Origin of the sequence: Luminiphilus syltensis NOR5-1B (assembly GCF_000158175.1) — a bacterium.
GTDB classification, from domain to species: Bacteria; Pseudomonadota; Gammaproteobacteria; order Pseudomonadales; family Halieaceae; genus Luminiphilus; species Luminiphilus syltensis.
Genome location: NZ_DS999411.1, coordinates 3,062,749 through 3,238,078, shown reverse-complemented (window position 1 = coordinate 3,238,078; position 175,330 = coordinate 3,062,749). Strand labels below are relative to the sequence as shown.

The following is a 175,330-nucleotide window of genomic DNA, read 5'->3' as shown; positions in this document are numbered from 1 at the left end:
TGACCTACTATGAAGCCGATGGAACCAACGTTTCCGGCGTTGCGATCAATTCCTTCAATCCATCGAACGATACCGCGTTCGTTCCCGCATCAGTGCTCTACAGTCCGCTCATGGATGTGGCATTCGGATTTCCGGGTGCTTGGGATTTATTTCTGGACGCGCATCCGGGTGTGAATCCGGAGGGTCTCTCGGCAGAGGTGACGCGAATGCAGGAAGAGCTAGATTTTCATGATGCCTCGGTTGATGCCCCGTCAATACACACCGCGGAAAATCTGATCATATCGAATATTACATCGATACAGCTTGGGGAAAACCTGGAGCTTCGTAATATCATCGGTTACAACGACATGGATCAGAATAATGCCGGTGAATTCGACGGTACCCACTTTCCCAGTGATGACTTATCAGATGTCGGCCGTCGTAATGAGCTGACCCAGTTTTCAGAGGAGCTGCAGCTTCAGGGTACTACATCTAATGGGCTGCTTACCTACGTCACCGGCATCTACTATTCTGACGAGGAGGACGAGCAGTATTCACTGAGTAAGCTGTTTGACTTTCTACCCATTGCACCGCCGGTTGAGCAGATTAATTCGGGTATCACCTCAAATGAAACCATTGCTGCCTACGGCCAGGGTACCTTCGATCTTAGTGAAATGACCGGAGTCGACGGGCTTGGTGTAACTGTAGGTGCGCGTTACTCAGAGGAAGATATTGAGTTTGACCGTAATGATGATGATTTTTTCCTAACCACTGGGGCGCCTCCAGGAGCGGTATACACTGATCCTTTGACCGAAACGTTCAATCAGGTGAGTTGGACTTTGGGTCTGGAATATCAACTTAGCGATGCGACACTGCTTTACGCAACGACACGGCAAAGCTTCCGCAGTGGTGGCTTTAACTTTTATGCGCCGCCGATCGTCGGGAACGATAACGAGGCCGATGGTACGTTTGACGAGGAGAAAGGCACGGACGTCGAGCTGGGTTACAAATACCTTGGAGCGATTGGTGATATGCCGACTCGAGTCAATCTCGCTGTGTACCAGATGGTCATTGATGACCTGCAGCGGTCCAATTACGTTGCAATTTTTGGCTCTCTGGCCGGGATCACGGTTAACGTTCCAGAGGCCGAAATCAAGGGAATGGACCTCGACGTAACCCTGGCACCGGCCGACTGGCTGACCATTGGTGGTTCACTGAGCCTCCAGGATTCTGAGTTCACTGATAATGTCGTATCGGTGCTTGATAATCCTGATACCGCTTTTGGCCCCTATCCAGATTCACCCGATTGGTCAGGGTCTCTTTTTGCGGACGCAAGATTCCAGCTGGGTTCTGATCTCGAGCTGTCGCTCTATGGCGAGGTTTACGGGCAGGACCAGACGTTCTTCAGTTCAACCCACGATACGCTTAATCCTGGCTCAGATATTGACTCCTACACGGTGGCAAATTTTCGGGTCGCAATTAGTGATGACGATGCAGGTTGGACGCTTGCCGCACACCTGCGTAATGCCTTTGATGAGGAGTATTACGTAGGTGGGATTGGCTTCAAGAGTCTGTTTTCAGTCAACGTTGCGGTGCCCGGGGCGCCACAAACGTGGATGCTTGAGGCGAGCTATCGCTTCTAGTAACGCGGCCGCGGGAGAGCCAGTACCGTGTTGAAGCTGATCAATGCAGGCCCGAGTCCATTTGGCCGCAAGGTGATGGTGGCGCTCCATGAAAAATCCATCCCCTTCAAGGTGGAGTGGGATATTCCGTGGCACAAAGATACGGTGGTAACGGTTCACAATCCGTTACAGCAGTTGCCGATCTTGATAGCGGATGACGGAGAGACAGTATTCGAGTCCTCTTACATTCTGGAATGGATAGATACCCGGTTCCCCGAGCCCCCGCTGACACCATCAGACCCTGAGGCGCGTCTAGAAATGGGGCGTTTTCGGGTGCTTTCAGTTGGCATTATGGATGCATTGGTCCGTACGAATTTCGAGGTTTCCAGGCCACTCGAGCACCAAAGTCAGGAATGGGTACAGCGGCACATTCGTAAGATCAATGGCGGTCTGGCTGAACTCGACAGGGAAATTCAAGATCGCAACTTCGTTGTAGGCAACGAGCTCACCCTTGGTGATATTGAGGTCGGCTGTGTGCTCGGGCAATTGGATTTCATTGCTGAGAACATACCGCCGCTTAAGGAATTTTTTGCGGAGCATGTACCTTGGCGCAGTGACTGCAAGTATTTATCGCGGTATGCGGACCGGTTATGCCAGCGGCCGTCATTCGTCGCATCCGCACCGTTCATGGTCGATATCGATTTCGCCTCGGTCATCGCCTGAGTCGACAAAGGAAAGTTAACACCCTAATGCAACGAGCTAATATTGATGGATAGACTGAAACGTAAAGTAGTAATTGTCACGGGCGCAGCACAGGGTATGGGTGAGACTCATGCAAGAGCTATGGCTGCGCAGGGAGCCAAAGTTCTGATGACCGATGTCAATGAAAAAGATGGTGAACGTATCGCCGAGGAGATCGGTGATGCCGCGATTTTCGCGCTTCATGATGTCGGCCGAGCCGATCATTGGACGCGCGTTGTGGCGCTTGCCGAAAAGCATTTTGGTCCGGTTACGGTGTTAGTCAATAATGCCGGAATTATCGGACCAATTTCCTCGGTTGCAGAGCTAACGCTGGAGGAGTTTCTAGGCGTTTGTACCGTTAATCAGACAGGGGTTTTTCTGGGAATGCAGGCGGTGATACCGGGCATGGTGTCGGCGGGTGGAGGCTCTATTATCAATGTTTCCTCTATCTCGGGGCTGGTAGCCAATATCGGCTCACCAAATCTTGCCTATGTTGGCAGTAAGTTCGCCGTACGCGGTATGACCAAGCAAGTTGCTGTCGAGTATGGCGCTCACAAGATCCGGGTTAACTCGGTGCACCCTGGCTATATTAAAACGCCAATGATGGTCGCCGCTACCGATGAAGACGGCGGCGGCGCCGCTGACCTAATACCGCTCAAGAGGATGGCAGAGCCGGAAGAAGTTTCCGATCTGGTGGTATTTCTTGCCTCCGACGAATCGAGCTTTATTACCGGAACCGAGCAGGTCATCGATGGTGGCATGACAGCGATGTAACATCTCAACCGCGCTGGTCCGAATTAGTTCGCCTTAAGACGCAATAGACACAAGTCAGATCTGTTTTAAATGGCGTAGAACATTTAAGGCCATCGAACTATCTAATATCTTGGTGTGTGAGTCGCCCGAATCATCCAGGTACGCAACGTAGATCGAGAATTTTTTGTGTAGACCGTTCTGCCAATAGGAAAGATCGGTATGCCACTTCTGCTTTTGAGTGAAATTTAGTGGGATGATTTCTAGCAGTGGGACCATCCCTCCGTTGCGCCACCCCCCGTCCTTACGGTTTAGGCCTGTGATTTTGGTTTGATGTGTGGCTTCTTTGTTATTATGCCGAATGGGGCGGGGTAGGGTTGCTGCAGCGTCCGTGCGGCACGCTTGGGTCGCGGTCATCGTAACCAGTCAGTCGGCGATAGGACGCTGAGCAGTTCGAAGACGCCCGGGACCTCCGCAATCTCGATCCTGTTTCCCGTCGGAGGGGGCTCCGGGTAAAGAGGGCCGCAATTCCGTGTGGCGATAGTGAACGCGTTTTCAACGCACAGATTCTTCTACCCTCAAGATGCATCCGCCAGCGCAGGCAGGCGTTTTCTCAAAATCAGGTAGGTGTAAAGATAGACCAGCATCGCGATCGCCGAGGCGATGGCACACATGATGAAAACGCCGTTATAACCGGAGCCAAACGCCAGCACCGATGCGGCGATATTCGGCCCAATGCCATTGCCGACGCCCTGGGCGGCGGGCACCAGCGCGACAAACCGCCCAGACCGGTCAATATTGGCGAGGATGGCGGCTTGATAGAGGTCGACAAGCACCCAACCGATATTGAAGGCGAACATACTCAGCGCAATGCTGACATTGGTAATACCCAGTACCAGCATAGCGGCCACCCCGGTCATACAAAGCAGTGTTATCAGCAGCGGGCGGGACAGACCATAGCGGTTGCTGAGTAAAACGCCGAAGTAGCAGCCGACTACCGCCGTCACCGAAGTGTAAACCAGCACATCGGCTACCCAATCGGGGTCGGCCGCAGTGCCTACAGTGGCCAGTTCGATATAGGTCCAATAGGCGCCAATATTGATGTAGGTGAACAGAATGACGATCATCGCCAGCCAGGGAATATAGGCTGGGACGTGCTTGTGCTCGATATGGTGCTCTCCGCGCTCTTCCTCGACATCCACCTCCACATCGAGAGGCTCGGCGGCGGGTCGTCGAGGTAGCCAGGGCAGGAATACCAAGCTTAAGCCAAAAGCGAGCGAAAGGACCGTATAGATTTCTGCAATTGAGAGCATGGGCAGAAATTTCATCTCTACAGCCTGATAGAGGGCGAAGGCAAACAGCTCAATAGCAAACGCAAAAGCGGGTCGGGAGTGCCCACCAATGGTTGCGATTGCAATGCCCGTGAAGACCCCGGCGCCGACGCCGGCCATAAGCCGCAGCCAAAGGGTCACGCCATACTCGGGAAACACGATACACAGCAGGTTGGCGGTAATGGCGACGAGCGCCGCGCCTAGTGTGATGTATCGACGGTCGAAGCGGGCAACGAGAAAAAAGGAAATGGCGGCGCCCAGGCCGAGTCCATAGAGATCTGCTCCGGTCAGGCGTCCGACCTGAACGGCGGTGAATCCAACGCTGTTGACCCACTGGGTTGAAATAACCGGGAGGCCGACCATAACGGAGTAGCCCGTTAGTGCCATATAAATACCCAGTGATAAGGATCGCCAGTCATCAAACTCGGTTTTGCGATGGACGATGGTTCTTGTGTGGGCTCCTGCCATTACTTGTTCCAGTCGGGGATATGTCTCACATCATGACAGTTTCTCACCTCCGATCCAGTGCCGGGGGCTCGGATGGACGATCGAGGATTCATTGTTTAACCATAAGTTGCGCTTGCGGGTTATTGGCGTGATCGGGCGCGATGGCTTCGCGGAAGGCTCGCACGCTGGACAGCGCCGCTCGGTTCTTGGTTGCGCAGAGGCTAGAGCGCTACGGGTTTGCGAAAACGCAGCGTCATACGCGAGGACTCACCGATAGCGGCATACTTCGCTGCCAAGGCTTCGTCTTCCACGGGCTCAAGGGTAGGCGACAGTCGCCAGACATATTCCTCCTCCGTCGGCGTGTCTTTGGGGTTTTCGTTCACATCAGACTCGCCGTCGAACACGAAGCCTGCCGCTTCAAATGCGGCAACGACCGCGCTCTTCTTCAAATAGCCGTTGGAACCATCTGCCCAGGCATCACTGTGGGATTCCGGACCCATGTGCTGCACGACGCCGACAACTCCTCCCGGCTTTAATATCTGAAAACTATCGTCTATGGCTGTGGATAGATAAGCCCCACTGGCTTCAAAGGAGGCCAGGTTGTGAAGGGCGCGGATAAACAACACGCGGTCCGCGCTGCTGTGTAACTCGGCAGGCAACGAGCCAAAGTTAAAGGCCATCGCAGTTGCACCCTCACCGGGCCACTGGGCCACTTCCTCCGGCCAGGTCTCGGACCAGACCGCCTTGGCGGCCAGTTCCTCAGCGCTGTAGAAATCAAACAGGGGGTACATCTCAAGCGAGTAATCGGCACCGATGATCGTGCCCGCTTCTCCCAGGTAGGGACGGAGTATTCGCGTATACCAGCCACCCTCGGGCAGCGCTTCGACCACCGTCATACCTGGCTGAATATCAAAGAATTCAAGGGTTCGCGCAGGATGTCGTGCACCGTAGCGTGCCTGAGTGTCCTCAGACTGATCGGCGAGTATTGCCGCGAGCTTTTCTGTAGGAAAGTCATTAACAACGGGGGCCTTCTCGTCCGCACTTCCTGGACTCGGCAAGGCCGTTGGGGCGTCGTCAACGACGCTTGCCTCAGATGTGGCGACCTCGTCACCACCACAGGCGCTGAGTGCCAGCGTAGAGGACAACATTAAACTCAAAGTAAGCCGTCGCGATGAATAACTCAGATCAGAAAAACGCATAGCTGTGCCCTCCGAAAAGTAAGTGTTCTACCACGGCCTGAAGAAGTTCGCAGTCCGTGCGGACAGGCTGAGAAGAAAGACGGCGAGACTCCAGTCGCCACAGCGCATACCCAGGAGAGCGCTCCGCGTACTTTTATTGCGCGTCCTGCGCATTGATTGCCTTGTTGAGTGCCGTGCTCTGGCTCCTTTGATCTCGCATGGGCCTGATCTAGAGGAGGATTCAGGCAAGGGAAAGGGCGTGGCTTCGAAGGTTAGCTCTTATGAGGCTACCAGGGGCTCGCGCGCACCCTGTTTGAGGACTGCAGGGTCATAGGGCGATCGTGCAAACACCTCCCGCACCCTGTTTGCAAAGTGTTCCAGTGGCAACGTGTCATAGGCGGGGTCAAAGCTGGACTGGTCCCAGCGTTCGCAAAAGCTTGCACAGTCGTCGAAATAGGGATGGCCGGCGTATTGGTCCCGTTTGTGCGAGTCTGCGCCCACATGTTGACCGTAGTAGATCAACTGGAAATCGCCGTGTTTCTCGACGGCCCATGTGCATTGCTCACGCACGAACGGCCGCAGGATGGTCGCGGCGTACTCGTCGTGATTGTAAGGGGCGAAAATATCGCCAATGTCATGCAGCAAGGCCGAGACGATCCAATCGGTATCCGCCCCATCCCGTTCAGCGCGCGTCGCCGCTTGCAAGGAGTGGTCGAGGCGCGTGATCTGGTACCCGGAGAGGCCCCCGTCAAGGCTTGCGAGGGCTGTCAGCAATCGGTCTGCGGTGCCCTTCGCGTATTCAATCTCATGCTCTGTCAAAAAGGCATAGTCCTCGGCGCTGCCGTCCTTCATGGCGGTGAAGCTGACATGACCTTGTTCTGTTGCGTTTTTCATCCGTGGAACGTTCCCTGTTTTTCGGCACTCGGCACTCGGCACTCGGCACTCGGCATTATGGCTTTGGCTCGCCCTGTGCGAATCTGATGGTAAAACTGCAAGGCGTCTGGGGTAAAGGACGCGGTCCGGGAGACGACGAGTGCGGTATTCCCCTGCAAATTTTTGCCGCGCAAGAACCTGATAACGTCCTTTTCGATCATCCGTGTTGTATCCCAGGCATGCAGCAGATCACGGCGGCGATCCGGTGTATCGGATGGAGTGAGGCCGGAAGTTTACTCATGGCATTACCGTGGGTTTTTCTCCAGTGGTCGACTCTTTGTAGACTTTTTTTGTCCGATATTCATTCAATCTCTGATACAGCCATTCACCGGAGGGGCTACTGGCGTCCTGGTCACAATCGATGAAATAGGGCCTGCGCGTGATAGAGCTTTTTGACGCCAATCGGTCGATAAATTCTTCTGCAGTTGATACATAGCGAAAACCATTACGGTATTTCATCCGCAGGTGCGCTTCCGCATCCTCAGCATCATGAACGCGGCCGTTGCGTAGAAATTCGCAGCCACTGTCCCCGATAGCAGAAAGCAAATATTCGATTTCGGCTTCGGGGTTGTCAGCATAGGCCCCGGTTGTTAACAGTAGCCAATGGGTGATCACCCAACCCAAAAATACTGGTGTGAATCGACGACTTTCCCGCTGCTTCATGGTTTTTCTTTCTTACTCGTGTTTCCAGTAACGTAGCGAAGCTCCGCGATAAGTGGGTTGTGATCCGAGGATTGCAGATCGGGAGATGCCGTGAAAAGAGCGTCCAGACCGCGTACATAAATGTGGTCCAGCGCATGCCCGAAAGTCCTTGTACGATAATCGGGGTCAAAGCTTAATGCCGAAAGTCCGAGGCCTGTCTTTTTTCTGTCGAGCAGATCGATACGCCCCGAATGCCAGGTGTTGAAATCGCCGGTAAAGACGACAGGACCTGTGTGTGCAGCAATCAGTGCCGCAGCATCGTCAAACTGTGCTGAGAGTTCGATCAGACCAAGGGAAAAATTGATCCCGTGAATGTTGATAACCAGTAGCGTTTGATCAGTACCTTTAAGTCCATAGCGCGTCACCAGCGTCGCCTTTGGTGTGCGCAGCCACGGTTCGTAGGAGATCAGTTTGCACTCGGCAATCGGCTCGACCTCACTGAACGTCATGACACCGGTACGCTGATACGAGTTCGTGTAGCCTTCAGCGAAAGAAACGCGGTAACGATCGGATAAGCGGTTGACCATCGGCAGCGACGGTGAGCCTTCTTGTAGAGTAATCAGATCAGTGGACGACAGGAAATTTGCTAAATCATCGGCCCAGAGAGGGTTGGTACCTTTTTCAATATTCCAGTTTACTAGTCTGATTGCCTCGGGGTCGAGCCCGGAATACCCCTGGGGGGAATGCCAATGGAGCGTTTTCAGGCAGGCTTCAAGCCCCAGTGTCTGTTCACCAGCGTTTGTTTCGGCCGCATCGTCCGCTGCGATCATACGACCGCACAGCAGTGAAATAGCGATCGCCAGTAGCAGTATCAGTCTTCTTTGAGGGCGGTCGTTCCTTTGCATCACTCCGCCGGTCTTGTGTGCTGGAGCCTGACTGTCGTAGCCAGGCTCAAGCTGTGAGGTTTATACATTCGTTTTCGCTGCTTTCATCAGTTGTCGCACTGGGTCGCGCTGGCTCGCGCACGATAGCGCGAGGGCAAACGCTACAGTTTTTGGCAAGTTGCCGTGCACGGCACAAGTCGTCGGCTGGTTTGAACACTCAGTAGCAGGACGCTTCATTACCGTTCGGACAATCACAGCGCTGGATTGCCACATAGTGTTCATTCGCCACCTGTCTTCCCTGCATAGCCGAGGTCAGCGAATTTTCTTCTTATCTGTACCTCGTGGCCATTTGCGTTTGAATAAGTCGGGGTTGAGCTTGAGGTTGCGCGCCATATTGCTGAACATCACGGTCATGACCTGGCCGTTGCCCGCCGATTCAATCACCTGCTCAACGGGCATCCACGATGCCTGATCAATCCAGATCTTCATACCGACAACACGGTTGCGGTCCTTTTCCTTTTTGGGTGTTAGGTCCAGGCCCAGGGTACGACGATCACCGATCATGCGCTCGCCAATAGCGCTAACCAGGAAGTCGTCTTCAAGGTCCTTGCCTGTGGTAGAGAAGCCCAGCCGTAAGAAAGGCGCCACAAGTTGAGGGTGCTTGGGGAGGTAGTACTCCTCCACCACCTCTTGCTCCGGTATATATCGGTAGAGGTCGCGGTGATCGAGTAAGTACACCAGACTTTGAGGGGATTCGATCACGATACGCGTATCGCCTTGCTTGTTGGCAAAAATAACGCCTTTTTCCTCGGTTTCAGAACCCGTCGCGTCCGCGGTGTTACTGCGTGTGATGACAACATGGGCCATTACCGACTCAAAGTCATCGGCCTGGCGATCGATCTGGCGAATGGCGTCCTTGAGTTCCCAGGTGATCGTGGGATCTTCGGCGTGGGCCTGGACGGTGCAGGTGGCTAGCAGTGCCAGAGCAAAAAATCGATAGAGTGTATTCATGGTGTATGTTCCAAGAGAAATGAGTGTTGACCTTGCGCTCGCCCCGGTGATTCCGTCGAAGGTGCCGGCAGTGATTGGTATAACTATTTTTCGTGTACGGTCTTTGACATGATAATACATCATGGCCATCCAGATGTTTTGCGATGGATCTTGTGCCTTTGCAAAGCGACTTTGGGTATCTACCCCCCCCCCTTTTAATCGGCAATCAGGAAATGCCATGAAAACCCCACTCTGGAAACCTTCCGCGGAGCTGCAACAGCAGTCACAGGCCAGTCAGTTTATGGCGTTGGCGAACCAGAAATGGGGGCTTTCCCTCAGTGACTACCGTGATCTGCACGATTGGTCAGTCAGTGATCCGGAAAACTTCTGGCAGTTGGTATGGGATTACTGCGATATCACCGCCAGTGTACCCGCGGCTAAGGTCCTCGTTGATGGCGATAAAATGCCCGGGGCGCGCTGGTTTGACGGCGCGCGATTGAATTACGCTGAAAATCTGCTTCGCCACGAGGGATCGGGAACGGCACTGGTGTCATTGCTGGAAGACGGTGAGCGACGTAGCCTCAGCTGGGGTGATCTTAGAGCACAGGTAGAGGCGTTGGCCTCCAGTCTGAGAAACGAGGGTGTTACCGCGGGAGACCGAGTGGCGGCCTTTATGCCGAATGTTCAGGAGACCGTCGTGTTTATGTTGGCGGCGACGAGCATCGGTGCGACGTGGTCGAGCTGTTCACCTGACTTCGGTTTCAATGGGGTACTCGATCGGTTCGGTCAGATCGAACCCAAAGTAATGATTGCAATCGATGGTTATCGCTACAACGGCAAGGTCTGCGACTGTACGGAGCGTGTCAGCAAGATCGCGAACGCTATTGATTCGCTGGAGCGAGTGGTACTCGTTGATCTGGTTGGTCTGGCGGATACCCGTGCTGATCTGAACAAGGATCCGCGTGTGGTGTCTTTCGAGGCGTATCTTGATCCGGCGCCAATGCCGCTTGAATTTACCCAGTTACCCTTTGATCACCCCTTGTTCATCATGTACTCGTCGGGCACCACCGGCATGCCAAAGTGTATTGTTCATGGCGCCGGTGGCTCATTGTTACAGATTACCAAGGAGCATCGCCTGGCCGTGGATCTGCACCCCGGCGATGTCTTTTTTTACTTCACCACCTGTGGCTGGATGATGTGGAACTGGCTGGTCACCGGCCTTGCGAGCGGCGCCACCTTGGTGCTTTACGATGGCTCACCCTTTGCCGACAACGGTCGGACGCTGCTTGAGGCCATCAATCGTGAAGGTATCAACGTCTTTGGCACCAGTGCCAAATTCATCGCCGCGCTGGAAAAGGCCGGGCATAACCCCCGCGAAGACTACTCGCTGGACAGTCTTCGCACGATACTCTCGACCGGATCTCCGCTCTCTCCTGAGAGTTATGATTACGTTTACCAGCACGTAAAGTCCGATGTTTGCCTGTCCAGTATTGCCGGAGGTACCGACATTCTTTCCTGCTTTGTTGGCGGTAGCCCACTACTCCCCGTTTACAAAGGGGAGATCCAGTGCGCAGGACTCGGTATGGCGACCGAGATCTGGAGTGATCGCGGTGAACGTGTGTACAACGAAAAAGGTGAATTGGTGTGTACGCTTCCGTTCCCATCGACACCCATTGGCTTCTGGCAGGATGACAACGACCAGCGGTATCGCAGTGCCTATTTTGAAAAATGGCCCGGCGTTTGGGCGCATGGCGACTACGGCGAGGAATTCGACAATGGCGGTTTCGCGATTTATGGTCGATCCGATGCAATACTGAATCCCGGTGGTGTACGGATTGGCACCGCGGAGATTTATCGACAGGTCGATCGTGTTGAGGAAATCGCGGACAGTATCGTAGTCGGTCAACAATGGTGCGATGACGTGCGTGTCGTACTCGCGGTAGTTACCGCCGAGGGTGCCTCCTTGACCGATGAGTTGCGCAATAAGATCCGTTCGACCATACGGGCGAATACAACGCCCCGACATGTGCCTGAAAAGATCATTGAAGTCCCCGATATACCGCGCACTATTAGCGGAAAACTGGTCGAAATTGCCGTCCGCGATATGATTCATGGGCGAGAAGTAAAGAACAAGGATGCGCTGGCAAACCCCGAGGCGCTCGAATACTTTCGTGGTCGAGAGGAATTGAGCCGATGAATGTCGGCTCATCTGTCGGAATGGATTGTCGCTGCTGGTCGTGAGCTGACGCCAGAGGTCGATACCATGCTATTCGTGTCTAGACAATGGAGGTTGCAAGCGTGGAGCATAGTGAGCCCATCCAAAATGCGCCTGCGCCAGTATTGGATGGCTGCCTAGTGCCTGAATTGTCAGAGACACTCCCTCCGCCCGGCCATTTGCTGTTTATAGGCGGGTCGGAGTGAGTGATGTGAAGCCTGTAGTGTCGCCAGAGGGTATTCCGGTTTCCAATCCCTATGGGTCATCTCGAGCCCAGTGGTATGCACTGTCATTATTGACGGTGGTCTACGCCTTCAACTTTATTGACCGACAGTTGCTGGCTATCCTGCAGGAAGATATCAAGGCTGATCTGGCGCTCTCTGACAGCCAGTTGGGTCTGCTCACGGGATTTGCCTTTGCCATTTTTTATGTGTCAGCGGGTATACCGATTGCCCGCTGGGCAGATCGTGGCAATCGTCGCGATATTCTCGCCCTGTCACTGGTAATCTGGAGCGGTATGACAGCGGTTTGCGGTCTTGTGCAAAATTACGCTCAGCTGCTGCTGGCCCGTGTGGGAGTGGGTATCGGCGAAGCCGGGGGAAGCCCACCATCCCACTCGATCATCTCCGATATTTTCCCACCCAATCGACGGGCGACGGCGATAGGGGTGTATTCCACCGGGTTGAGTATCGGGATTCTATTCGGCTTTCTGGCCGGTGGTTGGCTTAATGAGTTTTTCGGCTGGCGTACGGCCTTTGTCGTGGTCGGTTTGCCGGGGGTCGCCCTGGCCGTGGTGTTGCGCCTGACCCTGGCGGAGCCGATTCGCGGTATTCATGATGCAGCGGGCCAAGGCCCCGAATCGTCCTCCTTCGGTGAAGCGCTGGGAGTTTTATTCAGCCGCCCGACGTTTCGTCATATGGCGCTTGCAGGCGGTCTCAACGCCTTTTGCGCCTATGCCACTGCCAATTGGATGGCTTCGTACCTCATCCGCTCTTTTGGGATGTCCACCGGTGAAATTGGCACCTGGCTTGCCCTGATTATCGGCTTGGGTGGCGCCGTCGGCGTGCTCGGTGGCGGGATGCTTGCGGATCGACTCTCCGCAAGAGACAAGCGCTGGTATACATGGATACCGGCGCTGGCCGGCGCCATCATGATTCCCTTTATGCTGTTGGTCTATACCGCCACGACGGGGAGGGCGGTATTGCTACTCTCGATTATTCCGGGCGTTCTTTTTCAGGTGTATCTGGCAACAACCGTGGCAACCACACACGCCGTAGTGAGCCCCAGAATGCGGGCCACGGCTTCGGCGGTTCTCTACCTTATCCTCAACATTGTTGGACTGGGGCTGGGTTCCTGGGTTATTGGATCGCTGAGCGATGCCTTGGCGGACTCCAAGGGTAGTGAGTCGCTCCGCTACGCACTACTGTATACGCTGCCGCCGGTCATGACCTGGTCGGCGCTTCACTATTGGCTCGCCGGTCGAAAACTGCGTGAGGATATTGCCAGGGCACCGGACTGAGCACGGCGCCTAGTTTTTTGAAATCCTTGACCCCGGCGCTTAACGCTGGAGTTTCTCGAGAATACTCGAGAAGTCACGCTGACCGTTACCGGCTTGTTGATGCGCTTCAAACAAGTCCCTGGCGCGCTGCCCCATGGAGTTGTCGAAGTTGGCGCTCTTGGCAATCTCCATCGCCAAACCGAGATCCTTGACCATCAGGTCGACCATGAAGCCGGGCTTGTAGTCATTGCTCGCCGGTGCGTTTTCCATCACGCCGGGATAGGGGTTGTAGACCTCCAGTGACCAGTTGCGCCCGGAACTTGCGAGCATAATGTCGGATAGCACTGCGGGGTCGAGTCCGTGTCGCGCACCCATTTCCAGCGCTTCGCTGGTGCCGATCATGTGAATGGCGAGCAGCATGTTATTACAGCCCTTGGCCACCTGGCCTGCGCCGGCGGGGCCGGCGTGGAAGATGTTCTTGCCCATGTCGGCGAGAATGATGCGGGCCTTTTCAAAGGTCTCTGCATCGCCGCCACACATGAATGCCAGGGTGCCGGCTGCCGCTGCGGCGACGCCGCCCGACACCGGTGAGTCCATAAAACCAATACCCATTGCCTTTGCCGCGAGGCCAACTTCTCGTGCGGTTTCCGCATCGATCGTGCTGCAATCAAGCACTGTGGTGTTGCTGTCCAGGAGCGAAAGCAGGCCATCGTTGTTATCGCCGACGTAGGTCGACCGGACGTGCTTGCCGGCGGGCAGCATGGTGATGACATAATCAACATTGCCAACGGCTGATGCCGCAGAATCGGCGATTTCCGCACCGGCGGCCTTTAAGTCTGCGCAGGCCTCCGGCATGAGGTCAAAAACTGTAACGGCGTGTCCGGCCTTAACCAGATTCTTCGCCATGGGACCGCCCATGTTGCCCAGGCCAATAAATGCCACTGTTGCCATTGTTAACTCCTTGTATGGTATTGCCTGCGCAGCCTCTCAGCAGCGCGCGAAAGCGTATGTGACTACAGATCAGCCAGCGGATTCTGATGCCAGGGTGCGTTAAAAAATCCATTCAGAATCGACTCGGGGATATCCCTTGAACTGGAGTAGCTCCACTGTGGGTTGCGATCCTTGTCGATCAACAGAGCACGTACTCCCTCAGCAAACTCGGGATAGCGAATCACATTGGTTGCCAGCTGAATCTCTGCCTGGAACACTTCACGCAAACTGGCATGTCGGGTTTCAGTCATTTGTCGGTGAATCCACAACGCCGCGAGCTTACTGCCGTGAGCCAGACCGTCCCGTGCTTTGGCCAGCCACTTGTCGTCGGTATCTATCGCCATGATGTTATCGATGATGCTGTGAATATCATCGCCATCGCAAAGCTGATTAATGGTGGCCATATGCGGCTCAACCTGGCCTTCAGGTTTTGCGCCCTCGCTGGCTTCGGAGAGCGGCCGCAAGGCATGTCGGACTCTGGCGTGATTCTTGTTCACGTCATCGTCGAATGACTGGGCCAGCAGCGCGTCGATGACCGACGACTTGTGCTCGCTGGCGATGAAACGATCGGCTATACCGGTGTAAATGGCATCGGCGGCATTAATGCTCGCCCCCGTCAGAGCGAGGAACAGTCCAGCGCTGCCAGGCATGTGGTTGAGGAACCAGCTGCCGCCGACATCGGGGAATAGCGCGATAGTGACCTCGGGCATGGCGATACGGGTTCGCTCGGTAACGATCCGATGACCGCAACCGGCCATTACACCCAGGCCACCGCCCATAACAATACCGTGTCCCCAGCAGACAATGGGCTTTGGGTAGGTATGCAGGGTGTAGTTCATCCGATACTCGCGGGCGAAGAACGTTTCGGCGTAGTCGCAGGGGCCACCTGGCGTTTCGACCGCAGACGCGTGCAGCGCCTGAACATCACCACCGGCACAGAGTGCCTTTTCTCCCGCACCTTCTACGAAAATCGCACCAATGCTGTCATCGTTACGCCACGCATCGAGCTTGGACTGGAGTAGATCGACCATCTCCAGCGTCAGTGAGTTCAGTGTGGATTCAACGTTGAGCGTGATGCGTCCCAGCTTTCCGCCGGCCGCGGCGACTTCATCAAAAAGAACAGGGGCAGTCATCAGGCGTTCTTCCACTCGGGCTTGCGCTTCTCAAGAAAAGCATTGACGCCTTCTTTCTGATCGTGAGTGCCGAAGAGGTCGACGAACTTCTGGCGCTCATTGGGCAGTGCGCTGCCCATAGCGTTGTCGCGCGCCTCGTGGATGAGTTCCTTGCAGTAGGTGACCGAAATCGGGCTTTGCTGTCCGACCTGCGCGGCGAGCGCTATCGCACGGTCTTTTGCACCACCTTTGGCGACCACTTCCTCCACCAGACCAATGTGCTCGGCCTTGGCCGCATCAATGCGCTCTCCACACAGAATCATTTTCTTGGCCCAGCCTTCGCCGACCAGCCAGGACAATCGCTGGGTACCGCCGGCGCAGGGCAGCAGTCCGACCTTGGCTTCGGGCAGGGCCATCTGTGCCTGCTCCTCAGCGATACGGATATCGCAGGCCAGGGCAACCTCAAGCCCACCGCCCATGGCGAAGCCATTCATTGCCGCAATGCTCACGCCTCGGAAATCAGCGAGGCACTCAAAACCCTCGCCAAAGTACTGGGACATTTCTCGCGCGGTATCAGGACTGCCATCGGCGAATAGCTTCAGATCGGCACCCGCGGAAAAGAATTTTTCCCCGGCACCGGTCAGCACCAAGGCCCAGATATCGCGATCCGCGTTGAGATCCTCCACCAACGTTTTCAGTGCGGGAAGGCTTTCCGTATCCCAGGTATTGGCGGCGGGGTTATCGATCGTGACCAGTGCGGTGTGGTCGATGATTTCTAGTTTCAGCTTGTCACAGGTACTTTTAACCGGCGCGGTCATTGAATTACCTCCAGCGCTCCTTCCATGAGTAAACGTCGGGCAATAATCACCCGCATGATTTCGTTGGTACCTTCCAGAATCTGGTGCACCCGGGTATCGCGAACATAGCGCTCCAGGGGGTATTCCTTGATGTAGCCGTAGCCGCCGAACAACTGCAGCGCATCGTTACAGATAGTGAAGCCGGCATCGGTGGCAAAGCGCTTGGCCATCGCACAGTAAGTGGTTGCCTGGGAGTCCTTGTTGTCGAGTTTCCAGGCCGCGAGCCGCACCATCTGACGTGCAGCCACCAGATCGGTCGCCATATCGGCGAGTTTAAACTGGGTGGCCTGGAAGTCGGCGATGGCGCTGTTGAATTGCTTGCGCTCCTGAGTGTAAGCGGTAGCGTCTTCCAGGGCTTTTTGCGCGGTGCCGATGCTGCAGGTGGCAATATTGATTCGCCCCCCATCGAGGCCTTCCATAGCGATGGCAAACCCCTGGCCTTCCTCACCCAGCCGGTTGGTCTTCGGGATTCGCACATCCTCGAAGGTCACCATTCGCGTAGGCTGGGCTTTCCAGCCCATTTTCTCTTCGTTCTTACCGTATGAAATGCCCTCGGCATCAGCGGGTATCAATACAGCGGAAATGCCCTTGGGTCCGGCGTCGCCGGTTCGTAGCATCACTACCAGTACGTCGGTTTCTCCGGCGCCGCTGATAAAGACCTTGCTACCGTTGATGACGTAATCATCACCATCGGCTGCAGCGCTGGTACGCAAACTGGCGGCGTCCGAGCCCGCACCGGGTTCGGTCAGGCAGTAGGAGGCGAGCTTGGTTCCCATGACGAGGTCGGGACACCACTCTTCGATCACGGCTTCGGTGCAATATTTGCCGATCATGCTGGTGGCCATATTGTGGATCGTCAGGAAGGCTGCCGTTGTGGTGCAGCCTTTTGCCAACTCCTCGACGATCAGGCTGGCATCGAGCCGGGAAAGCTCAAGGCCACCGGCGGATTCTGGGGTATACATCCCCATGAAACCCAGCTCTCCAGCCTGGGCCAGCGCGTCCACAGGAAAGTGAGATGTGGCATCCCATTCCGCGGCGTTGGGTGCCAATACGCCTTCTGAAAAAGCTTTGGCACTGCCTACAAAGGCCTGCTGGTCATCCGAAAGAGAAAAATCCATCGATCATCAATCCTCAAACTTGGCCATGACATCGGCGCCGAACAACTCTTCGTCGTCCGGGATCGCCTTGGTCACAGTCAGCGGCTTGGACACCCAGGTTTCGTTGATCAGGTCGCGCCAGGTAATATTGTTGTTGGTGGCGTTGCCGCCCCAGGAACCACAGCCCAGCGAAAAGGTCTGCCGCATGCCATTCCAGAGGTTTCCGCTATTGGATGCCGCCTGGGGCTGGTTCACCATCACTCGTGAAGTACGGGTCGCCTCGGCGTAGCGCATGATGTTGTCATCGTTGTAGCTGTAGATGCCGCAGGAGTGCCCCTGCCCCTGGTAGCGCTGAATATCGTTGGTCAGGGCAATGGCCTCCTCGATATCCTTCACCTTGTACAAGGCCATGGTCACCGACATTTTCTCACCGGAGAAGAGGTGATCGGGGCCCGCACCCGTCTCGGGGACAATCAGGAATTGCTTGCCTTCAGGCAGTTCGATTCCGGCCATACCCGCGATCTTGTGTGCGGGCTGCGCCACGATGTTGACGTTTAAACGGCCGTCCTGCCAGATCGTCTTTTCGAGCTTCTTCTTCTCGACGTCGTCGAGTACATATCCGCCCTCGCGCTCGAGTTGGGCGATCATATCGTCGTAAATCGACTCAAAAAGCAGCACCGAGTTGTCCGATGAGCAGGACGCTGCGAGGTCGAGAGTCTTCGAGACGCGGATTTTCTCTGCGGCCTCCTCAAGATTGGCGCTGTCGTCCACCGTAATAACCGCATTGCCCACGCCCACACCGAGCGCCGGGGTGCCCGACGAGTAAGCGGCCTTCACCATGGGGCCACCGCCGGTAGCGAGAATGCGGTCACACTGGCGCATCAGTTCATTGGTCAGCTCCATCGAGGGTGTTTCGATGGCAATGACCAGGTCCGCCGGCGCGCCCATACGCTCGAGGGCATCGCGCATGTAATCGCAGATCTTTTTGTTGGTGAGTTTGGCTCTCGGGTGTGGCGCGACGATAATCGAGTTGCGCCCTTTGATGGCCGAGATGGCCTTGATGACCGGTGTCGCCTCAGGGTTGGTGGAGGGTGACAGGGCGCCGATAACACCGATTGGTTTTGCGATCTTGACGATATTGCGCTCGGGAAGCTCCTCAATAACCCCTACGGACTTGTCGTTGATGATATCGAACAACGTGGCTCGTGTTTTACGGTGAATCTTGAGGTATTTACCGGTGTAGTTGCCCAGCTCGGTCTCCTCCACCGTAAACTGGGCGATCTCTTCTGCGCGATCCTCCTTTGCCACGGCATAGACCATGGCCCGGATCAGTCCGTCGACCTGTTCCTGCGTGTAATTGGCGATTTGCTCCTGCGCCGCGCGGGAGCGGGCGATGAGCTCTTCCATCTCGTGAACCGCAATATCTTCGGGTTCGTGAAAATTAGACAGCTGGTCTGACTTGGACATAGTCAATCTCCTGCTTGGCAGCGTTGATGGTGGCTAAAAAAAGTGGGCGATTATCATAGCAGAGGCGGGCACTCGTCTCACATTGACTAAATTGCGAAAAATAAGGACTATATTGCGCTATGAGTGCACCCTCGAAATGGCCGTTGCCGGCGGCGGGAACCCGCTTTATCACTCCCGGCTTCATGGTCGATACATTGAAGCATCACGCGCTGACCAGCGATTGTTACCCCACTGCCATGGGCTATTATCCCAACGCCTCCGGGCATCGCATGCGACGTCAGCAGCATGATGACAACCTGCTGATTTATTGCGTTGCCGGGCGGGGCGAGGTTTCAACCGATGGCTGGTCCGGTTCTATAGGCCCCGGCGGCCTTCTTTTGTTGCCCAAAAACCTGCTCCATGAGTATCAGGCGAGCGCCCGAGATCCCTGGTCGGTGTACTGGGTCCACTTTCAGGGAAGTAGCAGTGAGGCTTTCTTTCGGCATCTGGGGTTTCGCAGAGCGCGACCGATGGTGGATGCGGGCAGGGCGCCCGCACTCGCCAGTGCCTTTCAGGGTCTTATGGAGGTGCGCCATACGGGCTATTCCAGCCAGGCGTTCATACTTGCCGGTAATCAACTGAGGTTTCTGCTGGCGCAGTTTGCGGTCGAAGCGGGACGACAGCAAAGTCGACGGGACAGGGCGGTAGACCTCGAGCAGATCCAGCAGTTCATGCGCGAACACATCACCCAAAACTTGTCATTGGATGCCCTGGCGGCGTTTGCCAATCTATCCAAATTCCATTTTTCCAAGCGATACAAGCAGCTCACGGGTTATTCCCCGATTAAACATTTCCTCAACATGAAGATGGAGCATGCCTGCCAGTTGCTCGACGCGACCGATATGAGCATTCAGGCGGTCGCGTCGGCCCTGGGCTACGACGATCCGCTGTATTTTTCGCGATTATTTCGCCAGACGATTGGCACGTCGCCCCGCGATTACCGGGCATCGATTACCCGTTAGAGAGATCGCCGTATCACGGGCCGGGTTTTCAGGGGCCGGGGTTTCAGGTGACAAGGTTTCAGGTGCAGAGCTTCAGGGGGCTAGCGACAAGGGCGCCGCATAGCGATGTTTGAAGTTGCGTTTCTCCAGATCGGCACCGACCGCCTCGCCCTCGATACCGGTATCGCCCTGAAGGGACTCGGTTGTGGCCGTACTGAGTAAAATGATGATGTCTGTATCCGGTTCCTCAGCGAACGGAAATTCATGCCACACATTTTCAAACATCATGAAGCCGCCGCCACCGTCAAAACGAAACGCTTTAATGTCCTCTAGTGCGGGCAGTTCATTGTCGGGAGTGGCTGGAGCCATAACCGCAATGAAAGGGCGACCGCCCAGCGGGATGAACGCCTGGGTATGCCCGGGATGCCGTTCCAGGTATTCGATATCCAATGGTCGTTCCTGCAATCGACACACCGTGATATCGACGTCGGAGTCACAGCGGAAAGCACCTGGTTTTCGCACATCGACCGCACCGCCATAAAACGTAATGGGCAGCGGGTCGACGCCGCAGTCCGTGCTCAGGAATACGCCGAATGGCGCCAGTGCTTCGGGAGTCGCCGGTATCACCGCCAGTGTGTTGGTCATCATATCCTCGCTTGTCAAAGGCACGGCTCTCGTTTAACCACTAACTCAAGGAGCGGCTAGGCCAACTGATTAACAGCCGGCGGTTTCTACGCGCCGCGGCACGGTCGAGACCTACGCGTTCTGCAGGTCCAACGGTCGCTCATCGGCTCCGCTGGCATGTGGTCGCCAACTGTATCAGTATATTCGCCCTCTGCGATTCAAAAAGACCTGCTCGAGCCGAGTGTGGTGACGAGGTAACCCTAATGACCGAAGCCGATGTTTTCGAATGGGATGTGGCCGATCCTCTGGCGGGTGCCCGAGAGTCATTCAGTCTGCCCGATGATGTGATCTACCTCGACGGCAACTCGCTGGGTGCCATGCCCAGGGCAGCGGCTTCCCGTGTGCAGGAGGTGGTAGAGCGCGAGTGGGGTCACGACCTGATTCGAAGTTGGAACGATAACCACTGGTTTGAGCTGCCTTATCGTATTGGTGACAAGATCGCTGGGCTTATCGGGGCCGACACCGGCGAAGTGGTGGTTACTGACTGTGTGTCGATCAATCTCTACAAGCTGGTATCGGCGGCGTTGAAGCTTCGGCCGGGGCGATCAAAACTGGTCACCGAAGCCGGCAATTTCCCCACTGATCTTTATATCCTCGAGGGCATTCAGTCGTCTCGCGCCCAGCCCCTCGAAGTCAACGCCGTGGCGGATCGGGATCAGATCATTTCCGCGATCGATGAACAGACCGCAGTCGTACTGCTGACGGATGTTCACTATAAAACGGGTCATCTGTTGGATATGGCCGCCATTACGACACGTGCCCACGATGTGGGTGCTCTTGTCATCTGGGACCTCTGCCACAGTGCAGGGGCTCTGCCCGTTGACCTCAATGCCATCGGTGCCGATTTTGCCGTGGGATGCGGTTACAAGTACCTGAACGGCGGCCCGGGCGCCCCCAGTTTTGTTTTTGCGGCGAAGCGGCATTTGCCGGATGCGCGGCAGCCCTTGTCGGGGTGGTGGGGGCATCAGTCGCCCTTTGTGTTTTCCGACGAGTTTGAGCCGGCAGATGGCATCGGACGAATGATGAGCGGCACGCAGGGGGTTATTGGCCTGGCTTGCGCCGAGGTTGGTGTCGACATCAGCTTGCGCTTCGGGATGACGGCGATTCGAGATAAGTCGGTTCGCATGACGGATCTGTTTATCCAGCTATTTGATGAGCATCTCGCCGAATACGGATTTCAGCTGGTGTCCCCGCGGGATTCCCAGCACCGCGGTAGCCAGGTGGCGTTCACCCACGCGGAGGGCTACGCGATCATGCAGGCGTTGATCGCCCGGGGAGTGATCGGTGACTTTCGCGCGCCCGATATTTTGCGGTTTGGTTTTGCTCCGCTTTACCTGCGCTACGCGGATGTCTGGCAGGCCATCATGACCCTCGCGGAAATTATGAAGACCGGTTCCTGGGATTGCGATGAGTTCAAAGTGGTCAATGCTGTTACCTGAGTCCGTGAGCCGGGGCGGCAGGCCCTCACCTGATTGTCTTACTGTGGGGCCATCGGCGGTCGGGGTCCTGATCATTAGCGATCAGGTCTGTGCGTGGCCGATATTCACTGATCTCCAATGGTTTACTTTGGATTAACGTAAGCCATGCCTCGGTCTACAAAACCTTTTCTGATTATTCAGCCGGCAACATCGTTCGATGATGTGCCGGCGCTGTGTGCCTTTCGCGGTGACGAGGTGCGCTGGTTCAGCGAGAAGATGGCACTCTCCGACCGGGATATAACCGCGGTTAAGGTTTATCAGGGAGAATCACTGCCCGATCCGAGAAACGTTCAGGGTGCCATTATTACCGGTGCTATCGATATGGTGACCGACGGACACCAATGGATAGAGACCGCCGCTCAATGGGTTCGAGAGGCGATAGTGGCTGAGACGCCGGTGCTTGGGGTTTGCTTTGGTCACCAGCTGATTGCACATGCCATGGGAGGGCGGGTCGGCGAAAATCCCCGCGGTTCCAAGTTTGGCAAGATCACCCTGCGTAACCGGGCGGTCGATACCGACGATCCGATTTTTCAGGCGCTGCCCAAGGTGTTGGAAATGAAAGTATTCCACCAGCAGTCGGTCCTCGAACTCCCTGCGGACGTGGTTGTTTTAGCAGAGAGTGACCACGACCCATTTCAGGCTGTGCGCTATGCAGAGACGGTCTGGGGAGTGCAGTTCCATCCCGAATTTGACAGCGAAATCATGGCCTACTCCTACGACGTTTACGAAGACATGATCACCAGTGAGGGGTTTTCGGTTCCGGACCTGCGGGCTCAGGCGTTTAGTGACAAGGATGGCGCCGCCCTGCTGGCACGTTTTGTCGAGTACGCCAGGCAGCGGGACAGCGGTGATGGTGCGGTCAACTGATTCCGGTTTCTATTAGGTTTTTCTAAAATGAAGCTCTCCGGGACGAGTAGCCGCACCACCCTTTAGCCGGCGGTTTGCGGTCTTAGGGTTTCAAACTTAGGACTTCAAAAAGGTCGACTTTGGTCGTGCCAGCTGTCGCAAAAGGGTCAGCGCCGGCTTTTACTCTGTAGTGCGGGTTTTGGTGGTCGCGGAAGTTACCGAATCCAGTCGCATTAAACACGTGACGGATTCCTGTGGGTTGGTTACCAGTTATCGGTGTGGTGTGGGTGTCTTCGATAATGCCTCGGTGCTGAGGCCAGTCCAGGATTGGTTTTAAAAGCGCCGCGCCAACGGTACAGTAGGCTCAAGGAGAGCGTCTTTCCGTGCGTGACAGTCGGTCGTGCATGGCTAGTGATAAAACAGACAAAGGTAACCAGTCCCATGATTAAGCTGACGGTAAATGGCGTTGCGCATCAATTCGACGGAGACACCTCGACACCGGTGCTCTGGTTTCTTCGCGACGAACTGAATCTCACCGGCACCAAGTTCGGCTGTGGTGCGGCGCAGTGCGGCGCGTGTACGGTGCACGTCGATGGCAAGGCCCAGCGCTCCTGCGTGCTGCCGATCTCCGCTGTGGATGGCGCCTCGTTGACAACGATTGAAGGCCTCGATCCCGAAGGGAATCATCCCTTGCAGAAAGCCTGGATCGAGCATCAGGTGCCGCAATGTGGTTACTGCCAGGGCGGACAGATCATGCAGGCCGCCAGCCTACTCGATAAAAACCCCTCCCCCAGCGATCAGGACATTGTCGACGCCATGTCGGGCAATCTGTGTCGTTGTGGCACCTACACGAGGATCCACAAGGCCATCAAGTCGGTGGCCGCCTCGACACTTTCCCAGAACGACTCGGGAGTACAGCAGTTCGAGCCCGCCACCCGCGGTCGGGGGGTGGTGGTATGAGCCGTTACTTTGATATGGACCGTCGGCGTTTTCTGAAGACCAGCGCCTCGGCGACAGCGGCCATTTTGGCGGGCACCCATTTAATGACGGCGGCGGGACGCGCTGTGGCTGGAGTGCTGGATCAACCGGCATCCGATGCGCGGCCGGCTAATCTGTTTGTCGCACTCCGACCGGACGGTGACGTGGAGATCACCTGCCATCGCTCGGAGATGGGGCAGCAGATCCGAACCGCGATCGCGCAAATTGTCGCTGATGAAATGGAGGCCGATTGGAGCCGCGTGCATGTGATTCAGGCGCTGGGCGACCCCGCGTACGGTGACCAGAATACCGATGGCTCGCGAAGTATTCGCTACAACCTGCAACGCCTGCGGGAAATGGGCGCTTCGGTCCGGTACATGCTCCAGCAGGCGGCAGCACAGACCTGGGGTGTCGATCCCAGCACCTGCGATGCACGAGGGCATGTTGTTTCCCACTTCTCGGGCAAGCGGCTCGATTACGCGGAACTCATTGATGCCGCGTTGACCATCAAGCCCCCGGAAGCCACCGAACTGACACTCAAGCGCCGCGAGGAATGGCGCTATATCAACACCGGTATGGCGCATATCGACCTGCAGGATATTGTTACGGGCAAGGCCAGCTTTGCCGCTGACCTGCGTGCGCCCAAGGCCAAAGTCGCGGTCATTGAGCGCCCGCCCGTGAACGGCGGCACGGTAAAGCGTGTTTCTGACGCGGCGGCGCGAAAGGTCAAAGGCGTCATCGACATTATTCAGATACCGGCGCCCAAGGGGGCAGCCGGTTATCAGCCCAAAGGCGGTGTCGCTGTGATTGCGGAAACCACCTGGGCTGCTATCCAGGGGCGCAAGAAACTCGAGATTGAGTGGGATGACGGCCCCAATGCCGCTTACAACTCTGAAGCGTTTAAGCGAGAGTTGCTGGACAGTGTGAACCAACCCCAGGGGCATGTTCGCGAAGCCGGGGATGCAGCCGCGGTGTTGGCCAAATCGTCGAATACCCACAGCGCAGATTACTACATGCCGCACCTGAATCAGTCACCCATGGAGCCCCCCTGTGCCACGGCCGTGTATAGCGACGATGGCGTCGAGGTCTGGGCGGCGACACAAAATCCACGGGCTGACATGGATACGGTCGCCGCCATGGTCGATCTCGACAAGGCTCAGATCAAGGTGCACGTGACGTTGCTGGGTGGCGCTTTTGGGCGCAAATCCAAGCCCGATTTTTCCGCCGAGGCGGCTTACCTGTCGATGAAAAGTGGACTCCCGGTACGGGTGCAGTGGACGCGGGAAGACGACATACAGCACGGGTTTTATCACGCCGTCTCGGCGCAGCATGTGGAGGCGGCGCTCAGTGACGAGGGTAAAGTCGAGGCCTACCTGCACCGCACGTCCTTTACGCCGGTCGCCTCGCTGTTTAGTGAAGAGGCCAGGGCTCCTGCCGACTGGGAGCTCGGTCTTGGTTTTACCGATAACCCAATCGATACCCCCAACATCACGCTCGAGCGCGGCGACCCCGGGGCGATGACGCGGATTGGGTGGATGCGCTCGGTGTCCAATAATTTCCACGCCTTCGCGGTCCAGTCATTTATCGCGGAACTCGCGAATAAGGCGGGTAGAGACCAGAAGGATTATCTGCTTGAAGCGATTGGTCCTGATCGCATCATCGATGTCTCCGAGCAGAACGCGGAGTACGGTAACTACGGTGGTGACAAGGCGGTTTATCCCCTCGATATCGCGAGACTGCGCGCCGTTATCGAAAAGGTTGCGACGATGAGTGATTGGGGGCGCGACATTACGCCCGGGCGCGGATTGGGTATTGCCGCCCATCGCAGCTTTCTGACCTATGTGGCGACAGTTGTGGAAGTCGAGGTGTCCGATGCCGGTGAGCTCGATATCATCAAATCCTGGGTCGCCATCGATGCCGGTACGGTGGTGAATCCAGACAGTGTGATTAATCAGACCCAGGGCGGATCGGTCTTTGGTATCAGTAACGCCATCAGTACCGGAATCACTTTCGAGAACGGCCGGGTGCAACAGAGCAATTTTCATGATTCGAGTATCGCCCGCATGAGCGATGCGCCACTGGAGATAGAGGTGGTGGTGATGCCCAGCGAGGAGGAGCCCGCGGGTGTCGGTGAACCGGCCACCCCCGTTTTCGCCCCTGCGCTGTGCAATGCTATTTTTGCCGCCTGCGGCAAGCGCATCCGCCAGTTGCCCATCGGCGACCAGCTCAAGCCGCGTAGCACCTGACGGGCAGCCGGATGACCAATCAACTGGCCAGTGTTCTTGCCACCTGGTTTCCCGATCGTGACAACCACGATTGGGTGCTGGGTACGATTTATGACACCGAGGGTTCATGCTACCGAAAGCCCGGTGCCATGATGTTGGTTAATAGTCTGGGTCAGCAGTTCGGGTTATTGAGTGGCGGCTGTTTGGAGGCTGATATCCGACGGCAGGCGTCACGGGTGATGCAGACCGGTCGCTCTACCGTGCTGTGTTACGACGGTAGCGATGAAGATGACATTTCCTATCGGTTGGGCATTGGCTGTGGCGGCACGGTACACATTATGTTGCACCCGATTCACGCCGATAATGCCTATCACCGACTGGATGAGGTCTACCACGCGCTGCTTGAGCGGGGTTGCGGAGACTATGCGTTGACGATCCCCCCAGTGAACGCCGGTGACGATGCGTCATGTTTCACACGTGCCTCCGTTGCTGAGCATCCTGCCCCGGGTGAGGCGATTACGATCGATGAACAGGGTCGTCGCTGGTTTAATAATTACGTCAAGGCACAGCCTCATCTTTTGATTGCCGGCGGTGGTATCGATGCGCAGCCGGTGGTGGCGATCGCCAAACAGCTGGGCTGGACCGTCTCTGTCTGGGACCCGAGACCCGCCAATGCCCGCGCCGACTACTTCCCGGACGCCGATGAATTACTGCGTCTCGATGTCGCTGAATTATCGAACTATGTTACCGAGCACAACGTCGGTGCCGCCGTATTGATGGCCCATGATGTGGCGATTGATGCCGCTGCGCTATCGGCGCTCAATGGAACCGGCCTTGACTATATGGCCTTACTGGGCCCACCCCACCGACGTGCGGAGGTGTTGGCAAAAGCCCGATTGGCGGAGCACGATTTAAGCCCCCCTGTAGCCGGTCCTGCGGGCTTTGATATTGGCGGTGAATTGCCCGAGAGCATTGCACTGTCGATTCTTTCCCAATGCCATGCAGTGCTCTACCAGCGTTCCGCGAGTATCGGCGTCAGCCAGCGGGTCGCTTGAAGCTCGGCATCATGGTGCTGGCGGCGGGTGCCAGTCGCCGGTTTGGCGGTTGCAAGCTGTTGGCGTCGGTGCACACAAAACCGCTTCTACAGCATGCCATTGACCTCGCCCAGACCCATGATCACGAAGCGCTTGTGGTGATCACGGGTCACTGGCATGAGGCTATCGTCGCCGCTCAGGCGCAGGGTGAAATCGGTGAAGCCCGCATCATCCACAATAAGGATTGGCAACTGGGGATGTCCTCATCCATCCGTTGCGGAGTTGAAGCCCTCGAGGGCCGTTGTAACCACTTGCTGATCCTGCTCGGGGATCAGCCGGGTATTACCCCCCGCGATATCGACACGCTGATCGCCGCGTTGCCCGACCACCAGATCGCATGCGCGTCCTATGCAGGTATTTGTGGTGTTCCCGCGCTTTTTAGCGAGGAGGTGTTTACCGATCTGAAAGCACTTCGAGGCGATCGGGGTGCCAAGGCACTGTTTGTACAAACCGACCGGCGTGTGGCGCAATGCGCGATCCCAGCGGCAGCGGTGGATATTGATACCCTGGTGGATCTTGAGTCCTACCGAAACACCACTGCCCAGTGATTTTCAGGCCACGCGATTCTGCGGCTCACCCCGCATAAACGCCGCGGCATTCAGCGTAATCCCATCGATGGCTCGCTGGCGAGCCTCGCGGCTTCCCCAGGCGATATGGGGCGTGAGAATCAGATTGTCACCGGTATAATCGAGTAGCGGATCGCCATCAACGGGCGGTTCCTGTGGCAGTACGTCGATGGCGGCGCCAGCAATGGTTTTTGATGACAGCGCTGTGGCCAGCGCGGCGGTATCGATTAAGGCGCCCCTGGCCGTATTGATGAGTAACGCGTTGTCTTTCATCGCATCAAGTGCATCGGCGTTGATTAACCCACGGGTGTTGTCGTCGAGTGGGCAATGGAGAGAGATCACGTCGCACCGACGGTAGATCTCAGCGAGCGATTCCCGCCCCTCTGGCACGGTTGGGCTTCCCGGGCGGGCCGCAACGACGACATCCATACCAAGGCCCGTCGCTGCCTTCGCAACGCCCCGGCCCAGCTCGCCAAAGCCAATAATACCCAGAGTAAGACCCGACACTTCCCGTATGGGCCAGACGAGGTCGTTGCCGTCCTGTGATTGCTGCCAGCCTCCGCGTCGCACGTGGGAGGAGTAATGGTTGAGGTTATGACTCAGCATGAGCAACGTACCGATGACGTGCTCTACCACGGACTGGGTACAGTAAGCGCGAAGATTGCTCACAACAATGCCGGCCTCGCCGGCGGCATCAAGATCTATGTTGTCGGTGCCGGTAGCCGTCAATCCGATGAACGCGAGCTCGGGGGCTGCGCTCAGGACTTCCGCGCTCAATTCAATGGCATTGGTAAACACCAATTGGCTCCCCCGGATACGCTCCACCACCTGATCGTCTTCGGTGGTATCAAATACATCGAGGTGCTCGACCAGATTCTGTAATGGAGACAGGTCCAGATCGGGTCCCATACTGGCGTAATCGAGGAAAACAGCCTTCATTCGTCACTCCTAACGGTTCCTGTCAACGATGCAGGAAGTCTTCGCCTTAGGCAACTTCAGTATCACTGATCAGTCTTAATGTCTTTGTGGGGGGGCGTTAACTGACAGCACGGTTCCAACGTGCTTGAATGCCGCTATGACTGATATTGGTCTCGATACTGTCGTCAAATCATTTGGTGGCCAGAGGGTGCTCGACGGCATTTCTGTGGAATTCCCACGCAATGGGATTAGCGCGATCGTCGGACCCAGCGGCTGCGGAAAATCAACGCTGCTGAGATTATGCAACGGACTGGAAAAGCCTGACTCGGGTGAGGTGCGCTGCTTTGGCGACACAGTCGATTACACACAACTGGTGACCTTGCGGCGACGAATCGGATACGCGGTACAGGGTAATGGCTTATTCCCGCACCTGACGGCGAAAGAGAATATGGTGCTACTCGCCCGAGTCGCCGGCTGGCCTGTAGCAAGGCTCGAGCTGCGCCTGAAAAAACTAATGCGGTTGTGTCACGTGACCGATGACTTACTGGAGCGCTTTCCCAGTCAGTTGAGCGGCGGACAGCAGCAGCGCGTCGGATTGTGTCGCGCGATGATGCTTGAGCCCGCCGCCTTATTGCTCGATGAGCCCTTCGCCGCAATAGACCCCATCACGCGAAGGGATATCCATCAGCAATTACTGGCGCTGCACGCCGCCGAGCCCACGACGGTGATCCTGGTGACCCACGACATGCGCGAAGCACTGCGTCTGGCGGATTATTTGCTGGTCATGTCGTCGGGTAAAATACTTCTCGCGCTCTCACGCGATGAGTTCTCAACAGACGCTATGCAGGATGACCCTGATCAGTTTCTTGCTGATCTACTGTCGGGAGCGTCATCGTGATGCAGGCGATATTCAGGGTTTGCGTGCTGGTCCTGGCGATTGCCCAGACATCAGTGGCGTTCGCCGACGGTATCCGCGTGGCATCGAAAACCTTCGTCGAAAGTTACCTGTTGGGTGAGATGGTCACACAGCTGCTGTCAGCGCGCGGCGTAGAAGCCGAACATCAGCAGGGGTTGGGCGGGACGCTGGTGACCTTTACCGCGTTGGGTACCGGAGAAATCGATGTCTATCCCGATTACACCGGTACGCTGGCTCAGGCGGTACTTGGCCAGCCCGAGCTCACTGGCGCGGCGCTGATCGAGGCGCTTAATGCCCGCGGACTGCGTATTGCCGTCAACCTGGGCTTCAGTAATAGCTACGCCCTCGCGATTCCGGAAACACTCGCGCAGGAACTGAGTATTTCAACGATTAGTGATCTGGCGCGGCACCCGGATTTACGCGGTGTGTTCTCCCATGAGTTCCTGCGCAGAAACGATGGTTGGTCGTCATTACGCCGTTATTATGGGCTGCAACAACAGGCCGCCGGGATTGAGCATGCCCTTGCCTACGATGCGCTCGCCAGCGGCAGTGCGGATTTGACCGAGGCCTATACCACCGACGGTGAGTTGGTGGAACGCGGCCTTGTGGTCCTGGAAGATGACCGCGGATTCTTCCCCGAGTACGCGGCTGTTTTACTGGTCAGAGAAGACCTTTCCGAAAGTGCAGTCAGGCATCTTCAGGAGCTGTCCGGAGTGCTGGATGCACAGCGGATGCGGTCGTTGAATCATCGCGTTTCCATTCTCGGCGAGACGCCGGCGGCGGTGGCGCAATCGGCACTGGCTGAATTGGGTCTGGTAGCAATGGAGGAGGGCGCAGCCGAGAGCCGTCTTGCACGCGTTCTGGGCACCACGATGACGCATCTGAAGCTGACACTGATCGCCTTTGTGTTGGCGTGTGTTGTGGCTATACCATTGGCGCTGGTTCTGGCCCGTTTTGAGCGTATCTCCCGGGGTCTGATTTATCTGGCGGGTCTTATCCAGACGATCCCCTCCCTCGCGCTGCTCGCCTTACTGATACCCCTGGTCGGTCTTGGTCAGATCCCGGCGATTATTGCCTTGTTCCTATATTCCCTGCTGCCATTGATCCGCAATACGCTCGCCGGCTTGTTCAGTGTCGATCCGCTGTTGATTGAGGTGGCCGATGGTATGGGGCTTACCCATCGGCAGCGCCTGCGGCTGATTGAGGTCCCACTGGCCATGCCGATGATTCTGGCGGGGATGAAGACCGCGGTGGTGGTGAGTATTGGTACCGCAACGCTCGCTGCGTTTGTCGGTGCCGGAGGCTTGGGAGAGCCGATAATCGCCGGGTTAAACCTGAATAATACGACGTTGATTCTCGAGGGTGCGATACCGGCGGCGTGTCTCGCGATGGCGGCCGAGCTTCTTTTTGAGAGTATTGAACGCCGTCTGATTCCGGCGCATCTGCAGCCCGGTTTGCGCGACTAATGACTTTGATTCAAATGTACGCGTGCCATGTCTGATGAATTAACGCCATCAGATGCGGCGACAGAGGCGGATATCCCCGCCGGCTTTCGCCGCTATCTGGCATTTACCGGTGTCGGAGCTCTTCTAGCGCAGGGTAACCCGTGCGTGCTGGCCGTCACCGATGCCCGGGCACCGGTGCGAATGGCGCCGGGGAGTACTACCCGTTGCATCAGCCGTTTACTGTCTGACAACCTCGCTGAGGTGCGATGTTACTCATCGACAGGTGTGGCGATTGAGTGCTGTGGCCACGGTTTGCTCTGCAGCGCTGCCTTCTGGGGTTCCCGGTGGAAAGGTTCTGGCCATTTGTTGATGGGCTCTGTGGAGATTCCTTTTCGTGCGGATGGCACCCGATACTGGCTCGGTTTTTCACGCCCCGAAATCATCCCGGCCGAGCTTTCGGATGATCTCCAGCAAATAGTACCGGGTAAACCGTTGTATAGCGCTCAGGTGGGCGCAGCCTCGGGCTACCTTCTGGTTGAGGTGGGTGAGATCGGCGAGCTGATTGCCATGGCCCCACCCGGTGCCGCGCTGACAGCGCTTACCGATCGTGCGCTCCTGGTATTTGCTCGTGACCTCCCGGACGGCCCAGATGGGCCCGATTACCGATTTCGTTATTTTGCACCCCAGTACGGTTCCCCGGAAGATATCGCCACTGGATCGGCGATGCGATTACTGGCAGCGGCCGTCTGCGAACGCTACCCTGTAGCTACGCTGACAGCGCTGCAGTGTTCACCAGAGGGTGGCGTACTGTATGCGGAAGTCGACGGTGATACGGTCTGGGTGGGAGGCCACGTGCAAGAGACGGATAGCAGGTAATGAATCAGAGGTTGTCAGCGGTCTCAGACCTTATCGCGCGTTTTAAGGCGGTCCGGGAGGATTCGCTCTCCCATTGTCGTCCGTTATCTACCGAGGACTATGGGCTACAGGCAGAGCCCTTTACCAGCCCACCCAAGTGGCATCTGGCCCACACGACCTGGTTTTTTGAGACCTTTCTCCTGGTGCCATTTCTAGAGGGCTACGAGCGCAAAGATCCGTTGTATGAAATGTTGTTCAATTCCTACTACAACGGAATCGGTGAGCAGTTTCCCCGCCCGAAGCGAGGTCTTCTCTCTCGACCCGCACTTGAGGAGGTTGTCGCTTACCGTTCCCATGTCGATGCTGCCATTGAGCGGTTAATGAGTGACGACGGCCATCCGCAGCGCGAAGTCATCACGGACCGTATGCGCCTCGGCATCGAACACGAATGCCAGCATCAGGAGCTGTTTTTTACGGATATCAAATACTCCTTATCGATCAATCCGTTACACCCCGTTTTTTCTCCATCCGAGACTGATGCCGACACGTCGGACATCGAATCACCGCTGCGCTGGCTTTCATTTCCGGGTGGGCTTTCCTCAATCGGTCACGAGGGTCCCGACTTCTGTTTTGATAACGAGCAGCCTCGACACCCGGTTTATCTGCAGCCCTTTGAGTTGGCCAGTCGACTCGTTACCAACGGTGAATTCCAGCAGTTTATTGATGACGGTGGTTACCAGCGCCCCGAGTTATGGCTGGCGGATGGCTGGAATACACTGCAGCAGGAGCGCTGGTCTGCACCGTTGTACTGGCGTGGCGACCACGAATACACGCTTCATGGTCTGAAGCCGCGATCCGCCCACCAGCCGGTGACCCATGTGAGCGGCTACGAAGCGGAGGCCTACGCCCGATGGGCGGGTGCCAGGCTGCCTACCGAGCAGGAATGGGAGTCGGCGGCGAGTGGCACTCTGCTTCCTGAAAAAAATGCGCCATTACTGCATCCCGGTAGCGCAGCCCCCGATGTCGCAGACTTACAGCAGTTATTCGATGCCTGCTGGCAGTGGACCCGCAGTGCCTATGTCCCCTATCCGGGCTTCAGTGCTGCAGAGGGTGCGATCGGCGAGTACAACGGGAAGTTCATGAGTAACCAATGGGTGCTGAGGGGCGGGTCCTGCGTCACCAGCCCGGATCATCTGCGCCCCAGTTACCGAAATTTCTTTTATCCCAACGACCGATGGCAGTTTTCTGGACTGCGTTTAGCCAGAGATATTGCCTAAGAGGCCCTGTGAATAGTCGACAACCCATGCCCCAAGCTGCCAACGTCCATTTTTTCGATGCTCACCCGGCGTTCGGTGACTGCCGCAGTGAAATCGTGGCGGGTCTCCAACGTGAGCAAAAAACCCTGGATCCCAAGTGGTTTTATGATGCTGAAGGGTCGGCCATTTTCGAGAGGATTACCCGGTTACCCGAGTATTATCCCACCAGAGCCGAGGTCAGTATTCTTACCTCCCAGCGCGAGGCTATCGCCCAGCGCTGCGGCCTCGGCAGCGTGTTCATTGAGCCGGGCGCGGGAAATTGTGCGAAGGCGCGGTTGCTTTTGGATGCACTGCGTCCTTCGGCTTTTGTCCCCCTGGATATATCGGCGGATTTTTTATTTGCCGCCGCCAGGGGTGTGGGTGAGGACTTTCCCTGGCTTGAGGTCACCGCACTATGCGCTGATTTTCGCGATTTCCGCTCGTTTGAAGATCACCTTCCGGTTGGTCGTCGTGTGCTTTTTTATCCAGGCTCGACGATTGGCAACCTGGATCCGGACCATGCGATTGAGTTTCTTTCGGAGGCAAGAGATCTTGTCGGTGCTGACGGCGGTGCACTAATCGGCGTGGATCTGCATAAGTCGACCGGGCGCCTGGAATCAGCGTACAACGATGCTCAGGGCGTGACCGCTGAGTTCAATCTCAATATTCTCAGACGCGTCAATGATCTGGTGGGTTCGGACTTTGATCCGGACCGTTTCGCTCACCGGGCTTTTTACAATGAACGCCTGCGTCGGATTGAAATGCATTTGGTCAGTGAGCAAACGCAGTCGGTCTGTATTGACGGTCTGCCGTTCCACTTTGAGGCCGGTGAAAGCATTCATACCGAGAGCTCTTACAAGTATTCCGTTGAGGATTTCTCTGATCTTGCGGCGCGCGCGGGACTGCAACGCCGGGAGACGTGGCTCGATCATGACGGACTTTTTGCTCTTCATTATTTGGAGCCACTGCATCAATAACGGTGTGCAGTTATCTATTCGCACCTGTCGATCGGCGTCCGCAGAACCAGATAGTGAATCTTGTCTGCGGCGGCAAGTCCCTTGATTCGCGCTCACCCGAGCTTTCGAATACCGATCACTGGCATCAGCGAACCGTTTTTTTGAGGAATTTCAGAATGGTAATGCGCACAGAAAATGTATGGGATTTCCCTCGACCGGCGATTTGTGAGCCTTTTGACGGCACGCTTATGATTAAGCAGGACGGCGAGGTATTGGCACAGACGACGGCGGGGTATCGCACACTGGAAACATCGCATCCACCCACCTACTACTTTCCTCCAGAGTCCATTGATTTTTCGCGACTGGAGAAGAACTCCCACCGTTCATTTTGCGAATGGAAAGGGCAGGCGAGCTATTTCGATCTGCACACGGATGGCCGCGTTGTGGCCAATGCCGCGTGGATGTACAACGATCCCTCGGAGTCGTTTGCGCCGATAAGGGGGTATTTAAGTTTTTACGCGTCGCGGGTAGATACATGTTTCGTTGACGGCGAGCAAGTCGCGGCCCAGGCGGGTGACTTTTACGGCGGTTGGATTACCAGCAATCTCGTTGGACCGTTCAAAGGTGCGCCGGGCACCCGGGGATGGTAGGTTCATTCGTTTGGGGTTTCGGGGCAATTTCGCGTGAATGGTGTCCAGGCAGCCATCAGCTTTTCGTGCAGCGTATCATCGTGTTATGACGCATTTGTCTGTTGTGATTACTAAAGGCAACCCGCGTCATTCCAAAATTCATCAATCTGACATTGAGGTTTACCCAGTTTGAAGGCTCCCAAACGTTTACAACCGCTGCTTGAGGACGGCTTGATCGACGAGGTAATCCATCCGCTGATGAGCGGAAAAGAAGCCGATGTATTCGTAGTCCGCTGCGGTGGCGTGCTGCGCTGCGCCAAGGTCTACAAAGAGGCCCGTAGCCGAAGCTTTAAAAAGGCGGCCCAGTACACCGAAGGTCGTAAAGTGCGAAACAGTCGTCGCGCCCGAGCGATGGAGAAGGGGTCGCGGTTTGGTCGACAACAGCAGGAGGAAACCTGGCACAACGCGGAGGTCGATGCATTGTATCGACTGGCTCGTGCCGATGTGCGCGTGCCCGAGCCCTTCGGCTGTACCGATGGTGTATTGATTATGGAGCTGGTTACCGATGAAGCCGGTGACGTCGCGCCGAGGCTGAGCGAGGTGACCATGTCCGCAGAGCAGGCCCGTGAAGACCATGCCATGATGATGCAATACGTGATGCGTATGCTCTGCGCGGGTTTGATACACGGAGACTTGTCCGAATTCAATATACTCGTTGATGAGGATGGGCCGGTCATTATCGATCTGCCGCAGGCGGTGGATGCTGCATCGAATAACAATGCGCAGGCCATGCTCAAGCGGGATGTGAAAACGGTGACCGACTACTACGCACTATTCGCTCCGGATTTGAGCGGTCGATACGATGCCGAAGAGATGTGGAGTGTTTTTGAAGATGGCGATCTTCATCCCGACTATGCGCTGACCGGCTCATTTGTCCCCGACGCCGCTGACGCCGATGTTGACGCAGTCATGCTTGAGATCAAGGCCGCTCTGGAGGAGGAGGAAGAGCGGCTGGAGCGCCTGCGTGCCGATGAGCAGGACGAATGATGCGATGGGCTTTTCTTTCGGCTCACACGTCAGATTTGCCGTAGATAGGGGGGGCGAATAGTGAATATGCTGACCATCACCATCGGTATCAGCCTGCTGGTTTACCTTGTTGTGGGGAGCTACGCGGGGCGAGGCGTAAAAAAGCTCGATGACTATTTCGTAGCAGGCAGGCGCGCACCAACCCTGTTGATTCTCGGCACCCTGGTCGCGAGTGTCATGAGTACCGCGATTTTCATGGGCGAGGCCGCGTTCACCTACGACGGGCAGTTGGGTGCCTATTTATTATTTCCGGGTATCGCGGTCACCGGGTATCTGATTGGTGCGCTTTTCTTTGGTGTTTACCTGCGGCGAAGCCGCGCCCCTACCGTAGCCGATTATTTTGGCCGGCGTTTTCAGAGCCGGGCACTGCAACAGTTCGCCGGGTTCACCATTATTCTGGGGTTGGGGGGTTACCTGCTGATTGTGACCCAGGGGGCAGCACTGCTGCTTGCCGATATCACCGGTATTTCTTTCGCCGCCAGCCTGGGGGTCGCCTGGTTGGGCTATACCGTGTTTACGATGTATTCCGGCTCCAGAGGCGTGATCATTACCGATACCCTCATGTTCCTCCTTTTCATGGGGGCCACCATTGTCTTCGTTGTCTATATTGTTGATGATTTTGGCGGTGTATCGGCGGCGGTTAGTGATCTTACCCGGGTGGAGGGTAAAGAAGGCATAGCCTCCTGGACGGGAATTATTGGTGAGGGCACCAGCTGGCCGACCGCGCTCGATTATGTGATCTGGGCGGTGGTGGTGGATGCGGCATGGGCCTTTGTTTACGCCGTGGGACCCTGGCAGGCCAGCCGACACCTGATGGCGCGGGATGAACATGTGGTCCTGCGCGCAGCTATTTTTGCCACCTTTTGTGTCATTGTTCTTCAGATGCTGGTCTACGCCATTGGTGGCTTTATCAACCTGGCTAATCCGTCGATTACGCCCTCGGAAACCGTGATCATCTGGGCGGCGCAGTCACTGGTACCCGAAATGCTGGGCGCAGTATTACTTACGGGTATCGTCGCTGCAGCGCTGTCCTCGGCGTCTACGTTTTTATCCCTGGTGGGCTTTAGTATCGGTAATGATATGGGGCCAAGACCGCTGGCGCTGACGGTCAACGCTACCCGAAAAATCATTTTGGCGACCAGTGTACTGGTGCTGGTGTGCTGCTATTTTTTCCCGCCGAATATTTTCTGGTTCATGCTGTTTATCGGAACGGTGTTTGCCTCGAGCTGGGGGCCTGTAGGCATGATGAGTGTCTGGAGTCGTCGTATTACCAAGCAAGCCGCGCTCTGGGGCATGGTCTCGGGGTTCTTTATGAATGTTATCCCGGCCACCGTGGACTACCTGGGTTGGTACTCCATGCCCGAGTACTACCCACCAGTGATCGGCACTGTCGCCAGTCTGGTGGTGATTGTTGTGGTGTCGGCGTTTACTCGAGTGACTCGCGAGGAGCGCGTTTATCAATTGCGCCTGCATCGGCCACCGGCCTCGGATATCGACCTGGGTAAGCTTCGCACCACGCTGCTGGCACCGCTGGGGCTGATCGCATATGGCGTGACAATGCCCTTTTTGTTGCTGCACTATTATGTCATCCCGTATCAGATCGCGACCGGCGAAATCTCCGCTGACGGATCGGTGAATTGGGATACCGGCGAAGCGCTCATCAGTGTCACGGTAGCTATGCTGCATATACCCCTGGCTTTGATGGCGATGAAGATTATCTGGGATCGCTATAATCCGAACACGCCGCGCAACAAGCGCATCGTGCAGATGGCGGCGAACTCGGGTTCCTCGAAAGAGCGTGCGTAACCCTGATGACCATGATCGGGTGATGTCTGGAGGGGAACGTCGGGGTGCCACAATTCTGACCCCGAGCGGTTGCCTTTCGTGGCGGCGTTGTTCATGTCGCGAAGGCGTGGTTTACCCAAAGACCAATGAAAATCACTGCTTCACGGCAGACCAAAGCGTGGTAAATTTCCGGGTGATGATTCGGGGTTGCTTGCTCATTAAAGCGCGGTGCTCCAGGCCCGTCGAAGATGCCAGAAGAAATGCGTAAGGGAACAACTCGGGACCGGTTATGCAGCAAAGCTTTGATGAGATTTTTTCCGCAAGTTACGAACGGGTTTTGGGTGCTGGTGCCTATAATGAGCCGCTAATCGCGGGCTTTTATGATCGATTCCTCGCGAGCTCCACCGAGATAGCCGATCGTTTCCGTAACACCGATATGTCGCGCCAGATGACGATGCTGCACGACTCATTGCAAACTTTGGTTGATTTCAACCGCCAGCGGCGTCTGTCACCACAGATGTCCCGCCTGGCGACAGTGCATGCCCGCAAAGGGCACGATATTCGTCCTGAGTTATATGGGCTCTGGCTCGATGCCTTGCTGGCCACCGTCGCCGAGACGGATCCCGATTGGAGTGATGACGTAGAGTTGGCCTGGCGGCTCACTTTGGCGCCGGGGATTGCCTACCTGCAGTACGGTTACGAGGCGAATTGAGGGAAAAGCTGTCGGCGCTTTCAGGTCGTGTTTGTTGTATCTCGCACTCTGGATAGGTGGTTTTTCGCGATTGATGTCGGCGCTGAAAGCGCTACTGACCGGCAGCAGTGCAATCTGATACAAAAAAGTAGAGAAAGCGGTGGTTTTTGAGCCAAATCGATAATTTTTCCTATAAAAATCAGGTTATTTCATCGTAAAAGTGGCGCAAAATATCGCATGGCTGTGTTTTACAGCTCGGCGCGCTTGCGTGCACAGAAACAAATAGAAAATCCAAAAAGGATACTCACCATGAAAAAGCCACTTCGCCACTCTTCGAATCGTACGCCGCTGGCTCTGGCCTGTGCGGCCGCCCTTGTATCGGGCTCTGCGCTGGCCCAGGAATTTACCGGGCTTGAGGAGGTTATTGTGACCGCCAGCAAGCGGACTGAAACATTGCAGGAAATCGGCATGTCCGTGACCGCGATCTCCGAGCGCGAGATCGAGAACATGGGCATAGACAGCTACCTCGATTTTGCAGTTCGTATCCCGAACCTCGCTACTGCTTTTCAGGCGGATGGTCGTTTCGACGCCAACTCCCCCGCACTGCGTGGCGTCTTTGGCAGTGGTGACAAATCATCCGCTGCCACTACGGGCTTTTATATCGACGACGTCCCCATTACTTCCGCGCTGCAGCCGCGGGTTTTGGATCTTCAGCGCATCGAAGTGTTGCGCGGGCCCCAGGGATCACTCTATGGCGCCCGCTCGATGGGGGGAACAATCCGCCTGATTACCCAGCAGCCCAGCCTTGATGAAACCTATGGCTCCTTCCACACCACGGCGTCTTCGGTGGCTGACGGCGACCAGAATTACGCCGCTGACGGCAGCCTGAATATCCCGCTGATACAGGATAAGTTGGGTCTGCGCGTGGCGGGTTATTACGGCTCAATCTCCGGTGTCTATGATCGCGTCTACGACCCGACCTGGACCAACTATCAAACGGGAGAGGAAGTCACCGGTACCACCCCGGCATTTGATGACAATGAAAATGTTGACGATGAAAAGTACTGGGGCGGACAGGTCTTCATGAAGTGGATGGTGACCGAAGATCTGTCGATCACCCCTAAATTTATGTACCAGAAGATCGAAGCCGACGGCCTGCCCTTCGCCGATGTCGATCCGGAAAATATGGAGACCCCCCGGTTCTTTGATTCTGAAGAACCCGGTGAAGATGAATGGTGGATTGCCAGTGTGGTCGTTAACTGGTCGCTGGACGCCGGCGATATCACCTCGACCACCGCTTACTACGAGCGCGACACCGAGGAGTTCGAAGAAGAGCATACCTTCCTCGACTTCATCTACGGTGCCGCAGTAGGGGTGCCGATCACTCCCATTGAATCGGTGTTGTCTACAACCTCCGAGTATGAAAACGTCTCTCACGAGACGCGTTTTACCAGTAGCTTTGACGGCCGCTGGAATTTCACTGCCGGCATTTTCTACGCCGATAACCAGTTCGTCCGAGGCTATCCGCCTGCATTCCAGCCGGGAGCCAATCAGGCGCTGAATGACGCCATTGGCGCGCCGGCGGACATTGTGCCCGACGATCTTATCTTCATCACCAACCAGCCCGAGGATGTTGAGGAGCTGGCGATATTCGGTGAGGTGACGTTTGACGTGACTGATCGTCTGTCGCTCACCGCCGGCGGGCGCTGGTACGATACTACGGTCGATTTCGAATCGATCTCGGATGGTTTTGCCAACGGTGGCCCCAGTGAATTTTCCGGTAGCCAGAGCGAAAGCGGCTTCAACCCGAAGGTCATGGCGGCTTTCGATGTCACCGATGATCTGAATGTTTATGCCAGTGCGGGCAAGGGCTTCCGGATCGGTGGTGTCAACGGACAGTTGTCGCCCACCTTATGTGGTGATGAGCTCGACGCGGTTGGCCTGAACCCTGACGATCTGCGGACCTACGATTCTGACGAGCTTTGGAGCTATGAAGCGGGTATCAAATCCAAACTCGCCAACAACCGGGTATCTCTCAATGCCGCGGTATTCTTTATCGATTGGCAAGACTCGCTACAGGTACAGCGACTCGCCTGCGGTTTCCAGGTTGATGCCAATATTGGTGACGTTGAAAGCACCGGCTTTGAGGTGGAAATGTCAGCGGCGCCGATTGAAGGGTTGACGATTCAACTCGGCTTTGGCTATACCGAAACCGAAGTGGCTGACGCGGCCGGGGATGGTTTTCCAGGGTACCTTAAGGGTGATGAGCTCCACGGTATTCCCGATTGGACCGGTACCGGCTCGGTCGAGTACGTGTTCCCCGCATTTGATAGCTGGGATGCGCGCTTGCGTGCCGATGGTAACTACTACGGCGAGAGTACCAGCTTCAACAACGGTACTGTTGTCGATCGTGAAGCGTGGGAGGCGATTAACCTCCGTGCGGGTCTGATGAACGAGACCTGGGATCTCACACTATTCGTCGATAACGCGGCGGATGAGCGTGCTAATCTCGCCGACAACCGCTCGATCGCGGCAGAGATGCCAGGGCGTCCGCGCATTGTCACCAACCGTCCGCGAACGGTGGGTCTGGAAGCGCGCTACCGTTTCTGACCCCGGCATCACGCACGAACCCGAAGGGCGCTGATTCAGCGCCCTTTTTTTTCGCTCATTGCGGGTTAGCGGGATCACGACGTGCGCGGTACTTCAATCATTGCTCTGGAGCATCGGCTGACGACCCCACCCTCTGTCTTGAAGGCGGTGAGACAGTCAGGAGCCCTTTGAGCTGCTCGCGTCGCGTCGGTAAGGTAAGCGTGCTGTCACAGTCGCTCGTCGACGCTCATAGGCCGCCGGCGACCTCGCCTCACGCGAGTGCCACTCACGGGAGTTTGTCCACCGAACTTGCACCGATCACTGAGGGTCGCTCGACGCCGGTTTGCTTGCGCTGACATGCCAGTCACAGCGAAATCGCCATGCAGTTGGCACCCCTCACCACATTTGCGGGTATCAACCGAGAATGATCTGCTGGTGTTGCGCCGCCAATGCGACCAGTGCATCGCGATCAGGACTGTCCCAGTTCACCTTTTGATCGAAGTCGGTGAACATGGCTGCTGCATTACCTGCAGACGTGGTGGTGATGAATTCGGCACCATCGGAGCAGGTAAACCAGTGAGGGGTGCCGGCGGGGATATGGATAAAGCTTCCGGGTGTCGCGACGATTTCCTCGCTGGCGACACCGACGCGCACCTCGCCCTGGGTCACCAACAGGGATTCATCCCAGGGGTGGTGGTGGGGCCCGGGCCCCTTTCCTTCAGCACCTGCGCCGTGAAACATCTCATAGCTGCCGGTCTCCTGCGTTGAGGCCAGGACGGTGATTTTGATGCCGCCCACATTGAGTGCCCCGGGTTGATCGCTTGCGGATCTTAAATAAGGTTTGGGCATTTCTTGTCACCTCCCAGGTGATTGGGGCCGCGGCCGAGTAAGCGACATCAGCTGGATCGCATTTCGATCTCGCCGACCCATGGATCCAGCGAATGCGGTTGTTTCGTATATCACCACAGTCCGGTTGCTGGGACAATTGCGTCCCCCTTGATTATTAGCCCGTTGACATCGGTAATGCCCGACAAGCGCTGGCCCGGAATGCTGATCGAGATTCGCGCACTTCAGTCACCGACCGCCAACCGATGAGCCTAACCGATTAGAAAGGGCGGCCATACGCCTGCTCTACGAATGGAGAGAACCATGAACAAGCCACTTGCGGGAATCCGCATACTTGACCTCACCCATATGCTGTCGGGCCCTTATGGTGCGATGATTCTCGCTGATCTTGGCGCGGAAACCATCAAGGTTGAACCCTTGAAGGGGGAGGGGACGCGCAAGCTGTTGGCCACCGACCCCAATAATTCACTCGATGGTCAGGGCGCCTACTACATCACGCTCAACCGCAACAAGCAGAGTGTCTCGCTGGATCTGAAAAGCGAGGAGGGCCTTGAGATCTTTTACGATCTGGTCCGTAACGCCGATGTGGTGATCGAGAACTTCAGCGCCGGCGTCGCGGCAAAGCTGAAGATCAGCTACGACTTTCTCAAAGCGATGAACCCGCGCATTATCACCTGCTCGATCAGTGGTTTTGGCTCAGCAGGCCCCAATTTCCAGCGCCCGGCGTTTGACCAGGTGGTTCAGGCCCTGGGCGGTGGTATGTCGATTACCGGAACCGATTCGGATAATCCGACCCGGGCCGGTATTCCCATCGGTGATCTCGGTGGTGGAATGTTCGGCGCCATGGGTATTCTCTCGGCGCTGGTTGAGCGGGACCGCAGCGGCGAAGGCCAGCACGTCGATATCTCCATGCTCGACTGTCAGATCTCGATGCTCAACTACATGGCGACCATGTACTTCCTCTCCGGTGAGGATCCTCACCCGATCGGGAACGCCCATTTTGTGCACGTGCCCTACAACAGCTATCGCACGTCGGACGGCCATATCATCATCGCCGTGATTTTTGACAGCTTCTGGGACAACCTGCTTGAGGTTATCGATTACGAGCCTTTCCGCATCGAAAAGTACAAGACCCAGCCGGGGCGACTGGAGGACAAGGCTATTATCGAAGCCAAGCTCAATGAGTTACTGGCGACCAATACGTCGGATTACTGGATCACCCAACTCGAAGCGAAGCGTATCCCCTGTGCCAAGGTCAATCAGTTCAGCGAAGCCCTGAGCGACGAGCAGGTACTGTCGCGCAACATGGTGGTGGATCTTAAGCACCCCAATGGCAACAGCACACGTGGTCCGGGTAATCCCATCAAGCTCTCACGCACCGATGAGGAATCCTTCTCCCCCGCGCCGCTGCTGGGCCAGGACACCGACAGCGTTCTGACCGATGTACTGGGCTACAGTGCCGAGAAAATCGAAGCGCTGCGCAGCGACGGCTTCATCGTCTAGCCACGCCGTGCAAGCGCGACAGGGTGACCGTCGGGGGAGTCTCGGCGGTCATGGGTCGGGCTGGCGTCAGAAGAACTAAAGCCCCCGACGCCGTCGCATCGGGGCTCATTTATTCGCTGATATCAAAATCCCAGCCGGTGCTGGCTACGGAGTCAGCAAACTCATTGAGTTTGGGGGCGCGGGTTCGTACCTGGCCGGGTTCGTTTTCAAACTTCACGGGTGTCCCCGGTAGCTCGGTCCCGGTCCCGTCATCAAACAGCATTTCCCGCGCGCGGGCATGGGGATGGTCGAAGGCTTCTGCCATATTCAGTATGGGTGCCCAGCTGACTTCGACGTCGGCGAGGAATTCTCGCCACTCTTCAAAATTCCGTTGCTTGAAAATAGCCTGCATTTCGGCAATCAGCTGCTGCTGATCAGGGCCCGGATCCTGTTTGGCGAATTCAAACAGTTCCTCGCGTCCCAGAGCCTTGAGAAGCGCTCCGGCAAACTTGAGTTCGCGACCGGTGAGGGCGATATGGCGGCCGTCTGCGGTCTCGTAAATATTGTAAAACGCCGACCCCCCAATAGAGCGGTGGGTGCGCGTAGTCGGTGGGATCCGCTGGTCAAATACGGGGCCCGACAGGTGCGCCGTCCACGCCATCAATGAATCGTACATATTGGCGTCTATGATATCGCCCTTGCCCGTTGTTTCACGGCGAAACAAGGCCATGAGGATCGCATTGAGACCGGTTAGCGCCGACGCCATGTCGGCGGAGGGCATACCGGGCACGACAGGCTTTTCATCGCCGTTATCATTGAGCGCCAGAAAGCCGGTGAACGCCTGTGCGCCCATGTCGTGACTCGCCTTGACCGACAGCGGACCGGTCTGGCCAAAGGCCGACAGCGAGCAGTAAATCAATCGCGGGTTCAATCCGCACAGGGTCTCGGCGTCGACCCCCAGTTTTTTGACCACACCGGCGCGAAAGCCCTCGATAAACACATCGGCTTCTTTGGCGAGCGCTATCAAGGTCGCTCTATCCTCGGGGGTTTTCAGATCGAGCTCCAGGCTGCGCTTGCCCCGGTGGGTATTGCGATACCAGATCGACTCGCCCGATTCATCGAAAGGGCCAAACCCGCGACTCGGCTCGCCACCGGGCGGCTCGATACGGATTACCCTGGCGCCGTGGTCCGCCATAATTTGGGTCACTACCGGGCCCGGTAGGAACATGCTGAGGTCGATGACCTTGACGCCTTCTAGTTTCATTGTTGTGGGTCCTGTTCGTTACGGGTGGGTCGTTGCGAGCCCATCGCTTATGAGGAGCGGTACTTTTCGCGCAGCGCGTCACCGTGCTCATCGAGCGCCGGCGCTGCTTGCTGTTCCGGGCGCTTGCCGTCGATTTTGATCGGGTTTGAGAACATGCGAAGCTCGCGCCCTGAAGAATGATCGATACGATTAATCATCTCGATCTCTTCAAGAAAGGGGTTATCGACCGCCTCATCGAGGGGCAATACCGGTGCGGCGGGGATTTTGCCCTTGAGAATCTGCATCCAGTCGGTGGAGGCTTGTGTACTGAAGATCCCATCGAGTACCTCTCCGAGGGCATCGCGGTTGCCGGTGCGCGCGGCCATGGTGGCGAAGCGCGGGTCTTCACCGAGATCGCTGCGATCGATCAGGGTCAGCAGGAGTTCCCAGAAATTCTGGTTCATGCAGCAAATATAAATCCAGCCGTCCGCGGTTTTATACAGCTGCACCGGCGTTGAGGAGGGGTGGGCGGCCCGGGCTAGCTTGGGCGTAACAATGCCCTCGTTCAGATACCAGGTGCCCTGATAGGCGAGCTGATGCACTGCGGTATCAAATAGCGCGGCGTCGATGTCCATTCCCTCTCCGGTTTTCCCCGCCGAGAGCACCGCGCTGGTAACGCCGTAGGCGAGCATCATGCCCGTCATATAATCGATCATAGAGAGACCGATTCGTGTCGGTTCGGCATCCGGATCACCGGTGACCGACATGATCCCCGCCTCCGCCTGCATCAGGAAATCATAGCCCGGCCAGTCGGCTCGAGAGGTGTCGCGCCCGTAGGCGGAGATATGGCCGCAGACGATGGCGGGCTTAATGGATTTTAGTGAAGGGTAGTCAATGCCGAGCTTGGCGGGAAGACTGCCCCGCAGGTTGTTGATGACGGCATCGCAGTCGCTGACCATGGTTTCGAACAACTGGCGGTCATCCGCGTCCTTGAGGTTGAGCACCAGGCTTTTCTTGTTGAGATTGAAGCACTGGTAGTAAAGGCTGTCGCCGTCACCGAGTGTCTGGGGGCCGGTTTGTCGTGCGTAATCGCCCTGGGCGCTCTCCACTTTGATGATCTCTGCACCGAAGTCGGCGAGAAACATGGAGGCGTAGGGGGCTGCACCGAATTGTTCGAAGCTGATGACCCGCAGGCCTTCGAGGGGTTTTTTGGTCATATCGAGTCCTTTTGGGGTGATCAGCGGAGCAACGAGTGTGCTACAAAGAATAGGACATATCTACTCATAGATTCGAATTAATTGGCGCTCGTCCCCGCAAATACCGATGGTCTATCGTCAAGCGAAAGGCCTCGCTCCACTGCACGGGCGGCGCGCAGGAGCAGGGCCTCGTTTCCCCAGCTCGCGGCGAGCATCGCGCCCATGGGCAGACCGTTGCGATCAAGCCCCATGGGTACCGATACCGAGGGTATGCCTGTGGCGCCGAGATCGTAGGTGAGACCGGCGACCTTTCGCGTGGTTTCTACCATGTCGGCGGAGTCGCGCCACAGCGGTGCGGTCATGGGTGTGGTTGGCAGAAGCAGGAGGTCGGTGCCACCGGAAAAGAGGTTTCGCAGCCATCGTCGCAGCCCCAGCAGCGAGCGTATGCTTGCGGCGTACTCAACGCCAGAGACGGCCTGGCCGAGCTCGATGCGGCGCCGAACTTCAGCCCCAAGACACTCGCGGAGCCGGGTATCCCGCATTAAATCGCTGCGGGCGTCCGCCACGTCTGCAAGAATGAAACGGAAGGCATGGTGTTCCCTGATCGCAGTGTCGTTCTCGGGAGGCGTATCAATGAGTCGCGCGCCCTGGGATTCGAGTAAACGGGCCACCTCGTCAAGCCGGCTTTCGATGTCGTATTCAATATTCTCGGAAAAATAACCGCCGAGTCGGCCGACGGCTATACCCTCTACCCCCTGTTCCAGGGTGGGCAGGCTTGCATCGCCGGTCGCGATTGAGTTGGGGTCGGCAGCATCGTAGCCGTGGATGGCATCGAACAGCCAGGCGGCCTCGGTAACCGACGCCGCCAGAGGGCCAATGGTATCGCTGATGGTGCTCACATCAAGACAGCCGGTGTTGGGCACGCGACCCATGGTCGGTCGCAGTCCTACCACGCCGCAGAGGGAGGCGGGTACGCGAACCGAGCCGCCGGTATCGGTGCCCAGGGCCATTCGCACCATGCCGCTCGCCACGGCGGCGGCGGAGCCGCTGCTCGACCCGCCGGTGATGCGGTCGGTGTCCCAGGGGTTCTTACAATTGCCATAACATTCATTCTGACCCGTGGCGCCAAAGCAGAACTCGGTGAGGTGGGCTTTACCGGCAAAGGTCACGTTGTGCTGCCGCAGTCGACCGACGACGGTGGCATCGCCGGTTTCCGCGGTATTGTTGCTGAAAATCTGAGAGCCATAGGTGGTCGGCATTCCAGCGACATGCATACAGTCTTTGATCAGCACGGTCCGGGTTGGCTTTGAGCTATTCCCGGGCGCCTGTATTTCGGGGTGTATCACTGCATTGATGAGCGGGTTGATGTGTTCGATGGCTCGCTGTGTAGCATCACCCGGCTGCTGATGGTTCGTGTGCGTTGCAGACATGAATTAATGGCCCCTCGGGTAATCGAAATTCAGGATTCGCTGCCCAGGTGGAACAGGTGGTTGAGGACAAAGTCCCGGGAGCGATACACGCTTTGCGAGATGAGAAAAATCCCACCCTCGGCGTCAAAGTAGCGTCTGATGACCTCGATTACCGGCATGTCGGCGACGTCGTGCAGTATCTCGGCTTGCTTGGCGGTCAGTCGCGAGGCGCGAATGTCCTGGGATACGGCCTCAGATTTGAGTCCGCGCTCGGCTTCCAGCCATTGGTATATCGGCTTTCTGCCGAGCGCACCCGGCTCGGGCAGTGAGGCCCGCTCGGTGTCGACGTAAACGTTGACCAGCGCGAGAGGATCGTTTTCCTCATCGAGACGCAGTCCATTCATATGATGCCATTGGCGCCCTTCGTCGCAGCCCAGGAGTCGCGCCAACTTGCCGTCGGTGCTGATGAGCTGTCCCGGACTCCATTGCATGGATGTGGAGGAGGCGTAATTCAGCAGATCTTCACGGGAAGCCACCCCCGAGCGTGACATGGCAAGCGGGAGGCGTCGCAACACCGTTGAGCCCGACCCCCGTCTACGCTTGATCAGTCCATCGGTCTCCAGCCGCGCCATGGCCTCGCGCAGGGCGTAGCGGCTCGTGCCCAGGGTGGTGCACAGCTGCTTTTCGGTGGGAAGCATTCCACCCACAGCCCACGTCCCATCGGCAATCTGTGACCGGAACAACCGATAGAGCTGTTCCTGATTGGATTCGGCGGTCTGCACTTTATTCGACACGGGTCACCCTTAATGGCAGTGGTGGGATGCTCGGATCCGACCCGAGGGTTATATCACACCTATATCCGAATTTGTTCGAATATGAATTGACAAGCAATTCGCTCCCTGACTACTCTGCCCAACTCTGTTTCCACAACACCGCAATGCTTCGGGAGTGTCACAATGGCGTACAGCGTAGGAGTTGATGTCGGGGGTACGTTTACGGACGTATTTATGTTGGACGATGCCGGTGGGCAGCCCCTTACGGCCAAAGTGCCCTCTACCCCTGAAGATCCCTCGATTGCGGTGATCAACGGCATCGAAAAAGTCTGCCAGCAAAACGATATTGACCCCACTTCGATTCGTGCAGTGATGCACGGCACTACTGTGGCGACCAATGCCGTACTCACCGGAAATGGTGCCCGGGTGGGCTTGATTGTCACCGATGGCTTCCGACAGATTCTGCATCTTGCCCGGGGCTTTGTTCCGGGGGCGTTGTCCGGTTGGATTAACTTTGTCAAAGGCAAGCCTATGGCCGAACTCCGCGACACGGTCGAGGTGGGCGGGCGAATCGGTGCCGACGGCGCGGTGGTCAGGCCCCTCGATGAAGACGGGGTTCGGCGCGAGGTGGCCAAGCTTAAGGCCAGCGATATCCAGTCAGTGACGATTTGTCTGCTCAACAGCTATGTGAACAGCGAGCACGAGGATCGGGTCGAGGAGATTGTCCGGGAAATGATGCCCGACGTATCGATCTCGGTGTCCTCGCGGACTCTCCCGGAAGTTCAGGAATATGAACGGGCGATCACCAGTGTGGCGAACGCCTTTGTCAAGCCGGTGGTTTCGCGCTACCTCACCAATTTGAAAAAAGGATTGGAAGAGCGAACAGGGGCTTTGAGTCTGTCGATTCTTCGCTCCGATGGTGGTCTCGCTGCCGCGCAGACCGCCGGTGAATACCCGGTCAATCTGCTCATGTCGGGCCCGGCCGGTGGTGTTGCGGGTGCGAACTGGGTCGCTCGCCAGTCGGGCTTCGAAAACATTATTACCTTTGATATGGGGGGAACCTCAACCGATGTCTGCCTCATTGAGGGGGGCGAAGCCCAGGTAAGGCGCGAGACGGTGGTCCATGATGTCGTCGTCCGGGCATCGTCGGTGGACGTTCGCACGGTCGGTGCCGGCGGCGGCTCGATTGCTTACGTGCCCGATCTCACCAAGGCGCTGCGGGTGGGCCCGAGCTCAGCCGGTGCTGTGCCCGGCCCTGCGGCTTACGCCAAAGGAGGCGAGGATCCGACCGTGACCGACGCCAACGTGGTCCTGGGTCACCTGCCTTCAGATGCGCGGCTCGGCGGTGATATGGAGATCCGCAAGGATCTGGCGGAGAAAGCGCTGACGAAAATCAGCGAGCCACTGTCCATGTCGATCGAGGAGGCCGCCGAAGGTGTTATTCGTATCGTTAACGAGAATATGTTCGGCGCGCTGCGGCTGGTGTCGGTGGAGCAGGGCCACGACCCCCGAAATTTTGCGTTAATGGCCTTTGGCGGTGCGGGACCTCTGCATGCAAACGCGCTGGGCCGACTGCTCGGTGCGTGGCCGGTCATCGTGCCGCGTGGCCCCGGGGTGCTTTGTGCGGCGGGAGATGCGACCACCAATCTTCGGGATGAGGCGGCACGCAGCTTGATCAAACTCGTTGATGAAACGAGCAAGGAAGAGCTGAGTGAGGCGTTTGATGAGCTTACGGCGCGCGCCTGTGCGTCGCTCGATTCCGAGGGCGTTCCGCGGGATAAGCAGGAAGTGCGTTTTCAGGTGGATTTGCGTTACGCCGGGCAATCGGCGGACATCACCGTCACCCTAAGCCCCGAGGACTTTGCGAAACATGGTATCGAGCAGGCGGTGGGTCGCTTTGATGAGCTCCACGAGCAGATGTTCAATTTCCGCCTGGCGAAAGCCAAGGAGATTGTGAACCTGCGCGTGATCGTGCTGGGGCCGGGGGCCGAGGCCGTCGAGCTGAGTCTCGAAGACGGCGATGGCGATATCACCCGAGCGGCCATTGCCGACACCCAGATCTATTCTGAAGGCGAACACCATCCGGGTACGATCTATGACCGGGCCAAGCTACTTGCAGGGGATCGCATCGAAGGGCCCGCGATCGTCACCGAACTCGATTCCACCACAGTGATTCTTCCGGGCAGCCATGCCACGGTGGACTCGGTGGGTAATCTATTGATCCGCGATAATTCCTGAGCGGAAGGGAGAGCAGAAATGGCGACGCTAATTGAAAAGAACACAACGCCCTGGGACGAAGTCGAGGTTGATGCCGTCACTTTGGACGTTATTGAAAATGCCATCCAGAACGCAAGGGTGCAGATGGATGCCATTCTTTTCCGCACGGCGATATCGACAATTATTCGCGAACAGCGGGATGGTTTTCCGGTATTGACCGACCGCGATGGGCAGATGCTCGCCGGTCAGTTCGGATCTCCGGTCGATGGGTTTATCGATAACTACGATGGCGACGTTCAGGAAGGGGATGTCCTGCTTACCAATGATCCCTACGCCTGTGACGGTGCAATCAGCCACCTCAACGATTGGCTGGTATGCACCCCCGTCTTCTACAACGGTCGCCTGCTGGGTTGGACGGCGATGTTTGGCCACATGAGTGATATCTCGGGTTCGACCGCGGCATCGATGCCGGTTACCTCCACCGATCTTCTTCAGGAGGGCATTGTCATTCCGCCGGTCAAGGTCGTTTCAAAAGGCGAGCTGCAGCAGGATATCGTGCGCATGGCGGTGAGAAACTCACGCACCCCCGACTGGAATGAAGCTGACTTCTACGCGATTCTTTCGGCCTGCCGCACGGGTGCCGCGCGTCTGGTTGAAATGGCCGACCGTTTTGGCCCTGAGGTTCTTGTCTCCGCTCAGAAGTTGTTGCTTGCGCGCAATCGGGAAGCCATGCGTGAACTGATTGTGGCGACCATGCCCGAGGAAAAAGTTGTTTTCGAGGACTATATCTGCGACGACGCCCTGGGCTACGGACCTTATAAAATTGGTTGTGAAATGTGGCGTGAAGGCGATCAACTGATTTTTGATTTTGCGCGAACCGATCCCCAGTCAGCCGGTTGCGTCAACTTTTTGCTCAACGATCGAATGTTCAAGATGTTCTGTGGTCAGTTCATGGTGAACGTGTTTGATCCGCAGATTGTTCTCAACGACGGCTACATCGATCTGATTGATGTGCGCATACCCAAAGGCAGCCTGCTCAATCCGGTGGCACCGGCGGCGCTCAATGGTCGAACCCACGCCCTCGGCCGAATTTTTGACATTATCAGCGGCCTGTTCGGCACGGCAAATTCAGACTTTTTGGTGGCGGCGGGTTTCTCCGACAGCCCCCATATGATGTTCTCCGGTTTCAACGAGCGCGACGACTGGTTCCTGATGTTCCAGATTGGCTTTGGCGGTATCCCGGGTAAACCGGGCGGTGATGGGCCCGATGGGCATTCGCTGTGGCCGAAGATGCGCAATGTGCCCAATGAATACACCGAAGCGTACTTTCCGATTCGCGTTGAGCGCTTCGAATCGATCCCGGACACGGGAGGCCCCGGCCTTCATCGCGGTGGCAATGGTGTAAAGACCGAGTACGCGTTTCTGGTCGAAGGCAAGGTGTCGATTCACGATGACCGTTGGTTCACCTACCCATGGGGTGTCAAAGGTGGACTACCCGGCGTCCGCAGTACGAAGACACTGATTCGTACCGACGGCAGCCGCGAGACCTTACCCTCCAAGATCGATAACGTGGCGGTTGAGCCCGGCGACCTGCTGGTGTTTGAAACGTGGGGCGGCGGTGGCTGGGGTGACCCGCTTGAGCGTCCTTACGATGCCATCGCCTACGATCTTGAGTCGGGCCTGGTCACTGAAAACGGGGTAGGGCGTTACGGCGTTGTGGTTAAGGCTGACGGCACTATCGATGTGTCTGCCAGCGACGCGCTTCGTGCCAAAATGACCGAGGAACGCGGTGAGATCGAGCCCTTTGATTTTGGCGCCACATTGGATGAGATACGCGAAAAGTGTCTTGAAGAGACGGGCTTTGAACCGCCGAAACCGCCCATTCAGGCACCCATTGCTGCGGCATGGGCACGAAAACAAAAGCGTGGGAGTGAGCAGGCGAGCGGCGCTCGAGCTGCGGGTTAAGTGTCGTCAGTATCGGATCCATCGGGAGCAGGTGGCGACGCCTTTGCCGCGGCTTCCTACGCGGCCCGCGACATGGGGTTTGGGACCCACGCGGCGATTCTGGTCGTTGATTTTCAGCGGGCCTTCACCGACCCCGACTATCCGATGGGGCGTTCAGAACATGTCAGCAGCGCGGTAGATCAGACCGCGCAGCTTATTGATTTTGCGCGGCCACTCGGGGTTCCGGTTGCCAGTTGCTCGATCGGTTGGCACAGCGAGGGCGATATGGCGCGGTGGAAGATCGGCGCTGTTTACAACGATATGTTTTACGGGGATAAAAGTCTTGAAACGGATCCGCGTCTTGCCGGTAAAACCGATTTCCATTTTATTAAAAGCGCACCCTCCATGTTTTTTGGAACACCACTGAATACGTTTCTTAATAAGCAGGGTGTCGATACCGTTTTGATTACCGGTGCCACGACCAGTGGCTGTGTTCGCGCAACCATTGTCGACGCCTTTTCGCACGGTTATCGGGTGATTGTCCCCGAGGACTGCTGCGGTGATCAGGAACTGGAGGCGCATCGCGCCAATCTGCGCGATGTCAGTCGACGATACGCCGACGTCATGCCCAGTGAGCAGGTGCGCCTCGCGCTCAACACATTGTATGGGGACCAGACCAATGGCAACGCTTGAAACCAGGGACGGCGCGCAGATTTACTACGAGGTGATTGGTGAAGGCGATCCTGTTCTGTGTCTGGGCGGTTGGGGCACCTTCTGTCATGGTGAAGAACGGGGTCTGCCCTTCGGGCTGATCGATCAGTATCAGGTCATCATCATGGATTACCGCGGTCTCGCCGAGTCGACTGATAATCTGGAAACACCGGCGACAATGGGCCTTTACGCGGAAGATGCCATCGCCATCCTCGACCACCTGGGACTGAAGAATGTTCATCTGCTGGGCATGGTGGGGATTGGCGCCTGCATCTGCCAGCAGATTGCGATCCGGCGACCGGATCTGGCAAGAACACTGATCAATACCGGCGCCTGGGCAAAAGTCGATGCCATGCTGCGCGAACATCTCAGGTTGTTTCTGGATATCCACGAGAAAATGGGCTGGGCTGATTTCCAGCGTTTTGCCTGTGCGATGTCCTTTGATCCCGATTTTTACGATGCCAATATCGATCGATTGCTGGGTGAAAACGGGCCATGGAAAGAGCTTAAAGGAAACCTCGATACCCACCGGCGCTTTATTGAGGCGAGCGTTGATTACGATGCTATTGAGGACCTGAGATCGGTAACGGTCCCCGCATTCGTATTGCATGCGGAAATGGATGTGGTCACAGGACCTCGTGTGACCCAGCCGATTGAAGACGCACTGCCGAACGCGGTGGGTGTGAAATTTGAGGATGCGGCACACGTCCTCGCGGGAAAAGATCAGCGCCAACGCTTCGGCAGCGAATTGCTGGGTTTCCTGAATGCCCACTGATGCTACTGCGCTGAGCCTTGCCTTTCAGACGCTGCTATTTGTGCCCGGTAGTCGTATGGACCGGGTCGCCAAGGCCCATGCCACAGATGCGGATATCGTGGCTATCGATCTTGAAGATGCAGTACCCGAGGCAGAAAAGGACGCTGCCCGAGAGGGGGTGCTTCATTTTTTAGCGACCGATGCAACGGTTCGTACCGCGGTCAGAATCAATGGTTTGCGCACGCGGGCGGGTCTGCAGGATTTGCTCGCATTCTCTGGCACCGATTCGAGTCCGGGAATTGTCCTGGTGCCGATGGTGGAAAGTCCGGTAGAGCTCGACATCTTCAATGCCGCCTTCAATGGAAAAGCAGTGTCGGTGGTACCGATTGTAGAGACGGTGAAAGGGCTTTCTGCGGTAGTCGCTATCGGTCAGAGCGCCAATGTCGCCAACGTGATGTTCGGAGGCGGTGACTTCTCCAGTCAGATGGGTGTTGATCTCGCCTGGGAGCCCCTGTTTCACGCCCGCAGTCGTTTTGTGATGCAGTGTGTTGAAGCGGGCGTCAGAGCCGTCGACGTGCCCTATATCCACATCAAGGATGACACGGGTCTCGAAGAAGAGACCCAGCGCGTCAAGTCGCTGGGGTTTTCTGCCAAGGCGCTTATCCACCCGAATCAGGCCGCGATTGTCAAAACCGCACTCAAACCGACGGCTTCCGAGCTCGAGCGTGCGGCCCAGGCAGTGGCCGCGTATCACCAGGCGGGCGGGGGGGCCATCATGCACCAGGGCGTGATGCTGGATGAGCCGATCGTCCGCCGAATGGAATCACTTTTAAAATTAAACGAAGGGGCAGGCAATGCGTGATGGGGTTGTAGAAGTATCGAAGGGTCGTTACCGCGAGACATTCGGTCGTTATCTGGAGGATTTTAAAGTGGGTGATGTTTACGAGCATCGCCCCGGGAGAACCATTACCGACACCGATAATGTCTGGTTTACCTTGCTGACGATGAATACGCATCCGGCACACTTTGACTACGAGTACGCCAAAAATACGGAGTTTGGTAAGCCGCTGGTGTGTTCGCCATTCACCGTGGCCCTGGTGGTAGGGATGAGCGTTTCCGATATCAGCCAGAAAGCCATCGCCAATCTCGGCTGGGGTGACATCAAGTTGCCGCATCCCCTGTTTCCCGGCGACACGCTCTATGCGGAAAGCGAAGTACTGGCAACGCGCGAATCAAAGAAGCGCCCCGAGCAGGGCATTGTCACTGTAAAAAGTATCGGCCGAAACCAGGACGGTGTTGAGGTGTGCTCCTTTGAACGCAGTGTACTGGTATGGAAACGCGGCTTCGGTAATGCGGACGACTAAGCACCTGCTCACTATTTAAACAGTTACTTACTACAATGGAGATTTGAGATGTCGGACACGACGGCAGCCCGAGGGACGCACATCGATAGCGATGACGAGCGCGCACTGGTCGAGGCTATTGAGCGCTGGGTGGAAAAAGAAGTGGCCCCGGTGGCGATGAAATTTGATCACGATGACGTTTGGCCTGCGGAACTGGTTGAGCAGATGACCGAAATGGGCCTGTTCGGCGCAACCATCAGTCCGGAGTATGGCGGACTGGGACTTCCCGCACGCACCTATGCCGAAATTGTGATGCGGATATCCTCCTACTGGATGGCGATCACCGGTATTTTCAATTCGCACCTCATGATGGCGGCGGCCATGGAGCGATTTGGTACCGAGGCCCAGAAGTCTCACTGGCTACCGCGTTTTGCCAGCGGCGAGATTCGTGGCGGCCTCGCCCTGACCGAGCCCAATGCGGGAACCGATCTGCAGGCGATTCGAACCACAGCGGTTCGCGATGGCGACGACTACGTGATTAACGGCACCAAAACGTGGATTACCAATGGCATCCAAGGCAGTGCGGTAGCACTTCTGGTGAAAACCGACCCCAATGCTGACCCGCGTTATAAGGGGATGAGTCTGTTTATCGCGCCCAAGGGCGAAGGGTTCACGGTAGGCAAGAAACTCAAGAAGCTCGGCTATAACGCCATCGACAGTGCTGAGTTGGTGTTCGAGGACTATCGATTGTCGGCGGATCATTTGATCGGCGGCGAAGAAGGAAAAGGTTTCTTCCAGGCCACGGGTGGTCTCGAGTTGGGTCGAATCAATGTGGCCGCCCGGGGGGTTGGGCTTTGCGACGGCTCTCTGCGCCTGGCAACCGAGTACGCGCAGACCCGCCACACCATGGGCAAGCCGATTTGTGAGCACCAGGCCATCCAGCTCAAATTAGGTGAAATGGCCACCCGCGCCCGCGCGGCTCGCCTGATGACGCTCGATGCTGCCGATGCCTATGACAGCGGTCAACGCTGCGACATGGAAGCGGGTATGGCGAAGTACTTTGCCTCAGAGGCGGCGGTCCGTAATTCGGAAGAGTCGATGCGGATTCACGGCGGTTACGGCTATTCCAAGGAGTATGAGATCGAGCGTTATTATCGAGATTCACTGCTCATGTGCATTGGCGAGGGCACCAATGAGATGCAGCGTATGATCATTGCCAAACAGTGGGTCAAGCGCCACCCGGTATAGCTGTCGGGCGGTTTTCGCTGCGCGTCGGCGAGCCATATCTAGTGTTACAAAGCCCGATTTATCGGGCTTTTTCAGTTTTGGTGGTGGTGCCCGCCCTTTGCTTTGATGAAATTCCGGACGAAGGCGACTGCCCGGTCGTCCTGATAAAGCGATTCCTGGCTTTTGAACTGGCTTCAAAAACGGTGCTATTCTCGGGCTATAAAAAGTGAATCCACGACATAATAAAGCCGTCAAAAGAAGTCAACGTTTATGTATCGAGAAGCGACTGAGAACCACGACCCCGGTGTGCGCGGCGCCATGCTTGCGGATATCAACAAGATTGACTGGGTAGATCTGGCGGAGGGCGTCAAATTCAAATTACTGCGCTACTGCGAGGTCACCGGTGACTGGGTGCTCTACGTACAGCTGCAGCCGGGTGTAAAATTTGCCCGCCACAAGCATATTACTCCCGCCGAATTTTTTATCATCAAAGGTGTCCTCAAATTTGAACGTGGGCAGGCGGGTGCGGGCGTCTACGGTTATGAAGAGATCGGTGAAATCCATGAAGAGGCCGGTGGCGATGAGATCACCGAGTTTTTGTATATGGGGCACGGACCCGTCTCGTATCTCGATGAAAACGATAAAACCCTGTTCATCGGTGACCTGGCCTTTTTCAAGAGCGCCTGGGAGGGCGAGGTGCCAGAAAATATCATTGACCCCTAGTTACATCTGACGGACCAGTGGCAATTTCGGTCAATGTGGGCGGAGTGGCCGTTGAAGTCGGCGAGTAATTTTCGGACGTGGCGATTGTCGCGGCCGGTTTTAGACCATCGGAATGCGGGATTTTTCGGCAATGTAGTACCACTGCATCATGCTGAACGCCGTGTCCAACCCCAGTACTTAATAGGAGCGTGTTGAATGGATTTTAGTGAGCAGGAGCTCAAAACGGCCTACCGGACCATGCGTCACATGCGCAATTTTGATGAGATTGGCCGGCGTGAATTTATGGCGGGAACCCTGCCGGGTTTTATGCACATGTACTGTGGGGAAGAAGCGATTGGAGCCGGTGTCTGTGCTCACCTTTCCGATGAGGACTATATCGCCAGTACTCACCGGGGTCATGGTCACTGCATCGCCAAGGGGTGTGCCATTGAGGACATGGCCCTTGAGATTTTTTGCCGCCAGGACGGGCTTTGCCACGGAAAGGGCGGCTCGATGCATATCGCCGATCTGAAGAAAGGCATGCTCGGTGCGAACGCCATTGTCGGTGGCTCGGCACCATTGGCTGTGGGCGCGGCGCTGACGGCCAAGACCCGGGGTACCGACAAGGTATCGATCGCTTTTATCGGTGATGGCGCGTCCAACCAGGGCACGGTCTTTGAAGCCATGAATCTGGCGGTAGTGCTCAAGCTCCCGGCGATATTTGTTTATGAAAACAACGGTTACGCGGAGATGACCGGAGTCGATTACCACTGCGGCAGTGGCGATATTGCGGCCCGGGCGGGGGCGTTCGGGATGCCCGCGCACAAGGTTGATGGTACCGATTACTTCGCGGTGTACGAGGCGATGGCGGAGGCCACCCAGCACGCGCGATCGGGTAAGGGTCCCGTGTCGATCGAATGTATCGCACCGCGCTGGTACGGCCACTTTGAAGGCGATCCGCAAAGTTACCGCACCAAGGAAGAAATTGCCGACCTTGAAAAGAATCGCGACCCCATACTCCTGTTCCGCGACCGGGTCATCGCTGAGACCGGGCTCACCCAGTCCGATTTCGATGCGATTGATGCCGAGTCACTTGAGCATGTTGAGAAGGCCATGGCTGCTGCCAAAGCGGCACCACAGCCAGAGCCTGCGGATCTGCTGACGGATGTTTACGAGGTTTATGACTGACCATTGACCACGAATTCTCAGTTCGGGGTTACGTCAAGTGACCGTCGGTCAAACAAATTAACAGGAAGAATCTAAATGCCACAGATGACAATGCGCGAAGCCATCAACCACGCGATGCGACTCGAGATGCGCCGGGATCCGGAAGTTATTTTGATTGGGGAAGATGTCGCCGGAGGGCGCGGCTGCCCCGTCGATGATGTTGAAGCCGCCGGCGGTGTTATGGGTGTGACCGCAGGCCTTTTTAATGAGTTTGGCGAGGCCCGGGTGATCGACACGCCGATCACCGAGTCGGCGATCATGGGTGCTGCAGCTGGTGCGGCACTGACGGGTATGCGGCCCATCGCCGAGTTGATGTTCGCCGACTTTTTCGGGGTCTGTTTCGATCAGCTTTATAATCAGGCAGCGAAATTTCGCTACATGTTTGGTGGGCAGCAGGGTGCCGCCATGGTGGTCAGGACGATGATCGGTGCCGGTATGGGTTCGGGGCCGCAACATTCACAGGCGATCTATCCGATCTTCGCTCACATCCCTGGTCTCAAGGTGGTGCTGCCCTCCTGCGCGTATGATGCCAAGGGCCTGCTCATCCAGTCGATTCGAGACAACGATCCGGTCATTTTTTGCGAGCACAAAATGCTTTACGGGGATAAGGATGAGGTCCCTGAGGAGAGCTATCAGATCCCGCTGGGTCAGGCGCGGGTAGTTCGCGAGGGTTCCGACGTTACCGTCGTCGCTCTGGGGCGGATGGTCAAACTTGCTGTTGAGGCTGCCGAGGCCCTAGAGGAAAAAGGCATCTCGACCGCAGTCATTGATCCGCGAACCATCTCGCCACTCGATGTCGATACGATCCTCGATAGTGTCGAAGAGACCGGCCGTGTGGTTGTCGTCGATGAGGCAACGCCGATGTGTTCGATGGCTTCGGAAATCGCCAGCATGATTGTCAGCGATGGCTTCTCTTCACTGCGCGCGCCTGTGAAAAAGGTCACTGCGCCGCACACGCCCGTGCCGGCGTCACCGGTTCTGGAGGCGGAGTATGCACCGACAGCTGCGCGTATCAGCGCCGCCATCGAGAGTGTTTACGCCTATCGCTAATCATTGCCAGAACTATTCCAACGATTTAAGGAGTTTGCGATGACTGATCTTACTGACCCCCATGGCCTCGGCGATATCGTCGTCAAGGTCGACGACAAGGAATGGTGCGATCTGGGCGGTGGCACCCAGTTCAAACTTCTGCGCTGCAATATGCAAAGCGGGGAGTGGACGCTTTATGTGCGGATGGAGGCTGGCGCTGCTTTCGCGCCGCACCGTCATCTGAGTAACTCAGAATACTACGTGACCAAGGGTGAGCTTCTTTACGACGTGGGCTCTGCCCCCGCAGGAACCTATGGTTATGAACCGATCGGCTCGATCCATACCCAGGCGCGATGCGAGATCGATACCGAAATGATTTTCATGGGTCGCGGCGCCGTGGCTTTTACCGGCGATGAAGGTGAAATCCGATTTATCCTCGACAACGAATTTTTGCGCGACGTCACCACCGGTGATGTCAATGCTGATATCAGCTAATACGATGATGGGAAGACAATCCGATGACTGACAGTATCAAGGCCTTCACCATGCCCAAGTGGGGCATGGAGATGCAGGATGGCACCGTAGAGGAATGGTTGGTTGCCGAGGGCGATGCGGTTGTCGCTGGGCAGGCCATCGTCGTCGTTGAGACCGAAAAGATCGCCAATGAAGTTGAAGTGGATACCGCAGGTGTCGTGCGTCGGATAATCGCGCAGACCGGTGAATTGTACCCTGTCGGAGCCATGTTGGCAGTTATTGCCGATGCCGGGGTCAGCGATGATGCCGTGGATGCCTTTATTGGCGGCAGTGCTCCGGGTGCCGAATCCAAGGCTGACGCGCCAGGTGCTTCGGCAGCGCCGACGCCAAAATCTGAACACTCCGCCGCCAATAAGGCGATTTCACCCAAGGCGGAAGCACTGGCGATGCAGTTGTCGATCGATGTCGCTTCGGTCGAGGGCACCGGACGTAAAGGTCGCATTACGCTTCAGGATATCGAGCAGGCCGCCAAGGCTCGCGGTCTGTTCAATGATGACGCCAGCTCGGGTCCCGAGTTTGAGCGAGTGGCACTCACCAGCCGACAGCGAACTGCGGCCAAACGTCTGACCGAGGCGAAGCGCGATATTCCCCACTTTTATCTCGAGCGAACGCTGCCGCTGGCGCAACTCGTTGAGTTTCGCGCTGCGCGCAAAGCGGCGGGCAGCAATGCGACGTTGAATGACTACATGTTGCGGGCTTGTGCACAGGCACTGGCGGCCGTGCCCGAAGTCAATGCCCAGTTACAGGGTGACGAGGTCCTGCGTTTCAGGAAATCGAATATCGCCGTTGCGATGCAGGTGGATAGCGGCTTGATCACGCCGGTTGTCAGGGATGCGGGAGGAAAGAGCGCCAGCGAAATCGGCGCGGAGACGCGTCGACTCCACGAGGCGGCCAGTAGTAACAGTCTTGCCGCCGATGACATCAAAGGTGCGACGTTTACCGTTTCCAATCTGGGTATGCACGGTATTGATCGCTTTTGCGCGATTATCAACCCACCCGCCGTCGCGATTCTCGCGGTAGGCTCCGTAGCGCCCCGCGTTTTACCCGGCAGCGATGCGCCCCAGTCCAGCGTCAACGTGACGCTGTCCTGTGACCACAGAGTGGTCGACGGCGTGCTTGGTGCGCAGTTCCTGCAGGCGTTGCATGATGCCGTACAGGCGCCAGAAAAGCTGGATTACTAAGGGGTTGTTCACAATGTCACGATCAAGCGACGGGTTAAAATTTGGGCGGCAGGTTCTTCCGGGGCTTTGCGGTCTTTTGGGCGTGTTGCTAAGTCTCTCCGCTGGGGCCGCAGGACCGTCGGGAGACCGAGCGGGGGAGCCTGAAGCCTTGTATCAGCAGCACTGCTCCCATTGCCATGATGGCGGTGTACCCAAAGCCCCCCATCGCATCAATTTTGAGATGTTGGGCGCTTCCGCAATCCACACCGCGCTGACCGACGGCGCGATGCGGGCTCAGGGATCCGCATTATCGCCTGACGAGCGTATTGCATTGGCGGAGCACCTCTCGGGACAACAGCTGGGTGCGGCGAACGATGCGTCGGTTGCACTGTGTGGGACTGATCAAGTAGCACCGTCGCCGTTTGCCGCTCCGGCCTTGACCGGCTGGGGTATGAGTCTTGAGAGCACACGCTACGTCCCCGAAACCATAGCCGGGTTTTCCGCCGATGACGTCTCCGATCTCGAGTTGAAATGGGCGTTTGCCTACCCGGGAGCAACCCGCGCCCGTTCGCAGCCTACGGTGGCAAACCAGACCGTATTTGTTGGGTCGCAACCGGGTGCGGTTTACGCGCTGGATTTGATGACCGGCTGCGCAAGATGGACCTTTACAGCGGATGCAGAAGTGCGCTCTGCCATTACCCTCGTGATGGAAGGCGATAACGCCGCCGCCTACTTCGGTGATTTCGAGGGTAACGTCTACAAACTCGATGCTGAAACGGGTGAGCAGCTTTGGCGATCAGCGGTTCGGGATCACCCGGTGGGTACCATCACCGGGTCGCCGCGGTACTTTGATGGGCGCTTGTTTGTACCCCTATCCTCATCAGAGTGGGCCAGCGCCGCTGACCCGGGTTACACCTGCTGCACCTTTCGTGGCAATGTCATATCACTAGACGCGGAGACGGGCGAGGAGCTCTGGAGGACGCACGTTATTCCGGAAGCGCCGAGCCCGACGGGAAAAACCAACAAGCGCGGTTTGCCCATTCTCGCGCCCTCCGGAGCACCGGTTTGGAACAGTCCCACCATCGATGAGGAACGAGGTCTCTTGTACGTGGGCACCGGAGAGTCCTATACCTCGCCAGCCCACGGCAACAGCGACTCGGTGATAGCAATCGATCTCGATACCGGGAATATCGTCTGGTCGTTTCAGGCTCTGGCTGGGGATGCCTGGAACATGGCCTGTAATCTCCCAGGCATGCGCGACAATTGCCCCGAGGAGGATGGCCCCGACCTCGATATTGGCGCCTCACCGGTACTCTGGAAAGGGCCCGAAGGGCGGGATCTGATTCTGGTTGGCCAGAAGTCGGGCATGGTTTACGCCATAGACCCCGAGAACAAGGGTGAGCTGGTGTGGAAGACCCGAATTGGCCGGGGTGGTTTTGCCGGCGGCGTACACTGGGGTATGGCCAGCGATGGCGAGCGACTGTTTGCGACCAATGCCGACACAAACTTTATCGGTAAGTTTAAGGGTGAACCCAAGCCGGGGTTGTATGCCCTGAATCCAGTCAATGGTGAGACAGTCTGGTTTACGCCCGCGGGTGAGCATTGTGACGACAGTCAGCTGCCGGCCTGTGACCCGGGCCTATCCGCGGCACCCACCGCCATTCCCGGTGTGGTTTTCGCAGGTGGCTTTGATGGGGTCCTCAAGGCCTATGCGGCCGAAAGTGGTAAGGTAGTGTGGTCGTTTGAGACCAATCGGGAATTTGAAGCCGTCAACGGCGCTGTCGCTCGCGGTGGGTCAATCGAGTCGGACGGCCCGGTCGTTACCGATGGCCACTTACTGATTAACAGCGGTTATTTGTTCGGTGGTCGGATGCCGGGTAACGCCTTATTGGTGTTTACTCCGGGCGGCGACTGAACCCGTAAACACTGGGTTCCGCAACGAACCAATTATTCGTATAACAGGGAGAGCACCCCATGATTCAGCTGCCTCAAATGCTTTACACGCTCCAGCCGGAAACGGCCAATGCCTATCAGCGCGCGATGGATACTGTGCTCCCTATGGTTGATCAGTCGCTATTGGAGCTGTGCCGGGCGCAGCTCAAGGCGGCGCAGCAGCGCAGGGTGTGGGCACCACCCACAGAAGCGGGCGCTCTGGAGTTGGCGGCCTGCCAGCTGGCCGATCAGTTCGCGGTCTCCGTTGATGGCATCAGCGAGCAGCAGATCGAGTCACTGGGCCGATACCTGGAGCCCGCGGCGATAACCGCCCTGGTGAACTCACTTTATTTGATCGATATGGCCCTGCGCCTAGAGCAGGTGGTACCTGTTGTCATACCCCATGCAGAGAACGCTGACGCCGGGCAGACTACTGCCTCTGCGGAAGCGCCTACCGGTGATCAGGAGTCGGTGACTGGCAAAGTGATCGCGGATTTCGCGGCTACAGCGGTGCTTGCCGATGAAATCGACGCACTCACCGGCGAACTGGTGCGGCTGCGTTGTGCGCAGATCCACCACTGCCGTATGTGTGGCTCGCTGCGTCAGCGTAGCGCCCTGCAGAATGGTTTTGAGGAATCGATGGCGGAAAAGGTCTCGCGCTACGAGCAGGGTGGCTTCAGTGACTCCGTAGTCGCCGCGCTTCATCTTGTCGACACGTTAATTATGACCCCATCGGATGCCGATGCTGCGTTAGCGGCGGAAGTGCAGCAGCATTTTTCTCCCGGCCAAATTGCCGAGCTCTGTTTTGACGTCGTCAAATGGAGTCAGCAAAAAGCGCTGGTTGCCACCCATATCGATGCGCCGCCCTGGGAAGGCATCCACGTGCTGAATTTTGATGAGCAGGGACAGCCTCTTTTTGAGGGGCCGGTTGCCGAAGCGGGACTTGCCTGAGGCTATTGATCTCCGGTGTTTTTGATGACGGTGGGAGCCACCGTCATTGACCCATCACTCCATGAAAGCAGCGCTTCGCCTTCACTGATAGTGCACTGAAGCTCCATACCCGTTTGGCAGGCGCTGGCTAAAGCGTGCATGTCCTGATCACTGATCTGGGCGATATGGAGTTTATCGAGTCGATTCAGTACGGGTTCATTCTTGCGCCACCAGACCGGTAACGCCTTGTCACCATACGCATAAAGCACCACGTGCTCTGACCGGCCGCAGGCCTTGCGCAGTCTCTCGGGATCCGGCGCGCCGAGAGCGATCCAGGTGTCTATTTGCCCGTCGAGTGTTTGCACGGACAGGTCCGGATCATCCTCGGTGCTGATGCCCCGGCCGAATTCCAGACGCTCGTCGGCATGAAGGGCAAAGGCGAGCACACGGAGCATCATACGGGCTTCGGTTTCGGACGGGTGCCTGGCAATCGTCAGCGGAAAATCCTGATACACGTGACGGTCCAGATCGGCGACTTGCAAAGTGATGCGAAAAACCGACGATTTCAGCGCCATTCTGGCATTAACTTGGGCGTTGTTAGCCAAGTACAACTAAGAACCCGGCGACGGAAGCCATCGATGGTGTTCATTCGTCTTCCGAAGTGGCGGAGATGGTTGTCCACGTGTGGCGCCAGATACCCCAGGTTCCATCGTCTTCTTTAAGTAGCACGTCGGTATAGTAGGAGTGGGTCTTTTGTGCCGTCAGGGCGCCCTCCTGTTCAATGCCAACCTCGGGGTCTTTTAGCGTCAGATGAATAATGTATTCATAATCCGCTACGGCCATATCACCGACCACGGTGATTTCAGGATAGCTGATGACCTCTATTTTATAGGTGGCCATCTCAAAGACCGGACCCAGAAATGTGCTGTACCGGTCGCGCCCATCAATGGGCTTGGCGCCCGGGGGAAGAAGGCGGACGTCGGGATGGAGCGCATCGAGGTAGCCAGGAATACTGCTGGCCTCGACCGCGTCACGGTAATCGGCGTAGAACGCCTCAATCACAGCGACTTCATCGACTTCATCGGCATTGTGGCTGTCAGCCATTGACCCAACGCTGCCCAGTGTCAGTGCGAGCAAGAGGAGTGAACCGGTGGTCATTAATCTCATAGTCTTTTCCCTTTGGTAGTCATTGCGTACAAAAATGGCAGCATCACAAGGTTCGCACGCGCTTTCGATGCAGGAGCACCGCAAAAAAATATCGGCAAGCCGTCGCGGTCGGCGCGCTGTCGCTGCGCAGTGTCATCGGGCCATTACTCGCCGTCGGGCAATGCGTAGGCGACGATGGTGTCACTGGCGTCGGTCTGGAACCACAGGTGCTGGCCGGTGACGATAACCACATACTGCTTACCGTCGACCGAGTACGTCATGGGCGTGGTCTGGCTTCCCCCGGGAAGCTTGTCTTTCCAGAGTTCTTCGCCGGTCTTCATGTCGAAGGCGCGCAGGTACTGATCCATGGTGGCGGCGATAAACAGCACGCCACCGGCGGTTGCCGCCGGGCCACCAATGTTGGGTGTGCCCAGGTTCCAGTCAAAGGGTAAGGGAACCGGCACTACATGATTGATGCTCCCTAATGGCACATCCCAGCGTTTCTTGCCGGTCTTGAGATCGTAAGCCGATAAACCTCCCCAGGGTGGAGGAGTGCAGGGTGCACCCCACGGCGATAACAGGAACTCCCGCTTGGCCGCGTAGGGCGTACCTTTCATCGGTGAGATATCGACACCACCGCTGAGTGCTACCGAATCACCGGCAGTGCCATCGTCGGGAATTAAGGTGATTACCGACGCGACGCGGCTCGAGTTGACGAACAGCGACTGGGTGGCCGGATCGATGGCTGCACCCCCCCAATTCGCACCGCCGGCAGCGCTGGGGTAATGGATGCTGCCCTCAATACTTGCCGGGGTGAATAAGCCATCGAAACGGTATTTCTCGATCAGATCACGACAGGCACCGCGATCCCAGAAGGTAAAACCCCAGGCGTCATCGGGCGTCAAGTTGGTGTGGAACAAGGGTTCGGGGAGCGTGGGTATGGGCTGGGTTTTGGACAACTGCTCACCGGGGACACCGTTTTGAGGCACCGATCGCTCTTCAATGGGAAAGAGGGGTTCGCCGGTGCGCCGATCAAACACAAAGATGAAACCGTGTTTGGTGGTCTGGACGACAGCGGGAATCGCCATGCCGTTTTTATCAATAGTCATTAGCGTGGGCTGTGCGGGTGTATCGTAGTCCCAGACGTCGTGGTGAACCAGTTGGAAGGACCAGACGACCTCACCGGTACTCGCCTTGAGTGCGACCAGAGAATTGCCATAACGGTTGTCACCGGGTCGTTCACCGCCATAGTAATCGGGTGCGGGGCTGGAGGTGGGTATGAACAGTAGATCAAGCGCCTCATCCGATGACATCACCGACCACATATTGGCCGCACCGGTACGGTGACGGCTACCTTCCAGCCAATCGCTGTCGGTCGGTCCGGAGTCCTGAGGAATCGGATCAAAGGTCCAGGCGGGTTGTCCGGTGCGGGCATCAAAGCCGTACACAACGCCACGCGGCGCATTGGCTCGAACGTTGTCGAGGATCATCGAGCCGACGGCGATAACATTGTTGGTGACCGTAGGTGGAGAGGCCAGTTTGACCTCACCGTTGTGTTGTTGGTTAGGCACATCGATTGCGACCTGGCCGCCATTGCCAAAGCTCTCGCAGGCGGCGCCGGTGTGCGCGTCAATAGCAATCAGTCGAAGATCGACGGTGGCATAGACAATGCGATGGGCACAGGCGGACTCGCTGGGGGCTTCTTGGTCGATCCACTGAGACACTCCACGACAGACGTATTGATTGGGTAGCTCGAAGGTGGCATCAATCTTCGGGTCAAAGGCCCAGCGTTCCGCACCCGTGAGCGGGTCGAGTGCGATAACCCGTCCAAACGGGGTGCAGGTAATAATCGATCCGGCCGCGAGTATCGGTGTGGTTTCAGAGGAGCTGTTTTGCAACATCTCGCTGGAGCGGCGTTGTAACTCCCCGGTGCTGTAGCGCCAGGCGACCGTCAGCTGCTCTACGTTCTCAGGTGTGATCTCGTCGGAACTGACATACCGGGTACCACCGGGTGTCGCCCCCCAGTCAGACCATTCCGACAAGGTATGCGCGGTGTCCTGGGCAACCGCAGAGGCGGCGCTGATAATGGCGCAGGAGAACAAAAAACCAACACATAACTGTTTTGGCATGGCGCTTTATTCCTTCTTATTAGTCCTTGTGATTTTCGACCCCTCGCATCGGTAAAGCAAGGCAATGCGGCTGGGGTATGACTGTAAAAATCGATACGCGACGGTTACCGATTAGCGGTACCGTTGTTCTGCTGCACGCACTTTCTTCAGGTAGTTGCGGGTCTCCGCGAAGGGATGGCGCGTTACCAACTGATCGTAGACCTGGTCAGCGGTGAGTCGATTGATACGTTCGACGGCTCGATTCTTATCGCTGTCGAAGGTACGCAGTGCGCCGCCGGCACCGCCGTTATAGGCGGCGATGGTCGCGAAGTGTCGACTCTCGTGATCGCGGATACGGGACAGGTAAACATCATCGAGCAGATGCAGGTAGGCGCTGCCAATATCAATGTTAAAGGGTGGCTCAAACAATTGCTGACGGGTAGGTTCACCCGGTTGTTTTTTAATGCGTTCGAAGACGTCGCGACCGGCGGTAGCGGGAACCACCTGCATCAGGCCAAAGGCATTGGCGGGGCTTACGGCGTAGGGGTTGAAGGCACTTTCGACTTCTATGACGGCGTAGATCAGGGTGGGCGATATGCCGTACTGCCGCGATGCCGCGATAACCTGATCGGCGTACTCGAGTTCCCGTAACTGTAGGTGGTTATCCACCAGTGAAACACGAAGCAGGTGCAGCGATCGACCATTTTGCTGCAGGCGACGAAGCTCGTTGGCGATCAGGTAGTCGGCATAACGTTCGGCACGCCAGCGCCAGCGAATGGCTTCACCATCGTGATCGAGTACCTGCCCGAGTAAAAAGGGTTCCCCGTCGGTATCCGGCTCCGCATCGGTGAAAATATCCTCGACCCGCATGTCTCGACTGGTGAGTAAAGTACTGACCATGGCGTCGCGAAGTTTGCCAAGCGGCTGCTCTTCAGCGACGGTTTCGACCTGCAGCCAGCCTTCGTCAAAGTCGATGATGGCCCTCGCTTCATAGGCATTGCTGTATTTGACATAGCGATGTTCCGAGGCGATCTCGGGTTCCCGTTCACCCCAGATATCCCGCAGGATGGTCGTGGCCACTCGAACCAGTTCAGGCAGGTTTTCGAAATCCGAGGGCAGTCCCGCTCCCTCCAACTCGACCTCAATGATTTCACGGGCGATACGCTCGGGATCGCCGCTGAGTACGGCGCTGATCGCCTGCTCGGGATTACTGGCGCAGCTACTGAGCAACAGCAGCAGGATCGGCGATAAAAAAAGAGTCCGGACCGTCCGAAATAGCCGCTGTGAGCTGTTCGAAAGACAGAAGCCCATTAACGGCATGTCGGCGCTTGATTGTCCCGAGGGGAAATGAAGGCGCAGGTCGAGACTAAAGATCTAGATGTTCTGAAAATTTCGCATAGTTCGAAATCTGTATTCAAGCTTCTATACCCGCTTCGTCGGCATCGACGACTTCGGTCTCCAGGCGCGCTTCGTCAACCCACGATTTAACATCAGGATTGCTTAATAACTGGTGGACCCATGGCTGATGCCGACGGGAAATATCGACTCCGTAGGTTAAAAAGCGAAATACGATGGGCGCAAAAAACGCATCAGCGATCGATTTTTCACCGTAAAGCCAGCCGTTATCGTCGCCACAGAGTGCCAGTGCCTCGCTCCATAGCGCAAAGACTCGATCGATATCCGACTCGATGGCGCTCGCGATGTCGGGTTCGGGCGCGATCTTGCGCTGTGCCCGAATATTCATCGGCATTGCCGCCCGCAGTGAGGCAAAGCCCGAGTGCATCTCCGCCACCGCGCTGCGGGCATGGGCGCGAAGCGCGGGATCTGCAGGCCAGGCTCCGGTTCGGGCGCTCTCAGCCACGGTCTCGCAGATGGCGAGGGAATCCCAGATGGTTTGCCCACCCACCACCAATACGGGAACCCGGCGCGCTGCTGAAATGTCGCCGATACGCGCATCAAATTCGGGCGTATCGAGGGGGATGCGAACGCTACTGAAGGGGTACTCCATGAAACGCAGTGCCAACCATGCCCGCATCGACCAGCTGGAGTAATTACGATTGCCGATGTAAAGCGTCGCTGAATCACTCACGGTTGCACCTCTCGTACCCACCGCAGGGAAGAACGGCCGGTGGGGTCAAACTGTGGGTAGCAGTTCGGCTTCGGCCTTTAACGCCGCTTCCAGGGCTGTAACATCGTCGGTGCTGTTATAGAAGTGGGGCGCGACACGAATGTTGTTATCCCGCTCGGTGAGAATGACCTTGCGGCCCGCGAGTCGTTGAACCAGCGCCGGGGCATCGGTTGACCGAATCGCCAGCATGGCCCCGTGGCGATCCCGGGGTGTCACCAGATCCCATCCGTTGCGATAAACCATTTCCTTGATGCCGTAGTTTACCGCAGCGATATTGCGCTCCACGGTCTCCATACCGACCTCCAGCAGTAGTTTCAAACCCGCCTCTGCGGCGAACAGGCCGACCGCATTCGGCGTACCCGCCTCAAAGCGTCGGGCGGTGGGGTGAGGTTCGTTGTGGTAGATGTCCATGGCGTAGGGGTTGGCCTGGGCGAACCAGCCGGTGGCAACGGGTTGGATACCATTAGTCATCGAATCCCTGACGTACATGAATCCGGTGCCCGCACCCGCAAGCAGGTACTTGGTGCAACCCCCGACCAGGAAGTCGGCGCCGGAGGCGGTTACATCGAAGCGGCGGGTACCGATACCCTGATAGGCATCAATCAATACCAAAGCACCGCGGGAATGCGCGAGTTTTACGATGGGATCGATATCGGTCCATACGCCGTTGCGATAACAGACCAGTGGCACCTGAACCATCAGCGTATTGTCGTCGATCAACTCATCAAACTGGTGCAGTTGTAGCGCGGTGCCCGTGTCATCAACCGCTACGCGCTTCACTTTTGCGCCCCGGGCCTCCTGGGCCAGCAGAATCTGTGCCGTGGTCGGGAAGTCAAAGTCGGTGGTCACGATACCGTTGCGACCGGCACTGAAATCGAATGCTGAGAGCAGTGTATTTAGCGATTGACTCACCGAGGTTGAAATCGATACGTCATCGGCGGGACAGCACAGCAGGTCTGCGAGGAGCGTCCGGGTAGATTCGGCTTTCTCCACATAGATGTCCCACCGTGCACCCTGCTCGTGGCGAATGGTCATGTACTCATTGAGCGCGGCCTCTACCTGCAGGGATAAGGGGCCATAAGAGCAGGCGTTGAAGTAACACTGCTCAGCCAAAATAGGGAAGTAACTGCGCAGCAATTCGAGCGATTTTTCATTGGCCTCTGCCGGTGCCAAATCAGCTTGAGAAGGTGTCATAAATAGAGCCTGCCACTATTGAGAAGAGAGCGATGGGGATGACGAAGCGCATCCAGAGAAACATGATCCGGTGATAGAGCCGCGGATTGCCTGCATTGAACACAGCGCGCAGCGCATCGGCACGGGTATACGACCAGGTGATGGCAATCACCGCCAGCAGCCCGCCGGTCACCATAAACCAGGAGCCGATAATGAGATCGAGGGTGCCGATAATTTCGGGGTGCCAGCCGGGGTAGGCAATCAGCGCGGTTTCGGCGATGCCAATAATCAGAAACAGCCGCCCTTTGCCCAGCCAGATACCAACGGGCGCCTCCTCCAGCGATACAACGACCACCTGAAACACGGCGATGACCGAGAGAAACGCTACGAGTGCCAGCGCCAGCAGCATCAGCGAGCCTACCCACCGACCATTGTCCATCTGCGCCAGCAGGGTGGGTACCGTATCGAACAGAAGGGTTGGGCCGGAGTCCAGCGAGAGACCAAAGACCATAATCGTCGGCACGATGAAAAGCGCTGCCAATAACGACGCCGTGGTGTCACCCACCGCCGAGAGTATCGCCAATGAGCCCAGTCGTTCACTGTCACTGATGTATTTGCCGTACACCATGGCGAAGGTAGCGCCCAAGCCCAGGGAGAAAAAGCATTGTCCCAGTGCCGCTGACAGTTCCCGAATGCCAATTTGGGAAAAATCGGGACGCATGAATTGTAAGGTCGCGTCTTTGGCGCCCGGCAGTGTCAACGCCACGTAGCCGAGGTAGACGGCGACCAGAAAAAAGAAGGGTACGAAGGTGTCGCTGACTCGCTCGATTCCCCCTTTCAGGCCGTGCCAGATAACAAAGAGTGCCCCCCAAAGCACGCTCACCGCCATGAGGTATTGCATCACGGGATTGGCCAGGTTGTTGGCGAACAGATCCAGATTCTGTTCATTGAAACCACTGCTTATCGAAAACCAGGCACTGTAGAACACGTTGGCGACTACCAGGGTGTAATACGATCCCGCTACGAACACGCCACCCACCAGAACGTAGCCCAGTACGCGACCGATCGAACCGAGACTGTTCGCCAGCACGGTTATGGTGGCGCCGCGCTGACTGCGCGCCAGCGCCAGTTCGCACATCATCGCCGGCACGGCGATAATCACCATGAGCAGTGCAAACACCATCAGGAACGCACTACCGCCGTGGGTACCCATCATATAGGGAAAGCGCCAGACGTTACCCAACCCGACCGCCACGCCGAGCAACGTCATTACCGTGGTGAAAAAAGACGAAAAACGAGCATTCTCAGCGATTTCTTTCATGCATTACGCGCTCGGTCGGATAAACAAAAAACGTAGCCTTGTCGCGGCCACGCCGTCAGCATTCTCAGGCGGGTACCGCCCGATCATGTTTCAAGGAGACATGGTAGCAGGGTCGCGCCCGGTTTACGTCGGCAGCCACAGTGCCTTTCTGACCCTACAGCACTCCCCTCAAACGGGGTTTTACACCTCTAGCGGTTTGCGCGTATTCTGCCCGCCAACGTCAATTCGTCGGGATTTTCACATTATGAATGATACAGCCTCGTCCGACCTGCCCGCAGTCGCTGACACAAAGCCGAGTTATCAGGAGCTTACCAAAGGCCGCAAATACCGTTGGTGTGCCTGCGGTTTGTCCAAGCGGCAGCCGTTTTGTGACGGTTCGCACCAGGGCACGGGTATCGAGCCCTTGATTTACGAGGCCCGGTCGGAGGGCGAGGAAGTTCTGTTTTGCAATTGCAAGAAGACCAGCGACGGTCCCCACTGCGACGGATCGCATAATGCCATCCCGGGTGCTTACTCCCTCGACGACCCCCAAAGCGCCGCCAATCGTGCGATCCCCCAGCGGGATTTTGATGCCGCTACAGCGACCGCTGCGCTGGACGACAACTGCTACGTGTTCTCGACCTCCAGGGCTGAGCGGGTGTCGGCCCGGGGCATGGATTACTGCAAGGTGATTTCCCCCGCGCAGGGCGCGCTGTACCAGTCGCAGTTTCACGCTACTGTTCGTGATGAGACGGACTTCATCAGCTTTGGCGATCGCCATGTGGTGCTGTTCATTGCCGACGGTGGTGGTCGCATCACCATTGGTACCAAGACCCTGTCCATAGCGTCGGACAGTGGCGTTTATATCCGCCCTGGCGAAGATTTCCAGTTGTGCCCTGAGCCCACGCTCGAGGTCTATATATCCGCATGCCCGGCAGCCGAGGCCCCCGAGTTCTCAGCGACTTCGAGTGCGGGCTTCGATGCCGATTACCCGGAACGGCGAGTAGCGGTTGACCCGGATAAGCGCAATGCCATGGCGGCGCGGTATTTCCAGATGCTGGTCGACAAGTCGATTGGCTCCGATGTGGCGACTCAGTTTATTGGCCACATCCCGGAGTCAAAGGCGGCGCCGCATCGCCATCTTTACGAGGAAGCCCTGATTATTCTCAAAGGTAAGGGCATGATGTGGACGCAAACGGGTCGGGCGCCGGTGGAGGCGGGGGACGTTATCTTCCTGCCCGCCAAATGCGAGCATTCGCTGGAGGCAACCAACGCGGCGGGCATGGATGTGGTCGGTGTGATTTACCCCGGAGACAACCCATCAATCAATTACTAACGCTTACCACGGTTGTGGAAGCGGAATTGGGAAGCAAACTATGAAGTGGCCTGCAACGCGCATTGCTGACAGTACCCCCGCGGGTTTCGGCATGTATCAAAAAGCCCGTTTACCGAAGTATCAGGGCATCGACCTGATTCACCTCGAAGTGGGCAAGCCCAACTGCGACACCCCGTTGCACATCAAGGAAGCGAGCAAGAAAGCCCTCGACGATGGCATTGTCCATTACGGCGAATTTGCCGGTGAAACCGTCTTGCGTGAAGCTATTGTTGCGCGCTTGCGTCGCGACAAAAAGCTCGATGTGACCGCCGACCAGATCATTGTCACCAACGGGCTCACCCACGCGTCTTTCGCCGTATTTTTTGCGGCAGTGGACCCCGGTGATGAGGTGATTGTGCTGGCGCCTTATTACCCCCAGCATATCGGCAAAATCGAATTGGCCGGCGGTGTGCCGGTGTTTGTGCCGCTTGATCGCGACAATGGCTACAGCATCGACGCTGCCGCCATCGAGGCGGCCATTACCCCGCGCACGCGAATGATTTGCCTGGTCAACCCCTCGAATCCGACCGGACGGGTGTACACCCGGGCGGAGCTGGATGCGGTGGCCGACCTGGCTATCAGGCATGACCTGCTCGTGCTGAGCGACGAGGTGTACGAAGAAATAGTATTTGATGATGTAGAGCACATCAGTATTGCATCGTTACCCGGAATGGCCGAGCGTACCTTTAGCCTGTTCGCCTTTACAAAATCCTATGCGATGGATGGTTGGCGTCTTGGCTATATCGCAGCCGACCCCCGATTTATTCCCGCACTGCTGCAAATTACCATCGCCGATGTCGCCCACGTGAATGTCTTCGCCCAGCACGGCGCACTGGCGGCATTGACCGGGGATCCGGCGCCTCGCGCTGCGATTCACGCCGAGGATACGCGCCGACGCGACCTTACGGTGGCGGGGCTCAATGCCTTGCCCGGGGTTGAATGTCGTCCACCTGAGGGTGCGGTTTACGCCTTTGCCGATATTCGGGGCACGGGCAAAACCTCGCAGGTGTTCGCCGACGAGATGCTGGATAACGCCCACGTAGTCGTAGAGTCGGGGGATTTTTATGGTCCGGCGGGCGAGGGGCATATTCGTATCTGCTTCGGCTCGGAGCCCTACGAACGCATTGAGGAAGCACTCAGGCGTATGGCCCGCTATCTCGGCGAATAGCCTGAAGGCGCCCAAACCGGCCTGAGACCCACCATCCGGCGACTAATTCGCCGAATATTCAACCAGCTCGATGGGGTAACCGTCGGGGTCGACGATGAAGGCAAGCCGCATGCCCGGGCGGACATCGACGATCGCCGGGTCGGAGCGCGCCTTTACACCCGCTTCTTGCAGTTTTTTGATGATCCCGTCGAGGTCGTCGATGACAAGCGTTAGAAAGCTCTGGGTGGCGCGCGCGCAAATCTCGTCGTGGAGTTGCCCCGGTGCCGACGGTAAACCCTGGCGCTCCAGTAACTTCACCACAGCGCCGCAGGGTGCAGTCAGTCGGCTGATGGAGAAGCCATTGGCGGCCACTCCGGTGCGCTCGCCGATCTCGGCGCTAATCGTGATGTCCCGTTCGGGCGCCAGTCCGAGCAGGTCTCGATAAAAGGGCACCGATGTCGCGAGGTCACCGACGACAATGCCGAGCTCGATTGGTTTTACGATAGTCGGCAAGGAACTCATCCGGTACGGGTAAAATCGGGCCGACGACGTTCCATAAATGCGTCGATACCCTCGCGTGCTGCCTTGGTCATGCCGGTATCGCCAAAGGCCTGGTAACCCACTTCCAGTGCCTTATTAAAGCTCGGCGCCGCCGCTGCGTCGGTGATTGCCCGGGCCATGATCGAACCGACCTCGGCACTGAAGGGGGTTTCCGGATTCACGGTGCCGACATCAACCGGAGCATCGAGATTCGGTTTTCCGTGATCCCGTACCCACCGCGCAGCGGACTGGGCCTGGTCGAACAGATCGGATAGATCAGTGGACAGGGATCGGACCACGCCCAGCGACAGGGCGTCCGCAGCCGACAGGCGTTCCGCCTTCATGATCATGTCGTGGAACGTGGCAGCCGCAGCGGGGTAGCGCCGGTAAGGTACGGCCAGCGCACCAATCCCTGGCGCAATACCCAGCGAGATTTCCGGAAACTGAAGGTAAGCGTCTTTCATCATCACCATGGCGTCACAGCGCAATGCCAGCTCCAGCCCGCCGCCGAGCGCCAGACCATTGAGCGCCGCAATAATAGGCTTTTTGCACACATCCATACGCAGCAACAACCGCGAGCAGGCGCGCGCGTAGTCGACGCAGGAGCCGTGGTCACCAAGCAGGCTCGGGAAACGGCCAATATCCGCACCGGAACAGAAGGCCTGGGTGCCATAGCCGGTGATGATAATGGCCTCGATCGAGGGATCGGCTTCCGCGCGCTCCAGCTCATCGAGGATTTCATCGGTCATTTCATCGTGCAGGGCGTTGAGGGCATCGGGGCGGCGAAGGGTGATCAGTAGCGCGTCATGATGTCGGTCCACGCCAATAAATTGTCGCGCCCCCATCGCCGCGGTGATGGCGGTATCGCCCCGGGGCATCGCCGGTTTCCAGGCGGCAAACGAATCGGCGATTCGACGCACTTCCGACTCGCCCAGTTGCTGCATCATCGCCAGTGGTCCCTCACGAAAGCCAAAAGCCAGTCGGCAACCGAGATCCAGATCCTCGGGGGTGCCGATGTTGCGGTTAAGAATATCGGCGCTTTGGGAAAACAGGATCCCGAGCAATCGGTCCCGAATTTTTGCGCTCAGCTCCAGACCCACCTCAACGGGCGCGCTCGGTGCAGCGGTATCCCAATCGGGATCGTCCTCAAAAATGGCGGCCGGTGCGTAGTGGTCGCCTTCCTCCTCCTGCTGCAGCCGGTTGGTCTCGATAATGATGGGATTGCCATTGGCGAGATTAAGCACGTGGAAGGGACCGGCGTGGACAAAGGCCATGGCGACGCTGTCGATCTGCGCAGGGGTTGCTTCCGGGAGCAGTAGTGCCGCCTCGTTACACCAGTTATCGAAGATGCGATCGAGCATGAAGCAGACGTCGTCAGACGTCATCATCGGCGTCTTACCCGTGGCGTAAAAAATCCAGCGTAGTGCTTGCACGGTCTTTTCGCTGACGCCGTACCACTCGATCACTTCTACCGCCGGATTCTTGAACGCGGGAGCGAAAAAGTGGGTAACGGTCGCCCGGGTCGGATTTTCAAGGTGTGAGAACAGTCGCTCCGCCGGCAGCGAGCTGGTGTTGGAGGTAATCATTGCCTCGTCACTGACCACGGCCTCGACATCAGAGAAGATCTGTCGTTTTACCGCGAGATTCTCGGTGGCGGCCTCGATAACCCACTCGCAGCCAGCGAGGGCGCTGTAATCGCAGCTCGCGGAGATGTGTGCCGCTGCCGCTTCGGCCTGGGCCGCAGAGAGCTTCCCTTTGTCCAGACCCTTTGCCGCATAGGCCCGGATGCGATCGACTGCCTTTTCCAGAGCCTCATCGACAACATCGATCAGTACCAGTTCGAGTCCGGGTAAGGCGCTTTTCAGGTAGTAGCCAATATCGGGTCCGATCGTGCCGCAACCGATAATACCCACACGCGTCGGTATGCTCTCCGGTGACGGGGCGAGTGCGGGATTGAAAGCGTGGTGCGAGGGCATAGCGTGGGCCTTGTATTGGGGATAAACGTGGGCGTTTGCAGTCGCGGGATACGGGGGGGTGAAATCGGCGACCGCAATCGCCCTATAGATTGAGTATTGATTGTGCGCTCGAGCCAAATATTTTAGTCTTAAAATATGCAAAGTGTCTATGTGCCCTACGGGGCCTACTGGTCCACCCCATTCAGTCGCTGGCAGATGAGTCTGTCGGAACTCCATTCCTTTGACCTCGCTGCGCAGGCGGCGGCGAAGGCAGCGGATAAACGCCACCTGCCCCTGGAAGCGCTCGACTTTGGCGTCCTGGGCACAACGGTACCCCAGCGGGGTGCTTTTTATGGCTTACCCTGGCTCGCCGCTGAAATCGGTGCGCCGCAACTGGCGGGCCCGACCATTAGCCAGGCCTGCGCCACCAGCGCTCGTATTCTTGCGGAGGCGACCGCGGCGATCCGCAATGGTGATGCTTCCGCCTCGCTGGCCATAGCCACCGATCGTGTATCCAATGGTCCCCATATCTACTACCCGAATCCCAGTGGTATGGGTGGCGCCGGAGAGCACGAGGTCTGGGTGCTGGATAATTTCGCCAAGGATCCCTGGGCGGGCTGTGCGATGGTGCAGACGGCCGAAAATGTGGCTGCCGAATTTAGGATCACCACCGCTGAACAGAACGAGCTGGTACTGCTGCGGTCCGAGCAATACCAGGCGGCTCTGGCCAATGACCGAGCCTTTCAGCGGCGTTATATGGTTGAGCCTATTGAGATTACGGATCGAAAAGGCCGCGTGCTGGTCAGTTGCACCGGCGACGAGGGGATTCGACCGATGGAGCGTGCCGCAGTGGAGGCGCTCAAGCCGGCGCTTCCCGACGGCACCGTGACGTACGCCGGTCAGACCCATCCGGCGGATGGCGCTGCGGGAATGATCGTCACCAGTGCAGACAAGGCCGCCGCGTTTTCACAGGATCCGGCGATTACCATCGAGATCGTAAGTTTTGGCCAGTTCCGGGAGCGCAAGGCCTATATGCCTGCAGCACCGATAGGCGCCAGCCGACGGGCGCTGGCGGCGGCCGATATCGGAATCGACCAGGTGGCGGCTATCAAGTCCCACAACCCATTCGCTGTGAACGACATCGCGTTCGCCCGGGCCTTTGGTATCGGCGTTGAAAAGCTCAACAATTACGGGTGTTCGTTAATATGGGGGCATCCCCAGGGACCGACGGGGCTGCGCGCCATCATCGAGCTCATCGAAGAGCTGGTCATCAGCGGCGGCGGTTACGGACTGTTTCAGGGCTGTGCTGCCGGTGATACCGGGATGGCGGCTGTGATCAAGGTGAGCTGACTCAAGCGCACCCGTGCCTCCCGTCACTTCATTAAGAGGATAGACATGCAGGCTGTTTCTCTCAGGGACCGCTATGAGCTGGAGCAGGGGTTGGTGTTTCTCAACCCCATGCAGGCGCTGGTGCGGCTGGTGCTGACACAGGCGCAGGTGGATAGCAGGGCAGGTCTGAATACCGCGGGTTTTGTTTCCGGATATCGCGGTTCGCCCCTCGGCGGTTTCGATAAAGCCCTGTGGAGCGAGTCCCAATTACTCACCGACGCCCATATAAAGTTCCAACCCGGTCTCAATGAAGATCTCGCCGCCACCTCGGTATGGGGGTCGCAGCTCACCGGCATCGATCCCAAACGTACCGTCGACGGTGTTTTTGGGCTTTGGTATGGCAAGGGCCCCGGTGTCGACCGCTCAATGGATGCCCTCAAACACGCCAATATGGCGGGTACCAGCCGGTTTGGCGGTGCGCTGGCGGTGGCGGGGGATGACCATGGCGCGTTCTCCTCTTCGAACGCGCATCAGTCGGATCATATGCTGATCGGTGCCTCGATGCCGGTGCTCTATCCGGCAACGCTGGAAGAGCTGATCGACTTTGGCATTCGAGGTTGGGCGCTATCGCGCTTTTCCGGGTGCTGGGTGGGTATAAAACTGGTCTCGGAGATCGCGGAAACCTCGCGGATTACGGCGGTCGGGCTCGACCGGCATCAGCTCTCGCCCCTCGAGTACGATCCCGCCTGCGAAATCAGCTGGCCCGCACCGCCATTAATGATGGAACGCAGCCTGGTCGAAGTGCGGCTGCCCCGCGTCCATGAATTCACCAATGCCAACGGTTTTGATGCCACGTTATGGCGGGAACAACGCAGTCGGCTCGGGATTGTCGCGGCGGGTAAAAGCTGGCTGGACGTGCGCGAGGCGCTGTCTCTGCTGGGTATCGATGAAGCTGAGGCCCGCCGGATGGGTCTCGCGCTGTACAAGCCCGGCCTGATCTGGCCGTTGAACGCGACCGGGTTGCGGGAATTTGCACTGGGTCTGAATGAGATGATGGTCGTCGAGGAGAAGCGGCCGATTATTGAAGATCAGGCCGCGCGACTGCTTTACGGTCTCGCCGGTGCGCCCCAGATTATCGGTGAGCAGGATGCCAAGGGTCATCCGCTGATCGCTGTGGCAGGAGATCTTCAGGCGCTGGATCTTGCTGTCACACTGGGTGACTGGCTTGAGGGCAAGGGGACGCTGGGAGACACCGCGCAGGCGCGACTCACCGATCTTAAGCATCGCCGCGAGCCGCAAGACAATGCTATCGCCGCACCACCGCCGCGCAAACCCTTTTACTGTGCGGGATGCCCGCACAATACATCGACGCGAGTGCCCGAGGGGTCCCATGCCATGGCGGGGATTGGCTGCCATGGCATGGCAGCTTGGATACCGAGTCGCTCCATCGTGTCGATGACCCATATGGGAGGCGAGGGCATGCACTGGCTGGGTCGCGCGCCCTTTACCGACGAGTCACACATTTTTCAGAATGTGGGAGACGGCACCTACGCCCACTCCGCGTCGCTGAATATCCGAGCCGCGGTGGCCGCCGGCGTGACCATGACCTTCAAAATTCTCTATAACGAAGCGGTTGCCATGACCGGTGGGCAGCCGGTTGAGGCGGGCCTGTCGGTGGGACAGATCTGCGAACTTGTTCTCGCTGAACACGTTGCCGAGGTCGTCGTGGTAACCGATGATCTGCACCGATTTGACGGCGCGGTTCTGCCTCGGGCGGTGACATTGCTGCCCCGTGAACAATTCGACGAGGTCCAGGAGCGATTGCGGGAAAAAGCCGGCGTGACCGTGCTCATTTACGCCCAGGGATGCGCGGCGGAGAAACGCCGTAAGCGCAAACGCCAGCAGCTTGAGGACCCGGCAGTCAGGGTCATGATCAACGATCGGGTTTGCGAGGGCTGCGGTGATTGCGGCCGCAAGTCAAACTGTGTGGCGATCCAGCCGCTGGAAACCCCGCTGGGTCGAAAGCGTAAAATCAATCAATCGGCCTGCAACAAGGACCTCTCCTGTTTACGGGGCTTTTGCCCCAGTTTTGTGAGTTTCGAGGGCGGCGAGTATGCGCCCAGGAAAACCCGCGAGCTTGAGCAGAGTTGGCGTGCCGAGCTGCCCACCCCCGAAGCGCGAGCACTCCCGGATGTGTTCAGTCTTGCCATGGCGGGCATCGGTGGTGGTGGGGTGGTCAGCGTCGCCGCAATTATGGGGATGGCGGCCCATATTGAGGGTCTGGGAGCCAGCATTCTCGATGTGACCGGACTGGCGCAGAAGAACGGGGCGGTTTACAGCCATATCCGATTCAGTCGCGATCCCGACAGGCTGGCCAGTGGCCGGATTCCCGAAGGCTGTGCCGATGTGGTGCTGGGTTTTGATTTGATCGCCGCAGCGGGAGAAGGCGCGGCTAAAACGCTCAATGCAAATCAGACCGAAACCTTTCTGAATGCCGTGTTTACGCCCTCGGCAGACTTTATCGATGACGGTGATCAGGACTTTGGTGAAGAGCGAATGCGGCAGCGAATCAATGAGCGCTCCCGAAAGATGGCAGTCATTGATGCCGGTGGCGCCGCGGAGCGATTACTCGGCGATCAGATTTTTTCCAACCTCGTCCTACTCGGTGCTGCCTGGCAAAGTGGCACGATACCGCTGTCGGCCGACGCGTTGAAGACGGCGATTACCCTCAACGGCGCGTCAGTCGATAAATCGTTGGTCGCTTTCGATCTGGGACGATTGGTGATTGCCGACTCGGCGCGCTTCGCTGAACTCGATCAAATCGAGGGCATGGCGGGTGCGCCGGTTGCGGAGACCGCAGACGCGCTGATTGCTCAGCGAGCTACGCTACTCGAGGACTACCAGAACAGGGCCTATGCCGACCGGTTCCGTGCGTTTATGAAAAAGGTCGCCGCAGCAGACAACGCTTTTCCCGATCGTAATCAGGCGCTCACCCGGAGAGTGGCCGAGGCACTGTTCAAACACATGGCGATTAAAGACGAATATGAGGTGGCTCGCCTGTATGCAGAAACCGACTTTATGGCCAGGGCGCAGGAGAATTTTTCCGGTGATGCCCGGCCTGTGTTTCACCTCGCACCACCCTTATTGTCGAAGCGCGATCCGGTTACCGGAGAATTGATCAAACGGCAATTTGGCAGCTGGATATTGCCTGCGTTTCGAGTGCTCGCGAAGCTTAGACCCTTACGCGAAACCCCCTTTGATGTCTTCGGACTTACCGAAGAGCGCCGATGGGAGCGGGCACTGCGGTCCCAGCTCATGGATGATATTGACGCCATGCTGCCCGAGCTCAACCCGGGTAATTATGATGACGTCGTTTATTACGCGGCACTCAGTCTGGAAATTCGCGGGTTTGGGCATGTGAAGAAAGCTAACGGCGACCGTATCGAGCCACAATTGCGTGAGTGTCGCGATCGAGTACTGTCGACGATTGTTCGGGAGTATGCGGCATGAAACTGATCGGTGGACGCCATTCACCCTTTGTTCGCAGGATTGCCATGGTGCTGGAAGCCCTTGGCCATGACTACGAGGAAGAAGTTGTGCGCACCGTCGAAGATGGGGAATTAATCCGTCGTTATAACCCCGTCGGGCGAGTGCCCAATCTGGTGCTCGATGACGGGAGGGTGATTATCGATTCCCACGCCATTCTCGATTATCTCGAGCGCCATCGCCCGGAGAGTTCGACCTTGTTCCCCCAGCGCGAGGATGATCGTATGGCGATGCTGTTTGCCGATGCGGTCGGTATTGCTGGGATTGAAAAGCTGGTGCTCTGGTTTTATGAAAAGACGCGACGCGACGCCTCGCTGCGTTGTGCCACTACGATAATGGGCTTTGAGACGCAGATCGCAGAGGCCCTGCAGTGGTTGAGCGAGCACTGCAACGAGAATGCCTACGTGTGTGGTGACGACATGACTCTCGCCGACATTACCGCGACGTCGCTGGTTAATACCCTGGCTGCCGTGGCTCCTGAGCTATTGGCCGATGAGCAAAGCAGCCCTGTCCAGGCGGTAGCAGCGCGGGTCTCCCAGCGTTTACAGGCGGCGAACTGATCCGCGGGAACTCCGTCGCTCGACCAAAGGGTTATCGCGGATCGTTCATGGCCCCGCATAGGCTTCGAGCATGAAGTCGTGCCAGGGCCGGGCGGCTCAGCCCCGGATTACTCGAGCTGCTCGCGTAGCTCCATCGGCTAGGGATTGCTAAACAGCTCGCTCGTCGACGCTCGAGCAAACCGCGGCCGAGCCACCCTGAGCAGTCGCTGCAAGTGCGGTGGAAACATTCCTGAAGGTGGCACCGACTTCAAAACCTAGGGTGTGGTCGTCAGCGAATGCCTTCCTGAGCAGTGATTGAGGTATCACGCAGCCCTTGGTCCCGCTAATCCGCGATAAACCATAAAAAAAGCCGCGCTAGTGACATAACCAGCGCGGCTCTTTGGTTCCTGGGCCTAGCCCCAGACTTTTTGATATAGACCGGTACTAGGTTGCCCCGTTTAAGCTACTTAGAAGCCGCTAGAGACAGTCACACCAATAGTTCGTGGCGGCAGAGTGACGTAGAAGTACGGATCCTGCTCCGAGGCGAAGGCATCCATGACCGCGACTTCATTGGTCAGGTTCTTCACGAACACGCCCGCCGACCACTCATCCCGACCGACCGACACGTTCAGATTGATCACGTCATAGGAGGGAATGTCTTCGAAGAACGGGTTAACGACGCCGTTGACATCACGGTTCTGGGATACGGTATCCGAGCTTCCGCGGTAGGTGTAGTCGAGACGGGCAAAGCCGTCGAGACCGCCATCAACGTCGAGGTTAAACCGTGACGTGACACTGACGTTGCCCGAGAAGGAGGGTGTCTTTGCCAACTCATCGTCTTCAAAAACCAGGAATCGATCGGTGACGCCCTCAATAATTTCCTGATCTTCAGAGAAGCCGGTGTCCACATAAGTAAATGCAGCACCGAATTCGAACATGCCCATCTCATAGGTACCATCCAACTCAAGCCCAAGGACTTCAGCGGAAGGACCGTTGGTGGTGTAGGTAAAGTTATTACCCTGGACGATCTGCACGTCCTCCCAATCCATCCAGAACACCGCAGCGCTCCCCTGAAACTTACCGTCATCGCTCTGGAACTTGGCGCCCAGTTCGTAGTTCCACAAGGTGTCGGATTCAAAGAATCCCGGCACGTCACCACCGCCAATGGCGGCAACACCCGCTGAAATATTGGTCGCACCAGGACGGAAGCCCGATGCAATCTCAACATAAGTGGTTAGCTGGTCATTGGGGTTATAGGTCACATTAAAGCGATAGGTGGTATCGCTCTCATCGTTCTCCACCACCTGATCTGGACCTCCACTGAGGAAGTCAGGGCCGTTATTGTTCTGGGTATCGGTTACTTCAAAGTCGAAATAACGCGCACCGACGGTCAGTTCCATTTTGTCATTGATCTGGTAATAGACCTCACCGAACGCCGCCCAGCGATCACGCTCGTTCTGCAGGAAGCGACCGAACACACTGTTGACTTCGCCCGGTCCTGCGGCGCCAGTAACCTGTGTGGGTGCCGCCGGAACGAACTCTTCAACCGGGAAGCCGGCGGCATTACTGTTAATCACATTCAGTTCAAAACGGCTGTCTTCCTTGGCCATAAAACCACCGACGAGGAAGTTGAACGGACCGTCGAAGGTAGACGCGAAGCGCAATTCGCCTGAGTCAATTTCTCGCTCTTGGGGCTGATTGACCACGCTGGTGGGCGGAAGATCAAAGCCAAGCGCGCCGAGGAAGAAACCCGAAAGGCCCGGAGACGTGTTCGTGGCCGTGGAATCATAGACGTATTCAAACTCGCGATCGAAGCGCGAGTAGCTTGCGGTGAATACACCGGCGTCCGTACGGTAATTCGCTGTCAGTGATGCCAGCAGGAACTCTTCATCCAGCGGCGTGCGTGTGGCATCGGTATTGATCCAGTCGCCACCGGCTTCGGGGCCGCCAATACCGCCACCAATGAACTGGTAGTTGGCGAACTGTCCGGGGGTATCCGTTTGCGGTTGTGAAGGTCCAAACCGACCAGAGGGTGTCTGGCGGCTATTGTTACCCGATTCGCGTTCCTGGTAGTTCACCGATGCCAGCAGCGAGAAGCTGTCGTTGGGCTCGGCTAACAGGTGCAATCGACCACCCTTGATGGAGCTGTCGTTGACGTCTTCAAGATTGAGCGCGGGCTGATCGAGGAAACCCTGGCCTTCCTGACCCCATAGCACGGCACGCAGGCCGAGTTTGTCCTGAACCAGTGGCAGGTTAAACATGCCATCCATACGGACGCCGAGGTCGTCGGTCTCATCCATGGAGGTGAGTGTCGCACTGACGCGGCCCTCAACGGTATCGAGCTTGGGCTTGTTGGTCACAAAGCGCACGGTACCCGACAGCGAGTTGGCACCGAACAGGGTGCCTTGCGGACCCTTGTAAACCTCGACGGTTTGCAGGTCGGTGAGTACGAAGCCCGCCTGACGGCCGCCGCCGTTTTGCTGAAAACGACCACTAATCGGCGACTCATCGAAGTAGACCCCGACTGTGGATTCCTCGGCACCGGAGAAAATGCCGCGGATGATGTAGCTGCTGTCACCCGGGCCAAAGCTCTGGAGGTTGACCGAAGGCAGCTGGGTTACCAGTTCCTCGAAGTCCAAGATGTTCTGCTCAGCAATACTTTCGCCGGTCACCAGGTTTAAACCACCGCCGTAATTCTGGGGATCCAGTCGGACGGCACGCTTACCAATAATCAATACTTCCTCGAGTTGTTCGGGCGACTGCGGGGCTTCCTCCTGCGCAAGGGCGTTGCTGGCGATCAATGTGGACAGGCCGGTACAGCCGATAGCGAGGGCGAGGCGGCTTTTGCTGGTTTTAAAGAATGGTCCGGGTTGCTTGGGTGATTTCATCTTGTTCTCCTGGGATTGGAAATGAAGGACGTTCACGGTTGCGGCGGTGAGTGGCTATTCTTTTGTGGGTATGACCTATTCGAGTCGTTGTGTGATCCGCGAAATTATTTTAGTCTTGAAATAAGTGGCATGTCTACGCAGCCTGACACAACTTTTTGTGCGAAATATTGCGATTCATGCCCGAATTGGCGCTTTGCCCCCATAGAAATCGCCCTAATTGCTGTATCGGCCACACCGCGCACCGTTGTTTTCCCTACCGCGCGGTGCTTCAGTGGTAGCGGTAGGCTCTGATTGGAGAAGTAAGTAATGGCGGGTGAACTGCGCTTCGTTCCTGATAGCTGGTACCAGAAACCCATATTTGGCCTGCCGGTGCTGGCGGCCGGGTTTATGGGGATGTTCGGTAATGTCGGCCCGCTGATCTACGCCAGTTTTGCGTTTATCGTTCAGGACCTGCAGCGAACAACTGATTGGGCCCGGTCTGATTTGACCCTGGCCATCTCCTTTCTCACCTTCTTTACCGCCGTCGCGCAACCGGGTTTCGGTGCCATCGTCGATCGCTTTGGTGTGCGCTGGCCCACCGCCATCTCGCTACTGCTTATGGCGGCGATTCTGGCGACAATCCCCATTTTTGCCACCGAAGTCTGGCATCTCTGGTTGGGCTTTGCGCTCGCCGCCGTACTCGGTGTGGCCAACAACACCATGTCGTTTATTCGACTGGCTGCGGCCTGGTTTGATCGCAAACGGGGGCTGATGATTGGCATCGTCGCGTCAGCTACCGGTCTCGGGCTCGCTATCCTGCCGCGCATCACGGCGGAGGTGATCAATGAGTTCGGATGGAAGGGCGGCTTCGTCTGGTATGGGATTTACATCGCGTTTGTTACCGTTCCCGTGGTGGTGTTATTTGCCCGAGATCACCCCCGTGACCTTGGGCTGCTACCCGATGGTGACCCCACTACCGAAGACAATATTGATACCCATCAGCCCCTCTCCGGAATCACGCTGGCCCAGGCGCTTCGCACCCGGGTCTTCTGGGTGCTGGCTGCGGGTATTCTGCTGGCTTCTTTTGCGCTGTGGGGGATCACCAATCAATTGGCATTGCTGCTTGGTGATCGCGGGATGAGTGCGGTTGATGCCGCACAAGTGGCAACGGCATTGGGCCTGTCAATGGCCGCGTCACGACTGATTATCGGCTGGACGCTGGATCGCGTGTTCGCGCCGCTGGTGGCAATGGTTATCTTTCTCGGCAGTGCCGCAGGGTTCTGGCTGCTGGCGACGGGCGGCACGGGTTGGGGGGTCTATTTTGCCGCGGCGTTACTGGGGACCGGCCTTGGCGCTGAGATCGAGCTGATTGGCTTTATGGTCAGTCGCTATTTCGGGCTTCGGGCCTTCGGCGCGATTTACGGGAGCGTTTTTGTCGGTTTCCTTGTAGGCACTGCCGGCGGCCCCTATCTGTTGTCGAAGGCTCAGGAATTACTGGGTACCTATGACGAGGCGCTGTTTATTATGGTCGGCGTTATGGTGCTTGTGGCACTGATGTTCGTCACCATGGGACGCTACGACCGCTACCACGATCTGTTTGAGGCCGAGCGGCATCCCAATGAGAAAGCCGAGGCGCCCTGAGCTACGCTTCAATGATAGGTGGTGGGGTCCGGCAGCTTTTTGCCGGGATTCATAATGCCATGGGGGTCGAGGGCGGTTTTGATGGCTTGCATGGCGCCGAGTGTGGCCGCGCCAAACTCGGATAACATGTATTTTTGTTTGCCGAGTCCGATACCGTGTTCACCGGTACAGGTACCGCCCATCGCCAGTACGCGCTCGATCAGGCGTTCATGACACTCGTGCATGACGCGCACTTCGTCGGGCTTGTTCGGATCGACCACATAAACAAAATGAAAGTTACCGTCACCGACGTGCCCGGCGAGCATGGTCGGGAATTTACAGTGTTGGTCGGCATCAGCACGGGTAGCACCAATACATTCGGCGAGTCTTGAGATCGGTACACACACATCGGTGGCCACGGCACTGCAGCCGGGACGAATAGCCCCCGCTGCGTAGGCGGCATCGTGGCGCGCCTTCCACATTTGACTCCGTTCATCGCTATCCGCGGTCCAGTCGAATGCTGAGCACTCGTGCTGGCTACAGATAGTTCCGAAAAGCTCGGCCTGCTCCTGAACACTGCTTGGCGATCCGATAAATTCGACAAAGAGTGTTGGCATTTCCGCAAAGCTGGTTTTTGAATAGGCGTTGATGGCGGCGATCTGCGCGGCATCGAGCAGTTCAATTCTGGCCACCGGGATTGCGCATTGCAGGGTTTCGATAACGGCATTGGCGGCCGCTTCGACGGAGTCGAATTGCACCCGGGCAGCGGATACCGCTTCGGGACGAGGATGCAACTTGAGTGTCACCTCGGTGATGATGCCCAGTGTGCCTTCCGAACCCACCATGAGATGAGTGAGATCGTAGCCCGCGGACGATTTACGCGCCCGGCCACCGGTTTCAATAATCTCTCCCGAGGGCAGCACGACGCGCAATGAGAGAACGTTTTCGCGCATGGTGCCGTAACACACCGCGTTGGTGCCTGAGGCGCGGGTTGCCGCCATCCCCCCGAGCGAGGCATCGGCGCCCGGGTCAATAGGAAACTGCAGCCCGGTTTCACGCAGGTAGCTGTTGAGCTGGCTGCGCGTCACGCCGGCTTCGACGGTGCAATCCATATCCTCGGGGGAGACTCGAATAATCGTTTGCATACGCGAGAGGTCGATACATAGCCCGCCCTGAACAGCGATGACCTGACCCTCAACATTGGAACCGGCGCCAAAGGGGATGATCGGAATCCTGTGTTCCGCGCAGGCCTTTACCGCGGCCGCCACCTCTTCGGTGGTTGCCGGAAAGCAGACCGCGTCGGGCGCCTGCATGGGGTGCCAGCTTTCATCCTTCCCGTGGTGTTCACAGATCGTGGGATTGGTGGTGATTCGATCGCCATACAGCGGTGTCAACTCGGTAACCAGGGGTTCTATCTGCACCATGCTCGGTTCTCCTTGCAATGAAAGCGGCTATCTCAAGCCCGCCTAAGCGCTATTTTTTGCGCGACGGTCGTAAGCTCGTTCGAAGATGTCGGTCAATCACAGTTTAGCGCGTAGTTTGACAATGTCGTGGTAACGCGAGGGTATGTCATCGCGATCGGCCGCACTACGAAGGTCCCGCAGCCGGGCCAGGGCGCGCATCAACACTTCCAGGGGTGGACCGCTGGCGGTGAGATTTTCCTGGTGCTTGTCGTCGATGTGCACGGCGGGTTGTTCGATAAATTTGGTGACCAGCTGATTGTGGTGCTGTGTGGCGGTTTGGCCGTGCAAATCGCAGACCTCCAGAAACAGCGCCAGATTGTCGCGGCAATGAGTATCGTGCCACGCTGAGTCGGGCAGGCACAAAAATTCATCCATCAGGCTGCGGCGGCGCATACAGTCACGAAGAATGGATTGGTCCTCCGGCATCATGTAAAGAAACTTATCGACCAACAGTTGTGAGTAGTAGGCGTGGTCAGCGCGGCAGAGGCCCAGCAGCATATCGATCACATTGATACCAGCGAAGTCCCCGGCGTTGGCACCGCGATAACTATGTTGACCCACTCGATGAGGTTTAAAGTAGGGTCTCACAGAGTAGAAAAAACGATCCGTATCGAGCTCCGTGAACAGCGTTTCATTCGACTGAACCACGTATTTCAGGGCATCACGGGCCGCGGCGAGCAGGTCGGCGGCGACGGGGTGGGTAATGCCCAGCGGTAAGATACGCAGAAGCGCATCGGCTGCGCGTTTGTAACCGAGGATGCCCCGGGTGTTGTAGTCGGTAAACAGGTAGTCATCCCGCAGTGTGGTGAAACTTTTGTAGCGGCCGTCGATCGCCCGGTTGTGGGTGGTCAGGTGGCTGGTGGCAAAGCGGGGAGTCACGCCTAGAGAAGCACCGAGTTGAAGCGCCAGGCCCGATGCTTCGGGCATATCACCGTCCTTGGCGTTCTGGTCGGCAATACCGTGGCGGGCGCAGGCGGCCATGAAAAGCCCGACGTTGCCGAGCAGGTCAAACCCCGCATCAAAGCCCTCGTCGGTATTTCCTTCACGAAGTAATTCGACAATATGCGCAGTGCCTGCCGCCCGCAGTTGGCCCTTTTCAGCCGCGCCGACCGCGGTAACATCGGCTCGGTCACTGCGCTGAAAGTAGGCGTTTTCGAGCACAGTGTTGAGATCAGCAAATTCGCTGCGTATCCACCGATCAAAATTCTCGACATTTCCGGTCATGGTTTTTCATACCTTGAGCTGGAGGCATTGTCTCAAGACACGTGCTGGGTCTTCGGGACTGCCACAGTCGTTGCAGTGTAACCGGCGTCATTCGAAGTGGGAAACCATCCCGATAACGGTTGGGCCCTCAGGTGGGCTCGTTAGCGAAAAGATCTGTGATGCTGCCGGGAGTAATCACGCGGACCGCATCGCCGATACGAATCTCGCCGCCGCTTATAATTTTTGCACACAGCCCCCCGTGGCCAATCATCGCCGCGACACCACCAGGACCGAGCGCCGACTCCATCCGCGAGCAGGGGTGACATAGTGCATTGGCTTCGAGGATGGCATCACCGATGGCAAATTGCTGATAGCGAAGCGCGTGAAGGTTGATGCCGCTAACCACAAGGTTTCGTCTCAGCAGGGCGGGGTCAATGCTGGCGCGGCCGAGGAAATGCGCGGTTTGCGCGATAAATTCCTGCGAAATAAGGGTGACTTGTCGTCCGGATCCCGCTGTTTTGGTGGTGCGATGGTCGCCTTCCAGACCGAGCGTAGCCAGTGCCATGGCGTTTGAGACGGATTCCATGGGCGCGCGCCGCGCGGGTCGCAGACCTATCCATAACAATTCGCCGGGGGGTAGATCCCGGGCAAAGCGATCTAATGGGTTACTTCTTTTATTCATTGCGGATGGATATTTCCTTAACTGTACATGCCGTGTGCCTGTAGCTTGATCTCAACATGCTTGAAGAGTACACGCCATTTCTCACCGACAGTAATGACCGTAAATGCTTGTCTATAAATAGGGCGTATGAAGTATTGCGGTGACACCCAATTTCTGAGGGATGTCACAGATCGTTTCAATCTCAGGTGGTTATCTGCTTACCGGCGACTTAGTCTATACGAAGTATCGATCGAAGTTGGCGAATACAACGAAGGCTAGACTATGTTGAACTACGCAGAGCACATCGCCACCAAGTCAGCTATTTACGCAGGCGCGCTCGCGGCTGGCAATTTTGATTACGCGATTATCAGTGCGGGCTGCCTGATTTATCGATTCAACGATGATCTCGATTATCCCTTCCGGCCCAGTTCCTATTTCAACGAGTGGGTTCCGCTTCAGGATCGACCCGGCGGCTATTTGCTTATTCAGCCCGGTGAGCGTCCGCGTCTGCTACTACCGGAAGCGGGCGGATTCTGGGACAGTCTTCCTGAAGCTATCCCCGCGCCGGTGTTGGACGTGGTTGATGTCATCGGCTACCAGGACGCCGACGATTGCCGCTTACATCTGGCGGGAAAGGGAAGGGGGGTCTGGATTGGTCCCTCTGATCCGATTTCCGAACAGCTCGATGGGCTGGTCAAAAATCCTGAGGCCGTTCTTAATGTCGTCGACTTTAATCGCGCTTACAAGTCAGATTACGAGAGGTCCTGCTTGCGGTCAGCGAGTCAGCGGGCCGCTGTTGGTCATCAGGCGGCGAAAGCGGCGTTTTACTCCGGTGCCAGCGAGCTTGACATTCATCTGGCCTATCTGGGTGCTTCCCGCACCGCTGATGAGGAGCTTCCTTACCGCAATATTATCGCGCTCAACGAAAATGCAGCGACGCTCCACCATATGGCGCGGGCAAAAGCAGCACCCGAAACCATAAGGAGTTTTCTCATTGATGCGGGCGCCTCGTGCGCAGGATATGCCGCTGATGTGTCACGAACCTATGTTGCAGAAAACGAGGCCATGTCGGTATTTGCACAATTGGTTGCCGATCTTGATCGGGGACAGCAGCAGTTGGTTGCGGCCGTCGACACCGTGGCAACATTTCCCGAGCTGCACCAGCGCGCCCATACCCTGATTACCCAGCTACTGGTCGACCATAACATCGTCCAATGCGGTGTCGACGAGGCGTTGGCCAGCGGTGCTTCCAGGGTGTTTTTCCCCCACGGATTGGGCCATCTGCTGGGCATACAGGTCCATGATCGCGGAGGTTTCCTCGCTGCTGCCGATGGCTCCGTTGCAGCGCCACCGAAAGAGCATCCGCACCTGCGACTAACGCGTTCGATCGAGCCAGGGATGGTCTTCACCGTTGAGCCCGGACTTTATTTTATCCCGGCATTACTAGCCGGTTTTGATCAGCAGAGTCTACTGAACAAGTCGTTGATTGATCAGCTTACTCCGTTCGGCGGAATTCGAATTGAAGATAACGTCGCAGTGACGACAACGGGTGTTGAGAATCTGACCCGGGATGCTTTTTCTGCTTTTGAAGCGTGATGGCGTTCGCCGCCTCATTAACAGTGTAGCGTGCAGATCATCGCGTTTTTCAATTCATCGTCACACCCGTTTTTCTACACGTACCGATAGTCAGGCTTCAGTCATGAACCAGAATCGCCCAATGATTAATGAAGGTCATCAGGGATGGGCCCAGGCCCTGAGAAATCAATATCAACGCAGTGAGGTTGAAGCGCTGCAATTATTGATATCGGATCTTGATCTTGATGCCCAGTTGCGGGCCGATATTGTCTCGGTTGCCACTGGGTATGTTGACCGTGTACGCAATGAGTCGTCACCATCGATGATGGAGGCCTTTCTGGCCGAGTACGGGTTGTCGACAGCGGAGGGGGTAGGGTTAATGTGTCTGGCAGAGGCGCTCCTGCGTGTTCCCGATGCGGATACTATCGATGAGCTCATACACGACAAAATTGAACCCTCTGACTGGGGTGCCCATCTGGGTCGCTCCTCGTCATCGTTGGTCAATACATCGACCTGGGCGTTAATGCTGACGGGTAAGGTCCTCAATGATGATCCCCACAAGCCCGCTGCCGCACTGCGTGGGTTGATCCGTAGGGCAGGGGAGCCACTGGTGCGTAACGCGGTTCGCCAGTCGATGCGAATACTGGGTCGGCAGTTTGTGCTCGGCAGAGATATTACTGAGGCATTGGATAACGCTCGTTCTGCCGAGTCTGAAGGCTATACCTACTCGTACGACATGCTGGGTGAGGCTGCCCGAACCGATGAGGATGCCTTGCGCTACCATCGCGCCTACCGCACTGCGATAACGGCGATTGCGGCGCGCGCTTCCGGTGACGTTCGAAGCAGCCCCGGTATTTCAGTCAAGCTATCCGCGCTCCATCCACGTTATGAAACCACCCACCGCAAACAGGTAATGGCGGTGCTGCTTCCACGATTGCGAGATCTGGCCTTCCAGGCGGCACAGGCCAATATCGGTTTCAATATCGATGCTGAGGAACAGGATCGTCTGGAGTTATCGCTCGAGTTGATCGAGCATATCCTGGCGGATCCCGATCTGCCCGCCTGGTCGGGGTTTGGGGTGGTGGTCCAGGCCTATGGTCTGCGTGCGACTAAGGTTATTCATACCCTCGACCAGATGGCGAGAAAATACAGCCGGCGCATAATGATACGACTGGTGAAGGGCGCCTACTGGGACAGCGAGATAAAACTGGCACAGGAGGCGGGTATCGAGCAGTTTCCCGTGTTTACCCGCAAGCAGCATACGGATGTGAGCTACCTCGCCTGTGCGAAACTTCTGCTTGAGCGTCGCGACGTCATCTACCCCCAGTTTGCGACGCACAATGCCCACTCCTGTGCCGCCGTCATCGCCATGGCCGGTGATGATCTCGATAGTTTCGAGTTCCAGCGGTTACACGGGATGGGCGAATCGCTGCATGAGGTGGTGAGGGCCGATTCAGGTACTCGCTGCCGAATTTATGCACCGGTCGGTGCCCATCGAGACCTGCTGGCTTACCTGGTGCGACGGTTGCTCGAGAACGGTGCCAACTCGTCTTTTGTCAATCAGATTGTGGATACGGCTATCGAGGCATCGACCATCGCCCGAGATCCCTTGAGTGGACTGGAGCCCGAGAAACTAGGCGTCAATTCCAGTATTCGGCCTCCATCTGACCTATTCCTGCCCGAGCGAAAAAACTCCAGGGGCTACCAGGTGACGGAGCCCGCCTCGATCGAAACATTGCGGGTTGAGCGAGAGCGCTGGTTTGGTCATCAATGGAGTGCCGGTTCCCTGCTGCACGAAACGGCCGGTGATGAGCTGCCAACGGCGATGCCGGTGTATTCTCCGGCGGATCCACACGCACTGGTCGGTCACGTTAGTGAGGCTACACAGGAAGCGGTGGAGCGAGCGCTGAGCACGGCGGACGTGGCATTTCCGGAGTGGTCTCTCACCGCGGCAAACGTACGTGCCAACGCACTTCGCGCGGCTGCGGACCTGTACGAGGCTAACACCGCTGAGTTGAGCGCACTCACTACTCGAGAGGCAGGGAAGTCACTGGCGGACAGTATTGCTGAAATTCGTGAAGCCGTGGACTTCCTGCGCTTCTATGCCTGCGAGGCCGAGCGTTTGCAGGCCATCGATGGGCGCAGCGGTCGCGGTATTTTTGTCTGCATCAGCCCCTGGAATTTCCCGCTGGCGATTTTTACGGGGCAGATCGCCGCCGCATTGGCCGCCGGTAATACCGTCATCGCAAAGCCCGCTGAACAGACGCCGTTGATTGCCGCCCGTGCGGTTGAGTTGATGCTCGAGGCGGGTATTCCGCGGTCAGTGCTACAGCTGTTGCCCGGCGACGGGGCACGGGTAGGTGGGGCGCTGACCGCCGATCCACGGGTTAGTGGCGTGTGTTTCACCGGTTCAACGGAAGTTGCGCAGCTGATCAATCGAACGCTGGCAGAGACGGCTAGACCCGATACGGTATTGATCGCCGAGACCGGCGGATTGAATGCGATGATTGTTGATTCGACCGCGCTCACCGAGCAGGCCGTACGTGACATTGTGATATCGGCTTTCCAATCAGCGGGGCAGCGCTGTTCTGCATTGCGCATGCTTTACGTTCAGGAGGAAGCACGGGAGCGGCTGCTTGAAATGCTCTACGGGGCGATGGAGGCACTCACCGTTGGCGATCCCTGGCTTTTGGATACCGATGTGTCGCCGGTGATTGATGCCCAAGCACAGGAAAAAATTGTAGGGTATCTGGAGCAGAAGCAGGCAGCGGGTAAGCTACTTAAGTCGATACCGGTGCCTGATCATGGCTATTTTGTGCCGCCTTCGGTGATTGCCGTTGACGGTATCGAGGATCTCGAAGAAGAAATTTTTGGGCCGGTTCTGCATGTTGCGTCGTTCAAGGCGCAGGAGCTGGATGCCGTTGTCGACGCCATTAATGCGACGGGTTATGGCCTGACGTTTGGTTTACACACACGGATTGACGATCGGGTACAGCAGGTGGTCGATCGGATTCGCGTGGGTAATGCCTACGTCAATCGAAATCAGATCGGCGCTATTGTCGGCTCACAGCCCTTTGGCGGTGAGGGATTGTCGGGTACCGGCCCCAAAGCGGGAGGACCGCGTTACGTCGACCGCTTCCGCGCACCAGCCTTGACGGCTGATGTTGCCGCACCTGTTGGTCAGCCTGTTGGTTTGGATCAACTGCTCGCTGCTATCGGGTCGTTGGATAATACGTCTTGGGCGGCGCGGTTTGATCGAAGTGAAAAACTCAAGGCATGGAATACAGACTCAGGTATTGATCTGGCTGAGGTATTTTCAGCCATTGCTCGTTCCGTACTGCCAGCGCAGTCTTTGCCGGGGCCCACGGGGGAGAGTAACCGCCTGACCGTTCATCCTCGCGGGCCCGCCCTGTGCCTTGGGCCTACCCCTGAGGTCGCGCTGATTCAGGCAATCCAGGCCTTGGCCGCCGGATGCGCCGTTTTGGTGGTGGTTCCTGACGCCGCGCCCATTTTTGAGTCTTTGTTGTCTCGAGATGAACTGCCTCTCTCCATTATCGACGGGGTGGCCGATATTGCTGCACTCTCGGAACTTGACGAGGTGACGGTGGTTGCGGCTGCGGACAGCTCGAATTGGGCTGGATCAATCAGAAAAGCAATGGCGTCAAGAGAAGGCGCGATAGTCCCGCTGACCACTGCAGTCTTGGCGCCAGATGCCTTTCTTGTTGAGCGACACCTTTGTATTGATACGACGGCAGCGGGGGGCAACGCCAGCTTGCTGGCGTCGGTGGAATGAATCGTCCGCTGAATCCCAACGCTAGTGGATGTCCATCCCGACACGAGCTTTGAGCCAGTCGATATCCAACTTCGCTGGATTGGCGATGTACGCGTCTGGATTCTCACTGATCGCCGACAGATATTCCTGGGACACTTTCCAGTCAACGGTTGGTGATGCCTTGCCGCGCGCCTTCAATTCCAGACGCCCTTTGTTGAACTGTACCGTGTAGTAGTCAAACGGTGCGTCTGGATCTTCCTCGTAAACTGCGACTCCCAGGCGTTCCCCGTCAAGCCGTGTCTTCGCCATTTCCAGTACCTTTCCGAAAACAGCGGTATCGGCGTGTTCTTCAATAGCCGAATTGACCGTGTCCAAGGTGTTCATGAACGTATCGTATGTATTGCGCTGTGTCATCGTTAACTCCTCTAGGCATGGGCAAAAAAAGCGGGGGCCATGAACGGCCCCCGACGGCTACCTGACGTTATGAATTTTCGGCGGGTGCGTTGTCGATCAGCGTGGTGATACGACTAGCCGACAACACCTGTCCGTCGAAGAGCTGGTAATCAATGCTTCCTGAGACACTGACCCAGTCACCTTCGTCGACGCGCTGGAAACCATGATTGTCGGTAGGGTTGTAACCCAGTTGATCGGTTTGCACCGTGATTTCATCGGTTCCCGTTTGTACGACGAATTCCTGATCTTCGGTATCCACTTCAGTCACTTCGCCGCGAAGCGTAAATCCGCTTACCACGACGGGCGCGGCAGTAGTCCAGGATGCGCTGGGCATTACGCTGCCCTCTTCATCGTCGCTATCGGCGTAGAAAAAGGTATTCAGATTCTCAACGTAAACCGAACCCGCCTCGATCTTTGCCATTTCAAAGAAGTCATCGTCGATTCGGCCATAGACCGTCACTCTGTCGCCATCAAGTAAACCGTAGGCATCGCCATAGCGATCCCAGTCGTCCATCTCGACGAGAATCGTACCGTCTCCATAATCGAGGACGAACGTGTCAGCGGTGGGTGAGGTGACGGTGCCACCTATACTGACGAAACTGCCATCGGGCTTCGTGTAGGGGGTATCTGCCATCACAGCGCTGCTGGCCGCTACTGCCGCACTCAGTACAAGCGGTGTCAGTGTATGTTTTGCGTTGTGCGTTTTCATAATTCCTCCCTGTTGCGAGTATCTGTACGAGGCGTCGGACGGCGTGTGACGCGAGCCTCTGCCACGAGTAGAGCAACGAGCGTGCCAAACCGATCGGAATGGCATGAATAGTGGCCTTTATGGGAGGGGTGCTTGAATCGACGCTAATTTTCATACGCATCTTGCACATTTTTCACTAGGAATCATGCAGGATTTGCAGTCGTCGCGACGATATCGCTACCCTGTAAGCCTTGATGTTTCACTTGAGGGTAAAAATGCGAGCAAGTTTTCTCGTGCCGGCGACCGAGGAATCAGAGCTGGTCAATAGTCAGCTTGAGCGCCATCGTTTTACAGCGCATCAGCTAACTCCTGATTCGCTGCCCACGCTGTTGGATGCGAGCAATTCCCGATTACCTGAATTGCTGATCGTCGACGCAGATGCGCTCCCGAACGAGCTTGAGCATTATTTGCATGCGCTCGACGATGATTGTGAGCTGATTCTTTTTGGTGAGTCTGCTCAGCAGCAGCGCTTCTCCGAATTATTCGCCAGGGGGAATGCGATATTTTTGCGACGTCCCATCGATAGCGATTTCCTCGAGCAGTTGATCATCGACCGCGCTAAAGAAGTGGCGTGTTCCGCTGCCGCGCTGGATCATACCCCCGACCCACGGCTCGATCAGTTTGGACTGTTATACGGTAGTTCACCGGCGATGAAGCGTCTTTTTCGGCTGCTGCGTAAGGCTTCGAGCTCCGATGCCACCTTATTCGTTTTTGGAGAAAGTGGCACGGGTAAGGAATTGGTGGCCCGTTCGGTTCACGCGTATTCCGCGAGGAGTGAACACAACTTCGACGGTGTTAACTGCGGTGCGTTACCCGCCGAGCTTGTTGAGAGTGAGTTGTTTGGCCACGAGAAGGGCAGTTTCAGCGGGGCTCACAAAGCCCACGCTGGCCTGTTTGAGCGCGTGGGCGCCGGTACCCTCTTGTTGGATGAAGTCACCGAGATGCCCGAGTCTGCCCAGGTAGCACTGCTTCGGGTGCTGGAGACGGGTTATTTCCGCCGTGTGGGCGGTGAGCAGGATCTTCGATGCGATGCGAGGGTGATCACCGCGTGCAACAGGGACCCCCAGCGAGCCGTAGAGGAGGGTGTGCTGAGGGAGGATTTGTTTTATCGGTTGAACCAGATTCCCGTTGAGGTCCCTCCACTCCGCGATAGAGAAGATGATGCATTGAATCTCGCGCGGTTCTTTATCGGGCAGTTTAACGAAGACAGGAGTATGGCCTGTGAGCTGACGCCCGAAGCTGAGAGCCTTATAGGCGAGTATTACTGGCCTGGTAATGTACGACAGCTGCGCAACGCCGTTTACAGCGCATGCCGCGTTAGTGGGGGCGCGCTCGATGCGCAACACCTGGGGCTTGGCAACGCTTCAGAGCCCGGTGTGCCCAGCGAAGAGAAGGCCTCTATCAATGCGGACAACGGGCAGTACGTCTCGTTGCGGGTGGGTACATCACTGCGCGATGTCGAGAAAATCATGGTGTTGGAGACACTGCGCGATAGTGATGACGATAAAAAGAGGGCCGCCGATCGTCTGGGTATCAGTGTGCGGACGCTCTATAACCGGCTGAAAGAATACCGAACGGCCTCGTCGCCCAAAGAGCAGCAGCCATTGGCGTGAATTTTGCGGTTCGTCTCGGAGTCTCTGGCACGACAGCAACCACGGTGAGAGGAAGCGACAGAACGCCCCCGTGTCAGAGCCCTACCGCGAACGTTGGCGGTGCGGTTAATCCATTCACATGGCGCTCACCAGTGCCCTAGGAGGCAAGAATGAACAACAGCGAAACATTCGTGACAACTGGCGAGGTACTCTCAAGTTTTGCGCAGCAGTGCAATGACTGCTGTGCCTATCTAAAGGCCAATCAACAGGTGTCACACACGGTCTTACCCGAGCTTTTGGAATGGGTTGCCAAAAGGCAGGCGAATATTGCGCAGGGTCTGGAGCGATGTGCTGAGGAGGCTCCCGATGGAGTAGTAAAACGACGTCTGCAGTTTGAACCGGGTCATGCCGAGTGGTCCAGCCCGTCGTCGACGGAGGCTGCGATGCGACAGACGATTGACCTCAACAATGCGATTGTCGAAGCGCTGAGTGCCGCCGCAGAGACCGCCCCGCCGGTTGAATTTACCGAGTTGGTGGGTGATTTAACCCGGCAGTTGGAAGGGACCAATCGACGTATTGCTTTGGGTATAGTGACTTCCCAGGATCTGCAGTAGTGGCAGTTCACAACGGAGAAGGTATCTGCTGATTGAAGCCCGCGCCCACGATACCGCTGGAACGCAGCGGTTAACCCGCGCCCCACTGCCATTTAAAGCCTTTCGATAGTTTGCGAAACGGCGGACAGCCTGCGCGTTTTGCAGAATGCTTCGCGAAAGTCTGCAAGAAATGCGCAAGGTCTGCAGATGTTGCAGTAATTCCGAATATCTTTCGGTCTTTTTCGTAAGGCGCACAGCCCAGCCAAGGCGCAAACAGGCGGATTAACCGCACTAAATCATCGGTTGGCACGGTCTGTGCTTAATACAGGGTCCAGCCGCGACGCGCCTTGGATGCGCAGTCGCTACCTGAAACTGGATAAGGAGGAACAATGAGTAGTAATTCAGCACAGAAGATCGCGAATTTCACCGTGCCGGGTATCAAGGACGCATCCGCCGAGGAGGCGATCAAACTGCTTGGCGATCGAATGGTGGCATTGATTGATCTGTCGATGACGCTGAAGCATGTTCACTGGAACGTGATTGGCCCCAACTTTATCGGTGTGCATGAAATGCTTGACCCGCAGGTGGATGCCGTCAGGGCAATGACTGATACGATCGCAGAGCGGATTGCGACCCTTGGGGGTGAGCCTTGGGGTACACCAGGTGCGGTGAGCTCGGTTCGTCGCTGGGACGACTACTCACTGGGTAAGGCCACCGTTGTGGAGCACTTGGGCGCGCTCGATAAAGTCTACTCGGGTGTGAATGCAGACCACCGCGAAACGTTGCAGAAGCTTGCCAAGCATGACCCGGTATCGGAGGACATACTGACCGGCGATCTTGCAGACCTTGAGCAGTTCCAATGGTTTATCAGAGCCCATTTGGAATCCTCAACCGGCGAGCTTCCGACGCAGAAGGCAACCACCGAAAAAGGAGCGGCCCGCGCGGCCTCCAATGCCTAACGCTTAACGCGTTGAGAAAAGCACTTAGACCCGGGCGATTGCCCGGGTTTTTTTTGCCACTTTAAGCCTCTGAGCGGTTACTTGGCTTTTTGGTTGGCGACAAGCAGCATCGTGGTACCGATAATTGCGGCGGCCAGTGAGCCGACCAGGATGCCGATCTTGGCGTCGTCCTGTAGGGCCTCGGTTTGTTCGAATGCCAGCGAGCTGATAAAGAGCGACATCGTGAAGCCAATACCCGCAAGCAGCGCGAGCCCGGTGACATGATGAAAGTTCAGATCTTTGGGAAGCGTACCGATGCCCAGGCGGATACCGAACCAGGCAAAACTCACGATGCCAACCCCTTTGCCAACTACGAGTCCAGCAGCAACGGCAATGGATACGGGAGATTCCAGCAGGGCTTCGGCGGACCCGGGAAGAGCAACGCCGGCATTAAGAAAGGCAAATACCGGGACGATCATCAACATGACCGTGGTACTTATCGACGTTTCCCAGCGCTGCAAGGGTGCGAGCGTGCTGTCAGCCACTTGCCGAACCTCGTCAACCATCTGTTCTTGCTCTTGTGTTTCCAGCACGCTTTGCTCGGGATCATCTGCTTTCTTGAAGCGCTGGATAATCCGCGGTAATCGCTTTTTAAAGAGCTCCTTGGAGGCATAGGGGCGCGCCGGCACGGCCAGGGCGGTGAGAATGCCGGCGGTTGTCGCATGGACCCCGGATTGTAAAACAAACCACCATAGGGCGACTCCCAGTAAGATATAAAGCGGTGGCCGTCGGTGCCCCGTCAGGTTTAAAACGATGAGCCCGAAATAACATGCGGCTGCGCTATACAGATCACCGAGCACGATACCCTCAGAGTAGAAAATACTGATTACCAACACGGCACCGATATCATCGACAATCGCAAGTGCGGAAAGAATCACCAGCGCTACGTGCGGTACCCGGGCACCGAGCGCCGCCAGGATACCGAGAGCGAACGCGGTATCCGTTGCCATGGGTATACCCCAACCCCTCAGGGCGTCGGCCCCGGTGATGCCGTTAACTGTTAGATAAACCACGGCGGGGAATATCATGCCACCGGCTGCCATGCAGAAAACGAGCCCGGACTGGCGCACATCGCGCAACTCGCCGGCGAGGACTTCGCGCTTTATCTCAAGCCCAAGCAGGAAAAAAAAGAACACCATTAGACCGTCATTGATCCAATGTCGAAGCGACATGCTCACTGCCCAGTCACCCAGCGAGATCGACAGCGAGAGGTGTTTCAGCGTCGTGTAAACATCCGCATAAGACGAATTCGCCAGAAACAACGCCAGCGTGACCGCCAGCGCGAGCAAAATGCCGGAAGACGTCTGGCTTTTGACAAATCGCTCCAATGGCGTGAGCAACTTTTCAACCGGTTTTTCGAGGGGGGCAGGATTGCGGTAGTCGTCGGACGGCGGCAAAAGGGCAACCTCTCATTAAGTTCGCAATGTATGGATATCAATCAGGGTAGCTGATTTTATTTGATATCTCATTGTGCGAGCCTGCCGGACTCCGCGCGGCCTTCAAAATTTCGGTGTTTGTCCATCGATTGGTAATACGCGTTGTCCATCGGTAAGCTGGGAATACCATTGATCAAGAGGAGATGATTTATGCAGACAGCCTCCGCTAATCGATTTCCCGTTCATCGCCTAACGGCGATCTCTGCGTTATCGCTACTGCTGGTCGCTTGCGCAAAGACGTCGGATTCTTCTGTTTGGTATCCCGCAGTACAGGCCGAAGAATTTTTCGCCAGCAGTGCGTCACAGGGAGCATTGCTGGAGGGGGAGGTGGCATCACTGAACCTTAGTTGTAGCGAGTTGCTGCCAGCAGCGCGCACATCTCTGAACAATCCCGGCTCGCCAGGTGCTCGCGCGCTCATAGACACCTGTGCTGCCCAGGGACTGGGCTTCTTGGGTGAGGTCGAGTGTCGTAATGATGCGCTTTCAGTGAGCTGCAAATAAACGTAGCGCCGGTTTAAGCCGAAAACAGGTACTTACTTGAGTCAGGCCACGCCTCCACTCGATTCTCCGCCAATAAAGTATCGCTGGCACTGGATACGCACGAGTATCTGGGTAGTACCCATTGGGCTCTGCGTGGCGGCAATAGGGCTGGCCGTTACTGCTCTTCAGGTCGATCGACACTGCCAGGCCTGCTTGCTGATCCTGCCCACGCTGCAGATTGAACTCGATGCGGCGCGCGGTCTGTTGGGCGTACTGATCACCAGTGTTCTCAGTGTTGGCGGGGTCTCTTTTTCGGTGACGATGGTTGCCCTGACGCTTACCTCGGGTCAGTACGGACCAAAGGTATTGCGACACTTTCTCGAGGACAGCCGAAGCAAGCTGTCGTTGGGTCTTTTTTTCGCGACCGCTGTTTACGCGCTGGTAATTTCTGTCGCCTTGCACGACGGAGATCACCCGCGTTTTTCGGTCATCATAGCTTTGCTGCTCGCGCTGGCCGCACTGATTGAGTTTATTGCATTTATTCATCGAACCGCCTCTGATCTTCAGGCGGATCAACTTATTCAGCGGCTGGGTACTCAGTTGAGGCAGGACATGCGCCGGCTTTGTGAGGTCGCTGAACAGGCCAATCGTCTTCATGGGTCGGCTCAATGGCGTCGCAGGGCTCGCGACCGAATCCCCATCGTGATTCGGTCGGGCTATGAGGGCTACGTCCAGACAACGGATATTCCGGCTATCGCCGAGCAGCTGGCGACACTCGAAGCCATGGCCATACTGCGCGTACGGCCCGGGGATTTCGTGGTTCGTGGCGCTGAGCTGTTTACGCTTTTCAAGGCCCGCAATTTTGATATTGATGAAGGCAAATTGGGTATCGAGGAGGCGATCCGCCTGGGGCCCGTAAGAACGCCCATTCAGGACCCTAATTTTCCAATTACACAGATCCAACAGATTGCCGCCCGCGCATTATCGACGGGTATCAATGACCCCGGCACAGCCATTACCTGTATCGACTGGCTAACTCTTGCGCTGGCAGAAATCGTGGATGCCGCTCTGCCTGGGTCGACGGTTCTTGATAAGGAGGGCAAGTGTCGTTTGCTGGTGACCACCCTTGACTTTGCGGCAGTCGCCGATGCGGTGTATTCCCCTTTGCGTCAATTTAGTGGGAGTAATCTACAGGTTTACCAACGGCTTTTTGACTCCCTGAATCGTCTGGCAATGTGCACTGACCGTCCCGAGCGATTGTTAACCCTGCGCACGCAAGGCGAGAGGCTCTGGGAACAAATGGAGCGACAGGACTATCCTGAGCACGACAGAGCACCGGTAAGGCGAAGATTTAAAAAACTGGTTCGTCTCACGCAGGCATCATAAGCAGGGTAACGGGTACTCCTGCGCCTTGGTGAGCGAGACCACGGCTAAAAATTCTCACTCAGCGTTCGGCATAGTGATAACAAAGACTCCACGCAGATCACCGGCGCTGTAACCCAGCGCCTGATCTTCGGGGTAGAGTTGATTCAGTAGTGCAGCCGTGGCCGCTGAGACGTCTTTTCCCGGTGTGCCATGGCATTGGAGGCACATCGCGCCTGCGACAATGGGGTAATAGCCGGTTATTGAGTGCGGTTGCTCCAGTATCCAGGGCGCGGGTGCCTCCCCCTTCGCAAGCAGGGCTTTACTCGCGTTTATATAGTCGAGCTCGGACTCTGACGCCGCGTTATTGGGGTTGCGTGGCTTATCGCTAACCCGACGCACCCCTACCCGATGTTTTTCAGCGATGCTCTGGGTAATCGATTCGGCATTGAGATTACAAAAGTCGATGGCGTGCGTCGGTCCGCCGACCCCCAAAGCCTCGATTAATTTGGCGCCCAATGCATTTCCTGTGTCGGCAGCAATGGCTTTGCCACGCTGTAGGTAGGGCTTTTCACTGACTGAATCATGGGCGATTGTGGCCCCTGTTTGTCCTGCGGAGGAGCTGACGGCGGGCATTAGCCAACCTCCTGTGAGCACGATCAATCCCATGAAAACGGTATTCACGGTAATGCGCATACATCCCCCTCCTGTCGAGTGTGCTTTCAATCGTAACTTTACTCAGTCGGCCCGAATATCGGCCATGGGCTATGAATGCGAAGTGCCGACCACTTTTTTTTCAAATGCCTTTTCGTTACCACTCTAGAATAACCCGTTGAGTTTTCACTGCGCCAGCGATGCTTCGTCGCGGCGGACTGGACACAACCTACCGAGTGAGTGTGGGCTGCAAGTCGGTTTTCGACTTGGTCGACGGGCAGATGAATCGAAGCGGAGGAGGAAATGGAACTAACACTGGAAACGTATAGGAAAACCGACCCGCACAATGGGTCCGATGCACTGGGTACATCGTCGATGATGATTGCCGATAATCTTTACAGAACATTGGAGACGCTGGAAAAGCAGCTGCAGCAGTCGGGCCGCGAAGATTTGCACTACGAGGTGGACCCAGCCGTGATTGCCCTCAGGACTCCAGCCGAATGTGGCGATGTTGAAAACTGTAAATTGCGCTTGTTTATCGATCCGGCGACCGGAAACGGCCAGTTCCATTTGGTGGCGAATGAGCGGGGCGGCCAAACTCTGTATTACACCGAGTCTGCCATGGTGCGAATGGTCGCTCTATGAGCTGGGTTACAAATCATCACCATTCATTTTTGAAACGAGGATCTTATGAACAGCCGTTATTTTTTCTTCACGCCAACGGTAGAGAGCGCGGAAGGCGTGGTCGATGAATTGAAAAAAAAGGGCATCGATGATTCCGATATACACGCAATCGGCAACGATTCGATGTCACTGGAACCTTTACCGGAGGCCGATATTGCGCATCGCAGCGATGTGGTCGATGCCGCCAAGCGCGGCGCAGTGACGGGTGGTGCGATTGGCCTGTTGGGCGGTATTGTCGCCGTAACAGTGCCCGCGGCGACACTTGCGGTTGGCGGCGGCGCCGTGGTGGCAGGGACTGTGCTTGGCAGTGCGCTCGGCACATGGTTTAGCACCATGATTGGGGTCAGTGTTCCCAATCAGGACGTTGAGGAATATCGATCTCGTCTGGACCGTGGCGAAGTCATGGTGATTGTTGATTGTAACGATACGGTATATGCAGATGTGGTGGCAGTTATTGAGTCGCAGGGCAGCAGGGTACTGCTGCATAATGACCTCGAAAGCAGCGCCGCCTGAGATAGAGAACACTCGGTAGAGATCTTCTACAGACGGCGTTGCCCTGATTGCTTATCGGAGGTGGGTTAATCGTCGCTTTCATCGCCTCGGTCTTCGGGGCGACCCGATTTTTTCAGTCCGTCACCGTCACGGGATTTAACCCCTTTCTTATCGTTATCCTCGCGCTGTTTCTCGCCGTTTTTTTTCGCTTCGGATTGCTGATCTTCCCCGGCTACTTCAGCCTGAGACTTTTTCGCCTTTCCCTGCGCTTTCTCGCTGCGGCACTTACCCATGGCCTTGCCTTTACCACCGGTGGCCTCCTTGCACTCCTGGGAGTGCTGACGACCATCGGGCATTCCTTTTCCAGCCTTCTCGCCCGTTTTGTGGTGCGACGCCTGCGCCGTGCCAATAATGGCCAGGGTGGCGATCAGTATTATTGCGTTTAATGCTTTCATGTTTACTCTCCTGTAATGCGTCTTGCTCTGAAGCCGATGAGGTAGCGATATTGCCTAGCCAAGCCGGCGGTAAACCCAAAAAACCAGCCCCTCTGCCGCGAGCATAGCAATAATGATCGCTATCAGTGTGGCCGCCCCGTGAAGGGCCCCCAGGAACTGGACCGCGTCACCCAGTAGAAAGTTGATGACCCCTAACATAATGAACTTGGACCCAAATAGGATGACCCAGGTGAAGAGAACGCGGATTACCAGCCACAGTTTTCCGTCCCGTCCCGCAAACCAGTCGCCTACCCGGTGCTCCAGAGTGAGTGTGGCCTGGAGCAGAAGCTGGAGTAGGACTGCTGCCAGTATGGAAGCCCCGTAACTGGGGATGAGCACCGATGTGCTGTACTCCGCGAAAAGATTCAGTACGACGAGGTCGACGAGAATCGCAATCAGGTAGCGAGTGAATAAACGCTGCCGGTCATTGGCCGGTTTCTGTTTGGGGGCGATGTGGTGTGGTTTGATAGTCGTTTCCTTTTTCGCAGCTCGACGGACTATAGTTTGACGAGCACTCGCTGTCATCAGACAGAAGGATCTCGGGTTGACGATTATCGCCCTGTAGGATGCGAAAGCGTAGTGCGGCTCGCTGGGCTATGCTGCATTGCATAGATCAAGCTAGGAGGGGGCCAATGGCAGATTACGACGCGATTGTCATTGGGGCCGGTCACAACGGCCTTACAGCGGCGAACTACCTCGCACGCGGTGGTATGCGGGTCTGTGTACTCGAGCAACGTAATGTTGTCGGTGGTGCCGCGGTCACCGAAGAGTTCGCTCCTGGCTATCGCAATTCGCTGGCGTCCTACGTGGTGAGCCTGTTGCGCCCGGAAGTTGTGGCCGACCTCGAACTCAAGCGTTTTGGTTACGAGCCGATTCCACTCGGTAACTCGCTGTACCTCGATAGCAAAGGGGACTACCTGCTGCTCACCGGCGATGACGCCCACGATCGTACCCAGTTTGAAAAGTTTTCCCTCACCGACTACGACGCTTACCTCGCGTTTGAGCACTCAATCGAGCAAATCGGTGGCCTTTTGGCCAAGCAGTGGCTCCGCGAGCCGCCCAAGCTAGCCGGTGGAGGCGTTACCGACCTGATTGACAGCCTGAGGATTGGCAAGGACGTATGGCGTCTTGATGATGACGCCCGCTGGCGTTTGGTGCAGTTTTTCATCGGCGCGCCGCAGTCGATTATCGATCGCTGGTTTGAGAGCGACAAAGTCAAGTCCATGGTGGCTGCGCACATCATGCCTGCCAACTACGCACCACTCACGCAACCCGGTGCCAGCCTGTCGATGTTGCACCATGCGGTCGGAGAGATTGATGGTCGCAAAGGAGCCTGGGGGGTTGTTCGCGGCGGCATGGGGGCGATTACCCAGGCGATGGCTGAATCGGCCCGGGAGAAGGGCGTTGAGATCCGCACAGGGGTTTCGGTCGAGCAGATTCTGGTCAACAAAGGCGCGGTAGGCGGAGTGAAGCTGTCCGATGGCCGCGAGCTGTCGGCACCGGTGGTTGCCGCCAATACGGACCCTAAGCGAACTTTTCTCGGCATGCTCGGCGAACAGCATTTACCGGGCGATTTCGTCAGGGATATCAAGGCGTTTCGTCAGGAGTCGGCATCGCTACGGATGAATCTGGCTTTATCCGGTTTGCCTGAGTTTGCAGCGCTGCCGTCCCAGGGGATCGGTCCCCACCACACCGCCAGCATTACTCTGATCGAAAATGCGGAGCATCTTGACGCGGCTTACCACAGCGCGCGCTCGGGTGTTCCCGCCCATCCGCCGATCATCGAATCGATTATTCCCAGTACCATGGATTCCGATCTCACCGATCAGGATGGCCATCATGTCATGAGTCTGTTGTGCAAATACATGCCCTACGATCTGGCGGGCGGTGCGCACTGGGATGAGGAAAAACCCCGCGTCGTGAATCAGATTCTCGATCATGTGGCGGGCTTTATACCCAATCTGAAAGAAATACTGGTGGCGCACCAGTGCCTGACTCCGCTCGATCTCGAACGAACCTTTGGTATGACCCGGGGTGATATCTGTCACGGACGGCTCGAGCCGGATCAATTGTTCACGATGCGCCCACATCCTGATGCGGCGCAATATGCAACGCCAATGCCCGGTCTCTATCTTTGCGGTTCGGGCGCGCATCCTGGGGGCGGAGTCACCGGAGCACCCGGCCACAACGCTGCGCGGCGAATACTGAAGGATCGATGATGACTGATACGACGCCGACAAAAACGATCGCAGAAAGCAGGGAATCACTCATCCTGGGCCTCTATATGGCCCTCGCGGGGTATGCCGTGCTTGCGGGCATTCCCGTCATCAGTACTGCCTGGTCGAATCTACTGGGTTTTACCGAGGAGCAGGTGGGCCGAGTCGCGGGAGCCGACCTCGGTGGTCTTGCAGCGGGGGCGGTGCTCGCTGCACTCTTCGTGGCCAAGGCGAATCGGCGTCAAATTGTTTTGGTAGCGATTGCCATCGCGGCGGTAGCCAACGTGGCATGCGCGTTTTATCAGGATTACATGACAACCCTGATCTTACGGTTTATAGCGGGTGTGGGCAGTGGCTTGTTCACGGGTGTCGCCGTTGCCACGCTGGGAGCAAGGAGCAATCCGGCCAAGGCGTTCAATTACCTGTTGTTTAGTTTTGCGTTTGTCCAGGCCGGTGAGATGTATGTGTTGCCCCGGTTACCAATGACTACTATCTACTTCGTGTTTGCGGCGACTTACTTGATTACGGTGCCATTGCTCCGTTGGTTGCCCGAGCGTCCTCCCGAAACGGTGCTGTCTGAAGAGACCGACGAGGGTGATTCATCGGTCGCGGTTAGTCCCGCGATACCCAAATCGGTGCCCTGGTTATTTCTCATCGCTATGGCACTAACCTACGTCAATATCGGCGCGTACTGGACCTATATTGAACTCGCCAGCGCCCGCGCTGGACTCGATGCCGAGTGGGTCTCCAGCGTTTTGGTGTGGGTATCGTTATTTGGACTTATCGGCTGCCTTGTCGCTACGGTTATCAGTGATCGGGTGGGCATGGGTAAGCCGCTGCTATTAACCCTGCTGCTACACGCCTTTGTTGTTTACCTTCTGGTCAATGATATCGATCCGCCGCGTTTTCTCATCAGCGTCTATGCGTTCAATTTTCTCTGGATTTTTATCGACGTCTACCAGATGGGGTCGGTCGCCAGTGTCTGCAAAACCGGGCGTTTTGCGACCCTGATGCCGGCGGCTCAGGGTATTGGACAGATTATTGGCCCCAATATCGCCGCCTCGTTGCTCGCCGCGGGCCACGGCTATTCATCGGTATTTTTGCTCTGCGCCCTCGCATCACTCGCAGCCTTCGTCGTGTACTTTATTGCCTACCTGTTGTTGCGCGGACTGCCCTCTGATGTGGTTGCCGGCGCCAAGAGCATAGGTGCCAAGGCGATAGGCATGCGCGCCTAGCGCTCCCGCAGGATTACCTTGGCGGCATTTCGTCCGGGAAGGCCACTGACACCGCCGCCGGGGTGGGCACCCGAGCCGCAGAGGTAAACGCCTTCCGTAGGCATCTTGTGCGCGGCGTGTCCGGGAATGGGGCGCATCGAGTAAAACTGATCAAGATGCAGCGCGCCGTGGAAGATATCACCACCCACCATATTCAGATCGCGCTCGATATCGAGGGGCGTTTTGATCTGGCGACCGACGACCGAAGCCTTGAAGTTGGGCGCCTGTCGGTCAATCGCATCGATGACGTGGTCGGCAACCTGTTCCCTGACGTCATCCCAGTTTTGCCCGTTCGGGAGATGGCGCTGGAAATGCTGGCAGAACAAGCTGGCGACGTGTGCGCCTTTCGGTGCGAGGGTGTCATCCTGGGTGCTGGGTATTTGCATCGACACAATAGGTCGCTGTGACCACCCGTGAGATTTAGCGGTGTCATAAGCATCGCGGATATAGGGCAGTGACTGGCACAGTTCGATAGCGCCTTCAAAGTGAAATTCGCCCTTACCTTTCATCTGGGTAAATTGTGGGAGTTCGGATATCGCCACGTTCATGCGGAAGGTCGCCGAATGGCTTCTGTAAGCATCGATCCGACGCTGATCGTCAGGAGCCTTGGGCTCGTCCCCCAAAAGCTTGTTCAACAGTATTTGCGGATGCACATTGGCCGCGATTTGCTTGGCGCGGAACTCTCGGCCGTCCTCGGTCACAACGCCACAGGCATGCCCGCGTTCTACCAGGATTTTCTCGACCGCTGCATTGGTCTCTATGGTCACACCGCGGGCCCTGGCCGATGCCGCCATCGAATCGCTAATGGCGCCCATGCCGCCGCGTGCTATACCCCACGCACCGGTTTTGCCATTGACCTCGCCGAAGGCGTGGTGAAGCAGGACGTAGGCGGTTCCCGGCTGGTAGGGATCGGCAAAGTTACCAATAATGCCCTCGAAGCCGAGAAGACCCTTGAGTGCCTCGCCTTCGAACCAGGAATCGAGGTGGTCACCGAGGGAGCGGGTCATTAACTCCCCGAGCACCATCTGATGTTTGGCGTCGAGTTTGCGCAGGGCGTTGCCACCTTTTGCCAGATTCCAGAGATCGCGCAGGCCGCCACCCATGTTGGGCGGGGCTTCCATGGCCAGGGCACGGACCGCTTTGGCCACCACTTCAATTTCGTTTTCGAAGGCATCAATGCGTTCGGCATCGCGCTTTGAAAAGCGCGCAATCTCGCGCTTCGCCTGTTCGCCGTCGCGGGTGAGCTGCAGCGTATCGCCCTCGAGCAGACTGAGACTACCCGCGCTGCGTTCCATGATCTCCAGGCCGTGCTCCTCCAACTGCAGGTCCTTGATCACCGCGGGGTGCAGCAAGCTTACGGAGTAGGAGTACACGGTGTTGCGGAACCCGGGGTGGAACTCCTCGGTAACTGCCGCGCCGCCCACTTTATCGCGCCGCTCCAGCACCAGCACTTTTTGACCCGCGCCCGCGAGGTACCCAGCGCAGGTTAATCCGTTGTGTCCGCCACCGATGACAATGACATCGTAGTCTTGCTTCATTGGGTTCTCCTCGCTAGGTCAGCGGTTTTTAAAGCGCGTCCAAAAGTTTGTAATAGGCCATACCCAAAGCCAGGCCCGGCCGCCGCAATAGCTTTCCGCCGGGGAAGGGCATGTGACGGATACTCGCCATAATATCGAAGCGTCGTGGGTCCCCCGCCAGCATCTCTGCGGTAATTCGCGCCATGATGTGCGTGGGGCAAACGCCGTGGCCTGAGTACGCCTGGATATAGCTCACGTTATCGGAAAGGTGGCCCAGCTGGGGCATGCGGTTGATACCAATTCCGATCCAGCCACTCCAGGCGAAATCGATGCGGACGTCAGCGAGCTGTGGGTAGACGGCCGCCAACTTTTTACGCATAACGCCGTGGAGGTCGCGAGGTTCAAGCCCGGTGTAGTTGGATAGCCCGCCGAACAGCAGTCGGTTATCACCGGAGAGTCGGAAGTAGTCCAAGGCCGTGCGCGGATCGCAGACCGCCACATCCCCCGGGAGGATTTCACGGGCCATTTCCTCAGACAGTGGCTCGGTGCCGATGACCGAGCTGCAGGAGGGCAGAACGCGGGTCGCCAGTTTTGGAACCAGGCCGCCCATGTAGGCATTACCTGCCAGCACTACGCGCTTGGCCGAAATACTCCCCTGCTCGGTTCGGATGACGGTACGCGCTCCATACTCGATGTCGGTCACTTTGGATTGCTCGAAGATTCTACCGCCGAGCTGTTCGAGTGCCGCGGCCTCGCCGATACACAGATTCAGGGGGTGTATGTGTCCATTGCCGTCGTTGTAAAGCCCACCGAGATAGCGGTCAGAATTGACGTAGTGCTTGAGTTCATCGCGGTCGAGAAGACGATACGTATGGGGATTACCGATCTGCTTCTCGAAATCCCGCCATTCGGCAAACTGCTTCATATGCCGGGGCTTGAGCGCTACGTCGCAGTAGCCCCACTTGAGATCGCATTCGATACCGTAGCGCTCAACACGCTCGGCAATGATCTCACGGCCCTCAAGGCCCATTCCATAAATGGCCTTGACGCCCTCCTCACCAATGGTTTTGACGAAGCGTTCCGGGTCATGGCCCAAGCCCCCAATGATTTGTCCGCCGTTGCGGCCGCTGGCGCCCCAGCCAATGCGGTGGGCCTCAACCAGCGCGACATCCATGCCACGTTCCGCCAGTTCCAGCGCGAGATTGGCGCCGGTAAAACCACCACCGACCACCACCACGTCTGCCGTATGATCCCCTTCCAGGCGAGGGTAATCGGTCTTGCGATTCACGCTGGCGGCGTAATAGGAGCCGGTGTGCCCGGTACTGATTTCTGGCGCGCGCAAGCCAAACATGCCAAGTCCTCTGGGAAAGCGAAAACATAAATAAACTAAAGAATAGCGCAGGGGGGCTGTTATCGAATTCACCCCTATACGTCAGGTAGATCGTGATCAAGGTGCGTCCTAGGTTGAAATCCGGTGAGTCGGGAGGAGAAAGCGGTGTTTGCACAGCCTGAAGAGCTCGAAGCGTTTATTGGCGAGAACCCTGATATTGAGCTCCTGGAGCTGTTGATGCCGGACATGCACGGCTTGCTCCGCTGCAAGCGTATCCAGCGCAGCGAATTTGCCGGACTTTTCGAAGGTAAGTTTACGGTTCCGATTACGATTCCGCTGCTGGGTATTCGCGGTGATCTGTACGACGGTTTAGACCTCAACATCATCGGCGGTGACCCCGATCAGTTACTGCGGCCGATTTCAGGAACACTGGCCCGGGTGCCCTGGCTCGATTCACCGACGGCGCAGGTGGTGACCGGATTTGCCAATGACGATGGCAGCTTGGCCTGGATGGATCCCCGGTCACCCTTGCTCTCAGTACTCAAGCGCTACAAGGCTGGGGGCCTATCGCCGGTGGTGGCTACCGAATTGGAGTTTTACCTGCTCGAAAATGGCGATGGGCCGCGGCCGAAACCACTAACTGGAAGGATTACGGGTACCGGCCTGAGCCAGCAGGGTATTCAGTACTGCATGCCTGATGACCTGATCGACTGCGAGCCGTTTCTTGAGGGCGTTCGCAAAGCCTGCCAGCTACACGACGTGCCGCTGACCGCAATACACAGCGAGTTTTCGCCGGGGCAGTGGGAGATCAACACGCATCACCAGAAAGACGCTATTTTGGCTGCCAGCCACGCGCCGTTGTTGCGACGAATTGTCAAGTGCGTTGCTCGGCAGCATGGCTACGCGGCTACCTTTATGGCCAAGCCTTTTGCCGACATTGCCGGTAGCGGCATGCATATTCACGCGAGTGTTTATAACGCTTCAGGGGATAACATTTTCGCCGACATCGAGCCCGGGCAGGCGCCGATCGATAGCCCTACGCTGCGCGCCGCGGTGGGCGGCCTGGCTGAAGCGGTTAACGAATCGATGGCGATTTTCGCACCCAACGTCAACTCTTATCGCCGATTTACCCGCGGCGAATTCGCACCATCGCGCCCGAGCTGGGGCTACGATCATCGCGAGGTCGCCCTGCGAATACCGGCCTCCGATGACAAGAGTCGTCGCATTGAACACCGCATCTCCGGCGCCGACACCAATCCCTACCTGGTGGTCGCTGCGGTGCTTGCTGGGATCCATCACGGCATTACCACCAACGCCGATCCCGGGCCGCCGGCAGAGCGCAGTACTGACTTCACCCAACAACCGGTAACCCTGCCCCAGCGCCTCGATGCTGCTCTTGAGATGTTTCGTAACGGAAAAATTCTACCGGCGTACCTGGGGGAGCAGTATTGTCAGGCGTTCGCTACCCTGCGCCAGGGCGAATGCGACGATTATCACAGCCAGATTCCCGATCTGGATTACCAGTGGTACCTGCGGGCACTCTGACCTCACACTCCGATGCCACACCCTGATCTCAGTTGCAGCGGTGTTCAGGATCGTTACTGAAGACTGGCAGGGCCCACAATCGTGAGCTCAATCAGTTGTGGCTGCGGCGGAAACTTGCGGGTGTCTGCCCGGTTGCTTTCTTGAAGGCGGTGTAAAACGTAGAGGTGGAGTTGAAGCCCACTGAAAGCGCGACATCAAGAATCGCGGGGAAGCGGTTATCGGGTTGCACGAGGATTTGCTGTGCTTCATCAACGCGGTAACGGTTGATGTAATCAAAAAAGCTCATTTCGTGACCGGCGTTGATGGCCTGAGAGAGGTGGTTCACTGAGCAGCCGACCCGTTCGGCGAGTCGCGGAAGCGTCAATTCAGGGTCGAGAAACAGCTTGTTTTTGCCCATCAGCTGATCGAGCGTGGTAAGCACCTGCTCCATAGCCGACTCGCTGAGTCCGGATTTGGCGTATCGATCGGTTTTTGTGCTGCGTTTCCCGGGTTCGCTGGGTAATCGATAGTAATCGCTGATGCTGCGTGCACCGCGGTCACCCAGCTCGATAAACTCCGCGCCGCCCCAGCTGGGCTGGGCTTCATCATCATCCGGCGAGGTGACACGGTACTGAAAGGCCAACGTCCCATCGTTGATAAGCACGTCGCCTTGCAATTCGTAGCGATAATTGTCCTTTTTGAAATACTCGACCAGGTGCGCCACCAGCGCGTCACCCGTCAAATCCTGCTGATTGGGTATATCAACATAGTGACCATCTCGGCAGAAATGACTGGCTACGCCCTCCGGGTCGCGATGGTTCCAAGCTGAAAGGTAGCTCTTTACGAAATCGTGCGGCGTACTCATAAACCACTCCTGGGCAGGCGCCCAACGGCGGCCAGCGGAAAGCTCGATGGATACAGAAATTACGAACCTACACGCACGGTGGATCAGCGCGCTACATTTCGGGAGAAAAAAGCGATTTCGGCAGGGCTAATTACCCAGAAAGGGTTAGGTTTTTATGCGCCAACAGGTAGTCCAGCCTACCTCACCCACTCCATGACAGAAGCAATTGTCGTTGTCAGCGAGTGCCTTGCAGAGCAATGATTGAAAGACTGTGCGGGCCTTGATGCTTCTAGCCCGCGATGAAACTTATTTGGACGTGGTTCACAGCGACCCGAAGGCGGAGCGCTTCAAAGGAGCCGGATCAAAACTCTCCGGGTGGTGTTTGGCGTGCACGGGGCGGCATCCAGAAGGGCTTGTCCTGCACCTTACACTTCGCAACCTTGCGATAGGGTCGCAACTCCTTGTAATGATAAATCTCGGCCCAGATTTCACCGGTCAGGGCTTTGGTATCAATCATCGCCAGCGCGATATTGGCTTTCACCGATGGGGACCACATGGCGCTGGTCACATAACCAATCTGGTTGCGGCAGCCTTTGCTGTCGTAAAGAATAGCTTCTTCGGCGGGTTTATTACCTTCGATATCCAGCTTGACCAACAGCTGTTTGGTGCCTTTTTGCTTTTGCTCAAGCAGGGCGCGGCGGCCATTGAAATGGGGCTTTTTGAAATCCACCAGCCAGCCCAGGTTCAGCTCGAGCGGGGTTTGGTCGTGCTCGAAATTAATGGTTTTCGGTGCCTCGTTGAATTCCATATAGGGCATGATGAATCCTGCCTCGAGGCGGGCCATATTGGTAGCCGCTTCCCCGTAGGGCTGAATACCATAATCCTCACCCGCCTCGTACAGCGCGTCCCACAAGGGCAGGGCGTATTCGGCGTCGATCCAGAGTTCGTAGCCAAGATCACCGGTAAAGCCCGTGCGGGAGATCATCAGTTCGGTACCGACGAAGGGAACCCGCGTGAAGCCGAAGGGCTTGAGTTCGGCGACGGCATCGCCGACGCCCATATTTTTGAGGGTCGAGAAGCTGGTGGGACCCTGCAGCGACAGACCGGCCAATTGCTCGGTGTGTTCGGTAATCGTGACCTTATCGAAGCCCAGCGCGCTTTTGGCCAGCCACGCAAGACAGGGGCTCCCGCAAGTCAGCATGTAGCGGTTGTCATCGAGCCGGAAAATCGTTCCGTCATCGATCATTCGGCCAGTATCGTCGCACCAGCAGCAGTAAGTAATTCGGTTGACGCGCAACTTGGTCAGGTCGCGGGTCACCATCCGGTCGAGCATGGCGAGGGCGTCTTCACCTTCGACCAGGAACTTCTGCATTGGGCAGATATCGTACGTGCCGCAGGTGTTGCGAATGCAGAAATACTCGTAGGTGGCTTCGTAGTAGTAATCGGCGAACTTATAACCGTTCCAGGCCGACCACGCATCGCGGATATTAAGCTCCGCCTGTCTGGGGTGAAAAGGAGACAGCTTCAGCCGCTCTCCGGCAAAGCGATCGTCGGAAGACAGTTCGGGATCTGCAGGGGCTACAATATTCATGGCTCACTACTCATCATAAAAGTCGTCTTCGGGGACCGTATTCGGCCGTTTGAGGTCCATTAAGATCTCCCGCGCCGCATTGGCACCACAGGCCGATGACACACCGCCACCCGGGTGGGTCGAAGAGCCACACATGTACATATTCTGCAGCGGCATTCGATACTGACCGTACCCCGGGAAGGGCCGGTTGAACAGCAGCTGGTCGATGGTCAGCTCGCCCTGAAAGATATTGCCCTCGGTCAGACCGATTTCGTTTTCGATTTCGTGGGGTGTGCGCACTTCCGCATGCACCACGAGATCCTTGAAGCCCGGTGCATAGCGCTCAATCTTGTTGATGACGGTTTGCCCAAACGCATCGCGCTTTTCGGGAGTCCAGGGGCCATCGGCAAGCTTGGGTGGACAGTACTGGATAAAGGTTGACATCCAGTGCTTGCCCGGGGGTGCTACTGTGGGATCCCAGGCCGACGGAATAATGGCCTCGATAAAGGGATCGTCCGACCAGCGGCCCCGTTTCCAGCAGTCGTAGGCGCGCTCCATGGTCTCCAGCGACCCGGTGTAGTTCTGACCACCGCGGTTGATGTAGCGGTTATCGGGGATGTTGGTGAATTTGGGCATGCCCGAGAGCGCAATGTTGACCTTGCCCGAGGATCCGCGGATCTTGAAGTTACTCGCCCGGTCGTAAATTTTCGGCGGTAGATCCTTTTTGTCAATGATCTTGGTGAAGGTGCGCTTGGCATCGAGGTTGGATACCACGATGTCCGCATAGATTTCCTCGCCACTTTCCAGGGCGACACCTACGGCCGTGCCGTCCTTGACAAGAATTTGTTCTACGCCGGAACCCGTGCGAATCTCGCCATCGTGGGCCTTAAGGGCACTGGCCAAAGCGTTGGAGATGGCGCCCATCCCGCCGCGTGCCAGTCCCCAGGCACCGACGTTACCATCGACATCACCCATCACATGGTGCAGAAGAATGTAGGCGGAGCCGGGTGACTGGACGCCTAGTGCCGTCCCAATAATGCCGGGTGCCGCCATTGCCGCCTTGATGAGATCATTCTCGAAATAGTCGTCGAGGAAGTCCGCCGCGCTCATGGTGAAGAAGCGGATGTACTCGTACAGCTCGCGCTCGCCGAGACCCCAAAACTGTTTACCCAGCCAGAGCAGCTCTTTGATGTCTCGCGGCTTGAACGATGAGGGGTCGGGCGGGGTGCGCAGCAAGGTTTTGCGAATGAGCTGGGCATAGCGACCGAGGTCGGCCTGAAGTCGCGCCATGGCATCGGCGTCTTTTACCGAGTGCCGCCGCAGTTCATTGTAGGCCGCTTCTTCATTGGGGTAGTCGATAAATGCTTTCGAGCCATCGTCGCTGAAAGCCACGGTCCCCATATAGGGCACCAGCAGCAGGCCGTGACGGGTGAGATCAAGGTCCCGGTGAATCGATTGGCGCATCATGCTGCACACGTAGGAACAGCTGGAGTAAAACCAGCCCTCGTGCATTTCACGGGTTACTGCGGCGCCGCCGATATAGTCGTTCTTTTCGACCACGACCACGTTGAGACCCGCTTTGGCCAGATAGGCCGCGTTGGTGAGGCCGTTGTGCCCGGCACCGATGATGACTGCATCATATTTCTTCACGACAACATCTCCTTGGCCGCGTTGCGCCCCGGATTACCATTGATGTCGCCGCCTGGATGGCTTCCGGCACCGCACAGATACAAGCCGGGAATGGGGGTGTTGTACTGGGCGGCCTCGTAAGTTGGCCGCATCATGAGGAGTTGATCCATCGCGGGCTCAGCGTGGTGCCAGTGACCGCCGCTGACGTGATAATCGCGCTCCAGATCCTCAGGGGTGAGCAATTCACTGGCCTCCACCAGCTCACCAATGCCGGGTGCGTGGGCCTCGAGCTGCGCAATAAGTTGGTCGGTCAGGGACTGCTTTGCCGCATCGGTCCAGCCGCCCTTGATCTTCCCGGGAACGTACATCACGTGGGCGGAGAGAACGTGACTGCCCGTGGGGGCGAGGTCGTTTTGCGAGAGGGTGGGTATGACCACCTCCATCACGGCCTCTTCCGGTACTTCACCGTACTTCGCGTTGTCGTAGGCAAATTCGATGGTATCCATGGTGGGTGCGATCAGTAAACGGCCTTCGGGATTGGCCACACCCTGGAATGCGGGTTTACCGGATAGCGCCAGATGCAGTTTCGCCACATAACCGTCGGTACGCAGGCGGCGAATTCGGTTGCTGAAGTCGATCTCCAGCTGTGGAGCGCCGAGCAGGCCCAATAGCGTCGTCTTCGGATCGGCGCTGGATACCACTTTGTCGGCCTTGATCTCTTCGCCGTTGGCGAGTTGCACGCCGCTGATGCGCTGCCCGTTTTCGTCGCCCTCGACCGTGATTTTCTGCACGGGCGTGCTTGTTCGGACCTCGGCACCGTTGGCTTCGGCGGCGGTGCGGAGCGCATTCATAAGGCCGTTGATGCCGTTGGGTGGAATACTGTGCTGGCCACCGTGTTTTCCGGCCATCCGGTTGAGGACGGTCAGCACCGCCTGATTCGGCGAGCGGGGGGCCAGCTTGGATCCCAGTAGCCCATCCCAGCACAGCGCGGCCTTGAGGCGCTCGTTGTCAAAGGACTCATCGGCGAGGTCGCGCATGGGCAGGGTTGCTACGCGCATGAACTCCAACATGTCGTCACGACCGAGCATACGCAGCTTGAGGCCGAGCTTGCCGAAGGTGAACAGATCCGCCACTGATGTGCTGCCAATTCGGGGCATGGTGCTTTCCCAGAAGGGGGCGAGGGCATCGGCAAAACGCCTGAGCTGTGCTTGCAGCGCCTGGTAGGTCGCGCTGTCGTCGGCGCCGACACCGGTGACGCTGCTGCCGTCGATCTGGATGGGCGCGTCGCTCGGGTGAACCGCGGTCAAAGGCAGCGCTTGCGCTGCCGCCTTGAACCCATGGGATTCAAGGTCGAGGTCCTTGACGATGGTATCTGCCAGGCCGACAAGCGTGTGGGCAATGGGAGCGGAGAAACCGGGGTGAAACTCGCGAGTAGCGGCGAGGCCTCCCACCGTTTCATTGGCCTCCAGGACCAGCACCGATTGCCCGGCCTTGGCAAGATAGCTCGCGCAAACCAGACCGTTGTGGCCGGCGCCAATAACGAGGGTGTCGTAATGTTTCAAAGCAACCTCAACCGCAATGTGAAGCCGCTAATGTAGGCAGCGGTGTTTCCGGGCACTACCGCGCCTATACGCGGAAACTTGTTGGAAGCTGTTGGGTAACCCGTGGATCAGCCTCGTCGGATATCAACACTGCAGTCGTAATAGCAGGCGCCACCCACCAGGGAGTCTTTGTGCCCGGGAATCAGTGCATTGATGGTCTTGCCTTTACCGACTTCCGGCATCCAGGCGCCTTTGGGTACAAAGAGGGTGCCACGGCGAACGTCGGGGTTAATGGAGGCGGGCAAGGTGATGGAACCCAGTGCGTTGGTCATCATTACGGGATCATCGTGACTGATATCAAATCGATCAGCATCCTCGGGGTGGATCTCGCAACGTACATCGGTCGCCTGCTCGGGTAATCCGCCGTAGGTCGAATTGACCCGCTGCTCGGAAGCGGGTGACACGACAATGAATTCGCGTTGATCGGGAAGTGGTTTAAAGGTGGGCACACCCTCACCCGAGCGTTCTTCAAGCGCGGTCGAATACAGTTCAATTTTGCCACTGGGTGTCCCCGTTGGTGTTCCCCGGAGAAGGCCGGGCTCGGCATAAGGGGTCATGTCGAGGGCGGTATTCAGTGCTTTCTCTGCGGGTTCGCCGTCGTGATCAACAAAGCAGTCCTGCGCCAGCTTTTCGTCCGAGTCTTTGAAGCACTCCTCTTCAAAACCAAAACGCGCTGCCAATGCGCGGAACAAATCCATATTGCTTTTGGATTCGCCCGCGGGCTCGGTTACCGCTTTCGAGCGTTGCAAATAACGGTGTCCGTAGGCGGTATACACATCGCCGTATTCAAAATGGGACGCGGCCGGCAGAATCAGGTCGGCGCAGGCCATTGAATCGGTCATGCTCAGATCGCTACCAACGACGAACACGTCGCTGCTGCGTAACGCTTCGACCATGCGGTCCTGTTCGGGATGTACCGCCACTGGGTTGTGGTTGTAGATGAACAGTCCGCGCAGCGGTGTTTCGTCACCGGGCTCCAGCACCAGTCGCGGGATGTCCATAACGTTGATTTCACGCACCGGCGGTCCGAGCTCCGGGCGGGTCAGTGCATCGCTGGTGACGGGGTAAAAGCCGCCGACATCGCAGGGCCCTGCGCCCTTTGGGCCAATGTTGCCGGTCAGCGCAAGTAGCGACATGGCCGCACGGAGGCCGGCACCGCCGTTGCGGTTGCGCTCGGGGGCAACGCCGATGGTCATACCGGCGGGGCGACAATCGCGCCAAAGCTGGGCAAATGTACTGATGAGCGCACTGTCGATCCCGCACATCTCCGCTGCGCGTTCCAGTGGATAGTGTGCGGCCGCGTCGAGGAACGCCTGAGCCCCCTCGGTGTGCTCGGCGATGAAATCGTGATCGAGTCCGCCATGCGCTGCCAGCTGATGGGCAATGGCATAGGCGAGGACCACATCGGTACCTGGAAGCAGCGGAATGTGCAGGTCGGCGTCCTTGGCGATTCGGGTTCGTTTAGGATCGATTACCACCAGTTTGGCGCCTTCTTTCTGGCGCTGGCGTATGAGAGTAGTGACATGCAGGTTGCAGGTGGTGATGTTGTTGCCCCACACCACGATGAGATTGGAGTGGGCGAGCTCGGCAAAGTCAATGCCACCGGCGTCTCCAAACAGTGCCTCCCAGGCGGCGCCGAGGGTGCCGGCACACAGCGGCGACGAGTCGACGCGGGTGGCGCCAAGACGGTGAAAAAAGCGCCGATCCATTGAGCCTATTGCCAATTTTCCCATCACACCGCCGTACCGCAGCGGCGCTATGGCCTCCGCACCCCAGCGATCGATGATGCGCTGGCTTTCGTCGACAATTTTATCAAGAGCGGCTGCCCAGCTAATCGGTTGGAACTCATCGGCACCGTCGTTACCGACACGAATCAATGGAGTTAATAAACGTTCGGAGGGATGGGTCTGGGTGGCCATGGCGCGCGCCACCTTGCCGCAGATCTTGCCCCGGGTGTAGGGGTTGGTATCACTGCCGCGAACGGCAGCGATGACGCCGTCCTGAACCGACACCTGCAGGCTACAGGTGTCGGCACAATCGAGTGGGCAGACTGCGGGGAGGGTCTCTTTGGCATTCATGGGTCACCATCCGTCTGGGGGGAAGCAATGATCGCCAGAGATTAGCAGATACCTTCGCAGAACTCACAATGGCCCGGATCGCCGCTTCGATCGGGCCAGTAACGTGCTTTTACGTCCGCGCTGTTAATTAGTGCGCTGTTTCGAAGGGCCAGACTTCGAGGCCGTGGATGGCATTGCGGATGTCCATGGTCATGCACACCGATGCGACACGATCTCGCGATCGGATGTCATAGAGGCTCACCGTGGATGGGGAAGAACCCGCTGCAATGAAGCGCTCGTCCAACAGGCACAGGCCGCGCCCGAAAGCCTGTCGGGCGATACTGGAATCATCAACCCCTTTGTATTCGAGGGTATCGGGGTCATAGCTGGGAACGATAAAGGCCAGCTGTTCTCCCCGCCGGGGTACGTAGCGCACCCGATCTGCCTGGGTGTCGTTAAAAACGATACCGTCGCCGAAAGGGCGTGCGTTGTGGGCCCCCTCGGGCAGGCTGCATAGGGTCTGTGCGCGGTTGGCGTTATCCACGCGGACGATGGCTCGAGTATGCAATCCGCTGAGAAACAGGCCTTTGCGGTCGACGTGCACCATGTTGATATGCTGATCGTTGCTCGGCCGCGGCCCCTGGTCGTCCTGGGGATCAAAGGCAAAACCCTGCCATTGCTCCGGATTACCCATCAGGTGGAAGCCCCACTCGAATTTTTCGCTATCAAGGTCAAAAACCAGCACCGCATCGAATCCGGTCGACGTGATAAACAGCTTGCGGCCGGCGCGGCATATTTCGTGGGCGTGTTTGAGGTAACGGTTGCGCCAGGAGCCAACGACGTTGAAGTCGGGGTCATAACAGAACAGTTCATCGGACGCGGCGACGAATATGCGCTCGTCATCAAAAGCGATGCCCCGCAGGCCACGGTCTGCACCACGCCCCGAGAAGTCGATTGCGCCGCTGTTCCAGTCGACCACTTGATCGAGCTTCTGGTTTTCAAAGTCGAGCAGGAATATACCGCCGTGGGAGTCGCCTTTCTGACTGCCACGGACCACCGACGTTGCTATGAATGTGGGTAATTTAATGGTGAGTGCTCCGATTGTTATGGCCCATGTTGCGGGCTACCTGACAACCAAGCTGCCTTACAGTCTGGACGTCCCCGGGATTCGACGTATAGTTTAGTGCCTAATACCCAAGTCGGGTCAACGGAGTTATAGCAATGGATATCGGAGATCCCTACCGGGAGCTCGGCCCCGTGCCGATGCAGCCGCTACTCGACGCCGTACTGGCGCTGCCCGCAGAGGCCTGGTTGGAGAATGAGCAGCGCCAGAATGATTATGACGTTCATCGGCGGACGGAGTCGATTGTGCTGCTGTTTACCGATGGCGAGGGCTGGCCGGATATCACTGTGTCACGAGAGGGCGGTTGGGACCACCTCGGCGATGTCGCGCTGCCGTTGATGGAGAGCATTATCCGCGAGCATTATCCGCCGGGAGGCACCATAATCAGGGCTATGGCAGCGAAACTGTTGCCGGGGGAGGTGATCACTCCTCATCGGGATAGCCACCCTTCTTTTCATCACGGTCATCGCATACACGTGCCGCTGATCACCAATCCGAGAGTGCGATTTACGGTAGATGGCAGACCCATGCCCATGAGGGTCGGAGAGGCGTTTGAGATTAATAATCAGAAGGCCCACAGCGTGATGAACAAAGGTGCGGAGCCCCGGGTGAATTTCATTTTTGATTACGTTCCAAAAGAGCGTACTGAATCCATCTGAGCTCCCAGAGAAGTAGACTACTACCCCCGTTTTGGTTTCCGGATAAATATCTATGGCGCGCGTTTCAAGTCCCGCAGGTTCCACACTTAAGGAGCGATTCCAGAGCGCCGAGACGTATCTGCGTAACGGCGACTGGCGCAATGCACAGGCGGTCTGCGAGGTGGGTCTGCAAACCTTTTCGGGTGATCCGGGCCTCACCTGGCTGCTGGGTCGCTGCCTTATTGGCCAAAAAAAGCTCCAGCGCGCGGACGCCCTGACACGTGACCTGTTATCGATGCACCCCGACCTTTATCGGGCACAGGAATTGCGCGGTGATCTCGAAACCGTGACCGGTGATTTCGAATCGGCTCGGGCCAGTTACAACCGGGCCCGCGATCTGCTGCCCGCGGACGCCACAGCGGCGGCCGAGCAGCTCAGCAAAAAGCAGGCGTACCTCGACCAGCAGCAAGAGGCCACCGGGGGCGCGCTGATGCCCGAGGGAGACAGCGACGATCTGGCTGAGGCGGAGCGGCTCAAGGCCCGAGGGGCCGGCGGGGAAGCGGAAGCCATTCTTCGTCGTCTGGTGCGTCGGAATCCTGACAACGCCGAGGCGCTGCGACAACTCGCGACGATGGCGTCAGAGCATTTTCAATATGCGGACGCGGCGGCTTTGCTGACCCGCGCTGTCGAGGCATCGCCGCGCTTTGCGAGGGGGTGGTTAGATCTTGCCCGAGCTTATCTCGACCTGGGGGACTACAACGCCGCGCTTGAGAGCTCAGAGCGGGTCGTGGCGTTGTATCCGGAGGCCGCGGACGCCCACGTGGTGCTGGCGAACTCCCAGTCCCAGGCGAACCTGCATGAGGAGGCGATAAACTCCTACAGCAACGCACTCGATATCGCACCGCACCATGACGGTGCCTTTTCCGGGTTGGCACACCAGCTAAAAACGCTGGGTCGACAGGACGAGGCTATTGCCACGCATCGTCGGGCCATTGCGGCCAATCCCAAAAATGCCGAAGCCTACTGGAATCTCGCGAACCTCAAGACATTCCGCTTTGAGGATGAGGAAGTCACGGCGATGGAACAGTTGATTGCCCAGGGGTTTGACGATCCGGAGCCTGAGGCCCAGATTCACAATGCCCTGGGACTCGAATACGAAGGCCGCAAGGACTATGACCGGGCCTTTCACCACTTTCAGGCGTGTAACGAGGCGCGTCGCAGTCAGGAGCGCTACGACCCGGTTGCCACTGAATTGCAGGTGCAGGACATGATCGAGGTCTTCACTCCGCAAGTGCTGGCAGCAGGCAAAGACATAGGACTCGACGACAGGTCCCCCATTTTTATTGTTGGCCTGCCCCGATCGGGCTCTACGCTGCTCGAGCAGATTCTCGCCAGTCACAGCCAGGTGGAGGGAACCCATGAGCTGCCGGATCTTGGTCGGATTATCCATGAGATGAATCGTGGGCGGCAGCGCGACGCGAGTTTTCCCCTGGTGGCGCGAAACTGGTCGCCGGAGCAATGGCGCAGCATCGGTGAGCGCTATATCGCGTCGACGCAAAAATATCGCAGTGATACGCCGATTTTTATTGATAAAAACCCGAATAATTTCATGTACGCGGGTTTACTGCGCATGGCGCTGCCGAACGCAAAAGTGATCGATGCCCGCCGCCACCCCATGGACAGTTGCTTTGGCGCCTTTAAGCAATTGTTCGCCAGTGGCCAGTCATTCAGTTACGACCTCCTCGACGTCGGTGAATACTATCTACTGTATCGAGAGCTGATGGATCATTGGGACGAGGCCATGCCCGGCGCCGTGCTGACCATGCAGTACGAGGCGGTGGTGGCCGACCTCGAGCAGCAGGTGCGTCGCCTGCTCGACTACTGCGAGTTGCCCTTTGAGGAGGCGTGTCTCGAGTTTCATAATACCCAGCGAGCGGTTCGCACCGCGAGTTCGGAGCAGGTCCGACAGCCGATTTATTCCAGTTCGGTCAATCTCTGGAAGAATTACGCGACGCATCTTGAGGGGCTTAAATCCACTCTGGAGCCGCTCTTGGCCGCCGAATGACAATAATTAGGATTTTCTTTTTTATTCCGAGCGTATAGGATAAGTAGCGGTGTTCCAGCGCACTTTGGATGCTAAATGCGATTGGCGACCAGTGTCGCAACAGTGCGATGGGTCAGTCGGGCCTAGTAAATTGCGTATTTCCCACGTCAACAAGGAGTCCTAACATGCCGTCCAGTTTTCGATTCGCGAAAGTCCCCATTGCCTCGGCATTAACCGCGGCCCTCGGCAGCACCCTTGCAACATCAGGCGCAGTCGCCCAGACAGAACAAAAGGCACGGCTCGAAGAAGTCGTCGTGACCGCGCGAAAGCGCAGCGAGTCCGCCCTTGATATCCCCATTTCGGTGCAGGCACTCGGCGGGGAGATGTTGAAAGACTTCCGGCTGCGCAACGTTGCGGAGATCGCGCGATTTGTGCCCGAGTTGACCACCCGGGACATTGGCGCCGGGCAGACAGACATCATCTTTCGTGGCGCTTCGACGGGCTTTAGCTACACCACCCAGTCCACCACGTCGTTGTACCTCGACGAAGTGTCGCTGACGACCCAGGGCGAGCAGCCCTATGTGTATGCGGTGGACATGGCGCGGGCCGAAGCATTGGCGGGTCCTCAGGGCACGCTGTACGGGGCAGACTCCCAGGCGGGCACGCTGCGCATGATTACCAATGCGCCGGATCCGAGCGGCTTCGAAGTCATTGTTGACGGTATGTTACGCGACGGATCCGAGGGTGAAGAGAGCTACGACGGCTCCGTGGTGGTCAACCTGCCGCTGATCGAAGACACGCTGACACTTCGGGTGGTCGGTTATACCTCCAAAGACGGGGGCTTTGTCGACAACGTGTTCGGACGAACCACCCTCGATCGCAAAGCAGAGGCTATCTACGGCCGCAGCCCCTCCGGCTGGGGCACCCTGGACAACGCGGATGTGGTCGAGGACGACATTAACGATTTCCGTGTCGACGGTTTCCGTGCCGCGCTCCGCTGGGATGTGAACGAGAACTGGACCGCCACCGGCATGTACATGAACCAGAGCTCCGACGCGGGCTCTTACAACTTTACCGATGACTACGCCGGTGATCTGGCAACAGTGCTTTACAACGAGGAGTTTTTTGATATCGAGTACGACGTCGCCTCTCTTGTCATTGAAGGCGATCTCGGCTTCGCGCAGTTGGTATCGGCAACCGGTTACTATGACCAGTCGGGCGAGTTCTTTCAGGACCAGACCACCTACGTGCGCGCTTATGCGGCCTACTATTGTTTCGAGGCGGATCCGAGCTACGTGTATTTTACCGCGCCTAACGGCGAGGCGGTCTACTTTGGTGGCTATTGTGGTGCGCCCACCGTTGAAGGCGATTTTTTCAACGCGGGAAAGCAGTTTAATGGTGCAGATCGATTTGTGCAGGAATTGCGTCTATCGGGAGACAGCGATCGTCTGGAGTGGATTGTTGGTGGTTTCTATGAAGAGAGTTCGGCTTTCTACGAGGAGTTTTTCGGCGGCGTGACCGGTAATGAAAATGGTCGAGGCGTCACTGAAGATTTATATCAGGACTCAATCTCTCTGGCCTATGCCGAATTTTTTACAGGCCCATTACCTGATTCGACCGTACCGTTTTACGCCAAGCAGGTGGTGGATTTTGAGCAGTGGGCCGTGTTCGGCGAGCTGACCTACAATATCACCGACAAACTCGATGTGACCGTCGGCGGGCGCTACTTCGATCGCGAAAGTACCTTCAACTATAACGAGGAGGCGTTGGCCGAGGGGGTGCCCGATTCGGCGCCACTGGTGGGCGAGACGCAGAGTGACCAGGAGTTCGCACCGAAGATTGGGCTCAGTTATGACCTTACCGACACCAGTATGATTTATGGTCTGAGGTCGGTGGGCTTTCGGCCCGGTGGCGTCAACCGTTTCCGCGGCGTTCCTGCGTTTGGCGAGACCTACGACCCCGACGAAATGATCAATTGGGAGGTGGGCTACAAGGGCACCATTGGCGGCAATCTGAATGTCCAGGCGGCCGCCTTCCTGATGGACTGGGAGGGGTATCAGTTTTCGGCGGTTGACCCTGCTGTGGGTCCCTGCCCCGATGGCGGCTCGATTCCGGGTGTATGCGGGCAGCCTTACCAATTCAACGTGTCCAACGCCGGTGACGCCAGCATTACTGGCATAACGCTTCACTTTGACTGGGGCGTTACCGACAACCTGACACTCGGACTCAACGGCACCTGGATTGAGGCCGAAACCGACACCGCTGTCGACTTTGAGGACGACGGGGAGGTCGACATTCCGAAAGGCGCGAAACTCCCCAACGCGGCCGACGTCAGCGGCTCCGCCTGGGCGACCTATCGTTTCCCTGTGAACCGGTTGAAGGCCGAAGGTTTTGTCCACCTCCAGTGGTCCTATAGCGATGAACGACTCAGTCAGATCGCCGAATCGCCCATCGAAGATATCACCAACTCGTTTCCCCAATTCACCATGCCGGCCTACGACATTGGCGACCTCAGCGTCGGGCTGGAGGGTAGCAGTTGGGAAGCGTCTATTTTCGTCAACAACATCACCGACGAGCGCGCCAATCTGGGGCATCGCAACTTGGGAGGGTGGTCACAGTACAACGCTGAGGACGGACGCGACCACGTTGCGCCGTATTATACCAACCGGCCGCGGGAATTTGGCGTCCGGGTGGTGAAACGCTGGGGTGGCGGTTGATACGTCTCCATTTCGACAGATGAAGAAAAGGCCGCAATTAGCGGCCTTTTTTTTGGTACGCTTGCCTGTTGTTGGGGCCATTGTGAGGACACATGCAGCAATCCAAGGCAGCAAAGAATCCGCCAGCACACTGGATGCGAACCCTGATTCGTCAGGGTTTCGATCATTTGAATGCCGGGCGTATCAACGAGGCATCCGCCTGCTGCCAGCGATTGTTAAGCGCCGATGGCAACCTCGTCGAAGCCCATTTTCTGGTAGGGCTTATTGCGCTGGAAATAAAGCAGACCAATAACGCCATCCGTGCCTTTGGGTCGGTGACACAGCTTGATCCGACCCACGGCGCTGCCTGGGCCAATCTCGCGAATCTGTTTGTCCGCGCTGGGCAGTCGGGGCGCGCCGACTCCGCACTGGCGAAAGCGGTGGAGCACGCCGATGACAACCCGATTGTTCTGGATCTGATTGGTTCGGTACATGGACAGCTCGGCGCTCAGGACGAGGCGGGTAAATGGTTTGCTCGGGCGCTTGAGAGAGACCCCGACAGTTTGATTCACCAGATCAATCGCGCGAATAACCATACGTTCCTCGGTGAGCTCGATGCGGCGGAGACATTGTTGAAAAAAGTGCTGGCACAGGCCCCTTCGCATCCCAACGCCCACTGGCTGATGTCGGGTTTGCGCAAGGCCAAAGATCGTCGTCACGTAGCGATGATGGAGGAGCTGGTGCAGTGCAGCAAAAACCCCCGCGCCCTGGCTTTTCTGTACTACGGCATGGGTAAAGAGCTGGAGGATCTCGAAGATTGGCAGGGGGCTTTCAAGGCCTTTGCCAGCGGTGCTGCTGCGCGGCGTACCACGATTGATTTTGATGAATCCAATGAAATTGAATTTTTCAGGGCTTTTGCCGATACCTACACGCGGGAATGGCTGGACAATGGGCCCGAGGGTGATCCGGATCCGTCACCGATTTTTGTGGTCGGCCAGCCGCGCACCGGGACGACGTTGATAGAACGCATTATTGTGGCCCACTCGCAGGTGCATTCGGCGGGAGAGCTTCGCCAATTTGGGCACTGCCTGCGTCGGTTATCGGATTATCGCGAGCCGACACCCCACTCACCGAAGCTGGCGCAGTTGGGTGCGGCGGTGGATCCGTCGAAGCTGGGTGCAGCCTATCTGCAGACCACAACGGCATTGCAGGGTGGTTTGCCCCGGTTTGTGGATAAGTTGCCCCCCAACTACCTGTTCATACCGCTGATTCTCAAAGCCTTACCCAATGCCAAGATCGTTCACCTTCGCCGCGGGCCAATGGATGCCTGCTTCGCAAGCTTCAAGCAGTTGTTTGCGGACGCCTATCCGCATTCCTATGAGCAAGCGGAAATGGCGCGTCATCACGCGCGTTATTTCCGACTTATGGAGACCTGGCGGCAACGATTCGGCGATCGATTTCTCGATATTTCTTACGAGGATACTGCGGCTGATACCGAGCCCAACGCGCGCCGGCTTATCGAGTTCCTCGGTTTGCCCTGGGAAGACGCCTGTCTCGAATTTCATCAGCAATCGGGTGCCGTGACGACAGCCAGTTCGGTGCAGGTGAGACAGCCGGCGCACACCCGTTCGGTGGGCCGATGGCGGCATTATGAGAGCGAGCTCGGCCCAATGCGCAAGGCGTTGGAGGCAGAAGCTGTGCCGTTGACTCTGTGATTGTTTGCACTATATCGGTGCGACAGCAGTGTAGGGCGCCTCAAATAAATCCGTTTCGGTTGAGCGTATAGGACAGGATGCGCCCGATGCCCGGTTTCAATAAAAAAAGAGTAATATCGCTGGTTGTAGCAAACCCGCGATGCGCAGTTGCACACATTTCAGCCATACCCGGAGAGACATATGACCAGGCATTTACGTTCCCTAAATCGGTCAGCAGACACTGCACAGCGGGCGTTACGACCCGGTAATGGGCGATCCAAAATAGCGCAGGCGGTGTCACTTGCCGTCCTTACGGGCGCAGCCTCTGCACCCCTGAGTGCGCAAAAGCTCGAAGAGGTCGTGGTGACGGCGACTAAACGTTCTGAATCGCTAATGGACGTGCCGCTGTCGATCACCGCCATTTCGGGTGCCGAAACTCGGCTGCTCAACCTGAACGACATCAAGGATTTGATTTCTTTTACACCCGGCATCACCGGTAACTCAAAGGACTCGTTTCTCGACACGGTGTCGGTCCGTGGTATTCGGACCAACCTGTTTGGTAACGGCGCGGAACCTTCGATTGGTTTCTACGTCAACGGTTTGTATCAGGGCCGCACGGGTTCTGCGGTGAGCAGCTTGTACGACATTGAGCGCAGCGAAGTACTGCGCGGTCCCCAGGGATTCCTGTTTCCCCGCGGTGCCGTGACGGGCGCGTTCAATGTAATGACGCAAAAAGCGAGCGTTGAAGACGGCTTATCGGGGTATGGCGAACTCGATGTGGGCGAGCGCGGAGTGCTGGTATTCGAGGGTGCGGTCAACGTCCCGCTAACCGACAATCTCGCCATGCGTATTGCGGGCTTTCACACCGAGGAAGACGGGTACGTCAAGAACCTCGCTGGTGGCCCTGATCTGATCGGCCATGACAGCGACTCCTTGCGCGTCAGCTTCCGTTACGAAACCGAAAAGCTCACCGGGGATCTGATCTTCCAATACGACGATCGTAATCGGGACGGCTCCATCTATCAGGTTACGGGTGAGGGCCCCAATTTCAACGGTCCGTCGCTGCTGTTCCTTAACGGCGGCGAGCCCTTTGAAGTGGCGCGCGGCACGCAGACCAACAGCAATGATCGCGTGGGTCAACGCGATGAAGCTGAGGTTTTCTCCCTTGGGCTGGTTCTGGAATACGACCTTGGCTGGGCAACCCTGAGCTCGCTGACCGGCTACAAAGACCACGACTACGAGTATGGCGAGGACTACGACGGCCTGCCGATTACGCTTTACGAATATGAGCAGTTCCAGTCGGGCGATTACATCGAGCAGGAGCTCCGCCTGACCTCTCAGAGCGACGGGCCCTTAAGCTGGTATGCCGGTGCATCGGTCTATAAAGAAGATATCGACACTTTATTCGGCGCGATTCAGGAAGAAGATATCTATTGCGACCTGTATCTGAACTACTATTATGCCCCGGATCAGCGTGGCTGCACCGGCTTCTATGAAGATTACCTGGGCGGCTATTACGATTTCACGGCATCGACCAATGGTTTGATTAACGACTACAACGAAACACTGGGTACCTACGAAGGCTACTCAATGTATTTCGAAGTCGGTTACGAATTCAGCCAGAGCTTCGATATGACCGCGGGTATTCGTTATTCCTACGATGAGCGGGATTACTCGAATGAAAAACTGCCAGATATCGGGGGTTCTCAATTTGGCGGTGGTATTTCCGGGATGTCCGAAACGCCAGAAGGCCCGGTGTCTGACTCGGCAGACTGGGATGCCATCACCTATCGGGTAGCTGCCAACTGGCGGCCCAACGACACCACGTTGCTGTTCGGCTCCGTCGCCACAGGCTACAAACCGGGCGGTTACGATGTCTATGGCTTCGAGAACAACGCTACCGGTACGGCAGTTGCGGGTCCGGCGCTGCCGGGGCGCGACCGTCCAGCGGATTTCGACGAGGAAACGATTACAGCTTACGAGCTGGGCTACAAGGGTCGCCTGATGGACGGTCGGGTCCAACTGTCAGTGACCGCATTCCTGTACGAGTACAAGGACCTTCAGGCGTTCTTTTCCGAGCAGAACCCTGACGGCCCGGGTACCCGAACCGTAGGGGACAACGTGGGCGTTCTCGACGGTTGGGGCAGCGAAATTGAGGTTAATGCTGCACTCACGGACAATGTCACCCTGCGGCTGGGTGGTTCGTGGCTGGACTCCGAAGCAAATGACGTTCAGCCCTTCTGTGGCGCAGCCGTCGACCTCGGTGCGTCGGAAGACGCCTGTGAAGGAGAACCGCTGCCGCTGGCGCCTGAGTTTACCTTCTTCGCGGTGTTGAACGGCTCCTTCCCGGTTGGAGATCGAGGCGGCGAATTGTTTGCCAACCTGGCCTACAGCTGGGAAGACGACTCCAAAGGGGATTGGATCCCCGAAGACCTGTCGAAGCAGACGATTCGCTTCCTTGACCAGACCGATATTGTTGTCGGTTATCAGGAAGAAGACTGGTCCATTAGTGGCTATGTTGAGAACGTTTTCGATAATAACTGGGTTGACGGTACGTTCGGTGAGTCCTTCGATGGAACACCTTACGCGCAGTTTATCTTTGGCCCGTCGCGTCCTCGCACTGCTGGACTGCGAGCGAGCATCAACTTTTAAAAAAAGCTCGCTCGGTTTTCAATAAAAAAACCCCGGCACTGTGCAGTGCCGGGGTTTTTTTATGAACAATTCGACGCGAAAGATTCGCTTTTGATTTGCCTGTTACTGGAGCCCAGATCCATCGGCGGAGTAAATAACCCAGATCTTGCGATAGCCCTCGGTCTCCCAGATACCGGTCCACTCCTTGGGGATGGTCACGGCGTCGCCCGCGGTGATTTCGGTGACGGTGCCATCACTCGAGGTCAGCGTTACGCCGCCTTCCAGAAAGTACATGAACTCATCGACGCCGTAGGGTTCGGTAATTTCCCAGCGCGAAGCCGGTGCGCTGTACATGCCTGAGGCAAATTTGCCGTCGGATGACAGCAGTGAAGTGATGTCTTTGACAGTGCCGTTTTCGTTGACGGTCACGCTGGTTTCCGGCGAATCAAAAATCGCGCCGGCCTGGTCTTCGGGGGTGAGCTCTGCCGGTTGCGGTGTCTCAGCCAGCGCCGTGGTTGATAGCGCGACGGCAGCGGTGAACAGTGCGGCCCGTTTGATGTGTCCTTGCATGATGTTCTCCTCGAGGGGGTTCAGAATGACGGCGCGGGATCAATGCCTGCGCCCCTATTATGTACCAGAAGCCAGCGATCAGGGATTCCTACCCTGTCTGCTCGGAGACGGCACGTCTCGCCGCGTCGATGGCGCCGCTTACAAACGCCCACGCGGTTGAGTCGGAATTGGCAATCGATATTCTGCCCAGTTGGGCTGCACCCGCCAGATGCGGACCGAGGTCCGGGCCGTAATGGGCAGGATCGAACAGTTCGTTGTACTCGTAGGCATAGCCATGGGGCCAGCGATTGACTGTCACCGCGGCCACGTCGCGCTCCACATCAAAGCCGCCTGGGGCAAGCGCACCATCGAGCTGTTTGAAGATCCCGGCTTCGAAGTCGTCGTAGCTCATTTGGTATAGCGTCTGTCTGCCAACCCGGAACTGTTCCTTGTTGGTCAGTCCGGAATCGGGGGCGCAGGGAATGAAGCTGCCATGAATCAGTGTCGGCATCGATGGGTCCTGCGGGTACTCCACGCCGCCCATGCTGACCGGAAAGTCCATCTCAATGGTGTGCATCAGCTCCGGCTGCGGCACCATGATTTGCTTGAAACCCAGATTGGCGAATGCCTCCCAATTGCGTAAGGCCGCTGTGATATAGACCAGGGGGACTTTCTCGGCGTATTCGATGGCTTCGCGCTGGATCTCCGGTAACTCGGGGCACAGGTAGGGCACCATGGCGTTGTAACAGGCCATGACCACGTGCTTTCCCCGCACTCGCTCGCTGGTCCCGTTGCGCACGTAGGTCACATCGACGCCGCGTTGGTCGGGGTTATGGCGGACTTCGATTGCGGTGCTGTTGAGTCGTAGCCTGCAGGGGTTATCACTGCTATCGAGGGCACTGTAATCCGCTCGGGCGAGAACGAGGTCTTCCATGGTCGATCCGGGAAGCACCCCCGGTATTAACGCGCGCACCAGCGAGCGGGCGACGCTGGCATTGCCATCGGGGAAGTGGAATATATACGGCTCCTCCTCTTCCTCCTCGGTTCCGTGGGGTGTTGCTTCTACTCCGAGATGCCGCGTGCCCGGAAGGCTGAAACGGTGTGCCAGCGACGCCGGCATGGCCTCCCAGCCGACGCCTCCCTCGCCGCGCATGGTGTCCCGCAGCATCAGGTACACGTCCTCATGCACCCGGGCCTTGTCGAGCAGCAGATCCCGGTAGCTGTGGTTTCCCAGCCACTCGCGACGATCAGCCGGGGGGATGTCGGCGAGATAGTTCTGCTCGCTGCTGAGCAAACGCAGCAAATCCTGCTTTCCCTGTTCGCTGATCGGATAACGCGCTACCGTCTCGGCGGCCAGAACCTTGCCCGGTTCGCTCCACACATTCAGACCCTCTTCGGTGACGTTGCGTCCATACACCGATTCGCTGAACCAGATGCCGTCCTTGAGGCCGCGACTGCTGAAGAAATCCTGATCGAAGTAGTCGTAAAAACGCTCGGTGAAGATACCCAGGTCTCGCAGCAAGTTTTTTGAGACGGATGAATAACCGCTTGGATTGGCGATCGACTGACTTCCGCCATAGCCGACGTGGAGTTTGCCATCGACCGACAACTCGTTGCGCCGTGCATGGCCGCCGAAATCGTCATGGTTGTCGAGGATCAGAACCCGGGCATCGGGCCCTTTTTCCTGGCGCCAGAAGTAGGCGGCCGCCAGGCCGGAAATGCCGCCGCCGACCACAACAAGGTCGTACTCACCCTCGCTGGTCGACGTTGGGCGGGAGAAGGACTCGCCCCGCCAGGCGAGGGCATGGGCAACGTCAAAGGAACCCGGTTGGCTGCCTCGAAGCCCGGTGAGAGCCGGTGGGTAGGGCGTCTTCGGTGCCGCCGCCATCAATTCCAGCGGCGTCAGGGCGCAGGCGCCGGCGGTGAGTAGCGTGCCATTGAGGAAATCCCTGCGCGTAAGGCCGGCGGTTTGTCCCCGCTGCATCCTCGATTGCGTTATCCGCGATCGTTTTTTCATCCGCTGTTCCTGTGCTGAAATTGAATATGACTCTTCTACCCAGGGGTGCCCGTGACCGCCTTTGGTCAGGTTCGGTGCGCCACTATGCCGGCTGAGATTATCAGAATTAAGGGGACCGTATTACCGACGCCAGTCGGGGAGTAGGCGTGACTTTCGACGCCCGCCCCTTGTCGTTCCCGTGTCGTCGGTACCCGATGGGCGTTCCCGGGGTGCGGTGCACTCGAGGCTGCGTATGCTCGGGATTCGGAACCCGGCGGGCAGGGCGCTTGCTACCCTGCCTGCTCGGAAACCGCGCGTCGCGCAGCATCGATGGCGCCGTTGACATAGGCGTAGGCCGAGGAATCCGAATTGGCGATGGAAATCCGTCCGATCGGCGCCCGACCGGCGATATGGGGACCTTTGTCGACGCCGAATGACGGGTCATCGAACAGCGGGTTGTATTCGTAGGCGTAACCGTGGGGCCAGCGGTTGATGGTGAGCCCCGCCAGATCGCGCTCGATATCGAAGCCTCCGGGGCTTAGTGCGCCATCGAACTGGCGCAGCAGCCGACGTTCGAAGTCGTCATAGCTGAGCTGGTAAAGCTCACGTCGTCCACGTCGATACTGCTCTTTGTTGTCGAGGCCGGAGTCGGGAACACAGGGGATATAGCTGCCGTGCACGAACACGGGCTGCGACGGATCTGTTGGGTATTCAATATCACTCATGCTCACGGGAAAATCCATGCTAAAAGAATGCATCATGTCAGGCTGGGGAATCTTGATATCTCGCATCCCGAGGTTGGCGAAGGCCTCCCAGTTTTTGAACGCCGCCGACACGTACACGAGCGGCGTTTTTTCAGCATAGGTAATAGCTTCCCGCTGGGCTTTGGGCAGCTCGGGACACAGGTAGGGAATCATGGCGTTATAGCAGGCCATGACCACGTGTTTTCCCCTTGCCATGGTTGGGGTGCCCTTGCGCACATAGGTGACCTCGACCTCGCGTTCACCGGCGCTGTGTTCCACCTTAATAGCGGTGCTTTTTAAGCGTAACCGGCAGGCATTGTCGGCCCGATCCAGTGCGCTGTAATCGGCTTTGGCCAGCACCAGCTGCTCCATTGTGGAGGGGGGCAGGACGCCGGGGATCAGATCACGCACCAGTGCCCGGGCGACGCTGGCATTACCGTCGGGGAAGTGAAAGATGTAGGGCTCATCGATCTCCTCGGCTGACGATTCGGGCAGCGGTGGTAAATCGAGGTAGAGGGTGCCTGGGAGTTCTTGCTCCTGTGCCCAGAGGGCAGGCATGGCGTCTTGGCCGACACCGCCGTACCCTCGCATGCCATCTCTCAGCAGGAAATACACATCTTCTGGCATCTTGGCCTTTGACAGCAGAAACTCTTTGTAGCTATGGGTGATCAGCCATTCACGACGTTTTTCGGGGGCTATATCCGCAAGAAAATTCGTATCGCTGTTAAGCAGCTGAAAAAATCCGCGCCTGGCCTCCTCGGGAATCGGGTAGGCGGCTATATCCCCCTGCGTCAACTTCTCCGTTGCGCGACTCCAGGTCTGGATACCTTTGGCAGTAACGTTGCGGCCATAGACTTCCTCGCTAAACCAGAAGCCGCGGCTGAGTTTCTGCTTGTTCCAGAATTGTTGGTCGTAATAGTCATAGAAACGATCGGTGAAAATGCCCAGATCACGCAATAGCTGTGCCGCCGCGGGGGAGTAGCTGCCCGGGGTATCGATACTCTGACTGCCGCCGTAGCCCAGCATCAACCTGCCATCAACGGTAAACTCATTGCGCCGCGCGTGACCGCCGAAATCATCGTGATTATCGAGGATAAGAATGCGGGCATCGGGGCCATGCTCCTGGCGCCAGAAGTAGGCGGCTGCGAGCCCAGAGATACCACCCCCGACGACAATAAGATCGTAGTCCTGATCGTCAATGGAGGAGGGTGCGGGGAATGTTTCACCGCGCCACGCCAGGGCGTGCGCGACGTCGAAAGAGCCGGGGTGACTGCCCCGGAGACCGGTCAATGCCGGTGGGTAGCCAGCGGTGCTTTTGTAGCCAGCGGCGCTTTTAGAGTCACTGGCCAGGAGTTCCAGTGGCGATAAGGCACACGCCCCTGCAGAGAGCAGTGTGCCACCAAGAAAATCCCGTCGCCGGATACCGCTGGCGGCTGCACTTTTCGCGGTAATACCCCGCTGGGGCGATGGCTTTTTCATTGTCATAGTCTCCTGGGGATACGTCTGGCCCTGGTCGCGGTATACCGCCATTGAGCAATGCGGCGTTGACCTCTCGCTCACGGCGTTACTTCATTCTGCGGGAACACGGTATTACAATCAGGCCCCCAGTCTAGGAGCCAAGTCCGTCGCCTTCGCGATGGTGAGAAGCTAGTGTATGTATTACGGTGAACGATTCAACAGCATCTCTCATGTGGTGGGCGCGGCACTGGCGCTGGTCGGTCTTGGCGCCCTGATTACGCAGGGTATCGAGATGGGCAGCTGGCAGGCAGTTGTTGGCTTCTCGGTCTTTGGTACCACACTGGTCCTGCTCTACACCATGTCTACGCTTTATCACAGCTTTCCCATGGCGTCGGTAAAGCGTCTGTTCCAGCAGCTCGACCACGCGGCTATCTATCTTCTGATCGCAGGTACCTACACCCCTTTCCTGATGGTGCTGTACTGGGATAGCCGCGGTCCACAGATTCTCGTCGGCCTTTGGATACTCGCGTTTATTGGGTTGTGGCTTGATCTGTTTATCGAGCGGCGGATCCATGCGTTGCAGCTTACGATCTACCTGCTGATGGGGTGGGTTCCATCGCTTTTTATGGAGGGTCTGGCCAGCCGGCTAGGAAGCGTCGGATTCGGCTTTGTGCTCGGTGGTGGTATTGCCTATTCCGTGGGCGTGATCTTTTACGTGCTCGACAAGCTCAAGCAACTCAACCATGCCCACGGAATCTGGCACCTCTTCGTGCTGTTCGGCTCGATGGCGCACTTCGTCGCCATTATCGGCTTTATCAAGTGATAGGAAGCCAGCCGGTAGTTACCAGTTGATCGTGTCGAAATCCGCAGCGCTGTGTCGTTCGGGCAACTGCGACGCTTCATCACCCCAGGTTCGATTCACCAGACGACCCCGTCGCACGGCCTCGCGCTCGCCAAGCTTTGACGCCCACGCGGTCAGGTTCTTATAGGACGCAACGTCGAGAAACTCACTGGCTTCGTAATGGTTGTCTATGGAGAGACCGCCATACCAGGGCCAGATGGCCATATCGGCGATGGAGTACTCATCTCCGGCGATGAAGGGCACGGCTGCGAGGCGCTGGTCCAGCAGATCCATATGCCGTTTGACCTCCATCGCATAGCGATTGATGGGGTATTCCATTTTGCTGGGGGCATAGGCGTAAAAATGGCCGAAGCCACCGCCCAATAGGGGAGCCGACCCCTGCAGCCAGAACAGCCAGTTCAGCACCTCGGTTCGCTGCTCGCGGGTCGTGGGGAGGAAATGCCCGAACTTTTCTGCGAGATAAACCAGAATGGCACCGGATTCAAAGACCCGAGTCGGCTCCGTTTCCGAGCGATCCACCAGGGCCGGAATTTTGGAATTTGGATTGGCAGCGACAAATCCCGAGGAAAATTGCTCGCCATCCATGATCTTGATCAGATGCGCGTTGTACTCGGCACCTGATTCGCCGAGGGCGAGGAGTTCCTCGAGCAAAATAGTGACCTTCTGTCCGTTGGGCGTGCCCAGCGAATACAGCTGCAGCGGATGCTCACCGACAGGCAGTTCGGCATCCGAAGTGGCACCGGCGATGGGCCGGTTGATACTGGCAAACCGTCCGCCGCTGTCAGTGTCCCACGTCCATACTCGCGGCGGTTGGTACTCGTCGGCTTCACTCATTTTGTCGACACCTGCTCCGTTTCTGCTGAAATCTGGTTATGCTACGCAGATGATCACTCATCGGCCCAACGAACCGCACGCCTTTTTACGGCCGCTGCGCCTTCTGGCGCTCCTAACCCTGCTTGGTGCGCCCGTTTCTACCTGGGCGGATACCCACCGTGTGTCGATGGTGACGGAGGCCGGGACCATCGAGCTGGCGCTGGATGCTGATGTGGCACCTGTGACCGTGGCCAACTTTCTGTCCTACATCGATGCAGGCGCGTTCGAGGGCGGAAGCTTCTATCGGACCGTGTCACCGGAGAACGACAATGGTTCGCCGCCCATCAGTGTTATTCAGGGGGGTGCCCGGGAAGACGCCCCGCGAATGGCGCCGATTGCGCACGAGAGCACCGAGGACACCGGCATTCTTCATCGGGACGGCGTGATCTCGATGGGACGCTACGAGGTGGGTAGCGCCGACGCCGAATTCTTCATCTGTATCGGCGATCAGCCAGGACTCGATTTTGGCGCAGTCAGGAATCCCGACAAGCAGGGGTTCGCAGCGTTTGGTCGCGTCGTGGAGGGCATGGCGGTGGTGCGGGATATCCATGGTCGCGCTACCGACTCCGCCGCTGATGACCCCTATGTGGCCAATCAGTTGCTGCGCGAACCCGTGTTGATTGAGTCCGTCACGGTGACACCCATTATTAAACAGTGAGGAAATACTGTGATCGATTTTGACAATGGTGAAGTCTTCAAGCTTAAGCCCGATGATGATTATGCGGAGAAGGTTCAGGGGCTACTTCTCGACGATGAGGAAGTGCTCGGTGCCTATAAAAGCATGCGCGACGGTATTGTGTTTACCAACAAGCGACTCATCGCTGTCAACGTTCAGGGGATTACCGGTCGCAAGAAAGCGTTTACCTCGTTGCCCTACCGCACCATTGTGGCGTTTGCAGTGGAGACCGCGGGCACTCTCGACCTCGATTGCGAGCTCGAGCTCAGCTATTCCTCGTTGGGTAACGTTAAATTTGAATTCAAAGGAGCGGTTCCGATCGACGCCATCGCCAAGTCGATCGCCATCCACTCACTGCACTAAAACCACGTTTATCGGGCGAGAGCGCCCAGCCGGGCGTTGCATTGTTCGGGTCGTCGCGAGGGCCGCAGGGCTTGTCATTGAGGGCTTATTCAAATTCAGCGAAAGGGGCTCGCACCCGGGTTTGTACGGTCAGGCGGCATCGACTGATCGGATCTCGAAGCCCTGCAGGGGAAAATGCACGTGTACGGTCCCCATATCGGGTGTGTCCCTGCCAACAATAATGCGGCTGTCATTGGCGCAGACCAATGTTCCTCCGACGGGATCAAGACCGTAGTCGTTCGGCGCCACCGCGACCCTACTGCCTAAACGCTGGTCCTGCCCCGGCTCTGTGATCGCCCGGGGTTCGTGGTTTCGGGCCTGTTCAAAAGCGGCACTGGGCGCCACTTCTGTTCGGTTCCCCTGCCCGATCGCGTCGATTCGCTCAAACCAGTCTGACAGCGCCTCCATACCGGCCGGCAGGGGCTGCTGCCCCACGGTTTTTGCAAGCCATAGTGCATGGTAAACACTGAAGTCCGCCAACCCCGCCTGCCCGCCATCGCCATTCAGATAGTCGCGTCGCGACAGCACTGCGTTGAGCTGGGCCTGGTGGGCATCGAGCAGGGCTTTCGCCTCTGACGCTTTGGGTGGTCTGACCTTGGCCGTTTTCATCATTGCGCCACGGTCTTTTATAAATCGCAGCGCGCCCAGGGGGCCGAATGATCGCAGTAGCGTCGATAGCACCCGCAGCGGCGGCACACTGGTGATCGCCGCGAAAAAGACATCACCTTCGGCGCGTTCGACCAACTCGTCGACTTCAGGATCGGTCGCCGGGCTGTTGAGGTCAGTGTTGTTCGACAGCGCGAGAACCTCTTCGGCAATCAGTGCGGTGTCGCAAAAAACGTCCGCCCCGATTTGTGCCACAGGTATACGCCGATAGCCCCCAGCAAGGGGGTCGATATTCGGTCTCGGCGGCTGTGGCGGGGATAATACCGACCTCCAGCTCAAGCCGGCGGCACCCAGCAACAGACGTATTTTCTCTGCGTAGGGCGATGCCTCGTAGTGGTGCAGAATAAAAAGCGGTTCAGTCATGAATCCTCCTGGTCAGTTACGCGTATTAACCCTAACGATGGCACCGGGTCGCGGCACACAATGCCGAAAACCCGTGCAAACCGTGGACGACAGCGATGGCTAACTGGCCAGAGGTTGCGGACACGCTACCGTTATCTGCGCGCGGTTATGGTACCGCGCGCCAAGTGACAGGCTCCATCATGCAGCAAAATCTGGGTACTTTCGAACGCGGAGTGCGTCTGAGCGCCGGAATTCTATTCATTACTTACAGCGCTATTCAGGAGACGTTTGGGCTCATTGAGGGGTTGAGCGCTTTCGTCGGCGTGCTACTGATACTCAATGGTATCAGTGGTCGCTGCTACCTATGGCGTTGGCTAGGATTAAAGAGTTGCCAGTGCGATAGCGGCGGGGTATCCGATCAATCAGACGGCGGATCGTCGTCGAAGTAGCGTGGTTATCGGCGTTGAGCACTTCGCTCAGTGCCCACCTGTATCCCGACGCGGTCGATAACGCGGGTTTGCGGTCTTCGAGAGGATATTACCAGCGCTAAACCGGTTGCAAGCGCAAAGACGCTATCGCGGCGATCACGCCAAGCCCCATCAAAAGTAGAATGACCGATTGGGTGCCCAACATACCATCCACCGCTCCCAGCGCGGCACCGCTCAATAGAAATAGCCCCATTACCGTATTCCCCACCGCAGTGTAGCGAGCACGGTTGCTGTCGTCTGCGAGGTCGATCAGATAGGTGCTGCGACCGATGCGTACCCCGTGATGCGCAGTCGCCGCGGTAAAGATGACGAGTGCACTGATCGCCGGTTGGGAAAGCAGGAGGGGATAGTGACTGAGATAGAGTGTCGCGCCCAGCGTGGCGACGCAGAGCAGGGCTCCAGCGGCCATGACGCGGTGCGCCGCCGAGTCTGACCAAATGCCCCAAACCCGACCGGACAGCAGTGCGGATAGACCCTCCGCGGCGAGGAGGACCGCCAGGCCGATAACGACGTTTGCCCCCGCTGCCTGTACGAGGATGACGATGTAGGGAATCGCGAAGGCGGTCGCTACCAACAACATGCGAGCGATCAAAAACTGTCGGAATGGCCGTTGCTCAATAATGATCGCCAGATCCGAAAACAGGCCAGTGTTGTCATCAGCCTGCTGCTTGAGGGTGGCTGGCTCCTCGCTGACCTGGCCGTAAACGAGGGCAGCAGCCACCCACAGCAATGCGGCGCCAACGAGGATAATAACGAAGGTCGATGCCTCGCTGCGCAGCCCCTGTGGCGCAAGCCAGAGAAACAATGCCACGCCGATGGTGATGACCCCCGCCACCGAGGCGGCGGTGCCCGATAGGCGGCCGCGATGGCTTTTGGGAATCACCCGACCCATGACGTCCTTGATGGCAATGGAACAGACGCCGCGACTGAGGCTGAACACCGCGAGGGCGCCAATGACAGCCCAGGCGGCCGCGCTCGTGGGGAGAATGACAAGCGCCAATGCCATTGCGAGCAACGCACAGGCTTGTCCGAGGCTTCCAAAAACCCAAAACCATTTCCGAACCGTGTGCCGCTCCAGACCGCGTGCAACCAGCAACTGGGGAAGGAGTGCGAGGGACTCGCGGACGGGAACCAGCAAGGAAAGGGTGAGGGGCGGTGCGCCAAGGCTAGACAGCATCCAGGCGAGCACCAGGCGGCTACTGGTCAGAGCGTCGCCGAGCTTGGTCAGCGACAGCGAGAGCAGATGAATGCTGTAGTTGCGTTGGGCGACCGGATCGAGCTTACCTTCAGCAGCATCACTCATCGAAGCAGGCCAACCAGTAAGGGTACGATGATGGCGGTGATCAGCGCGTTCAATCCCATGGCCAGCCCGGACCAGGCGCCGGATTCCCGATCAAGCTGCAGCAAACGCGCGGTTCCCACGCCGTGTGACGCGGTGCCAATGGCCAGTCCAACCGCAAGTTTGTTGCGCACACCCAGGCGCGGTAACAGATGCGGTCCGATAATCGCCCCCAGAATACCCGTCAAAATAACGACCACGGCCGACAGTGCGGGCAGTCCACCCAGGCGTTCAGTAATCGCCATGGCCACTGGCGTGGTGACCGATTTCGGTGCCAGCGAAATAATGGTCTCCTCGCTCGCTCCCAGCCAGGCGGCGAGACCCATGGCACTGCAGGCCGCGACCAGAGAACCGGCGCTCACGGCGACGAGTATCAGCCCCATATTCTTCCGCACTCGGTTCAGCTGAAGAAACAGGGGTACTGCGAGGGCTACCGTGGCGGTACCGAGTAAAAAGTGCAGGGCTTGTGCGCCGGCAAAATACGCGGTGTAGTCCCTATCAGTCAGGTGCAGGAATAAGGCGACGAAGACCATACCGATGAGCACAGGATTGGCGAGGGGCGAGCGGCGAGTCACCCGGTAAATGCTGAGCGCAGCCAGATAACTGAATACGGTAACGGTGATTGCCAGCAAAGCACCGGGAAGCGGCGTTAAAAGGGCTTCCAGTGATTCAATCATCGGACAGGTCGTCCGATGCATAGGTGTGTACGATCAGGGCTGTGGTCATCATTCCGAGCAGGGTGCTGACCACCATGGCCACGGTGATGGGCAGCCATTCCCGTTCGATCAGACCCAGTAACATGATTACGCCGGTGCCTGCGGGGATAAACAAAAGCGACATATGCGAAAGCAAAAGCCCCGCGACACGATTGAGCGCAGCACTGGCGTGCCCAAGCGTCGCCAGTGTCAGCAACAAAAGTACAATGCCGATGACGGCCCCGGGCAGCGGTAGCCCGGTGGCAAAAACCAGCGCGGAGCCCGCCAACTGGCACAGTAGAAGGAGTGCTATTGATCGTGCAATGGCCATTATTCAGTTCCGGTCGCAGGCGGACGGTTACGTCGGTGGCGGGGTATACGCGGATTTGTGCACAGGGTATCACTGGAAATATTTTTGAACTTGGAGTATGTTTGCCGACCTGCAAGCCAGCGATAGCTGCGAGTCGGTAATTCTTAAGCCAGCCAATTACTTAGCGGTAGCGGGAAACCCACCGTTGGAGGAGCGATGACGCATAACGCCTATATTTTTGAAGCGGTCCGAACCCCGAGAAGCAAGGGGAAAAAAGACGGCAGTCTGCACGAAGTCAAGCCCGTGGATCTGGGTGCCGGATTGCTCCGCGCTATTCAGTCGCGCCACGATCTCGATACCAGTTACGTCGACGATGTGATCTTCGGCTGTGTTTCACCGATTGGTGAGCAGGGTGCCGACATCGCCAAGATGATTGCTCAGAACGCGGAGTGGGACGAGTCAGTTGCCGGCGTGCAGCTCGACCGCTTTTGTGCCTCGGGACTCGAGGCGGTGAATACCGCAGCGGCGAAGATAGCGTCGGGCTGGGATGACCTGATTGTCGCGGGCGGCGTCGAATGTATGTCACGGGTGCCCATGGGTTCCAGTGGCGGACCAATGGGTAACGATCCCGGGTTCTCATTGCGTACGGGTTTTGTTCCCCAGGGTGTCGGTGCCGATATGATTGCCACCATCGACGGCTACAGCCGAGAAGATGTAGACAGCTTTGCCGTCGAATCCCAGCGCCGGGCGGCCCACGCCCGCGATAGCGGCTGGTTCGATCGTTCGGTGGTACCGGTTTACGATGAAAGTGGCCTAACCATTCTCGAGCGCGATGATTTTATCAAGCCGAACACGACCCTGGAGATACTCGGCGGCCTGAAGGCCTCCTTTGCGATGCACGGCGATTTGGGTTTCGACGACATTATTCTCGAAAAATACAACGATTACGATGCGGTAAACCACGTTCACACGCCGGGCAACTCATCGGGAATCGTTGACGGATCCTCGGCAGTGCTTGTCGGTAACGAGCAAGCGGGTAAAGATCTGAATCTCACAGCTCGCGGGCGTGTGGTGGCCACCGCGTGTCTGGCCACCGACCCGACGATCATGTTGGCCGGGCCGGGGCCTTCAGCGAAAAAATGTCTGGAAAAGGCGGGCCTGGGTGTTGATGACATTGACCTCTGGGAAATCAACGAGGCGTTCGCTTCTGTTGCGCTGCGTTACATGAAGGACCTGGGTATCAGCCACGACATCACGAATGTGGTCGGCGGAGCCATTGCCATGGGCCACCCGCTGGGTGCGACCGGAGGCTGCCTGGTCAGCACGATGCTGGATGAACTTGAGCGACGCGGAAAAAAACGCGCCATGTTGTCGCTGTGTGTTGCGGGCGGGATGGGCATCTCTACGATCATCGAACGCGTCTGAGCGCTGAGCCAAAGGAATTGGGATTTTACAAATGAGCGGATTTAACTACGAGAAAGATGGTGACGGCATCGTCACAATCACCATGGATATGGATGGCCCGGTCAACTCGATGAGTGCCGAGTATGGCCCCATGATGAAAGCCACAGTGGATCGCCTTGAGGCCGAGTCGGATCTTACCGGTGTTGTGATTGCCTCAGCAAAGAAAACATTTTTTGCTGGCGGTGACCTCAAAATGCTGGCGCAGGTAACGTCTGAAACCGCCGGGGAATTCTTTGAAGGTTGCGAGGCGGTAAAAGCGGATCTGCGACGCCTCGAGCGCCTGCCTGTGCCCGTGGCTGCGGCTATTAACGGTGCCGCCCTCGGTGGCGGTCTGGAAATCTGTCTTGCCTGCAATTATCGCGTTGCCTGGGATGACAAATCGGTAAAGCTGGGGCTGCCGGAAGTCACCCTGGGCCTGCTTCCAGGTGGCGGCGGCATCGTACGTATGATCCATCTGCTGGGTTTGATGGCCTCCAACGAGTTTCTGCTGGAAGGTAAGCAGGTTGATCCCGCACGAGCCAAAGAGGCGGGAATTATCCATGAGGTGGTGGCGTCCAGGGACGAGCTGGTGGGTTTGGCAAAAGCCTGGATTCTTGCCAACAAAGACAATGAAGACGCCGCGGTGCAACCCTGGGATCGCAAGGGGCACAAAATTCCCGGCGGTAATGCCAATACCCCCAGTCTGGCACAGATGATTCCCGCAGCGGCGCCTATGCTGATCAAGAAGACGCGCGGACTGCTGCCAGCACCTGAAAAGATTCTTGATGTCGCGGTGAGTGCGCTGCGTGTGGACTTCGATACGGCCTTGCGGATTGAAAGCCGGGGGCTGACGTATCTTGTCCAGACCGCTGTAGCGAAGAACATGATTAATACCTTCTTCTTCCAGCTGAACAAGGTCAATGGCGGTGCCTCGCGGCCCAGTGACGTAGAGCCGCAGGCCACTAAAAAGGTAGGCGTACTGGGCGCTGGAATGATGGGGCAGGGCATTGCTTATGTCTCAGCTATGGCCGGTATCGAGGTTGTTTTAAAGGACATCGATAAAGACGCGGCCATAAAGGGCAAAGGCTACTCGGAGAAGCTCCTGCAGAAGCGTGTTGATAAAGGCCGGATGACCGCGGAAAAAATGCAGGAGGTTCTCGCCCTGATCACGCCGTCGGCCGACAATGCCGACCTTGAGGGTTGCGATCTCATTATTGAGGCCGTCTTCGAAAATATGACGCTCAAGCACAAGATCACCAAGGAGACCGAACCCTGTCTCGCCGAAGGGGGTGTGTGGGGGTCGAATACGTCCACGCTACCGATCACTGAGCTGGCCGAAGCCAGTATCAATCCCGAGAATTTTATCGGGATCCACTTTTTCTCGCCGGTCGACAAGATGCCGCTGGTGGAAATTATCTGCGGTGAGCAGACCGGTGATGTGGCGCTTGCAAAGGCGTTTGATTTCGCGCGCCAGATTCGCAAGACGCCGATTGTGGTCAATGACTCACTGGGCTTCTTCACGTCACGTACGTTTGCAACCTACCTTGAAGAGGGCGCGCGCCTGGTGATGGAAGGGCTGCATCCCATCAAGATCGACAATCTGGGTAAAGCGATTGGAATGCCCGTCGGGCCCCTCACAATACAGGATGAGGTGAGCCAGGAACTGTCGAGAAAGGCGCAAGCGACCTGGGTCGAACTGGGTTACGCCGATCGTTTCGGTGACCAGAGCCAGTATCGCGACTTTATCGACTGGATGGTGTTGGAAAACGATCGCGGCGGTCGCCACCACGGCGGTGGTTACTACGACTACCACGCGGATGGCAGCAAGACCCTGTGGCCGGTGGTCGTCGATAAATATTACAAACCTGAGGTGTCCCTCGCCGATGAGGATGTCAAGGATCGATTGCTCTTCAGACAGGTGATTGAGGCACTGAAATGTCTGGAGTCTGGTGTTCTTCGCACGGTGGCGGACGGTAACGTGGGTTCGATTATGGGTATTGGTGCGCCCGTATGGACGGGTGGCTTTATTCAGTTTGTGAATACCTATGGGTTGGACAAGTTCATCGCCCGTTGCGAGGAACTGTCTGCGGCGTATGGCGATCGCTTTGATCCGCCGGCGATTGTGGCCGAGAAGCTCGCCGCCGGAGAGAACTTCTCCTAATACCGCCAACGCGCGGTCTCTCAGGGTCCGCGCTTTCCCACGGCGCCGTGCTTGCCAATGGCGAGCAAAGTGCTGCAGACTCGTCCGATGTGTGGCCGCTACGTACTGACCGTGAATAATCGTCCCGAGTTGAAGACGCTCGGGATTGAAGTCCGCGATCGCTTCAACATAGCGCCTCAAACCGAAGTGCTGGTGTTGGATGAAACCGAAACGCCGGTACTAAAGCCATGGGATTACAGCCCTTCCTGGGCTGACCCTGCCATGCATCTGATCAACGCCCGCAGCGAGACGCTTCGGCAAAAGCCCGCCTTTCGTGGTGCAAAACGCTGTGTATTTCTTGCCGATGGCTGGTACGAGTGGCATCGGGACCATCGCGGCAAGACCCCTTATTACCACCATCTGGGTCAGGAGCTGCTCTACTTTGCGGGTATTTATAACGAAACCTCCGGCTGTGCGATTGTTACCCGCGAAGCCCACGATAACCTGCAGTTTGTGCACCACCGACAGCCAGTGCTTTTGGAATCACGCGCCGTGCCGCACTGGCTTGAGGGTCACGACCTCTTCGCCAGTGCCATTTCCCATCAGGTGGAATGTTATCCTGTGAGTCAGGCCGTTAATTCGCCGGGCAATGATGGCCCCTCATTGATCGACCCGCGTCAGTACCAGCCTACGTCCAGCCCAACGCCCGCTTTAGGCGAATCCGGAGATCTTTTTGATTGATGTGTTCACTATGATTGCAGACCTGCAGGTGGTCCCATGACGCCCGATGATTTTGAGCCGCTGGATACGGCGCCGTCGCTGAGCGCGATCCCTGATCTTCCGGATCGTTACGAGCGCAAAAAAGACTATCGCCGGGACGTGGCTGACTGGAAGAAGCGGATGCTGCGTGTTCAGCAAACCTATTTTTCCCAGGGACAGCGTGTGGTTCTGGTGTTTGAAGGTGTCGACGCCGCAGGGAAGGGCGGCGCCATCCGCCGTCTGACGGCGCTGCTGGATCCCCGTGGCTTTACCGTGCATTCGATAGGCCCGCCCACCGCGTTGGAGCACGGCCGACACTACCTGTATCGATTTTTTCACCGCCTGCCGATACCCGGTGCCCTGGCGATTTTCGATCGCAGCTGGTATGGCCGTTTACTGGTTGAGCGGGTCGAGGGTTTTGCCACACCACCCGAGTGGCAGAGGGCTTATCGTGAGATTCGTGAATTTGAACGCTGGCTCACTGATGACGGTGTGCGCGTCGTAAAAATCTTCTTGCACATCGACAAGGACGAGCAGGCCAGGCGTTTTCTCCTGCGGCTGAAAACCCCCGAGAAACGATGGAAGTTGACGGAAGAGGATATTCGCAACCGACAGCAATGGGATGACTATGAAGCGGCCACGAACGAGATGTTCAAGCGCACCCATACCGATAACGCTCCCTGGCACCTGATCAGTGGGCGACGCAAATGGACGGCGAGGGTGGAGGTACTGCGAACCGTGGTCTGTGCATTGGAGCGGGGCGTTAATCTTGAGCCCGTGCAAACCGATCCGGCGGCGCTGTTGGCGGCGCAGAAAGAGCTGGGATTGGACTCCACTGAAGACCTATAGCTGCTGAGTGTCCAGCGCATCACGCTGTGATGACGTTAAGGGAGTCTTCGCAAAAGCCGCCAGCTCCTCATCGAGGGCTCGTCCCGATGTTGCCCGAGGTTTTGACAACGGCGCGATCCACAAATAAATCACGGGTGTGAGGTAGAGGGTGAACACGGTTGCCAGCCCCAGGCCGCCGAACACCACCCAACCGACCGCCATTCGCGCTTCAGAACCCGGCCCGGATGCCAGCACCAGTGGCAGGGCGCCGAGCACCGTAGAGATCATGGTCATGACAATAGGGCGGCTGCGCAAGGTCGCGGCTTCGATAATGGCCGCCTTGACCGATGCTCCGGCGTCCCGCTCCTGATCGGCAAACTCAACCAGCAGGATACCATTTTTGGCAATCAGGCCGATAAGCATAACCAGCCCTACCTGGGAATAAATATTCAATGAAGTGTCGGTGATAAACAGTGCGACCACAGCGGCGGCGATGCCAAAAGGAACAATGAGCATGATCACCAGCGCAGAAGTCAGGCTTTCAAACTGAGCCACCAGCACCAGGAAAACAATGAACAGCGCAAAGCAAAAGGTGATTAATGTATCCCGGTTGGTGCGATCCAGTTCAGCCGCTTCCCCAAGTGTCACCATGGTAATGTCACCGGGAAGTACGCCCTCCGCTATAGCGAATAGTTCATCAATCGCACTTTGAAGGGCAACCCCCGGAATGACCGATGCATCGATCTCTATCGTCCGACGCTGTAGTCGGCGATCGAGCTGATCGGCGACGCCGCGCTCCTCAAGCGTGACGATACTCGACAGCGGAATCAGTGCCCCATTATTGCTGCGAACATAGAGGTTGATGAGATCATCAGGACCCTTGATGGCATTGCTACCGGCTTCCAGAAAAACTGAGATCGCTTGATCATCCGCGTTCAAGTCCACTATGCGAAGCCCATCGACCATGACACGCAGGGTTTGGGCGAGATCGTCAAGAGCAATATCAAGATCAGCCGCGCGCTGTCGATCAATGTTCACCGAGAGTTGGGGCTGGGAGGGCTGATAAGAGATTCGCGGCCGGGTTACGGTTTCGCTGTTCTCCCGGATCTTTTCGGTGAAGTCGCGGGCGGCGGCAAACATCTCTCCGTAATCCGACCCGAGTAGGGCAAGACTCACCCCGCCACCGGATGCGCCGCGAAGATTGAGGCTGTTGCCACCGAAAACCCCCATATTCATTCCGGGTAATCCCGACAGCAAGGGGTTGAGTTCGGCAGCGATGGCCTGCTGACTCCGATCCCGTTGGTTCCAGGGAGCGAGCTGTGCATTCATATAGATGATGTTGGGATCCCATCGCCCAACCACGGTGTAAAGCGATTCGATTTCCCCGTTTTCGATTAATGGCACAAGGATATTTTCGATCCGATCGCTCTGGCGCTCTACGTAGCTGAGACCAACGCCATTGGGGCCCCGTCCCCAAATACCGATAAATCCGCGGTCCTCCGGGGGTAGCAGCTCCTGGTCAAGCTGCTGATATAGGGCGCCGGAGCCGCCGGCAGCGGCGATGCAGGCGAGCAATGTTATTGCCGGGCGATTGAGTATCCGTTGCAATGAACGCCGGTAAAAGCTCGTCAATTTATTGCCCACCGCGCCGAGTCGCCTTTTCCTTGGCGTCTGGAAAGCTAATCGGGACATCGCTGCGGGAACCAGCGAGAGCGCTACAAAAGAGGAAATCGCTACCGCTGCCGAGAGGACGAGGCCAAACTCGCGAAACAGTCGGCCCGCTGTACCCGGTAGAAACGCAATGGGAATGAACACGGCCACCAGCACTGCAGTGGTGGCTATCACCGCAAAAAAGACCTGGTGGGTGCCGACCACGGCGGCAGCGCTCGAGCCCGAGCCCTCGGCCCGGCGCCGCTGAATACTTTCAAGCACGACGATGGCGTCGTCGACAATCAGCCCGGTGGCCAATACCAATGCCAGCAGGGTGAGTATGTTGATGGAAAATCCCAGAATCCAGCTAATGGCCAATGTGCCCAGCAACGAGACCGGTATGGCCAGTGCCGGTATGAGCGTCAGTAACATCGATCCCGTGAAGAGTCGGATCGTCGCGATAACCACCAGAATCGACACCGCCAATGTTTTTATCACTTCCGCTACAGCGCCGCGTATGAACAACGCGTCATCGGAAATTTTTATCAGTTCCACGCCCTCAAGGCGCTGATTCAACGCGGCGATGGCCCGGTTAACACCATCGGATATTTCAATGGTATTGGAGCCGGCTTGCCGCACTACGCCGATACCGACAACGCGCTCACCGTTGAAGCGAACGATGTTTTCCGGGTCTGCTGGTGTGAAGGCGACCCGGGCGATATCGCCAACGCGAACTTCATCGCGTATCTGCAGCGCGGCGATGTCCTCCTCCGAGGTCACTTTGGCATTGGCACGAACGAGTAACTGCTGGTCACCCGAGCGGAAGCTGCCTGCGGGTACATCCAGCGGTGCCCGGCGTAAAACCTCGGCCAGATCCGCCACCGTCAGGCCATAGCTGGTCATACGCAGTGGATCGAGAATGATACGCAAGATGCGGTCTCGGGCACCAAAGGTGGGTACGTCAGCCACTCCGGGTAGAGAAATGAAGGCAGGAACAATGTCCTTATCAACGATACGCGCCAACTTCTCTTCGCCATAGATGTCGCTGCGAATGGCGATGCGGACTATTTCCTCGGCGTCTTCATCGGCTTTGAAAACACTGATCTGCTCTACGTTTTCGGGTAAGTCCTGAGCCACCCGGCTGACCGCTTCACGTACATCGGCGGCAGCGCGATCCACATCTGAACCCGGTCCAAACTCGACGCGCACCCGGGAATTGTTTTCTTCGCTGGAAGAGCTGATCTCGGTTGCACCGGAGACCCGGGCGACAGCGCCCTCCAGGATGCGTGTCACCTCTGCATCCATGGTCTCGGGCGAGGCGCCGGGAAGGGTGGTGCGCACATTGACTATCGGGCGGTCTACATCAGGTAATTCACGCACTTCGATCGCGAGCAGAGCCGCAATCCCGGCGACTGCAATCAGTAGATTCATGACGGCAGTCAGCCAGGGACGCCTTACCCCCAGCTCGGGCAGGCCACCCACCAGGCGCTTCCCCAGGTGGTCAGCCATCGGTACCATCCGCCTCGGCAGAGGACGCGGCGAGTACGCTACGCGCCTGGGTGTCCAGCTGCTGTTCATCGAGTAGGCGGACCGAGAGTCCCTCCCGCATGGCCTGAACGCCTTCGGAGACCACAGGAGTACCCACAGGAATATCAGCCTCGATTAATAGATTGCCATCGATTCGTTGCACCAGCGTGACGGACGTTCTCAGGGCTTGTCCATTGACGACCGTCCACAGGTAGGGTCCATCGGCTCCCCACTGCACCGATACATCGGGTACGGCAAGGTACCTGCCCCTCGACAGGGTGAGTAGCATTTCAAACGCCATGCCGGGCCGCAGTTGGTCCTGAGCGTTGGCGATGACTGCGCGTACCGTGACTGCACGGGAGCCAGGATCGACCTGTGAATTCACCGCGATGATTTCACCGCTAATCGGGGGCGCTTGGGATTCCCAGCGCCGTGCCTGGACCGGGGTACCTTTCCTGATTTCATCCATTAGCATCCCGGGGATGTCAAAGGCGATCAGCAGGCTTGACCGGTTGTCAATATTGGTAATCGGCGTCGACGTTTCAACCCGGTCACCGGCATCGATCTCGGTGAGCCCCACATGTCCCTCAAAGGGGGCGATCACCTGGCGTCGCTGCAGCGCCAGTTCAGCAGTTCGGAGCGCGATTTCAGCGGACTCCAGTGCCAGTCGCGCCTCATCGACCGTGCTTTGGGGCACGTTTTTGCTGTCTTCATTGATTGTTCGATAGCGGTCCACAAGCCGCTGCGCATCGGCGACGCGTACTTCAGCCAATTCCACGGCGAGTACCTCGTCACGATCATCGAGCTGCACGAGCAAGTCACCGCGCTTTACACGGTCGTCCGCGTCGAAATGCACGGCGGTTACCAAACCATCGGATTCGGGATAAATGACGGCGCTATCCAGTGATCGGGCGGTACCAATGGCGCGGACGGCCTGCCGCCACTCCTGCCATTGAATCGGTGTGCCGACCACAGCGACCTTTTTATCGACACCACCCGAATTGGTACCGTTAGTGCTCACCGCAGATTTATGTTCGCAACCCATAAAAACGCACAAAACCACGGCGGTAAGTAGCGCGCTGGCAACATAGTGGTGTGTGGTGGGCATTGTCAGTAGGGTCCCTGCATTAGCGGCACTGCCTTGAAGACACCAGACAGAGCGGCGCCGATACTACGCGGTGCCCTTAAAGGGCAGATCATCACACGACGTTTCATTGCGGCCGCCGCCACGGATTTGATGAATCTCTATTGGGCATGTGCGCCTGACTCTTGGAACAACGCACTAACGCGTCCGGAGAATAGTCATAGTAATCGGGGACTCTAGCATAATCGCGCAGCAGTCCCGTCGGTGGCGCGCGCTGGCCGGTTATTGGCACTTGCAGCTTGGTCCGGGATCAGTAGACTACCGCCTCCCTGAACGCCCTCGCTCCCCCCATCCATTGGCTTGCCGCAAGGATTACTATGTTTAGCCCCGTGAAAAGATGCTCCCATCAGATTATTGGGGCCGCCCTGTTTTGTGGGTTTCTGGCGACACCTGCTTTTGCGACCAATGGCTACTTGACCCACGGTATTGGCACGCACAACAAAGCATTAGCCGGGTCTGGCGATGCGACGCCGAGGATGGCGATTGACGCGGCCAACAACCCCGCTTCGGGTGTGAAATTGCCGCGTTCGTTGGATCTGGGCCTGGCGATTTTTTCACCGCGTCGGGAATACTCCGTATCGGAGAGCCAATTGAACGGTCAGTTCGGTGCCTTTTCCCTGGCCGAGGGAACGGTAAAAAGCGACCGTGATTACTTTGTGATTCCTTATCTGGCGAAGAATTGGCGACTCGATGATAACAGCGCAGTGACGCTGTCGACTTACGGACGCGGCGGTATGAATACGGATTATCGCGGTGGCGCGGCCAGTTTTGATCCGGATGGCCCGGGTCCCGCACCCGTGGGTACGTTTCGCGGTACCTTTGGCGCCGGTGACGCGGGGGTGAATCTGAGCCAGGCGTTTCTCGAGATCGCCTACAGCATGCAACGCGCCGACTGGTCTCTCGGTATAGCGCCGGTTATTGCCTATCAGATGTTTGAGGCTACAGGTTTGGCTAGCTTCGCTCCCTTCACCCGAACCTTTGCTGCGAGCGGAGGCACGCAGTCCCCCGAGAATTTAACCGACCGTGGTAGCGATTCCAGTTTTGGGTACGGCGTTAAGCTTGGTGCGATCTGGCAGGCGAGCGAGGCATTGGCGCTGTCTTTGGCTTACCAAAGTGAAACCAAAATGGACGCCTTTGATGACTACAGTGATTTGTTCGCGGAAAGCGGTGACTTTGATATTCCTGCTTCAACACGCTTGGGTATCAGCTACGCAGTAGCGCCACGCGTCATGTTGCACTTTGATATTGAGCATACCCAGTACGGTGATGTCGGTTCTGTGGGTAATCCGTTGAGCTCCGTTATTGGCTGTCCCTCGGCGGGCCTCGGTGGTACTGAGATCGAGAACTGTCTCGGTGGCAAAGAGGGCTTTGGTTTTGGTTGGGACGATGTCACTGTTTATCAGGCCGGTATTGAGTGGCAGCCCTCGGCGCTGCCAAACCTGACCTGGTTGGCGGGATATAATTACGGCGAACAGCCGATTGATGACAGCGATGCGGTGATTAATATTCTGGCGCCGGGAGTGGTTGAGCAGCACTTTACCGGTGGATTCCGGTTGATGCTCGACAGTGGCGATATGCTATCGGCTGCCATCATGTACGCCCCGAAAAAATCGGTCTCCGGTGCCAACTTTTTTGATCCCACCCAACAAGTGGAGCTATCGATGAAGCAGTTTGAAATTGAAGTGTCCTATACCTTCAACTAACCCTCCTTGGGTTGCCCCCTTGGCTCGATGTCCCGGGGGGCGCGCATGGATTTGATTGCCGTTGCGACGCCTTTCTTTCTGCTGGCGATTGCCGCCGAGTTAGTCTGGGGTATCAAGCAAAAGCGCAATACCTATCGGCTTAATGATGCCTTCAGTAGCTTGATGCTCGGCATTCTTAGCCAGGCAAGAAAGCTCATCACACTGGGTGTGGGTGGCGCCGTCTACTACTGGGTGACCGAGACGGCATCACTATCACTGTTGGCGAGCGACGACCTCATGACCTGGGTCATTGCATTTGTCGTCTATGACTTCTGTTATTACTGGCTACATCGGATGGGTCACGAGTGGCAGTTGTTGTGGGCAGCACACGTAGCCCATCACCAGAGCGAGGATTACAATCTCAGCACGGCGCTCCGGCAGACGAGCACTGGGTTTTTGCTGGGTTGGGTTTTCTACCTTCCACTCTTTGTGCTGGGTGTGCCTGCCGAAGTCGTGGTGACCGTGGGCGCATTGAATCTGATTTACCAGTTTTGGGTCCATACGCAACACATCCCCGAATTGGGCCCGCTGGAATGGGTATTGGTGACGCCGTCGAATCATCGCGTTCATCACGCGCAAAACGACTGTTATCTTGATCGAAATTACGGGGGTGTCTTTATCTTCTGGGATCGTCTTTTCGGTACCTACCAGCGTGAACTGGAATCGGTCCCCTGTATTTACGGTATTCGCGGGCCGATCCGTAGCTGGAACCCCGTGGTGGCCCTGACGCACGTTTACCGGGATATGTGGCGGGATATGCGCCATAGCGCATCCTGGCAGGCACGCCTCAAGGTGTTGTTCGCCCGCCCTGGCTGGCAACCTGCTGAGGCGGCTCGCATCGATCCGCGTCCAAAGTCGGATCTAAGGCATTTCGAGCGCTTCGATCCGCCTACCACGCAGTGGGTGCGCTATTACGCGGGCTCTCAGCTACTTTTGGCCACGATCCTGCTGATTTTCACGCAGTTAAATCCGGTGGGTATCGCGCTGGGGTGGGGTGTGTGGGCATTTCTACTGCTCACTGGGGTGACGACGGCGTGGTGGCTGGAGGACAGGGCAGAGCACTGGCTTCGGATTGTCGACCTGGCCCGGCTGGCCCTTCTCGCTGCCGCGGCGCAGGCGTTTACCGGGATCGCCTGGGGCTTCGCTATTGCTCTCGTGTCAGGTGTTGGCGTGCTCCTGCTACTCGTCATGAGCCAGCAGCATTCCACCTCGGCTTGAGGGGTGTATTGGGATTGATACGGACATAAAAACGTTCATCGCCGACTTCAAGACAGAAGGGGTAGTCGTTGGCGAATGGCTTCCAGAGCAATGACTGAGGTACCGCGCAGGCTTTGATCCGGCTACCCGGCGATAAACCATCAAAAAACCCGCCAGTTGGCGGGTTTTTGGTAGCCACAATCATGTGCTTACAACGTCGTAATGTACGCCGCCAGATTCTGGATGTCGTCGTCGGTCATCGGTTTGGCGACCGGCCACATCATGGCGGATTGGCCGCCTCGGGTCTCGCCGGCACGGTAGGCAGTGAGTTTGGCGACGATATCATCACCCGGCTGCCCTTCCAGCTGGGGACCAATTCCGCCGGCGCCGTTGGCGCCGTGACAGGCCACGCAACCCGTGTAGTAGTTTTCACCCAGCGCTTCAGGGGAAGCGGCTGCCAGTGCCGCCTGCTTGGCCGTCTCGAGGGCGGCTATTCCACCACCGTGGGCTTCTTTCCACTGTTCATAACACTCGCCGGTGCAGGTATTCATGTTGCCGCTCCAGGACGGGTCATTCTGGTTCATGCCGACCCAGATGACGCTTCCGATGACAACGGTAAATACCGCGGCGAAGAGATTGGTGTTCATGTTTTGGCTCCCCAGTGCGTGAATGTTGGCGCGCGGCAATGATAAGGCTTAAACGGCCGCGTTAAAAGGCACTAAGCGCGTATTTTCGTGCCCGCTGGCCGAGAAATCAGCAGCGTCAACTATTGGCGCAAAGTCAGCGTGTTACCGCGTTGGGTGAGTTCGAGGTGCTTGAGAAACGACATCCCGAGCAGGACCTCCTCCGTATCCAGCCCCGGAGAGATGGTCGCGGTAATCCCGCGCTGTTCAATGGGCCCTACGGTAACGCGGTCAAGTCGTGTCAAATAAGCGATGGCGACTCCGTTCGCTGTCTGGGTATGAATAGGTCGGCCGCGCTTCAGTCCGATGCGTTCGGCGACCGCCTCTGACAGGGCAACACCGGTGGCTCCGGTATCGAGCAGAAAAAGCACCGATGCACCATTGATCGTGCCGGGTGTCAGATAGTGGCCTTTGCGATTGCGCTCGAGGACCACCTCGGGGCGACCCTGCTCATCGATTCGACTGGTGAGTTCGCGATTGGGATTGTGTCGTCTATCGAGCACGTCGGAGAAATAGAAGGTCAGCATGGTCAGTAGAACAATCCACGCTGCTGCCGCCATGACGTTGCCAATGCGACGTGTCGATGCGGGGCGTGGTTCGGTCATGCTACCTCTCATGGCGATGTTGGCGGGCTTACGCTGATCCACCCGGCTTGGGAAGCCGGTGTGGCGTCAGCTTATGCTTCACCCTGGGTCCTACCGCAAGGCGTTATTGCGTCGGACTGCGTTTGTCTTGGTACGATAACGGTTTCGCCGCGTGTGAACCAACGCTATCCCATCCCACTCCTGAGGAATAAGCCGTGCGTAGTTATATTTTGTCGTTTTCCTGTCCCGATCGCCTCGGTGTAGTGGCGCGGTACTCGTCCCTCCTGGCGGACGCCGGCGCCTTTATTACCGAGGTATCGAACTATACCGACCCGGTCACCGAACGCTTCTTCCTGCGCTGCGTGTTTGACGATCGTGCGCTGAACGTGACGATGGATACGCTGTCGCAGCGCTGGCAGGCGGTTGCCGACGAACTGAATGCGACGTGGGTACTTCGTGCCAGCGACGATTTGCCACGTATCGTGCTTGCTGTTTCGGCGCAGGATCATTGTTTGAGCGCATTGCTGACCAAGTGGCGGGCAGGTGCGTTACCGGCGGAAATCGTCGGGGTTGTGAGCAACCACGAACTGTCGCGGGGTCTGGTCGAGTGGCATGGCTTGCCCTTCTACTACCTGCCGGTGACCAAGGAGACCAAGCCACAGCAGGAGCAGGAAATACTGTCGGTGTTTAGCGAGCTTGATGGCGAATTGCTGGTGTTGGCTCGATATATGCAGATTCTCTCTGACGGACTGTGCCAGGAGCTTGCGGGACGAGCGATCAATATCCACCACAGTTTTCTTCCGGGGTTCAAGGGCGCCAAACCCTACCATCGGGCCTGGGAGCGCGGCGTTAAGGTGATCGGTGCCACGGCGCACTACGTCACGGCAGACCTCGATGAGGGGCCGATTATTACCCAGGAAGTGCGTCCGATTGACCATGAGACTACGGTCGAGCGCATGATTCACCTCGGTCAGGATGTGGAGGCCAACGCACTTTCCCAGGCGGTGCGGCTGCATTGTGAGCAGCGGGTGCTGTTGAACGGCCAGCGAACTGTAATCCTTTAAAGGGAGGTGGTGATGTCCGTGCACATGAGTCCCATTACGGTTCGATACCGCGACGCCGATCTGCAGGGCCACCTCTATTTTGCCAATTATCTGGTGTATGCCGATGAAGCGGTCTGTCATTACTGGCGCGAACTGGAGTTCTCCTTTGAGGATGCCGATGACCTGCCGTGTTACACGTTTACGGTTAATGCGAATATTGACTGGCTCGACGAATGCCGGGTCAATGATCTGATTGAGGTGAGCGTGCGCTTCTCGCGGTTGGGAAACAGTAGCGCCGATACCGAATATGAACTGCTCAATACCCGGACTGGCGCACTGTCCGCCAAAGGGACATTTACCCACGTGTTTGTCGATAAGAGCACGCGCAAGAGCTGCCCGATACCAACCGATCTCCGCGCCAGGATTCTGCAACGTCAGCCCGAATTGGCGGCCTGAGCAGACGGGCCTCATCTGATGCCCCCGTCGCCGCGTAAGCACCCCATGGAATCAACCGATTACTATTCGCCGACCCCCGAGGGCAATCCCGATGGCAAGGGGGTAGTGCCCGTGCTGCAGGATTGGGGCGCGCTCGCTCCGGGCGGGGTGCGACCGAAGGCGCCCGCGCAGGTGCTTGTGGATTACTGGTCGTCGCTGCTGGTGTTATCAGCGCGGTTTGACTTTAAGGTGCTGCCTGGTAGGTGGTATCACCTGTATCGTGTTCGCGATAACTGGCAGTTGTCATTGATTTCCCCCAGTGAATGGGGCGCTCGATTACCCGGCCCCTATCTTTGCGACTGTCAACTGCGCAGTGACATGACCTGGGAGCTTCGCTTCGATGATCTGGCGCTCGAAGATACGGCATTGAGGGAGGCGCTGGCAGCGTTTTTTGGTGGCTTTACCGACAGCCTGTCATCGGCAGAGGCTCTGGAGGACTCGCTGCCGCTGTATCAGTCCAACCTGCCGTATCGGCAGCGCATGTTGGCCACGGCGCTCAGTAGTTCGCTAACCCACTCGTTGAAATTGTCGGGGCTCGATAACGTGCGTAGCCACGTCTGGCTGGAGCAGTTGGCTGCCGAGGCGGCGGTACCCGGGTTGACGCTAAGGCCCTAGTCCTTGAATTGTCCGGCGCAGTCACGAAACGCTTTACCCACCAGCAGGGTATCCGCCGATACACCGACAAAATTGGCGCCCGCCGAGCGATAGCGTGCAATCATATCGGCGTCGGTGGCGAGTACTCCCGCTATACGACCCTTCTCGCGAATGCGGCCCAGTGAATTAGCTACGGATTCAACAACATCGGGATGGGTGTTCTGGCCGATATGGCCCATGGAGGCAGCCAGATCAGAGGGGCCGAGGAAGACCCCATCGACGCCATCGACTTCAAGAATCGCGTCGAGATTGCGAATGGCGGTGACGGTTTCAGCCTGCACAATAAGACATATTTCGTCATTGGCGTTTTCGAGATAACCGTCCACCTGACCCCAGTGGGCAGCCCTTGCCAGAGAGCTACCGACCCCGCGATCTCCCTTAGGCGGATAGTTCAGTGCGCGAACGCAGGCGGCCGCTTGATCAGCGGTATCAATCATCGGTATGACAAAGGTGTGCACACCCATTTCCAGAAACTTCTTCAGCAGCGCCGGGTCATTATTGACGGGCCGCACGACAGGGGCCACGGGGTAGGGTGCGAGTGCCCGTAAATGGGCCATCACATCAGCAAGCTCGAAAGGGGCGTGCTCGTGATCGATCAGGAGCCAGTCGAAGCCCGCTGACGCCGCCATCTCTGCAACATTGCTGTCGGGAATACCCAGCCAGCAGCCATAGAGGACACGATCGAGGCTGCTGTCCCGTAAAACCTGGTTTTGCTTCAGCTCCATAGCCTCGGTTCCTTAAGTGAACTGTGCGTTGATGACGCCAAGGGGTCCATAATCGCAGACGATTTTATCCCCCGGTTTCACCGCGATGGGTCTGGTGAAAGAGCCCGCGAGGATAAACTGCCCGGGCTCAATACCAATGCCATGGGGTGCAAAGCGTTTACAGACCCAGCAAATACCCTTGGCCGGGTGGTCCAAAACCCCTGCGGCAAGCCCGGTCTCCTCAACCTCGCCATTGAGGTAGCAGATGGCGCCGGCCCAGCGCAAATCGATGTCGCCCGGTGCCACCCTGACATCACCCTCGATGTACCCGGCGTTGGCGGCGTTGTCGGAAATAGTATCGAAGACGGTTCTGGTATAGCCCGACTGCGGATCAACCCGAAAACTTCTCGCCGCGATTAGCTCCAGCGCAGGGACAATGTAATCCGTTGCATCGAGGACCTGATCAACCGTGACCGACTCGCCGAACAGCGGTTTTTTGAGCACAAAACCCAACTCGACTTCGATACGGGGATCCAGAAAATCAGCGGCTGGTATGTCGCTGTTGTTGGGGAAGTGCATGTCATCGAGCAGAATCCCAAAGTCGGGGGTGGTGATGTTCATTGCCATTTGCATGGCCCGGGAGGTGAGGCCAATCTTGTAGCCGGTGATCGCAGCGCCGTCATCGCTGATTTTTTTATCGACCCACGCCCGTTGCACCGCATAGGCATCGTCCATATCCATGTTGGGATAGGTCAGGGTGATGGGCTGAATCTGCTGGCGCGTTTTCTCGGCGGTATACAGCGCGTCAGCTGCTGCTTTTATCTGTTGCTGGTCAAGCATGGTTGCCTCTGCAGGGGTAGGGGTGGGTTATCAACCGATGGGTTAGAGATTTTTAAAATTGAATTTTACCGGTGCCAGCTCACGCATTTCGCAGGAGAGCGCCACTTTTTGACGCTGCATCAGAGCGGCCGTGTGTTGCTTCAGCGTTTCAAAAATCTGCTCCCCTGCGGACTGCAGGTCAGCAAGATCACGACCGGCGCCGACACGCATACTGACATTGATAAAGCCGTTGTCCGGATCGCCGTTGCCGACCCGATAGTGGTCGCAGCGTATCGCCCGCGCCCGCATTCCTGACTCGGGGAACAATCCGGTGCCAATAGCGGTGTGCACCAGATTGTCGAGCAAGGAATCGAGTTGCAGCTCGGGCTCGGGCAGATTGGCCGAATAGTCGACAATGAGATGTGGCATATTATTGCAGCGGGAAGATAGCGTTGATCTGCCCGGTACCTGAGCTGCCAAAGTAGGGCGTTAGTACCTCGACCTTGCCCTGATACTGGTCCCATCCCATGACGCCCAGCAGCATCGCGGTGTCGTGCATGAAACCCTCGCCATCACATTTTTCGGCGTATTCGGGAAGCATCTCTACAAAGTCCTTCCACTCACCGCGCTCCCACATACGAACGACCTCGCGATCCATGTGTTCAAGCATGGGTGACCACGTCTTGAAGAGGTACTCTTCGGAAACACCATTTTGTGCGAATCGGTGGGATAGCGAACCCGATGCAAACACCGCTATTTTGCCGTCGTAATCCGCTTCCACCGCTTCGCGCAGAGCGGCGCCCAGACGGCCACTGTCCTGCAGGTCATGCACCTGGCACATCGCTGACACCGACACGACTTTGAAGTGGCGATCGGCGTTCATATAGCGCATGGGAACCAGTGTGCCGTACTCTAGCCCCATCGAAGTGTCACTGTGGGCGCGGGTCGGTATCCCGGCCGCTGTCGCCGCATCGGCGATTAAGGCGCCCAACGCGGGGTTGCCATCGTATTCGTAGGGCATGTTCTTGATGAAGTGCGGTAACTCGTTGCTGGTATAAACACCCTTGAAGTGGGGTGCATTGTTAATGTGGTAACCCGAGTTAACCAACCAGTGCGTATCGAACACCACGATCGTATCGACGTCCAATTCGCGACAGCGTCTTGAGATTTCCTTGTGCCCATTGATAGCTGCATCGCGACAGCCTTTGTGGGGACCGTCCATCTCTGACAAATACATGGACGGGACGTGTGTGATTTTTGCCGCCAGCGCAATTTCACCCATTTTGATTACCTCCTAACGACCGATCACGGGGACGCTGTGCGTATCGTGGGCGATACACACATTTTTGGTCTCCATGTAAAATTCAAAACTGTAGTCTCCGCCATCTCGACCAATACCGCTCATTTTGAAGCCGCCGAAAGGAGAGGGCAGGTTGCGGTTGTTCTCGCTGTTAATCCATAACATTCCTGCTTCCACCGCGTGGGCCATGCGCATCGCTCTCCCGGTATCGCCCGTCCAGATATAACCGGCCAACCCATACTCGGTGTCATTAGCTATCGCTATGGCCTGTTCCTCGGTATCAAAACTGATCGCGGTCAAAACAGGACCAAAAATTTCTTCTCGGGCGACACGCATGGTGTTGTCTGCATCGACAAATAGCGTGGGCTCAACGTAGTTGCCATTACCCATCGACGTGATCCGGTTACCGCCAACGGCGATGGTCGCTCCACCGTCCCGCGCGGCCTCCATATAACCCATGACCTTCTCGAAGTGTTCCTTATGCACCAACGGACCCACCTCCGAGGCGGGATCGAGTGGGTGCCCCACTTTCAGATTGGCCACTCGCTCCTTGAGTGCGCTGAGAAACTTATCCCGGATACCACTCTGGATCAGCAATCGGGAGCTTGATGTGCAGCGCTGCCCATTAAGGCTGTAGAGCATGAATACTGCGGCATCAAGCGCGCGATCGAAGTCGGCATCGTCGAAAACAATAATGGGGTTTTTGCCACCGAGCTCCAAATGAATGCGCTTTAGCGTATCCGCACCCTGGCGCATGATGTGGCTGCCGGTGCTGGTTTCGCCAACAAGAGAAACCGCCTTGATCGCCGGATGTTCGCTCAATCGCTTGCCCACCGTCTCACCAAAGCCATGGACCATATTCCAGACGCCCGGTGGAATCCCGGCCTCCTCGCTAATTTCGGCGAGCAGCGTCGCTGACAGGGGGCTCAGTTCTGCAGGTTTATGGACGATCGTACAGCCCGCTGCCAATGCGGGTGCAATCTTCCACGTGGCCAGCATAAACGGCGTGTTCCAGGGCGTTATAACGCCTACCGGCCCAATGGGCGAGCGGATCGTTAAATTGGTGTGCTCGGGCTGCATTAGCGATTGCCCGTTACGGGCTTCGGGTGCTTTGTCGGCAAAGAAGCGAAAGTTAGCGGCGCCGCGTATGGCAGCCTGCTTCATATAACGAATCGCCTGTCCGCAATCGCTGGATTCTACCAGCGCGATTTCATCGGCTCGGGCTTCGATCAGGTCCGCAAAATGGTTGAGCAGCTTTTTGCGCGCCTGGCCGGGCATTGCAGCCCATTCACCAAATGCGTCCTCGGCGGCCTGGCAGGCCGCATCAACGTCGGCCTCGGTACCCGCGACGACGGCCCCCAGGGATTGGTTGTTTGCGGGGCTGAGGTTGTCGAAGCTGGCCGCGCCGTCGGTTGGTACCCACGATCCGCCGATGTAATGGCCGGTGACCGTCGTTGCGAAACGCTTGAGATAGTCGCCGGCGCGTTGTTGATTGTCGTGGAAGTCGCTCTGCTGTGCCATTGGTGGTCGCTCGCTGTTGGCTCTCGGGAATCATCCCCGAGCAAGAAAGGTAACATGTTACCTAAATGGGCGAGAACATCAACCAGTGCGTTGCGAGCGGATACCGCGACCTACAGGTAGACAATGAGAGAGCGCTGGGGAGCCTCGGGATTGATCAGATTTACGCGCTTGCTCTTGATAAGAAACGTATCACCATCCGGATGTAGTAAATGGATACCCCGGTAGGCATATACCCGTTGCTCATCACGGTAGTCGACCACAACATGCTGATTGGATCCGACCTCCAAGCTGCCATCGTCGTGTTCCTGGATCAGACGCACGTTTCCGATAACGTGGCTGCATCGGATCCTGTGATCCTTGGAGGACGCCCGTGGGTGTACAAAGTTCCGTCGGCGAATCTCCATCATCACCCGGTCGTCATAGACATGGGAGATATGGTTGAGTGGATCGACCTGGTCCTCGACAGCGGGCATCCAATAGAAGCCGTCGGCGGTGAACAGGGTCATCCATCGATCAAGATCCGGCCGATCGAGTAATGCGGCTTCATCATAGAGAAAATCTTCAATAGATTGCCGTTGTGTCATTGGTCTACCCCATCAAAAATGGCGCCTTGCATGTAATCCTTCCAGGCGCGGTACTGGGTGCGCATATCGAGATCGGAGGTGCCCCCGCCGACGATTCGATCATCAAGCTGCTGGTCAGTTCCATAACCGCGATGAAACTCTATCCATTCACCCGCGGGCGACTGGTGTCCCTCCTGGGCGCGGCGGTAGACCTCTAGGTCGTCGGGTCCCACCATTCCCATCGCCGAGTTAATGAGTCGCGAATAGAGCAGGGTGCGCTGCAGCATGGCGTCAGGTGCACCCTTGAGCCGGAATGACCACGTCTCAACAATGAAACGATCGACCGCGATTGGCCGGATCACACGAATATTCTGTACGGCGCACTTGATAGTGAGTGATGGATAAAAGCACACATTATGGGTATTGAAGGCATAAATTTCCCGGGTCCGTTCCTCGCCGTAGGCGGCGACCATGGCCTCGTGGTACTCGGGCATTACCGAATAATCCGCGTGGATACTGGTTTTCCCGCCATCGTAATGGTGTCCGTAATTGAAACCCGTTATTCCCGAGTTCTCGAAGGTCTCGTAGCTGGCGCCGAAGGGAGGAATAATCTCGGCTTCACTGCGTTGCTGCACGGCATCTTCGGGCAGTGTGCTGATGAATTGCTTCGCCGCCTGCACCACCGACTGATGAACCACCATGGGGTGCATCGTGTCGTTGAGATTTTCGAGAATGAATTTCCAGTTGCATTGATGCTCGTAGCGGGTCACACCCCCCGCAACCTCTACCTCGCCCTCCGGCGCCCGATCGCAGAGGTTGTCAAAGCAGTCCCTGGCGCCGCCCATCCAGTCCAGCAGGGCGGGGGCCTTCTCGGAGAGCGTGGCAAAGACAAACCCACGATAGTGATCGACCTGGGCCAGCGGCCGCATGCCATAACAGGGGTCCGAGCTGTCAAAACCCGTATCGGCGTAGCCTTTTTCGTTGGGTACGGCGAGCAGGCTACCGTCAAAGCGAAAGCGCCAGCCGTGATAACTGCAGTTGAAAGCGCCGCGAACCTTGCCCTGGCGCTCCACCACGAGACGGGCACCCTTGTGTCCGCAGCGATTGTGAAGCACCTTAATCGAACCGTCGGTATCGCGAATCATGACCACTGGCGTTTTGTGATCAATGTTGGTGGTGAAGTAGTCGCCCGGCTCCGGAATCTGGGATTCATGTCCAATAAATATCCAGGCCTGCCCCCAGATTCTGGACATTTCGAGTTCGAATAATTCAGGATCGATATAAAGATCTCGGTGCAGGCGTGTCGGTTGCACCAAGTGGTCGAAGTTTCTGTCGGGGATCATCGTCATTATCAGGTTTACTCCCTTGTTTAGAGTGCCAAGGATCCGAGGCTGGCGCCGCCACACACCATTAAGGTCTGTCCGGTGATAAAGCCCGCGTCAGCGCCCGCAAGAAACGTAACGGCTGCCGCTACATCGCTGGATCTACCCAGTCGCTTAACGGGAATGCTTGCAGCCAGCGCGTCGGCCTTGGGGCTATCGACGGGGGTCACCGAGGTGAACATCTCGGTGTCGGCAATGGGCCCCGGTGCCACAGTATTCACAGTGATCCCGTCACCGCCGAGCTCCAGTGCCCAGGTTCGTGCCATGGCCATCATTCCTGCTTTGGTAGCGCTATAGCTGGTTCGGGTTTGCAGGCCTAGCGCGGCTCTTGAGGTAATCAGAATGATACGCCCGAAATGACGCGCCTTCATTCCCGGCAGCACCGCCTGGGTCAGTGAAATTGCCGCGCCCAGATGCACCTGGGTGAGGTAGTCGAGGTCTGCCAGATCTACCGCCTCGACCAGATCGGCCCTGATAAGCCCTGCATTATGAACAAGACCTGTAATTTCGAATCGGTCGGCGATTTTGGCAGCGACCCTGCGGGTCGCCTCGCGATCGCTGAGGTCAATGGTGATGTTGGTCAATGCAGGGTGTTTAAGTTCCAAAGGCCGTCGAGCCAGATTGATAACGCCGACCCCTTTTTCCAGAAACTGCGCGCAGATTGCAGCACCAATTCCCGTACTGCCCCCGGTAACCACAATGTGCTGATGATTGTCCATGATTCAGATTCCCTTTTCGCGAACGGCGATTTGCGTCAGTCCCGTGGCTTCAGTCAGTGCGCGCCGAACTTCGCGCCGACCCACCGGCTGTGAAACGTCGCAGGCAATCAATACCGAGGATCGCGATGCGTCGGTATGACTGAACACCTGCACGGATTGCCCCGGTGCCAATGTGTTGTCGGCCAGATGGGCCAGTACCACGGGGCCCGCATCGAGCTTCACCGACCCCATGGGCCAGGGCGCTTTCGACATGCGGCGTTTAAAGAATTCCCACACGCTATGGTGTAATTCGGTCTTGGCGAGCAATGTGCCCTGGGTATCGGTTTCCCTGAATACCAGGGTGTCCGCGAGACATTCGCCGCAAAGCTCAGTCGGCGGGTACTGTACATGGCCGCAGGTATCACAAACCGGCATCGACAGTGCCACAGGCAGGTTGGCCGCGCTGAAGTTCTGACCCAGGGGTGTTCGCTGCTTGGGTGGCCGGGCTCGCGCACGCAGTGAGGGCCGATTGAGCCGCAGCCTTTGCCGCATTTTCTCAGCAATAGTCATGACTGACCTCGACTCAAAATGGCCGCGGCACTGCAGAGACCACGGTCGTAATTGACCATCCCGTAACCGCTTACCAGCCCCCGGTGTACATTCAGGATCTGGTTGCTACCCGCCCGGTCGGTGAGTTGACGAATGCTCTCGGTAAGGCCGAGGTAGCCGGCGGCGGAGCCCGCCTGCCCGCAGGACAGCTGACCTCCGCTGGTGTTATGGGGTAGTTTTCCCGGCGCGCTGCCACTGCCATCGAAGCGCATATCGGTACGCTGGACAAACGCCGGGCCCTCACCTTTGCGGCAAAAACCGAGGTCTTCCATTTGCATCATGCTGATCATGGGGTAATCGTCATAGGTTTGTAGAAACTGCATGTCCTCGGGCCCAAACCCGCTCTGCTGGTATAGGTCGTCGATATACGTTGTCCAGCCTGAGCGATCCTGCACCGGATCCTTGCGATGGGCGTTGTGCAATTCATCGGCCACTCGCAGCTCGGCGTAGGGCAATTGCAGCGCTCGTGCACGCTCGGTACTCATGACCAGAAAGCCCTCACCGCCCGCGCAGGGCATGACACAGTCAAAGAGATGTACCGGACCTGCTATTGGCCGCGCACCGAGATAGGCATCGAGCGTTAGCGGTTTGTGGCCGAGTAGGGCCATGGGGTAATGATTGGCGTTGTAGCGCTGGTCGAGACAGATTCTCGCGAAATCTTCTCGGGTCGCGCCGTAGCGCTTCATATAGTTTGCGGTGATCAGACTGAAGGCCGCATTGGGGCCGCCGGCGCCGTAGGGGAAGGCCCCGTCGATACTGAAACTGGAGAAGTTGGCCGCGGTTGCCTCAAAGCCGCGGTGGTGTGCGGTATCACCACCGATACAGGCAATAATCCCGGCGTCCCCGGCTTCAATGGCTCGCGCCGCCCGGCGCAGGGCGAGTAGTCCGGACACGCCGCCGACGTTGATCTGTTCCAGCCAGCGAACTTCGAGACCAAAGTGCTCCACCAGCGCAATGCTGGAGTCCACGCCCAAGGAGAAACTTGAAACGGCAAGCCCATCAATCTCGGCCTTATCGATAGCAGAGGTCGTTATCAGCTCTCGTAATACCGAACCAATAAAAAAAGCAGCGCTTCGGGGGCTTTGCTTCTGGTAGCCAAAGCTGATCGGCGATACCAGGGCAACACCTTGATAACTGCTCATTATTTGATCCGTTTCTTGTTCGAACGAAGATCAAACGCTGCGCCCGAGTCGATCGCTTCGCGGGCAAGCACCTTGATGTCGCCTCGTTTGGGTTTGTTCGCCGCGGTCATGGGCAACGAGTCACAGAACACAATCCAACCCGGCGCTTTGAAATAAACCAGCCGTTCCAATGCGACGCGCTGGATGTCCTCTGCCCGGGAAAGCGTGTGCTCTGCTTGTTCCGTCAGCGTAATGCAGGCCGCGACCTCGTCGCCGCGCAAATCATCGGGTACCGGGCAGACGATGACGGCGCTGATTGACGGATGCTCCACCAGTGCGGCTTCCACCTCGAGCGCTGAGATATTTTCCCCGGAGCGGCGAATAACATTCTTTCGTCGGTCGACAAACTTCAGCGAGCCATCGGGCAACTCTGCAGCGATATCGCCGGTGTTCAGCCAGCCATCGGTCCAGGCTTCAGCGGTTGCCGATGGATTTTTCAGGTAACCGGAGAAATAACCTTTCTCAGGATTGGCGCCCGCCGCCCGCACCCGGAGCTCACCGGGCTGGGAACGCTCCACCGGTTGTCGCTGTTCATCGACCAGTTGCCAATCCAGTGTTTCAGGAGGTCGACCAAAGCAGCATTCACCCACATGTCGCGGTTCGTGATTGGCAATAATCGCCCCACCGGCGCCGCATTCGGTCATTGCCCATGCCTCCAGCAGCGGGAAGCCGAAGCGTTGTTCAAAACGCGCATGGTGCTTGGGGTTTACTCCGGCGCCGAAGCCAAACCGCACCTGATCACCCACATCATCATCGGGTGCCTCGGGAAGTTCGAGCAAAATGGCCGGGAGTACGCCGAGATAATGCAAGGCTGTCGCACCGGAGGAACGAACACTTTCCCACCAGCTTCGCGGATGAAAACGGTCAAGCTGAATCAGGCATCCAGCGGTGTAGAACATCGCCATCGCGGAGACCGACATGGCATTCATATGACTCAGGGGAAGGGGTGTCAGTAGTCGCTCGACACCTTCACGCAGCTGCACCAGGCCATCGAGATTGGCGTACCACTTGGCCTGCTCCACAAAATAGTCATTACTGAGAATGCAGCCTTTGGGTTTGCCGGTACTACCAGAAGTGTAGAGCAGGGCGCATTCCTGATCCGGCCCACTGTGCCTGGAGTGCGGATCGATGCCGGTGGCGAGGTTCAACGTAGCCACCGCTTCTGGTGTCACCACGGGTAAAGACTGTGGCAGTTGGGCACAGATACGTTCAAGCCGGCCGCGATGCTCGGCCAGTGCGCAAACCGCGACCGCATCACCGTGCTCAAGGTAGTAGGGGATCTCTTCATCGGGCATTTCGTGGTTGAGTGGAATGACGCTCACCCCGAGAGCATTGAGCGCCAGCCACTGGACAAAAAAGTCCGGTCGGTTTTCGAGCATGAGTGCGACACGACCATTGATGCCGCTCGCCGCCCATTGCGTCGTCGCTGTACTGACCGCCTGATCGAGTTGCCGGTAATCCAGTGTAATCGCGGTATCCGCATAATGGCTGCAGGCGGTCATCGGAATGTGCAGGCCGTCGTGATCGGGAAAGTGCTTTGCGGTAGTCGCCAGTATCTCGCGGGGGCTGTTGGGTTCAGTCGACATCGTCTACTGCCAGTCCTTGAGGCTTTCACCGGACTCGGCGAGCTGTTGCAATAGTGGCGCCACCTGCCAGTTGTCGGCGTCGAGGGAATTGCCGAGGGCTTTCATTCGCTGTACCGCATTGTCTAAGCCGCGTGCTTCGATAGTCCACATTGGCCCGCCTCGATGGCGGGGAAAACCGTAGCCAAAACAATAAACGACATCGATATCACTGGCGCGTTGGGCGATACCTTCCTCGAGAATACGCGCACCTTCATTGGCGAGAGCGAGGGTTAATCGATCGACAATCTCCTCGTCGGTGATTGAGCGTTGTTTTATGCCGAGCTCTGCCGCGCACTGCGCTGCGAGCTCAATCACCGAGGGGTCTTCGATCCGTGCACGTGTCTCAGGGTCGTATTGATAATAGCCGGCGCCGGATTTTTGTCCCAGTCGGCCCATTTCCACGAGCCTGTCAGCAACGATGTAGCTCGCTGGTTTGCCTTTTTGCTCGGGGGTGAGCTGCTCGCGCGCCTTATAGCCGATGTCCAGCCCGGCGAGGTCACCCACTGCGATAGGCCCCATGGCCATACCCCAGCGCTCCATGGCACCGTCAATCTGCGCAGGTGTAGCACCTTCGATAAGGCAGAGTTGTGCCTCGCGTCCATAGCTGCGCAACATGCGATTGCCGATAAAGCCGTAACACATGCCGGCCAGTACGGGCACTTTCCCGATTTTCTTACCCACCGCCATTGCCGTGGCAATGATCTCATCGTCCGTCTGCGCCCCGCGAACGACTTCGAGGAGTTTCATCACGTTCGCCGGACTGAAAAAGTGCGTACCCAACACAGATTGAGGCCTTGAGGTCACCGCGGCGATGTCATCAATACTCTGGTATGACGTATTGCTGGCCAGAATAGCGTCCGCTTTACACACCGAATCAAGGGAGCGAAAAACGTCCTGTTTCACTGCCAGGTTCTCGAATACCGCCTCGATAACAAGATCGGTCTCGGCGAGATCCGCGTAATCTGAAGAGCCCTCGATGTTGGCCATTATGGCATTCACCTGTTCCTCTGAAAATCGCCCGCGCTTGACGCTGATGGCGTAGTTTTTTCGTATACGGTCGAGCCCGGCCGTTACGGCATCACTATTCATATCGAGCAGGGTCACCGGAATCCCGGCCTGGGCGAAACACATGGCGATGCCTCCGCCCATGGTGCCGGCACCGATAATACCCACCGAGCCAATGTCCCTCGGCGCAACCGATGGGTCCATTCCCTGAATTTTCGCTGCCTGGCGCTCGGCGAAAAACATATGGCGCATCGCCGCAGACTGGGGATCGGTCATACAGGCATCAAATAGTTCTCGTTCCCGGGCAAGCCCTGAATTGAAGTCGAGGGTAGCCGCGGCCTCGATGCAGTCGAGAATGCGTTGAGGTGCGTGCTCACCGCGCGTCTTTTTAGCCAGCGACTTGCGCGCACTGGCGATGGCCTCCCGGTCTTCATCGCTGAGTGAGAAGGGCAGGTCGCGCGCCCGTCGTCGCGGTGCGTCCTCCGCTATGAGCCGATGCACGTAGTCGACCGCGCCCGCCAGAAGATCACCTTGAACCACCTGGTCAATCAGGCCGCTGGTCAATGCCTGTTCTGCGGGCATCGGGTTGCCCTGGGTTATCAGCGTGATGGCATCGGCCGCGCCCGCGAGTCGGGGGGTTCGCTGGGTGCCACCGGCGCCCGGTAAAAGCCCGAGTTTCACTTCAGGCAGACCGACCTTCGCTGTGTCGAGTGCACAGCGATAATTACAGCACAGTGCCGTCTCGAAGCCGCCACCGAGGGCGGTGCCATGAATTGCAGCCACGGTAAGCTTCGGATGCGAGTCAAGCATATCGAGCATATCGCGTAGTGTGGGTGACTTCGGGGGTTTGCCGAACTCGGAAATATCCGCCCCGGCAATAAACGTTCTTCCTTTGCAAATAATCAGCAATGCCTGCGAATCATCTTCAGCAGCGGTATCCAGGGCGTCGACCAGACCCGAACGCACGGCATGTGACATGGCGTTTACAGGGGGGTTATCGATGGTGATAACACCAATGGCATCTTTGAGGTGGTAAGTCACAACAGACATTACTAGGGGTTCCTGATCGTTGGAGGGGTTTTCAGCGGTGGTTCGCCGTCTTGGTTTCGGAGCTGCTCTGGAACACGATTACCACTCGCTCCGGCAACCTGCATGTTTATTCTTGGCTCACGAGTACTTTCTGATTAAATGGTCGGCCTGCCGTGACGCCAATGCCGATAGCGTGAATGTGGGGTTTACCGCGCCCGTGGATGGGAACAGGCTGGGCCCCGCGACATAAAGATTATCGGTGTCGTGCACCCGGCCCATATGGTCTGTGACCGAGGCCGATTCGTCATTGCCCATTACCGTACCGCCCATGATGTGCATGGGCGCGCGTGGTCCGTTCCAGACCTCATCAGCGCCCGCCAGCTCGAATAATTTTTTGCCCTCCTTAACGCGTCGCTCCCACAGCGCGATGGTCTCCGGCCGCAGGTTATGTATTGTGCTCACGCCCGGCACGCCATCGGCGTCACGATTCTCTGAGAGGGTAATTCGGTTGTCGGCCTGGGCAATATCCTCGGTTACCAGGGTCATATTGCCGAGGTGTCGAGCCGCGCGCTCGAGCCAGGGCTTTAGCGCCGGTCCGCGTATATCGGGGCGACTCGTGCCGTAACCGAGAAGGTCATTCGGTTTGATCGCATTGGCGATGATCCACTGGGAAGACCCAAAGGCATCGCCCTGATCTTTCTCTGCGTAGTGATCGTGGCACAACAGCTGTCCGCCGGTGACACCCTGATGTGGCAGCGTCTCTTCCTCGAACAGACCGAAGACTGTTGCCGCCGGGTGCGTGGTGAGGTAGCGGCCCAGTTGATCCTCGCGATTACCTGGTGCTGGCAGTGAGTCGGTTTTGGAGTTGAGCAGAATTCGGGTGCTTTGGACGGTGAACGCTGCGATCACAATATCGCGCGCCTTGATGGTATGGGTTTCACCCCCTGACAAATAATCGACGCCGGTGATACGGGATTGCTTGGTGCTGCTGCGGAGTACCCGCACGACTTTGGCGTTGTGTAAGAGCGTAATACCCGCGGCTTGCGCACGTGGCAGCCACACAGCCAGTGGGTTGGCAAGGGCACCAATGGGGCAGCCGGCGTCACACCAGCCGTCGTAGAGGCAGGCGCGTCGACCCTGATAGGGTTGGCTGTTAATCGCCATCGGCACCGGCATTGCTGTAAGACCGGCTTTCTCAAATCCTTTTTGCAATACCCGACCCTGGGAAAATACGGGCAGGGGAGGGAGCGGGTAGGGATCGCCCGGAGGGCGTCCGATCTCAGCTTCCGCATCGCCACTGATTCCGATTTCACGCTGGACCCGATCATAGTGGGGTCTCAGGGTGTCGTAATCGATGGGCCAGTCGAGACCGACGCCGTGATCGCTGGCCACACTGAAATCGTTCTCCCTGAGGCGCAGCCATACTCCATAGTGGTGTACCGCAGACCCCCCAGTCCCGCTGCCGGAATTAAAGGCGTGACCGATCGCATGATTACCGGCTTCGGCAACCGATGTATCCGCCCATTTGAGTTTTCGGGCCCAGATCTGGGAGCTCACCAGATCATTGAGCTTGCGTTCGGGTCCCGCTTCGAGAACAGCGACGTTCTGCCCGGCCTCGGCAAGGCGAGTCGCCATCAACAGACCCGCAGCGCCGGCGCCGACAATTACCGTATCGAATTGGGTATCCATTACCAGCGCTCCTCGGGCCGGATATGCGCCATATAGGGAATAGCCAGCTCGGCGAAGCCCTTCTCGGTGCCGTAGACCACATCGAGTGCATCGGCGCGAAGCAGAAATGAAAAAAAGCTGGCCGGTGGTCCCTGCCAGCCTTCAATCGAATCGCTGCCCATAGCGTCGAGCACGCTCTCGACGTCACCCTTTGCCGCGTCCAAAGCTGATACGGCACTGTCTAACGCCGCGCCATAAAAGCCGGGCTGGACATTGGGTGGTGCACCCAGATAGCGCGCCATCAAAAGCGAGTCGGTTCCTTTCGCCAGCTGGCTGTCGATATAGGCGGCGATTCCCGCCACTGCAGCCCCGGGAACCAGTGCATCGCCCAGTTGTTCACAAGCGCCGATCTGGCTGCTGGTCAGGACCTGTGCTGTGAATTTCTTCTCTCGAGCCTGCGCCGGTGTTAAGGCGACCCAGGTTCCAGCGACAAGAAACAGCCCCAGTGCGGTACCGCTTCGCAGGAACTGCCGTCGGTCGCATTGAACGGCGTCAACTGACTTTCCTGCAGCAAACGTATCGCTCACGGGGCTACCTCACTATCAATCAGAAATCTTTACGCAGTCCGAACGAGAAGTAGCGAGGCGCCTTGTAGGCCACCTCGTTACAACCGCAGAGAGTGGCAAGGTCAAAGCCCTGGATACCCACCCGCTCGTCGGTCAGGTTGCGGACGGCCAGCGTGGCAAGCCAATCATCCACCGCATAACTGAGCTGGGCATTGGCGACGACATAGCTGTCGAACTTGTCGGCGTCAAAGTTGCGCAGGTTGTAGTAGTACTCGTCGGAGTAGCTGATATCACCCTGAATCGCCATCAGACCGCCGAAGGCATCGAAGGAATATCGCGCCAGCGCGGTCGCCTGCAGTTCCGGCGCATAGGTGGGGTCCACGTCGCTTGGGGGCAGCGGCGAGCCATTTCGTAGCGATACGTCCTTCACCGTGGCATCGAAGTAGGCACCGCTGATAATCAGGTCGAGACCATCCACCGGCGTGGTCTGAATCTCGAGTTCTACACCGTAGTTGTCGGCATCCTGGTTGGTCACAACGCCACCTACACCCACAAACAGGAAGGCCTGATAATCCTTGTAATCGTAGTAGAAAGCAGTTGCATTGATTCGCGTGGTGCCACCGCCGAGGGTTGCCTTAAAGCCACCCTCATAGGAGGTGAGGACTTCTTCGTCGTAGGGCAGGCCGGCATCACCGCCAGAGCCAAAGTAGGCGCCGAGTAAGGGTGCGTTATAGCTCCCTGCTTTCACCCCGCGATTCACACCCGCGTACAGCATCAGATCGTCAGAGACATCGTAGGTAAGCTGCAGTTTTCCTGCCCAGAAATTCTCTGAGAAATCATCTTCATAACTGACGCCGGTTCCGGGGAAACAGGCGTCGAGCTGACCCGAGAAGCAGGGAGAGCTGTTGACGACGCGAGAACCGTCAGAGGGTGCAACGCCAAGTACGAGACCAAAGTCCTTTTCTTCCTGCATGGCGCGCAGTCCGGCAATGACCGTGAGCTTGTCGCTGAAATCGTATTCATACTGACCGAAAATGCTGTAGGAATCGGTTTCCAGGTTGGCCACAGTACCCACATCGATCGGCGAGCCGCCGAAGACATCCGCGAAGCTGTTTTGCGGTCCCTTCAAGCCGTTATCCGATTCTGAGTCAATGTTCAGGTAATAGAGACCTGCCACCCATCGACTGCGCTCGGTCTCGCCACTCAGACGGAACTCCTGAGTGAAACTCGATGCGTCGACACCGGCGTAGTTGGCGAGCTGATTGACCGGCGCCGCATCGACGTCAATAAATAAGAGCTTCTCATAGTCCTTGTAGTCCGTAATCGAGGTAAATGTCGTGGTGTCGGATAAATCATAAATCAGACGAAAGTTGACGCCGGAATTTTCGACGCTGCCCTGGTCCCTGAATGCGAAATCGCCGGAAAAGGTGAAGTCATCGCCGTCGGGGTCGAGATAACCGAAGAAATCGGCGCCCGGTGCTAGTCGGCCCGGCAGACCGCCACCACCACCCGGTAGGAAGCTGTCGCCATCTTCAATGTCGGCACCACCGTCGAGGCCGGTGTCGTTGCCATCGGCATCGACGACGGCAGTCAGCCGGGTTTCATCAGCCGGGGTGTTGACCACATTGATCAGCTCGAGATTGCCGTTCACTTCGGTGGCGATACCCAGCGTCGATTTGCTCTGGTAGGGTCCGGTATTGACCTCGCTATCCGAGTAATTGAAGCTGAGATCCATGCGCAGATCGTCGCTCGGGGTAAAGGCAAAGCGCAGTCTTGCGGCAATGGTATCGTCATCACCAAGATCGGCACCAGCACCGGGGCCAGGATCGCCCAGGAACGGAAGCTGATCATCGTTGCTGTAGAGATTTTTCAGATAGGGATCCTGCTTGCTGTAGCGGAAGGCAGCGCGTGCAGCGACGGTCTCGCTTAGGGGGCCGCCAAAAGCCCCTTCAGCGACGTAGCGCATGGCGTTGGCTTCGGAGTCGAACTGACCCACTTCAAGGTCCAGATAGCCCTCTGGGCCATCAAAACTCGGCGCATTGGAAATGAAATGAACCAGACCGCCGGTGGCGTTACGTCCAAATAGCGTGCCTTGCGGGCCCTTCAGTATCTCAACACGCTCAACATCAAAAACCGCAAAGGT

145 protein-coding genes are annotated in these 175,330 nt (G+C 57.3%); 73 read left to right on the top strand and 72 right to left on the bottom strand.

From position 1 onward, the window contains the following. The 3 genes from NOR51B_RS14625 to NOR51B_RS14615 all read left to right on the top strand — a co-directional run. Positions 1-1,622 (top strand): TonB-dependent receptor (locus NOR51B_RS14625; RefSeq protein WP_040482181.1); only part of this gene is annotated, 1,622 nt, incomplete at its 5' end. Positions 1,623-1,649: 27 nt separating this feature from the next. Continuing rightward, positions 1,650-2,324, top strand: a complete 675-nt coding sequence (locus NOR51B_RS14620; protein ID WP_009019967.1) for a glutathione S-transferase N-terminal domain-containing protein — start codon at positions 1,650-1,652, stop codon at positions 2,322-2,324. A gap of 45 nt (positions 2,325-2,369) precedes the next feature. Next, positions 2,370-3,116: a glucose 1-dehydrogenase gene (locus NOR51B_RS14615; protein ID WP_040482180.1), complete on the top strand. Its 747-nt coding sequence runs from the start codon at positions 2,370-2,372 to the stop codon at positions 3,114-3,116. Between the two features lie 554 nt (positions 3,117-3,670). On the opposite strand, the gene NOR51B_RS14605 is transcribed toward NOR51B_RS14615, so the two are convergent. From NOR51B_RS14605 to NOR51B_RS14575, 6 genes are all read right to left on the bottom strand, one after another. Then, positions 3,671-4,891: an MFS transporter gene (locus tag NOR51B_RS14605; protein ID WP_009021113.1), complete on the bottom strand. Its 1,221-nt coding sequence runs from the start codon at positions 4,889-4,891 to the stop codon at positions 3,671-3,673. Positions 4,892-5,091: 200 nt separating this feature from the next. Beyond that, positions 5,092-6,069: a class I SAM-dependent methyltransferase gene (locus NOR51B_RS14600; RefSeq protein ID WP_009019634.1), complete on the bottom strand. Its 978-nt coding sequence runs from the start codon at positions 6,067-6,069 to the stop codon at positions 5,092-5,094. 258 nt (positions 6,070-6,327) lie between these two features. After that, positions 6,328-6,942, bottom strand: a complete 615-nt coding sequence (locus NOR51B_RS14595) for an HD domain-containing protein (RefSeq protein WP_009019847.1) — start codon at positions 6,940-6,942, stop codon at positions 6,328-6,330. Positions 6,943-7,218: 276 nt separating this feature from the next. Further along, positions 7,219-7,644 (bottom strand): YfeK family protein, encoded by a 426-nt coding sequence (locus NOR51B_RS14585; RefSeq protein WP_195891512.1) that lies wholly within the window; start codon positions 7,642-7,644, stop codon positions 7,219-7,221. Beyond that, entirely contained in the window at positions 7,641-8,528 is an 888-nt protein-coding gene (locus tag NOR51B_RS15095; RefSeq protein WP_009020973.1) for an endonuclease/exonuclease/phosphatase family protein, read from the bottom strand. Before NOR51B_RS15095 ends, NOR51B_RS14585 begins: the two co-directional genes overlap by 4 nt. Positions 8,529-8,819: 291 nt before the next feature. Then, positions 8,820-9,518, bottom strand: a complete 699-nt coding sequence (locus tag NOR51B_RS14575) for a LolA family protein (protein ID WP_009020013.1) — start codon at positions 9,516-9,518, stop codon at positions 8,820-8,822. A 217-nt stretch (positions 9,519-9,735) separates the two neighbouring features. Between NOR51B_RS14575 and NOR51B_RS14570 the strand changes: the two genes are divergently transcribed. Both NOR51B_RS14570 and NOR51B_RS14565 read left to right on the top strand, forming a co-directional pair. Then, positions 9,736-11,694, top strand: a complete 1,959-nt coding sequence (locus NOR51B_RS14570) for an acetoacetate--CoA ligase (RefSeq protein ID WP_040482177.1) — start codon at positions 9,736-9,738, stop codon at positions 11,692-11,694. Between the two features lie 220 nt (positions 11,695-11,914). Then, positions 11,915-13,231 carry a spinster family MFS transporter gene (locus NOR51B_RS14565; RefSeq protein ID WP_009021682.1) on the top strand — a complete coding sequence of 439 codons (1,317 nt, stop codon included), beginning with the start codon at positions 11,915-11,917 and terminating at the stop codon, positions 13,229-13,231. Positions 13,232-13,270: 39 nt separating this feature from the next. On the opposite strand, the gene mmsB is transcribed toward NOR51B_RS14565, so the two are convergent. Genes mmsB through NOR51B_RS14540 form a run of 5 tightly spaced genes read right to left on the bottom strand, consistent with a single transcriptional unit; the run spans position 13,271 to position 18,733 of the window. Continuing rightward, complete coding sequence (gene mmsB, locus NOR51B_RS14560; protein ID WP_407635216.1) at positions 13,271-14,182, bottom strand: 3-hydroxyisobutyrate dehydrogenase; 912 nt, start codon at positions 14,180-14,182, stop codon at positions 13,271-13,273. A gap of 41 nt (positions 14,183-14,223) precedes the next feature. Next, positions 14,224-15,333 (bottom strand): enoyl-CoA hydratase/isomerase family protein, encoded by a 1,110-nt coding sequence (locus tag NOR51B_RS14555; protein ID WP_040482176.1) that lies wholly within the window; start codon positions 15,331-15,333, stop codon positions 14,224-14,226. Next, positions 15,333-16,130: an enoyl-CoA hydratase gene (locus NOR51B_RS14550; protein WP_009019917.1), complete on the bottom strand. Its 798-nt coding sequence runs from the start codon at positions 16,128-16,130 to the stop codon at positions 15,333-15,335. The genes NOR51B_RS14555 and NOR51B_RS14550 overlap by 1 nt, the downstream gene beginning before the upstream one ends. Further along, on the bottom strand, positions 16,127-17,287 hold the full coding sequence (locus NOR51B_RS14545; RefSeq protein ID WP_009020662.1) for an acyl-CoA dehydrogenase family protein: 1,161 nt from the start codon (positions 17,285-17,287) through the stop codon (positions 16,127-16,129). Before NOR51B_RS14545 ends, NOR51B_RS14550 begins: the two co-directional genes overlap by 4 nt. Before the next feature lie 6 nt (positions 17,288-17,293). Beyond that, a complete protein-coding gene (locus NOR51B_RS14540) occupies positions 17,294-18,733 on the bottom strand; it encodes an aldehyde dehydrogenase family protein (protein WP_009018971.1) in 1,440 nt (479 codons plus the stop codon). Positions 18,734-18,852: 119 nt separating this feature from the next. On the opposite strand from NOR51B_RS14540, the gene NOR51B_RS14535 reads away from it, so the two are divergent. After that, on the top strand, positions 18,853-19,734 hold the full coding sequence (locus NOR51B_RS14535; protein ID WP_009018903.1) for an AraC family transcriptional regulator: 882 nt from the start codon (positions 18,853-18,855) through the stop codon (positions 19,732-19,734). A gap of 72 nt (positions 19,735-19,806) precedes the next feature. Here NOR51B_RS14535 and NOR51B_RS14530 read toward each other — a convergent pair whose 3' ends face one another. Continuing rightward, complete coding sequence (locus tag NOR51B_RS14530) at positions 19,807-20,382, bottom strand: ureidoglycolate lyase (protein ID WP_154647688.1); 576 nt, start codon at positions 20,380-20,382, stop codon at positions 19,807-19,809. Positions 20,383-20,600: 218 nt separating this feature from the next. On the opposite strand from NOR51B_RS14530, the gene kynU reads away from it, so the two are divergent. The 6 genes from kynU to NOR51B_RS14500 all read left to right on the top strand — a co-directional run bounded on the left by kynU (position 20,601) and on the right by NOR51B_RS14500 (position 27,566). Continuing rightward, complete coding sequence (kynU, locus tag NOR51B_RS14525; RefSeq protein WP_009021453.1) at positions 20,601-21,836, top strand: kynureninase; 1,236 nt, start codon at positions 20,601-20,603, stop codon at positions 21,834-21,836. A 144-nt stretch (positions 21,837-21,980) separates the two neighbouring features. After that, positions 21,981-22,742 (top strand): glutamine amidotransferase, encoded by a 762-nt coding sequence (locus tag NOR51B_RS14520; RefSeq protein WP_009021379.1) that lies wholly within the window; start codon positions 21,981-21,983, stop codon positions 22,740-22,742. Positions 22,743-23,162: 420 nt separating this feature from the next. After that, positions 23,163-23,681, top strand: coding sequence for a (2Fe-2S)-binding protein (locus NOR51B_RS14515; RefSeq protein ID WP_009020051.1), 519 nt, complete (start codon positions 23,163-23,165; stop codon positions 23,679-23,681). Further along, complete coding sequence (locus NOR51B_RS14510; protein ID WP_009019255.1) at positions 23,678-25,945, top strand: xanthine dehydrogenase family protein molybdopterin-binding subunit; 2,268 nt, start codon at positions 23,678-23,680, stop codon at positions 25,943-25,945. The genes NOR51B_RS14515 and NOR51B_RS14510 overlap by 4 nt, the downstream gene beginning before the upstream one ends. Before the next feature lie 11 nt (positions 25,946-25,956). After that, on the top strand, positions 25,957-26,979 hold the full coding sequence (locus tag NOR51B_RS14505) for an XdhC family protein (protein ID WP_009019310.1): 1,023 nt from the start codon (positions 25,957-25,959) through the stop codon (positions 26,977-26,979). Beyond that, positions 26,976-27,566: a nucleotidyltransferase family protein gene (locus NOR51B_RS14500; RefSeq protein WP_009019176.1), complete on the top strand. Its 591-nt coding sequence runs from the start codon at positions 26,976-26,978 to the stop codon at positions 27,564-27,566. Before NOR51B_RS14505 ends, NOR51B_RS14500 begins: the two co-directional genes overlap by 4 nt. A 3-nt stretch (positions 27,567-27,569) precedes the next feature. On the opposite strand, the gene NOR51B_RS14495 is transcribed toward NOR51B_RS14500, so the two are convergent. Beyond that, the gene (locus NOR51B_RS14495) at positions 27,570-28,523 is read right to left on the bottom strand and encodes a D-2-hydroxyacid dehydrogenase (protein WP_009019105.1); all 954 of its coding nucleotides are present in this window, start codon (positions 28,521-28,523) and stop codon (positions 27,570-27,572) included. 136 nt (positions 28,524-28,659) lie between these two features. On the opposite strand from NOR51B_RS14495, the gene NOR51B_RS14490 reads away from it, so the two are divergent. From NOR51B_RS14490 to NOR51B_RS14445, 10 genes are all read left to right on the top strand, one after another. After that, positions 28,660-29,400: an ATP-binding cassette domain-containing protein gene (locus NOR51B_RS14490; protein ID WP_009019992.1), complete on the top strand. Its 741-nt coding sequence runs from the start codon at positions 28,660-28,662 to the stop codon at positions 29,398-29,400. Continuing rightward, entirely contained in the window at positions 29,400-30,884 is a 1,485-nt protein-coding gene (locus NOR51B_RS14485) for an ABC transporter permease/substrate-binding protein (RefSeq protein WP_009021064.1), read from the top strand. Before NOR51B_RS14490 ends, NOR51B_RS14485 begins: the two co-directional genes overlap by 1 nt. Before the next feature lie 27 nt (positions 30,885-30,911). Further along, positions 30,912-31,739, top strand: coding sequence for a PhzF family phenazine biosynthesis protein (locus tag NOR51B_RS14480; protein ID WP_009020024.1), 828 nt, complete (start codon positions 30,912-30,914; stop codon positions 31,737-31,739). Further along, positions 31,739-32,995 carry an ergothioneine biosynthesis protein EgtB gene (gene egtB / locus NOR51B_RS14475; RefSeq protein ID WP_009019928.1) on the top strand — a complete coding sequence of 419 codons (1,257 nt, stop codon included), beginning with the start codon at positions 31,739-31,741 and terminating at the stop codon, positions 32,993-32,995. Before NOR51B_RS14480 ends, egtB begins: the two co-directional genes overlap by 1 nt. Positions 32,996-33,003: 8 nt before the next feature. Then, the gene (gene egtD, locus NOR51B_RS14470) at positions 33,004-33,990 is read left to right on the top strand and encodes an L-histidine N(alpha)-methyltransferase (protein WP_230198483.1); all 987 of its coding nucleotides are present in this window, start codon (positions 33,004-33,006) and stop codon (positions 33,988-33,990) included. Between the two features lie 155 nt (positions 33,991-34,145). Further along, a complete protein-coding gene (locus tag NOR51B_RS14465; protein WP_040482692.1) occupies positions 34,146-34,619 on the top strand; it encodes a DUF427 domain-containing protein in 474 nt (157 codons plus the stop codon). Between the two features lie 168 nt (positions 34,620-34,787). Further along, a complete protein-coding gene (locus NOR51B_RS14460; RefSeq protein ID WP_009019487.1) occupies positions 34,788-35,645 on the top strand; it encodes a PA4780 family RIO1-like protein kinase in 858 nt (285 codons plus the stop codon). 66 nt (positions 35,646-35,711) lie between these two features. After that, the gene (locus NOR51B_RS14455; protein ID WP_009019556.1) at positions 35,712-37,490 is read left to right on the top strand and encodes a sodium:solute symporter family protein; all 1,779 of its coding nucleotides are present in this window, start codon (positions 35,712-35,714) and stop codon (positions 37,488-37,490) included. A gap of 268 nt (positions 37,491-37,758) precedes the next feature. After that, a complete protein-coding gene (locus tag NOR51B_RS14450; RefSeq protein WP_009021242.1) occupies positions 37,759-38,181 on the top strand; it encodes a globin in 423 nt (140 codons plus the stop codon). A 288-nt stretch (positions 38,182-38,469) separates the two neighbouring features. Beyond that, positions 38,470-40,770: a TonB-dependent receptor gene (locus tag NOR51B_RS14445; RefSeq protein ID WP_195891511.1), complete on the top strand. Its 2,301-nt coding sequence runs from the start codon at positions 38,470-38,472 to the stop codon at positions 40,768-40,770. Positions 40,771-41,163: 393 nt separating this feature from the next. Here NOR51B_RS14445 and NOR51B_RS14440 read toward each other — a convergent pair whose 3' ends face one another. After that, positions 41,164-41,598, bottom strand: a complete 435-nt coding sequence (locus NOR51B_RS14440; protein ID WP_081443991.1) for a cupin domain-containing protein — start codon at positions 41,596-41,598, stop codon at positions 41,164-41,166. A gap of 300 nt (positions 41,599-41,898) precedes the next feature. Between NOR51B_RS14440 and NOR51B_RS14435 the strand changes: the two genes are divergently transcribed. Then, complete coding sequence (locus tag NOR51B_RS14435) at positions 41,899-43,098, top strand: CaiB/BaiF CoA transferase family protein (RefSeq protein WP_040482175.1); 1,200 nt, start codon at positions 41,899-41,901, stop codon at positions 43,096-43,098. A gap of 109 nt (positions 43,099-43,207) precedes the next feature. Here the strand turns inward: NOR51B_RS14435 and NOR51B_RS14430 are convergent, their stop codons facing one another. From NOR51B_RS14430 to NOR51B_RS14415, 4 genes are all read right to left on the bottom strand, one after another. Further along, the gene (locus NOR51B_RS14430) at positions 43,208-44,341 is read right to left on the bottom strand and encodes a CaiB/BaiF CoA transferase family protein (protein WP_009019019.1); all 1,134 of its coding nucleotides are present in this window, start codon (positions 44,339-44,341) and stop codon (positions 43,208-43,210) included. A 47-nt stretch (positions 44,342-44,388) separates the two neighbouring features. Next, positions 44,389-45,537: a CaiB/BaiF CoA transferase family protein gene (locus NOR51B_RS14425; RefSeq protein ID WP_009020538.1), complete on the bottom strand. Its 1,149-nt coding sequence runs from the start codon at positions 45,535-45,537 to the stop codon at positions 44,389-44,391. 77 nt (positions 45,538-45,614) lie between these two features. Beyond that, the gene (locus NOR51B_RS14420; RefSeq protein WP_009020450.1) at positions 45,615-46,946 is read right to left on the bottom strand and encodes an amidase; all 1,332 of its coding nucleotides are present in this window, start codon (positions 46,944-46,946) and stop codon (positions 45,615-45,617) included. Between the two features lie 29 nt (positions 46,947-46,975). Then, on the bottom strand, positions 46,976-47,719 hold the full coding sequence (locus NOR51B_RS14415) for a GntR family transcriptional regulator (RefSeq protein WP_040482174.1): 744 nt from the start codon (positions 47,717-47,719) through the stop codon (positions 46,976-46,978). A 162-nt stretch (positions 47,720-47,881) separates the two neighbouring features. On the opposite strand from NOR51B_RS14415, the gene NOR51B_RS14410 reads away from it, so the two are divergent. From NOR51B_RS14410 to NOR51B_RS15090, 14 genes are all read left to right on the top strand, one after another. Next, complete coding sequence (locus NOR51B_RS14410; RefSeq protein WP_040482173.1) at positions 47,882-49,936, top strand: hydantoinase/oxoprolinase family protein; 2,055 nt, start codon at positions 47,882-47,884, stop codon at positions 49,934-49,936. An 18-nt stretch (positions 49,937-49,954) separates the two neighbouring features. Beyond that, positions 49,955-51,880, top strand: coding sequence for a hydantoinase B/oxoprolinase family protein (locus NOR51B_RS14405; RefSeq protein ID WP_009018917.1), 1,926 nt, complete (start codon positions 49,955-49,957; stop codon positions 51,878-51,880). Further along, positions 51,881-52,552, top strand: coding sequence for an isochorismatase family protein (locus NOR51B_RS14400; protein ID WP_230198482.1), 672 nt, complete (start codon positions 51,881-51,883; stop codon positions 52,550-52,552). It abuts the gene before it with no gap. Beyond that, positions 52,539-53,345 (top strand): alpha/beta fold hydrolase, encoded by an 807-nt coding sequence (locus NOR51B_RS14395; RefSeq protein ID WP_009020936.1) that lies wholly within the window; start codon positions 52,539-52,541, stop codon positions 53,343-53,345. Before NOR51B_RS14400 ends, NOR51B_RS14395 begins: the two co-directional genes overlap by 14 nt. After that, the gene (locus NOR51B_RS14390) at positions 53,335-54,186 is read left to right on the top strand and encodes an HpcH/HpaI aldolase/citrate lyase family protein (protein WP_009019753.1); all 852 of its coding nucleotides are present in this window, start codon (positions 53,335-53,337) and stop codon (positions 54,184-54,186) included. The genes NOR51B_RS14395 and NOR51B_RS14390 overlap by 11 nt, the downstream gene beginning before the upstream one ends. Further along, entirely contained in the window at positions 54,179-54,688 is a 510-nt protein-coding gene (locus tag NOR51B_RS14385) for a MaoC family dehydratase (protein WP_009020786.1), read from the top strand. Before NOR51B_RS14390 ends, NOR51B_RS14385 begins: the two co-directional genes overlap by 8 nt. Before the next feature lie 48 nt (positions 54,689-54,736). Further along, positions 54,737-55,915 (top strand): acyl-CoA dehydrogenase family protein, encoded by a 1,179-nt coding sequence (locus NOR51B_RS14380; RefSeq protein ID WP_009021454.1) that lies wholly within the window; start codon positions 54,737-54,739, stop codon positions 55,913-55,915. 249 nt (positions 55,916-56,164) lie between these two features. After that, positions 56,165-56,617: a cupin domain-containing protein gene (locus NOR51B_RS14370; protein ID WP_009021484.1), complete on the top strand. Its 453-nt coding sequence runs from the start codon at positions 56,165-56,167 to the stop codon at positions 56,615-56,617. A gap of 195 nt (positions 56,618-56,812) precedes the next feature. After that, on the top strand, positions 56,813-57,784 hold the full coding sequence (locus NOR51B_RS14365; RefSeq protein WP_009020575.1) for a thiamine pyrophosphate-dependent dehydrogenase E1 component subunit alpha: 972 nt from the start codon (positions 56,813-56,815) through the stop codon (positions 57,782-57,784). A gap of 75 nt (positions 57,785-57,859) precedes the next feature. Beyond that, entirely contained in the window at positions 57,860-58,873 is a 1,014-nt protein-coding gene (locus NOR51B_RS14360) for an alpha-ketoacid dehydrogenase subunit beta (protein ID WP_009021133.1), read from the top strand. Positions 58,874-58,912: 39 nt separating this feature from the next. Further along, the gene (locus tag NOR51B_RS14355; protein WP_009019707.1) at positions 58,913-59,347 is read left to right on the top strand and encodes a cupin domain-containing protein; all 435 of its coding nucleotides are present in this window, start codon (positions 58,913-58,915) and stop codon (positions 59,345-59,347) included. Between the two features lie 23 nt (positions 59,348-59,370). Then, a complete protein-coding gene (locus NOR51B_RS14350; protein WP_009021155.1) occupies positions 59,371-60,567 on the top strand; it encodes a dihydrolipoamide acetyltransferase family protein in 1,197 nt (398 codons plus the stop codon). A gap of 13 nt (positions 60,568-60,580) precedes the next feature. Further along, positions 60,581-62,461: an outer membrane protein assembly factor BamB family protein gene (locus tag NOR51B_RS14345; protein ID WP_050759502.1), complete on the top strand. Its 1,881-nt coding sequence runs from the start codon at positions 60,581-60,583 to the stop codon at positions 62,459-62,461. A 59-nt stretch (positions 62,462-62,520) separates the two neighbouring features. After that, positions 62,521-63,429 carry a carboxymuconolactone decarboxylase family protein gene (locus tag NOR51B_RS15090; RefSeq protein ID WP_009020470.1) on the top strand — a complete coding sequence of 303 codons (909 nt, stop codon included), beginning with the start codon at positions 62,521-62,523 and terminating at the stop codon, positions 63,427-63,429. Between the two features lie 2 nt (positions 63,430-63,431). Here NOR51B_RS15090 and NOR51B_RS14335 read toward each other — a convergent pair whose 3' ends face one another. The 7 genes from NOR51B_RS14335 to NOR51B_RS14305 form a co-directional block, all read right to left on the bottom strand. Continuing rightward, on the bottom strand, positions 63,432-63,983 hold the full coding sequence (locus NOR51B_RS14335; RefSeq protein ID WP_009019230.1) for a YaeQ family protein: 552 nt from the start codon (positions 63,981-63,983) through the stop codon (positions 63,432-63,434). 70 nt (positions 63,984-64,053) lie between these two features. Beyond that, positions 64,054-64,575, bottom strand: coding sequence for a YybH family protein (locus tag NOR51B_RS14330; RefSeq protein ID WP_081443989.1), 522 nt, complete (start codon positions 64,573-64,575; stop codon positions 64,054-64,056). Positions 64,576-64,718: 143 nt separating this feature from the next. Beyond that, positions 64,719-66,683: a pyrroloquinoline quinone-dependent dehydrogenase gene (locus tag NOR51B_RS14325; protein ID WP_009021365.1), complete on the bottom strand. Its 1,965-nt coding sequence runs from the start codon at positions 66,681-66,683 to the stop codon at positions 64,719-64,721. Between the two features lie 111 nt (positions 66,684-66,794). Continuing rightward, complete coding sequence (locus NOR51B_RS14320) at positions 66,795-67,892, bottom strand: murein transglycosylase domain-containing protein (protein WP_230198481.1); 1,098 nt, start codon at positions 67,890-67,892, stop codon at positions 66,795-66,797. 184 nt (positions 67,893-68,076) lie between these two features. Next, positions 68,077-68,751 (bottom strand): glutathione S-transferase family protein, encoded by a 675-nt coding sequence (locus NOR51B_RS14315; RefSeq protein WP_009020727.1) that lies wholly within the window; start codon positions 68,749-68,751, stop codon positions 68,077-68,079. Between the two features lie 45 nt (positions 68,752-68,796). Beyond that, entirely contained in the window at positions 68,797-69,984 is a 1,188-nt protein-coding gene (locus tag NOR51B_RS14310) for an aminotransferase class V-fold PLP-dependent enzyme (RefSeq protein WP_009018814.1), read from the bottom strand. Beyond that, positions 69,965-71,284, bottom strand: coding sequence for a sodium-dependent transporter (locus NOR51B_RS14305; RefSeq protein ID WP_009021345.1), 1,320 nt, complete (start codon positions 71,282-71,284; stop codon positions 69,965-69,967). The genes NOR51B_RS14310 and NOR51B_RS14305 overlap by 20 nt, the downstream gene beginning before the upstream one ends. 244 nt (positions 71,285-71,528) lie before the next feature. On the opposite strand from NOR51B_RS14305, the gene NOR51B_RS14300 reads away from it, so the two are divergent. Both NOR51B_RS14300 and NOR51B_RS14295 read left to right on the top strand, forming a co-directional pair. Further along, entirely contained in the window at positions 71,529-72,599 is a 1,071-nt protein-coding gene (locus NOR51B_RS14300) for a CDGSH iron-sulfur domain-containing protein (RefSeq protein ID WP_040482171.1), read from the top strand. A 40-nt stretch (positions 72,600-72,639) separates the two neighbouring features. Further along, positions 72,640-73,806, top strand: coding sequence for a pyridoxal phosphate-dependent aminotransferase (locus tag NOR51B_RS14295; RefSeq protein WP_009020305.1), 1,167 nt, complete (start codon positions 72,640-72,642; stop codon positions 73,804-73,806). A gap of 42 nt (positions 73,807-73,848) precedes the next feature. On the opposite strand, the gene NOR51B_RS14290 is transcribed toward NOR51B_RS14295, so the two are convergent. Further along, on the bottom strand, positions 73,849-74,298 hold the full coding sequence (locus NOR51B_RS14290) for a VOC family protein (RefSeq protein ID WP_195891510.1): 450 nt from the start codon (positions 74,296-74,298) through the stop codon (positions 73,849-73,851). A gap of 5 nt (positions 74,299-74,303) precedes the next feature. After that, the gene (locus NOR51B_RS14285) at positions 74,304-76,301 is read right to left on the bottom strand and encodes a 3-hydroxyacyl-CoA dehydrogenase/enoyl-CoA hydratase family protein (protein WP_009020835.1); all 1,998 of its coding nucleotides are present in this window, start codon (positions 76,299-76,301) and stop codon (positions 74,304-74,306) included. A gap of 135 nt (positions 76,302-76,436) precedes the next feature. On the opposite strand from NOR51B_RS14285, the gene NOR51B_RS14280 reads away from it, so the two are divergent. From NOR51B_RS14280 to NOR51B_RS15085, 3 genes are read left to right on the top strand one after another with little or no spacing between them, the layout of a single operon-like run. Continuing rightward, positions 76,437-77,630, top strand: coding sequence for a thiolase family protein (locus NOR51B_RS14280; protein WP_040482170.1), 1,194 nt, complete (start codon positions 76,437-76,439; stop codon positions 77,628-77,630). Between the two features lie 45 nt (positions 77,631-77,675). Beyond that, positions 77,676-81,119: an indolepyruvate ferredoxin oxidoreductase family protein gene (locus tag NOR51B_RS14275; protein ID WP_009021528.1), complete on the top strand. Its 3,444-nt coding sequence runs from the start codon at positions 77,676-77,678 to the stop codon at positions 81,117-81,119. Continuing rightward, entirely contained in the window at positions 81,116-81,715 is a 600-nt protein-coding gene (locus NOR51B_RS15085; RefSeq protein WP_009021401.1) for a glutathione S-transferase family protein, read from the top strand. Before NOR51B_RS14275 ends, NOR51B_RS15085 begins: the two co-directional genes overlap by 4 nt. Before the next feature lie 446 nt (positions 81,716-82,161). Here the strand turns inward: NOR51B_RS15085 and NOR51B_RS14265 are convergent, their stop codons facing one another. Beyond that, complete coding sequence (locus NOR51B_RS14265) at positions 82,162-84,582, bottom strand: TonB-dependent receptor (protein WP_009021077.1); 2,421 nt, start codon at positions 84,580-84,582, stop codon at positions 82,162-82,164. Positions 84,583-84,888: 306 nt separating this feature from the next. On the opposite strand from NOR51B_RS14265, the gene NOR51B_RS14260 reads away from it, so the two are divergent. Then, positions 84,889-86,202, top strand: a complete 1,314-nt coding sequence (locus tag NOR51B_RS14260) for an MFS transporter (RefSeq protein ID WP_009019575.1) — start codon at positions 84,889-84,891, stop codon at positions 86,200-86,202. Positions 86,203-86,210: 8 nt separating this feature from the next. Here the strand turns inward: NOR51B_RS14260 and NOR51B_RS14255 are convergent, their stop codons facing one another. The 3 genes from NOR51B_RS14255 to NOR51B_RS14245 all read right to left on the bottom strand — a co-directional run bounded on the left by NOR51B_RS14255 (position 86,211) and on the right by NOR51B_RS14245 (position 89,529). Then, positions 86,211-87,605, bottom strand: a complete 1,395-nt coding sequence (locus NOR51B_RS14255; RefSeq protein WP_009021142.1) for an FAD-binding oxidoreductase — start codon at positions 87,603-87,605, stop codon at positions 86,211-86,213. A 96-nt stretch (positions 87,606-87,701) separates the two neighbouring features. After that, a complete protein-coding gene (locus NOR51B_RS14250) occupies positions 87,702-88,868 on the bottom strand; it encodes a PrnB family protein (RefSeq protein WP_009019014.1) in 1,167 nt (388 codons plus the stop codon). Positions 88,869-88,995: 127 nt separating this feature from the next. Continuing rightward, on the bottom strand, positions 88,996-89,529 hold the full coding sequence (locus tag NOR51B_RS14245; RefSeq protein ID WP_040482168.1) for an MOSC domain-containing protein: 534 nt from the start codon (positions 89,527-89,529) through the stop codon (positions 88,996-88,998). Between the two features lie 261 nt (positions 89,530-89,790). Between NOR51B_RS14245 and pepQ the strand changes: the two genes are divergently transcribed. Together pepQ and putA are read left to right on the top strand one after the other, a co-directional pair. Next, positions 89,791-91,104, top strand: coding sequence for a Xaa-Pro dipeptidase (gene pepQ / locus NOR51B_RS14240; RefSeq protein ID WP_009020703.1), 1,314 nt, complete (start codon positions 89,791-89,793; stop codon positions 91,102-91,104). A 103-nt stretch (positions 91,105-91,207) separates the two neighbouring features. Further along, positions 91,208-94,876, top strand: a complete 3,669-nt coding sequence (gene putA / locus NOR51B_RS14235; protein ID WP_009021115.1) for a bifunctional proline dehydrogenase/L-glutamate gamma-semialdehyde dehydrogenase PutA — start codon at positions 91,208-91,210, stop codon at positions 94,874-94,876. A 21-nt stretch (positions 94,877-94,897) separates the two neighbouring features. On the opposite strand, the gene NOR51B_RS14230 is transcribed toward putA, so the two are convergent. Then, the gene (locus NOR51B_RS14230; protein ID WP_040482167.1) at positions 94,898-95,269 is read right to left on the bottom strand and encodes a hypothetical protein; all 372 of its coding nucleotides are present in this window, start codon (positions 95,267-95,269) and stop codon (positions 94,898-94,900) included. 67 nt (positions 95,270-95,336) lie between these two features. Continuing rightward, entirely contained in the window at positions 95,337-96,017 is a 681-nt protein-coding gene (locus NOR51B_RS14225) for a hypothetical protein (protein ID WP_009020921.1), read from the bottom strand. Positions 96,018-96,271: 254 nt separating this feature from the next. Here NOR51B_RS14225 and NOR51B_RS14220 point away from each other — a divergent pair, with 254 nt between their 5' ends. The 3 genes from NOR51B_RS14220 (at position 96,272) to dps (ending at position 99,200) form a co-directional block, all read left to right on the top strand. Continuing rightward, positions 96,272-97,669 (top strand): sigma 54-interacting transcriptional regulator, encoded by a 1,398-nt coding sequence (locus tag NOR51B_RS14220; protein WP_050759501.1) that lies wholly within the window; start codon positions 96,272-96,274, stop codon positions 97,667-97,669. 149 nt (positions 97,670-97,818) lie between these two features. After that, positions 97,819-98,262, top strand: coding sequence for a hypothetical protein (locus NOR51B_RS14215; protein WP_009019584.1), 444 nt, complete (start codon positions 97,819-97,821; stop codon positions 98,260-98,262). A 368-nt stretch (positions 98,263-98,630) separates the two neighbouring features. Then, positions 98,631-99,200 carry a DNA starvation/stationary phase protection protein Dps gene (dps, locus tag NOR51B_RS14210; protein ID WP_009019551.1) on the top strand — a complete coding sequence of 190 codons (570 nt, stop codon included), beginning with the start codon at positions 98,631-98,633 and terminating at the stop codon, positions 99,198-99,200. 77 nt (positions 99,201-99,277) lie between these two features. Here the strand turns inward: dps and nhaA are convergent, their stop codons facing one another. Then, entirely contained in the window at positions 99,278-100,636 is a 1,359-nt protein-coding gene (gene nhaA, locus NOR51B_RS14205) for a Na+/H+ antiporter NhaA (protein WP_009021236.1), read from the bottom strand. 189 nt (positions 100,637-100,825) lie between these two features. Here nhaA and NOR51B_RS15760 point away from each other — a divergent pair, with 189 nt between their 5' ends. Together NOR51B_RS15760 and NOR51B_RS14195 are read left to right on the top strand one after the other, a co-directional pair. Further along, positions 100,826-101,176, top strand: a complete 351-nt coding sequence (locus NOR51B_RS15760; protein ID WP_009020566.1) for a hypothetical protein — start codon at positions 100,826-100,828, stop codon at positions 101,174-101,176. A gap of 36 nt (positions 101,177-101,212) precedes the next feature. Further along, positions 101,213-102,541 carry a DUF2254 domain-containing protein gene (locus NOR51B_RS14195; RefSeq protein WP_230198480.1) on the top strand — a complete coding sequence of 443 codons (1,329 nt, stop codon included), beginning with the start codon at positions 101,213-101,215 and terminating at the stop codon, positions 102,539-102,541. A gap of 54 nt (positions 102,542-102,595) precedes the next feature. On the opposite strand, the gene NOR51B_RS15080 is transcribed toward NOR51B_RS14195, so the two are convergent. After that, positions 102,596-103,213, bottom strand: coding sequence for a Tll0287-like domain-containing protein (locus tag NOR51B_RS15080; protein ID WP_009020670.1), 618 nt, complete (start codon positions 103,211-103,213; stop codon positions 102,596-102,598). Positions 103,214-103,474: 261 nt separating this feature from the next. On the opposite strand from NOR51B_RS15080, the gene NOR51B_RS14185 reads away from it, so the two are divergent. Further along, a complete protein-coding gene (locus tag NOR51B_RS14185; protein ID WP_009020386.1) occupies positions 103,475-103,816 on the top strand; it encodes a hypothetical protein in 342 nt (113 codons plus the stop codon). A gap of 45 nt (positions 103,817-103,861) precedes the next feature. Continuing rightward, positions 103,862-104,368, top strand: a complete 507-nt coding sequence (locus NOR51B_RS14180) for a hypothetical protein (protein WP_009020500.1) — start codon at positions 103,862-103,864, stop codon at positions 104,366-104,368. A 65-nt stretch (positions 104,369-104,433) separates the two neighbouring features. Here the strand turns inward: NOR51B_RS14180 and NOR51B_RS14175 are convergent, their stop codons facing one another. Both NOR51B_RS14175 and NOR51B_RS14170 read right to left on the bottom strand, forming a co-directional pair. Further along, on the bottom strand, positions 104,434-104,802 hold the full coding sequence (locus NOR51B_RS14175; RefSeq protein ID WP_009020852.1) for a hypothetical protein: 369 nt from the start codon (positions 104,800-104,802) through the stop codon (positions 104,434-104,436). Between the two features lie 54 nt (positions 104,803-104,856). Then, positions 104,857-105,366 carry a hypothetical protein gene (locus NOR51B_RS14170; protein ID WP_009021350.1) on the bottom strand — a complete coding sequence of 170 codons (510 nt, stop codon included), beginning with the start codon at positions 105,364-105,366 and terminating at the stop codon, positions 104,857-104,859. A gap of 107 nt (positions 105,367-105,473) precedes the next feature. Between NOR51B_RS14170 and NOR51B_RS14165 the strand changes: the two genes are divergently transcribed. Both NOR51B_RS14165 and NOR51B_RS14160 read left to right on the top strand, forming a co-directional pair. Then, a complete protein-coding gene (locus tag NOR51B_RS14165) occupies positions 105,474-107,060 on the top strand; it encodes a phytoene desaturase family protein (protein WP_009021589.1) in 1,587 nt (528 codons plus the stop codon). Next, positions 107,060-108,292: an MFS transporter gene (locus NOR51B_RS14160; RefSeq protein WP_230198479.1), complete on the top strand. Its 1,233-nt coding sequence runs from the start codon at positions 107,060-107,062 to the stop codon at positions 108,290-108,292. The genes NOR51B_RS14165 and NOR51B_RS14160 overlap by 1 nt, the downstream gene beginning before the upstream one ends. Here NOR51B_RS14160 and NOR51B_RS14155 read toward each other — a convergent pair. Together NOR51B_RS14155 and NOR51B_RS14150 are read right to left on the bottom strand one after the other, a co-directional pair. Continuing rightward, positions 108,289-109,869: a phytoene desaturase family protein gene (locus NOR51B_RS14155; RefSeq protein WP_009020031.1), complete on the bottom strand. Its 1,581-nt coding sequence runs from the start codon at positions 109,867-109,869 to the stop codon at positions 108,289-108,291. The genes NOR51B_RS14160 and NOR51B_RS14155 overlap by 4 nt on opposite strands. 28 nt (positions 109,870-109,897) lie before the next feature. Next, positions 109,898-111,199, bottom strand: a complete 1,302-nt coding sequence (locus NOR51B_RS14150; protein WP_009019840.1) for an NAD(P)/FAD-dependent oxidoreductase — start codon at positions 111,197-111,199, stop codon at positions 109,898-109,900. A 144-nt stretch (positions 111,200-111,343) separates the two neighbouring features. Here NOR51B_RS14150 and NOR51B_RS14145 point away from each other — a divergent pair, with 144 nt between their 5' ends. Beyond that, a complete protein-coding gene (locus NOR51B_RS14145) occupies positions 111,344-112,723 on the top strand; it encodes a glutamine synthetase family protein (protein WP_040482166.1) in 1,380 nt (459 codons plus the stop codon). A 91-nt stretch (positions 112,724-112,814) separates the two neighbouring features. On the opposite strand, the gene NOR51B_RS14140 is transcribed toward NOR51B_RS14145, so the two are convergent. The 6 genes from NOR51B_RS14140 to NOR51B_RS14115 form a co-directional block, all read right to left on the bottom strand. After that, positions 112,815-113,567 carry a helix-turn-helix domain-containing protein gene (locus NOR51B_RS14140; RefSeq protein WP_009019512.1) on the bottom strand — a complete coding sequence of 251 codons (753 nt, stop codon included), beginning with the start codon at positions 113,565-113,567 and terminating at the stop codon, positions 112,815-112,817. A 340-nt stretch (positions 113,568-113,907) separates the two neighbouring features. Further along, a complete protein-coding gene (locus NOR51B_RS14135) occupies positions 113,908-115,137 on the bottom strand; it encodes an aminomethyltransferase family protein (protein WP_009019173.1) in 1,230 nt (409 codons plus the stop codon). A 6-nt stretch (positions 115,138-115,143) separates the two neighbouring features. After that, a complete protein-coding gene (locus NOR51B_RS14130; protein ID WP_009021228.1) occupies positions 115,144-116,766 on the bottom strand; it encodes a phytoene desaturase family protein in 1,623 nt (540 codons plus the stop codon). Continuing rightward, on the bottom strand, positions 116,763-118,307 hold the full coding sequence (locus NOR51B_RS14125; protein WP_009020821.1) for a phytoene desaturase family protein: 1,545 nt from the start codon (positions 118,305-118,307) through the stop codon (positions 116,763-116,765). The genes NOR51B_RS14130 and NOR51B_RS14125 overlap by 4 nt, the downstream gene beginning before the upstream one ends. Before the next feature lie 107 nt (positions 118,308-118,414). Further along, positions 118,415-120,424, bottom strand: coding sequence for a molybdopterin-containing oxidoreductase family protein (locus tag NOR51B_RS14120; protein WP_009019582.1), 2,010 nt, complete (start codon positions 120,422-120,424; stop codon positions 118,415-118,417). Positions 120,425-120,551: 127 nt separating this feature from the next. Continuing rightward, on the bottom strand, positions 120,552-121,460 hold the full coding sequence (locus NOR51B_RS14115; protein WP_009019887.1) for a hypothetical protein: 909 nt from the start codon (positions 121,458-121,460) through the stop codon (positions 120,552-120,554). Between the two features lie 164 nt (positions 121,461-121,624). Between NOR51B_RS14115 and NOR51B_RS14110 the strand changes: the two genes are divergently transcribed. The 5 genes from NOR51B_RS14110 (at position 121,625) to NOR51B_RS14090 (ending at position 131,250) form a co-directional block, all read left to right on the top strand. Next, complete coding sequence (locus tag NOR51B_RS14110; RefSeq protein ID WP_009020831.1) at positions 121,625-122,185, top strand: aspartyl/asparaginyl beta-hydroxylase domain-containing protein; 561 nt, start codon at positions 121,625-121,627, stop codon at positions 122,183-122,185. Positions 122,186-122,237: 52 nt separating this feature from the next. Continuing rightward, a complete protein-coding gene (locus tag NOR51B_RS14105) occupies positions 122,238-124,229 on the top strand; it encodes a tetratricopeptide repeat-containing sulfotransferase family protein (RefSeq protein WP_009021217.1) in 1,992 nt (663 codons plus the stop codon). A 164-nt stretch (positions 124,230-124,393) separates the two neighbouring features. Then, positions 124,394-126,925, top strand: a complete 2,532-nt coding sequence (locus NOR51B_RS14100) for a TonB-dependent receptor (RefSeq protein WP_009019368.1) — start codon at positions 124,394-124,396, stop codon at positions 126,923-126,925. Between the two features lie 92 nt (positions 126,926-127,017). Then, complete coding sequence (locus NOR51B_RS14095; RefSeq protein ID WP_009019058.1) at positions 127,018-128,619, top strand: tetratricopeptide repeat-containing sulfotransferase family protein; 1,602 nt, start codon at positions 127,018-127,020, stop codon at positions 128,617-128,619. A 180-nt stretch (positions 128,620-128,799) separates the two neighbouring features. Beyond that, positions 128,800-131,250: a TonB-dependent receptor gene (locus tag NOR51B_RS14090; protein ID WP_009019854.1), complete on the top strand. Its 2,451-nt coding sequence runs from the start codon at positions 128,800-128,802 to the stop codon at positions 131,248-131,250. Between the two features lie 102 nt (positions 131,251-131,352). Here NOR51B_RS14090 and NOR51B_RS14085 read toward each other — a convergent pair whose 3' ends face one another. From NOR51B_RS14085 to NOR51B_RS14075, 3 genes are all read right to left on the bottom strand, one after another. Beyond that, positions 131,353-131,799 (bottom strand): cupin domain-containing protein, encoded by a 447-nt coding sequence (locus NOR51B_RS14085; RefSeq protein ID WP_009020471.1) that lies wholly within the window; start codon positions 131,797-131,799, stop codon positions 131,353-131,355. Positions 131,800-131,887: 88 nt separating this feature from the next. Next, positions 131,888-133,795: an NAD(P)-binding protein gene (locus NOR51B_RS14080; protein ID WP_009019402.1), complete on the bottom strand. Its 1,908-nt coding sequence runs from the start codon at positions 133,793-133,795 to the stop codon at positions 131,888-131,890. A gap of 269 nt (positions 133,796-134,064) precedes the next feature. Then, a complete protein-coding gene (locus tag NOR51B_RS14075; protein ID WP_050759500.1) occupies positions 134,065-135,996 on the bottom strand; it encodes an NAD(P)/FAD-dependent oxidoreductase in 1,932 nt (643 codons plus the stop codon). A 175-nt stretch (positions 135,997-136,171) separates the two neighbouring features. Here NOR51B_RS14075 and trhA point away from each other — a divergent pair, with 175 nt between their 5' ends. Further along, entirely contained in the window at positions 136,172-136,798 is a 627-nt protein-coding gene (trhA, locus tag NOR51B_RS14070) for a PAQR family membrane homeostasis protein TrhA (protein WP_009021145.1), read from the top strand. Positions 136,799-136,816: 18 nt separating this feature from the next. Here the strand turns inward: trhA and yghU are convergent, their stop codons facing one another. Beyond that, positions 136,817-137,671 carry a glutathione-dependent disulfide-bond oxidoreductase gene (yghU, locus tag NOR51B_RS14065; protein ID WP_009020032.1) on the bottom strand — a complete coding sequence of 285 codons (855 nt, stop codon included), beginning with the start codon at positions 137,669-137,671 and terminating at the stop codon, positions 136,817-136,819. Positions 137,672-137,720: 49 nt separating this feature from the next. Here yghU and NOR51B_RS14060 point away from each other — a divergent pair, with 49 nt between their 5' ends. Beyond that, positions 137,721-138,368 carry a peptidylprolyl isomerase gene (locus tag NOR51B_RS14060; protein WP_009021308.1) on the top strand — a complete coding sequence of 216 codons (648 nt, stop codon included), beginning with the start codon at positions 137,721-137,723 and terminating at the stop codon, positions 138,366-138,368. Between the two features lie 9 nt (positions 138,369-138,377). Then, entirely contained in the window at positions 138,378-138,749 is a 372-nt protein-coding gene (locus NOR51B_RS14055; RefSeq protein ID WP_009020694.1) for a PH domain-containing protein, read from the top strand. 129 nt (positions 138,750-138,878) lie between these two features. Here NOR51B_RS14055 and NOR51B_RS14050 read toward each other — a convergent pair whose 3' ends face one another. Then, positions 138,879-139,817 carry a glutathione S-transferase family protein gene (locus tag NOR51B_RS14050; RefSeq protein ID WP_009021324.1) on the bottom strand — a complete coding sequence of 313 codons (939 nt, stop codon included), beginning with the start codon at positions 139,815-139,817 and terminating at the stop codon, positions 138,879-138,881. A 95-nt stretch (positions 139,818-139,912) separates the two neighbouring features. Here NOR51B_RS14050 and NOR51B_RS14045 point away from each other — a divergent pair, with 95 nt between their 5' ends. Continuing rightward, a complete protein-coding gene (locus tag NOR51B_RS14045; protein WP_040482165.1) occupies positions 139,913-140,245 on the top strand; it encodes a YgaP family membrane protein in 333 nt (110 codons plus the stop codon). Between the two features lie 97 nt (positions 140,246-140,342). On the opposite strand, the gene NOR51B_RS14040 is transcribed toward NOR51B_RS14045, so the two are convergent. The 3 genes from NOR51B_RS14040 to NOR51B_RS14030 are packed head-to-tail and all read right to left on the bottom strand — an operon-like array spanning position 140,343 to position 142,649. Continuing rightward, on the bottom strand, positions 140,343-141,587 hold the full coding sequence (locus NOR51B_RS14040) for a permease, major facilitator superfamily (protein ID WP_009020248.1): 1,245 nt from the start codon (positions 141,585-141,587) through the stop codon (positions 140,343-140,345). Further along, the gene (locus tag NOR51B_RS14035; protein WP_009020211.1) at positions 141,584-142,300 is read right to left on the bottom strand and encodes an LrgB family protein; all 717 of its coding nucleotides are present in this window, start codon (positions 142,298-142,300) and stop codon (positions 141,584-141,586) included. Before NOR51B_RS14035 ends, NOR51B_RS14040 begins: the two co-directional genes overlap by 4 nt. Further along, entirely contained in the window at positions 142,293-142,649 is a 357-nt protein-coding gene (locus NOR51B_RS14030) for a CidA/LrgA family protein (protein WP_009019525.1), read from the bottom strand. The genes NOR51B_RS14035 and NOR51B_RS14030 overlap by 8 nt, the downstream gene beginning before the upstream one ends. Before the next feature lie 195 nt (positions 142,650-142,844). Between NOR51B_RS14030 and NOR51B_RS14025 the strand changes: the two genes are divergently transcribed. The 4 genes from NOR51B_RS14025 (at position 142,845) to NOR51B_RS14010 (ending at position 147,819) form a co-directional block, all read left to right on the top strand. Continuing rightward, positions 142,845-144,053, top strand: a complete 1,209-nt coding sequence (locus NOR51B_RS14025; RefSeq protein ID WP_009019065.1) for an acetyl-CoA C-acetyltransferase — start codon at positions 142,845-142,847, stop codon at positions 144,051-144,053. Between the two features lie 31 nt (positions 144,054-144,084). Beyond that, entirely contained in the window at positions 144,085-146,232 is a 2,148-nt protein-coding gene (locus NOR51B_RS14020) for a 3-hydroxyacyl-CoA dehydrogenase NAD-binding domain-containing protein (RefSeq protein WP_009019276.1), read from the top strand. 69 nt (positions 146,233-146,301) lie between these two features. After that, positions 146,302-146,952 carry an SOS response-associated peptidase gene (locus NOR51B_RS14015; RefSeq protein WP_230198478.1) on the top strand — a complete coding sequence of 217 codons (651 nt, stop codon included), beginning with the start codon at positions 146,302-146,304 and terminating at the stop codon, positions 146,950-146,952. A gap of 36 nt (positions 146,953-146,988) precedes the next feature. Next, positions 146,989-147,819, top strand: coding sequence for a polyphosphate kinase 2 family protein (locus NOR51B_RS14010; protein ID WP_040482164.1), 831 nt, complete (start codon positions 146,989-146,991; stop codon positions 147,817-147,819). On the opposite strand, the gene NOR51B_RS14005 is transcribed toward NOR51B_RS14010, so the two are convergent. Together NOR51B_RS14005 and NOR51B_RS14000 are read right to left on the bottom strand one after the other, a co-directional pair. Continuing rightward, positions 147,814-150,957, bottom strand: a complete 3,144-nt coding sequence (locus NOR51B_RS14005; protein ID WP_009021264.1) for an efflux RND transporter permease subunit — start codon at positions 150,955-150,957, stop codon at positions 147,814-147,816. The genes NOR51B_RS14010 and NOR51B_RS14005 overlap by 6 nt on opposite strands. Next, positions 150,950-152,083: an efflux RND transporter periplasmic adaptor subunit gene (locus NOR51B_RS14000; protein WP_009018842.1), complete on the bottom strand. Its 1,134-nt coding sequence runs from the start codon at positions 152,081-152,083 to the stop codon at positions 150,950-150,952. The genes NOR51B_RS14005 and NOR51B_RS14000 overlap by 8 nt, the downstream gene beginning before the upstream one ends. 353 nt (positions 152,084-152,436) lie before the next feature. Between NOR51B_RS14000 and NOR51B_RS13995 the strand changes: the two genes are divergently transcribed. Beyond that, complete coding sequence (locus NOR51B_RS13995) at positions 152,437-153,822, top strand: OmpP1/FadL family transporter (protein WP_009021695.1); 1,386 nt, start codon at positions 152,437-152,439, stop codon at positions 153,820-153,822. Between the two features lie 45 nt (positions 153,823-153,867). Further along, positions 153,868-155,079 carry a sterol desaturase family protein gene (locus tag NOR51B_RS13990; protein WP_050759499.1) on the top strand — a complete coding sequence of 404 codons (1,212 nt, stop codon included), beginning with the start codon at positions 153,868-153,870 and terminating at the stop codon, positions 155,077-155,079. 188 nt (positions 155,080-155,267) lie between these two features. Here the strand turns inward: NOR51B_RS13990 and NOR51B_RS13985 are convergent, their stop codons facing one another. Beyond that, positions 155,268-155,705, bottom strand: a complete 438-nt coding sequence (locus NOR51B_RS13985) for a c-type cytochrome (RefSeq protein ID WP_009020327.1) — start codon at positions 155,703-155,705, stop codon at positions 155,268-155,270. 119 nt (positions 155,706-155,824) lie between these two features. Continuing rightward, positions 155,825-156,346 (bottom strand): retropepsin-like aspartic protease family protein, encoded by a 522-nt coding sequence (locus NOR51B_RS13980; protein WP_040482163.1) that lies wholly within the window; start codon positions 156,344-156,346, stop codon positions 155,825-155,827. Between the two features lie 194 nt (positions 156,347-156,540). On the opposite strand from NOR51B_RS13980, the gene purU reads away from it, so the two are divergent. From purU to NOR51B_RS13965, 3 genes are read left to right on the top strand one after another with little or no spacing between them, the layout of a single operon-like run. Continuing rightward, positions 156,541-157,389 carry a formyltetrahydrofolate deformylase gene (gene purU / locus NOR51B_RS13975; protein ID WP_009020405.1) on the top strand — a complete coding sequence of 283 codons (849 nt, stop codon included), beginning with the start codon at positions 156,541-156,543 and terminating at the stop codon, positions 157,387-157,389. 12 nt (positions 157,390-157,401) lie between these two features. Next, a complete protein-coding gene (locus NOR51B_RS13970) occupies positions 157,402-157,824 on the top strand; it encodes an acyl-CoA thioesterase (protein WP_040482162.1) in 423 nt (140 codons plus the stop codon). A gap of 45 nt (positions 157,825-157,869) precedes the next feature. Continuing rightward, on the top strand, positions 157,870-158,478 hold the full coding sequence (locus NOR51B_RS13965; protein WP_040482161.1) for a DUF2452 domain-containing protein: 609 nt from the start codon (positions 157,870-157,872) through the stop codon (positions 158,476-158,478). Here NOR51B_RS13965 and NOR51B_RS13960 read toward each other — a convergent pair. From NOR51B_RS13960 to NOR51B_RS13890, 15 genes are all read right to left on the bottom strand, one after another. After that, entirely contained in the window at positions 158,475-159,242 is a 768-nt protein-coding gene (locus NOR51B_RS13960; protein WP_009020534.1) for an aldolase/citrate lyase family protein, read from the bottom strand. The genes NOR51B_RS13965 and NOR51B_RS13960 overlap by 4 nt on opposite strands. Positions 159,243-159,254: 12 nt before the next feature. Then, positions 159,255-160,061: a 2-oxo-hept-4-ene-1,7-dioate hydratase gene (hpaH, locus tag NOR51B_RS13955; RefSeq protein ID WP_009021354.1), complete on the bottom strand. Its 807-nt coding sequence runs from the start codon at positions 160,059-160,061 to the stop codon at positions 159,255-159,257. Positions 160,062-160,103: 42 nt separating this feature from the next. Then, positions 160,104-160,469, bottom strand: a complete 366-nt coding sequence (locus tag NOR51B_RS13950; RefSeq protein WP_009020422.1) for a 5-carboxymethyl-2-hydroxymuconate Delta-isomerase — start codon at positions 160,467-160,469, stop codon at positions 160,104-160,106. Position 160,470: 1 nt separating this feature from the next. Continuing rightward, positions 160,471-161,322: a 3,4-dihydroxyphenylacetate 2,3-dioxygenase gene (hpaD, locus tag NOR51B_RS13945; protein WP_009019529.1), complete on the bottom strand. Its 852-nt coding sequence runs from the start codon at positions 161,320-161,322 to the stop codon at positions 160,471-160,473. Between the two features lie 12 nt (positions 161,323-161,334). Then, positions 161,335-162,861 carry a 5-carboxymethyl-2-hydroxymuconate semialdehyde dehydrogenase gene (hpaE, locus tag NOR51B_RS13940; protein WP_009021295.1) on the bottom strand — a complete coding sequence of 509 codons (1,527 nt, stop codon included), beginning with the start codon at positions 162,859-162,861 and terminating at the stop codon, positions 161,335-161,337. A 110-nt stretch (positions 162,862-162,971) separates the two neighbouring features. After that, entirely contained in the window at positions 162,972-163,445 is a 474-nt protein-coding gene (locus NOR51B_RS13935) for an aromatic-ring-hydroxylating dioxygenase subunit beta (protein WP_009020074.1), read from the bottom strand. Further along, a complete protein-coding gene (locus NOR51B_RS13930; RefSeq protein ID WP_040482160.1) occupies positions 163,442-164,773 on the bottom strand; it encodes an aromatic ring-hydroxylating dioxygenase subunit alpha in 1,332 nt (443 codons plus the stop codon). Before NOR51B_RS13930 ends, NOR51B_RS13935 begins: the two co-directional genes overlap by 4 nt. A gap of 20 nt (positions 164,774-164,793) precedes the next feature. Continuing rightward, positions 164,794-165,525: an SDR family NAD(P)-dependent oxidoreductase gene (locus tag NOR51B_RS13925; RefSeq protein WP_009019537.1), complete on the bottom strand. Its 732-nt coding sequence runs from the start codon at positions 165,523-165,525 to the stop codon at positions 164,794-164,796. A 3-nt stretch (positions 165,526-165,528) separates the two neighbouring features. After that, positions 165,529-166,074, bottom strand: coding sequence for a Zn-ribbon domain-containing OB-fold protein (locus tag NOR51B_RS13920; protein ID WP_009021139.1), 546 nt, complete (start codon positions 166,072-166,074; stop codon positions 165,529-165,531). Then, on the bottom strand, positions 166,071-167,255 hold the full coding sequence (locus tag NOR51B_RS13915) for a thiolase family protein (RefSeq protein ID WP_009018912.1): 1,185 nt from the start codon (positions 167,253-167,255) through the stop codon (positions 166,071-166,073). Before NOR51B_RS13915 ends, NOR51B_RS13920 begins: the two co-directional genes overlap by 4 nt. Further along, entirely contained in the window at positions 167,255-168,880 is a 1,626-nt protein-coding gene (locus NOR51B_RS13910) for an AMP-binding protein (protein ID WP_009019811.1), read from the bottom strand. Before NOR51B_RS13910 ends, NOR51B_RS13915 begins: the two co-directional genes overlap by 1 nt. 3 nt (positions 168,881-168,883) lie before the next feature. Beyond that, complete coding sequence (locus tag NOR51B_RS13905) at positions 168,884-170,974, bottom strand: 3-hydroxyacyl-CoA dehydrogenase NAD-binding domain-containing protein (RefSeq protein WP_009021229.1); 2,091 nt, start codon at positions 170,972-170,974, stop codon at positions 168,884-168,886. 117 nt (positions 170,975-171,091) lie between these two features. After that, on the bottom strand, positions 171,092-172,642 hold the full coding sequence (locus tag NOR51B_RS13900) for a GMC family oxidoreductase (protein WP_009021672.1): 1,551 nt from the start codon (positions 172,640-172,642) through the stop codon (positions 171,092-171,094). Next, positions 172,642-173,208: a Tat pathway signal protein gene (locus NOR51B_RS13895; protein ID WP_009020849.1), complete on the bottom strand. Its 567-nt coding sequence runs from the start codon at positions 173,206-173,208 to the stop codon at positions 172,642-172,644. The genes NOR51B_RS13900 and NOR51B_RS13895 overlap by 1 nt, the downstream gene beginning before the upstream one ends. Before the next feature lie 19 nt (positions 173,209-173,227). Next, positions 173,228-175,330, bottom strand: a 2,103-nt coding sequence (locus NOR51B_RS13890; protein WP_154647815.1) for a TonB-dependent receptor, incomplete at its 5' end; no start/stop codon positions are given.

Bases quoted from the DNA above. Each gene is read 5' to 3' on its own strand.
- NOR51B_RS14110 (WP_009020831.1), top strand. From the start codon at position 121,625: ATGGATATCGGAGATCCCTACCGGGAGCTCGGCCCCGTGCCGATGCAG.
- NOR51B_RS14140 (WP_009019512.1), bottom strand. From the start codon at position 113,567: ATGAGTACGCCGCACGATTTCGTAAAGAGCTACCTTTCAGCTTGGAAC.
- NOR51B_RS13970 (WP_040482162.1), top strand. From the start codon at position 157,402: ATGTCCGTGCACATGAGTCCCATTACGGTTCGATACCGCGACGCCGAT.
- NOR51B_RS14215 (WP_009019584.1), top strand. From the start codon at position 97,819: ATGAACAACAGCGAAACATTCGTGACAACTGGCGAGGTACTCTCAAGT.
- NOR51B_RS14585 (WP_195891512.1), bottom strand. From the start codon at position 7,644: ATGAAGCAGCGGGAAAGTCGTCGATTCACACCAGTATTTTTGGGTTGG.
- NOR51B_RS14355 (WP_009019707.1), top strand. From the start codon at position 58,913: ATGACTGATCTTACTGACCCCCATGGCCTCGGCGATATCGTCGTCAAG.
- NOR51B_RS14185 (WP_009020386.1), top strand. From the start codon at position 103,475: ATGGAACTAACACTGGAAACGTATAGGAAAACCGACCCGCACAATGGG.
- NOR51B_RS14410 (WP_040482173.1), top strand. From the start codon at position 47,882: ATGGCGTACAGCGTAGGAGTTGATGTCGGGGGTACGTTTACGGACGTA.
- NOR51B_RS14220 (WP_050759501.1), top strand. From the start codon at position 96,272: ATGCGAGCAAGTTTTCTCGTGCCGGCGACCGAGGAATCAGAGCTGGTC.
- NOR51B_RS14345 (WP_050759502.1), top strand. From the start codon at position 60,581: ATGTCACGATCAAGCGACGGGTTAAAATTTGGGCGGCAGGTTCTTCCG.
- NOR51B_RS14425 (WP_009020538.1), bottom strand. From the start codon at position 45,537: ATGACCAAAAAACCCCTCGAAGGCCTGCGGGTCATCAGCTTCGAACAA.
- NOR51B_RS14045 (WP_040482165.1), top strand. From the start codon at position 139,913: ATGGCTAACTGGCCAGAGGTTGCGGACACGCTACCGTTATCTGCGCGC.
- NOR51B_RS14310 (WP_009018814.1), bottom strand. From the start codon at position 69,984: ATGACACCTTCTCAAGCTGATTTGGCACCGGCAGAGGCCAATGAAAAA.
- NOR51B_RS14170 (WP_009021350.1), bottom strand. From the start codon at position 105,366: ATGACAGCGAGTGCTCGTCAAACTATAGTCCGTCGAGCTGCGAAAAAG.
- NOR51B_RS14540 (WP_009018971.1), bottom strand. From the start codon at position 18,733: ATGTCCAAGTCAGACCAGCTGTCTAATTTTCACGAACCCGAAGATATT.
- kynU (WP_009021453.1), top strand. From the start codon at position 20,601: ATGACCGAAGCCGATGTTTTCGAATGGGATGTGGCCGATCCTCTGGCG.
- NOR51B_RS14515 (WP_009020051.1), top strand. From the start codon at position 23,163: ATGATTAAGCTGACGGTAAATGGCGTTGCGCATCAATTCGACGGAGAC.
- NOR51B_RS13965 (WP_040482161.1), top strand. From the start codon at position 157,870: ATGGAATCAACCGATTACTATTCGCCGACCCCCGAGGGCAATCCCGAT.
- NOR51B_RS13930 (WP_040482160.1), bottom strand. From the start codon at position 164,773: ATGACGATGATCCCCGACAGAAACTTCGACCACTTGGTGCAACCGACA.
- NOR51B_RS14435 (WP_040482175.1), top strand. From the start codon at position 41,899: ATGAACAAGCCACTTGCGGGAATCCGCATACTTGACCTCACCCATATG.
- NOR51B_RS13925 (WP_009019537.1), bottom strand. From the start codon at position 165,525: ATGGACAATCATCAGCACATTGTGGTTACCGGGGGCAGTACGGGAATT.
- NOR51B_RS14615 (WP_040482180.1), top strand. From the start codon at position 2,370: ATGGATAGACTGAAACGTAAAGTAGTAATTGTCACGGGCGCAGCACAG.
- NOR51B_RS14545 (WP_009020662.1), bottom strand. From the start codon at position 17,287: ATGGATTTTTCTCTTTCGGATGACCAGCAGGCCTTTGTAGGCAGTGCC.
- NOR51B_RS15095 (WP_009020973.1), bottom strand. From the start codon at position 8,528: ATGCAAAGGAACGACCGCCCTCAAAGAAGACTGATACTGCTACTGGCG.
- NOR51B_RS14285 (WP_009020835.1), bottom strand. From the start codon at position 76,301: ATGCCCTCGCACCACGCTTTCAATCCCGCACTCGCCCCGTCACCGGAG.
- hpaD (WP_009019529.1), bottom strand. From the start codon at position 161,322: ATGGGTGAAATTGCGCTGGCGGCAAAAATCACACACGTCCCGTCCATG.
- pepQ (WP_009020703.1), top strand. From the start codon at position 89,791: ATGTTGAACTACGCAGAGCACATCGCCACCAAGTCAGCTATTTACGCA.
- NOR51B_RS14575 (WP_009020013.1), bottom strand. From the start codon at position 9,518: ATGAATACACTCTATCGATTTTTTGCTCTGGCACTGCTAGCCACCTGC.
- NOR51B_RS14035 (WP_009020211.1), bottom strand. From the start codon at position 142,300: ATGATTGAATCACTGGAAGCCCTTTTAACGCCGCTTCCCGGTGCTTTG.
- NOR51B_RS14495 (WP_009019105.1), bottom strand. From the start codon at position 28,523: ATGAAGGCTGTTTTCCTCGATTACGCCAGTATGGGACCCGATCTGGAC.
- NOR51B_RS14550 (WP_009019917.1), bottom strand. From the start codon at position 16,130: ATGACCGCGCCGGTTAAAAGTACCTGTGACAAGCTGAAACTAGAAATC.
- NOR51B_RS14225 (WP_009020921.1), bottom strand. From the start codon at position 96,017: ATGAAAACGCACAACGCAAAACATACACTGACACCGCTTGTACTGAGT.
- NOR51B_RS14245 (WP_040482168.1), bottom strand. From the start codon at position 89,529: ATGAATAAAAGAAGTAACCCATTAGATCGCTTTGCCCGGGATCTACCC.
- NOR51B_RS14165 (WP_009021589.1), top strand. From the start codon at position 105,474: ATGGCAGATTACGACGCGATTGTCATTGGGGCCGGTCACAACGGCCTT.
- NOR51B_RS14095 (WP_009019058.1), top strand. From the start codon at position 127,018: ATGCAGCAATCCAAGGCAGCAAAGAATCCGCCAGCACACTGGATGCGA.
- NOR51B_RS14485 (WP_009021064.1), top strand. From the start codon at position 29,400: ATGCAGGCGATATTCAGGGTTTGCGTGCTGGTCCTGGCGATTGCCCAG.
- NOR51B_RS15085 (WP_009021401.1), top strand. From the start codon at position 81,116: ATGAAACTGATCGGTGGACGCCATTCACCCTTTGTTCGCAGGATTGCC.
- hpaE (WP_009021295.1), bottom strand. From the start codon at position 162,861: ATGGCACAGCAGAGCGACTTCCACGACAATCAACAACGCGCCGGCGAC.
- NOR51B_RS14430 (WP_009019019.1), bottom strand. From the start codon at position 44,341: ATGAAACTAGAAGGCGTCAAGGTCATCGACCTCAGCATGTTCCTACCG.
- NOR51B_RS14465 (WP_040482692.1), top strand. From the start codon at position 34,146: ATGGTAATGCGCACAGAAAATGTATGGGATTTCCCTCGACCGGCGATT.
- NOR51B_RS14075 (WP_050759500.1), bottom strand. From the start codon at position 135,996: ATGAAAAAGCCATCGCCCCAGCGGGGTATTACCGCGAAAAGTGCAGCC.
- NOR51B_RS14450 (WP_009021242.1), top strand. From the start codon at position 37,759: ATGCAGCAAAGCTTTGATGAGATTTTTTCCGCAAGTTACGAACGGGTT.
- NOR51B_RS14490 (WP_009019992.1), top strand. From the start codon at position 28,660: ATGACTGATATTGGTCTCGATACTGTCGTCAAATCATTTGGTGGCCAG.
- NOR51B_RS14395 (WP_009020936.1), top strand. From the start codon at position 52,539: ATGGCAACGCTTGAAACCAGGGACGGCGCGCAGATTTACTACGAGGTG.
- NOR51B_RS14455 (WP_009019556.1), top strand. From the start codon at position 35,712: ATGCTGACCATCACCATCGGTATCAGCCTGCTGGTTTACCTTGTTGTG.
- NOR51B_RS14150 (WP_009019840.1), bottom strand. From the start codon at position 111,199: ATGTTTGGCTTGCGCGCGCCAGAAATCAGTACCGGGCACACCGGCTCC.
- egtB (WP_009019928.1), top strand. From the start codon at position 31,739: ATGAATCAGAGGTTGTCAGCGGTCTCAGACCTTATCGCGCGTTTTAAG.
- NOR51B_RS13950 (WP_009020422.1), bottom strand. From the start codon at position 160,469: ATGCCACATCTCATTGTCGACTATTCGGCCAATCTGCCCGAGCCCGAG.
- NOR51B_RS14445 (WP_195891511.1), top strand. From the start codon at position 38,470: ATGAAAAAGCCACTTCGCCACTCTTCGAATCGTACGCCGCTGGCTCTG.
- NOR51B_RS14100 (WP_009019368.1), top strand. From the start codon at position 124,394: ATGCCGTCCAGTTTTCGATTCGCGAAAGTCCCCATTGCCTCGGCATTA.
- trhA (WP_009021145.1), top strand. From the start codon at position 136,172: ATGTATTACGGTGAACGATTCAACAGCATCTCTCATGTGGTGGGCGCG.
- NOR51B_RS14080 (WP_009019402.1), bottom strand. From the start codon at position 133,795: ATGAAAAAACGATCGCGGATAACGCAATCGAGGATGCAGCGGGGACAA.
- NOR51B_RS14120 (WP_009019582.1), bottom strand. From the start codon at position 120,424: ATGAATGCCAAAGAGACCCTCCCCGCAGTCTGCCCACTCGATTGTGCC.
- putA (WP_009021115.1), top strand. From the start codon at position 91,208: ATGAACCAGAATCGCCCAATGATTAATGAAGGTCATCAGGGATGGGCC.
- NOR51B_RS14480 (WP_009020024.1), top strand. From the start codon at position 30,912: ATGTCTGATGAATTAACGCCATCAGATGCGGCGACAGAGGCGGATATC.
- NOR51B_RS13900 (WP_009021672.1), bottom strand. From the start codon at position 172,642: ATGGATACCCAATTCGATACGGTAATTGTCGGCGCCGGCGCTGCGGGT.
- NOR51B_RS14020 (WP_009019276.1), top strand. From the start codon at position 144,085: ATGAGCGGATTTAACTACGAGAAAGATGGTGACGGCATCGTCACAATC.
- NOR51B_RS14380 (WP_009021454.1), top strand. From the start codon at position 54,737: ATGTCGGACACGACGGCAGCCCGAGGGACGCACATCGATAGCGATGAC.
- NOR51B_RS15090 (WP_009020470.1), top strand. From the start codon at position 62,521: ATGATTCAGCTGCCTCAAATGCTTTACACGCTCCAGCCGGAAACGGCC.
- NOR51B_RS14330 (WP_081443989.1), bottom strand. From the start codon at position 64,575: ATGAGATTAATGACCACCGGTTCACTCCTCTTGCTCGCACTGACACTG.
- NOR51B_RS14280 (WP_040482170.1), top strand. From the start codon at position 76,437: ATGCAAAGTGTCTATGTGCCCTACGGGGCCTACTGGTCCACCCCATTC.
- NOR51B_RS13910 (WP_009019811.1), bottom strand. From the start codon at position 168,880: ATGTCGACTGAACCCAACAGCCCCCGCGAGATACTGGCGACTACCGCA.
- NOR51B_RS15080 (WP_009020670.1), bottom strand. From the start codon at position 103,213: ATGCGCATTACCGTGAATACCGTTTTCATGGGATTGATCGTGCTCACA.
- NOR51B_RS14360 (WP_009021133.1), top strand. From the start codon at position 57,860: ATGCCACAGATGACAATGCGCGAAGCCATCAACCACGCGATGCGACTC.
- NOR51B_RS14180 (WP_009020500.1), top strand. From the start codon at position 103,862: ATGAACAGCCGTTATTTTTTCTTCACGCCAACGGTAGAGAGCGCGGAA.
- NOR51B_RS14605 (WP_009021113.1), bottom strand. From the start codon at position 4,891: ATGGCAGGAGCCCACACAAGAACCATCGTCCATCGCAAAACCGAGTTT.
- NOR51B_RS14090 (WP_009019854.1), top strand. From the start codon at position 128,800: ATGACCAGGCATTTACGTTCCCTAAATCGGTCAGCAGACACTGCACAG.
- yghU (WP_009020032.1), bottom strand. From the start codon at position 137,671: ATGAGTGAAGCCGACGAGTACCAACCGCCGCGAGTATGGACGTGGGAC.
- NOR51B_RS14230 (WP_040482167.1), bottom strand. From the start codon at position 95,269: ATGACACAGCGCAATACATACGATACGTTCATGAACACCTTGGACACG.
- NOR51B_RS14295 (WP_009020305.1), top strand. From the start codon at position 72,640: ATGAAGTGGCCTGCAACGCGCATTGCTGACAGTACCCCCGCGGGTTTC.
- NOR51B_RS14025 (WP_009019065.1), top strand. From the start codon at position 142,845: ATGACGCATAACGCCTATATTTTTGAAGCGGTCCGAACCCCGAGAAGC.
- NOR51B_RS14600 (WP_009019634.1), bottom strand. From the start codon at position 6,069: ATGCGTTTTTCTGATCTGAGTTATTCATCGCGACGGCTTACTTTGAGT.
- hpaH (WP_009021354.1), bottom strand. From the start codon at position 160,061: ATGCTTGACCAGCAACAGATAAAAGCAGCAGCTGACGCGCTGTATACC.
- NOR51B_RS13935 (WP_009020074.1), bottom strand. From the start codon at position 163,445: ATGACACAACGGCAATCTATTGAAGATTTTCTCTATGATGAAGCCGCA.
- NOR51B_RS14305 (WP_009021345.1), bottom strand. From the start codon at position 71,284: ATGAAAGAAATCGCTGAGAATGCTCGTTTTTCGTCTTTTTTCACCACG.
- NOR51B_RS14335 (WP_009019230.1), bottom strand. From the start codon at position 63,983: ATGGCGCTGAAATCGTCGGTTTTTCGCATCACTTTGCAAGTCGCCGAT.
- NOR51B_RS13990 (WP_050759499.1), top strand. From the start codon at position 153,868: ATGGATTTGATTGCCGTTGCGACGCCTTTCTTTCTGCTGGCGATTGCC.
- NOR51B_RS14255 (WP_009021142.1), bottom strand. From the start codon at position 87,605: ATGGTGCAGATAGAACCCCTGGTTACCGAGTTGACACCGCTGTATGGC.
- NOR51B_RS13920 (WP_009021139.1), bottom strand. From the start codon at position 166,074: ATGACTATTGCTGAGAAAATGCGGCAAAGGCTGCGGCTCAATCGGCCC.
- NOR51B_RS14275 (WP_009021528.1), top strand. From the start codon at position 77,676: ATGCAGGCTGTTTCTCTCAGGGACCGCTATGAGCTGGAGCAGGGGTTG.
- NOR51B_RS14060 (WP_009021308.1), top strand. From the start codon at position 137,721: ATGATCACTCATCGGCCCAACGAACCGCACGCCTTTTTACGGCCGCTG.
- NOR51B_RS14370 (WP_009021484.1), top strand. From the start codon at position 56,165: ATGTATCGAGAAGCGACTGAGAACCACGACCCCGGTGTGCGCGGCGCC.
- NOR51B_RS14000 (WP_009018842.1), bottom strand. From the start codon at position 152,083: ATGCCCACCACACACCACTATGTTGCCAGCGCGCTACTTACCGCCGTG.
- NOR51B_RS14085 (WP_009020471.1), bottom strand. From the start codon at position 131,799: ATGCAAGGACACATCAAACGGGCCGCACTGTTCACCGCTGCCGTCGCG.
- NOR51B_RS14135 (WP_009019173.1), bottom strand. From the start codon at position 115,137: ATGAATATTGTAGCCCCTGCAGATCCCGAACTGTCTTCCGACGATCGC.
- NOR51B_RS14250 (WP_009019014.1), bottom strand. From the start codon at position 88,868: ATGACCGGAAATGTCGAGAATTTTGATCGGTGGATACGCAGCGAATTT.
- NOR51B_RS14385 (WP_009020786.1), top strand. From the start codon at position 54,179: ATGCGTGATGGGGTTGTAGAAGTATCGAAGGGTCGTTACCGCGAGACA.
- NOR51B_RS13985 (WP_009020327.1), bottom strand. From the start codon at position 155,705: ATGAACACCAATCTCTTCGCCGCGGTATTTACCGTTGTCATCGGAAGC.
- NOR51B_RS13905 (WP_009021229.1), bottom strand. From the start codon at position 170,974: ATGTCTGTTGTGACTTACCACCTCAAAGATGCCATTGGTGTTATCACC.
- NOR51B_RS14365 (WP_009020575.1), top strand. From the start codon at position 56,813: ATGGATTTTAGTGAGCAGGAGCTCAAAACGGCCTACCGGACCATGCGT.
- NOR51B_RS14505 (WP_009019310.1), top strand. From the start codon at position 25,957: ATGACCAATCAACTGGCCAGTGTTCTTGCCACCTGGTTTCCCGATCGT.
- NOR51B_RS14420 (WP_009020450.1), bottom strand. From the start codon at position 46,946: ATGTCTGCAACGCACACGAACCATCAGCAGCCGGGTGATGCTACACAG.
- NOR51B_RS14325 (WP_009021365.1), bottom strand. From the start codon at position 66,683: ATGCCAAAACAGTTATGTGTTGGTTTTTTGTTCTCCTGCGCCATTATC.
- NOR51B_RS14040 (WP_009020248.1), bottom strand. From the start codon at position 141,587: ATGAGTGATGCTGCTGAAGGTAAGCTCGATCCGGTCGCCCAACGCAAC.
- NOR51B_RS14440 (WP_081443991.1), bottom strand. From the start codon at position 41,598: ATGCCCAAACCTTATTTAAGATCCGCAAGCGATCAACCCGGGGCACTC.
- NOR51B_RS14175 (WP_009020852.1), bottom strand. From the start codon at position 104,802: ATGAAAGCATTAAACGCAATAATACTGATCGCCACCCTGGCCATTATT.
- NOR51B_RS14405 (WP_009018917.1), top strand. From the start codon at position 49,955: ATGGCGACGCTAATTGAAAAGAACACAACGCCCTGGGACGAAGTCGAG.
- NOR51B_RS14105 (WP_009021217.1), top strand. From the start codon at position 122,238: ATGGCGCGCGTTTCAAGTCCCGCAGGTTCCACACTTAAGGAGCGATTC.
- NOR51B_RS14535 (WP_009018903.1), top strand. From the start codon at position 18,853: ATGAGTGCACCCTCGAAATGGCCGTTGCCGGCGGCGGGAACCCGCTTT.
- NOR51B_RS15760 (WP_009020566.1), top strand. From the start codon at position 100,826: ATGCAGACAGCCTCCGCTAATCGATTTCCCGTTCATCGCCTAACGGCG.
- NOR51B_RS14010 (WP_040482164.1), top strand. From the start codon at position 146,989: ATGACGCCCGATGATTTTGAGCCGCTGGATACGGCGCCGTCGCTGAGC.
- NOR51B_RS13995 (WP_009021695.1), top strand. From the start codon at position 152,437: ATGTTTAGCCCCGTGAAAAGATGCTCCCATCAGATTATTGGGGCCGCC.
- dps (WP_009019551.1), top strand. From the start codon at position 98,631: ATGAGTAGTAATTCAGCACAGAAGATCGCGAATTTCACCGTGCCGGGT.
- NOR51B_RS14510 (WP_009019255.1), top strand. From the start codon at position 23,678: ATGAGCCGTTACTTTGATATGGACCGTCGGCGTTTTCTGAAGACCAGC.
- NOR51B_RS13980 (WP_040482163.1), bottom strand. From the start codon at position 156,346: ATGACCGAACCACGCCCCGCATCGACACGTCGCATTGGCAACGTCATG.
- NOR51B_RS14390 (WP_009019753.1), top strand. From the start codon at position 53,335: ATGCCCACTGATGCTACTGCGCTGAGCCTTGCCTTTCAGACGCTGCTA.
- NOR51B_RS14160 (WP_230198479.1), top strand. From the start codon at position 107,060: ATGACTGATACGACGCCGACAAAAACGATCGCAGAAAGCAGGGAATCA.
- NOR51B_RS14520 (WP_009021379.1), top strand. From the start codon at position 21,981: ATGCCTCGGTCTACAAAACCTTTTCTGATTATTCAGCCGGCAACATCG.
- NOR51B_RS13915 (WP_009018912.1), bottom strand. From the start codon at position 167,255: ATGAGCAGTTATCAAGGTGTTGCCCTGGTATCGCCGATCAGCTTTGGC.
- NOR51B_RS14260 (WP_009019575.1), top strand. From the start codon at position 84,889: ATGGCGGGTGAACTGCGCTTCGTTCCTGATAGCTGGTACCAGAAACCC.
- NOR51B_RS14030 (WP_009019525.1), bottom strand. From the start codon at position 142,649: ATGGCCATTGCACGATCAATAGCACTCCTTCTACTGTGCCAGTTGGCG.
- NOR51B_RS14570 (WP_040482177.1), top strand. From the start codon at position 9,736: ATGAAAACCCCACTCTGGAAACCTTCCGCGGAGCTGCAACAGCAGTCA.
- NOR51B_RS14350 (WP_009021155.1), top strand. From the start codon at position 59,371: ATGACTGACAGTATCAAGGCCTTCACCATGCCCAAGTGGGGCATGGAG.
- NOR51B_RS13960 (WP_009020534.1), bottom strand. From the start codon at position 159,242: ATGGAGCTGAAGCAAAACCAGGTTTTACGGGACAGCAGCCTCGATCGT.
- NOR51B_RS14595 (WP_009019847.1), bottom strand. From the start codon at position 6,942: ATGAAAAACGCAACAGAACAAGGTCATGTCAGCTTCACCGCCATGAAG.
- NOR51B_RS14005 (WP_009021264.1), bottom strand. From the start codon at position 150,957: ATGGCTGACCACCTGGGGAAGCGCCTGGTGGGTGGCCTGCCCGAGCTG.
- NOR51B_RS14300 (WP_040482171.1), top strand. From the start codon at position 71,529: ATGAATGATACAGCCTCGTCCGACCTGCCCGCAGTCGCTGACACAAAG.
- NOR51B_RS14155 (WP_009020031.1), bottom strand. From the start codon at position 109,869: ATGAAGCAAGACTACGATGTCATTGTCATCGGTGGCGGACACAACGGA.
- NOR51B_RS14555 (WP_040482176.1), bottom strand. From the start codon at position 15,333: ATGACTGCCCCTGTTCTTTTTGATGAAGTCGCCGCGGCCGGCGGAAAG.
- NOR51B_RS14050 (WP_009021324.1), bottom strand. From the start codon at position 139,817: ATGACTGAACCGCTTTTTATTCTGCACCACTACGAGGCATCGCCCTAC.
- NOR51B_RS14265 (WP_009021077.1), bottom strand. From the start codon at position 84,582: ATGAAATCACCCAAGCAACCCGGACCATTCTTTAAAACCAGCAAAAGC.